We start from the raw sequence: 230,686 nt of genomic DNA on the forward strand, positions 1-230,686 counted from the left end.
CCAAGCACTCACACTCATCGGCTGTAATTTGTTAAAGATCGTTGCCCTGACGCCGCCAAACTCGCTAAACTCGTCGTTTCGCTTCGTTTGTTTCGCTGCGTCAGCAGCAGAGAGGCCGAACTATACGGCTCAACCCTCAAAGCGTCAACACCCCGCCCGACAATTTCGCACGCCAAGTCGATAAGTTGTTGTTTTTCCTACACCACAGCATGCACCAACCTCCCCACATCTAGTCAAGTCAGCCCACTCAAGGCCCGAGCTCCCCATCGCTTGAAAAGGGCAAAGCATGAAGTCAAGCAGCCAACGCCGCAGCCCAAATGAATAACAGCCCCGCAATGCGGAGCTGTTATTCGATTACATATGCTACTTGCTCGCCACTCAACTTCCGGTTGCCGAAGGAGGAGAATCCGCTGTCTCTGACTGGGTACGACGACGCTGCCGCCAATACACCATCAGCAAGCCAATCACCCCCCTGAGCAGAGGATTGCGCAAATGCTGCAACAGCATCCCAAGCCATCCGACCGAACCCGCCGCCTGTGGCTGCGGACTCAGTAACTTGCTCATTAACTCAACCGGCCGCCCCAGCTCTCGACCACTAGCCACCAGCGCCAGACGATGCTGCCTGGCTTTCAACTGCAGAATGTCCTTGCGCACCGTTCGCTGTATTACGCGATCCATCGTCATGCATCCTCTCCGTCTTCACGCACAAGCAAGCCACGGGTCTGGCGCAACTCTTCGATGGTCGCGGCAAACAATGTCGGAGCGGCAAGAAAGCGCTTGCGCAACTGCCAACCGGCAAATGCTGCGGCGAACAGATAGAACAACAGCAATGACAAAGCAGTGGCAATACGGTACGTATCCCAGAAAAGAATCAGCAGCAACACTGAAAGCAACAGACACGCCAGGCCTGCAAATACAGTCAGAATGCAGAGCCATATCAGATGCCCTAACCAGCGCTCGACAGCCTCCTGCACTTCAATACTGAATAATTCGGCGATCACGCCAGACAGCCCAACTGCGTGACCGACGAATTGCTTCAATGGGTGTCGCATAGTCGATTAGCGCCGCGAGATCAGCATACCAACCAGCACACCGACAGCGGCCGCAATACCTACAGCCTGCCAAGGATGGTCGTGCACATAGGTGTCGGTCGCCTTGGCTGCCTGCTTGGCACGATTGATTACCACCTGCTCAGCCTCCAGCAACTGCCCTTTGGCCAGTCGCAGGCGCTCTGCCACTCGCGCATACAGCGCCTGAGCCTCTGCGCCGCCGGATGCAGCTGCCTCGGCCAGCAACTGCTCGGCGTCCTTCAGCAAGGCCTGGGATTCATCAAGCAATTCCGTGGATTGCTGCTCATTACTCATGGTGCTCTCCTTCATTGAATACGCATGGACAAATCAATGGCCTGTACATCCTTGGTCAGGCCACCCACCGAAATCCGGTCAACCCCGGTTGCGGCAATCTGGCTGATCGACGAGAGATGCACCCCGCCAGAAGCCTCTAGCAGCGCCCTTCCCGCCGTGATCGATACAGCCTTGGCCATATCGGCAAGACTCATATTATCCAGAAGCACTGACACAGCCCCCGCGGCCAATGCCTCCTCCAACTCAAGAAGATTCTCGACCTCGATTTGGATGCCGACCCCGGCAGGCGCAAGCTCACGAGCGGCATGCAGAGCAGCGGTAATGCCGCCAGCCGCAGCAATGTGGTTTTCCTTGATCAGGATGCCATCATAGAGCGCCAAGCGTTGATTCGCGCCCCCCCCCACACGCACAGCGTACTTTTGCGCCAACCTCATGCCCGGAATAGTCTTGCGTGTATCGAGTACCAGTGCTTGGCTTTCTTTGACCGCAGCGACATACGTTGATGTTTTGGTCGCAACGGCCGAGAGTGTCTGCAGAAAATTCAAGGCAGTCCGCTCACCGGTGAGCAGACTACGCGACGAGCCACGCAGGCAGCAAAGTGACTGACCGGCTATAACACGATCCCCCTCTTCCACCTCCCAATCAAGCACCACGGAGGGATCCACCTGCCGGAATACCTCTTCAACCCACGGCAAGCCGCAGATGACCGCCTCCTCACGAACCACGATAGTCGCAATAGACCTTTGCAACTCAGGAATAAGCAATGCGGTCCAGTCGCAAACGCCGATATCCTCGACCAGTGCCGTAGCAACCTGGGCCGCGATTTCATGATGAGGAGGCGGGGAAAACGTGGTATTCATGGTCATGTTGATCAGTATAGGCGCGACGGGCGGGTGGGCGCTCAGCGGGGCGAGTGGAAATTGAAAAAGCGCATCAGCACGTCAGGCAGCCAACTCAGTTGCCCGGGCATCCATCCCGAAACAAATCCTGCGTGCCCGCCTTCTTCTGGCTGCAATAGTAGCACGGCCTCGGACACATCATCCGCCCCCGGCAAGCTCCCTGGGGGGATAAATGGATCGTTTCGGGCATTGATCATCATGGTAGGCAGCACAATCTGTCGCAACACCGGTTTGCTGCTGGCCACACGCCAGTAATGCTCCACACCATGAAAGCCATGCAACGGCGCAGTGACCAGATCATCGAAATCACGCAATGTACTCACCCGCCTAACCTTCTCAATATCAATAAATGGATTATTGTTCAGTTTGAGACTGGCCAGCGTTTTGCTCTTGAGCGTCCGGAGAAATTCGCGCGTATAAAGATAGCGATTAGCACCTTGATCAAGCGCGGCACCGCATGCCGCCAGATCAGCCGGCGCTGATACCGCTGCGGCCGCCTGCAGCAGGTCCTGTGCACGCCCCCCCTGCTCGCCCAGCCACTTAAGAAGGGCATTTCCTCCCAACGATATCCCAACCGCGAAAAGGGAAGAATCCGGGTGCATCAGCCGCACCCGCTCCAGCATCCAGCCGATCTCAGCGGAGTCCCCCGCATGATAGGCACGCGATAGACGGTTCGGAACATTGCCGCAGGTGCGGAAGTGCGGCACGACCGCATGCCAGCCCTGCCGGACGACCCGTTCGGCGATCGACTCCGCATAATGACTGCGGGAGCCCCCCTCCAAACCATGAAAGATCACGACCACAGGCTTGCCGACACGGCCATCTGCCCAGTCAACCGCCACGGCGTCGAGGTCCGGGGTAATCCATCCCTCCCTGCGCCAGGCGTTACTGCGACGCCAGAACATCAGCGCCGGATAAAGCGTCTGCGCATGTCCGCCGGGCAACCAAGCGGGGGGCTGATAAGGTGGCAAGGTCAGGGTATGGTCACGTTGCATAGGGCAAGTGTGGCCCAAGTACACCGCCAAATCCAGCCACCGGATTCACTGCAACAAAAAACCGCCTTGAAGGCGGCTTTTTGCAAAGCAGCGTGGGCCTACTCTAGCCCACGACTTTCGAGGTATTCCTCGTAACCACCAAGATAGTGGACAAATGTACCATCGCCATTAAGCTCAAGAACCTGAGTAGCCAGGGAAGAAACAAACTGGCGGTCATGGGATACAAACACCAGTGTTCCCTTGTAGAGCTCCAGGGCAATGTTCAGTGACTCAATGGATTCCATATCCATGTGGTTGGTTGGCTCGTCCATGATAAGAACGTTCGGCTTTTGCAGGATTAGCTTGCCGTACAACATGCGCCCTTTTTCACCACCGGATAGCACCTTCACCGACTTCTTCACGTCATCACCACTGAACAGCAGACGCCCGAGAATGCCACGAATGACCTGATCATCATCGCCCGGCTGCCCCCAGTTCTTCATCCAGTCGAACAGGGTTTCGTCCTTCTCGAAATCCACCTCGTGATCCTGAGCAAAATAGCCAGGCTGCGCCTTCTCAGCCCACTTCACTGAACCGGCGTCGGGCTTGAGTTCGCCAACCAGCAACTTCATCAGCGTGGACTTGCCTACACCGTTACCACCGATCACGGCGATTTTCTGACCAGCCTCCAGAATCAGGTTCAGGCTCTGCAGCAGCGGCTTATCGAAGGATTTGGACAGATTGGTTGCCTCAAAGGCCTGACGGTGCAGCTTGGACTTGTCATCCATATCGAAACGGATGTAAGGATTCTGGCGAGATGAGGGCTTCACCTCGACCATATTGTCCTTGATCTTGTCAGCCAGCTTCAGCCGACTGGTCGCCTGGCGGCTCTTGGACTTATTGGCTGCAAAACGAGCGGCAAATGCTTGCAGTTCCGCCACGCGCTCCTTGGCCTTGGCGTTATCGGACAGAAGACGTTCGCGAGCTTGGGTAGACGCCAGCATGTAGTCATCATAGTTGCCCGGATAGATCTGGATGTTGCCGTAATCGACGTCGGCAATATGCGTACAGACCTGATTCAGGAAGTGGCGATCGTGCGAAATGATGATCATGGTGGAGTTGCGCTCGTTCAGCGTGTGCTCCAGCCAGCGGATGGTATTGATGTCCAGGTTGTTGGTCGGCTCGTCCAGCAGCAACACATCCGGATCGGAGAACAAGGCCTGTGCCAGCAGCACCCGCAGCTTCCACCCTGGAGCAACCTCGCTCATCGGTCCGGTATGCTGGTCGGTTGGGATGCCGACACCCAGCAACAAAGCACCGGCGCGCGCCTCGGCGGTATAACCGTCATACTCGGCGACTTTACCCTCCAGCTCAGCCGCATGCATGTAATCGTCTTCAGTTGCATCGGGGTTGGCGTAGATCGCATCACGTTCGTGAATCGCCGCCCACAACTCGGCATGCCCCTGCATGACCACATCGATCACGCGCTGATCTTCATAGGCGAACTGATCCTGCTTCAACTTGCCCAGACGCACGCCCGGCTCGAGGCTGACATTGCCGGCACTCGGCTCCAGGTCACCGCCGAGAATTTTCATGAAGGTGGATTTGCCACAACCGTTGGCGCCGATCAGACCGTAACGGTTGCCGTCGCCAAACTTGACCGAAACCTTCTCGAAGAGCGGTTTCGCGCCGAACTGCATGGTGATATTGGAAGTACTGATCATGGTGTGCGTATCACTGGCCATTGCCGCACATCAGGACTCAGCCCGTGCACAGCGATAAAATGAGGGAAAACAGCGGCCCGCCGACACGGGCTGGCCATTAAATCGCTGAATTTTAGCACAAACGGACCTTGCCATGCCGCACACTGCACCGCGCCTCGCCCGGATCGAGCCCTTCCACGTCATGCGCATCCTTGGAGAAGCACAGGCGCTGGCCGCCAGCGGCCGTGATGTCATTCACCTCGAAGTGGGCGAGCCCGATTTCCCCACCCCGCAACCGGTCATTGATGCCGGCATCGCCGCCTTGCAAACCGGGAAAACGTTCTATACGGGAGCCTGTGGTTTGCCAGAGCTACGCGAAGCGATTGCCGGTTTTTACCGTGAGCGCCTCGGTGCAGCCGTTACTGCTGACCGTGTCATCGTCACTCCTGGAGCCTCGGGCGCGCTGCAGCTGATTCTGGCTCTGCTGGTCGGGCGCGATGACGAAGTTCTGCTCACTGATCCGGGCTATCCCTGCAACCGGCACCTGGTGAGTCTGCTCGAAGGCAGACCGGTCAACATTCCGGTGGATGCGCGCAGCAACTTCCAGCTCACACCCGAACTGATTCGCTCCCACAGCAGTGCGCGCACCGTCGCCACCTTGCTCGCCAGCCCCGCCAACCCGACGGGTACAGTACTCGACGTCGACGAGATCAAGATACTCCAAGATGTATGCAACCAGAACCAGCAGCAATTGATCGTTGACGAGATATACCAGGGCCTGGTTTACGATAGCCCGCACACAACGGCACTGACTGCCAGTGACCAGTTATTTGTGGTGAACAGTTTCTCCAAGTTTTTCCAGATGACAGGCTGGCGACTGGGCTGGCTGGTCGCGCCAGAATGGGCGGTGGCTGATCTGGAAAAACTGGCGCAGAATCTCTTCCTTGCCCCCCCGACCACCGCACAGCATGCCGCCCTGGCCGCATTCCGTCCGGACACGCTGGCCATACTGGAACAGCGCCGGCAGGAGCTGCAAGCCCGGCGCAACTACCTGCAGCATGCTCTCGGCCAACTGGGGCTGATCGTTCAGGCGAGGCCAGAAGGCGCTTTCTACCTCTGGCTAGATTGCCGTCGCTTCACAAATGATGCCGAGCAGTTTGCCCGGGAACTGCTGCACGCCGAAGCCGTCGCAGTCACGCCCGGGCGGGATTTCGGTGATCAAGGCAGCGCCTACAGCATCCGGATTGCCTATAGCCAACCCATCAACCGACTGGAAGAAGCCATCACCCGCATTGGTCGCCATCTGCGCAACTATTGCGCTGCAGCGTAACGCGGATTACCCTCTCAGTCAGAAACCCATGCAATCAGGAAGCATTCATGTTTGACTTCAAAGGCTTGATTGGCGCACTGTTTCAGAAAAAGGAACAGGAAGGCGTCCACGATCTCAAGTCTGCAACCACAATGATGCGCGAACTGCCGGAAAGCGACATCCTCAACGCGCAGATCGAGATCGTCAAAGCCCTGCAGCAGCTCAACAGCAACCCGTCGATTCCCCTGAAAGAGCGCTTGCGTACCATTCCCTACCTCGACGAAAAAGCCCGCTCGCTGCAGACCCATCTGATCGACATCTATTACGGACGCCAGATCGATACCGGCACCAGCCCGAAGCAGGTGCTTCCAACGATACTGGCCTTCTGGAACGACATGGGCGAAGCCTATCGGCTATGCCTGAAGCAGGCGTCGCAAACCAGCGCCCGGGGCCATGAAAAACAACTGCAGCTCTGTGCACTACGGGCCATGCGCTATTTCGGCGAACACATCAAGTGGGCCTATCTACGCTATCTGGAAATCGATCCCCGTACCTGGCGCCGGCTGAACAAGCTCTACCAGCATGCCGAACAGCATGGCTTCGCCATGACCCCACAGCAGGCTTATCCCGATAGTGAGGGTGGCACCATCCGTCACGAGTTCCTGCGCATCCAGATGCTGTCGCTGGCCAACCCGGACAAGCTACAGCCCGAACAAATCGAACTGCTGGCAAACTGGCTGGGCGAATGGTCACATCGGATTGATCTGGAAGACCAGATCCGCCCGAATCGCCAACTGTTTGCAGTCAACATTGCCGGGACCACCTCAGCCAAACGCTTGCGTCGTGACATGGTCGGCGAGAACTGGCGCTACTGGTATACCGAAGCTCTGATCCAGCACATCAAGGATGTGCACGACAAGTTGCGCAGTGGCGTCACACCCGATCACTTCGGCCTACCCGCCGCTTCAGCCAAACCAGCCAATCTCGATCTGTTGCAGGAACTGCTGGCCTGGTGGTCGCGCGACACCCCCGCTCCTGTCCGCAAGACCGAACGTCATGCCAGCGACAAGAAAATCCATGTACTGCGCGGATTCGACGCCGTTTTGCACAAACTGGGCAGCCCGGACAGCAGGATCAATCGCTACCCGCAACAGCAATGGCACGTCGTGAATGAAAGTGCTACTGGCATCGGCGCTAGCTACCAGGGCCTGCATGAGGATCACCTACGCGTCGGCGAGATTGTCGGTCTAAGCGACGGACCAGCCAACCTACCCAGCATCGGCATTGTGCGTCGCATCAACAAGCGTCTGGATGGGCAGGTCAATATCGGCATTGAAACCCTGACACACTCACCGATTCTGGTCGAACTGGCCCCAGCTCAGGGCGGCGACAGTCGCCAGGCTCTGTATTCACCGGAAAACACCACGGCCTACCAGAGCCGATTCCTGATGATTTCCGAGCGCGATTTTGCCGAACAACAAGAATACCGCCTCGCCGCACAAGGCAAGGCGTACCGCATCCGCCTGTCGCCCGCCATGGAACGCGCTACGGACTGCTCGCTGGCCAACTTCGCGGTACTGGAAAAACTGAACTGAGGGGCTGCACGAGGCCGCATCTTTTGCTAGAATCGCGGCCTCGCGTCACAAACATGGCGCGAAATTCTCAAGACGGAAGCGTGGCTGAGTGGTTTAAGGCAGCGGTCTTGAAAACCGTCGGGGATTTACGTCCCCCGTGAGTTCGAATCTCACCGCTTCCGCCACACTCTTGAATAAAACACTAAAGCCTTGATAAATCAGGGCTTTTTTATTGCCCGAAATTTACTCAGCTGGATTTGTTACACGCACTGCTACACAGCGTGCTACACAAAGGACAGCGGCCATGGCTCACCTCAGCAAACGCAACGGCATTTATTACTTCCGTTGCCGCATCCCCAGTACATTAATCAGCCACTTCAAAAAAACAGAGATTTGGAAATCACTCCGGACATCAGATCGTAAGACTGCAATCCTCAGATGTGCCAAAATCCAGATTAGCTTTCAATTGCAGATGCTAAAAATGGTCAAACCCATCCCTACCGTCGAAGAAATGCTTGAACAAGAGTTGCGCGATGCCAGTATTGCAGCCATTGAAAACGGCACCTATTGGGATAGCTGGACAGCCCCCGATCCACAACCAGAACTTGAGCTTAGTAAAGACCAAATTGAAGCCATTGAGACTGAAGGCGCTGCATTTACACGCCATTACGAGTGGCTAGGCGCTAGACGCGAAGGCATGGCTATGATGGCTGCCACGCACGAAGAAGAGCAAAGACGTGTTGCTGCTCAGCCCACTTCAAACCAGCTTGTAAGCGATTTAATCAAAACGCTGAAAAGCGCAGAGATGAACATCAAGCAAGACGGCAAACTCAGCAAAATATACGAAATGTATATTGAAGAAAAAACGCTATCTGGTGTGGGTGTGGCGCAAATCACCTCGCTCAAAGAAGTCATTTATGGCATCTTGACGGGGTTCTTTGGAGCGGAAGCTGTCTGCTCTGATGTAACGGATGAACGCGTCCATGAGCTTTTTACCTTAATCCAGCAATTGCCTCAAAAATTCACACTGACACCAGACTGGAAAACCAAAATCGACCGTGCAAGAGAGCTGGAAGGCACGCTTTCATTCACCACAGTAAAACGCAAATGGCTCACTGTGCTGGAAATTTTCAGCTCAAACTCCGCGCTGACATTTTTTAAACGCTCACCGTTTGAAGGTGTTCGTTTCAAAAAAAATGACAAGCGAAACAAACAGAAAAAAACATATAAACTCTTCAATGACACCGAACTTGTAGCCCTATTCGCGCAAAGTCACCTGAAATTCAATGCCAAACGACCAGCCCAATACTGGGTGCCATTGATTGGCTTGTATGCAGGGCTACGACTGAACGAAGCCTGCCAATTGCTTGTCGCAGATATTAAGCAGCATGATGGCATTTGGTGCTTCCGGGTGCAAGAAAGCGCAGATGATAACGACCAAAGCATTAAAACAGAGTACAGCGAACGCAACACCCCGATCCATTCGAAACTGATCCAGCTTGGCCTACTCGAATACGCCAATTCGCAAGCAAAAACCGGAAGACTATTCCCAGAGTTGACTTGGACTGCGAAAAACAAATGGGGCGGTTCAACTTCAACTTGGTTCGGTCGATATAAAACAGGGCACGGAATTAATGACCCAGAAAAGGTTTTTCACAGTTTACGCAAACACTTTAACCAATCCATGAAAGACAATGGCGTAACCGAAGAAATTCGAGAAGCCGCCTCAGGGCATGCACCGACAGGGATCAACTCTGAGATTTATGCTAACAAAACATTAACATCCATGCTTAAGGATGCGGTCGAAGCAGTGCGCTTTCCTTGCTTGGATGGCGTTATTTAGATTTTTATTCAAAAACGGGCACCTGGCAGTTCGTAGAACTGCCATTGTTTTGTACAGCTCACAATGACTACTCCAAAGCCTGTAAAAATGCGGTAGGCAAGCCACCCACAGCAGTAATCAGTAAACTTTTCTTGGCTCTTGTGATACGCACATACCATTCGTTAGTCGTTTCCAGACCATCGACTTCTGCACGCTTCCTTTTCCCGCATCGCAAAACAACATTCTCAGCCTCAGCTCCTTTTGCAGCATGAATAGTCATGACGCTTGCTTTGTTAGCAAGGCCTTTTTCCCATAATCGTTTTTTGATTTTAATTCGTTCGGAGTTCTGCCTTGTAAGCACAAGTGAATGACTCTGCTGATTTTGGACGAAAGTGATAATTTGTTGATGCTCCGATACCTCATCTTTACACTGCTTGCTAATTACTGAGCCGCCTCGCTTGATTGCAATGGATGAGGCATAGTCACTGGCTAGCTTGTTGGCTAAGCCAATAATTGCAGCACATGACCTCCTACTATGAGTCATTAATATACGGCCCGAAGTACCAAACAGGTCTCGCTGGCAGGAATTTAGAAAATGGATAAACTGCGTAGATTCTGCACCTCTCCAGCCATAGATGGATTGCCTCGCATCACCGACTGCGTAGATTGATGCACCCAATGCGTGAAGCAGCTGCCACTGATCCGCATCCAAATCCTGAGCTTCGTCAGCCAGAACATGAAATTCTTTGATTGCAACTTTTGCTGCTAAAACGATCAGTTGATCGTAGCTATTACAAGCATGTGAAGCACCGTTCTGAGCAAGCACTTGACCTGCAAAATGATGCAGCGTCCCCACCATAACTTTGGTGATTCCTAATTCAGCCAGTCTTGTTTTAAGTTCATTCGCAGTATGACTGGTGTAGGTGGTTACCAGAATTGAGGATGCAGAAATCCCCGCTTTGAGCATGATTTGGACTCTTCTGATGAGCACATAAGTCTTGCCTGAACCTGCTGCGGCCATGATGGCGTGGTTTTTACCAATTGGCGCATAAATGGCAATGTTCTGCGCCAAATCTGAATCAGTGGACGCACCAAGAATGGCGTGTTCAATCAGTTTTTGTGTGTGATCAGTTGTTAATACTGAGTCATTCCCCACACTCGTATAATTTGGATTTTTTAAAACGGACACATTTTTGTTTTCGTCTTGATGATGTTCTTGGGCTGGTTCACCAGACCTTGCCAATACATTTAACTGCGTAAGATATGCCATGTAACTGTCACGATGGTTATGTGTAGTAATTTTGTAATCACCCAATTTAGTCTTGACCGTGGTTGCTATAGCTAGTTTCTGTTGATTTTTTCGAACCAATAGGCGCTGCTTTCGCAGAATCAACAATTGTCTTTGCTTTGACAGTTCTTCCTGCAGTGGATAAATGTTTTTACCTGCACGCGCCCAGTCAATGACCTTTTTTTGTAAGCTTTTGATTTCCCTTTGTCGTTGCTTGACTTTGATTTGAGCCGGATTGTCACGCATTAGAACGGCAAGCCGTTGTACGTCGTATACCATTAGTCCAGTGACCTTACCGCTTGATTTGTCGGGCTGAATTTCTTTCAGTACTTCAACTTTGTAAGTATCTGCGTTTTTCTGCATCCACACCCAGAGTTCGAAAAGCCTTGTATGAAACTGCACCTGATCGTTCGAGTTCGACCATGCCGAAGGCATCTTTTTACAATGCCTGATCAAATTGATCAGGATTTCGGTTCGCTCGGTTTTGTCCGGTCTTTTTTCTAAGGCTTTCAGCACATGTTCTGGAGTGTGTAAGGCCACATCCCATACACCAAGCGAGCCATCAGGAATTCCCGATGCCTGCATCGCCTTCAGTCCATGAGCACTTCTATGTGCCATGACAGCTAAAACCGAATCTGTCAGCACACCAGATTTTGGAATTCCTTTTGAGATGTATTTGATCAGGTAACTGATTAATGACTGTTTACCTGATATGGGCGAAAGCTGGTCGGGCGGGATCATTTTGGAAGAAATTGCCTCCAGATCAAACCTGACGCCGCCTCCGCCTTTGTTTAAATCAAATGCCTCTCCTTTCGATGGACTGCCATTATGAATGGCATAAACAGTGCCTTGCCTGTTGTTGATTTGATATTTCAACTTGTCATCTGCACGTTCAATGACATTTGCTGTACGAGTACGGATCACCAACCCAATATTATGTTTAAAGCTGAAACCTTGGCCTGTGATTGTGCTCCTGTGGCCATATAGCCTTGGCAAATCCATCACCAATCGGTGCTTAATGGCATCAAACCATTCAGGTTTATACCAAATGACGATGTGGTAATGTGGTGTGCCATCCTCTTGTGGCTCCTCCACCTTGACGGCAAGCAGCTTGATCTTGCATTTCAATAGCACCGCTTTGACAGCGTTGAAATAGTCAGTGATCAGTTTTGCGCCACGCTTGATGGTGTGCTTGGAAGTCCATTGTGGTGTGTTTGTACGGTCTTTGGCTTCTTTGGGATTCGAGTGATATTCAGGAGGCAAAGTAATGGTCAACATTCCGCCAGAAGTTAACCCTTGATGCTCTGCCAGCAGACGCATCGCTTGTAGCTGGCAGTACCATTCCGCAAATTTTATGTCGGGCTTCTGCGGTGTTATTGCACATTTCTCTGCTCGCCTTGAATCGAACAGAACTCGACTTTTCGCAAACTGGCGACAAGCATCGATTTGTGATTTTTTGTGCGAAATCGCTGCCTTAGAGGCATAGGACTGACCCGAATCACCACCAATTTGCTTTCTCTTCTGCGCCGCAAGTTCAACCGCTTGCAGAACATTCGCCCTGTACAGCCTTCGCCAGTTTTTGGGATTTGTCGCCTTACCGAGCACCCATTTTAGCGTAGGCGGGACATAAATTTTCTGATCATAAAGGCTGGAAAACGATGGAAACTGACCAAAAATCTCGTCTTTTAAACGATGAATATGGTGCTCGGGGATCAGGAAATTTTTGTTTTCCAGCTCAAGATGGCTGAAATTCGCTTGGATGTACTCAAGGCATTGATTGGCTTTTTCTATCGCGGCAGCCTGAATGTCAGGCCTGCCCCAACTTATTCGCTCAGCGATGTTCTGCCTGATGTATTTGTATTGTGATTTCGTCATTCGCGCCCCCCCAATTGTGGTTATTAAATGGAGGTAGAACGCTGAAAACACCAAATAATCGCTACACTACATAGACGTGATTCCTCTTCACTCCCCCCCCTCTGATGTCCAACCACTTGCAGGTGGTTGGATATTTCTTTGTGCGTTCATTTGGTCTCTAGGATTTGATCGCAACAATTGAAAGTATATGCCCGAAGCACCGTGCTTGATGAACTCGCAAAAAATAAAAGCCCCGCCGAAATTGGCGGGGCTATTACCGACACGAAGTCGAAATCAAGTGCAGTGTGCTCCAAAATATGAGCATCACATCGTATGGCCTACTAGGTATAGTCAGCAATTCGAATTTGGATCAAAGACTAGCGAAAAATTCTTGTCCAAATATGCGCTTGAAGCAATGACGGAAGCAGTCGGAGTTTTATGGTGCAAATAATCGCTTAATGCATAAGGGATAAACTTGATGAATTGCATGCTTGTTAAATAATCGTAAGTTTCATCGTCTAACCTATTTTTCAATCTGCTTTCAAAATCCCCTGCGCCACGAGGTGATGTATTTACGTAAAACAACACGTTCCTGAGCTGTGCTGCACCGTGCAACAGCTGAATGCTTGCTAGCATTTGCGACGCCCGATTTCCTTGAATCGCCTGACTTTTATCTAATCGAATACCAGTCAGAAAAGTAGCTAAATGACGAAATTGCTTCTGCCCTTTGGGGGTTTTCTCGTTTTCTATCCAAGTCACTGCTGCGGGTTCGTTCGGATCGGTAGATCGCGTCATAATCAGCCCATCGGCGAGTTTTCCTTTGCAAGTGTAACGGGCTTTATCGACGTAGAAGTCCAACTCGGAAATCAGTGATACTCTTGCCAGCAGTCGATTAACCTTACTGATGGCATCCACTGAGTTTGCCGAGGTATTCACTGTCTTTTCTAGCCGACGGGCAGTGATTTGCAACCGCCTTGCCAGCATGATGTTGGCTGTGTACATCCTGTGAACCCGTCGCCCCATGCTAGTCTTGGCATAATCTGCATGGTGGCGCACTCCAGTTTCAAAATGTGCAGATACGAAACTTACTCCCTTTTTCGTAATGAAAATGATGTCTGGCCTAAAACCAGTAATCTTCCTTTTTGCCAGCAATCCTTGCCGAAAAAGGTATGCCAAATCGCTTCTTGTCGTTTTGATATTGCCGCACTGAATGGCGCATGCTTCATCAAAACTCAGAAAGCCAAACTTCGCAAAACCTGCAAGCAGGTTGATCTTTCTATCGCTTGGGCGTAGCTGGATGTATTGCATATAAAATCTCCTAGTGCCGTTGAAACTACGTATAGCTAACAACATCGGAGCTTTGTCACCTCATGAGAAAACCACATGAAATTATCAAAAAACGCTGGAAAAACACAGCAAAATCAAAATCACGGATTCCCCGCTAAAATATGCAGCCCTGCCGAACTGATATATGGATACACCAATTACAAACATACTGCGCAAAACGTCGGACAATCTCAATGTTCTCCGCTGGACGCGGCATCTCGAATTCGGCTGGGGCCTCTGCGACCAAGTTTTTTGTCAAGGGGGGGGCCATACCTCATCACATATGATGATGGGCTTTGAGAAAATCCACTCAAAGCCCATCATCAATTAACGCTCACATTCATTTTCCCTTTGGGGAAACTGTGTTCCGTAACATTGTCTCGGTCTGGCGGAGCCCCCCCCTGTCATGCTGACCGTAGCCAATGACCAGCCATTGGGATGGCTTTCCATCAGGAGTCGCAAAATTTCGCAAGCTCAATTATTGCTCAACCTGATGAATTCATTAGCTCCTCCTTGCACGTACTCGCCGTAGGCGTCGAGCATCGCCCTCCACGACGCTGCAAATAGCCATAAAGCGGACTATTTTTGCTGCGGAATTCGACCCTTTGGGCTTTAAAACAGCAACAGCACTTCGCTTCAAGTCAACATCTGCGCCAGTCGCTATGCTTTGTGGCACACATCTCGACACTCAAAACTCAGCCAAGCCCAAAATCATCGAAGCAAGCCAACTGAATCTCACCAACTTTTCTAGAGACTCTTGAGCCGTTGGAAATACTGCTTTTCAAACTCTACCGGCGATAGCCCATTTGCGGAACCGTGACGACACTTCGGGTTGTAGAACAGCTCGATGTAGTCGAAGATGTCCCGCCGGGCTTCTTCCCGGTCGTTATAGGTTTTTCGCTTGATGCGCTCCCGCTTCAACAACTGGAAGAAGCTCGCCGCAACCGCATTGTCGTGGCAATTCCTGCGCCGTCTCATGCTCGGCACCAAACGATGCGCCTTCAAGAAGTTCTGCCAGTCATAACTGCTGAACTGGCTTCCCTGATCGGAATGCACGAGCACCTCCTGCGTGGGCTGGCGTCGCCATACCGCCATCCACAAGGCATTCAAGACCAGCTCCCTGTCGATGCGTGACTGCATCGACCAACCAATCACCTGCCGTGAGAACAGATCAAGCACCACCGCCAAGTACAGCCATCCCTCATGCGTGCGGATGTATCCACGTTGTTATTCCGATTACTCCAGCATCATATATTTGAACTTTTATGCCAACGGAGGTAAGCTCGAACTCAGCAGAAACAAAAAAATATTATGGAATTTAACAGCTAAGTTTTCATAAATTCTAATATTCGGAGATGGCGCAGTGGGAAAGATCACAACTAAATACAACCATATCTTGCGCACCACCGCTTTGCTTGCACTAGCATCTAGCGCAAACGCAGGCCTGCTGGATGATGTAACGAAAGAAACCAACAACAGCAAGGAATACTTCGCGATTTGGGACATTCCGAACGTTACCAACCCAGATGCACTGTACGACCAGTTGAAAGACTCAATCCGCGTACAGGCCACATCTGCCCATGCCACTCGCCCAGTGCAAGCAGATGAACCGCCAGAGTTCCCGAACAAAATGGAATTCAAAGGCATCACCGTCATGGGCATCACCATCCCGATGCCCAGCTGCAACGGCCATACTTTCCAGATCACCACGATGGACAACAGCATGGCGCAATACGGTGATAGCACGATGATGATGGCTTGTGTATTTCCTTATCGCACAGGCATGCGCATCAACTATTACGCACGGTTTTCTGAACAAGTAGGCACCAGCTCACTACTTTCAGGCGCACTACTGGGTAAAATGATTACAAAGGCAGTTGGTTTAGGCGATACCAGCAAGTTTGTTGGCTCAACCATGAATCAAATCGACTCTGATTTGAAAAATATGGGTTTGCAAGCCACTTTAGTGCAACTGCAACCAGCGATGGAAGGCAAAGTCGTCAGCGCAGACCCTCTAGCCGCCCAACAGCAAAAAAACAGACAATCCGCCAGCAACACCCAAGCAGCTCTTGCAGCTCGCAAAGAGCTTTTAGGTATTGGCCTGACTTATTCAAATCGGGACCAATTTGTTGACGCCATTAAACGCGGCGACGCCATTACCGTCGATTTATTCGTTAAAGCACGTGGCGTGGATTTGAAATCAGCAGATAACAGCGGAAAAACACCACTTCGCTATGCCACCGATGAAGAAGTAATTGGTATTTTAAAGGGTGCAGGAGCAAGCTAAGCGACCTTAAACCCTTTAATACATCGGACAAGGCCGAATGCAATTACACATAAAATCCGAGCAGCACTCAACAATGAGTTTTCGACTGCCGTGCCGCGGAAGCCAATAACATTGGCAATCAAATTTAAAGGACACTATGAAATGAATTGGAAAAACCATTCAAAAATCATTATCACTATCTGCATTTTTTCTATTTCTTTTTGGTGTCCGATGGCTCTAGCACATACAGCTGTTGCCACCGTCAAAAACCATGCTACGGAAGCCTTTGGATATGCATATAACTACCCAACACAGAAACTAGCCGATGAAAATGCCGTTAAAGCATGTCGTAGTGATGCACTAAAAAATGGGGTAGGTCATTTAGCCAAACAATGCAAAGTTGATTTACGTGGCAAAGGCCCGGGTTATGGAGCAGTCACTTGTGGGGAGAATGGCTGTGGATACGTCACAGGTTTTGATGATTCACAAGCAGCTATTGATGCTGCATATGTGCTTTGCAACACGTATTACACAAGCTGCAACACAAAAAATATTAAATACTGGGAGGACTTTGTCGGTTTTGGAAGATAACAATTAGCTGCATTCCTAGGAACAGTCAGTGAAACTGCTAGTCTTTATGCAAAGACGGTGGTTACATTATTAAGTATTCCTATGACTGTAAAATTAGAGCACAGGTTAACCCAACCTTTGATTCACTCCCAAATCAATGACCCAGTCCCAGTAAATACTGCTAGCAAAATATACCCCCCATCAGTTATAGCAATATCAACTTTTAGGTAAAATGCACATGCACAAACAGAGTTATTTTTTTGTTTTATTAGGTTTCTTAGCACTAATCGGTGCATTTGGCAATCTTGCCCATCAGCCGACTCCACTCGGAACATTTGAATATGTTTACAATGACATCAGTTATGTAGGTGGTTTGGCATGGCTATTACCGCTCTTGGCACTTACTGGAACTTGCCTTGGCTTTTTGCGAGTATTTAAATGGAGCAAAATACCCGACTTGCGTTGGTGGAGTGTTTTATTCTCTATAATTAGCCTAGTGGTGCTATTTATCGTTCAAGTACAGTCAGTCCAAAAACTTAACGAATATGCCAGCATTCCGGGAAGTAGCCCGGGCTGGGGTGCATACCTGCAATGGACTGCATATCTGCTTTATTTTGTTTACTCCTTGCGTTGGTATTCCAGCGAAGCAAATGAGCAAAACGGAACTACTGATACTGATGGACTTTCATCGTTCATAATTAATGATTTTATACCTGATGCACCAAGCAAACTCGTCAAAGTGGCGCTTTGCCTCTCCTGCCTGCTAACGGTTTTAGTATTTGAGGCTCCAGTTATCCAAGTCTCCTTGCTGAATAAAAGCGTCGGGATCAACATCAGTGCATCTGACTGGATCTGGGCCTCTTATTTCAGTGCAATTCAAATCAATCTGATTGTTCTAGCACTTATATTTGCTCCGGCAAGAATAAATTCAAGTTATTTATTTTCTGGGAAAACAGCCTGCATCGTGATTGCAATTGCTTATGCTTACATTTGGTGGGAGAGCAAACAACCAATGACAGAAGAGCTTGCAATACAAAAAGAAATGGTTTTCCAAACTACTGCATGGCCTTTTTTAATTGTGATTCTTGTTGCTATAATCGCTACATCTTTACTGCTAATCAACAAGTCACGCAAGAAAAATTTAAAAATGGCTGATTAACAAACGAAGCCGCAAGCACTTAACTGGTTTCGCAAAGCGGCCGAACAGGGCGAAGACACGGCGCAATATAACCTTTCGGCCGTGCAAGCAACTGGTCAAGGCGTTCGGCAAGATTTTGTTCAAACGAGCCGCCGAACAAGAGCTAGCCAAAGGTCAATGAGTCCAACAGGATAATACCCTTGCTGCTCACTGGTATACCAAAGCTGCCGATCAAGGAATAGCAATGGCGCAAACCCATCTTGCTCAATTGTATATGGATGGGCAACAGGCGCCACAAAACTGGGAAATTGTTTATGCACCATTCAATCTTGCCGCCAATGACGCCACCACCAATGCAGCAATAAGCATAGTGCTCGCCGCCGAACAGCTAAGCGCCAGAGACCTTGCCGAGGCAGAGCGACTTAGCAAAGACATAGCCAGACCAAATAATTTGAAACGTGCCATTGAAGCCTACCTCAGACTCTCGATTTAAAAACATGCAGCTTAAGAAATTGGAAGCCTCATGAAAATCAACCCCACACTACTTACCCCACTCATTGCAGTGCTATTTTCGTTTTCAACTGCTGCCTACGCAGGATTTGATGAAGGCCTCACAGCCTATCAAGAAAAGAACTATCCGCTTGCCCTAAAAGAATTTTCTGCTGCGGCAACCCAAGACGATGCGAGAGCTCAATTCGGCCTCGGCCTCTTATATTCCAAGGGTCTTGGTGTAGCACAGGACCATATACAAGCCATCAGTTGGTACCGCAAAGCAGCGGAGAAAGGTAATGCTCAAGCGCAGCATAATCTCGGTCTCATGTATCAAAAAGGCCAAGGTGTTGCACCGGATTACCCGCAAGCCGTCAGCTGGTATCGCAAGGCAGCCGAGCAAGGGTATGCAGATGCGCAAAACAACCTCGGTCAAATGTATGACGAAGGTCGAGGCATAGCACAAAGCTACAATCAAGCCCTGTATTGGTATAGGAAAGCCGCCGAGCAAGGCAATGAAGCTGCACAATTAAATCTAGGCATCATGTACCACTTGGGCCAAGGTGTGAAACAGGATGTCATGCAAGCCTTCAACTGGTATAGCAAAGCAGCCAAGCAAGGACATGCGGGTGCTCAATACAATCTCGGCGTCATGTATGGCAGCGGCCAAGGTACAACACAGGACTACTTGCAAGCGTTCTACTGGTATCGTAAATCAGCCGAGCAAGGGAACGTAGGGGCACTCAACAATCTCAGTGCGATGTTCCTCGGCGGCCAAGGTGTACAGCAAAATCCAATCGTTGCTTATGCTCTATGTAATGTCTCCGCCTCACTAGAAGGATCAACGGACAATAAGGCAATCAAGGTTCGCGATATATTAAAAACTAACATGACGCCCAAGCAAATCACTATTGGGGATGCCCTCAGTCGAGAAATGCTCAAGCCAAATAATTTGTTGAAAGCATTGGATGCCTATTTGAAAAAAAGCTAAAAAGTCAGCAGGGGGACTAGACCTGTTACACAAACTGCTACACAATACTCACCTCGATTGCCACTTAGCCTTAAGAGTTATTTAAAATTAATTTTTAGAATTTACAGAAATTAAGGCAATCTAAAAACTTAAATCATTGAATTTAAACACAAATTCAGCAATGGTTGCGGTGTTTTATCAAGTACGGAAGCGTGGCTGAGTGGTTTAAGGCAGCGGTCTTGAAAACCGTCGGGGATTTACGTCCCCCGTGAGTTCGAATCTCACCGCTTCCGCCAAGACGAAAGAATAAAGCCATGTTTTTACAGGGCTTTATCTTTTTCACCCGCAGTCAACCCCACACTGCCGTATGAGTCCACCGACAGGATCGAATATCCCTTCAGAAAGGCGCGCCCCATGCTGCATGCACGAGACAGTGGAACGGATTGAGCTTGATGTACTGGAGAAGCCTTGCAAGTACTTCAACTGCAAAATCGAAGATCTGATTGAGTACATCCCTGGTGATGAAACAAGACAGGCACATACAGACTAATCCCCACATAACGAGGTGCGAAGCGGATCGCCTATGACTGACCAAGGAAGGTCTGCCAGGTGATGAATTCAAAAGCCCCATGCCCGCAAGCCATTACACCCGTTAGGCTGTTTTTGTGCATTACAGCCAATAAGCTGTAAATGCTCTACGGTAAGGTTGTCGTTGCTGTTCTGAATAGCCTGCAGACATGCAGCATACTGCCACGCCACATCGTGCAGACGCGCGGGCGGCCGCTAGCCCTCACTGTGTCTTGCTGTGCAGAGGCACCTGGGTTTCTGCCTTGCGAGTGGATGGAACGAGTAACAATCCCAAATCTGTGCCCAAGCGTGATTTTCAAATGATTTCCTGCACGGACTCAGCGCAGCCTCGGGGCACATGTGACCAATGCTGACGGCATGATCGACTCTGATGGCGATAAATATACATTAATAATCAAGGCATTGAACACAAACAAATCATGCATGCTTGTCATCTGATGTGCATCGAAATGATCTGAGGCCTGTGCCCATCCTGTGCCCATTGGGCACAAAACGGTGGAAAAGCCCGAAGGTCAGGGCGACTGGTGCGCCCAAAACTGCCCGAAGGTCAAAAAAGGCTGTTTTTCAGGGAGCCGGGGCACAGGATGGGCACAAAAATGGGCACAGAGTGGGTTCTGTGCCCATTTCGGGGAGCCAAAAAGACAAAACCCCTGACCAATTTTTCAATTGAATCAGGGGTTTATGCTTGGTTGCGGGAGCAGGACTCGAACCTGCGACCTTCGGGTTATGAGCCCGACGAGCTTCCAACTGCTCCATCCCGCGTCAGGATGCTTTTAATGCTGTGCCGTTTCGCGTTTTGCGAACCGGCTGGAATTCTTTGGTTGCGGGAGCAGGACTCGAACCTGCGACCTTCGGGTTATGAGCCCGACGAGCTTCCAACTGCTCCATCCCGCGCCAGATGAGCCATGCATACTACAAGGAGGTGCTACTTTCGTCAAGCCGGAATTACTCACAACGCTGAATTAAATTCGCGACAGGGTCAGAAACATAGCGACGTATGCTCGGGAAATGCTTTTTTAGCAAAATTCCGCCAAGCATACCCATGCACGTATCAAGCGGAAATCTCCTCGATGCGGTGACAGGCGATCTGCCGCCCGGAGAGCTCCCGCAGCTGTGGCACTTCGCTGCGACAGCGTTCGGCGGCATAAGGGCAGCGGGTACTGAAGGCGCAGCCGGCCGGCGGGTTCAGGGGGGATGGCAGCTCGCCGACCAGCTTGATCTTGGCCTGCCGATCCTTATGGTGAATGGCCGGTGTTGCCGACATCAGCGCACGGGTATAAGGATGCAGCGGCTGCGCGAAAATCACCGATTTCGGTCCGGTTTCTACCGTACTGCCGAAGTACATCACCATTACGTCGTCGGCGATGTGCTCGACCACGGCCAGATTGTGGCTGATGAACACGTAGGCGGCATTCAGCTCCTGCTGCAGATCCATGAACAGGTTGAGAATCTGCGCCTGGATGGACACGTCCAGCGCCGAAGTCGGCTCGTCGGCCACGACAATTTCCGGCTTGAGCATCATCGCACGGGCAACGGCAATACGCTGCCGCTGGCCGCCCGAGAACATGTGCGGGTAGCGGTGGTAATGCTCGGGACGCAAGCCCACGCGCTGCATCATGTCGCGAACGGCAGCTTCGCGCTCGCCTGCACTGAGCGAGGTATTGAGTAGTAGCGGCTCGCCCAGCATCGTTCCGACCTGCTTGCGAGGATTGAGGCTGGCGTAGGGATTCTGGAACACCATCTGCACGCGCGGGCGGATTGCCTTGAGCTGGGCGGGCGTCGCCGTGGCAGTATCGATGCCATCAACCAGCAATTGTCCGCTGGTGGGCTGCTCGATCAGGGTGAGCTGGCGCGCCAGCGTCGACTTACCGCAGCCGGATTCGCCGACCACCGCCAGCGTTTTGCCCGGCTGCAGCCGGAAGGACACTTCATTGAGCGCCTTGACCGTGGCATGTCCACGCAGAAAGCCGCGCGCGACACTGTAGTGGCGCGACAGCTGCCGCGCCTCGAGAATAATTGGCACGGCCGTTTCAGACATGGCTGGGCTCTCCGGAATCACTCAATGGGGTATAGCAGCGAACCTTAAGCAAATCGTTGATTTCTTGCGTATACCCTTCAGAAATAAACGGAAACAAGGGCGGACGGGCTTCTGCGCAGCGCGGTTTGGCGTAGGGGCAGCGCGGCGCGAGCAGACAGCCATGCGGGCGGTCATACTGCCCGGGAACCACGCCCGGCAATGTCGCCAGCCGCTCAGCGCCCTTGCTGTGTTCCGGTATCGCCGCCAGCAGCGCCTGCGTGTAGGGATGGCGCGGCGTGTCGAAGATTGCCGGCACACTGCTGGTTTCCACCACTTCGCCGGCGTACATCACCGCGACGCGGTCCGCGACCTCGGCCACCACGGCCAGATCGTGGGTGATCAGGATCAGCCCCATGTCGTGCTGCTGCTGCAGGCTGACGAGCAGTTCCATGATCTGTGCCTGCACGGTTACATCCAGCGCCGTGGTGGGCTCGTCAGCGATCAGCAGCTTGGGATTGCAGGCCAGCGCCATCGCGATCATCACCCGCTGGCTCATCCCGCCGGACAACTGATGCGGGTAAGCATCCAGACGGCTGCGTGCCGCGGGGATTTCGACCATTTCCAGCAATTCCAGCGCCCGCCGCCGCGCATCGCCACGCGACAGTCCGCCGTGCAGACGCAGCGTCTCGCACAGCTGGAAGCCGACGGTGTACGCCGGATTCAGGCTGGTCAGCGCATCCTGGAAGATCATCGCAATATCGCGACCGAGAATGGCGCGACGCTGCCGGGCCGACATGGCCAGCATGTCCTGCCCGTCAAAGATCAGGCGTTCGGCGCTCACGCGCCCCGGCGCGTCGATCAGCCCCATCAGAGCCAGCATGGTGACACTCTTGCCGGAGCCGGATTCACCGACAATGCCGACGATTTCACCACGGCTAACCGTCAGATCCAGGCCGTCAACGGCACGGAAAGGATGTACGGTACTGCCGAATTCGACCGAAAGGTTGCGGATTTCGAGAAGGCTCATCGCTTACCCCATTTTCTTCAGCTTCGGATCAAGCGCATCGCGCAGGCCATCACCCATCAGGTTCAGCGCCAGCACGGTAATCAGGATCGCCAGACCAGGCATGGTGACCACCCACCAGGCGCGCTCGATGTAATCGCGGGACGAAGCAAGCATGGCGCCCCATTCCGGTGATGGCGGCTGCACGCCAAGGCCGAGAAAGCCCAGTGCTGCCGCATCGAGAATCGCAGCCGAAAAACCCAGCGTGGCCTGCACGATCAGCGGCGCCATGCAGTTGGGCAGCACGGTATTGAACATCAGCCGTGCCTGACCGGCGCCGGCCAGCCGGCTGGCAATGACGTAATCCTTGTTCAGCTCGGTCATGGCCGCCGCGCGGGTGAGGCGGACGCTGGCCGGCAGACAGACAATGGCAATGGCCAGAATGGTGTTGGCAAGGCCTGGGCCAAGTACGGCTACCACAGCCACGGCCAGCAATAGCGAGGGCAGCGCCATCATCACGTCCATCACGCGCATGATCGCCACACCCAGCCTCTGCGGGTAGAACGCCGCCAGCAGGCCCAGCACGATGCCCGGCAGGATGGACATCAGCACCGACAGCAGGCCGATGAACAAGGAAAGCTGCGCGCCGTAGATCAGCCGCGACAGGATGTCGCGGCCCGCATCGTCGGTCCCCAGGATGAAGCGCCAGCTGCCGCCCTCCATCCACACCGGCGGTGCCAGCAATGCATCGCGGTATTGCTCGCTGGGCGCGTGCGGCGCCAGCAAGGGCGCCAGCAGGGCAGCAACAACCAGCACCACGAAATATGCCAGTGCGATGGTAGCGCCGCGGTTGCCGCGGTAGGCCTGCCAGAATTCGCGCAGCGGCGACGGATAGTCCTGCACCGTCATGGTTTGATGCGTCCCGGATTGAATATCGGCGGCCATGGCTTACCTCGCGTGGCGGATGCGCGGATTGATGACGCCATACAGCACATCAACCAGCAGATTGACCAGAATGATCATGGTGCCGATCAGCAGGATGCCGCCCTGCACCGAGGGATAATCGCGCTGGCCGATTGCGTCGATCAGCCATTTGCCGACACCCGGCCAGGAAAAGATGGTCTCGGTCAGCACGGCACCAGCCAGCAGCGTACCAACTTGCAGGCCGATGACCGTCACCACCGGCATCAGCGCATTGCGCAGCGCATGCACGACGATGATGCGCAGCCGCGACAGCCCCTTGGCACGGGCGGTGCGGATGTAATCCTCGCGCAGCACTTCCAGCATTGCCGAACGCGTCATCCGCGCGATCACCGCGAGCGGAATCGTTCCCAGCACGATGGCGGGCAGCACCAGATGATGCAGCGCCGAAAGGAACGCCCCTTCTTCATCGGACAGTAGCGTATCGATCAGCATGAACCCGGTTTTTGCCTCGATGTCGTACTCCAGCGCGATGCGCCCGGATACCGGCGTCCAGCCCAGATGCACCGAGAACAGCATGATCAGCATCAGCCCCCACCAGAAGATCGGCATCGAATAACCGGTAAGTGCGGCGCCCATCACGCCATGATCCACCACCGTTCCGCGCCGGGTTGCTGCCACCACGCCGGCAACCAGCCCCAGCGGCGTAGCGAACAGCATCGCAGCAAGCGACAGCTCGACCGTCGCAGGGAAGAGCGTGAAGAACTCTTTGACCACCGGCTCGTGGGTGCGGATCGATGTGCCGAGATCGCCCTGCAGCAAACCGGACAGATAGTGCCAGTACTGCAGGTACAGCGGCTGGTCGAGGCCAAGACGGTGCATCGCCGCCTTGTAGAACTCCGGATCGAGGTTGCGCTCGCCGACCAGCAGCAGCACCGGGTCGCCCGGAATCATGTGAATCAGCGCAAAGGCCAGCAGCGTTATTCCGAGAAAGGTTGGAATGACGACGGCCAGTCGGCGCAGGACAAATCCAAACATGGCAATACTCCCCTCCCCATGTCGCCGGAGCACCCATAGAAATTAAGGGATAGAAAGATACGTACTAGAGACGACAAGGCCGGCACACCGCCGCAACGGTGCTGCCGGCCGGATCATGGGCTTACTTCAGCGAAACGCCGTAGAAGGACATCAGGTTGAACGGGCTGATCTTGAAGCCCTGCACTTCCTTGCGCATCGGCTGATAGACCGTCGAGTGGGCAATGGTCGTCCAGGGCACTTCCTGCTTGAAGATCTCCTGCGCCTTCTCGTACATCTTGCTGCGCTCGGCCTGATTGTTGATGGTGCGGGCTTTGACGATCAGATCGTTGAATTCTTTCTGGCACCACTGGGCGTAGTTGTTGCCACCCACCGCCGAGCAGCCAAGATTCACACCCAGCCAGTTGTCCGGATCACCATTGTCACCGTTCCAGCCGACCAGCATGGAGTCATGCTCGCCCCCCTTGCCGCGCTTGAGGTATTCGCCCCACTCGTAGGTCACAATCTTGGCCTTGATGCCGATCTTGGCCCAGTCCGCCTGGATCATTTCGGCCATCAGCTTGGCATTGGGGTTGTACGGACGCTGCACCGGCATCGCCCACAGGGTGATTTCGGTGCCTTCCTTCACGCCGGCCTTGGCCAGCAGCGACTTGGCCTTGGCCACATCAAAGGCCGGGTCCTTCAGCTTCTTGTTGTAGGACCACTGTGTCGGCGGCATCGGATTGGTCGCCGGCTGGCCGGCGCCCTGATACACCGCATCGATGATGGCTTTCTTGTTGATCGCCATGTCGAGCGCCTGACGCACCGCCAGCTGATCCAGCGGCTTGTGCTTGACGTTGTAGGCCAGGAAACCGACGTTGAAACCGGCCTGGTTGGGCACGGTCAGCGCGGCATTACCCTGCATGGCCTTCAGATCGGCCGGCTTGGGGAAGGACATGATGTGGCACTCGCCCTTCTGCAGCTTCTGATAGCGCACCGAGGCATCCGGCGTAATCGCGAAAATCAGCTTGTCGAGCTGGACTTCACCCTTGCGCCAGTAGTCCTTGTTGCCATCAAAGCGGATATTGGAATCCTTCTGGTAGCTCTTGAACACAAAGGGGCCGGTGCCAACCGGCTGGGCATTGATCTGTGCAGCCTTGCCGGATTTGAGCAGGCTGTCGGCATACTCAGAAGACTGAATGGATGCAAACGACATCGCCAGATTCTGCAGGAACGCCGCATCAACCGCCTTCAGTTTGAAGCGCACGGTATTGGCATCGACCTTCTCGACCGCAACGATATTGCTATCCATGCCCATGTCGGTGACGTACGGGTATTCCGCCGGCGCCGCCTTGTTGAACGGATGGTTCTTGTCGATCAGGCGCTGGAAGGAAAACACCACATCATCGGCGTTGAAATCACGGGTGGGCTTGAAGTTCGGTGTGGTGTGGAACTTCACACCGCGGCGCAGGGTGAAGGTGTAGGTCAGACCATCACTGGAAATGTCCCATTTCTCGGCCAGCCCCGGGCGGATCTGCGTCGAGCCGCGCTCGAATTCCACCAGACGGTTGAACACGGTTTCGGCCGAGGCATCCATGTCGGTGCCGGCGGTGTAACGTGCCGGATCAAAACCGGCCGGGCTGCCTTCGGAGCAGTAGATCAGGGTCTTGCCAGCGGCAAATGCACTGCCGGCACCCAGCAGCAGCGCGGTAGCCAGCGTAAAAGTACGCAACGGGGTATGCATCAAAACCTCTCCTTCTGGTGGCGCCCGGCGCCATTTTTATCGGAAAACAGGCTCATCCTAGGCGCAGCCCCGTTCATCCGTTATCGGGAATATCCCGAACCGCCCAGAAATGCTGACCAGCGTCAAGCGACAGCCTGTGCAATTGCAGGACAACACACTGACCCGGCACTGCCACTGTGCGGCACCCGCAGGCCAGCACAGCCATGGGCTGGCCAAACGCCCGGCTGCCGCCCGCCGTTCTGGCGCGGTATGATGCGGCACTACACAACCCGCACGCGCCCGCCATGCCGCTTTACATCCCCGACACCATCGCTGCCATTGCCACCGCCCCCGGACGCGGAGGGGTCGGCGTGATCCGCATCTCCGGCAAGGCGCTGGGTGAATTCACCGAACGGCTGCTCGGCCGCAGCCTGACACCCCGCTACGCGCACTTCACCCGCTGGCGCGACGAGCGGGGGCAGGTGCTCGACGAAGGGCTGTCGCTGTCTTTCCCGGGTCCGAATTCCTTTACCGGCGAGGACGTACTGGAACTGCAGGGCCACGGCGGGCCGGTCGTGCTGAACATGCTGCTGCGCCGCTGCATCGAGCTGGGCGCACGCCATGCCGAGCCGGGCGAATTCACCAAGCGCGCCTTTCTGAACGGCAAACTCGATCTGGCACAGGCCGAAGCCGTCGCCGACCTGATCGACGCACAATCGGAAGCGGCCGCCAAATCGGCGCTGCGCTCGCTCGACGGCGCCTTTTCCAGTGAAGTGAACGCCCTGGTTGATCAGCTGATCAACCTGCGCATGCTGGTCGAGGCCACACTCGATTTTCCCGAAGAAGACATCGACTTCCTCGAGGCTGCCAACGCCCGCGGCAAGCTGGGGGGCATTCGTGAACAGTTGCTGAAGGTGCTGGCCACCGCCACCCAGGGCCGCCTGTTGCGCGAAGGCGCGCACGTGGTGCTGATCGGCCAGCCCAATGTCGGCAAATCCAGCCTGATGAACGCACTGGCTGGCGAAGATGTCGCCATTGTCACCGACATCGCCGGCACCACGCGGGACACCGTGCGCGAGCTGCTGAGCATTAACGGCGTACCGCTGCACGTGATCGACACCGCCGGCCTGCGCGAGACCGACGACCTCGTCGAACGCATCGGCATCGAACGCACCTGGGCGGCGGTCGGCAAGGCCGATCTGGCGCTATTGCTGCTGGACAGCCGCGAAGGCATCACCTCCCACGATCAGGCCATTCTTGAGCGGCTTCCGGTCGGATTGCCGGTGCTGCGCGTATTCAACAAGATCGACCTCACCGGCGAGCAGGCCGGAACAGTGGCCGAGGATGAAGTCCACGTCTCGGCCAAGCAGGGTATCGGCCTGGACGCACTGAAGAACAAGCTATTGGAGCTGGCCGGGTGGCAGGGTATGGATGACAACATCTGGATCGCGCGCGAACGCCATCTGGACGCAATCCGTCGCGCACAGGAACACCTGGATCTGGCCGATGCCGCCTACCAGCAGATCGAGCTGCTGGCGGAAGAGCTGCGGCTGGCACAGAACGCGCTGAACGAAATCACCGGCGCCTTCAGCGCCGATGACCTGCTCGGCGTGATCTTCAGCCGCTTCTGCATAGGAAAATGACAACAATGACCCAGATTGATTTCTGCAATGCAGATGCAAAGCAACTCAGAATCTGAGTCGGCATCTTGGTTACCCAAGATGATCATGGCAACTTGCCCGTTGTGACCAGTTTGCTCATGATGGTTGTCGTGGGTAGCCAGACCACCTGATCGTCGAAATTCTCATCGGCATTGCGGCTGACAAACACGGTGTCTCCATCGCCATTCTCCTGCTCATCCGCATTGCTGGTGCTGCTGTAGCGGCTGCCATCGGGCAGGTAGGCACCCAGCCCGTTGGCACCCACTGATATGACCACAGCCGGGACATTGCTGACCAAGGCTGCACCGGACAACCCCTTCAGATCGATATCTCCGGCAGTGGGAAGAGTAAAGCACGGCTTGCTGTAGGCCTTGTCACCGCATTGCGCTCCGGTATCGCGCTTGGTAAATGCAGCAGTAACCCGATAGTTCAAACGGCGCCCCCAGGCATCCAGCTGGGGCACACCCAGCGTTACCCAGGGAAGGCCCCCCTCCTTGAGCGCGCACTGACCCGAAGCATCCCTGCTACTGTCTTCGACGCCAGCGCCTGCAGCAGTCTCTGCCAAGGTCGCCACGGATGGGCAGGGCAGCCGGTTATTGATCAGCAGATAGCCGAGCAGCGCTTCCTGCGCCTGCGCCAGCCCGCTGCGGGTTTCTGCCAGGCGCCGAGAATCCAGTTGTGCTGACAGGGGAGCCAGCATGGCCCCCAGCAGCAAGCCGATAATCAGCAGCACCACTGACAACTCAACCAGGCTAAAGCCACGCTGCACTTCCTTCATGGCGGATCTCCCAGCGCCAGCGTACACAGGCGATCATTATTGGCAGCACCTCGCTGGCTGCAGCGCCAGCGCGTCTGCCAGATGCCTGGCAGCTGATAAACGTCCGCGGCAGGTGTCGAGTTGCTCCAGCCATCCTGGTTGGCACTGTCTTCGAGATAGTCGCCGAGACTGGTACTGACCAGCAGGTTTTTGCTCTGGGGTGTTGCGATGCGCACAATACTGCCTCGCGGAGAGCCGGGGAAAATGACCAGCGCATCCGGATTGTCGCTCAGCCCGGTAACGGTGATCGTCCCGCAATCCGAATACACCGGCTTGCCATTGCAACCGGGCGTATTGATGTCATTGCCATGCCCATCGGTGCAGTGACTTGGCTTGCCATTGCCATTGCCATTGCCATTGCCATTGCCCGTGGCAGCTCCGTCACTGGCAACGGCAAAGTACACCGCGCGATACCACAGGTTCTGCTTGAACCAGACCGGGTAGGCCAGCACGATGTCGCTCCCGCCGGGTGGCGCATCGACTTGCGGCAGAATGCCGCGACAGACATTGCTCTGGCTGCGGCAGATACTGCTGCCGGTGGTGACAATGCCCGGGTCATTGTCCCGGCACTTGCTGTCCGAAATGAGTGCAGGCCGGGGATAGGGCACATGATCCGGATTATTGGCACTGTTGCGGTACGCACTAATCGCCTGCCGTACAGCTGCAGCCAGGCGGGGAACGATGGCATCCAGCAGATCGCTGCCACTAAGGACAATCAGCTGGTCATTGAAATCCGTGGCCGCATCGGCCGCGATAAAGGGCCCGCCCGCTGTGGCATTGTTCCGCCCGCCGGTGGCATCCAGATAGTTGGCCGCCGCCGTTACGCCAGCAACACGATCCTGTGCAGGCAAGGCCGGCCCGGGGGCAAAAATCACCGCCGCGGCTTCCTCGCCGGCGGGGGTCTGCAACTGGATGCCTCCGCCGGCATAGACCTGCAGGCTGGCACGGGTATCACTGTTGACCAAGCGAATTTCTGAAGAGGTACGGCGCTTGAAGCCGCCATCGACGGCATACCAGAGCGGCTCGCCATAGCCGTCGACCAGTCTGGCAATACCCAGTGTCCGCCAGGGCAACCTCCCGAGCGCGCCTGCCGCGCAACTGGCGGCCTCGAGACCTTCGCTGGCCGAGCCCGGCGGACTGGTATCCGGGCACGGCAGCTCGCCCGGGCTGCCAGCCGAACTGGAGCTGGCATCGTCGCCACGGGCGATACTCCAGGCCAGCAGCGCACTGCGCGCCTGCTGCAGGGCTTCCGCCGATTTTCTACGCTTGATTTCGTCCGGACTGATCCGGTTCAGCGCCCGAACCAGCAAGGTCAGCGCAAGCGTCCCAACCAGCAGCAGAAGCAGCAGCAATACCGCTCCGCGCTGGGCACTCGCAATTCCCGGGGCCTTCATCGTGGCTCCACCCTGACACGCGGCCCGCCGATCACCCGGCCATCACTGCTCTGCCAGAGCTCGCCGGGCTTGACCTGAGCCGGGGGAGCTTGACGCCCCGGCTGGCCGTCCAGCCAGTAGATGGCTTGTCCTTGCTGGCGACGCATCTGCCCGTCATAGCGGCGTACGGCTGGCGCAGCAGCCGAAGCCGGCAAAGCCTGCTGCTGCACCGGCGCAGTGCGCTCCTGCGGGGAATAGAACAGTCTCCCCCACTCGGGCTCTGCAGCCATTCCCTGGCCCAGCAGCAGCCACGTCGCCATGACCATGAATCCCCCCCGCCTCATCCCCCACCCTCCTGCGCTTGCGGCGACACCATCGTGGCCCAGTCATATTCGCACTCCACGCTGATGCCGGTTTGCGGTGGAAGCAATCGCAGCAGGGTACAGTGTCTGGGCAACAGGCGACCGGGTTGTGACTGCAACTGCGCGGTGACCCGCGAATACTGCAACTCATCACTGGCACGATAGCTCAGCTGCAAGCGGCTCACCCGCACGCTGGCGTGAGCTTCCCCCGCACCGGCCAGGGCCTGCCGGGCCCCCAGGTCATAGGACAGCGCCAGCCCTGGCTGCCTGGCCTGCAGCAAATCCAGCGCTTCGATCCAGGCCAGGCGCGGCTCCTGCCCCAGTACGCCCTCTTGCTGCAAACGCGAATATGGCACCATCCGGAGGGTCAGCGTATCCCAGCGCTGTTCCGCAAGCCGGGCATCGGTCTCGGCCGCATCCGCACGCAGTTGCAGCGCCCTAGCAAACTGAACATCCCTGAGCTGATACAGCCACGCACCAACCAATAGTGCCAGTGCGATCGCCACAGCAATGCCAGACCAGATCAATGCAGGGCGCAGCTCCTGCCAATCCTGCGCAGAAAGCTTCATGGCATCTCCTTGGCGGCCGGGCGCGCCAGCAACAGCAGAAAATCATGCCGCCCGTTCACGGCGGCCACCGATTGCGCCTGCTCGCTCCCACGGGTACCAATGGGTAGCTGTACGGGTTCAACCGACACGCCGGGCATAGCCGCGATCCGTTGCATCAAGCGCTCGAATTCCTGCATGGCCTGGCGATATTCGCCAGCCTCGGCCTGCAGATGCCCTCCCAGCAATACGAACTCGGTGCCGGGCAAGACTGAAACTTCGGCCTCTTCTGCAACCTGACTGGCCGCGCTTTGCTGCAACGTCGCCGCCAGCTGCGGCCGCTGCCCAAGCTGCCATTCGTAACGGTCAATTGTCAGTCCGGGGAAATCGAGCAGAATCTGACTCAGCTGCCGTGCAGCCAGCTCCGGATCCGGCCAACGCCGGAACAGCGTTTCTTCGATGCGCACACTGGCATCCATCCAGGCCGGATCAAAACCGGGCCGGGAATCCAGCAGAATACTGAATTGCCGCTGCTGTGCCAGCGCTGCATTCAGCCGCTGCTGCAAGCGGGCATGTCCGGGCTGCTGCGAATCGACACCCCAGAGCATTGCAGCCGCAACCAGCAAACTAGCCAGCACCAGCCCCGCGCTCATCCAGTGCAGGGCACGGATTCCTTGCCGAAGGCGCTGATAACGGCGCTGCTCCGGTAGCGCATACTGATCGGCAACCCGCCCCCTTGCCAGCTCACCCAGCGCCGCCTCAAGCCAGCTAGCGGCCGGCTGGCCGAGCTCGGCCAGCCCGATAAGCCGCAGCCGGATTGCCGCATCGTCACCAGCCAGCTGGTTGCGCAAACTGGCCAGTTCGCACTCGCTCAATCCGGGGTCGCACAGCAGCACCTCAAGTATTTCGTCCCGGGCAAGCTGGCGCAGGGTTGCCAGATACTGGCGGGTACGCAGAATCTCGCTGGCCAGTGCGCTGCCACGTTCATGCTCCTGCAAGCCTGCCTGCCTGGCAAAGCGCAGTCCTTCGGCATTGAAATAGGCCTGCCGCCACAGTCCGGGCAACAACTCGCAGAGCAACAAGGTATGCGGGCTCGCCGCAGGATTGCCCCAGCGCCGGTACCACCCACCCAGCACCTGGGTTACGGAGCTGATCCCTGCCAGGGCAGCACGGCGCTGCAGCATGACGTCGACCAGAAAATCCAGCGGGGCCGGTTGGGTAAGCCCGGACAGCAGATAGGCTTCGCCATCGGCACGGTGCCGGCGGCTGATCCGGCGCAAGCAACGATAGGGGGTCTGCCGGAAATGCTGCTCCAGCTTGCGTGCCAGCAATGCCTTGCGATCTGCGGCACCCAGCGAGGGCAGCCGCTCAAGAACGAACTCCTCCTCAACCTGATCCACCAGAATGAACCAGGGACGCCGGGGCTCGTTCGCCAGCAATTGCGCCAGTGCCGCAGCGCCGTGCTCGTCACAGGGCAATTCACCACTCAGCGCCGCAGCACCCATACGCCGTGCCAGCCAGAGGCTGAAGCCTGCATTTCCCAGTACGGCAACATGCATTGCGCGACTCATCTCAACCTGCTGATCGTATCGAAAATCGGCCCCAGTACCGAGGCCATGATCCACAACAGGATCAGCCCGAGCACCACCGTCATCACCGGCTCGACCAGCGCCTGGATACGCTCGATCGCCTCACGCACATCCCGACCATAAAAGTAGGCGGCATTTTGCAGTGCATCGTCGAGCTGCCCGGTATTCTCGCCCACGCGCAACATGCGCAACACCAGTGGCGGAAAGAGGCCAAGCTGGCCGAATGCCGCACTGACCCCCAGGCCCTCGCTGATCTGCTGCTCCGCACGAACCAGTGCGGCACTGATCACCCGGTTTCCCATCAGCCCCTGACAGACATTCAAACAGGCCAGCACCGGAATGCCTGCGGCATACATCAAGGCAAAGTAACTGGCAAAGCGCCCCAGAATGATTTTTTGCAGAATGGGCCCGAGCACCCAGATCCGCAGTTTCAGTGCATCGACCCGGTAGCGGAACGACTCACTATACTTGTAGCTGTATCTTGCCAAAGATATTGATATAAAAGGAACACCAAGCAATACCCACCAATACGCACTAATCAGCTGTGACACTGCAATCAGCAAGCGGGTATTCCACGGCAGCGTGGAATGCATGGCCTTGATGAACTCGACCAGCTGCGGCACGAGATACACCATCAGGAACACCACCACGCACAGCACCAGCCCGCCAACAAAGGCCGGGTACAGCACCAAGCGCTTGGCCTGAGCCGCGAGCTCATCCTGCCATTTCAGCGTTTCGGTCAAGTTGCGCAGCACTTCCGGCAAGCGCCCCGACACCTCGCCCGCCCTGACCAGATTGACGAAAACCGCGTCAAAAATACTCGGGTGCGCCTGCAAGGCCTGGGAAAAACTGCGCCCACCTTCGATGTCATCAATCAGGCTCGCCACCACATTGCGAAAGTACGGGTGCTCCAGCGAATCGCGCAGATCGGCGAGCCCCTCCAGCAAGGGCACCCCTGCACGGGTCAGCTGCTCAAGGTGGAAACAAAAGGTGATCAGATCCCGACGCCGGATCCGCCGTGTCCGCAGGCTTCCCTGCTGCAGTGCCTTCGCACGGATCAGGATCAGTCCGAGACGTGACAGCCGCAGCTCGAGATCAGCCAGATTGACGGCATCCAGCGTACCCTGCTGCAAGCGGCCATCCTGATCTGTTGCGCGGTAATGAAATTGCATGCGCCCTCCCGCTCAGAGCACGATGCGCTCGGTAAGGTCGACCACCCGCGACACCTCATCGAGCGAAGTCGTGCCATCCAGAACACGCCGGCAGCCGTCATCGGCCAGCATCCGGAAGCCATGGCGCAGCGCCACTGCACGGATTTCCTGCATGGTCGCCCGACGGGCAACCATTTCATCCAGCTCCGGGTTCATGCGCAGCAACTCCATGATGGCGGTACGCCCCTGATAGCCGGTTTCTGCGCAGTGGGCGCAGCCACGGGCGCGGTAGATACTTCCACTCCACCCGGCAGGCTCACCCAGCAAGCGCAGCTCGAAATCATCCGGCGCGTAGGCCTCCCGGCAATGCACGCAGAGCTTGCGCACCAGCCGCTGCGCAATGATGCCGATAATGTTGCCGGCCATGATATCCGCCTGCACGCCGATATCCAGCAGGCGCGGCAAGGCGCCCAGCGCGGAGCTGGTGTGCAGGGTCGAATACACCTGATGACCGGTCATCGCAGCCCGGAATGCCATGTCGGCCGTATCGCGATCACGGATTTCCCCCACCAGGATGATGTCCGGATCCTGACGCATCATCGAGCGGATACCGTTGGCGAAATCCATGCGGGCGGCCTCGTTGACCGAGGTCTGCCGGATCTGGGGGATCGGGTACTCGACTGGATCCTCCAGTGTCATGATGTTCACTTCAACTGTATTGATGTGATTCAGTATCGAATAGAGCGTGGTTGTCTTGCCTGATCCGGTGGGGCCGGTTACCAGAATGATGCCCTCCGGGCGGGCTATCATCAGGCGCAACAGATTGAGGTTGCGTTCCTCGAGCCCCAGCCTGTCCAGGGGCACCAGTCCTTTCTGGCGATCCAGAATCCGCAGCACCAGATTCTCGCCCCAGCTCGTCGGCTGGCTGGAGACCCGGAAATCCAGTGGCCGCCCTGCCAGCGACAAGGAAATGCGGCCATCCTGCGGGGCGCGGGTTTCCGCAATATTCATCGTCGCCATCACCTTCAGTCGCACCACCATTGCCGGCCAGTAAGTGCGGTGCAGCGCGCGAATCTGCCGCAGCACCCCGTCGATGCGGTAACGGATGCGCACAAAGGCCTGCTCGGGCTCGAAATGGATATCCGACGCCCCCCGGGTGACGGCATCGGCCAGCAAGGCATCAATCAACCGCACCACCGGCTGGCTGTAGGCGTTATCCGTGGCCGACAGGCTGCTCCAGTCGACCTCGCCGGTTTCGATCTCCCGCAAGATGCCGTCAATGGACAGCTCAAATCCGTAATACTGGTCAATCGCATGCAGCACATCCGATTCACCCGCCAGCATCGGCACAATGTCCAGGCCCTTGACCAGCGTACGCAGCTGATCCAGCGCAACCAGATTGTTCGGATTGACCATGGCGACAGTCAGGCGGCTTATCGCGTGATCCAGCGCCACCGGCAGTACCAGCAAGCGCTTGGCGACGTCCTTGCCGAGCAAAGCCAGCGCGTTGGCGGCAGGAATGACTCGCGAAAGATCAATGCTCTGGCTACCCAGATTTTCCGAGAGAGCCTCGCGCAGGACACCTTCCGAGACAAAGCCCTGCGACACCATCAGCTTGCCTAGCGGCTCGCCAGAACGGCGCTGCTCCAGCAAGGCAATGCGCAGCTGATCCTGGGTAATCAGCCCCTTGCTGACCAGCAACTCCCCCAGAGGGAGCTTGCTGCGCGTGACCCCGTTCATGGCGCATCTCCCGCCAACTGCTGAAGACGCCGCATCACCGCATCCAGATTGAAGCGGTAGGGCTGCCGCCCAGCCAGCTGGATCGCCTTGCCATAGTATTCCCCTGCCAATCGGGCCTGGCCAAGCTGGTCAAGGCATACAGCCAGATTGAAGGCCAGATCCGGGTTGTCCGAATCGCGTTCCCATGCCTGGAAATACAGCTCCTGCGCTTCGGCCCAGCGCTGTTGCCGCACATAATGCTGTGCCAGCAGCAGGGTATTGGCCGGATGATCCTGCTGATGCAGACGGCTGGCATCGACCTCATCGAAAGACTGTAATGCCAGCAGGCCCGCCTGTGCATCGGCATCTCTGGGATAGAGCTGCAACAGACGCTGATACACGGCCTGGGCCGCATCCGGGCGCCCCTGCTGCACGGCGATTGCGGCAACACCGAGCAGCGCATCACGATTACCGGAGTCCCCCCGCAAAACAGTACGGTATGCCTGCAGGGATTGCTCCAGCTCTCCTTGCTGATAATGCTGCCAGCCCTGCTGCAGCCATGCATTGATCTCCGGGTTCGCTGGCGGTTGCCGCTCGAAACGCGGCAGCGGCGCAGCCACAGCTGGACCCTTTGCATCCGCATGTGCCGGAGAGGAGGCGCTCAGCGGGATCGCAGTTACGATCACCGCACTGCGGGAGGACGCATCCACCACAGGCTCCATCAGCGGGGATGGCGCAAGCGCCGCCGCGTGGATCTGGCTGGTCACACCCTGTTCATGTTTCTCACTGGTAACGGCCGCGCTGGCGCGCATCGCAGTTGCTTGCGGAAGCGTGGCGGACGGTTGCAACCGATACCATTGCCAGAAGACCCACAACGCAGCAATCAGCACCGCAGTGCCACCGGCAATCATCAGCCAGATCACGCGCCGCCCTACTCCCTCTGCGGACACCGGCATGCGGGCTTCTGCTCCTCGAGTCTCAGGGGCAGGCTGCGCGGCCGGTGCGGCAATAGCGGCAGGCTCGGTTACCGGCAAAGACGGAGGTGCAGAGGCCATTTCCGAAGCCGCCAGCAGCCCAGGCAGCACGGGGAGAGGCCCGTTTTCGCTTTGCCCAGTTTCTGAGTCCCCAGTGAGTAGAGCCGATTCGTCCACCTGCAGGGACAGACCTGTATCGTCATCCGCTTGCTCGACGACCTGTGGCATATCGGCCTGGCTCAAGCTGGGCGTGAGCGAGCCCTCGGAAGGGTCATCCAGCTGCAGCTCCGGCAAGGGATGCTCCGGACCGGCAGCATCCTCTGCGGACTGTTGCAGTTTCTTCTGCTCCTCGGCCTGACGCAGGGCGCGCAATAACAGACTCATCGTGCCCGCCCTACTTCGCAGACCTGACAGGAGTAGCGCCTGCCTCGAATGCCGAAAGTTCGAAATCGGCTGGGCTGCGGAAGAAATCATCTCCCGGCAGATAGTTTTTCAACCCGGCCAGATCCCCGCTCATGCTGGCATCGCGAACCAGTACCGGCCGCAGGAAGACAATCAGTTCACTCTTGCCGACCCGGTCATCCCGGTAGGAAAACAGATCGCCAACCGTGGGAATTTTGGAGAGGAAAGGAATTCCCTGCCGGTCAGTGCTCATAGACTCCTGAATCAGGCCGCCAAGCACAGCGGTCTGGCCGGACGGAACCTTCAGGGTCGAGTCAAATTCACGAACCTGGGTTACCGGAATGAGGCTCTGGATGTTCGACTTGTTGCTTGCCGCAATAATGGCCACACCGGGATCTGCCACATAGGAGCTGATACTTGTAATGGTCGGGCGTACATTCAGGGCAATGCTGCCAGTCTCGGCGATCTGTGGCGTCACTTGCATCACCAGCCCGACCGGGACTGTATGCAATTCGCTCTCATAGGTTGGAGGAATCACGACACCATCGGCAGACTGCCCCGGCGTCGCCTTGATCGTGAAATACACCTGCTCCTGTACCACCTTCATCACCGCAGTCTGGTTGTTCAGCGCGATGACTTTCGGACTGGACAGCACACGGGTACGGCCGAATTGTTCGAGCAGCTTGATCGTCATGTCAAAGCTGCCGCTATTGAACGAAACGGCAGCAAAGGGCGCGCTTCCCAGATTCTGCCCCAGCAGTTGCTGCGAAAACGACCAACCGCTGCCGGCCGACGCGAGTTTGCTCCAGTCCACGCCAGCCTGATACTGGTCCCCCAGATTCACTTCGACGATGGTCGCCTCAATCAAGACCTGACGCTGCGCGGCCGATTGCAACAACGCCAGAAATTCCGCCACCTTGCGCTGATCCTTCTGGCTGGCACGCACCAACACGATGCCGCTCTCGGGATTGATGATGACCTGATTGGAACGCTTGTATTCTTCCCGCTTGATTCTGGCCTGCTTGAGCTGAAACTCCGCCAGCCGCTCCAGATCTTCGGCCTGGACACGATAAATGCCCCCCAGGGTCTGCTGGGCTTGCGCCAGTTCCTGGCTGATTGCATTCAGCTTTTCCTTCTGCGCGGCAGCCACCAGTTCGCTTGAGGCCGTGGTATCCGTACCCCCTGTCTTGCGATTGGCAACCGCAGCCAGTGCCGCGACATCCCCAAGCCGGCCGGTGCTGGTCGCAACAGCCTCCAGCCCCAGAATATCTTTCAGATTGCGCTCCAGTCGGACCCAGAACTGGTTTTCGCTGCTGTAATCGAGCATGGTGCAGGACGAATTCGAACCCGCAGCGCACGAACCCTGCCCATCACCGCTGCGTGCGGCATTTCCCGAAGTGCCGGCGGAGGACACTGTATTGGCTACAGACACGTTGGAGCGCACCATCCGGGCGATATTCAGATAGTCCACCTTGTAAGTCTGGAAGTAGGGCTCATCCGGACGCACGACCAGCACCCCTTGCTCAAGCGTCCAGCGTAGCGGTAACTGTGCCGACAGCCGTTCCATGATCTGCGGCAAGGTCTGATTGATGGCGTTGATTGACACCAATCCGGAAATGCCGGGATGCAGATCGATGTTGATCCTCGCATCCCGCGCCAGCGCAAACAGCAAATCGTGGATGTCCACGTTACTGACAACCACGCTATAGGTTTCTGCCTTGCGGGCAGCAGTGGGTTTGGGCAAGACAGGAGGCACGACGACCGTCTGGGGGATCGCACCGGTCGCAACGGCACTGGCCTGTCGTCCGGCAAGATTGCGCGATGGTTCAGAAGGCAGCGGATCACGGGTGGCGCAACCGGCCAGAAACAAAACTGCAGTAGCAGACAAGCAGCACAAACGCACGTGGCAACCCAGGTCATGTCGAGGTCATTCAAGGCTAGATCATGCTTTGGCTGACAACAAATTTACCGCAGCGCAATGACTCAAACGGCAGATCCTCTGCCTCCAGTACGGCGTGATGGTATTAATGCCAGCAGCAGCACACGGCATAAGCACTTACTTTATACTGACAGTGCGCGCCGTTACATCAATCCGGAACGAGTTCCTTTACCATCTGCATCAATTATCCAGCTCGTGGCGGAAGCCCAAAGGAACGCGCCGCCTCCGGCGTCGCCGGAGCACAAGCAATCCAACCTGTGGAATATTCAGATAAAACCATGACCGATGCGCTGGTTGAATTTACTGCTGCCAGTTTCTCCTACGACGACACTCCGCTGCTGAAAAACATCAGCATGCAGGTTCGCCGAGGGCAACTTGTTGCCATCATGGGAGGATCCGGCTCAGGGAAAACGACACTGCTGCGATTGATCGGAGCCCAGCTCCAGCCTGATGAGGGCACAGTCAGCGTTGCCGGCATTGATACGCGCAATCTGGATGAGGCAGGACTGTATAATCTGCGCAGCAAGATCGGGATGCTGTTTCAGTTTGGAGCCCTGTTTACCGACCTGAACGTGTTCGACAACGTGGCATTTCCCCTGCGCGAACGCAGCCGGCTGCCGGAGAGCATGATCCGCGACCTGGTGTTGCTCAAATTGCAGGCGGTCGGCCTGCGCGGCGCCGCTCAATTGATGCCTCAGGAGCTTTCGGGCGGCATGGCACGCAGAGTCGCACTGGCTCGCGCCATCGCGCTGGATCCGGCCATCATGCTGTATGACGAACCCTTCACGGGCCTTGATCCCATTTCACTGGCGACCATCGGCAAACTCATCCGCGAGCTCAATGATGCCCTTGGAACCGCTTCGGTGATCGTGACCCATGACGTGCAGGAATCCCTGCAGCTGGTTGATTACATCTATTTTCTTGCCGATGGCGTGATCGTGAGTGCCGGAACTCCCGATGAAATCCGTGCATCAACGCATCCCTTTGTCCAGCAATTCATCCATGGACGCGCCGATGGACCAGTTGCCTTTCACAAGCCTGCCCCTCCCTATCTTGCACAACTGGGAATCGGGGTTCAGTAATGGCTGAGTGGTTCTACCGTTTCTGCCAGAATCTCGGGCATCCGCTGAACACCAGGCTGATCAAGCTTGGCTTTGCCTGCCGGTTTTTGCTGGCCATTCTGCGCCATACGCCCGGCATATTGCGCCGCCCTCGACTGCTGGCGCGCGAAATCTGGTTCGCCGGTGTACTGTCGGTACTGATCATCAGTGTATCGGGCCTGTTCGTCGGCATGGTACTGGCCTTGCAGGGCTACGATACGCTACAGCGTTTTGGCGCCTCCTCCTCACTGGGCATCCTTGTGGCACTTTCACTGGTCCGCGAACTAGGCCCGGTTGTAGGCGCCCTGCTGTTTGCCAGCCGGGCCGGTTCAGCCATCACCGCCGAGGTGGGCTTGATGAAGGCCACAGAACAACTTTCAGCCATGGAGATGATGGCTGTGAACCCCATAGCGCGAGTGATAGCGCCTCGCTTCTGGGGGGCATTCATCTCAATGCCGCTGCTGGCTGCCATGTTCAGTGCAACCGGCATCCTGGGTGGCTACCTGATTGGCGTAGAGCTGCTAGGGCTTGATGCAGGCAGCTTCTGGTCGCAGATGCAGAGCGCGGTTGACTTTCGCCAGGACGTTCTCAATGGCCTGATCAAGAGCGTTTTCTTTGGTACTGCCATTGCCCTGATCGCGGTCTTCGAAGGTTATGATGCGCCGCCAACGGCCGAAGGCATTTCCACGGCAACGACACGCACTGTCGTGACCAGTGCGCTCGTTACGCTGATTCTGGATTTCATCCTCACCGCCTTTATGTTCCGCGGTGTGTAACAAGGATATAGGCAATAATGAAACGAGGTCTCATTGATTTCTGGGTTGGTCTTTTTGTACTGGTCGGGCTTGCCGCAATACTGTTTCTGGCACTCAGGGTCAGCACGGTATCCGGCCAGCCGGCAGGCAGCAGCTACACGATCACCGCCACCTTTGACAATATTGGCGGCCTGAAAGTGCGGGCCCCCGTGAAAAGTGCCGGCGTGCTTGTGGGGCGAGTCGACAGCATCGACCTGGATACGGAACGCTATCTGGCAAAAGTCACTCTGAGCATCAACCAGCGCTACCGCTTCAGCCGGGACAGCAGCGCAGAAATCCTGACCTCAGGGCTGCTCGGCGAGCAATACATCGGAATTACCAGCGGGGCTGACGATAAAATGCTGCAAGACGGGGATGCCTTTAAAATCACGTCCTCGGCCATCATTCTTGAACAACTGATCAGCCGCTTCCTCTTTTCCAAGGCGGCTGGCGACCACGAAGCAACACCGGAGAAATAACTCGATGCCCAAACTGATCGGCCTCATCCTTGCCATCACGCTGACCGGCCTGATGCCCGCGGCTCTCGCCACAAACGAGACGCCCGAGCAACTGGTGCGCCAGAGCAGCAAGGACGTTCTCGACATCATCCGCAAAAATGACAAGGATCCGGCAAAGATCCGCGATCAGGTTGACGCCCGCGTGGCGCCGCTGGCCGATTACACCCGTATGACCCAGCTGGCAGCTGGCCGCTACTGGAAAACGGCAACACCGGAGCAGCAGCAGGCACTGACGCGCGAATTCCGCACCATGCTGGTACGTACCTACCTCTCGGCGTTGTCGATCTACAAGAATGCCCAGGTCGAGGTGCGCTCGGTACGCCAGGGCAGCTCCAGCGATGAACAGGATGTCCGCACCGAAGTGACACTACCGGGGGAGAAGCCGATTCCGCTGGATTTCAGCTTCGAAAAGAACAGCAACGACTGGAAAGTCTATGACATCTCGGTGAATGGTGTCAGCTTCATCAACAATCACCGCAACACCTTCGCATCCGTCATCAAGAGCGAAGGTATCGATGGCTTGATCAAGCAGCTCGCCAGCCGGAATGCTTCAGGCAGCAGCAACAAATGAAAATAGTACAACCGGGCGACTCACTGACTCTGCAACATGCGCACCAGCAGCTCAAGCTGCTGGAGGGGCTGTCTGGCGACGTCACCGTTGATCTCTCTGGCGTTAATCAGATCGATTCAGCCGCAGTAGCCCTTTTGCTTCACTGGCTGCGAGCTGCACAACTGCAGTACATTTCCCTCCAGTTCACCGGTCTGCCCGAATCGCTGACCCGTCTGCTCCATGTTTATGACCTGGACTCCCTGCTCGCCACCGGTCAGGCGGAGTTGCAGGCTGGCCAGCACTGACACCCGGAGGATCGCGCCATGAAACGGATCGTCCCGCTCGCACTTTCTGCGCTGCTCGTTGCCTGTGCCACACCGCACAATCATTATGATCCACTCGAGCCGGTAAACCGCCCGATCTACGAATTCAACAATGCCATTGACAAAGCGGCTCTTAAGCCGCTGGCACAGGGCTGGCACGATTACGTCCCCCATCCGGTGCAATATGGTGTGCGCAATTTCTTCGGCAACATTGATGACCTGTTCGGCATCCCGGCCGCATTGCTGCAGGGCAAGGCGACGCCGGCCTCGCGCAGCTTTGCCCGCGTACTGGTCAACACCACTGCGGGGCTGGCAGGGCTGATTGATGTAGCCAGCACCCTACCCATCGAAAAACAGGACGAAGACCTGGGCCAGACCCTGGGATACTGGGGAATTCCGACCGGGCCATACCTAATGGTGCCCTTCTATGGGCCACTGACCGTGCGCGATAGCGCGGAGCCGATCAGCCGCTTTGCCTGGGGGCCGATTGACTACATCGACCCGCTCGGCGGGCAAATCGCCTACTACAGTACCTATCTGGTCAGCGCCCGTGCCGATCTGCTACCACTGGATGCGGCGATCGCCGAGGCACTGGATCCCTATGCCTTCATCCGCGATGCCTATCTGCAACGACGCTGGTACAAGGTGCACGACGGTAATCCGCCACACCCGCTTGCGCTCAGCGACGACATGGACGAGCAGGACGAAGCACCAGCCCAGACAGAAACCGGAAACCAGCCAGCACAATGACCATCGCCATCCGCTTTGCCGGAATCAGCAAGCAATACGGCACCTTCCAGGCGCTCAATGACGTTAGCTTCAACGTCGCAGAAGGTGACTTTTTCGCTTTGCTGGGTCCAAACGGCGCCGGCAAAACCACGCTTATCTCGATCCTTGGCGGTTTGACGCACGCCAGCTGCGGCGAAGTCACCGTCATGGGGCATGACGTACAGCGCGACTACCGCCAAGCGCGGCGCGCAGTCGGGATCGTGCCGCAGGAGCTGGTATTCGATCCCTTCTTCACGGTACGCGAAACGCTGCAGTTCCAGAGTGGTTACTTCGGCCTGCGCAGCAACGACGACTGGATTGACGAAATCCTCGCCAACCTGGGCCTGAGCGAGAAGGCCGATACCAATATGCGGGCACTCTCCGGCGGAATGAAGCGGCGCGTCATGGTCGCCCAGGCGCTGGTGCATCGCCCGCCAGTCATCGTACTGGATGAACCGACCGCCGGTGTCGATGTGGCTTTGCGCCAGACCTTGTGGGCATTCATTCGTCGCTTGAACACCGATGGCCACACCATTGTGCTGACCACCCATTACCTGGAAGAAGCGGAAGAACTCTGCAACCGCATCGCAATGCTCAAGCAAGGCAGGCTGATCGCACTGGAAGAAAAACACCAGCTGATGAATCGCGGGCGCTCGCGCAGCCTGCTGCTGAAACTGTCCAGCGACACCCTGCCTGAAAGCCTGCAGGGGAAACTGATCGGCCGCACTGACGATGGCTATCTTGAACTAAAGCTGCCCGACTGTTCGGCACTGGAGCAGATTCTCGCAACGCTGGGCAACGCGGGCATCAGCGTGCGCGACATCCAGATCAGCAAGCCCGATCTGGAAGACATCTTCCTTGAAATGATGCAGACCCCCGCTCCGAGCCTGTCATGACCGGTTTTTACACTCTCTTCTACAAAGAAATCCTGCGCTTCTGGAAGGTCTCGTTCCAGACGGTGGCCGCGCCGGTACTGACTTCCTTGCTGTATCTGCTGGTCTTCGCCCATGTACTTGATGCCCATGTCGAGCCCTACCCCGGGGTACGCTACACAGCCTTCCTGATCCCGGGACTGGCGATGATGACCTTGCTGCAGAACGCCTTTGCCAACACCAGCTCCAGCCTGATCCAGTCAAAAATCACCGGCAATATCGTCTATATCCTCCTGCCGCCGCTTTCGCACCTGGAGTTCTTCAGCGCCTATGTGCTGGCAGCCATGCTTCGTGGGTTGATGGTAGGTACCGGGGTATTTATTGCTGCGCTCTATTTTGCAATACCCAGCTTCGCATACCCACTATGGATTCTGGCTTTTGCCTTAATCGGCAGCGCCACGATGGCCATGCTGGGCATCATCGCCGGCATCTGGGCAGAGAAATTCGACCAACTCGCCGCCTTCCAGAATTTCCTGATCATGCCGCTGACCTTCCTGTCCGGGGTGTTCTATTCGGTGCACAGCCTGCCGGCATTCTGGCAGCAAGTATCCCATGCCAACCCGGTGTTCTACATCATCGACGGTTTCCGTTACGGCTTTTTCGGAGTTAGCGACGCAAGCCCCTGGCTCTCGCTGGGCGTCACCGGCAGTTGTGCTGTCGTGCTTGCCGCCGGCACACTCCGGCTACTGGCCAGCGGCTATAAACTGCGTCACTGATCATCCAGCTCGGTCAGCGGGGCAAACAGCGCATCCAGATCAGCCTGGCCGAAGCCGGGCACCGGCTGCCCAGTCTGGCCGTACACATTGGCGGCCAGTGATTTTTTGGCGTCTTTCAGCAGCAGCATCTTTTCTTCAACGCTGCCGGCACAGATCAGCTTGTACACAAACACCGGCTTGTCCTGCCCGATGCGATAGGCCCGGTCGGTGGCCTGATCTTCAACGGCCGGATTCCACCACGGGTCATAGTGGATCACCGTATCGGCGGCCGTTAGATTCAAACCGACGCCGCCGGCTTTCAGGCTGATCAGGAAAACCGCCACCTCGCCATTCTGGAAACGTGTCACTGGTGTTGCACGGTCGCGCGTCTGCCCGGTCAGCTTGGCATAATCGATGCCACGCGCGCGCAATTCGGCTTCGATGTAGCTCAGCATGCGGGTGAATTGCGAGAAAACCAGAATCCTGCGTCCCTCCTGCAAGAGCTCGCCCAGCAGTTCCAGCAAGGCCTGCAGCTTGGCTGATGCAAGGCCAGAAGAAGACTCCACCCTGCTGATCAGGCGCGGATCGCAGCAGACCTGCCGCAATTTCAGCAGCGCGTCGAGCACCAGCAACTGGCTTCGCGGCAGCCCGCGCGCGGCGATTTCCTGCTGTACCTGCTCGGACAGCGCCAGACGAATGGTTTCGTACAGGTCGCGCTGCCCTTCCTGCATCGCCACCATGCGGATCATTTCCGTCTTCGGTGGCAATTCGGTCGCCACGTCTTCCTTGGTACGGCGCAAGAGGAAGGGCGCAACCCGCTGCCGCAGCCACTCTGCACGCTGGCCGTCCCCCTGCTTTTCGATCGGAGTGCGGAACAGCGTCGCGAACTGCCGCTCGCTCCCCAGAAAGCCGGGCAGCAGAAAATCGAAGAGTGCCCAGAGCTCGCCCAGATGATTTTCCACTGGCGTTCCGGTCAGGCACAGCCGGTGCCGCACCTCCAGCTCGCGCACAATCTGCGCGGATTGCGCCCGCGGATTCTTGATCGCCTGCGCCTCATCCAGCATGAGCAGATGCCAGCGCTGCGCCTTGAGCACCTCGCTATCACGGGAAAGCAGTGGATACGTTGTCAGCACCACATCGTAATCAGCCAGAACACCATAATGCATCTTGCGGGCGGTGCCGTGCAGCAGCAGCACGCGCAAGTCCGGTGCAAACAAGGCGGCTTCACGCTGCCAGTTGAACATCAGACTGGTGGGCGCCACGATCAGACAGGGTTGATCCAGCCGGCCGGCCGCCTTTTCAGCCTGAAGGTGCGCCAGCGCCTGAATGGTTTTACCCAGCCCCATATCATCGGCCAGCACACCATGCAGACCGGACTGCCGCAGAAACTGCATCCAAGCCACCCCGTACTGCTGATACGGACGCAAGGTTGCGGTAAACCCGGGCACAGCAGCCACCGGCGCCAGGCGGGGCAAGTCAGCCAGGTTATCCGCCAGCTGCCGCAATCGCTCACCGCCCTGCCAGGGCAGCGCAGTCAGTCGTGGCAGACGCACAGCGTCCGCAGGGGAAAGTCGCAAGGGCACCTGCGGATCACGTTCAGCATCGAACAGCTCGGTCAATGCCTGCAAAATGGGCCGCAGACGCGCGGCAGGCAGACGCAGATACCGCCCCATTCCGGCCGGCAGCAGCAACACCTCGGCGACAGCCAGCCGCTCCAGCGCAAAATCATCCGGCGCCTGCCGGATGGCGTTGACCAGCAAGGGCAGCAAGCTGAGCCGCTCGCCCCCGACCAGCACGCCCAGGTCGACACCAAACCAGCCATCCTGCTCGTCCAGTTGCGCCCACCAGTCATCGGCATCAATCACGCGGCTGCGTGCCACAGCCTCAGCCTGAATGCTCCACCCCGCCGCCTGCAGTGCCGGGACGCTCGTTTCCCAGAATGTCAGCATCGCCGGAACGCCCAAAATCAGCTGATCCGCCTCGGCAACCGTCAGGCAAGCAAGCACCGCGCGCTCCAGAAACGCCGGGGTGCCAGGCAAACCTGCGAGCAGGTGGTTTTCCAGTTGCAGATCACGCTGCTGGACCTGCCCGCCCGGCAAGGGCTGCAAGCGCTGCTGCGGATAGGGCGCAATCGACACGCCCGCGTATTCGAAGCTTGGTCGAAGCAGCAACCCGTCTCCGGCGGCGTCCGGTAGCCTGCTGATCGCGAGCACTGGCCAGGGGGCGCCATCCAGCGTCCGCGAAAGCACCTCCTCGGGTAACTGCAAGCCGGTTTTCTGCCAGAGGCCTGGCTGCTGATTGGCCAGCAGCACCCACTGACTTGCCGGCAGCTCCGGCGCCTGCAGCAGTGCCGGCAGCGATGCCGGTGGACAAGGAGCAATCAGACGGCCAGCCCCACCTTGCCGCAAATCCAGCCATAGAGGTACATCAACAGGTATTGCCTCACAATCATCACCAATAAAAGCAAATGGCCGCATACCCTTATGATCACCTCGCCAATCCAGTTGCAGCTCGCGCTCGCCCTGCCAGTTGAGCAGCGGGCCACTGGCGCTGCCGACATGGCAGCGCTGCAAATCGGAGAGGAGCTGCAGCAGCAAATGGGCAAGCTGCCCCGACAGGGGCTGCCGCAAGGGATCCTGGGCATAAAAACGGTTGGCGCCAGCCGTCAGCAGATGAAACAGCGTGATGTCGCCGGCGGCCGCATAGGCCGGCACGTCATAGCTGGAGAGCAGCCGCTCGACATTGGGGCGTTTGGGTGTCGACCAGCCGCCCTGCGGGAGAGGATGCTGCACTTGCGCCTCCAGCCGCAGCACCCGCACGCCCTGCTCCAGCGGGGCTGTCAAAACATAACGAATCCGCTCGGCAGCTATCGGAGATTCCCTGGACCCCGGCTCACCGAAACGGGCCAGCCAGGCCTGTCCAACCCGAGCCTGCCGCGCATCGTCCTGCGGCAGACGAGTGGGCGCTGCGGCAGCCGCTTCTGCCCGAGCCCGGCTTGCGGCACCAGAAACAGTCTCGCTAGCAGTACGGCGTTTGCGCATGATGCACCCCAGAAGCACAAAGCGGCCCGCAGGCCGCCTTGCACGTGCTGATCACGATTGATGGATTACAGGCCGGCGGCAGCGCGCAGAGCCTCGGCCTTGTCGGTGCGCTCCCAGCTGAAATCCGGCTCTTCACGACCAAAGTGACCGTAGGCGGCAGTACGGGTATATACCGGACGCAGCAGGTCGAGCATCTGCACGATGCCCTTCGGGCGCAGATCGAAGTGCTCTTCGATCAGCTTGACGATTTCCTGATTGGACAGCTTCGAAGTGCCCCAGGTATCGACCATGATCGACACCGGCTTGGAGACACCGATCGCGTAGGACACCTGCACCAGACACTGCTTGGCAATCCCGGCTGCCACGATGTTTTTCGCCACATAGCGGCCGGCGTAGGCGGCGGAGCGGTCAACCTTGGACGGATCCTTCCCGGAGAAGGCACCACCACCGTGCGGCGCTGCGCCGCCATAGGTATCAACGATGATCTTGCGGCCGGTCAGGCCGCAATCGCCCATCGGGCCACCGATAACGAAACGGCCGGTCGGGTTGACCAGGAACTTGGTATTGGCAGTGACCCATTCTTTAGGCAGCACCGGCTTGATGATCTCTTCGATCACCGCTTCGGACAGTTGCGCGTGAGAAACATCCGGGTGATGCTGGGTCGACAGTACGATGGTGTCGACTTCCTTGACCTTGCCGGTTTCGCCGTCGTAACGCAGCGTGACCTGCGACTTGGCGTCCGGACGCAGCCACGGCAGGCGGCCGTCCTTGCGCAATTCGGCCTGACGCTGCACCAGACGGTGCGCGTAGTAGATCGCGGCTGGCATCAGCTGCGGGGTTTCATCGCAGGCGTAGCCGAACATCAGCCCCTGGTCGCCCGCGCCCTGATCGAGATCGAGGCCGGCGCCTTCGTCAACGCCCTGGGCGATGTCGGGGGACTGCTTGTCGTAGGCCACCAGCACCGCGCAGGTCTTGTAATCAAAACCGATGTCGGAGTGGTCATAGCCGATGCGCTTGATGGTGTCGCGCGCGATCTGGATGTAGTCGATATTGGCGCTGGTGGTAATTTCGCCGGCCAGCACCACCAAGCCGGTGTTCACCAGCGTTTCGGCGGCGACACGCGCGTGCTTGTCCTGCGCGAGAATGGCATCGAGAATCGCATCGGAAATCTGGTCGGCTACCTTGTCCGGATGGCCTTCGGATACCGATTCCGAGGTAAACAGGAAGTCTTTCATCAGGGCTTGTTCCTTGCTGAATGGCTCGCCGGCCGCGAGCTGGCTACAATATGCGTTTGCTTCGACTCACCGGACCCGCCCATGTTGCTGGCTATTGCCAAGATTCTGGCCCGTATCCCCATCCCTGTACTGCAAGGCACTGGAACGTTACTGGGCTGGCTGGTCTGGTTCGCTTCGCCCTCCTATCGCCGGAAGTTACGGACGAATCTGGAACAAAGCGGCATCGCGAAAAATGAACGCGATTATAACCGATTATTGTACTCAAGTATTCGCGAGCACGGCCGCGGGGCGCTGGAAATCCTTGCGCACTGGATGCGCCCCGAGCACGAGCTGGTCCAGCTGGTTGACCGGAATGGCTGGGAGCATGTCGAGAATGCGCTGGGCACCGGGCGCCCCATCATCTTTCTCTCCCCACATCTTGGCGCTCTGGAAATGAGCGGCATCTGCATTGGTGTCTGGGTCCCCCGACCGATGGCCCCCCTGTATCGCCCGCCCAAGCAATCCTGGCTTGAGCCGCTGATGCTGTATTCGCGCAGCCGCGGACCTAGCACTCCGGCTCCGGCAGATGCCCGTGGCGTGCGTGTTCTGCTCAAAACCCTGAAGAGCGGTGGCGTCACCTATCTGCTCCCCGACCAGACCCCCGGCGAGGGCGAAGGAGCCTGGGCATCCTTTTTCGGCAAGCCCGCCTACACCATGACACTCTGGGCCAAGCTGGCCAGAACCAGCAATGCGATTCTGCTCCCCTGCTACACCGCCCGCACCCGCGCAGGGCGCTATGAGTTCCGGGTTCGCCCGTTTAGCGGCGAACTGAACGGGGAGCCCGCCCATGACGCCGAACTGCTGAACCGCAATATGGAATTGCTGATCGGCGAAGAACCCTCGCAGTACCTCTGGAGCTACAACCGCTACAAGCGCCCCAAGGGCGCCCCGCAACCGGAGTCAGGTGCATGAAACGCAAACTGGCACTGTCTCTCCTGTGGCTGCTGCACCTCTTGCCGATGCCGGTGATCCGCATACTTGGAGCCGGCATTGGTGAACTGCTGTACATCCTGCTGCGCCGCCGCCGGCATGTCGGCCTGACCAACCTGAGACTGTGTTTTCCGGATTGGCCACCGGGCCGCCATGAGCAGGTATTGCACCAGCATTTCCGTGAACTTGGCGCGACATTTCTCGCTTATGGCAAGCTTTTCTTCAGTAGCGCGGCTGAACTTAAAGCGCTGATCAAGGTAGAAGGCGAGGAACACTTTCTGGCGGCCAAACAGAGGCAACCCACCATCGCACTCGCACCTCATTTCATGGGGCTCGACTTTGGCGGCATACGGGCCACGATCGACCATGCAGGTGCCAGCATGTATGCCGCCCAGCGCGGGATATTCAATGAACTAAGCCTTGAGGTACGTAGTCGCTTTCGCAGTCCGACACTCATACGCCGCGGCGATGGCTTGCGGCCAGTCATTAAAGCGTTGCGCCAGCACATCCCGTTCTACTACTTGCCTGATCAGGATCTGGGCCCCAAGGAGTCGATTTTTGTCGACTTCTTTGGCATCCCCACCGCCACGGTGCCAGCCCTGGGGCGTCTGGCAGCAATGACAGGCGCGGCCGTCGTACCAATGGTCACACGACTGGAAGGCAATCACTTCGTCACCCGCTATTTCCCGGCACTGGGTCATTTTCCGACCGATGATCCAGCTGCAGACACCCGGCGCATGAACGCCTTCATCGAAGAGCAGATCATCACCGCGCCCAGCCAGTATTACTGGTTGCATCGGCGTTTCAAGACCCGCCCGGAAAGCACACCGTCGCTTTACCGCTGAAAGCCCGGAGCGAATGACCAGCGGCAGCTCAAGGCAGCCCGACGGCCACATGCAAAGCGCCTCTCCGCACTAGAATGACAGTGTGAATATTTACCGTGAGGGACGTGCATCATGACCGTAAAGCTGCACAAAACTCTTGGCTTTACCCTGGTTGAGTTGATGGTAGTCGTCGCCATTCTCGGCATCCTTCTGGCTGTCGGCTTGTCGTCTTACCAAGAGCGGCTCCGTAAAGAATCTCTGAATAACATTGCAGATACTTTTGCCCAAGCAATCAATAACGCTCGATCAGCCGGCCTTGCAAAAAGCTCAGATGTTTTTCTAAGCGCAAAAGATGGGAGCAGTTGGTGCTACGGTGCCCACATTGCACCGCCAGCAGCTGCCTGTGACTGCACCAAGGACCCTTCGGGTGCAGATGCAGACAAATGCGATGCTGCCTTTACCCTGCAGAACAACAATACCGAAATCAGCGCAAGCTTCGGTGACCTTGCAGGCAACGACATACAGATCGACTCCGTACGAGGGCTTCTCAATCCCTCATCAGTGATCTCCGTCACCTTCACAAACAGTGCTGGTGATACTGCGCAAGTTCGCATCGGCAGCACTGGCGAAGCCAGGCGAATTCAATGAGGCTATAGATATGGCACAAGTCAATTATCACTATGAGCAAGGCTACACATTAATCGAATTGCTCATCGCCGTTGCCTTGGCAGTACTGGCCTTAGGCGCACTTGGCTATCAAATGTCTGCACAACTGACGGCCAATCGTGCTCAACTGCGAATGCAAAAAACAACCGCAGATCTGCGCTCGGTGCTGGACATCATTGCCCAGGATTTGAAGCGTGCAGGGTTCGCCAGCACTACCGATCAGGCTGTTATTACTGCATTCAGCCAGAAAAGCAATTACACCCTGTACCAGCTCACGCAGAATACCCCCGTTACTTGCGTGACATTCGCTTATGACCGTGACAGCGACGGTGCACTCGATGCAAATGAAGGGTTCGCTTACGCATTCGACTCCGCCAACAAGACGATTCGCGCTTATCAGGGGGCGACACCAAACTGCAGCAATCTGACGGCCGCAGGTTGGACAGCGCTAACCAACCCGGCACAAACAGCGATCAGCAGTCTAACGTTCACCCTCCAAGCCCCAGGTACGCCCGCAACAGCGCCAACAGAAACGCAGAAAGGCGTATGTCCATTCAATATTGCCATTACGATCAGCGGTGAATCGGTGCAAAAGTCCGGGACGCCATTTACCGGCACACAGACACTGCTGGTAAAGGTTCGTAATGACAGCAGCAGTTATCTTTCGGGAAGCAACTGCAATTACCCTACCCCGACTCCGGCCCCGGCCCCATAACATGCAGGAGCAGATGATGAATACCCATCCTCAATTCCGGAGACAAAAGGGCCTTGTCACACTGGCCGTCTCCATCATGACACTCGCTATCGCGTCTGTAGTGGTTATCTATGCCTATAGCAGCACGATCAGCGAAATCGGGCAACAACAAGGCACGCTAAAGAGCATTTACTCCCGAAATGCGGCCGAAGCGGGGGTAGAGTATGCCATTGCCGCCATTAATGCTAATACAGCCACTTACCTCAACTCCGACGGCTCCATCAAGAAAAGCTCATTGGAATTACCCATCGCAAAGGTGAATGTTACCAATGCCGCTGGCGCCAACATTCAAGTGGATCCCAAAGCTCGCTTTGCGATTGCAATCAGCCGTGCATCTACGACCTCGCCGATTCAAATTACCAGCATCGGCGGCTACAATTGCGGCTCTGCCAGCAACACCTCACAAAGTCAGCTGATTGATAGCTGCGAATCCGTTTCTCGCGTTCAGGTCATGATCAACCTAACCACAACCACAGGCAATCCCTATCCTGGACTCAGTGATGCGTTGGTCACCCTCGGCGATGCAGAGTTTGGGGGATCGAGCTGTATTCAAGGTGGCGGTGGTGGAAATGCGGTTCACTCAGGCGGAACGATCAAGCGAACCACCAGCTTTTCTGGCGATGATTGTACCGACAATAACGGCAAAGGCGTATATGGTGAGTCCTTCCAGAATGACGGAAATCTGAAATCCCTCGAAGGTAATAATGCCCTTGCGGCAGAGACCATTTACGGCATGTCTGCCAAAGACTTGTGCGCCGACAATAAATACAAGCCCGGCGACAACCTGGCAAAAGACCAAGACGGCAAAGTAATTGTCAATGGGCTTAAGCTTGACCCCGCCAACTTTCAGACACCCGGAGTGTATTGCTTCAAAGGGGATGTCAAATTGGGCGGTAGTGGTAACGATACCTTTGGCCTAGAAGGTGTTGGTCAAGGAGTTGTGATCTACGTCGAAGGCCAAGTAGAAATGAACGGCAATGCCACTATCAACGGAATTGTTCATGCGACAGGTGCAATGACGCAAGGCACCGGTAATGTTTCTGTCAATGGTTCATTGATCAGTAACGGTTCATTCAAGTCGAATGGCAACATCAAGATTCGTTTTGTCGGCGATGGTGTCCCCCCCCCTGGTGGAGGAACCAGCGACAAGAACTATCGCGTTGTTGCCGGTAGCTGGAAAGATTGGGAATAAGGAGACGCACCATGAAAACGATGCAATTACGCCGCAAACAAAGCGGCAGCATGATCCTTGAAGTGGTTGTGTCCCTCCTGATTTTAGCCATTGGCTTGCTGGCACTATACCGCTTGCAAATTGGGCTAGTTAGTCAGAGCAGCATCTCTTCACAGAAAAATTATGCTGCCATGAATGCGCTGCGGATTATGGAAGGGATACGCGGCAACAAATTCCAGCTTTCGGCGACGGATACCGAGCTGCAAAAAGCCCTGCGTGGCACCGATAGCTATCAGGGGGATGCGGCGGCATTCAGCTTCGCTCTGCTTCCCATCAACAGTGGCATCGCAGGCCTTACCCAGTACGCTACTCAAGTCAACTGGACCGATCAGTACGGCAAACCGCAGCAGCTGGTTCTGGTTAGCTATGCCAATGCACTGATGCAAACCACCCTGGGCTCGACCAGTGGTGGCGGCGGCAACAATAGCAAATTCAGCGGCATGACGGCGCCAGACTACAAGGATGGCAAGACCTATAAAGACAAGAGCATTGTCTCGAAAGATGGCAAGCAATACATACTGAATCTGCCCAATGCCAACAATATTGTTGGCAACAAGGACACCGCCCCCGGGGTCAATCCGGACTGGAAAGAGGTGAAATATTACGCCGAGGGCACCGTCACCTGGTGGAATACCGAGGCCAACTACGGCGTCTGCAGCGTCACCGCCAATAGCAGCAATGGCAATCCCACACAATGTGCCGCACAGGAGGCCAGTGGCAAGTTATTGCGCCAACTCTGTGCCAAGCAGGATGGCTCCGACCCCAACTGCTACAAGGATGCCAAGGACAAGCAGTACTACAAGATCAATGGCACTGTGGATAGCAATGGGAAAACCAAGTATTACGCCTATTCGATCACACTGGATTACTCCTGCCTCTCCGCATCCGACACCATGCAGCTGGTGCTGACCTGCAAGGACGCCCAGGGCAGTACTCTGACTACCATCGGCAGCACCACGGTAACGACCAGCAAGCCATCAGGCCCCCCGTACGCCTCGGATGTACCCCTGAAGCATTTCGGTGCTGATGAAGGCGTGTCCGTCCCGTATGACCTGCCCATCGTGAAGGTCACCGACCCGGTCTTCAAAACCGATGCCCCTGCACCATTGCCGACCAACTGCACCCCGGATCTCGTATTCTGGGAAACAGTGAAGAGTATCGTTTATCGCAGCCCGTCGGACTACGACATTCTCTATCGTCAGGGTGATGCGGTGTGCTATCTCAATTCGGGTGTACCGACGATTTACATCGCCATGGCCGAAATCTCGGCACTGTACAACAACCAATGGGCCACGACCGAGACCTTCTACCCGTCGACACAGACCAACATGTGGACATCCAAGGCCATTGCCTGCGATCCGACCACCACTCCGGCAGGCCTGCTGATTACACCCAGCAATGTGGCCAACTTCAAGAATGGTGACGTCGGCTGCTTCTCGGATACCTTCGGGAATAACCAGACCACCGTGGGCATCTGGGCGGTAGTGACCAATCAAACCAGCAGCAATGGGTCAACCATGCCGTCGACAGTGGGTAGCAAATGGACCTTTGTCTGGGAAAATGGCCTCAATGGTGCCAACCGCAAGTGCTATAAGGCCAACACCAGCAATCCAAGCAGCAAGGACTTTGCAACGGTCATTACCTGCCCGTCCAATAGCAGTGCAACTCCGGTACCAACAGTTGCCCCCAGCGTGACTCCGACTGTGACTCCCACTGTGACACCGACCGTGGCGCCTACATCGACACCGGTTCCATCGCCGACACCGACGCCAGTTACGTACAGTGTCAACATGCAGGTGTTTGTCAATGCACCGAACAACCAGTCCACTACTTGCTCGACCAAGGTGACTTCAGGCACTGCCACCAGCAATTGCACCAATGCCACTGGCAGCTTTACGGGTACTGGTGGCTATGTGCAGCTGAGCCCGGCGCCTGTCTGCTCGGCAACCAGTAGCCCGGCTACCGTGACCACCTCTTGCACTACGGCGAATGGCAAGGCTGCCAGCAACAATGTTTCGGTCAACATCGCCAACAGCAATGGCTGGGTACAGCTGTATGTCGATAACTTCAAATAATCCGTGAGCTGCAGCAAACAACAACAGGGGGCGATGCCCCCTGTTGTTGTTTGGCTATCCAATCAGCGCTTCACTAACAGGGTCAGCCCATCCCCCACCGGCAGCAGGCTGCACTCGACCCGGTCATCGTCACGCAAATCCCGATTAAACTGGCGCACGACCCGCACGCCAGCAGATTCACCCTCCACCGGCTCAGCCACCCGTCCGCCCAGCAGCATATTGTCGAGGATAATTAGCCCTCCGCGACGCACCAGCTGCAAGCCGCGTTCGTAGTAGGCCGGATAGGCGGGTTTGTCGGCATCAATGAACATGCAGTCAAATTCACCGGCACGTCCCTCTGCCAGTAGCTCATCCAGTGATTTCATGGCGTCCTGCAGGCGCAATTCAACCCGGTGTGCGACACCGGCTTTTTCCCAGTGCTGCCGCGCGATACGAGTGAACTCGGCACTGGCATCACAGGCCACGACCAGACTGTCTTCACCCATTGCCAGTGCGGCAGTCAGTGAGCTGTAGCCGGTAAAGGTGCCCACCTCCAGATAGCGCCTAGCGCCGATCAGACGCAGCAGCAAGGTCAACAGCGCCCCCTGTTCGGGAGCCAGCTGCATTTTCGCCAGCCGATGGCCTGCAGTTTCATGGCGCAGATCAGCCAGCGCAGGAGCTTCCCGCAAGGTATTGCGGCGGAGATAGTCCTCAAGCAGGGAGGACACAGCCAGATTGGAACGGCTCATGGAAACAGTGATGCGCTAAAAAGCGCAAGTATACCGCGTCAGGCAGGGCTCGCTTCGCTTAGCCAGACCGCATCAATATACATCATCATGTATTCGAGCGCGAACTGCACCAATATTTGGCTACAGCCATATACCAACAGAAATCAGCCCTGATTATTCGCTTGCAAGCTGCAAGCGATAACGTTCCAGCTGCAGGCGGAACTCCAGATCGGCAAGTCGTCCGAGCATGTGCTTGCTCAGGCGCAATGTGGTGCCATGGCTACGGAACTGTTCACTCTGCAATTGCTGCAGGCGCTTGTAATGATGCAAGGCCCCCTGATAATCCCCCTGCTCAACCAGCAAGCCCGCCAGCAGCTCTTCGGTCTGAACCTGCATGCCCCCCACGACACCGAGGGATTGCTGGGCAACAACTTCCTTGAGGTAGTCGCTGGCACGGCGTGGGTCGCCCAGCTTGAGATAGGTACGCCCCAGAGCCAGCTGGACATGCACCTGTCCCCACACGCTGCCGCAGGCGCGCAAGATCGCCAGCGCGCTCAGCAGATGCGCTTCGGCACGCTCATAATCACCCTGCTCGAAATGAATCAGGCCGATGTAGGAACTGATTTCGCCATCCCACTCGGGCAGATCCAGCTTGCCCTGCGCCATAATCTGCTGCGCCTGAATGATGGATGCCATTGAACTGGCGGTATCATGCAGGCGGTAATAATCGGCTGCCAGATTGATAGCTATCTCGCAAGAAAGGCGCAGATCGCCAAGACCGTTGGCAATTTCCTGCGCCATGGCATGCGCGCGCACTGCACTGCTGAAATCATCGAATGCGTAGTAAACCTTACCAATGCCAACGTAAGCCTGCGCGCACAGATTCATCTGCGAAAACTTGCTGGCTTCCTCCAGGGTCTTCAGCCAAACCTCCAGCGCCCGGAAAAAATCGCCGTTGCCGTAATGAATCCCCCCCTGGGCTAGCCGGCCCTCAAGCAGCAGCCCGGAAAGCTCTAGACGGGTTGCCAGACGGATTCCTTCATTGAGCAGGGTCTGGGCTTCGGCAAACTCGAACAGCAAGGCATGATTCTTGCCCTGCTCGATGAATAACCGGGCCAACAATGCCTCGTCCCCCAGCTGACGCACCTTGGGCAGCAAGACTTTCAGGCGGCGCAGGCGCTGGTCGGCATGCGGCTCGGTGAGACTGATTGCATCGAGTTCAGCCAGCAGCGCCTGACGGGGTAGCTCGTCCATCATGCCTCCTCTGCCAGATAGACCCGGTTGCGTCCTTCGGCCTTGGCCCGGTACAGGGCTTGATCGATACGCAACAGCCAGTCGGGAACCTGTTCATCCAGTCCCAGCTCACCGACCCCGACACTGAGGGTTACCCGCAAGCCATCCTGAATGGATTGCCAGTCCTCCCCCGGGATGCGGTTGCAGATGCGCTCGCCAATCTTGCGGGCGATCTCCAGTGGTGCACCCGGCAAGAACAGCAGAAATTCCTCACCACCGAAACGCACCAGCAAATCACTGTCCCGACAGAGCTCCAGAAACACCCGCGCGCCTTGCTGCAAGACCTTGTCACCGACAAAATGGGAATAGCGATCGTTGATCTGCTTGAAGTGATCGAAATCCAGCAGCAATGCGGAAAAAGGGACGCCAGCCAGCCTGGCCTGCCGGATCAGCTCGGGCAGACGCTCATCCATGGCGCGCCGGTTGAACGCACCGGTAAGCGTATCCCGGTAGGCTGCGCTTTCCAGCCACTGCATGCGCCGCAAGCCATCATCTGTCTGCTTGCGCAGCTGGTTGATTTCCATTTCGGAATCCAGAAGCCGCAGCCGCATCTCCACATTGGCCAGCCTGCGCACCGACAGGCTTTGCAGCCGACGGCTGGAGTCCTGCTGTGCCAGCGCCATGAAGTGCGTGTGGTAGCCGACATGATGCATAACCGCACGGATGTAATCAGCACGCGCTTCATAAAGCTGATACAGCTCTTCATGCAATTGCATCAGCAGATGCAGGGCATGGAACTGCTCGGCCAGCGCCAGCCCGGCAAGCAGATCGCTCGCGGCCTGTTCATGCAGCCCCTGCCGGCGCCGCAAGCGCCCCAGTCCCAGCAGATTGACGGTCTGCCCCCACAAGAGCTTTGCTTCGACATTAATGGCATAGGCCTGCTGCAGATACCGCTCCGCCGCATCCAGTGCCCCCTGACGCATCGCGATGTCGCCAAGGTAGTTGTAGATTTCGGCCTGCCAGTTCTGCCGGCGCGGCAGAATCAGGAACTGTTCGGCATGATGCAGGGTCTGGGCAGCGAGCTCAAAGCGTTCCAGCGCAACCAGATCCGCAGCAAGGTGCAGCAATGCTTTGCAGCGCAAATCGACATCAGGCTGAAAAGCGGCAAAATCGACCGCAGAGGCATGGAAACGGAAAGCCGCAGCATGATCCTCATGCAGTACATAAACATTGCCGATGCCATTGAGTGCTTCGACATAGTAGGACAAGGCTTCGCCTGCCAGGGCGGAATCAAGGGCGGCAAGCCAGGAAGTCACTGCCTGCCGCTCGTTTCCCAGTGCAAAGTGACAGGCCGCGATGGCATCATGGCAAGCAGCCAGAGCCTCTGGCTCGTCCTGCCCCTGCGCAAGCCGCAGCGCTTTGCGCAGGCGCGGCATCGCCTCCGAAGCACGCCCCAGCACCGCCAGTGAGCGCCCCCACCACAGCAATGCCCTGATCTCGCCTGCCCGGTACCCCGCCTGGGCCGATTGCAGCGCCGAATCACGTGCAAGATCAATGGTCACGGTACAGTCGACCGTGTACATGGCCTCAGCCTGAGCAAGGCGCTCATCAATCGCGGCAGGGTGATCAGAGTCGGCGGTTTTCATGGCTCGAACAGCTGTGTTGTTCCCATGTTATAGCCGGCTGGAGCATGCTATGCCCAACCGTAATCAGGCATTGAGCTGTTCCAGCAAGGCTCGCAATTCGTCACTGTCACCGACTTCGAGCATCCGGTCGATAATCGCCTGCTGCCGGGCGAGATCGGCACCGAGCAGGCGCTGCTTGACCTTCAGCAGCTGGATCGGCAGCATCGAGAAGCGCCGCAGTCCGAGCCCGAGCAACAAACGGGTCAGCTGCGGATCACCCGCCATTTCGCCACACATGGATACCGGCTTGCCCTTGCGGTTGGCCGTGGCAATGATGTGTTGCAAGAGATGCAGCACGGCCGGATGCAAGGGATCGTAGAGATGTGAAACCGCATCATCGTTGCGATCCACCGCCAGCGAATACTGGATCAGATCGTTGGTCCCGATCGAGATGAAGTCCAGATGGTCAAGAAAATGGCCAACAGCCAGTGCTGCCGCGGGCACTTCAATCATGCCGCCCAGCTCGATGGCCTCGTCAAAGACAATCCCTTCCTCGCGCAACTGGGCCTTGACCTCATTGAGGTGCTTCATAGTCTGGCGCACTTCGCCAAGATTGGACAGCATCGGCAGCAACAGCTTGATCTTGCCGTGGGCAGAGGCACGCAACAAGGCGCGCAGCTGGGTACGGAACAACTGGGGCTCGGCCATGCACAAGCGGATACCGGTCAGCCCCAGCGCCGGATTGGGTGATTCACTTTCTTCCTGCCACTTGGGAATCTTGTCCTTGCCCAGGTCCAGTGTACGGATGATCACCGGCTGGCCTCGCATGGCCTCAGCCACCGCCCGGTAGGCCTGATACTGTTCCTCCTCGGTCGGCAGGTCATCCTCGCGCAGGAACAGGAATTCGGAACGGAACAGGCCAATGCCGGTCGCACCGTTCTCCAGCGAAAGTGCGCAATCTTCCGGCAGCTCGATATTGGCGCAGAGCTCGACCTCCACTCCATCGGCTGTCACCGGCTGGCGGGTGCGGATATCCTGCAGCGCGCGCTGCTTGTCCTGCCACTCCAGCTGGCGAGCCCGGTATTCGACCAGAATCGATTCGTCCGGATCGACAATCACCACACCGTTGATGCCGTCAACGATGATCAGCTCGTCTTCGTCAATCAGTTCGCGCGCATGACGCAGCGCCAGCACCGAAGGCAGATCCAGACTGCGTGCCAGAATGGCCGTGTGGGATGTCGGCCCGCCAACGTCGGTGATAAAGGCCAGATACTGCGTATCCTTGAACAGCACCATATCGGCCGGGCTGAGGTCATGCGCCACCAGAATGGCATCCTCACCGACCGATACCGGGGTATGGTCACTGGCCTCGTGTCCGGCCAGCGTTTTGAAAATGCGCTGCGCAACCTGCTCGACATCGGAGCGGCGCTCGCGCAGATATTCTTCCTCGATTTCATCAAATTGCGCGAGCAGGGTTTCCAGTTGCTGGCTCAGTGCCCACTCGGCATTGCAGCGCTGCAGTTCGATGATTTGCCGTGGCTCGCGCGACAGGGTATGGTCGTTGAGCAACATGATGTGCAGAGAGAGAAAGGCGCCCAGTTCCGCAGGCGCATTCTCGGGGATGCTGCCCCAGAGCGTCTCCAGCTCCTTGCGCGTGACGCGGATGGCCTCGTCAAAACGGGCCTGTTCGGCAGGAACCTCCTCCGGCCGCAACTGGTAATGCGCAATTTCGATGTCTGCATGCGTGACCAGATGCGCGCGACCGATCGCAATCCCGCCTCCGATACCGATGCCATGCAAGGTAATGCTCATCCCGACTCTCCTCCTGCGCACCTGCCCGGATCTGTGCCCGGTCAGCCTCTTATTCGCCTTCGCCGAATCGATCCGCCACCAAGCCGGTCAACGCCTCCAGCGCAGCCGCTTCGTCCGGTCCATTGAAGGTCTCGATCAGAATGCGGCTCCCCTTGCCGGCAGCCAGCATCATCACCCCCATGATGGACTTGGCATTGACGCGCTTCTGGTTGCGGCTGATCCAGACCTCGCACTGGTACTGGCTGGCGAGCTGGGTAAATTTACTGGAAGCGCGGGCATGCAGACCCAGTTTATTGATGATCTCGACTTCCTGTTGCGGCATTGCGTCTTTCCTGTCCCCTCAAGGGGTATCTTCATCCATCACACTGCCCGTCTAGCCTTCACAGCTAACCCCATGGCAGTATCAATCACTTACCTGGCCATTCTCAGGCTGCAGCCCTAGCCCTGCGGCCCGGCTGGCAACATGTAGAGCACGCCCTCCAGTCCGCCCGTCAGCGCCTTGCTGACGACGATTTCGATCGGCTGATGACCATAGGTCAGCGCCCGCACCAGCATCGGCAAATTGACCCCGGCCACTGCCTCGACCCGCCCCGGCACGATCAACCGGTTGGCCACATTGGAGGGGGTACCGCCGAAAATATCCGTCAGCAGCAGCACGCCGCTACCATCATCGACGTCAGCGATCAGCGCCTGCGCCCTGCGGACAATTTCGTCCGGGTCGTCAGCCTTGCTGACCGCCAGCTGCTTGAGCTGCGGCAACGGTCGCCCCATGATGTGCTGGGCGCAGGTAATCAGCGCCTCGCCCAGCGCATAATGGGTAACGATAATGATCCCTACCATTCAAATCCCTTCCGGCGTAAGCCTACTGTTATTCATCATATCGTTAATTGCTGTTTGCGGGGATGACAAACCACAAGATGCGACGTGGAAAAAAGACACCGGCATCACGGCAGCAGCCTGACATGCGCCGGGCGCTGCAACCAGTGTAGCCGTTGCTGCATTCCGCTGGTCAGATAGACATCACCTTGCGCATCCACCAGCAACACGTCACGGATACCAAAGCGCTTGGCAAACCCTGACGCACTACCCACGCCGCCGATGAACAGCGGCTTGCCGGCTACATCCGAATAGGTTCCCGCCAGGGCACCAGCCGGAACAATCACGGTAGCGGCCATCATGTCCCGGGCCGGCTCACCAGTGCGCGGATCAATCAGATGCGAATAGCGCACCCCGTCACGCTCGAAAAACCGCTGATAATCACCCGAAGTACCGATTGCCTCGCCATCCTGCAAAGCCACGCTCGCCATCGCCCCGGCCTGGCGCGGATGCTGAATGCCCACGGTCCAGTCCTGATCCCCTTTGTGTCCCAGGGCCAACACGTTACCGCCAATATTGATCAGCGCATTACGTACCCCATTGGCACGCAGATACGTGGCAGCGCGGTCCAGCGCCCAGCCCTTGGCAAAGCCGCCCAGATCGAGCTGCACGGCGGGATTGCCGCTACGCACCGTCAGGCCATTGATCTCGAGTTGCTCCAGCGATGGCTGGCGCGCCAACAGTGCCCTGAGCTGCCCGGCATCGGGGCGCACCGGCGCAAAGGTATCCTTGTGAAAGCCCCAGACCTCGACCAGCCGGCCAACCGCCGGGTTGAACAACTGGTCGCTGCGGCGGGCCACATCCTGCGCCAGCAGCAGCAGGTCGCGCAATTCGGCATCAACCGTATAGGATTGCCCGGCGGCGATGGCCGCATTCAACCGGGTGATTTCCGAGGGCTGCCAGGCGTGCAGCCTGGCATGCAGACGATCCAGATCGCCGAGCACCGCTGCGGCGTGCTTGCTGGCCTCTGCATCAGACAAGCCGTAGATGCTGATCTGCACCCGCGTACCGAACACATAACTTTCCTGCTGGTACAGCGCCGGCTTGCCGCACCCAGCCAGCAGCAGCAGCGCCAGAATCAGCGCCAGCCATGCACTCAGGCGCACCGGCGTTCCAGCGCGTCGATAAAGAGGCCGGCGACATTGATGCCGGATTGCGCGGTGATTTCCTGGAAACAGGTTGGACTGGTCACATTCACTTCGGTCAGGTGCTCACCGATGATGTCGAGCCCGACCAGAAGCAGCCCCTGCGCAGCCAGCTGCGGGCCGAGCGCTTCGGCAATTTCCCGGTCCCGGGCACTCAAGGGGCGCGCGACGCCCGATCCGCCCGCGGCCAGATTGCCGCGCGTTTCACCCTGCTGCGGGATGCGCGCCAGACACCAGTCGACCGGCTTGCCGTCAATCAGCAGCACGCGCTTGTCGCCGTCAATGATCGCCGGCAGATAGCGCTGCGCCATGATGGTACGGCGGCCATTGTCGGATAGGGTCTCAAGTATGCTGCCCAGATTCGGATCCGTCGGGGTGATGCGGAAGATACCCATTCCCCCCATGCCATCGAGCGGCTTGACGATCACATCGCCCTGCTCGCGCACGAAATCGCGCAGTTGCACCATATCCTGGCTGACCAGTGTGGGCGCGATGAATTCGGCAAAACGCAGGATGGCGAGCTTTTCGTTGAAATCCCGCAGCGCCCGGCCGCTGTTGAAGACCTTCGCCCCCTGCATCTCGGCCAGGGTGAACAGCTGCGTCGCGTAGTAATACTGCTGATCGAACGGCGGATCGGTACGCATGATTACCGCATCAAAATCGCGCAGTGCCTGCGCCTGCCCCTCTGCCGAGGCGAACCAGTGCTTGTATTCCTGGGTCGCGGTCAGAGTCAGCGCATGAGCCTGCGCCAGGACCACGCCATCGCGTACCGAGAGTTCGTGCGCCTCGCAGGTGAACAGCGCATGCCCGCGCGCAGCAGCTTCGCGCAGCATCGCATAGGTCGAATCCTTGTGAATCTTGAAACCGGCCAGCGGATCAGCCACCACCAGAATACGCATCGTCATTGCTCCTTTATCCGGAGATTTTCAGCAGCACCACGCCGGCGAGAATCAGAAAAGCCCCCAGCAGGCGCCCAACCGTCGCGGCATCGCCAAAACACAGCACGCCAATCGCAAACGTGCCGGCAGCCCCAATCCCCGTCCACACCGCATAGGCTGTACCGATCGGAATACTGCGCTGCGCCAGCCACAGCAGCCAGCCGCTCAGCGCCATGCACAGCAGCGCAACCGCAATCCATAGCCAGCGCTGGCCGGTGGTTTGCGAAAGCTTGAAACCCAGCGGCCAGCCGATTTCAAACACACTGGCCGCCAGCAGACACAGCCAGGCGCCCAGCCCGCCACTCACACCACTTCGCCTTCTTCCAGCTCCAGCGAGCCAGCCAGCAAGGCCAGCCGCGCCACCACACCGTAGGCATAGAAGCGGTTGGCCTCGCAATCGGGCGAACCGTCGCAATCAGGGGTCGATAGCGAGGTGGCAAATGCCAGCGGCTCGAAATGCATCCCCGGCGCATTCAGGTTTTCGTCGATGCCGCGACCGGTATGCACCCGGTAAAAGCCACCAATCACGAAACGGTCGAGCATGTAGACCACCGGCTCGGCCACGCCTTCGTCGATGGTTTCAAAGGTCGGCACGCCTTCCTGCACGATCACATCGTGCACGGTCACGCCTTCCTTGATCACCGACATCTTGTTGCGCTGCTTGCGGTTGAGCCCCACCAGCTCGGCACCGGACTTCACGCTCATGATGCCCATGCCGTAGGTGCCGGCATTGGCCTTGACGATGACAAACGGCGCTTGGTCGATGCCGTGCTCGGCATATTTGGCGCGGATCTTGTCAATCATTGCATCCACGGTTGCGGCGAGTTTTTCTTCGCCTTCGCGGGCATGAAAGTCCAGCCCGTCGACGTGCTCGAAGTAAGGATTGATCACCCAAGGATCGATGCCGATGAGCTCGGCAAATTCGGCCACCACGCGGTCGTAGGCAGCGAAGTGCGTCGTCTTGCGGCGCACGGCCCAGCCGGCATGCAAGGGCGGCAGCAGGGTCTGCTCGATGCCCTGCAGGATATCGGGAATGCCCGCCGAGAGATCGTTGTTCAGCAAGACGACACAGGGCGAGAAGCCGGCAACACCGACACGATTGCCCTCGCGCACCACCGGCTCCAGCAGCAGCTTGCCGCCATCGGGCAACTCCAACTCGGTCGCCGCAGTGATTTCCGGATTGAGCGAACCAACGCGCACGACCATGCCGGCCTGTCGCAGGATCTTGGCCAGCGCGGCGACATTCTGCAGATAGAACAGATTGCGCGTGTGGTTTTCCGGAATCAGCAGAATGCGGCGCGCATCCGGACAGTAGCCCTCCAGCGCCATCATCGCGGCCTGCACCGCCAGCGGATGAAAATCGGGATTCAGATTGTTGAAGCCGCCGGGAAACAGATTCATGTCGACCGGAGCGAGCTTGTAGCCGGCATTGCGCAGGTCAACCGAGCCGTAGAAGGGCGGCGTGTGCTCCTGCCACTGATTGCGGAACCAGTGCTCGATTTCCGGCTGGGCGGCAAGAATCTTGCGCTCCAGCTCCAGCAGCGGCCCGGTCAGGGCCGTGGTAAGGTGCGGTACGCTCATGGCGTCTCCGGATAGGCTTGGGAATCCTGCCTAGATGGAGGCAGGCACGGCGAATTCAAGGCTGGCTTGCAGACAAATACAAATCGGCGTCAGTGATTGGCAGCCACCCCTAGACTGCCTAGAATATCGGTAAATTTGAATACGCTCTTCGATTCTAGCGGAAAAGCCGATATGAAATACACGCTGCGCCAACTGCAGGTCTTTGTTGCCGTCGCCCGCCACAGCAGCGTCTCGCGCGCGGCCGAGGAGCTGGGCCTGTCGCAATCGGCGACCAGCACCGCGCTGGGCGAGCTGGAAAAACAGTACCAGTGCCAGCTGTTCGACCGCGTCGGCAAGGCGCTGCGCCTGAACGAACTCGGCCTGCAACTACTGCCCCGCGCCAGTGCGCTGCTTGACCAGGCGGGCGAAATCGAAGGACTGCTGGCCGGCCAGACCGATTGTGGCACGCTCAGCATCGGCGCCACGCTGACCATCGGTAATTACTTAGCCACACTGCTGATCGGCAATTACATGCAGCAGCACGCCAATAGCCGCGTGCAACTGGCGGTGCACAACACCGCCACCATCATCCAGCAAGTCGCGCGCTTCGAGCTTGACCTGGGCCTCATTGAAGGCGATTGCCAGCATCCCGACCTGGAGGTCCACCCGTGGATCAACGACCAGCTGGTGGTGTTCTGCGGCCCGCAGCACCCGCTGGCCGCGAAAGGCAAAGCCAGCATTGAAGAACTGCTGCGCGAAGCGTGGATCCTGCGCGAACAGGGCTCGGGCACCCGCGACACCTTCGCCCAGGCAATGCGCCATCACCTGTCGCAACTGAATATCCGGCTCGAGCTGGAACATACCGAAGCCATCAAGCGGGCGGTGGAATCAGGGCTGGGCATCGGCTGCATCTCGCAACTGGCACTGCGCGAAGCCTTCCGCCGCGGCAGCCTGGTAGCGCTGGCCACACCGGAGCTGGATCTCTCCCGCCAGTTTCACTTCCTGTGGCACAAGCAGAAATTCCAGACCGCCGGAATGCGCGCCTTTCTGGAAGAATGCCGCACCTTCACGGGTGCGGCACGCAGCAGTGATGAACTGTCGCTACCCTACATACCCTGACAGATATATTGGCGCACCCAGGATCTAGAAAGAAGAACCGGCGTATACCCCGCCAAGCCTGCGTACCGGCAAGGCCAGCCAGCGCAACTGCACCGTGTCACCAACGCGTTGATGGCATTCCAGATGCGGGCGCTGGCAATCCAGCGTGTAGGCACTACCCTCCAGCCAGTCTTCATACAGCCACTGGAACCACACCGGCATGCCCTGCGCCTCGACCAGCGCGTACAGCCCGCCGGGCAGGCTGCGTGTGACCAGGGTGGACGGCACCGCAGCCGGAGCAGGAACGGCCAGCTCGAACACGAACTGCGCCGGGCCGACCAGACCGAAATCGTCCTGCATCACCCCGTAACAACAACCGCCATCCGGCAGCAAATCCGCCGCCGCAAGTTCACCGGCGTAACGGCTGACCTGTGTTGCCAGTCCATCGGTACCAACACCATGCCAGCGCCGGTAAACCACTTGTTGCGCAGGCAGCGTGCGCAGCTGCACGCGTCCGGCCAGCCCGTCACGCCCGTGCGGCGCCGGCTCGGGAACCGGCGTCGAACCGTCTCGGGCGATACCCAGCACCTGATCCATATAGCGCCGCCAGCCACCGCGCCGCCATTCGCGCGCCGGCATGCCGAACTGGCGGCGAAACGCCTTGGCGAAAGCGGCATCCGACGAAAAACCGCAATCCCGGGCAATCACATGAATCGGGGTATCCGTATCGTGGCGCACCCGCTGGGCGGCGCGCAGCATGCGCCGCAGGCGGATGTGCTCAAAGGGCGGCTCGCCGGTCGCCGCATGGAAAACCCGGTCGAAATGGCACGGCGAAAAACAGGCCAGACTGGCCAGCTCTTCCAGCTGCAAGGGCGCATCCAGGCGCGCCTCGATGTAATCCATCACCCGCTGGATGCGGCGTCCGCGCGAGTCTGCCACATCCAGCAGCGCGCTTTCACGCGGGCGGGCAGAGTGCAGGACAGGCTGCTGCCAATCCTGGCGGAGCACAGCGGCAAGGTGCATGGGCGGCTAATCCGGTAAAAATTCCCGCACATTATGCGGCACAAGCAAAGCGGGGAACTTGTCCGGATTTGCGCATCCGCCGGCAGGCACAGCCCAGAATCTGCGCGGATGGGGCTCCTGGCCGCACAATCCGCAGCGCCGCAGCGGCTGCGGTCTTGCACTTGGCCTCAGGCTGCGGCAAGCTGTCGGGATTGTGGCCATTGCGGCCCGATTCCACGCCCCAGGTATACCCGACATGACCCGCATCCTGTTTGTCGAAGACGATCCCGAACTCGCCGAGCTAATCAGCAATTTCCTGCGCTCCTTCGAATTCAGTGTCGAAGTCCACTCCGACGGCAGCCGGCTGATCGACACCGTCCGCGAGAATCCGCCCGAACTGCTACTGCTGGACATCATGCTGCCCGGCAAGGATGGCCTGACCCTGTGCCGCGAGCTGCGCGAATTCTGGCCAGGCCCCATCGTACTGCTGACCTCGCTCAACAGCGACATGAACCAGATTCTGGGGTTTGAGATCGGCGCAACCGACTACGTGGTCAAGACCACACCACCGTCGGTTCTGCTGGCCCGCATCCGCGCCCACCTGCGCAGTGCCGGCACCCAGCCGGCCCAAGCAGGCAGCCCGGCGGCACCGCAGGAACGCTCGACACTGAATTTCGGCAAGCTGCAAATCGACGCCCGCAACCGTACCGCCAACTATCACGGCCAGCCGCTCGGCCTGTCGACCGGCGACTTCGACCTGCTGTGGGAACTGGCCAGCCATGCCGGCGACATCCTCTCGCGCGATCACCTGCTCAAGCAGCTGCGTGGCATTGAATACGACGGGCTGGATCGCAGCATCGACGTAGCCGTTTCCCGCCTGCGCAAAAAGCTCGACGACGATCCGAATGAACCGCGCAAGATCAAGACGATCCGCCACAAGGGGTATCTCTTTGCCACTGACGTGTGGTGGCAAGAGTAAGCGCATACCCAGCAGTGTATCAACCCAGAACGGGGAGCCAGCCAGCTCCCCGTTTTTGCAACCGCCCGGAATCACGCCATGCGCCAGCTCTTTCTGCGCTTCTACCTCACCGTCGTCGTCTGCTTCCTGATCTCGGCCACACTGATCGGCGGTGCCTACAAGCATCTGATCGACCGCACCAATCAGCGCTACCTGATCGACATCTTCAAGACCACGGTCACCATCATCGAGGAAGAGCTGGGCGATCTGCCCCGCTCGATCTGGCATGACGAAGCCGCCCGTCTGCGCGGCAAGCTGCCAGTCCCCGTCCAGATCGAAAGCGTGGACGCTTACCAGCTCTCGCCGGACAACAAGGCGACCCTGCTCAACGGCGGCATCATTCTGCTGTCGGACAAGGAACTGTATCTGCATCGCATTCACCAGACCGAGCTGATGGTCGTACTCGGCCCCATTCCCTATCTGTCACGACTGGAAGGCATGTCGTGGATCGACTGGCTGGCCATGGCACTGATGTGTGCAGCACTGGGCATCCCGACCTGGCTGTGGATGCGGCCATTCTGGCGTGACGTGCTGCAGCTGATCAAGCAAAGCCGGCGCCTGGGCAATGGCGATTTCACTTCGCGCGTCGAACTGGCTGACAGCTCGGCACTGGCACCGCTCGGCGTCACCTTCAACCGCATGGCCAATGACATCCAGACCCTCACCGCCTCTCGCCGCGCCATGCTGGATGCCGTGTCGCATGACTTGCGCACTCCGCTGACCCGCATCCGCTACCGGCTGGAAGCACTGAAAGCCGGCGCCAGTGTCGACGGCCAGATCGCCGCCGTCGAACGCGACCTCGGGCAGATCGATCAGCTGCTCGAAGAGTGGCTGACCATGTCCACACTGGATCGCGCCCAGCTGCGTTTGAATCTCGAGCTCAAGGATATCGCCGCGCTACTCGAACTGATTTGTAACGAGAGCGCACAACAGAATGCCGCTCCGGCCTTCAGCAATGCCACGCCGTTTGCTTCCGCCTTCATGGAATACGACAGCTACTACCTTGGCCGGGCGGTCACCAACCTGCTGTCGAACGCCCACCGTTACGGCGGCGACACGGTGCAACTGACCCTGGCCTGGGGCGAGGGCGTCGCACAAATCCACGTTGACGATAACGGTCCCGGCATCCCCGACCATGCCCGCGAACGTCTGCTGCAACCCTTTGAACGCATGGAAAACAGTCGCAACCTGGCCACCGGCGGTTTCGGACTGGGGCTCTCCATCGTGGCCATGATCATGCGCGGCCATAATGGTGAAATCCGCATCGAAACGTCACCGCTGGGCGGGGCACGCATCACGCTGGCCTGGCCCACTCCGCTGGTCGATGGCGGACAGCTGTAATCCGATTACATTAACCCGCGTTAACAAACGGTTGTAAAACTACATTCAGTTACAGCGTGCTACCAAGCCAGCCAACACGAATAACAGCGAATGCCCATAATCCGCTCCACACAAAATTCATCCCGTTTGTTTGGAGAAAAAAGATGACCAAGCTGCTGTCCGCTCTCGTTGCCGCCCTGTTTGTATCCGTTGCCGCTCACGCTGGCGACGCCTCCGCTGTAAAGACTGAAAAGCACGCCAAGAAGGCTTCCGTAGCTTCCAAGGCTTCCGCTGCTCAGAAGGCTCAAGCCAAGAAGGCTTCCGCTGCTTCCGTAGCTTCCAAGGCCTCCGCTGCTCAGAAGGCTCAAGCCAAGAAGGCTTCCGCTGCTTCCGTAGCTTCCAAGGCTTCCGCTGCTTCCGTAGCTTCCAAGGCTTCCGCCGCTCAGAAGGCTCAAGCCAAGAAGGCTTCCGCTGCTTCCGTAGCTTCCAAGGCTTCCGCCGCTCAGAAGGCTCAAGCCAAGAAGGCTTCCGCTGCTTCCTCCGTAGCTTCCAAGGCTTCCGCTGCTCAGAAGGCTCAAGCCAAGAAGGCTTCCGCTGCTTCCGTAGCTTCCAAGGCTTCCGCTGCTCAGAAGGCTCAAGCCAAGAAGGCTTCCGCTGCTTCCGTAGCTTCCAAGGCTTCCGCTGCTCAGAAGGCTCAAGCCAAGAAGGCTTCCGCTGCTTCCGTAGCATCCAAGGCTTCTGCTGCCAAGTAATTCCGTATTCCGGATTACGCGGTATCATCAAAAACGGGACTTCGGTCCCGTTTTTGCTTTTCAGGACACCCCATGCTGCGCCGACTTCCCCTCTACCTACCCATCGCCGCCACGGCAGGTCTGTTTGCTTCCCTGATCTGGTGTACTCGCACTCCGGATTCCCGCGCCCCCGCCGCATCCACACCTGCCGCAACACCGAATAACTCTCCCAGCGCATCCGCGCCACAGGATGAAACCACCCGCCAGCGTCTGGCGCTGTTTTTCGGCAAGGATGATCGTGAATTCATTGCGCCCCTCTATGCATCGCCCTTTGCCGCGATCGGACGCCTGGAAACCGTGGCCGGCAGCACGTGCACGGCAACACTGGTCAGTGACACGCTGGCCGTAACCGCCGCGCATTGCTTCCTGATGGAGCCACGCAAGATCGATAACGGCAAGTGGTTCCTTGCCGGCTACCATGCCGGCCAGTATGGCGCGAAATATGCCGTAAAGGGGCAAGTATTCCATCCTCGCTTCCAGAAAGGACTGCGCTACAAGGGCGAAGATGTCTATATCGACCCGAGCGCTGCCGCCTACGATATCGCCTGGCTAAAACTGGAGAAAGTGGAAGGTATAGCCCCACAGCCCTTGGCACTTCTTGATCCAAAGCTGGATACCCTGAAGACCGCCTTTAACAGCACCCAGTGGCGCGTCACCCAGGCCGGCTACGCCGAAGATCACGACGACAAGCTCACAGCCCATCGCCACTGCCTGGTGACCCAACTGCGCGACAACCACACGCTTTATCACCAGTGCGACACCCTGGCCGGCGACTCGGGATCGCCGCTCTTCATCGCCACCACACAAGGCCCGCGAGTGATTGCGGTACAAAGCTCCGCTCCGGACTGGTTCAATCGCGGCGTTGCCGACAACGTCGCGGTAACCGTTCTGCAACTTCCCAAACCACCGCAGTAACACACACGACAGAGGAATCGCCGCAAGCCGGCCGCAAACCGTTTGTGACAGTCTGTCTGCACGATACAAGTCCGGCCGCGCTTCGGATTACAATGACCGATTCTGATTGATTGCCCGGAATCACCGTCATGGATATCCAAGCCTACATGCAAGCAGTCGGGCGCCAGGCGCGCGCCGCCAGCCGCGCCATGGCCCGCGCCTCGACTGGCGCCAAGAACGCCGCACTGAATGCCATTGCCGACGCCATCGAACGCGACGCCGCCAGGCTGCTCGCCGCCAACCAGCAGGATATGGAGCAAGCCCGCGCCGACGGGCTCGAACCAGCCATGCTCGATCGCCTGCAACTGACGGAAAAAACCATCGCCACCATGGCGCAAGGCCTGCGCGAAATGGTTGCCCTGCCCGATCCGATCGGCAATATGGGCGATTTCAAATACCGCCCGTCCGGCATCCAGGTCGGCAAGATGCGCGTACCACTGGGCGTGATCGGCATCATCTACGAAGCCCGCCCGAACGTGACGGCCGACGCCGCCGGCCTGTGCATCAAGTCCGGCAATGCCACCATCCTGCGTGGCGGCCGCGAAGCCTTTCACTGCAATCAGGCGATTGCGGCCTGCGTGAAGGAAGGGCTGAGCAAGGCCGGCCTGCCGGAAGCAGCAGTGCAGATCATCGAAACGCCCGACCGTGCCGCCGTGGGTGAACTGATCACCATGAGCGAATTTGTCGACGTCATCGTGCCGCGCGGCGGCAAGGGCCTGATCGAGCGCATCAGTCGCGATGCGCGCGTCCCGGTGATCAAGCACCTCGACGGCATTTGCCATGTCTATATCGACGACGAAGCCGACCCGGAAAAAGCCATCCGCATTGCCGACAACGCCAAGACGCATCGCTACGGCACCTGCAACACCATGGAAACGCTGCTGGTGAACGACAACGTCGCCGAGCTCATCCTGCCGGAACTGGCCAAGGTCTACGCCGCCAAGCAGGTGGAGCTGCGCGGCTGCGACAAGACCCGCGCGATTCTGCCGAGTATTGTCGCCGCAACAGATGCAGACTGGGCGACCGAATACCTGGCGCCGATTCTGGCGGTGAAGGTTGTCGCCGACCTCGACGAAGCGATTGCCCACATCAACCAGTGGGGCAGCCATCACACCGACGCCATCATTACCGAAAACTACACCAAGGCGCGCCAGTTCCTCCGTGAAGTGGATTCGGCCTCGGTAATGGTCAATGCCTCGACGCGCTTTGCCGACGGCTTTGAATATGGCCTGGGCGCGGAAATCGGCATCTCCACCGACAAGATCCACGCCCGCGGCCCGGTGGGCCTCGAAGGGCTAACCTCCGAAAAGTGGATTGTGCTGGGCGACGGCGAAATTCGCAGCTAAACACCAACAACAAAAAGCCCCTGGCAGTATCTTGCCAGGGGCTTTTTGTTGAGCGGCTTCGCATCACATACCCCCCCAAAAAAAAGACCACCTTGCGGTGGTCTTTTTCAGCCAGGAAGCAATCAGGCCGCAGCCTTTTTGTCTTCCTGCTCGATGCGATGGGTAATCCACCACTGCTGGGCAATCGATACCAGGTTGTTCACCACCCAGTACAGCACCAGACCCGACGGGAAGAAGAGGAAGAACACGCTGAACACCACCGGCATCATCTTCATCATCTTGGCCTGCATCGGATCCGGCGGCGGCGGCGACAGCAGCTGCTGCACATACATCGACACGGCATAGATCACCGGCAGGATGTAATACGGGTCCTTGACCGAAAGATCGGTGATCCAGAACGCCCACGGCGCCTGGCGCATTTCCACGGCAGCAATCAGCATCCAGTAGAAGGCGATGAACACCGGAATCTGAATCAGGATTGGCAGGCAGCCACCGAGCGGATTGACCTTTTCGGTCTTGTACATTTCCATCACGGCCTGCTGGAACTTCATCTTGTCGTCGCCGAAACGCTCCTTCAGCGCTTCCATGCGCGGCGTGAGCTTGCGCATCTTGGCCATCGAGCGGTACGACGCATTGGACAGCGGGTAGAACGCCGCCTTGATCAGCAGGGTAACGATCACGATCGCCCAGCCCCAGTTACCCACGACTGCGTGAATCTTGTCCAGCAGCCAGAACAGCGGCTTGGAGAAGATCGCGAACATGCCGTAATCCTTGGCCAGATCCAGACCTACTGCCGTTGCATCCAGAATCTTGGTTTCCTGCGGCCCCAGATACAGGCTCATCGCCTTGGACTGCGAGGCACCCGGCGCGATCTGCGGCAGATCGACCAGCGTACCGGCGTAGAACAGGTTGTCGCTATTGGCAATCTTGCCCAGCTCGAAACGGCAGTCGTTCGGCGCACAGACCGATTGCTGGCCGATCGGATTCAGCAACCAGGCACTTACGAAATAGTGCTGCACCATCGCCACCCAGCCGTCCTTGCTGGTTTTCACGTACTTTTCCTCGCCCTTGGCGATGGCGGAGAAGTCGTTTTTCTGGAACTTGCCAGCTTCGGTATACACGGCCGGACCGGTATAGGTGTGCGTGCCGAACATGCCCGGATTTTCCACCTTGCCATCACGGATCAGGCGGTAGTAGCCGGTTGCAGCCAGCGGCTTGTCGGTGCTGTTGGTAACCTGCTGGCTGACGTTCACCAGATAGCTGCCACGCTTGAAGGTCAGCACCTTGGTGGTTTTCACGCCGTTCTGGCCGGTGTATTCCAGCTTCACGTCCACGGCATCCTGCCCCTCGGCCAGCTTGTAGCTGGTCTGCGCGGCAGTAAATACGGCCGTGTGATCGGGCAGGCCGTCACCCTTCAGGCCGGACTGGGCCACGTAAGTGTGCTGGCCACGATCCTGCAGCAGCACAAAAGGCTTTTTCGGATCATCGGTGGCACCGATTTTCAGCAGCTCGAGGTAGCGGATATCGCCACCGACAGTATTGATCTCGGCACGCAGCAGGTCGGTTTCCACCGTAATGACCTGCCCCTTGGCCAGGGTACCGGCCGGCACAGGAGCAGCAGCAACGCCACTGGCCGTGCTTACACCGGAAGCCGTGGCCACCGCCGAAGCCAGCTTGGGCTGCGGATTGTTTTTTTCCATCCAGGTCTGCCAGCCGAACAAGATGCCGAAAGACAGAACGATGAAGATGATTAGACGCTTGGTATCCATTGAATACTCGACAGCAGATTGGTGTCAGGGTACCGGGTCATGCCCGTGACCCCCCCAGGGGTGGCAGCGCGCAAGCCGACGCAGGGTCAGCCAGCCGCCACGCAAAAAACCGTGCCGGCGGAATGCCTCGATGCCGTAATGCGAACAGGACGGAGTATACCGGCAGCGCGGCCCGATGAGCGGGCTGATGCAGAGCTGATAGACCCTGATCAACGCGATGCAGAGGCGCGACATTTCTTGGGCAACCGGCTAAATAGCTGCAGCAGCGCCGCGCGGGCCGCAGCACCTTCGGCACGCCCGAACCGCTGGCGTACCCGCACCACCACATCCAGACCTTCCAGCTGCGCATGATGCAGGCGGAATGTTTCACGGATGGTGCGCTTCATATAATTGCGCGCAACCGCCTGCTTGGCGGTTTTCTTGCCCACGACCAGCCCGATGCGCGCCCCCGGCTGATCATTGCGCCGGCCCAGCAACTGGAACCACTCATTGCTCACGCTGATGCGCAAATTAAAAACGGATGAAAAATCATCCGTTTTTAATAGACGCATGCTGCGCAGGAAACGATAGTGACCCATCGACGCTGCCAGCTGCACGGCGAAGCGGTCTGCTTAGGCAGACAGGCGCTTGCGACCCTGGGCGCGACGTGCGTTCAGAACGGCACGGCCACCACGGGTCTTCATGCGGGCACGGAAACCGTGAGTGCGCTTGCGGCGGATAACGGAAGGCTGGAAAGTACGCTTCATGACAAGTCCCTAAACCGGAAAAGTGCTTGGTAAACGCGTGATTAGAGCAGCGCACGCCCCTTCTGTCAAGCTGCGCAGCCGCAGTTTTCTTTGCCGCAGCCTGTGGATAAGTCGGTGCGCGCGGGGTACAATCCGGGCATTCAATCCAATTCACAACGGGTCGCCGACGCATCACCTGCGGCATGGCTGTTTGCGGTTTCTGGCAAGACAGTGTGCGCACGAGGTCGGCGGCCCGTTGCATTTCATCATGTCCGACTTGTCATTTCTCTGGCAGCACTGCCTGAACGAACTGGAACAGCGTCTGGGCGCCAGCCAGTTCAATATCTGGATCAAGCCGCTCGTCGCCGAGCTGGTCGACGGCACGCTGCAGGTCAATGTGCCCAACCAGATTTTTCTGCAGTTCATCCGCGACCGCCATCTCGGCATGATCGAAATGGTGGCGGCCGAGTATTGCAATGGCGAGCCGCCGATGATCAATCTGCGCGTCGGCGCCAAGCCGGTCGCCCCGCCGCCCCCCGCCCCACCCAAGCCCAAAGCGCGCCCGGCAGCCAGCGACGCACCGGCTGCCGAAGCCGACCCGCAGCCCCAGCCTGCCGCCAGCGCGGAGAAAAAGCCCGCGCGCCGCTTCGAAGCCGGCAGCAGCAGCCATGAAATCTCGCGACTGAATCCGCTGTTCACCTTTGAAACTCTGGTGACCGGTAAAGCCAACCAGGTGGCACGCGCAGCCGCGCAACAGGTCGCCGAAAACCCGGGCGCAGGCTACAACCCGCTGTTTGTGTATGGCGGCGTGGGCCTGGGCAAGACTCACCTGGTGCAAGCCATCGGGAATCTGGTGCATCAATATAATCCGCAGGCACGCATCCGCTACATCCATGCGGAAAAGTACGTGCAGGACGTGGTAAAGGCCTACCAGCACAAATCCTTTGACGAATTCAAGAAGTACTACCACTCGCTCGACCTGCTGCTGGTCGACGACATCCAGTTCTTCGTCGGCAAGGATCGCACGCAGGAAGAATTCTTCTATCTGTTTAATGCGCTGGTCGAAGGCGGCAAACAGATCATCCTGACGTCCGACCGCATCCCGCGCGAAATCGAAGGCCTGCAGGAACGTCTGACCAGCCGCTTCTCCTGGGGCCTATCGGTCGCCATCGAGCCGCCGGAAACCGAAATGCGCGTGGCGATCCTGATGAAGAAAGCCGAAGCCGATCACTTCAAGCTCGACAGCAATGTCGCCTTCTTCATCGCCAAGAACATCCGCTCCAATGTGCGCGAACTGGAAGGCGCACTCAAGCGCGTGCTGGCCTACGCCCGCTTCACGCACCAGCCGATCACGCTGGAAGCCGCCAAGGAAGCACTGAAGGACATTCTCGCCGCCGGCAACCGCCTGGTCTCGGTCGAAAACATCCAGAAAACCGTGGCGGATTTTTACAAGATCAAGGTCCCGGACATGCACTCGAAAAAGCGCGCCCGTGACATCGCCCGCCCCCGTCAGGTAGCCATGGCACTCACCAAGGAGCTGACACAGATGAGCCTGCCGGCCATTGGCGAAGCCTTTGGCGGGCGCGACCACACCACCGTGCTGTATGCCTGCCGCACCATCGAGGAAATGCGGCAGAACGACAGCGAGCTGGCGCACCAGTACGGCGTGCTGCTGCAAATGTTGCGCAGTTGATACCGGCGCAAGGCAAACCCTCTTTGACGCCTGATTTCAGGTAAAATTCTGCCGTTTGACTGTCTAACTGACTAACACTTCCACGGGAAAGCTGATATGCAATTGTTGCAAGCTGAACGCGATGCCCTGCTCAAGCCGCTGGCCACCGTCACCGGCATCGTCGAGCGCCGCAATACCCTGCCGATTCTGGCCAATGTGCTGATCCGCAAGGAGGGCGACAAGCTCACCTTCACCGGCACCGATCTGGAAATCCAGATTGCCAGCAGCCAGGTGGAAGGCTTCTCCGGCAACGATTTCGCCATCACCGTGGCGGCCAAGAAATTCAGCGACATCCTGCGTGCGATCCCCGACAAGACCGTGGTATCGCTGGATGAGGACGACAGCCGCCTGACCATCAAGGCGGGAAAAAGCCGCTTCAACCTGCAAACCCTGCCGGCTGCCGATTTCCCGACGCTGGCCGTGGACACCAACCTGCGCGCCACCGTGCGCCTGCCGCAAGGCCAGCTGAAGGCGCTGCTGGGCCGTGCCCAGTTCGCCATGGCGCATCAGGACATCCGCTACTACCTCAACGGCCTGTTTATGGTCACCGAGGGCAATCTGCTGAAGCTGGTCGCCACCGATGGCCACCGCCTCGCCTTTGCCTCGGCTGAACTGGCCACCAGCTTCGACAAGAACGAAGTCATCCTGCCGCGCAAAACGATTCTGGAGCTCTACAAGCTGCTGGCCGACGTGGACGACGAAGTCGCCATCGATATCGCCGGCAATCAGGTGAAGTTCAGCTTCGGCAACATCGTGATCCACTCCAAGGTGGTCGACGGCAAGTTCCCCGACTACAACCGCGTGATTCCGCAGAACAACGACAAGCTGCTGACCATCGAGCGCACCCAGCTGCTGGCCGCCATGCAGCGCGCTGCGATCCTGTCGAACGAGAAATTCCGTGGCGTGCGCGTGGTGCTGACTTCCGGCTCGCTGAAAATCCTGTGCAACAACAATGAACAGGAAGAAGCGCAGGAAGAACTGGAAGTCGCCTATCAGGGCGAGCCGCTGGATATCGGCTTCAACATCCAGTACCTGCTCGACGTGCTGACCAATCTGCAGGTGGAAACACTGCAGTTTGCCTTTGGCGACGTGAATTCCTCGGTACTGGTCACCATGCCGGACAACGCCAACTTCAAGTACATCGTGATGCCGATGCGCATCTAAGGCAGCGCCTCAGATAGGGGTCGGGATATCCATCCCGACCCATTGTGTTTTATAGCGTAGCGACACATACCCCGGTAAGCGCCACGCACCCACCGCAGAATACGAAGCAGTCCATGAGCGAAAACAATCTCCCGCAGGAACAGAACGGCCAGGAATACGGCGCAGACAGCATCAAGATCCTCAAGGGTCTGGAAGCCGTACGCAAGCGCCCCGGCATGTACATCGGCGACACGGGCGACGGCACGGGCCTGCACCACATGGTGTTCGAAGTGCTCGACAACGCCATCGACGAAGCGCTGGCCGGCCACTGCGACACCATCAAGGTCATCATCCACGCCGACAACTCGATCTCCATCGAGGATAACGGCCGCGGCATCCCGACCGCGATCAAGGAAGACGACGAATTCAAGCGCTCGGCCGCCGAAATCGTCATGACCGAGCTGCACGCCGGTGGCAAGTTCGACCAGAACAGCTACAAGGTATCCGGCGGTCTGCACGGTGTGGGCGTGTCGGTAGTGAATGCCCTGTCCGACTGGCTGCGCCTGACCATCCGCCGCGATGGCAAGGTGCACACCATGGAATTCCGCCAGGGTGAACGTGTCGACCCGCTGAAAGTGATTGGCGACACCGACAAGCGCGGCACCGAAGTGCACTTCATGGCCAGCGTGGAAACCTTCGGCGTGGTCGAATTCCACTACGAAATCCTCGCCAAGCGCATCCGCGAGCTGTCCTTCCTGAATAACGGCGTGAACATCACGCTGATCGACAAGCGCAACGGCAAGGAAGAAAACTTCGCCTACTCGGGCGGCGTGAAGGGCTTCGTGGAATACATGAACCGCGCCAAGTCCACCCTGCATTCGCACATCTTCTACGCGCTGGGCGAAAAAGACGGCATGACTGTCGAATGCGCGATGCAGTGGAACGACAGCTACGCCGAAACCGTGCAGTGCTTCACCAACAACATCCCGCAGCGCGACGGCGGCACCCACCTGACTGCACTGCGCACGGTGATGACCCGCACGCTGAATCAGTACATCGAAAGCAACGAAGTCGCCAAGAAGGCCAAGGTCGAAACCAGCGGCGACGACATGCGCGAAGGCCTGACCTGCGTGCTGTCGGTGAAACTGCCCGACCCGAAATTCAGCAGCCAGACCAAGGACAAGCTGGTTTCCAGCGAAATCAGCCCGGTGGTGCAGGAAGTGCTTGGTCAGGCACTGGCCGACTACCTGCTGGAAAACCCGAACGACGCCAAGACCATCTGCGGCAAGATCGTCGAAGCCGCCCGCGCCCGAGAAGCCGCGCGCAAGGCCCGCGAACTCACCCGCCGCAAGAGCGTGCTCGACGGCATCGGCATGCCCGGCAAGCTGGCCGACTGCCAGGAAAAAGACCCGGCACTGTCCGAAATTTACCTGGTCGAGGGTGACTCCGCCGGCGGCTCGGCCAAGCAGGGCCGCGACCGCAAATTCCAGGCCATCCTGCCGCTGAAGGGCAAGATCCTCAACGTCGAGCGTGCGCGCTTCGACAAGATGATCTCCAGCCAGGAAGTCGGCACGCTGATTACCGCACTGGGCTGCGGCATCGGCAAGGACGATTTCAACATCGACAAGCTGCGCTACCACCGCATCATCATCATGACCGATGCGGACGTGGACGGCTCGCACATCCGCACGCTGCTGCTCACCTTCTTCTACCGCCAGCTGCCCGAGCTGGTCGAGCGCGGCTACATCTACATCGCCCAGCCGCCGCTGTTCAAGGTGAAGCACGGCAAGCAGGAACGCTACATCAAGGACGAAGCCGAGCTGAAGCAATACCTGCTGCAACTGGCCCTCAATGGTGCCGAGCTGCTGCCGGGCGCCGGCCGCGCCGCCATCAGCGGCGACGCACTGGACGCCATTGCCAAGAAGCTCTTCGTGACCGAAGGCATCATCGAGCGCTACAGCCGCTTCGTTGACCCGACCGTCATGGGCGCCCTGCTGAACGCACCGCTGCTCGACCTCAGCACCGCCGAGGCCGCCGCCGCCGCCGCCAGCGCACTCAGCGCCGCCGTCAACCACCCGGCCTTCACCATTAGCGCGCAACAGCACGACGAAGCCCATCTGCTGAAGATCGAGCGCAACCTGCACGGCGTAATTACCGTGCAGTACATCGAAGACGACTTCATCCGCAGCAACGACTACCGCCTGCTGCGCGACACCGCCGACACACTGCAAGGGCTCTTGGCCAGCGACGCCGTCGTGCGCCGTGGCAGCAACGAAACGCCGGTGGCCAGCTTCAAGGATGCACTGGACTGGCTGATGAGCGAAGTCCGCCGCAACATGACCATCCAGCGCTATAAAGGCCTGGGTGAAATGAACCCCGAGCAGCTGTGGGAAACCACCATGGACGTGAACGTTCGCCGCCTGCTGAAGGTGACGATTGATGATGCCATCGCAGCCGATGCGATCTTCACCACGCTGATGGGCGACCAAGTCGAACCGCGCCGTCACTTCATCGAACAGAACGCGCTGATTGCGCGGAATATCGACGTGTGATATTTCGGTTCGAGCAGTAGTAAACGACAAAGCCACCGCACGCGGTGGCTTTGTTTTTAATGGGTATATAGCCGCAGCCTCTTTATTTTCTTGGCTGTAGAGCAATACCCATAGGCTTCTTCGTCATGCCGGCGAAGACTGGCATCCAGCGACGTAGCTTGGGTTGCGCGCAGCGCGCACCGAAGGAAGTCCTCTTGGGGGAAAACCCAACACTCTGCGGCATTTCGATGCCAAGCAGGCATCCAGCGGTTTTGCTTTTCAGCGCCTGCGGCGCGGTGTTTCCATACGCGTTTCCGCCCCACAGGGACTTCCTCCGGTCGCCGCCGCCAACGGGAAGGGGGGATTTGTCTCGGCAAATCCCCCTTCACCCCAAAGCCGAGCCCGTTCCGCCGGCCCTTCGGGCTTCCCTGCGATGCTCGCAATCAACAGCGCGGGTTAGTTGGCTGTACTGATGAAGGCCAATTGACAGGTTCGGTTGAGGCAATCATGCAACTGCACTGTATTACTAACTTCGATCAGGTCTGTCCTGCTTCCACATACAGGGCATTGGGTTGGTTGCTCAGACTGAATGTAAGTAATTGAAGAGCTGCGCATAGTTGCAACCTGATCTTTCAGTGTGAGAGGCTGATTTTTCAGATCATCTATCCGCTGCAGATCAAAACGATGGGCGAGTTGATTGATCGCGTGATAAACATCTGCGCCTTGAACTCCGCCTTCAGCGTAGTCGTCTGCGAGCGTGGTATCGTCCAATTCAAGACCAAAATGAGTCTTTAGCAGGACAGCACAGATAGTTCGGAATTGCGTTTCGGTCATTGGTAATTTGTTTGTTACAATATAGCTTCGACGAAAAGCCTAATTTAAATCAGTGACCTACGATATAAATACATGCTCAGCATGGTATGCCAAGAATGAGGGATCGGGGTTAAATTTATTTGGCAGTGTGATGCCTTCCCCATTAAACCTCCAAAAATAGTCTTTAGCCAATTGGCTTTGATCTGTAAGTAACCGCTCTGACACGCAGATGGTGAAATCAGGCCTGATGGTTAGTAGACCTTCTTTGTCATGTAGCGCAGAAAGGCACAAGCCATTGGCTGGATTAAGGCGGTTGCGCTCGTCTTTGCTCCAAGGCACGATATGACTTGCCACCAGCAGTTTGGGTTCGGCAAGTCCGGTGATGCAGCAGCGATGCTCATAACTGCTCAAAACCGCTTTCCGGAAAAATGCCTGTTTTACTCGGGCTTTGGCCTGCACAAGGACATCTTCACCGTAATAATGGTTCGAGATGTCTGTGGGTTCCACTTCGCTGGAAAGACTTGAAAGAGCTGCATCGTGCTGTGCCAGTTGATCGACCATTAACTGGCTTTGATAGCCAATCGTTTCAGGGTCTTGCGTAAATTCAGCCCAAATTTCCCTATCCAGATTCGATGCACCAGCTAAGCCTTTGCGGCCGTTGCCGATAATTTCTGGGTCGAGGCTGGCAAAATTGCAGAGCTTCATGGCTAAAGCACTGGGCGTTCTGCCTATTTTGTGAGCGGTTACAATTATCAGTGGATTGGTTTTGTGCAGCCGCCCGAAGGGTAGCTGGCAATATAGATTGATTGCAATCAGCAGTTGATCGCGCGTCCAATTGTTTGCCATGTACCCGAAGTCCTTGCTTATTCTGTTTGGAACTGAGCCGTAAGCATAACAGTATCTTCCGCAAAAATTCCATGTACAGCTCAAATCCACTACTTTTTCATCGCAACTGAGTTGCTGTCGCCATTTAGAAAGCAGGCTGAACCCTGCACGTAGTTTTGACTGACATCAATGAAGCGATTAAGTCGCGTCATGCTTAATCGTGATCTTCCCGCCTTTATACCAAGATGGGGGTTAGGCCGCTGGCCTTTCATTTCAATGGCTGTGGCGATATACCCATGACAATCACTGTTGCTTCAGCCGCCAGCAACCTTTAAACCATTGCGGGTCGGCGATGTCCCAGTCGGCGGCGGTCGACTGCCGGTGCTGCAATAGCCATACGCCATCCAGCTCGCACACCAGCTGCCAGTTGTCGCTGCTTTCATTCAACGGCTGGGTCTTGGGCAGGGCGAGGCTCCAGGCGGGCAGCACGTAAATCTGGCCGCCGCGCAGAATGCCGCGGGTGTGTTCGAAATGGTGGCCGCGCGCGTCCGTGCCCTTGTAATACAGCCAGCTGAGGGTGCTGTCCGGCATGGCGATGCGGGTCTGGATGTCGGCCAGCATGCCGGCGGGCGCAGTGTTGAGGGTGGTGGTGCACGCGGCAAGCAGCGCGGGCAGGATCAGGGCAAGCGTGCGTGTCGGCATGGGGGAGTGGTTGCGCTTGGGTGTGATTGATGGCGGAAGCACGCGGCCTGTGCTGCCACGTCAGGGCGTAGCGGTCGGTGCGGGCAGGCGGATGCATTGCTCGACAGGATGGCAGGGCCTGCGGTGCCAGCTGCCGTTTTCCTTCCCCAAATACAGGGGCACATCGCCAATCTGTTCGATCAGGAGCCAGTCCTTGCTGTCGATGCTGACGGGGATTTCCCGGGGCAGCGCCATGCTCCATTTCGGCACCCGATAGATGCGGTAGGAGCCGAAATAGGCGCGGACGTGGTGGAAGATGTGCGCCTTGTCATCCGAGCCGGTGTACCACAGCAGGCTCATGGTCTTGTCGGGCTTGGCGAGTTGTTCCTGAATGTCCTCCAGCATTTCTGCCTCTGGCATGCTCCAGGTCGTGGCGCAGCCACCCAGTAAAAAGAGACTGGCCAGCAGCAGCGCAGCAGCATGTCGTGACATCGTTTTTCCGTTTGGCGAGAGGGGCAAAATGCTGTCACCCTGTGACAGCAAAGCCGCACTTTAGGGGGGCGCGGATATGGCTGGCAATGACAAGACTCACACGCGTCGCGGCACTGCCTCACCCTGATCAGGCGGGCGGCATCCCCGGAAGACGGCAGGCAGCAGCAATACCCGGCAATGGATAAGGCCACAGCCCTTATTGAATAATATCCATACAGCCATACCCCGGAGCAGTTGCAACTGGAAAGCTGGCAGGGGCAGCACCGAACTTCGTCGTAGCGAGCCGGTCTGAACAGGCCGTCACAACTGCCGCCCGCCATGCCGCGCTTTCTGCCCGCCCTCTCGCCCCGCCACTGGCCGTTGCTGGTGCTGCTGGCGGTGCTGTGTACCGCACAGGCAGCCGGCCATGACGGGCGCCGCCTGCTGCAGATGCTGGTGCTGCTGTTGCCGGGCTGGCTGTGGCTGGCTTGGCCGCTGGCCTCGCGCGGCGGGCGGACGCTGCAGGCCGTGCTGGCGGGCTTGCTCGGGCTGGCCTTTCTGCTGGATGGCATCGTGCGTGCCTTTTTGCTCGACCAGTATCAGGCGCAGCCGGGCAGCGCCATGGTGCTGGGCGCGGTGGCCAATACCTCACCGGACGAAACGGCGGAATTTGTCGCTATGTACTGGCGGGCGGTGCTGGGCTGGTCGCTGGCCGGCGTGCTGGGCGCCGGCACGCTGGCGGCCTGCCTGTGGCAGTGGTGGCGCAAGCCGCCGCGCCGGCTGCCGCTGCGCTGGAAGCAGGCCGTGGCGCTGGGGCTGATTCTGGCGCTCGTACTGGCCGCCTATGCCAGCAAGCCGTGGCGGCGCCATCACCCCCTGCTGTTCTGGCCGGGCTGGCTGCAGCAGGTGGCGCAGTTGCAGCAGCAATGGGCCACGCTGGACGGGGAACGCCAGGCCCTGCTGCTGCAGGCCGAACGCCTGCAGCCGGAGCTGACGGCCGCGGCCCCGGATACGCTGGTGCTGGTGATTACCGATAGCGTGAATCGCGACCATTTCGGGCTGTATGGCTACCCGCGCGCCACCACACCGCAACTGCAGGCCGTGCAGCAGCGCGCTCGGCCGGCGCTGCAGGTGTTCCGTCATGCCTGGTCGGTGGATGCATCCACCGTGCCGGCACTGCGCAATCTGTTCCAGTTCGGCTCGCCGGATCAGCCGGATGCGCCGCATCTGCTGGCACTGGCGCGGGCGGCGGGCTACCGCGTGTGGTGGATCGGCAATCACGCCGATCTGGCCATCGAGCAGGAACACGCCCGGCTGGCGCAGCAGGTGCGCATGGTCAACCAGTCACCGGGACGCTCGGGCGGCCAGCCCGACGGTGTGGTGCTGCCGGAGCTGGCCGCCGCGCTGGCCGACCCGGCCCCCCGCAAGCTGGTGGTGATTCACCTGCTGGGCGCCCACCCGCATTACCGCCTGCGCTACCCGGCGGGCGACAATCCCTTCAGTGGCGCGGCGGATGCGGTGATGGCCAGCATGCAGGCCGCCGGCCGCCCCGGCTGGCTGCGCGGCCTGCGCAATGACTATGACGCGGCCATCCACTACCACGACCGCGTGCTGGCCGGCACGCTGGAGCATGTGCTGCAGGCAAGCGGCAAGCGGGTGTGGCTGTATTTGTCCGACCACGGGCAGGAGGTGGGGCAGGAAAGCAACCACGCCGGTCACAGCCCCATGACCGCCAGCGGTTACCGCATCCCGCTGCTGCTGTGGCAATCCCACCCGGGCACGCAGCCAGCCGCGACTGGCGAGCCGGTCCGTGCCGACTGGCTGGGCTACAGCATCACCGCCCTGCTGGGGCTGGCTTGGTCCGGCGCCCGGCCGGAACGCGACGTGCTCTCGCCCGGCTACCGCTGGCAGGCGCCGACGCTGCCGGTAGCGGTGGATTTCCGCCGCTAGCCTGCCGTGCCACACTCACGGTCGCAGGGCTCGCTAGTGGCGCGCTTACCATTTCACGATGCCAAGCGTGACCTTGATCCCGCCCACCAGCGTGGAGCCGCCGTAATCCTTCGCAAGGCGGAGCAAGGTGTCATGAAAGCCCAAATTGGGGAAGGCTTCTTCGACTTGCACAATGGCGTCCTTGCTCATGCCCTTGCGCAGCGCACCTTTCGACGCATCAATCCAGTCGGCCTTGCGGCAGGCTTCGATAACCCGCTCATGCGGCCCGTGGTAGGGCGAGATTTTATGGTGCCAATGAATCGCGCCTCGCAGTGCTTCCGCATCCAGCCCCCATCCGTATCTCTCGTTGTCTGCCAGCGCCACGGCTTCCGAGGGCTCAAGGTAAGCCAGCTCGTGCTCTGTCCAGAGCCCGATGTCGTGGTAGGCAAACGCCGTTTCCACCAGCGCTTCGCACTCGGGATCATTACCCAGAAAATGCATGGCATAGGTGATGGTGCGATACACATGATTCCGATAGCCCGGAAAATCGCGGCCGATCACGCTTGCGTAGCGCGCCAGCAGTTCCTCGACGCGCGGGCGCTGCCGTTTGATGAGAATGGCCGCCATTGCCGGTGCTCCAGTTCGCAGATACCCATCAGCTTAATCGGCTGACCTCGGCGGCTCAAGCCACACCGACTACAGCGCGGGCACGGCCACTGCACAACCTGCGCCCCAGCCATCCCGCACGCTTCATGCATTGCGCAAGCGGCGGAAAAACCAGCCGGACACACAGGCCTAGAATGGTGGCATACCCACCGCAGGATCGTGCCATGACTGACTTGTATTCCTTGCTGCAGACCGATACCCCCCTCACGCATGTGTTCTATGGCGACAGCATCACGCATGGCGTGCTGCATACCTTTGGCGGGCGCTGCTTTGCCGAGCATTTCACCGAGCGCGTGCGTTTCGAGCTGGGCCGCGCCGACGATGTGGTGCTCAATACCGCGTATACGGGGCTGAATACACGGCAGCTGCGCGAGCATTTCGCGCAGCGCGTGGCGCGTTTTCGTCCCGATGTGTTGTGGCTGATGGCGGGGATGAATGATTGCAACACCCGGCTGGCGGACGGGCAATTTGTTCCGCAGGAGGCGTTTCGTGCCAATCTGGCGGCGATGATTGACGCCGTGCGCGGCTGGGGCGGGCAGGTGGTGCTGCAGACCTGCACGCCGGTGTGGCCGGGGCTGGCGCCCGAGCGCAGCGACAGCCTGCCCGCCTACAACGCGGCAACTCGGGCGCTGGCCGCAGAGCAGGGCGTATTACTGGTCGACCACGCGGCCGAATGGCACGCCCGCAGCGATCGGCAGCAATGGTATATGGCCGATGCCTTTCACCCGAACGCGCACGGCCATGTGCTGATGGCGCACACGCTGTTCCGTGCGCTGGGCATCTTCGACCCCGCCGCCCCCAGTTGCCAGCTCTTCGTACCGTGATGCCCCAGCCGGCCGACATGCCCATACATCACCCCCCATACTCATGAAGATGATTTTTCAAAAGGCCATCCCACCCATACCCCTCATAAAGAACGAAACAGCAGCCCCCACCAGGCGCCGGCTTCACACTCTTTCACAACTTCACACGGATTGATACGCCGCCAGCGGGCAGCATGGCCCCACCTGAAACCGGCGCACTGCGCCTTGTGGAGTTGCCCATGCTGCGTTACCCGATCTCCGTCTGCCTGCTGGCGCTGCTGGCCGCCACCAGCCCCGCCGAGGATCTGCCCGCCGATGACGAGGCCGACCAGCCGGCGTTCGCGGCCGCCGCCCCTCTGCCGCTGGCGGGACTCTGGCTGGCCCCCGCGTACGGCTATGCCGTGCAGCTGGACGAACTGGGCGCGGAGCTGCGCCTGACCCGCTATGACTACACCAGCCAGTATTGCCTGATCGCCGATCAGCTGCAGCAGCCGGCCGCAGCGCTACGCCAGTCGCTGCGCCAGCGCGGCCAGCAGCTGGAATGGCTTGAACCGGGCCAGCAGTTCACCCCCGGCATCCTTTTCCAGCGCGCCACAGCGCTACCGGAAGCCTGCCAGCCCGCCCGCCTGCTGGCCAGCCGCGAGCAGGATGGCTACCAGCCCGATGCCCGCCGCGATTTCGAGCTGGTCTGGCAGACCTACGCCGAGCACTATCACGATTTCAGCCTGAGCCGCACCGACTGGGCCCGCCAGCACCAGCTTGGCAGCGCGCTCGCTCCTGGCAGTGGCGATGCCAGGCTCTATGGCGTGGTCACGCAACTGGTGGCCCCGCTGCGCGACGGGCATGTCACGGTGGAATGGCAGGGGCAAAGCACGACCGTCACCCGCAAGCCGATGTATCTGCTGCAGCTGGCCGATGACTATGCCCGGCAACGCAACTGGTCGCCGCCCTTCACCACCGCCCAGCAGCAGGCCATCGACCGCCACGTCAGCAAGCAGACCCGCCTGCTGACCGCACTGCCGGAGCGCTATGCCGCCGCTGGCAAACCTGTGCAGCGAGCCGCCAACAACCTGCTGAGCTGGTTCACGACCGCCGATCAGGTGGCCTACCTGAATGTGCAGCAGCTCTCGGGCTTTAGTGGCACGGAAGCACTGGCGCAGGATCTGCCGGTGCTGGACGCCGCGCTGGAGCGCATCCTGGGCGAAGTGCAGCACAGCCGCGCCCTGATTCTGGATCTGCGCTTCAACCCCGGCGGCTTTGACGAAAATGCCATGCGCATCGCCAGCCGCTTCATCGATCGCCCGACGCTGCTGTACCGCAAACAGGCCAGACTGGGCAGCAGCCGCACGCCGGCGCGCCCGGTGGTGGTCAAACCCGCCAGCGGCAAACGCTACAAGGGGCCTGTAATCGTACTGACCAGCAGCAGCACCTTCAGCGCCGCCGAAGTGCTGGCGCTCAGCCTGCGCAATCTGCCGAATGTGATTCTGGTTGGCGAAGCCAGCGGCGGCGCATTGTCCGATTCGCTGCACAAGCACACACCGGGCGGCGTGCAGTTCAGCCTGTCCAACGAATACTACCTCTCGCCGCAGGGTGAATGGTTTGAAGGGCGCGGCATCCCGGTACGGCACGCGGCGCCCTTCCCGAACGAAACGGATCTGGCACAACGCCGCGACCCGGGACTGCTGAAAGCGCTTTCGCTGATTCCGCGCTGAGCGGCATTTACACGGATTGCAGCACCAGCCGGAGAGCAGGGTATGGGGGCCGAGCTCAACATACCCTGCACACCATATCGACCAAAACCAATATTCACAACACCTTCAAGAGCATACCCAGATTAAACAACTCACCGCACGCAACCAGCCTCGCCAGTACTACCCAGCGTCTGCAAGCGGCTGAAGCGGGTTTGCGTTTCCCCATCCTGTTCCAGCAGGGTAAAGCCGTCCGAAGTGTGCTGGCTGATCGGATTCAGATCCGGCGGATGGGATTCGTTTTCATACAGCCAGATCAGCCGCCCTTCATGTTCGCCCCAGAACCCCCGGATTGCCTGCGGGTAGGCTCCAACCTTGAACAGCGCCAGCAGCTGCGCATCATCAAGCCGAGGGCTGTCAGGCAATCTGGACTGCGCCTGCGGAAAAGCGATGAATTCGCCGTTGCCTTTCATCGTGACCCGATACACCGGGGCGTTTTCGCGCACCGAGGACCAGCTGCCCACATAGGCGCACGGCGCATGTGGCAGGTTTTCCAGCGGCAAGCGCTTGCGGGTGACAATCACCGTGGTTTCCAGAATGCCCGCATTCTCCAGCACGCAGGCTTGCGCGCCCCTGGCGCGCTGCAAGGCATAATCGGGCGCCATGGTGCCGGTAAAGTCCTCATCGAACAGCCGCCCGCAAAGCTCGTACTTGCCCTGCAGCGAACGCGCGGTCTGCATGAACATCAGCCACAATCCGCCAAGCACAAACGGCATGCAGAGCAGCAAGCGGAATATCCGTGTGCTGCCGGCGGCAACTTCACGGCGCAGCAGTTCGCGGGTTGGCAATGGCTTGGCCAGATGCCCACCCGCAGCGCGCCAGTCACGCAGCAGGCTGACATGCTTGGCTTGCAGCCAGTAGCCATGCTGCTCGCAACGATTGACTGCCAGCCGGAACCAATGACTGAATGCCTCCTGCTGCATGCGCTGCTGACAGACTGGGCAGGCGGCTGCGGCAGGCGGGCGCTTGTTTTGCAGCGCAACAATCCTGCCCAGCTGTTTTTGCCGCTTCTGATCATGGAAGGCGGCCCGCGCACTAGCTTGCCCAAGCTCCAGTTCCAGCGCGCCGGGCGGATAAAAGCCGCTGTTGCACAACGTGCACCAGCCCTTGGCAAGGCCGCTCGGGCCAGCCAGTGGCATCACTGTCAGCACCGCATGGCAATCGGGGCAGCCGATATTTCGGCCATGCTCAAACCGGTAAAAATCGCGCGGCTGGTCCAGTTGCACCTGGGTACGATGACCGCAATGCAGACAGAACGGACTATCCGGCGCAATCGCCGCGCCGCAATTGGGACAGGGAGGCATCACGGCAGTCACAGGGAGGAATACAGCACGTAGGCTCTGAGCAGCTGCCAGAGAAAAATCGCCGCAATGATCAGCTCGACAATGCGCAGGCAACGCCCGAGCAAGGAAACCGGCCAGAAACGCCACAAATAGGGCGGATCCCCCGGCAACTGCCGGTCGAGATCACGCAGTGCAGCCTGTTGCGCGGCTTCGCCCGCATAGCGGGTATTGGCACCACCGGCTTCCCGCCATTCGGCCAGCAGCGTCAGCTCGCCATTATCCAGCCAGACACCATGGTGCGCGCACGTTTCCAGCTGCACCGGACAGGTTTCCATATAATCGCTTTGCACCAGCAGCCGCTGGCAAACCGGGCATGGCCGCCGCTGCGTCTGCCCCTGCGGAATCATGTGCCGCCGGATACGTTCCAGCCTGCCACGCTGCATCAGAATGACCTGCTCGGACATCCGGTACAGCATGCCGTCTACCGCATTGCGGCGCATGAACATGCCAAAGCACTGCGGGCAACGGGCGGCAGTGATGCCATTGCCCAGGGCAAACAACCACTGTTCCAGCTCGCCATGCCCTGCCGGACAGAACATCCCCGATTGCTTGCGCAAGACCCGGTATTCACCCAGCGCTGGCAGATCAACGGCATGCAGGGTGCCACAGTAAGCACAGCATGGGGAATCAAGTGGCAGCACACTGCCGCATTCGGAGCAATTCATCGTCACAACACAAGGAGAAAGGGCAGCCGCCGGCAACTGACACCGCCTCGCCAGCGCAAACACTGTCGATCAGTGTAATGCCAAGGCCGGCCCGTGCTAAGCCAATACGGCCTTGTACCTCCAAGCCGTGGCATCGGCGGAACACTCCCCTGCACCTGCCCTGCCATGTGCGTGATTCAAGCTGGTCGTTGACCTACCCCAAGAGTCCGGCCGAGATGCTTGCCGGCTGGCTGGAAAGACCATTGCTTTTCTGTCCAGCCAGCCGGCCCCCAGAGAGGAATGGGCTCACCACTTCATCTCGCCCTTGGCGACCTTGGCGCTGAGTTCCAGCGAGGATTCTTCGCCGGCCTGCGGGTATTGCGCCTTCATGGCGGCAATCAGCTCGGCGGAATTCTGTGCCTGGGCAGCGGCAGCACGGAAGGCTGCCACGTAGTCGCGGGTGAAGGTCACGGCGCTGATGTCCTGCGCGGTACCGGCGGCGTAATGCCCCGGGATCACGGTTTTTGGCTTGAGCGCAACGATGCCGTCCAGCGTCTTCAGCCAGTCGAGCTGCGATTGCTCGCTTTGCGTATCGGCCATCCACACATGCAGGCCGTTGAAGTTCACCACGCCGCCAACGACGGCCTTGATCGACGGAATCCACACATAGCTGCGATCCGGCTGCGGGCCTTTCAGGTCACGCACCTGCAGCGTCTTCCCCTCCAGCTTCAGTGTGTCGCCCTGCAATTCCTGCGGGACGATGGTGGTCGCCGGCGCATCCTTGCCCAGCTTCGGTCCCCAGAAGGCCAGTTTCTTGGCGCGGGTGTGCTCGATATGCTCGATGGTGGTTCTGGTGGCCAGCACCTTCACGTCCGGGTAGGCGGCCTTAATGGTTTCCAGGCCGAAGTAGAAATCCGGATCACCGTGGCTGATGTAGACGGTGGTCAGCTTCTTGCCGCTGGCACGGATCATTTCGACCACTTTTTCGGCTTGCGAACGGCCAAACTGCGCGTCGATCAGGATGGCATCGTGCTTGCCGGATACCAGTACCGAGGTCACCGGGAAAATGGCCTCGTGGCCGGGATTGTAGACATCAAGCTTCAGCGCATCGGCAGCGAGTGCCGGTGTGGCAGCGATCAGGCCAAAGGAAATAAGGGCGCCGGCCAGCAGGCGGCGGGTAAAGAAGGGGGTAGGGCTCATGGTCTTGCTCCTGTGTCGGGATGTGCGTGAATGCATGAGCGGCATCTTAATTACGGAAAACAATGCAAAAAAGCGCATAATCAGCACAGGTTTATTGCAAAATTCGGGCAAATCATGGACAGACTGACCGCCATGCGCGTTTTCATCACTGTGGTTGATACGGGCAGCCAGTCGGCCGCAGCCGAACGGCTGGATCTGTCACGGCCGGTGGTCTCGCGCTATCTGGCCGAGCTGGAGGACTGGCTGGGGGCGCGGCTGATGCACCGCACGACGCGCAAGCTGACGCTCACGCCGGCCGGCATGGAACTGCTGCCGCGCTGTCGCCAGCTGCTGGAGCTCAGCGGCGAACTGCAAAGCGCCGCCACGGCCCCCGATGCCGCACCGCGCGGGCTGTTGCGCGTCACCGCAAGCAGCTCTTTCGGCCATGCGGTGCTGGCACCGCTACTGGCCGACTATATTGCCGCGCAGCCAGCGGTGCGAGTCGACCTGCAGTTGCTTGACCGTGCGGTCAATCTGGTCGACGAGGGGCTGGATCTGGCCATCCGCATCGCCAGCGAGCTCGATCCCAACCTGATTGCCCGCCGGCTGGCCGACTGCCCTTCCGTGCTGTGTGCCGCCCCAGCGTGGCTGGCCAGCCACGCGCCCCCCTTGGCCCCCGGAGGGCTGAGCGGGCTACCCTGCCTGACTCACAGCTACTACGGCCAGAGCTTGTGGCACTTTACCCGCCGGCAGGATGGCGCAAGCAGCCGTGTTGCCGTCGGCGGGCCGCTGAGTGCCAATGATGCGACGGCATTGCTGCAGGCCTGCCGTGCCGGCGCCGGCATTGCGCTGCTGCCCCGCTATCTGGCCTACCCGCTGTTGGCCAGAGGCGAACTGACCGCACTGCTGCCCGATTATGAGCCACTGCAGCTGGGCATTTTCGGGGTGTACACCTCGCGCAAACACCTGCCGGCCAGCCTGCGCAGCCTGCTGGATTTTCTGGCGGTGCGTCTGCCTGAGCAAGCAGGATTGCGCGCCTGATACACATCAGGGTATACACCCAAAGACTAACAAAATCATAACCAACAGAAACATACCCACCAAGCACACCGGCAACACCGCCACTATCGCGGCGGCTGCCGGTTTGGGTGTATACTGGTCGTTCTTCATCACGTGAAGAATCCCGGGGACGCCATGGTTTCGACGGGGGTTACAAAGCGGATGGGGGCATGCCGGGATTTCAGTCACCCCGTTAAACACTGAATTTATATAGTCGCAAACGACGAAACTTACGCACTGGCTGCTTAATTGCGCCAGTCTCTACACCGCAGGGCCCTTCGGGCGGGTCGGGTCAAACCGGCAGTAGAGTCATTAAGAAGGGATCGCCCCGGTTCGGGTTACTTGAGCCAGGGTTAAATCCAAGGTAACTCGCTCTCCCCAAGCCTGTCGGTCGGCGTGGAAGGGAGTTAAATCCAAATGGCTAGACTAAGCATGTAGAACCCTTCGTAGAGGGCTTCCGGACGCGGGTTCGACTCCCGCCGTCTCCACCAAACAGCAGTGCCACAGCGTTTCAAGGCACGTACCAAACCCGCAGCAAGCCTTGCTTCTGCGGGTTTTTTCATGAGCCTGTTGCGGTTTGCTCCTTCGAATCCAACCAGTCTGATGGCTGAACGGGGACAAGCCACGCGCCGCCAGCCTGCAGCGCCAGGCTCAGTTGCCGCGCTTGCGGAACTGATCGTGGCAACTGGTACAGCTCTGCTGCAGCTGCCCGATCGCCGGACGAATCAGCTCGGGATTGCCGCTGCGGGTGACGGCGGCAAGCGCACTGGCCTGCCGCTGCAACTCAGCCGCCTTGCGGCGGAACTCCTCGGGGGCCTGCACGATCCGGGCATTGGCATGGTCGGCCTGTGGATTCTGCAGCTCGGCATACAGCGGCCACGGTTGCGCGGCCAGTTGCTGCAAGGCGGTAGCGGCTGCCGCAACCTTCTGCGGATCAAAGGGATCCTTGCCATTGACGCTGCCATAGATGAATTCGCTCTGTCTGAGCATGTCCTTGAAGATGGGTTTGCGCTGCTTGCGCGGGGTGCTTTCTTCGTCACCGCATGCAGCCAGTGCAAAAATCGCGGCCATGGTCAGAACAGTCCGGGGCATTCGTTTCATCAGGCGGGGCTCAAAAGTCGTATGGGGCAGGAAGGGCCGCGATCACGGCAAGATCACTCATTGCACCTGCATCTGGCGATTCTTGATTTCATTGCCCAGATTGGCAATCCAGCGATTGTAGTTCGGATGGATTTCGACCAGCCCGTCGCTGACTTCGTAATCCATGCCGGTACTGTCGACGTAGCGGATCTGGAAACCGTTTGCGTCATAAGCCACGTTGATGGTCACGATGTGTTTGCCGTTGCCCTTGTTGTATTGCAGCGTAACCAGATCCGTGCCGGCATTGAGCACCTGCCAGCCAAAACGGCTGGCGCCTTGCAGGATCGCATTGCGCGTTCGTTCAGCACTGGGGGCGATGCCGTCAATCTTGACGAATTCGACGCGTGCGGGCTGGTCCATCGGCGCATTGCGCGCCAGCGTTACTGCGCTGCTCAGCGCCAGCAGTACACTCATTACGATCAGACGTGTTTTCATGTTACGACTCCTCTGCGATCCGCTCAGGAAACGCTGCGTTTGAAAATCAGGGAGGTATTGATTCCGCCGAAAGCGAAGTTGTTGCTCATGATGTAGCGGCAGTGCAGCTCGCGCCCGGCAACCGGCAGGTAATCCAGCGCACCACAGGCCGGATCCGGCTGGTCCAGATTCACATTGCCGGCAAACCAGCCGGAATTGAGCATTTCAATGCTCAGCCAAGCCTCCAGTGCACCGCAGGCTCCCAGCGTATGGCCGAAATAGCCCTTGAGCGAACTGGCCGGTACCGCGTTGCCGAACACCCGCGCGGTTGCCTGCGATTCGGCGATGTCGCCCTGCTCGGTGGCCGTGCCATGCAGGCTGACATAGCCGATATCGGCCGGCTGCAACCCGGCATCACGCAGCGCCAGGCGCATGGCGACCTCCATGGTCGCGCTTTCGGGTTTGGTGACGTGGGCGCCATCGGAATTGCAGGCAAATCCGACAATCTCGGCCAGGATGGTCGCACCGCGAGCCTGCGCATGCTCGTATTCTTCCAGAATCAGCGCCCCCGCGCCTTCGCCGATCACCAGGCCGTCGCGATTAAGGTCAAAGGGACGCGGGGTCAGCGCCGGCGTGTCGTTGCGGGTGCTGGTTGCATAGAGGGTATCAAACACCATCGCTTCGGTCGGGCACAGCTCCTCGGCGCCGCCTGCAATCATCAGTGTCTGCTGGCCATAGCGGATGGCCTCGAACGCATAGCCGATGCCCTGGCTGCCCGAGGTACAGGCACTCGAGGTGGGGATGACGCGCCCTTTCAGCCCGAAATGCACACCGACATTCACGGCTGTGGTATGACTCATCATGCGCAGGTAGGAGTTGGCATTCAGGCCGTTAACGTCCTTTTCAATCAGTGCCTCGCCAAATTCGCGCACTGCCGACGTGCTGCCGATCGAGGAACCGAACGCCACCCCCATCTTGCCCGAGCGGATCAGTTCGCGGCCCAGCAGGCCGGCCGAGGCCAGCGCGCGTTCGGAGGCCACCACGGCCAGCTGCGCCACCCGGCCCATCGAGCGGGTCTGCTTGCGGGTGTAATGCGCAGGGAGCGCAAAGTCCGTGACCGGACCTGCCAGCTGGGTATTCAGATCGCGGTATTCCGCCCACTCGGGCATACGGCGGATGCCGGTGCGTCCGGCCGCCATGGCCGCCGCGATGGTCGCCCAGTCCGAGCCCAGAGAAGTAATGCCGGCCATGCCGGTAACGACAACACGTTTCATTGTTTTCCTAACACAGCCCGCCGTTGACGCTGAGCACCTGCCGCGTCGTATAGGCCGCGCCATCACTCATCAAATAGCTGACTGCAGCAGCCACTTCCGCCGCCGTTCCCGCCCGCTGCATGGGAATCAGCTTTTTCAGCTCATCCAGCCCCGGTAGGTTTTCGGTCATGTCGGTTTCAATCAACCCTGGCGCCACACAGTTGACCGTAATTTGGCGGCTGGCCAGTTCGAGCGCCAGCGCCTTGCAGGCACCGATCAGACCGGCCTTGGCTGCGCTGTAATTCACCTGGCCGCGGTTGCCCACCAAGCCGGATACCGAAGAAATGGCCACAATGCGTCCCGGCTTGCGCCGGCGCACCATCGGCATCGTCAGCGGGTGCACGATGTTGTAGAAGCCGTCCAGATTGGTGCGCAGCACCTCATCCCAGTCGCCGTCCTCCATCGCCGGAAATGCCATATCCCGCGTAATGCCGGCATTCACCACAATGCCATAGGGTGCGCCAAACGCTGCCACAGCGGCATCCAGTGCCGCGCGCACAGCGGCCCGATCCGTTACATCAAAGGCAAGCAGCCGGGCCTCGCGCCCCTGCGCGCGCACTTCGACGGCCAGCTGCTCAGCAGCAGCATGGTTGCTGCGATAGTGCAGCAACAGGTCAAAACCGTCGCTGGCCAGCTTTCGCGCCATTGCCTGCCCCAATCCACCACTGGCGCCAGTAATCAGAATTGTCTTGCCGGCACTCATGCCTGCTCCTTCAGAAATACGGACGGATCGTCCGGCTGGAAGCCATTGATCCTGGCCGTCACCCGGATAGCCTGACCATCTTGTTCACCCGTAATCAGTCCTTCAAACACCGCCATCCCGTTCTCGCCTCGCAACACTTCGGCCACACGCACCCGCAAATGAACCCCGGGCAGGAAGGCGGTCACGTTCGACTCATAATTCCGGGAGCCGAGCAAAAAACCGATCTTGGGCGAAATACCGGCATCCCGGCAATGACAACCGTCATGGGCAGCCACCGCTTGCGCCAGATATTCAATCCCAACCCAGGCAGGCACCGCCCCGCCCATCTCGGCATCATTGAAAAGCCCTTCGGCAGGAACGGTCAGCTCCGCCTCCAGTTGATCGGCATCATACGCAATGATGCGGTCGAGCAGGATCATCGGCGCGGCGTGCGGCAGCACTTCGGCGGGGGTGTAGCTCATGTTGGCGCTCCATGCTGTCCGGTCAGAATCAGGCTGATGTTGTTCCCGCCAAACGCAAAGGAATTGCTCATGGCCACGCGGGTCGTATAGCGCCTGCCAGACAAGGGCCAGTGCAAAGCGGGTAATGAGGGGTCGAACTGTCCGTCATTGACCTGTGGCGGCAGCTCGCCTGCCGACTCCTGCAGCAACAGCCAGCAGAAGGCGGCCTCCAGCGCTCCGGCGGCGCCCAACATGTGCCCGGTCAATGCCTTGGTCGAACTGGCCGGCGGCTGGGCTGATCCGAAAACGGCAGCAACCGCCCGGCTTTCCATTGCATCGTTCAGCGGCGTCGCCGTGCCGTGCAGGTTCAGGTAATCGACGTGTTCCGGCATCATGCCGGCATCGGCCAGCGCTGCCTGCATGGCGGCAATGGCGCCAAGCCCATCCGGTTGCGGCGCAGAAATATGATGCGCGTCACTGCTGCTGCCCACTCCCGCCAGCCGCACGGTGCCAGCCTCGCGGCTCATGAGAAAGAGCGCCGCACCTTCTCCGATATTGATCCCGTCCCGGCTGGCGCTGAAAGGCTGGCATTCGCCCGCAGACACCGACTCCAGTGCGGCAAAACCATTGAGCGTCAAGCGGCAGAGGCTGTCGGCAGCGCCGCAGATCACCACATCCGCCAGCCCCATGCGCAACAGCCGTCGGGCGGCCAGCAATGCCCGCCCCCCCGAGGAACAGGCGGTCGAAACCACATAAGCCGGGCCACTGAGGTCATACAGTCGTGCAATAAAGCGTGCCGGATCGCTCATTTCCTGGCGCTCGTAGCGATAGGGAGCGGGCGGCTGGCCGGCGTGCATCTCGGCCAGATAGCGCTCGGTTTCGGCCACCCCTGAGGTGCTGGACCCCAGCACCACCGCAACTCGCCCCGCGCCATACCGGCTGATCGCGGCCCGGATCTCTGCATCGATCTGCAAGGCAGCCGCATACAGCAGCTGATTATTGCGGCTTTGCATGTCCGCACACGCCGGCGGCAATGCGGGCAAGGACGCAGTCACCGCTCCGACTTGCACCGGCTGCGCCAGCCAGCCGGCTGACGCCGGCTGCAGGGCTCGCTGCCCGGCGAGGAGCGCGGCATGGTTGGCCGCCTGCCCGCTGCCCAGCGGTGAAATGAGTCCCAGCGCATTCAGATAACAGTTCATTCCGGCAAGACCTCCACACTGATCCGGTAAGCCGGACGGATCAGGCTGTAACGCCCGTCGTCATGGCAAACCTTCGCCTGCATTTGCTGGCGGTATGACCACTCGTCGCAGGCCCCCTCCGCTTTCCGTGTCCAGCCGGCGGGCAGGCCTGCCTGCGGCGCCCGCATCGCCAGATGCACCAGCTCGATATCCGCCCACACCACCGTCAGCGGCATCGCCGCCGGCCACAGCGGCCCGGCCTCGGTCTGCAGCGACTGCCCGCGGCGGATCAGGCTGAACAGCCGTTGACCGGTCGGTGTGATCGCCACCACGCGCAATACCTCACCATCACTTTCCAGCCGTGCGGTAAACGCGGCCTCGCGCTCGCCAGCCTGCAGCGACACCAGCTCGGTCTGCGCCAGGACACCGAAGTCCGCAACCGCCACCCTCGGCTCAGCCACACCTGCACAGCCGGCCAGCAGCCATAGCGCAAACAGCAAGGCCGCTCTCATGCGGTCCTCCCCGGCTGCGGGCGCGCCAGCGGCGCCAGCAGGAAGGCCAGCATAATGCCGAACAGCACCATCGTCCCGAAGGAACGCGCCGCCGGCAGGCTGGACAGCGCCAGCAAGCCAAACGAAAGCACCGTCGTACTGGAATCCAGTGCCACGCCCAGCATGGCCTGATGGCTATCCTCGCCGGACTCGCGGAAAAAGATCGCGTAATCCACGCCCAGTGCCAGCACCAGCAGCAGTGCAAAGGCAGAGAAAATATTCAGCGGCAGCCCCAGCCAGCCAAATAGTGCCAGTGCGCCGGCCGCCGAAAACACCGAGGGCAGGATGATCCATGTTGCGCCGCGCCAGCCATGGCGCGGCACCATCAGCAACAGCATCACCACGATGGCGGCCGCGGTGAGTGCCAGCGCCAGATTGCGCGAACGCGCCATCAGCCCGGACACATCGGCGGTGCGATCAACCCACTGTACTCCGCTCAGCCCGGCCCGGGCAGGCAAATCTGCCAGCGCCGCCCGGTCACGAATGCCGGAAAGCAATACCAGCGAAGCTTTGCCTGCGGCCTGTCCATCCAGCCACAGCACGCGATCCGCCTGGCCAAGCGGGCTGGCCAGCCACCCCGACGGACTTACCGGTCGCGCACTCGCCAGCGCCGCCGCATCGGCCGCAATCGCCTCCTCGGGAATCCCCAGGCCACGCAGCCAGTTCGTGTAGGCCGGATCGGCCAGACGCTGCTGCCAACGCTGGAGATGCACTTGCTGGCTTGCCGGATCGGGCAGCAATTGCGACAGCGCACGCACATGGCCTAGCTGGCCCGCTGCCAGCATTGGCTGCAGCGCCTGCAGCAGGCGCTGTTCGCGCTGCAGCACCTCGGCAGCGGAGCGGCCCTGCACCAGATAGAACTGGGTTTCCGGAGCCTGCCCGAACAGCGCGCGGATGCGATCATCCTGCTGCGCCAGCTGCGGATCGCGCGCGTAAAAGCTGCGAATGTCATCGCTGGCGCGCAATTGCCATAGGCCGCCCAGCAAGAGCAGCAGCAAGGGCAGCAGCCTGCGCCAGGAAACCCATGACCCCATGCGCCGGTAGACCCCATCAATAAAAGCAGCCAGCCACATACCTCGTGTATCAGGCCGGTAGTGCCGCAGCAGCACCGGAAAGGCCAGCACCACGGTGAGAAACGCCGCCAGCAAACCTGCCGACGAGAAAACGGCAATTTCGCGCAAGCCCGGGAAGGGCGCCAGTGCCAGCGCCAGATAACCGGTGACGCTGGTCAGCATGCCGTAGGTCAGCGCGGGACGCAGCTGCTGTACTGCATGACTCATGCTCCAATGCTCATCCGCCCCGAGACTGTCGGCAAAACAGTGCGTCCCATAATCGATGGCCACCCCGATCAGGCTGGCACCGAACACCAGCGTCAGCACATGCAGACTGCCCATCAGCGTCACAGTCACCAGCAAGGCCACGGCCGTCGCCACCGCCAGCGGCAGCAGGCACAGTACAATCGCACTCACCCGGCGAAATGCCAGCCACATCAGCAAAATGGCGCCAATCCAGGAGCCGATACCGATGCGGCTGATTTCGTCCTTGGCCGTCCGGCTGGCCAGGCCGCTGTGCAGGGCAATACTGCTGGCCAGCACCTCGACACCCGGCGCGGCAGCCGCAGCGCGCGCCCGGGCGATGGCTGCCGCAACCGGTGCGGGGCCATCACCATGATCGACGAAGGCCCGGCTGGCATTGCGCGCTTCGATCAATGCCCAGACGCGCTGCTCGCCGTGCAGCAGCAGTACGCCGCGATCCATGTCCATCCCCGGAACCATGCGCCGCTGCAGCAGATCGCCAGCCAGAAACAGCGGATCACGGCTGAGCAGTGCGGCACGCGGCGCCCCCAGCGGGCCATAGAGCTGTGCAGCCACCTCGTCCAGTGCCCCCTGCAAGCCCTGGGGCCCCGGCGGCAGCACGCGATCGGGGTCACTCAACGCGAAACGGAACTGCAGGGCACTGGCCAGCGCATCGAGCTGCGGGCGCTGCAGCCGCACGTCGCTGAACGCCTTGCTGGCGCGCAATTCGGCGGCCGCCCGGCCTGCCGCCGCAATCGCCGTCTCGGCGTCCCCGGCACCGACCAGCAGCACGCTGCGCTCGCCGAGTACGGCATCCAGCTGGCGCGATGCGGCCTGCGCCAGCGGATCCTGCTCATTGGCCGGCAGCATGGCCAGCAGGTCGGTCTGCAGCGGCAGCCCCTGCCAGAGCAGCCGCCCCAGCAGCACGGCCACGACCAGCACACCGATCAGCCAAGCAGCAAACCCGTGGCGTTCGCGTTGTGTCACCCCGGCACCCTCATTTCAGCGCATACAGCGCGTCTTCCGCAGCCGTGAGCCGGCCGGCCTCGCGCACATTGCTGAACACGTATACGGTGCGGTCGCCATTTTTCTCGGCGATGTCGAGCTGCTCCAGAGTTTTGCCGCCCGACAGCGTCAGCGTACGGGCAAAGCTCGCAAACAACCCGCCTTTGGGGGTCAGCTCCAGCTGCCAGGACGGCCCGCTGACCTTGCCCTGAATGACGAAATCCTGCTCCAGCGCCTGCCAGTCGCCGCCGACCAGCGCCATGAAAATGCGCGATACCGAGCTGTAGCCCGGCTGGCTACGCGCCTCGACCCGGGCAATCGTTTTGCCGCGCACCTGCTGGATCAGCTGCTCGCCGGTGATGACGGCATCGGACGCATACGGCCTGTCCATGCGCCAGAGCAGCCCACGGGGCTTCAGGTAGATGAACTGGCCACTTGAAATAAGGGGCTTGCTCAAGGTTGCCACGTGCTTTTCCTGGCGGAACTCGCCGCGCTGCGCATCCGGCAACGCCACGCGCACGCGCACGTCGTCGATCACCCCGGCAAGCGCCGGCGCACTCAGCAACAAGCATCCGAGTAGAGCTGTCAGCACGCGCTTCATGGCTTGGGGACTCCCAGTTTTTCGAAGAGCACATCGGGGGAGACATAGCACATCTCGCCGCTGGCCACGTTCACCGCCACCTGCGTCGTTGCCCCCTTGGTCAGCAGCGCGCCGCTGGCCGCGTCATGGATGCGGTAGCTGACCTTGAGCCGGTTTTCCCACTCGACAATTGTCGCGGTCACCCGCAGCGGCTGACCGAAGCGCGCCGGACGGGAATAACGCACCGCCAGATCGACCACCGGCCAGGCATAGCCCGATGCCCGCATGCCGGGATAGTCATAGTCGAACGACGCCAGCAGCGCCGAGCGCGCCAGCTCGAAATACTTCACATAATGGCCATGCCAGACGACCTCCATAAGGTCGATGTCGTGAAACGGCGGCGTCACCAGAATGCTGTGCGTCAGTGCCGGTCTCATGCGGATTGCTCCGGCACGCTGAAATGCTCCGCCCGCATCATGGCCAGCACGGCACGCAATTCGCCATCCAGCGCACGGTCTTCATGCAGGAAGGCCGACTGCGTACGGACTTCATCCAGCAGTGCAAGCACGCCCTCCGAGAGCGCCTCGCGCGTCAGCTCCCCCTGGCGGATACGCAACTCGACACCCTGCACCGCCGCCAGCGCATGCGCGGCAACAACCTGTTCGGTGAGCTGCAGCACGCGCAAGGCATCGCGCGCGGCAATCGTGCCCATGCTGACCTTGTCCTGGTTATGGCATTCGGTCGAACGGCTGAACACGCTGGCCGGCATGGTCAGTTTCAGCGCCTCGGCCGCCCACGACGACGCACCGATCTGCACGGCCTTGAAGCCGTGATTGATCGCGGCACGCTCGCCCTGTGCGCCCGAGAGATTGCTCGGCAGGCCGTGGTTGTAGCGGGTGTCGACCATCAGCGCCAGCTGGCGATCCATCAGGTCGGCAATATTGGCAACCATGTTTTTCAGGCTGTCCATGGCAAAGGCAATGTGTCCACCGTAGAAATGTCCGCCGTGCAGCACGTGTTCGCCTTCGCCATCGATGATGGGGTTGTCGTTGGCACTGTTGAGTTCATTCTCGATGAACTGGCGCAACATCGGCTGCGCATCGGCCAGCACGCCCAGCACATGCGGCGCGCAGCGCAGCGAATAGCGATCCTGCAGCCGCAAGCCTTCACGCGGCGCTTCGCCGGCCTGCAGGTCGGCGTGCAGCCAGGCGGCGACGCGATTTTGCCCCGGATGCGGCTTCACCGAGAACAGTTTGGGATCAAAATGATAGCTGTTCCCGGCACAGGCCAGCGACGCCAGCGCAGTCATACGCGAACTCAGCCGCAGCAGGTAATCGGCACGCCGGTAGGCGAGACAGGCCAGTGCCGTCATGACGGCCGTGCCATTCATCAGCGCCAGCCCCTCCTTGGGTGCCAGGCGCAAGGGCGGGATGCCGTGCTCCGCGAGCGCCTTAGCGGCAGGGTATACCGCGCCAGCCTTGTATACGTCTCGCTCACCAGCCAATACCGCAGCCACATATGATAGTGGCGTCAGGTCGCCGCTGGCGCCGACCGAGCCTTCTTCGGGAATCACCGGCACCAGGTCCGCATTGATCAGCGCAGCCAGTTGCTCAAGCAGTTGCCAGCGTACGCCGGAGTAACCTTGCGCCAGCGAATTCAGCCGGGCGGCCAGAATGGCACGACCGGTATACGCATCAAACATCGCGCCCAGCCCGCAGCCGTGATAGGTGTACAGATGATGCGGCAGATCGGCGACCAGCTGCGGCGGAATGGCCACGGTGCACGAGTCGCCGTAACCCGTGGTCACCCCGTAGATTTCGCCGTGTTCGGCCAGCAGACTGTCGAGAAACGCGCTGCCGGCATCGACACGGCGGCGAAAGGCCGGCTCGGCGGCCAGACGGACCGGATGCCCGCCGGCAATCGCCAGCACATCTTCGATACACAGGCGGGAAGCACCGAACTCAACCGGTGTCAGGGACGGATTACTCATCGGGCGTGGACCAGAACGGATAGAAATTGAACCATTGCAGCGGCTCCTGCCGGCACAGCGCTTGCAGTTCATCGGCATAACGCTGCGCGGAGGCCTGCAGCCAGGCGTTGCGCTGCGACCGCGGCACGGTCTGCGCCTCGGACAACATGGTGAACGAGAGGGCGAATCCGGCCTGCTCGCGCACGCAACAGGCGAGCACCAGCGGACAGGCGAGCAGCAGTGCCAGCAAATGCGGCCCCAGCGGCAAACAGGCGGAATGGCCGAGAAAACGGACCGGCAGCGTCGCATCGCGACGCCCCTTGCGGTGCGGCACGCGATCGGCGGCAATGACCAGCCATTCGCCAGCCGCCACCCGCGCGGCCAGATCGGCCGCCAGCACCGCGTCCAGCGCCTCGACCTGCAGCAGGCGGATGCGCGACGATGCGCCCTGCTCGCCCAGCAGGCGGTTGAACTGCGCCGCGTGCGCGGTATGCACCAGGATGGTCAGGTGCAAAGCGGGGATGTCTTCGGCAAAGGCCTGCATCACTTCGGTATTGCCCAAGTGTGCAGTCAACATGATGCCACCCTGCCCGGCAGCGAGGCGCTGCAGCATGCCTTCGCGCCCACGGATTGAGCTCGCGGCCAGCGGCTGGCCACTCCAGGCGTGCAGCTTGTCGAGCACCATGTCAGCAAAGGCAATGAAATGCCGCCAGCACAGCCACAGCCCCGGCCGCAGCCCCAGCTCCGGCGCATGCGCCGCCAGGCGCTGCAGATAATCCAGTGACGCCCGCCGTGGCGCAGCGCCCAACCAGAAAAACCATCCCAGCACCGGATACAGGCAAACGCGAAACAGCCACTTGCCACCCACTCGGTAGCTCGCCAGCAGCAGCTTCATCCCGTAATAGGCAAAGCCGCCACCCTGCTCGCGCTGGCCAGCCCAACTCATTTCCGGCACCAGCGGCGCAAATTGCGCCACAACAACACAGGGCTGCGCAGCAGCATGCCGCAGAACAGGCGGGCATGCATGCGGGAAATCAGCGCGTTGTCGCGCCAGACCAGAAAATGCGACACCCCATCCAGCGGATAATGGACCGGGGTAGGCAGCTGGCGGATGGTGACGCCGGCCCAGTACATGCGCACCATGATTTCCGGATCGAAATCCATGCGGCGGCCCAGGCGCTGACGCTCGAGCAGCGCCACGCTGCTGGCCAGCGGGTAGACCCGAAAGCCGCACATCGAATCACGAATGGTGAAGGACAGCGTGTTGATCCAGATCCACACATGCGTGAGGTAGCGGGCATACAGCCGGCCCCTGGGCACCGATTCGTCATACACCGGGTAGCCGGAAACCAATGCCGCCGGCTCGGCCTCGGCCAGCGACAGCAGCTGCGGAATCTCACGGGTATCATGCTGGCCATCGGCATCAATCTGTACGGCATGGCTATACCCATCAGCGTATGCCCAGCACAACCCGGTCATTACGGCGCCGCCCTTGCCCTGGTTCTGCGCATGCCGACGCAGGCGAACCCAATCCGGATGCTCGGCTGCCAGCGCTTCCAGCGTCGCCCGGCAGCCCTCATTGCTGCCATCGTCAACCAGCAGACAGGGCAGGCCGAAAGGCTGCAGCTGTAGCAACACCTGGCCGATGGCGGCCTCGTGGTTGTAGACGGGGATGACAAAACACGGGCGGAACTCACTCATCGGCAAACACCAGTCGCCCCGATGAATGCACACCATGCCCCGAGGCGAAAGCAAACTGCAGCCGCTGCTTTGTACCATCCCACTCCAGCGTCAGCGTGACTTCGCTATCCGGGCGGATGACCTGCTGGAATTTGATGTTCTCGAGCTTGCGAAACTGGCGCCCCAGCGGGAAATGCGCGCGCGCCAGCTGTGCGGCCCAATGAATCTGGGTCACGCCGGGCAGGATCGGGTGGCCCGGGAAATGCCCGGCAAAGTAGACGGTATCCGCCGGTACATACAACTGCAGAACCAGCTTGCCGTCCACTTGTGCAAGCTCGCGCAGTTCCGGCAGACGCGGCGGAGCAAACAGCTGCTCGAGTGCGGCACGCACGACCTTGCCCTGGGAGTTCTGCGGCAAGGCGGCGACAAAGCGCCAGCGGCGCGGGATGGCCAATGGCTCGAGCTTGTCTGCCAGCAGTTGCTGCAGCTGGCGGCCATACGCGCGCCGCCCCAGCTGCTGCAGTGCCTGCTGACCGGCGGAATCAAGCACCAGTACGGCCGCCACCTGCTGCCGATTCGCATCGTTGAGCGCCAGTGCGGCAGCATCCTTCACCTGCGACAGCGACAGCAGCGCCTGCTCGACACCGGCCAGCGCAATACGCTTGCCCTCGATCTTGACGATGCGATCCAGTCGCCCCAGCAGCTCGAAACCACCGTCGGGGGCAAAACGCACGGCATCATCCATGACCACCCAGTCCATATGGTCGAGGTGCGGCGAGCGCAAGGCCAGCGCACCACGGTCATCCTGGCGCAGCTCGACACCTGGCAGGGCCTGCCAGCGTCCCGGCTGCTGCCGCCAGGCAACACCTCCGGTTTCGGATGAGCCGAAAATCTCGTAGACCGGCAAACCCGCCTGCTGTTGCAGGTGTCCGGCCACCACCGGGGGCAGCGCCCCCGCGGAAGAAAATAGCGCGGCCAGTCTTGGCCGGACCGCCGCCCAATCCAGTGAGTCGCCAAAGCGCTGGTAGTGTGCCGGACTACCCACCCACAGCGCGCGGGTGGTTCGCAGTGTATGGGCAAACAGCTGCTCGGGAAAAAACGCGGTTTCACACATGAAAGGTCGCCCCGCATGCAGCGGCCAGATGATGCGGAACAGCAGGCCATACAGATGCTGATGACTGACCGTCGCCAACACCAGCGCATCACCCAGCTCCGCACCGAAGAGCCGTTCGAGCGTGGCGGCCTCGGCAAGCAGCTGTGCGAGGCTTTTGCGGATCGGCTTGGGCTGGCCGGTCGAACCGGAGGTGTAGATCACCAGCTGCGCCGATGCATCGGGCATCTGCAGGGCAGGAACTGCAGCGGAAGTGGACGAGGCCAATTGATCGATGCGCAGCTCAGCCAGATCACTATCGCCAAGCAGGCAGGCGCAGCCGGTTGCCCTGAGCTGCAGCACGTCACCGGGAATATGCAGGGTCTTACCGGCCAGCCAGCCGGCACACAGCCCGACGGCAAACCAGTAGGCATCCGTAGCAAACAGCGCCAGATCGCTGGCAGCCTCTTCACGCAGATGCGCCGCGAGCCGGCCTACTTCAGCGGCAAAACGCTCGCGGGTGACAAGGCCAGTTGGGGTGCAGGCCATAACACCATCGCCGTGCAGTGCATCAGACCACCCCATCGGCCATCCTCGCACGCCAATACTGCCGGAATAACCATTCACCGCCGAGCAGCAGGCCGATCAGCAGGTATGCGATCAGGCCGTTGTATAAAGTCCAGACTTCCCACGAAGCAAACCAGGCGGTCCAGCCAGCAACCAGCGCATTAAGCACAAAAAAACCGCACCACAGCATGGTCACGCGCCGGGTATAGCGGATTGCTGCGGCGGGCAGCTCCGGCTCACTCAAGTGCGCCAGCCGCTCGATGATCGACGGCGGATGACGGAGTGACCAGCCAAACAGCGCGCCCAACCCCAGGTTCAGCACGACCGGGTAATAACGCAACCAGCCGGTACTGCCGCGCACATAGATCAGCAAGGCCAGCACCAGCAATACCGCAACCTGCAACTGCACCGCAGGTTGCTGCCAGCCACCGGCCAGCCGCAAGACGGCCAGCCCCAGCAAGGCCAGCGCGAATGCGCCTGGCTGCCAGTGATCCAGCGCCAGAAAGACAATCAGCGGATAGGCAATGCTGGCCAGCATGCCCAGCAGTGTCAGCACGCGGCGCAAGGTTTCACTGCTGCTGTTTCAGTACCGCATCGACCAGATCGGCCACCGTGCGGACCTGCTTGAAATCTTCCGGGCTGATCTTGCGCCCGACCAGATCGCGCAATTCAGCCGCCAGATCGACCGCATCGATGCTATCGATTTCCAGGTCGTCATACAGCCGTGCCTCGGGAACAATCCGCTCTGCGGGCAGCTCAAAGAGCTCGCCCATAATCCGCACAATTTCGTTTTGAACAGTCTGCTTATCCATATTTTCTCCCTGATCGCATCCTGCCCCGTTCCGGGCAGGGCTTGCCGGCGCCCCCGGCGGATTTACTGCTTGCGCTGGTGGCTGACCAGTTCGGCCAGCGCGGCAATCGAGGCGAAATGGGCGCGATTTTCGGCCGCGTCGCTTTGCAGCTTGATGCCGTACTTCTTCTGCAGAGCGACCCCCAGCTCGAGCGCATCGATCGAGTCCAGCCCCAGACCATCATTGAACAGCGGTGCATCGGTATCGATCTCGTCCGCCGTCATGTCTTCCAGATTGAGTGTTTCGATGACAAAACACTTGATTTCATTGATCAGCGCACTATCCACGTTGAAGTTCCTGCTGGTAAAAGTCAAATAGGTCGGCATTCAGACGGCGCGCAGCTACGGGAGCACTGACGCCCTGTCGATAGGGGGCCAGATCGATGTCATCCCCGACACGCAGCGACATGACAAAGCGGCGCGGCGGGATTTTGTACCACTTGTCCTGCTTGGTCAAAGTGGTGGGCGTAATGGTCAGCACGACAGGCGTCAGCACCTGCGCCCCCTTCACGGCAATCGTCGCGGCGCCGCGATGGAAATGCAATGGCGCCCCCGGCGTGGTACGGGTGCCTTCCGGAAACACGATCAGGCAATCCCCTTCCTGCAGCGCGGCAATACTGTCGAGCACCATCTGCTCGCTGCTATGGTTGGGAATGAAACCGGCGGCACTGACCGGGCCAACCATGCAGGGATTGCGCCAAAGGCCACCCTTGACCACGCAATTGGGCTCACGGATATGCGACATCATGAAAACCACATCCAGCAGCGAAGGATGGTTGGCCACCACCAGTTGCCCGGGTCTCCCCAGTCTGTGCTCACCTTCGATACGCCACTCCATGATGCCCAGCCAGCGCATCCAGCGCATGAACACGCTGAAGGTTAAATGAATCAGCCGGCGCGCACGCGCACGGCGCAGCGCCAGAGGCGTGATGCGGTTCAGTAGCGGAAACACCCCTCCCAATACCACACCGCCCACGCCGAAAGTACTGAAGGCCACGGCGGTACCCAGCAAGCGCCGGCACCAGTCCAGACGAGCCCGCACACTCATGCCGCATTCCAGAGCCAGTCGTGGCGTTCTCCTGGCAGCACCAAGGCTTTATGCCTCTGCAGCCACCACGACCACCAGGACAAGACGAGATCCGGGTCTGCCGCAACTTGAGCGGCGCTGCGGGGCTGCAGCTGCAGATTGGGCGCGCCGCCACTGAGGCGCAGAGCCAATGCATAGCCCTCTCCCGGCTCGACCGCTTCGGAATGCAGCATCTCCGGAAAGGCCTCATCGGCAATCACCACAACAACCGGCGTTGATGGATCATCGTGCAGCATCCCCTGGGCCTCCAGCAGCGCCATGGGCAAGGTATCCATTCCTGCGGCCACCGCACTGCATTCACCCGTAAACCCGGTCAGGATCGACCACAAACCGGGAATTGCGTTATGCACCGAATGGCTGAATGCCGCAGGCGAGATTGGCTCTCCCGCAGCGATTTCCTGCAACATCCCAAGTGTCTTGGCGATTTCACCATGCCGTGAACCGAAAATCAGCCGCGCCCGGTCGCCTTCATCCTGGACCTGTTGCGCCACATGCAAACAGCCCCTGGCCAGGGCCGACAGCCTGCGCCGAGCCATGGCCGGGACAAAGCCAAGCGCAGGCTTACCATCGCGGTGAGCGCACCAGCAGGCCGACGCATCGACACGAACAGCAAGTGACCAGGCAGGGGGGGGAGTCATCGTGATATGGGGCAGACAGCAAAAATGGGCAATCAGAACGTCTAGAAGTTAGGGGCATTATCTCACAGCCCCCTGCCACCGCACCCCGGCCTGATTGCCGGCATCAGGGGCGCAATCCGAATTCCAGCAATGAATGTGACAAACCCAGCTGATCATGAATGGCCAGACATTCCAGACCAGCATCGCTGGCGCAGGCAATGTACTCATCTGCACGGTAAATCTTGCTATTGCCACTGGCGATTGCCGTGAAATAAGGCGAGGTATTGATCAGGCAATACGATGCAATATCAAACTGCTGGCGATCCCAGAAGGTATCGAGGATAAACAGCCGCCCGCCTTCATCCAGCGCCCTGGCGGCACAAGCAAGAATATGCCGGATGGCATCCAGCGAAAAGCAGGAAAGGAACTGGCTCATCCAGATCACATCGTGCCCGCTCGGGAGCTGCAAAGCGGCATCGAGCAGATTGCGCGGCGCGAGCATCAACCGCTCGGCCAGCCCGGCTTCCTGCAATCCACGCCAGGCGACATCCAGCTGGATGGGCAGATCAACCAGTGTCAGCTGCACTGCGGGATCATGCTCAAGACACAGACGGGCGAACTTGCCGGTATTGGCTCCGACATCCATCAAACGGCGCGGCTGGCGCTTCAGCAAGAAAGGCAGCGCATCCGGAAACGCCGAATCCGAATAGTAATGATCAAAGGCAAACCAGGATGAGCGCGCGGGCTCGGGCAACACGGACAGGCCTTCATAAATGCTTGGCCAATCTCCAAGATGCCGCAACCCCACCGGCTTTTCTTCGTCCAGCGCTCGCTCGAGATCGAAGAGCCCCTGCCAGCAGACATCCTGAACCCAGTCAAAATTGATCTGGGTAAGGCGATCATTGACCAGCATATACCCGGGTTTTTCCAGCTCCCACAGACCATTTTTCCTGGCAACCACACCTGCCGATAGACAGCTTTCCAGCAGCACATCAACGGCATAAGCACTCAACCCATGCCGTACCATCAACTCATTGCTTGCCAAGGCACCATCTGCGAGAGCCGCCAGCAGGCCTTTTTTCCAGGCAATGCGCACGCACTGAAACACCACCGGGCCAAATGCCAGCTTCTGCGCCTCATATCGCGCAGCAAACGCCGAGCAATCAGCCCCGAATCGTCGATTATCCAATCTCCTCCTCCACACAAACAGCCAGCCAAGACACTTCAGCCCCCCCAATACAGCACACCCTCGAACTTTATCTATAACAACACCGACTCTATCGCTCAGCCCCCCCTGAGGGACTCAAGCCGGGAAGTAAACACATTTTGCCAGCCTGATAGCCTGGCAACTTTGAACGCAGCACTTGGGTAAAAGTAGAGCCATCCACCCATTCGTCAGCAGCACAACCGTTCAACCCCTATTTCCCCCTGCAACAAAAGCTTCAGTTTCACTTAAATCTACCGTGATATTAATACCTTACCACTTAACCGGAGACGACCATGGGCACGATCAATATCGCGTATGCAGACTGGGAAAGCTTAGAGGCCGTCGCCAGTACGGCGGTGAGCGTTAACAGCATTAATAGTACTCAAATCCAGATCAACGTCGATCTGGGCGGTGGGCGCTCAGCTCAGTTTACCGTTAGTGGCAGCTTTACCGGGGGGGCGGGCAATGACCTCAGCACAGTCAACGGTACTGTTGGTGGGGTACGAATGGTATTAGATGGGGTGGAACAGTACGTCGCAACCGGCATGGCGGTAGATGTAACGGAAATCACCGAGGAAGTGTTTGCGGATCCGATGGTGCTCTTTGAAGTTGCTCTTGAGAACGGCGGAGATGTCGACGGCTCCAATGACGACGATTCTTTAACGGGAGCACTCGGGGATGACAGCATCTTTGGCGACCTGGGCGATGACAGTCTGTTTGGTGGAGATGGCAACGACGATCTCAGCGGAGGAGATGGCCAAGATAGCCTGAGCGGAGACGTGGGCGACGACCACTTGGATGGTGGCATCGGCGACGATACGCTGAATGGTGGCACCGGCAACGACAGCCTCGGAGGGGGGGCGGGCAATGACACGCTACTCGGGGGATCAGGCAACGACACGATGAGCGGCGGCGCAGGCAGTGACACTTATTACGTCGACTCCAGCCTAGATGTAATCAATGGCGAAACCTCCATTAGTGGCACCGATAACGTACGCAGCTCCATCAATTACACGCTAGGAAACACCAGCAATATCGAAAATCTGCTGCTGCTGACTGGTGCCACCTCCGGTACCGGCAATGCACTGAACAACGTGATTACCGGCAACACCGGCAACAACACCCTGAACGGTGGTGATGGCAACGACAAGACTGACGGCGGCACCGGCAACGACAGCCTGCTGGGCGGCAGCGGCAACGACACGCTGGTTGGTGGTACTGGCACCGACTCGATGAACGGCGGCGCAGGCAACGACACCTACTACGTGGACTCCAGCACCGACGTAATCCTCGGCGAAACCAGCACAACCGGCATCGACGGCGTTGGCTCTGCGGTGAACTACACCTTGGGCAGCACCAGCAACCTGGAAAATCTGTGGCTGCTCACCGGCGCCACCTCCGGCACCGGCAATGCACTGAACAACGTGATTACCGGCAACACCGGCAACAACACGCTGAACGGTGGTGATGGCAACGACAAGACCGATGGTGGCACCGGCAACGACAGCCTGTTGGGCGGTAACGGCAACGACACCCTGGTTGGCGGCGCCGGCACCGACTCGATGAACGGCGGCGCGGGCAACGACACCTACTACGTGGACTCCAGCACCGACGTGATCACCGGTGAAACCAGCGCAACCGGCATCGATGGCGTGAATAGCGCGATCAGCTACACCCTGGGCAGCACCAGCAACCTGGAAAACCTCACCCTGCTGACTGGCGCTACTGCTGGCACCGGCAATGCATTGAACAACGTGATTACCGGCAACACCGGCAACAACACGCTGAACGGCGGCGACGGCAATGACAAAACCGACGGCGGCACCGGCAACGACAGCCTGCTGGGCGGCAACGGCAACGACACCCTGGTTGGCGGCGCCGGAACCGACTCGATGAACGGCGGGGCGGGCGACGACAGCTACTACGTCGACGCCAGTACCGACGTGATCACTGGCGAAACCAGTACAACCGGCATCGACAGCGTGAATAGCGCGGTCAGCTACACCTTGGGCAGCACCAGCAATCTGGAAAACCTCACCCTGCTGACTGGCGCCACCAACGGCACTGGTAATGCGTTGAATAACGTGATCACTGGCAACACCGGCAACAACACGCTGAACGGCGGAGATGGGCGTGATAGCCTGGTGGGCGGCGACGGCACGGATGTGCTACTTGGCGGTACCGGTACAGACAGCCTCAGCGGCGGCAACGGCGCGGATCACTTCGACTTCAATGCCCTCTCGGAAATCCTGATCGGCACCAGCCGTGACGTGATCAACGACTTCAAGGCCGTCGAAGGCGACAAGATCGACCTGTCGACCCTGGATGCCAATACCGCCACGACGGCCTCCAACGAGGCCTTCAGCTACATCGGCGGCAATGCATTTACCGGTGCCGGGCAGCTGCGGCTGGTGAACGGCATTCTGTACGGCAATACCGACGCCGATAGCACGGCCGAATTTGAAATCCAGCTCACCGGCGTCAGCAGCCTGACCTCGACGGCCTTCGTTCTCTAACCCTGCCTGCGGTTCTGGCAGACCACCACAGCCCGGCCTGCGTGCCGGGCTGTGGTCTTGATAATCTGCCCGCCCCATCTAATTGACAATCATTCTCGCCACATCAAAAAACACTTCGGGAATAGAGATGAGTCTTGGTAGACTAAGGAACTTTTCGCTCTTCGCGCCGAACCAAATGCTGACTCGTAAAGCAATTTAAGAGTCAGGCCATTGGCGGTTTAAATATTCAGATTGATATCGCAATGCCGGACAAGATGACTGCTCGAGTCGCAATTATTGGTTATTCGTTTCGTTTCCCTGGAGTATCTGCAGCAAACTACTGGCAAAAACTGCTAGCAGGAGAGGACTTGGTTACCCAGGTCGAGTCGGGCCGCTGGGAGCAGGATATGTATCTGCACCCGGATCGAGGCACACCAGGAACCAGCTATACCTTTGCCGCGGGCTCGATTGGTGATGTCGGGGGCTTTGACCCTGGCTTCTTTGGCATTTCGCCCCGCGAAGCAGCAATGATGGACCCCCAACAGCGGATTCTGCTGGAGATGAGTTGGGAAGCCTTCGAGCGAGCCGGCAAAAAACCCTCGACTGTGCGCGGAAGCAACTGCGGCGTCTATATTGGCTTTGCCAGCGTGGATTATGCCTACAGAATGGCCGAAGACCTCGCGGCACTGGATTCTGCTGCAGCGACAGGCAATACCGGCAGCATCGCAGCCAATCGCTTGTCCTACACCTTTGACCTGCGAGGCCCGAGCATGGCGATCGACACCGCCTGTTCATCTTCGCTAGTCGCATTCCATCAGGCCTGCCAATCCATCCGATCGGGCGAAACCGACATGGCACTGGCGGGTGGAGTGAGCCTGCACCTCCACCCATACGGGTTCGTTATTTTTTCGAAAGCCACGATGCTGTCGCGCAAAGGCCGTTGCAGTGTATTCGACGAAAGCGGAGATGGTTATGTCCGCTCGGAAGGGGGCGGGGTTTTCCTGCTGAAAAACTACGACAAGGCACTGGCTGATGGCGACCCCATTCTTGCGGTAGTAGCCGCCTCCGCCGTCAATACCGACGGCAAGAAAACCGGGCTGACCGTTCCCAGCCACACGGCGCAAGCCAGCCTCCTTTCCCAGGTTTACAGCCAGGCCGGGATTCAGGCTGACGACATTGATTACCTTGAAGCACACGGCACCGGTACTGCGGTCGGCGACCCGATTGAAACCCGCGCTATTGGCCTAGCGCTCGGCAAACGTCGCAGCAAGGACAAACCCTTGCCCATCGGCTCGGTGAAAAGCAACATGGGCCACTTGGAAACAGCGTCCGGCATGGCCGGACTGGTCAAGGCCCTGCATGTGGTGCGCCATCGAGTGGCGCCGGCCACCATTGGCATCAAGCGCTTCAACCCCAAGATCGATTTCGACGACCTCAACCTGCAGGTGGTTACCGAGCCGAAACAACTCAAGCCGGAAGGGCCGGTCACCGTCGGCGTCAACTCCTTCGGCTTTGGCGGCGCAAATGCGCATGTCATTCTTCAAAGCCCGGAAGTAGTACCCAACAAGCAGGCCACGTCGAAGCATACGCTGTTTCCCCTGCGAATTTCCGCGCGCAGCGAACAAGCCGTACGAGCATTTGCCAGCAATCTGCTGACAGACTTGGAGGAACAAAACAATGCTCCCGACCTCTACGACTACACCTATACCCTACTGCATTGCCGCGAGCAGTTCGACTGCGCGGCTGCGGCCCACGTTCACGACACCGCGAGCCTGAAGGCAGCCCTGCGGGCCATCGCTGGAGTGGATGATGCTTCCAAAGAGGCGCCTGCCGTCACCACCGGTAATGCCTTGCCCACGGCCAAGGGGCCGGTTTTTGTCTTTTCTGGCAATGGCTCGCAGTGGCAAAACATGGGCCGAACCCTGCTCCGGGAAAATTCCGTTTTCCGGGGCACCATCGCCGAAATCGACCAGCATTTCCTGCCCTTGGCCGGCTGGTCACTGCGGGAGCATTTGGCTGGCGAGCTGCCGGATCAGAAATACGACTTCACCGAAATTGCCCAGCCGGCGCTGTTTGCACTGCAAGTCGGCATCGTGCGCATGTTGGCAAGTCGCGGCATCCATCCACTAGCCGTCACAGGACATAGTGTGGGCGAGGTTGCCGCAGCATGGTGCGCTGGTGCCTTGTCGCTCGAGGACGCGACCAGAGTCATCTACAACCGCAGCCATTGGCAGGGCAAAACCAAGGGGCAGGGCGCCATGACAGCCGCCGGCCTTGGTGAGTCCGAAATGCTGGAGCTCTTGGCAGAGTTGCAAGTTGCAGATCGTGTGGCGCTGGCAGGGGTCAACAGCTCCAGGGGAAGTACGCTGGCCGGCGCACCAGATGATCTGGCCCTCGTGGAGCAGGCCCTGGCCAAGAAGGGAGCCTTCTACAAACGGCTTGATCTCGATTACGCCTTCCACAGTGAGGCAATGGACCCGATCGAAGAGGGCGTCATCGCATCGCTTACCGGAATACAGGCTCGCACCGGCGCAGTGCCTTTTTACTCGACGGTCAGCGGCACAGCGCTGGATGGCGCCCGGCTCGACGCGAGCTACTGGTGGAAAAACATCCGCAAACCGGTGCTTTTTGCCAGCGCCACCGATGCACTCATAGCAGAAGGCATGAATGTCTTCGTCGAGATCGGCCCGCACCCGGTATTGCGCGGTTACATCAGCGACACACTGAAGTCGGCGCAGCAGGACGGCGCCAACATTGCCACACTGCACCGCGATGACGAACATTGCGACAAAATCTGGACTGCAGCGCAACGCGTGCTGATTGCTGGCTGCTCAAATGCATGGAGTGACTTTTATCCAGTTGCCGGGCAAGTCGCCGATCTGCCGCATTATCCGTGGCAACGCGAACGCCTCTGGCACAGCACCACCAGCGAATCGTTGGGCTTGCTGCAGCGCAAGCAGCTGCACCCACTGCTGGGCCATGCCGTCGCCCAGTTCGAAGGAACCTGGGAAAATCGGCTCGATACGGCAAGCCAGCCAGCATTCGCGGATCACGTGGTCGGTGACGCCACCGTATTCCCCGGCACGGCTTATGTTGAAATGGCCCTGGCCGCCGCACATGCCCAATCCCCGGACGGCCGCGCCATCGAACTGGAAGAACTGGAAATCCTCGCCCCATTGATTCTCTCGGATGGACAGATCAAGATCAGCCGTACGGCGCGAGTAGGCGCAGATGGTGCACTGCAGATCCAGGCGCGCGATTATGCAGGTGAATCAGGCAACTGGACCCTGCACGCCAAGACCCGCGTTCGCCCCGAACCAGGCACGGTACGCCTCGCCGCGGCAGATCGCCTGAGCATACCCACCCGGCAGCCCCACTTTACCGCCGCCAGCCACGCCCTCCTGACCCGAACAGCCGGACTCGCCTACGGCCCCGCTTTCTGCTGCATCAGGCACGGCTGGGTTGACGCAGACTCGGTTCTGGCCGAACTGATTGTTCCCGCATCGATCGAGCTGGGGCTGGACAACTACCTGCTGCACCCGGCCCTGCTGGACTGCACCTTCCAGCTGATCATCCAGTTGCTGCGCGACGAAGTCGCCGATCTCGCCGGTATCGCCTTTGTTCCGACCAAAATCGGCCATGTCACTTTCACCCCCGGTGCTGGCCGCCCGACGTATGCACGCGCCTCACTACGGCAACGAGCTCCGCACTCCCTGACGGCCGAATTCACACTCTTCAATGCAGCAGGGGATGTCATCGCGCGAATCGAAGAGGCGCGTTTCCGCAGCGTCCGCCTGCACAAGGGCAAGGACAACTCGCTACACCTGCTTGACTACACGGCCGAAGCGGCACCACTGAACAAAACTGGCGAATCGGCAGGGATTGAAACTCTACTTGCCGAGCTACTGCGGCAGCATGCAGAGAGCGCCGATACACAGCGTTTTACCAGTGAAGTTGATCCGCTGCTGGATGCCTTCGCCTCGCAGTGCAACCATGAATTGCTGAGCAACCTGAGTGCCGACGGACACCTCCCCACCTCCCTGCACACTGCCACCGGCAGCGATGCGGCCCAGCGCTATGCGTTCAGCATCGCCATGGCCGAGAGCGAAGGCGGACTTGAACGCGATACTGATGGCTGGAGGCTTGGCGACTCGCCGAATGGCGACGTGAGTGCACAAGCCATCTGGCAAGCACTCCTGGCCGATTATCCCGACTACTTCCAGCTCACACACGCCATCGACCTTGCCGCCAAACAGGCCACCGTCATGCTCGACGCGAGCGCGACAAGACTGCGACTGCCCGCCCCTCTGCGCCCCCAGCTCTGGCGGGCAGCGCTTGGCCCTCGCGCGCAGCTGATTTCCTCGGCCACATATCGCTGGCTCGGCGAGCGGCTTTCCAGCCTGAAGGCCGGCCAGCGTCTCGCTGTGCTGGAAATCTGCGGCGCCGAGAGCCTGCTGCTCAAGCAATGTCGCCCACTTCTGACCGACTCGCGCTTCAATTTTGCCCTGGCCACAGAAAGCAGCGAAGCGCTCGGCAACATACAGCATCAGCTGGAAGAGCATGCCAACCTTGACGCCGTCCAGTTGGACGACGACGCGGCCCTGTCCATCGAGGCCGATCTGGTCGTTCTGACCCTCGACTTCATTGCCCCGCACGCCCTGCAGTCTGCCCTGCAGCTGGCCAGCCGCAGCCTCGGCCAGCACGGCAGCTTGCTGCTTATCGGCCGCAAAGCCTCACGCTGGATGGACTTCGTCGACGGACAAACCCAAGCATACACTCAAGCCTATATAGCCACAGTCCTTGAATCTCAAGGGCTGAGTGCGTACACCCAAGAAAACGCCAGCAACGACAGCGATCTGTTCCTGATCGGCGCACACAAAGAGCCACAGCCGCAGCAAGCTGCGGCGAGCAAACCCTATGTGTTACTCTGGGCCGATCCGGCCGAATTACCCACTGCATTCAGCGGCGTTCTTGCCGAAACGGCCATTTGCCTGGCTGGAATGGATGAAAGCGCACTGACCCAGGCGCAGCAGGCCGCCGGAAGCGCCCCCCTGGCCATCGTCATGGCTCATGGTCTGTTCGGTGGCAGCTCATCGCCAGAAAACACCGTCACTTGGCAGACGGCCCGCTGCCATGCACTGACTCGTCTGCACGTTTTGCTGGAAGAACAATCCAATCAGACAACGATCTGGATTCCAACCCGGGGAGCCGCCAGCCATCTGCTCCCACACTGGCAGGCGGCAGGCTCGCCCGCTGGCGATAGCGCACTATGGGGATTCGGCCGAACGCTGCAAAACGAAAGCAGCTCTGCCGCCATCCGCCTGCTAGACCTTGACCCGGGATTGTCGCCCACAGCGATGGCGGCGATACTGAACGAGGAAATAGCCAATCCGGATGCGGAAACCGAAGTAATCCGTCAGGCAGGCGGCGAGCGCTTTGCCGCACGCATGCGCTACACCCGCATGGCCAATGCCGGACAAGCTGCAAGCGACGGCAAGGCATCACACATCCGCCGACTTGGTTTCCAGTTCCCCGGTCAGCTCCGCAACCTGCAGTGGGAAAGCGTCGAGCCGGGCGAACTTGGCGACGAGCAGCTCGATGTCGAGGTCCTGGCTACCGGACTGAATTTCCGCGACGTGATGTACGCCCTCGGTTTGCTTTCCGACGAAGCAGTCGAGAACGGCTTTGCCGGCCCTTCGCTCGGTCTGGAATTTGCGGGCCGGGTACGCCGCATCGGTAGCAACGTCACAGGCTACAAGGCCGGTGATTTGGTCGTCGGTTTTGGCCCTTATAGTTTTGCGGACCGGGTGTATACCACCCCATCCGCCATTGCCCACATTCCAGCAGGGATTAGCTGCGAAGCCGCTGCCACCATTCCCAGCGTGTTTTTCACCGTATATTACGCACTCTATCATCTGGCTCACCTGCAAGCCGGCGAACGCATCCTGATTCATGGCGCGGCAGGTGGCGTTGGCATTGCCGCCATACAGCTCGCGCGTCACTTGGGCGCGGAAATTTACGCCACGGCCGGCTCGGATGAAAAACGGGTCTTCCTGCACAATCTAGGCGTGAAGCACATTTATGACTCCCGCTCTCTGGCATTCGCGGACGAAATCCTGCGCGACACGGCCGGTGAAGGTGTCGATGTGGTGCTCAATTCACTGGCCGGAGAGGCAGTCAACCGCAACTTTGACGTGCTGCGCCCGTTTGGCCGTTTCCTTGAGCTTGGCAAACGCGATTTCTACGAAAATACCAAGGTCGGCCTGCGACCATTCCGTAATAATGTCAGCTATTTCGGCATCGATGCCGACCAGTTGATGCAGGTAAAACCCGAGCTGACGCAACGTCTGTTCGCCGAAGTCATTGCCCTGTTCGCCGACGGCACCCTGACCCCCCTGCCCTATCAGGTCTTTGACGCAGCCGAAGTGGTCGATGCCTTCCGCCAGATGCAGCAAGCCCGACAGATCGGCAAGATCGTTGTGACTTACTACAACGGCATTCAGCCGGTACAGGGCGAAGCGACCGAATCGGTAAGCCCCCCGCTTCAGCTCGACGGCAAGGCTTGCTATCTGGTTACCGGTGGCTTGAACGGTTTTGGCTTGCAAACGGCAAAATGGCTGGCAACCCGAGGGGCGCGTCATCTGTTGCTACTTAGTCGGCGCGGCGCAAGCAGCGATGAAGCCCGTGATGCTCTGGCTGAATTTGCCGCTCAGGGAGTCAAGGCGGAAGCATTGGCCTGCGACGTCACAGACCGGGCAGCATTGAGCGCGATTTTCAGCACCTTCGGTGTCAGCAGACCTCCGCTCAAGGGACTTGTTCATGCAGCCGTCGTAATCGACGATGGACTGGTCAGGAATCTGGATGCGGAGCAGATCGGAAAGGTCCTGCGCCCGAAACTGCTTGGTGCTGATTACCTGGATGCATTGAGCCGTAATATGCAGCTCGATTTCTTCGTACTGTATTCGTCGGGAACCACCCTGTTCGGCAATCCGGGCCAGGCCAGTTACGTTGCCGCCAACAGCTACCTGGAAGCCTTGGCTGCCACACGCCGGGCTGCTGGCCTACCCGCTACCTGCGCCCGCTGGGGCGCCATCGACGACGTCGGGTTCCTCGCCCGCAACGAAAAGATCAAGGATGCCCTGCAAAGCCGGATGGGAGGACAAGCGCTCACCTCGGCTGCGGCTCTGGATATTCTCGGCAAGATGATCAGCACCGGCTCGTCCGATCTTGGCGTACTGGAACTCGACTGGCGTGCGCTGGAGCGCTTCCTGCCATCAGCGGGTAGCCCCAAATTCCGTCGCATCGCACGCAAGGCAGGCCAAGCCGAGCAGGGCGATGAGGCTGGCAATGATATCCAGCACCTACTGCACACTCTGCCGGACAGCGAGTTGCACGCCTGCTTTATCGGCATGCTGAAGGCGGAAGTGGGCGCAATTTTGCGTATCGCGCCGGACAAGATCGATGCGGATGGCTCGATCTATGATATGGGGCTGGATTCTCTGATGGGCGTCGAACTGGTCGTCGCGCTTGAAGACCGCTTCGGCACACGGTTACAGGTGATGGCGCTAAGCCAGAATCCGACAATCAGTAAATTGGCAGAGAAGCTGATCCTGCAGCTGAAAGGGCAGACTGAAGCCAGCCCGGAAAGCGATACCGAAGCCCAAATCCAAGCGTTGGCGGTACAGCATGGGGTCAGCGAGCAAACGGATTCCGCGGCTCTGGCTGCGCAACTTGTTCAGGCTAACGCCAGCAAAAGGATGATTCACTGATGGCAGGTAAAGGAATCGCCGGGCTGACTGGACAGTTGAAGGACAAGCTAATCCAGCAGGCACTGGAACGCAAACTTAAGCAAGCCGAACAGGCGCCACTGCAGCCACTGCGATCAGGACGCGAGATTCCGGAGAGCTTCTGCCGCTTCGACCTGCACCCAGGTTACCAGCAGTTGCGCATCATGTCCGAGGGGGGGCAACGCCTTGGCGTTCCCAGCCCGTTCTTCAAACTGCACGATGGACTGGCCGGGGCGACCACGCACATTGGCGGCCGCGAATACATCAATTTTGCAAGTTACAACTACCTTGGGTTAAACGGCCACCCTGCGGTTCAGGAAGCGGCCAAACAGGCCATCGACCGCTACGGCATTTCTGTTTCCGCCAGCCGCCCCGTGTCGGGTGAACGCCCCGTCCACCGCGAACTTGAAGAAACCATCGCTGCCGCTTACGAGGTGGATGCTGCTGTCGTCTTTGTCAGTGGCCATGCGACCAATGTCAGCACCATCGGCATGCTGTTCGGCCCCAAGGATCTGGTCATCCACGACGAGTACATCCACAACAGCGCACTGCAAGGCATGCTGCTATCCGGGGCCAAGCGACTTTCCATTCCCCACAATGATCTGGACGCACTGGACGATATCCTGATCCGAAACCGCCATGACTTCGAGCGTGTACTGATCGTGGTCGAAGGTATTTACAGCATGGACGGCGACTACCCCGACCTGCCCCGACTGATCGAAATCAAGCAGCGTCACCGCGCCTTCTTGATGGTGGATGAAGCGCACTCTTTTGGCGTCATGGGCAGAAACGGCCTGGGCTTGCGCGAACATTTCGGTATCGCTGGCAAGGCGGTTGATATCTGGATGGGAACCCTGAGCAAATCGCTGGCAGGCTGCGGCGGCTACATCGCCGGCGAAAACGCCCTGGTTGAGCACCTCAAATTTTTGGCCCCGGGCTTCCTGTACAGTGTTGGCATGCCCGCCCCCGTCGCCGCGGCATCACGAATGGCACTGAACTGCATGCTAGCCGAACCGGAGCGGGTACAGCGACTGCAGCAAATGGGCGCCTACTTCCTGCGGCAAGCTCGGCAGCTTGGCATCGACACGGGGGCAAGCACGGGCTTGGCCGTGATTCCGGCGATTGTCGGCAGCTCTCTAAGAGCGGCCCGATTGTCGTCGTCCCTATTTGAGCAAGGCATCAATGTGCAGCCCATTCTCTATCCGGCCGTCCCGGAAAAAGCCGCCCGCCTGCGTTTTTTCATCAGTTGCGAGCATACCGAAGAGCAAATCGACCAAACACTTGCCGCACTGAAAAAGGCTCTAGCGGACTTCTGACGCCTTTGCGCGCGAGATCGGTCATGCCTTGCAAACCGGATCAGCCTACAGGGGGGGCTATCAGGCAGCATCATCAAAGGGCGATGGAAGAAGCTCTTGTCATTCATAACACGTCTATCGAGCCCGACCTACATGGCAAATGCTGTCTTTTCCGCACTGATCCGGCAATTGCGCCAGCCAAGAGATGCTGCGCGAGAAATACAACTCCCTCCAGAGCGCAATCTAATCTTTGATGTTCTGGCGGAAGGTCGGCGCAAGAAAACCATCTATCTAACCGGGGATGCCGAACTCGGCCATCTGCGAAACCTGATTGCCAGCCACAAAGCGCAGGAAATACCGCTATCGCTGACTGCGTGCCTAGGCAAGGCACTAGCCTGCGCGCTGCAGGAACAACCGGAAATGCAATCTTATCTCCGCGGCAGCAAAAAGCGCATCGTATTCAACAGCATTGATCTGGCCTGCATGATTGAACGTGAATTGCCCGATGGCTGCAGGCAGCCACTGCATTACATCATCCGCGACTGCCAGAACAAGTCCCTGCCAATCATCCAGCAAGAGCTCCAGCAAGCCAGGATCGCTCCCGTGGGCGCTGGCGGCCCGCTCAGTCCGCTGGAAAACTGGTTTCTGCACTGGCCAGGCTGGCTGCGTTGGTTCGTATGGCTCTGGATTCGCCGCGATCCCTACACCAGCAAGCAGCTGATGGGAACAGTCGGACTGACGTCCATCGGCATGTTCGGCTCAGGCGCAATGCTGATCCTGCCCATCTCCCCCTTAACCCTGACACTGTCAATTGGCGGCGTCAGCAAGAAGCTCATCATCAAGGACGGGCAACTGGACGAATGCGAGTCAATCCAGTTCGCCCTTGCTGCGGATCATGACGTCATCGACGGCGCACCGCTGATGCGCTTTGCCAGTCGACTCAAGGAAATCATCGCACACGGCCATCCGAACCTAGCCTGACCATTGCCTCGTCAATGGCATCAGGCGCCGCGTGGAGCGGATTCCACACGTATGCCTGCCAAGAGCGCCGCGCCGAGTTGATGCGCAGCGAGATCAATCTGCCGCCCTTCTCCCGCCGACCAGTTGCGCCAAATCGCATAACGGGTCCGACCGTCGGGTGCGCCGTAATGGTCATAGACGGCCGGCATGACCGGCACATGGTCGCCATACCAGCACAGTACAGCTGGCTGCTCGCCGCGCTCTAGCACGCCACGCAGATGTCGCACCATCCGGTCCGCATTCAGCTGATGCCGCAGGTAAACGGTCAAATCCTTGCAGCCGGGCGCCTGCCGCTTGCTGATGTAGAGCCTTGCTTCATCTTGTTCGTTTACGCTCTCAAGATGCAGCGGTCCGTGATTTTCCATCGTGATGACAAAACAGAATAGCGGCCCGTCTGCGGCTTCCAGCACTGCAGCCACCTTGTCCGCCAGCGCGACATCCCCAACATAAGGCAGCCCGGCCTCCGGCGGCTCGAAGGCGGTGATATCGATAAACTCGTCGAATCCAAGCTCAGGATAAACGCGATCCCGCTCATAAAAGCTGGCTGGATAAGGGTGAATGCAGACAGTACGATAACCGCGCTGCCTGAACCAACGAGCCAAGGTGTAAGGAGAAGACTTTGCCAGCTTGCGATAGGGATTGAACTGCTGCACCCCCATTCGCACCGGACTCAAACCGGACAGAAAAGCAAACTCGCTGCGTACGGTATTCGCCCCCCATGCAGGTGTCGTCAGGCCACCAGTTTGCCATGAAGACGCACAAAGCCGGTCATACTCGAGCAGAACATCGGCACGAATATCCGAGGACAGGGTGCGTGCATCAAAAAAGGATTCGCTCTGGATCACCAGAACTCGCGTTGCCAGTGGTAATCCATCTGCGGACCATGACGCGGGCGGATCACATACATCACAAGGTATGTGTGATTCAGCCCATGCATAATAATGCATATAGGCATATACACCATGCGCCCTTAGATCTTCTGCGGGACTAAACTGCAAGTGGGGGTTGCATTTCTTGCCCAGCACACACAGCACCGCGCACACGCCGACAAGCAGTAGGAGCCCCCCCCAGAAATGCCACGGACTCAAACGGACAAGCACTGACGTCTCTAACCAGAAACCTGTTGCCAGGACAAGGCCAAACACGAGAAAACCAGCAATCGTCTTGGCGATTCCGAAAAAAGGAATATAAAGCCGCGGATGACGCAGCGCATCGAAAAAATACTCGAAGTCCTGAAAAATGAACGGCTCGCGCAAAGCGACATATTTGGCGTTATTGACCAGCACAAGCAGTGCGAAAAAGCCGGTCGATAATAGCGCAGCAAACCAGGGGCGCTGGAACAACAGCAGTTCGAAGCAATACACCATCAGCCAGCCATTCACATGCAGCAGGTTCGCCAGCCATGGCCGTCGCCAGCACGGGGCAGGAGCCGGCAGCATCGCCCGCTCAAGCAAAAGGGTTACCAAAACCCCAGCTAGCAACGGGAGCAGCAAGGCCATGAGCAGCTCAGACACGGTAACCGATCCAGTGCAAAATGCGCTGTGACATGCTGGCTGGCAGCACCGCCAACCACCAGCTGCCCCAGTTGAGCGGAAAAGGAAAACTGATTCGGGCCCGGTTGGCCGCCAGACCTCGCCGAATTACCCGCGCAGCACGCTCGGGCGACCAGAGGAATGGCTTGGGCCCTGGCATGGCATCACACATTGGCGAAGCGACATATCCCGGCATGATGACACTGACTTGCACCCCTTCTGGTGCCAGCCAGCCACGCAGAGCTTCGCCGTAGGCCTTGACCGCCGCCTTGCTGGCGCTGTAACTGGGCGTCATTGGCAGGCCATAGTACCCAGCCAGGGAACTCACCAGAGCAATCTGGCCACGCCCCCTGCGCCGCATGAACGGCAAGACCGCATGGACCAGTGCCTGTGTCGCGCGCAGATTCACATCCATCAGACGCTCGATGTCTTCCCAGCGTTCGCCAGCCGGATCATCAGTCAGATTGATATTCACACCCGCATTGGCAATCAGCAAATCCGGGATCTCTGTTGCAAAGACAGTGGCAGCCCATGCACGAAGCGCTGCAATATCGCGCAAATCCATCTGCTGGCAAATTACGCGCGCGCCTTTTGACTCACACGCCTGCGCCAGTGCACTCAAGCGCTCAGCATTTTGGCCAAGTAATAGCAATCGGCACCCATGGGTGGCGTATGTGAGCGCAAGTGCTCCACCAATGGCTCCGGTTGCCCCGGTAATCACAATGGAATTTGGCAACTCCATACATGCACCTTCCAAAAGGTTCGTCGTGATCGCACGACCAAAGGGTAAAACCGCAAAGGGTTGGCAAATGCTCAACATTTGCCGTATGTGATGTCAATCTTCAAATGAATCATGCATATCCCGATTCAGTGGCTACCGACATAATCCGTTTGTATTTGCCGGATACATTTCCAGTAGCAGCTCCAGCGGTGACCGCTCACTACCCAACACTGCGGCGCTCTGCGCGACCGCCATGGCAATTCCTGCTTTGCAATAAAAGCCACCGTTAATCTGCGTGGCATGGATGACCGTATTGCGAAAGCGCCTGAACAATTCCGGCTCAGGTGCAGATGCATTCAGCCAGAAGCGGTCGAGCCCATGCTGAAAGGTGAGCCCAGGAAGGTTGTATATCGGATCCGCCAGCGCAATCGTCGGACACGCCAAGCCCAAGGATACGCCGCCCACCGTGCTGTTCACGGTGATGACTCCACGTGCATGAGCCACCAGCTTGTGCAGATTGCCAGACTCCAAATAAACGATCCGACCAGCCAGGTCGAGCTCCCGCTCCTTCTGCCGCAAGAAACCCGCGTAATCGACTAAGCCAATATCGAGCGGATGATTCTTGATCACCAGCAGCGCATCGGACGGCGCATGGCGGGCAAAGGAGAGTAGCACCTCACTCAAAACCTCTGTCATGTCCGTATAGTGCGAGTGGTAGCGAATCTGCGCATCGCTATTGAGCTGCAAGGGCAACACGTAATAGCACTTGGCTGAATCCGCTAGCTGATTGATCTGTACATTGTCATTGGCATGCAGGCGCTTAACTCGCTGCAGACGCCATAAATAGGCCGCATATTCGACAGGGGCTGTTACCGGCGCGTGGGTGCGGTAGCCCGGATAGAGTAGGGGATTCCAGAATCCCGCTAGATGATAGATCACATCGTGAACGCTGCGCGCCAAAAAAGAAGATTCAAAAGGCGCTCCGTCGCCGTAGTCGGGCAATGCTTCGCCCGCCGCCATGAACCAGTCTGGATCCCGTGGTAACAAGGAGTGACCATTTACGCCTTCTCGCTCGAGCGTCACCCAATATGGCCGGAAATAGCCCTCCTCGAAAACATGATTGCGTACCCCACATGCTTCGCCGTGGAGGACTGCAGGCCGATGAACCGGACGCTGGTCGCCAAACATCAGCTGGTCGGTGATGTCATGCTCGGCATAGATGTGATCGAGCAAACCAGTTAATTTCGCGACATCACCCCTATGGTGAACCCCCCCCCCTTCCAGCCAGTACAGTGCATCACCAACATTGAAATTGACACGGCATACGGCATGCCCATCGGCTCGGAGTTGCTGTGCAAGCCGTGAAAAAAAAGGGGAACATACACCTTGCAGAAAAAGGAATGACTTGCGTGGCATCGTAACTACACAGCGGAATCAGGGATGGGCATTTTCTGTCGAAAAGCCTGGCGCAGTATACCGCAGAGGCCAAAGACGGGCCCTCAAAGATTAAAGTTTGCAAAGCTATTGCGCAAAGCCATGCCAAACCCAAATACGGCAATGATCACAGCGAGTGCATGCTTGGTCTAGCACCGCCACCGCGCACAAAACTTGGTGTAACATAGCTCCCCACCAATCTGACAAGAAGCGCCAGTCTCGGCATGATCGAGTCCGGCCAAACTGGCAATGAAACGCACTCGCAGCTCTCCGGAGATTTTCTTTGCGGTCATCCGCGCGCTAATACTTCGTGAAGCCGCCCTGCGCATCGCGGGAGGACGGCTCAGCTGGTTCTGGCTGCTCATGGAACCGATAGCCCACCTCGCACTGTTTGTTGCCCTGTTCGGCTTTATCCTGCAGCGCCTGATTCCCGGAACCGACCCGGCAATTTTTATTGCCATCGGCCTGATTGGATATTTCACATTCCAGCGTACTGCCACCCAAGTGAAAGTCGGCATATCGGCCAACCTGGCATTGTTCAGCTATCGCCAAGTCAAGGTGCTTGACACCCTGCTTGCTCGCGCGCTGGTTGAGCTGGTGCTAATGCTGCTTACCAGCGGCATCCTATTCGCAGCATTAGCCATGATCGGGCGCAATGTCATCCCCGACAACCCGCTGCTGGTGCTCGGCTCCCTTGCGGTAATGTGGCTTACCGGCCTGGGCTTCGGCCTGATTCTGTCGGTGGTGAGCACACTGAGCGAGGATGCAGGGAAGGTTGTTGACTTGATCATGCGACCTCTCTATTTCGTATCCGGAGTCATGTACCCGATCCTATCCATCCAACAGCCTTACCGCGACATGCTGCTATTAAACCCCCTGGTCCACGGTATCGAAATGCTGCGGCATGGCTTTTTTCCGCGTTACTCCTCTCCCCCCAGTATCGACCTGTCCTACCTGGCACTCTGGGCGCTCGCAATGATTTTTGTTGGTCTTTTACTGCAACGCCGCTTCTCACAGCGCCTGGTAACACTATGATCATCGTCAGTGACGTGCACAAACGCTATCAGACCGACAAGGGCTACGGAAAATGGGTACTGAACGGCGTGTCGTTCACCATTCCGCCCCGTGTAAATGTAGGGCTGGTCGGGCCGAACGGTGCAGGCAAATCAACTCTGCTACGCATCATCGGTGGCGTTGACCACCCCAGCAAGGGTGAAGTACGCAGAGATTGCTCTGTCTCTTGGCCCCTAGGCTTCGCGGGAGGACTGCAGGGAACCATGACCGGCCGACAAAATGCAAAATTCGTGTGCCGGATTCATGGCCGTGAAGAAGAAATCCCCGAGAAACTCGCGTTCATCCAGGACTTTGCCGAAATCGGCGACGCGTTCGATGAGCCGGTCAAAAGCTATTCATCCGGAATGAAGTCGCGCCTACTCTTTGGCATGTCACTCGCCTTCGATTTCGATGTCTATCTTTCTGACGAAATTACGGCCGTTGGTGATGCCGCATTTCGCAACAAAGCCGCGGCGGCTTTCAAGAAACTCTCGGACCATGCCGGACTGATCATGGTTTCGCATGGCGAAGGCACCCTTCGACAGTTTTGCCAGGCAGGTATCTGGCTGCATCAAGGTCAGGCCTACTGGTTTGACGATATTGAAGACGCATTGAAAAACTACAAGGACAGCATCAAATTATGAAATACCTGAAAGGCTTGGCCAGCATGTCGGCCAGCACCGTGAACTGGGCGCAGGGCTGGCTGCTACCCGCCATCATGCGACGCCGGGTATTTCGTACGGCTTTTTACATTTCATTGGCCGCCTGTATCTACTGGGGCTTTATTGCATCGGACCGCTACGTCTCCACATCGCATGTACTGATCCAGCGTACCGACCTGATGGCAAGCCAAGCGATGGATTTCGGCGCCCTGCTAGCCGGCGGCGGCAGCAATAACCGTGGCGACCAGTTACTACTGCGCGAACACCTGCTCTCGCTCGACATGCTGAAAAAGCTCGATGCAAGACTCAAATTGCGCGAGCATTTCAGCGACATCCGGCGCGATCCACTCTCAAGAATGTGGAGCAAAGATGAAGAGCTGGAGTATTTTCACAATTACTTCCTCAAGCGTGTCAGCGTTGAATTTGATGATTATTCTGGCGTGCTAATCATTCGCGCGGAAGCCTTCGAGCCTAAAATGGCCCAAGCCATCGTGCAGGCCATGGTCGAAGACGGCGAGCAATTCATGAACCAGCTCGGCCACCGCTTGGCCAGTGAACAAGTCATTTTCCTGGAAAAACAAGTGGTCAACCTGAATGAACGAGTCATGCTGACGTCGCGCAAGCTGCTGGCCTACCAGAACAAAACCGGAATGGTTGCCCCCAAAGAAGAAGCCGAACACATGGCGGGTGTGATCAATGCACTGGAAACTCAGCGTGTTGAACTGAGCACCAAGCGGGCTGGCATGCTGGCGTACCTGAGCCCAGATTCCCCCGACATTGCCAACTTGAATATTCAGCTGGACGCGCTCGACAAACAAATCACTGCAGAACGCCTGCGCCTGGCCTCGCCAGATGGCAAACCGCTAAATGCATCGGTGCTTGATTACAAAATCCTTGAAGGCGAGGCAAAACTGGCAGAAGAGGTATACAAGACCGCACTCGTGGCACTGGAAAAGGGCCGGCTTGAGGCAACCCGCAACCTGAAGAAAGTATCGATACTGCAGAGCGCGAACCTGCCTGAGTATCCGCTAGAGCCACGCCGGCTATTTAACATACTGACCTTTGTGTTGGTGACCCTGATCATCGCCGGCATCGTGCAATTGCTGGTCGCAGTCATTCGCGATCACAAAGATTAAAGTAAGTGGCTTACCTGATGAGTATTTCAATATCAAAACGGATTCACTCTAGCCAAGCACGCTTCATCTTCAGAATCCAGCACGGGATGCATTGATTCTGCAAACGCACTCAGCTGGATGCTGGTTAATACCAGCATAACGCCATTAATATTTACCCGGAACAAGCATGAGCAAACACTGGTTTATCAATCTTTCCATTGCCGCTGTCTGCATAGCCGGCCTCGCACAGGCTGCAAAGCTTGACCCCGCCAGCAAACTGATGGTGGTCAACGACACCTTTGCCAAGCCATCGGCAGCAAGCCAGATTGCAGCACAGGCTAATGCTCCGGCGCTAGTGCAGAACAGCAACGCAGGTTATGGAGACAGTGCCACCAGCGTCTTGAGCGAACCGAGCAAAGCCAGTGCAAATACTGTGTTTGGTGCAAACCTGTTCAGTGGCAATTTCAGCAACAAAGGAGGGGGGCTATTCAGCCCGGACTATCTGATTGCGAGCGGCGACAGGATCATCCTGCGGATGTGGGGAGCCTTTGACCTAGACACAGAATTGATCGTGGATCCACAAGGCAATGTGTTCCTGCCGCACGTTGGGCCGGTGAGGCTTCAGGGAGTACGCAACCAGGATTTGCAGAAAAGCATTAACACTGCCATTGCAAAGGTTTTCCGGGCCAATGTATATAACTATGCCTCATTAGCCATGGGTCAGCCGGTAAAGGTCTATGTCAGCGGCTTCGTCAATATGCCGGGCATGTATGAAGGCACCAGCACCGACAGCCTGTTGCAATACCTGGATCGAGCTGGAGGCATCGATCCCGAGCGCGGCTCGTTTCTTGATGTTCAGATCAAACGGGGTAACCAGACTCGCGCAAGCATCAACCTCTACGATTTCCTCACCAAGGGGAATATGCCGCAAGTGCAGCTAGCCGATGGAGATGTAATTTTCGTTGCTCCTCGTCATAATGTTGTCACGGTAAAAGGACTGGCCAGCAACCCAAAGCAGTTCGAATTCACCAGCAACACCATCGAGCTTGCGACTCTGGGGCAGTTAGCCAAACCGCTGCCGCATGCAACCAATATCCGTATCACCCGCAACACAGGAAACAAACAGAATACCGAGTACCACACAATTGCGAATGCAAACCAGCTAATCGTACAAAGCGGCGATGAAGTCGAATACACAGCAGACAAGAAGCCCGGAACAATTACAGTACGCATTGAAGGCGAGCATCTAAGCGCGCAGGAATACGTGCTTCCCTATGGGGCCAAGGTCGGCGATTTGCTAGGGAAGGTGGAGTATACCCCAAACTCCGATAGCGCCAGCGTGCAGCTTTTCCGAAATAGCGTTAAAGACCGCCAAAAAGCCATGCTTGATGTCGCACTGAAATCCCTGGAAGCAACGGTACTGACAGCCCGCTCCGGATCGGTCAATGAAGCAAAGATCCGCAGTGACGAATCGACAAAAATCCTCAACTGGATCGATCGAGCCCGTCAACTTGAACCGACGGGTCAAGTATTCATCGCCCAGTCATCTCGCAAGAATGATCTGCTGCTGGAGAATGGCGACATCATCCGCATCCCAGTAAAAGACGGGCTGGTGCTGGTAGGCGGCGAAGTACTCTTCCCCAACTCGATAGCCTACGATGAAAACCTGCGCGTTGAAGACTACATCAGCGCGGCAGGCGGCTTTACTCAGGATGCGGACTCATCCCGCATCGTGGTTGCCCATGCCAACGGCAGCTTTTCCAGCGAGAAAAACCTCAAAAAAATCAGCGAAGGTGATCGCATCATGGTGCTACCCAAGGTAGACACTAAGTTCATGCAATTTTCGATGGACATCAGCCAAATCGTTTATCAAATTGCTGTGGCAGTTGGTGTTGTGCTTGACTTCAAGAACTAGTTTACTCAATCAACTTGATAACGTTATCCAAATAAACGCGGCTTGAACAAGCCAGCAAAAAATTGCAATAGAGGAAATTTTATGCGGCATTTACTTATACCCTGTCTACTAGTCATAGTATTTCATGCTGCGCCAAGCCGGGCCGCCTGCACAATCCCTTCATCAGTCTTAAAAGCAGGAAGTCATGAGCTCATCGGCTCCTGCTCTTATAATGTCGCAATTAAAATAACAGAACCAAACACAGCGCTAAACTGCAATGGCGCAACACTAGATGGCGAAGGAAAACTCGGCACAGGTATTCTCGTGGACTCACAAGGGAAAGATTTAAGCAATATCTCTATAACCAACTGCAAAATCCAAAACTACAAGAACACGGGGATCGGGATTGGCTGGGCAATTCCCGACTATCAAAAAACCAATGGACAACACCCAAAATCCGTTAATATTGAATCGGTACACATCTCAGGGATATTAGGGGTCGGGATCTACATTGACGACCATACATCAGGCGTAACAATAAAAGACTCCTCAGTCAAGAACGTTCGGGGCGCAGGCATCTATATTGAGCACGACTCTGAGAAAAGCACGATCATCAACTCATTGTTTGTTGAAAATGGATGGAATGAGAAAGGACATCCAACCCAGCCTGCAATTGCAATAGATGCGTCAGAGAACAACACGATCTCGGGCAATAAATTCTTTGGAAACGGCCTTGCAGGAGTCGCACTCTACCGGAACTGCGATGAAGATTGGGAATCCGGCCACTCTGTAAAACGCGTCCACGGCGCAAACAAAAACCTGATCATTAACAATACGTTTAAGAACGAGATAGTTGGAATTTGGGTTGCATCCAGGCAAAGCCGCGACTTGCGATTCATGAAATGCGGAAGACCCCCCTACAAAATAGATAGCAATGGCGCCGTATTTGTAGAAGATGAAGCCATCGAAAACACAATAGCCAACAACAAAATTGAATCATCGAAAAAAGCCGGCATTATTGTTGAAATGGGCCCAAATGAAATTTCGGGCAACAACATAAAAGACAGCCACACCGACGACATTCTCACAGGGTCGGCAATATATAGCAGAGCCACTGGAAACAAAGCCAAAGCAATTAAGCTTCCCAACAACGTCGCCAAGATCAAATCACAGGAGTAACCGTGTCTAAGATAATTATCAATCATGTGATGTCCCAAGACGTACAGAGTAACATTTACAGTAGCATCATCAATTATTTTAAAGAATTCTCCGGTTCGGATTTTCAACATATCACAACAGTAGAGCCTATTTCAGAGGCATCTGTCTGGCACTACCATCGCCCTCATCTGGAAAAAAGGCTGAAACCACGCTCTGTAGTTACAGTTCATCACGATCTTTCTGATACCGACCCATGGTTGAGTTACGAGAAATTTCATGATCGCTACAAAGAGTCGCAAAAGATTGTCTGCTTGAACACACAGCAAAAAGCATACTTAACGGCACAAGGCATCACAAACACAACAATCATTCCGCACGGATATAACCGCAAGGTATTTATAGCCAATGAAGCCAAGCAAGTAAAAGAGAAATACACTTTCCTGGTTACATCTAGGCGTTATGGCCGCAGGGTCAAAGGTGAAGCCTACATTATTGATTTACTGAAATATTTAGACAACACTCACATTGCGTTTATTTTAGTTGGCCAAGACAGATCCCTCGACGCCCCCTATTTTGAAAAATTCGGGTTCGAAACCAAGATTTATGACAGGCTTCCATATAAATTATTCAACGACTTATATCGACAATCGGATTTTCTTCTGATGCCGAGCTATTTCGAAGGCGGCCCTGCAAACATCCCAGAAGCAGTTGCAACATGCACGCCAATTATCTGCAACCCGATAGGAATGGCCGCTGACCTAGTGCAAAACATGAGAAATGGGCTATATCTAACCATGGACCCAGTGACGGATGGAGAAAACATCAATTCACTAATAAAAAGCCCGAATAAGATCGCAGAAATATTCGCCAACTCAGCCACCCAGGAACATTCATCAAAGGCAATAACCTGGGAAAAATCAATAAAGGCAAACTGCGACATTTACCGGGAGATAAATTGATGCGCTTCTTTTCACCAGACAGCCTACACATAAACACGAAGAACTTTAAATCTATCTTCGATTTTATTACAGAAGGAAAGCACGAGTTTGATCAACACATAAAGGATGCTCGTATAATTGCCAACTACGGCAATTATACCGACTTCCCCTTAGAAGCATCCGCGCAACTAGAACAATACAAGCAATACAACAAAGAATTACTCTACACAGCTCAAATCGACGGAGTGAATCTTTTCAAGCTATGTCAACTTGAACTGCTATCTTACGTCTTCGCAATCACGCCTCATAAAGATCACCCTACGTTTTACACATTCGAGGACATATTCAACTACTGCCATAACGAGCACAAAGAAATACTAATCAGAAACATAGCTATGGCAGCATACTGGTATCATTACTGGAAGCGTTTCTTGCTAAACGCACCAAAATATGACTTCGCTCTGATTTTTTCAGGCAGCTTATCGTACACGCGAGCCCTCATCGAGCAGTTAAAAACCACCAGCACACGGGTTTTCATTTTAGAAACCTTTTTTACCGGCAATGATTTTTACTGCGAAGAAACATTTGAAGCAATACCGAACAACTCGCAAATAAAGTCCGAAAATTACTACAATCAACTACTAAAACTTACTGACACCAGCCACAAAGAAAAGACGAAAGCGCTAAATAAAATACAGCTCGGCTGCAACTTGAATGTCAAACAACCCCCAAGAAAAAACGCGCCCTTATTCAAGAACAAAAGACGCACAATTTTAATACTAGGCCAAGTTGCAAACGATTTTTCACTAATCAATGGACAAGGCGGCGCGATTTCTTCAATCAGCCTATACACAAAACTCATCCAAAAAATACTTGACCAAAGCGACTTTAATATTGTTTTCAAAGCCCATCCGTGGGAACTAAAGAAAACCAATATGAAAGCAAATGTAACGGCCGATGAGATTCAGCGTAGATTTGCCAATGAACAACGCCTTTGCGTTGTATCTGATTTCAATATTGATGAGCTCTTTGATAATGCAGATTCTGTAGTAACGATCAATTCTCAATCAGGAATTGAGGCTGCGTGGCAAGGATTCAAGCCTATTACACTAGGTCTTCCGTTCTATGGTCACAAAGGATTTAGCACAGATTTCCATCCGTCGAATATTGATGCGGCAATTGATTTTATAGCAAAATCACCAAACGATAATTTTAATCTCACTTTACAAGAGTATGATAAGTTCGAGACGTTTCTGACTGTCATACTACAAGGCCAGTTGATAAGTAAGCATCCATCAGGGTTAGCCAAACTGCGCACCCTATTCTCCGCTTTGTCCGCAGTGACCTACCAATCAAACCCTATCAAGTCTCCCCAGCGCGAGCCTAAAATCACACATAGCACTGAATCCACACAGAACCGAGAAGCCATCTCGGAGGAAAAAGCCATCTCGGAGGACAAAAGGAACAGCACAGAGTTAACGCCTTTCCAACGAAAACTGAGAAAATTCAAGCGCTCACCCAAGCGTTTCTTTGCAGACAGCAAGCACAAATGGATGCGCCCGCTTGCTCATTTCTTTAGGGCATAAAAATGTCTATAGATATTCAAAAAATTATATCTACGCATGAGAAAACCATAAACGGAAAGAAAGTACTCTTCGTCCCCAAGAGCCACAGCGATAAATTACTTGTACTGCTAAGTGCCCACAATCAGAAAAACAACTACTTCCTTCTTAGGACTTTTCTCGAGAACCAAACTGACAATTTACTATTTTTAACGGACACGAACAATACATGGTACCTTGACAATGACAAAGGCAAAACTTACGCAGAAATAATATCTAGCTATTCAAACAACTTTCCGGAAGGAAATACTTGCATTTTTGGCTCATCCATGGCCGGATATGCGGCAATCCATTTCGCTCTAAAAAACAACTTGCATTGCCTTGCGTGCAACCCACAGGTCAGCATTGAGTTAAGTTTGGATTATGGTTGGCACGAGCTAAACAAGAACATGCTGCGGACCATAAATAATGGCGGCGCGGTAAATCTGCAAGAGCTAGCCGAGCAGCAGTCTAATCATACAGGCGTGATTTTTATTATTCATGGCCACGCACCGATAGACATAGCAAACGTTGAACTAATTCTTGAGGCAACGCCCAACCACAGGAAATTAATAACCCATACAATTGATAGCGATGATCACGCAATGCCTTTTGGGCGCGACATCGAAAAGGTCAACGCAGCACTCGATTTAATTTTTGCATTCCACAAATTCAACCTGCCGATTGGCGCCACACAATCCAACATAAAAATATTAAAAGACAACCGCCACCACAATAACAGGCACGGCATTAAACGGTACTACAAGAATTGGAAAGGCTCCGACCAACAGTCTTTCGCATGGAACAGGCGTCACTTCCTCCAAAATCCAGGAATTTATTTCTGCCGTGACATCGGACTTTACAATTCGAGCGGCGAGAAAACTGGCACCCCCTTCATTTTCGACGGAAGCGAGCTATGGCAATTAAAATCAGCTATGCCCTGCGATAAAATACACGACTTCTCTGCAGATGAAGTTCCATATGGCCCTGTTAGCAACAACCAAGCCATAGGTAATGCATGGTTTCGCGCTCCTGATGGAGAGTGCCTCCTCCACTCAGATGGGGGCGGCCATTTCACAGCAAAATTCATCACCGGGAAAAACTGCTACTTTAACATCAGCTTAAATCACTTTCTGGATAGTGGGTTTAAAAATGGCCATGAAATATCATGCATGATCGACGTGGAGGTTGAGAGAGGAAGTATCACGTTAAGTTTGGGCGCCCATGGAATATCTGGCTATTATCAAGCCAACAAAATAATTGAATCATCTGGGCGCCACACGCTTGTTTTTCATGCCGACACAGTAAACAACAAACACAGAGATGCGCTGTTTGCGCGCATATACTTCCTCTCTGACGGAAAGAGCAAATCTATTAAAATCAATAGCATTGCATTTGCACACGGAAACTTACCAACCGTAGAAATTTTCGAGAGCACAAAAAATGATTAACCCTTCTAACACAACCCCATTCTCACTTTTTGGCGGGATCAATGTCCTGGAATCCAAAGAGCTAGCCTTAACTGCGTGCGATGAATATGTCCGAGTCACCCAGAAACTGGGGATCCCGTACGTATTCAAAGCGTCTTTTGACAAAGCGAACCGGTCTTCTATCCACTCTTACCGCGGCCCTGGGCTGGAAGAAGGTATGCGCATCTTCGAAGCGGTGAAGACCGAATTTGGTGTTCCTGTGATTACCGATGTACATGAGCCATGGCAAGCACCATTGGTTGCCGAAGTCTGCGACATTCTGCAGCTGCCAGCCTTTCTGGCGCGGCAGACTGATCTGGTTGTGGCGTTGGCTAAAACAGGCAAGCCGATCAACATCAAAAAGCCACAATTTCTCAGCCCATCCCAGATGCTCAATATCGTTGACAAATTCAAAGAGGCGGGAAACGATCAACTTATTCTGTGCGATCGCGGCACCTGCTTTGGCTATGACAATTTGGTCGTTGATATGCTGGGCTTTGGTGTGATGAAAAAGGTTACGGGCAATCTACCCATTATTTTCGATGTAACGCATGCCTTGCAGCAGCGAGATTCGCTGGGTTCGGCGTCGGGTGGCCGGCGTGAGCAAGTTCTTGATCTTGCGAAAGCGGGTATGTCAGTCGGCCTAGCAGGGCTTTTCCTTGAGGCCCACCCGGATCCGGCCAAGGCCAAGTGTGATGGCCCTAGCGCCCTGCCACTCCATCAACTCGAGCCCTTCCTTACCCAGATCAAGGCCATTGATGATCTGGTCAAATCGTTTCCACCGCTAGTGATTGAATAATCATGTCAAAAGTCATTATTGTCATTCCGGCCCGGTTTGGCTCAACCCGATTACCAGGCAAGCCTTTGCTGGATATTGGCGGCAAGCCAATGATTCAGCATGTCTATGAAAAAGCTTGCTTGGTCAAAGGCGTAGACAAGGTGCTGGTTGCTACCGATGACCAGCGGATCATCGATACCGTCCAGCATTTTGGCGGTACCGCAGTAATTACCTCGACCGATCACCCGTCGGGGACGGATCGGCTTGCGGAAGTGGCTCGCCAGCATCCGGCAGATGTCTATATCAATATCCAAGGCGATGAGCCATTGGTCAGACCGGAAGATTTGCAGGCCCTAGTCGATATGATGTGCAGTCATCCTGAGGTGGATGTCGGATCGCTCTATCATCCTGTTTCCGCTGACGAGTCAAGAAACCCAAATACAGTGAAGGTAGTACTGAACAATAATGGCAATGCGCTGTATTTCAGTAGGTCTCCTATTCCTTATCCTCGGGAGGCTGATGCAGCGCTATACAATAAACATATCGGTGTTTATGCATACCGTTCCGCGGTGCTGAGTCAGTATGCACAACTGCCTCAGCCTATGCTGGAAGCGGCCGAATCACTGGAACAACTGCGCTTGCTGGCTAGTGGTTACACCATTCGCATGGTGGGTGTAGCCCCTACGGCCCCAGGCGTTGATACACCGGAGTGCCTGGAAAAAGTGCGCGCGATTGTTGCTGGCCGGAGCTGGCAGGCAGTAAATCCGCTTGCAAGCATCCGCTTGGTGATTACTGATGTGGATGGCGTGCTTACCGATGGCAGCATCATTTATGATGCCTCCGGAGAGTGTCAAAAGCAATTTCATGTGCGGGACGGTTTGGGCATTCGTATGCTGGAAGAAAGTGGCATCCGGGTTGCCGTACTTTCGGGACGCGATTCGGCCACCCTGCGCAAACGCGTTGAAGACCTTGGGATTTCATTCAGTCTGTTTGGTGTAAATGACAAGGCTGCAGCTTGCCTACAGCTGATGTCTGAGGCGGGAGTAGGGGCTGCTGAAACTGCCTGCATAGGGGACGACACCATTGATCTGCCTGCTTTTGAAGTATGTGCTGTCGCAGTCGCAGTAGCTGATGCACCAGATTACATCAAGAAGCATGCCCGGCTTTCACTCAACAAACCAGGCGGTCAGGGGGCATTCCGGGAGTTTTCGGATATGCTTCTTGCTGCGCAGGGCAAATCATCCATTTATGAGTCGGCGGCGGGCTTCTTGCAAGCCATGCACAAAGTAGCCCAGTAAGTTCATTGCACACTTGAAACTTGATTAGTCCTGATGCTGCTTCTGCTCGTGCAGCAAATTGTCACCCTAGGGGAAGACTCTGCACAGGCAGTTCGATAGTAGAATCCTAACCCTGCGCGTGCTCAAGAAGCGAGTCGACCTCTTATTTGTTTTGTCGCACAAAGTCGTGCACCACCTTCCGATTAGCCGCTCCCGCGATGACGGAGTATTGCCCATGGAAGAATCAGTCTGGATGTTGTTTGCCAGCAGCATGCCTGAATGCGGTTTCCCCGGGCGGAGAGTGATGAAGTTGCTGCACGGTTCTACTACATGACCTACATGATCTGGATAATCCGTAACTATGCCCAACTCTGTAAATTCTCTGGAAATTGCAAGACAAGTCATCGACATCGAAATTTCAGCGCTGCACGATATGTCCAGCCGGCTCGGGGCAGATTTTCATGCTGCGGTTCAGCTAATTCTTTCTACCAAAGGGCGCGTTGTAGTTGTTGGAATGGGGAAGTCCGGGCTGATCGGCAAGAAGATTACCGCCACATTTGCATCAACCGGTACTCCTTCTTTTTTTGTTCATCCCGCCGAGGCATTTCACGGAGACCTTGGGATGATCAAACCGACCGATACTGTACTGATGATTTCCAATAGCGGTGAATCTGAAGAGCTGGTCAGGCTAATCCCCTTCCTCCAGTATCAGGAAAACAGGATCATTGCCATGACAGGGCGTCTTAACTCTACTCTGGCAGTCAATGCGCATGCTGTTCTGGATATTTCGGTCAAGCAGGAAGCATGTACCAACAACCTTGCGCCAACGTCCTCGACAACTGCGACACTGGTCATGGGCGATGCCTTGGCAGTAGCACTGTCCACTCTAAAAGATTTCAAGCCTGAAGATTTTGCACGTTTCCACCCCGGCGGTAGCCTTGGTCGGCGGTTGCTCACAAAAGTGCGAGATGTCATGCATAAACAAAACCTTCCAACTTGCCAGCCCGACACAACGTTCCGCGATCTTATCCACAGCATTTCTGCTGGCCGCCTTGGACTTGTATTGGTCATGGACGGTAATGAAGAACTCGCAGGCATCATCACTGATGGTGATGTGCGTCGTGCATTCGAAATGCACGAAGACCCAACAACGCTTTCGGCTCAGCACATCATGACAAAGCAACCCAAGGTCATCGGTCAAAATGAGAGTTTTGCGTTTGCAGAGGAATACATGCGCACAAAAAAACTAAGTTCGCTTATCGTTCTTGACGCGCACGACAACGTCGTTGGTGTACTGCAGATTTATGACATTGGCTAATCAGCAACCCTCACACTTTCTTGCTCTGAGCAAGCCCGTCTTTTCGCAATGCGCCAGCAAGGGGCTTTTACCCGCCCCTTTGACGCTTTATCGACCCGGCAAACAGTTAGCCCTCGGTACGACCGTCATTGGTTGGGGATTAAAACCTTCAGCAGCAAAGGCACGTTTATTTGCCGAGATGAAAGGACTGAATTTCATCACCGTTGAAGATGGTTTTCTGCGATCAGTGGGTATAGGGCAGGGAGAGTTACCTCTCTCTCTTGTTCTGGATGATTTGGGCATCTATTACGATTGCCGCAACCCATCCCGCTTGGAAGCGCTTATTGCAATGCCGCTCACGGCAATTCAGCATACGCGCGCCCAAGCGCTAAGGCAGCATTGGTGCGCTGGTGCGGTTTCCAAATACAACCATCAGCGCATCGTGCACCCGACTCTGCCAAGGGGCTTTATTCTGGTAGTTGACCAGACGTATGGCGATGCAGCCATTGAATTTGGAGGGGCGTCAGCCGATACATTTGAGCGTATGCTGAATGCTGCATTAGCTGAAAATGCAGGGTCTCCCGTTGTACTGAAAATTCATCCGGAAGTTCTGGCCGGGCGTAAACGCGGGCATTTTTCGCTCGAAGCGCTACGTACCAATCCGCGCATTATCTTGCTAGCAGACGATATCCACCCGGCAGAACTGTTGCCTTTGGCATCGCAGGTATATGTTGTAACATCGCAGATGGGGTTTGATGCACTGCTATGGGGCGTTCCGGTACGCTGTTTCGGCATGCCATTCTATGCGGGATGGGGTTTGACCTCCGATGACCTGCCAGCACCTTCACGCCGCAGTCACGCAAATCTGGAGCAATTGATTCATGCGGCCCTGATTGCTTATCCACGCTATGTCGATCCGGAAACCCAGCAGACCTGCGAGGTAGAAGTTGTACTGGCCCATCTTGCGCTGCAACGTCGTATGCGCAGCCGACTGCCGAACTGCGTGCAGGCGTATGGATTCTCGAAGTGGAAGCGGCCAATTGTGCAAGATTTCACCTGGGGTAGCCAGGTGGATTTTCTACGATGGAAGCGCTGGCGCCGGAAAACAGCCTTGCCAATGCTGATTTGGGGCAAGAAACACCTGGAAGCGTTTCCGGACACTGAATACCCAGACATACAAACGACCACACGCATTTCTGTCGAGGACGGATTTATTCGATCAGTAGGCCTGGGGGCTGACCTTATCCGACCAGTGTCATGGGTATTCGATTCCAGAGGTATTTATTTTGATGCTTCCCGCCCTTCCGATCTGGAACATTTGCTCGAGCATGTTGATATGGATGACGCTTTGCTGTTGCGGGCGCGCCGTTTGCGTGAACGAATTGTTGCAGAAAAGTTAACCAAATATAACGTTGGCACTGGCTCCTGGCAGCGCCCCAATAGCAACAAGCCAGTAGTGCTGGTTGCTGGCCAGGTGGAAAGCGATGCATCAATTCGGTATGGCGCAGGCCAGATTCGGAGCAATATTGGCTTATTACAGGCAGTGCGAACGGCACAGCCGGAGGCATGGATCGTTTACAAGCCGCATCCTGATGTTCTGGCGGGCTTGCGCGAACGCGGCCAGAACGAAGATGAAGCCTTACACTGGTGTGATGAACTTGTCACTGATATGCCGATGGCTGATATGCTCACCCAAGTTGATGCCGTGCATGTATTGACTTCACTGACTGGATTTGAGGCGCTATTGCGTGGTGTTCAGGTTGAAGTATGGGGCATGCCGTTCTACTCGGGGTGGGGATTGACGCACGACCATATGCAGTGCAATCGACGTACTCGCCTTCGCAACCTGGACGAACTGGTAGCCGCAGCCTTGATCCTTTATCCAGTATATGTCAGCCGAATAACTGGGCGCTATACCACACCGGAAAGAGCATTGGATGAACTTATCAGCTGGCGTCAGAGTAAACAGGCGGCACTCCCTTGGTGGCGATTGGCTCTACGCAAGCTTCTCCCCTATGTGTAATAAATGGTCATGAGCGCGGTCCTTCATGTCAGCATGGCACTACACACAAGCGCTCGTCTCATTGCTTTGCGGTGACTCTTCACACATGGTAACGAGTCACGCATGATTAGCTAGCCAGGGTAAAACAAGCCGCTACACCATTGCATTTGGCATATGTATCCATTCCCAATCAGGATACTAGCTATTTGTTGAATGACTACAGCAAAAAAATCAAAACTCGAAATTTTAAATACATCTTGTGATTTCTATTAATTCACTTTTCAAAAATCACCGACCAATCATTCGCAAGCTATGGGCGCTAATGGAATTGGTTGACGAAGATGGGCCAGACATCCCTCGTCAGCGACAAAAGTTGCGCCGGGAGCTTTTACTGCTGACAATGCCAACTCCAAGACATTTCATTTCACTTGATGACTACGACATTAACGCTGTCAGCGAAGGGCTGTTCAGTCTGGATCATGGCGGCCTGCGGTTTGATTGCCTGCTACATCGCCATGACAGTGCGGGGTCACCGCTGTTTGTCATTCTTTCCGGCTTGAGAAATCCGGACAAGCATCCCGTACCCAAATTTGACCGACTAAGTTTTGCACCGCTTTTTCCTGGGCATGTGCTGTATGTGTCGGATCCCGTACACCATCACCCGCAAGCCAAACTGCTTCGTACCGGCTGGTATCTAGGAGACGAGAGGCAGCCGGGCATTCCCGCACTGGCTGAGCTGGTTCAGTATATCCGCATTGAATTGGGGGCAGCGCGCTATCCCTTGGTGTGCTATGGGTCGTCTGCAGGTGGTTTTGCAGCGGCTTGCCTAGCCTCGGAACTCGCAGAGGCCGTCGCCGTCGCCATCAATCCGCAAACCCGCTTGTGGCACTTTGGCGGGCTATTTACGGCTTGGCTGCGCACCTGTTACCCCAGTCTTAATCCGCAAACGATCGTCAAGCAAGGGCACCACTTGTTCGATTTACACTCTCGCCTGCAAAAACCGGGCGTTCGCTTGCTCTATGTGCAAAACCAACTCGACAAGCTGCATTTCCAGCGTTATTACCAGCCTTTCTGCCAGGAGTTTGGCTTTAATGCGCTCAGCGATGGACTAAACCGGCAGGGAAATCTGGCCACCTACCTTTATCAGGATCCGGCCGGTCATGGCGGGGAACCACGCTCACTGGCACCTGAACTGATCGCCATCGCGCTACAAATGGCCGAAGGCAGCAAAACAATTGCAGCATGATGCTAATCCATGCATTAAGCACAGGCGCGGTAGACCTCGGTCAGCGACACCAGCCCTTGCTGGGCCAGCTCCAGTCCGTGACCGAGCATGAAGCGCATGCCCGCGGCCTGCGCCTTGGCGTGCAGCTGCCGTTCCGAGAGCGTCGGCAGGAAGTGCTCCCGCAGTTCGTCATCAGGCTCGAGCAACTCGTACACCGCACGCCGGCCGAGGTAACCATAGCCATCACAGACCTTGCAACCCTGCCCCTTCTCGAACGGCGCAAGGTCGGTCAACCCCAACCTCTGGGTAATGATGTCAGGGATTTTCTCGCGTACCCGGCAGTTCGGGCAGTTCTGGCGCACCAGCCGCTGCGCCAGCACCCCCAGCAGCGACGTTTTCAGCAATTGCGGTGAAATGCCCAGCTCCAGCAAGCGCGGAATGGCACCACAGGCTGACGTCGTGTGTAGCGTACTGAACACCAGATGCCCGGTCAGTGCGGCCTCCACGGCCATTTGCGCCGTTTCGGCGTCACGAATTTCCCCGACCATGATGACATCCGGATCCTGCCGCAGCACATGCCGCAGCGTTTGCGGAAAACCAAAGCCCTGACTGGTCAAAAGCTGGATCTGGCACATATTGGGCAGGTGATATTCAACCGGGTCTTCAATCGTGACGATATTCAACCCGGCACGGGAAATGGCCTGCAGCATCGCGTACAGCGTCGTGGTCTTGCCGGAACCGGTTGGGCCCGTGACCAGCACCATGCCGCTTTCATGACGGATCAGTTCATCCAGCTTGCGCAGATCTTCGGGGGCGTAACCAATCTGGTCGAATGCACGCACGGCGCTGTAGGGATTCAGCAACCGGATGACGACATTTTCGCCATACGGCGTTGGCATGATCGAGACCCGCAGGTCGAGGTCCTTCCCGTCAATTTTCAGGGCGATCCGGCCATCCTGGGGCAGTCGCCGCTCGGCAATGTTCAGTGTGGCCAGAATCTTGATCCGGCTGACGACGGCCGGCAGCAGGTGCCGCTCGATGATGCGCAGGGTGCGCAGCTCACCATCCACACGCAGTGCCAGTTCGACATCTTCGCGGCGCGGCCGGATATGCAGATCGGAAGCGCGCATGCGCAGAGCTTCCTGGAAAAAGCTGTCGACGAGCTTGACGATGGGGGTCTGCTTCGCGAGGTATTCCGCTTCCAGCCAGAGGCGGCGATCCTCTGCGCTGTCGGCGATCTTGACGCCGCTTTCTCTGGCTTCTTCTTCGAGGTGCTCTTCGATGCGATCGTAATGCTGCCCGATGCGGTTCAGCAGCGTCATCCGGTCGGCGATAACAACCATGACCGGCTTCTGCAGCAGAAAACGCAGATCCTGGTAGGCATCCTGCGACGGAATCTTGGCTCCCGCCAACACGATCACACTGGGCAGCTCCATGACTGGCAGCAGGCAATGTTCGCGGGCAATCGACGCCGGCAAGCGGCGCAGTAATGCCGACTGGATGATGAAACGCTCAAGATTGATGTGCGGCACACCGAGCTGCTGATGCAGCACGGTTTGCAGGGTCAGCTCCTCGACCAGTCCGAGCTCCACCAGCGCAGCCCCCAGACGCATTCCGGGGTGGCTTTTCTGGAGGATGAAAGCCAGATCGAGGTCTTTTTGCGTCACCATCCCGGCTTCCAGCAGCAACTGACCGACAGGCTTGTGCAACTGGTTGCGGGCATTCTCGATGTAGGTGCGCAGATCGTCTTCGTTTTCGATCAGCTGCAATGCCTTGGCCGGCCCTGTCATGACACTCTCCGATTCATCTGGCTGAATTCAAAGATAGTCGATACAAACAAGCCCGCTGGCGTTTTGACAAAAAAACGGGCCGCATCGCTGCGGCCCGTGACTGACCTGTCCGAAGGTCAGATCTCGACCTGCATCCCCATTTCGACCACCCGGTTGGGCGGGATGCGGAAGAAACTGGTCACGCGCGTGGCGTTGCGCATCATCAGGCTGAACAGCCGGCGGCGCCACCAGGCCATGGCCGGGTATTGTGCCTCGACAATCGTTTCGCGACTCAGGAAATACGACACCTGCATATCATCGAGATTCAGCTCGGGTTGCAATTGGCGCAGTTGCTCGATGATCGCCGGAACCGTCTGTTCGTCCTTAAAGCCGGAGGTCACGATCACCTGGAAGAAGGTCTTGCCCAGTCGCTTGACCGCGACCTGCTCACGGCGGGGAACATGCGGCACATCATCAGTGGTCAGCGTCATGAACACCACTTGCTCATGCAGCACCTTGTTGTGCTTGAGGTTGTGCAGCAGGGCGTGCGGTACCGAGTCACTGCTGGTGGTCATGAAAATGGCCGTGCCCTCCACTCGTAGGGTATCACCGGCCTCCAGCCCCTCGACAAAGCCGGTCAGCGGCATTTCACCCTCGCGCAGCCGTTCGTAGAGCAGTTTTCGCCCGCGTTTCCAGGTGGTCATCAGCGTAAAGACAACCAGCCCGATCACCAGCGGCACCCAGCCACCGACATGAATCTTGAGCGTATTGGCGGCAAGGAACAGCAAATCAATGACCAACAGCCCAGCGAGCACGACAAATACGCCGACACGCTTCCAGCCCTGCAGACGATGCCCCAGAACGATGAAACAAAGCAGAGTCGTCATGACCATGGTGCAGGTCACCGACAGACCATAGGCAGCGGCCAGATTGCTGGAGGTACGGAACATCAACAGCAGCAGGATGACCGAAGCCAGCAGGAACCAGTTGATCTGCGGAATGTAGATCTGCCCCATTTCCTTTTCCGAGGTGTGGCGCACATCCAGGCGCGGGCTGAAGCCCAGTTGCACGGCCTGGCTGGTCATCGAATAAGCGCCGGAAATCACCGCTTGCGAGGCAATGATGGTGGCAACCGTCGCCAGCGCCACCAGCGGCAGCTGCGCCCAGTCCGGTGCCAGCAGGAAGAAGGGGTTCTTGATCGCTTCGGGGTTATGCAACAGTAAGGCGCCCTGCCCGAAATAATTCAGTACCAGCGCAGGCAGCACCAGCCCGAACCAGGCAATGCGGATCGCCGGCCGGCCAAAATGCCCCATATCGGCATACAGCGCCTCGGCGCCGGTAATGCACAGCACCACGGCCCCCATCAGCACGAAGCTGATCCAGGGATGCGCGGCAAAGAAGTGGAAGGCATACCAGGGATTGATGGCGGCCAGCACATCAGGGGATTTGATGATGTTGACTATGCCCAGCACCGCCAGCGTGACAAACCACACCGTCATCACCGGCCCGAACAGCTTGCCGACGGTCGCAGTGCCGTGCGACTGCATAGCAAACAGCCCGATCATCAGCAGGATGGCCACCGGAATGATATAGGGGTCAAACTCATGCGACACCACCGAGATCCCTTCCAGCGCGGAGAGCACCGAAATGGCCGGAGTGATGATGGTTTCACCGTAAAACAGCGATGCCCCGAAAATGCCGCACAGCACCACCAGCATGGTGCGGCGCGGATTGCCACTGGATGCCCGCAGCGCCAGCGCCATCAGCGCCAGAATCCCGCCTTCTCCGCGGTTGTCGTTGCGCAAAACAAAGGCCACGTACTTCAGCGAGACCACCAGCATCAGCGCCCAGAACACCAGCGACAGAATCCCCAGCACATTGAAGGGATCCAGCGTGAGTGGCACATGCCCGTTGAAACACTCCTTGAGGGTGTACAGCGGACTGGTACCGATATCGCCATACACCACGCCCAGTGCCGCCAGCGACAGGGCAGAAAGGCTGGATTGGTGGGTTGCGGTTTGCGCAGCAGCCATGGGTTCGGCCTTGAGCGGATTCAGGAAAAGGCGCGGATTATAACGCCGCGCCCGCAGTATGCCCTTGATTCTAGGTCGACTGTTGCGGCGATGCACCATCCGGGCGCAGTTCCGCGGCCGGCGCACTGTTTTGCTCCCCGCCCGCCACCCGGACATGCCCCTCCTGCAACCCCGTGCGTACGCGCCGCCAGTCGAACCAGGGGCCCGGATCCGTCTTGCGTCCCGGGGCGACGTCGGAATGCCCGGCAATAGCCACGACCGGATGCCGTTTGCACAAGGCAGCGAGCAGCATATCCAGTACAGCATACTGTATCGGCTCGAAGGCTATGAAATCAGAGCCTTCCAGCTCGATACCCACCGAAAAATCGTTACACCCAGGACGCCCCTGCCAGCTGGAAACACCGGCATGCCAGGCACGTGCAGTGGTCGGCACGAACTGCAGCAGGCAGCCATCCCGGCGCAGGAAAAAATGCGCACTGACCCGCAGCTCGGCCAGTTGCGGGTAGGACGGATGTGCCGAGCGATCCAGCGTGTTGGTGAACAGGTGCTCAACATCGTGGCCGGCAAAGGGCTTGCCGGGCGGCAAGTGGATATTGTGAAGCACCACCAGCTCGACCTCGCTGCTAGCGGGGCGGGCATTGCAGTTCGGACTCGCGACCCGCCGCGCAGCAACACACCAGCCTGCCACGTCGATTTCATACCCACAGGGAGCATGTTGCTGCAGCCATTCAGCCAATTCTGCCATCAGGACATACCCAGCCGTTCCATCCGGTAGCGCAAGCTGCGGAAGGTCACGCCAAGAACTTTGGCAGCCTGGGTACGATTGCCGCCGGTCTGCTCCAGTGCCTGCAGAATTGCCACCTTTTCGGTGCGGTCAAGGTAGTCCTGCAAGGGAAAGCAACCGGTGAGGGCGACAGAGCTTGTCGCGCAGAGGGATTCGGCATCGGAGACGGTCAACTGCAGATCGTCGGGCTGGATCTGCTGCCCATCCGACAGCGCCACGGCTCGTTCGAGGACGTTCTCCAGCTCACGCACATTGCCCGGGAAAGAATACTGTCGCAGCGCCACTTCAGCCGCCGCACTCAGTTCGGGCAGCACACTGCCATTGCGCTCGGCCAGCCGCTGCAGCAACAGACGGGCGATCGTCAGCACGTCATCGCCCATTTCCCGCAGTGCCGGCATGCGTAGTTCGATGACATTGAGGCGGTAGAACAGATCCTGACGGAACTTGCCGGCATCGACCAGCTTGCCGAGATTCTGGTGCGTCGCCGAAATGATGCGCACGTCCACGTCTTCTTCCTGCGTGGCGCCGACCTTGCGCACCTTGCGCTCCTGGATCGCGCGCAGCAGCTTGACCTGCATGGTTAGCGGCAGATCGGCAACCTCATCCAGAAACAGCGTACCGCCATGCGCCGCCTGGAAAAAACCACCACGATCTTCGGTGGCACCGGTAAAGGCCCCCTTGCGGTAGCCAAAGAATTCGCTTTCCATCAGATTTTCCGGAATCGCCCCGCAATTCACGGCGACAAAGGGCTGGCTGGCACGGCTTGATCCATAGTGAATCATGCGCGCGGCCCTTTCCTTGCCCGAACCGGATTCGCCGGTAATGTAAACTGGGGCCTGATTGCGTGCGAGCTTGTCGATCAGCTGCAAAGCCTGGCGCAGCGGCGCCGAATCGCCGGCCAGCAGCGCGGTTTCGCCCGCTGCTGGCTTCTGCACCGGGGCCGCAGCGGCATCGATCTTCAACGCCGATTTCACCAGAGTACGCAATTGCTCCAGCGCCACAGGCTTGGCCAGGTAGTCAAAGGCCCCCTGCTTCAGCGCCGCCACGGCGCTTTCAGTGCTGCCGTAGGCGGTAATGACGGCGACCGGGGTATCGTGGCCGGCCACCTGAATGGCTTTCAGCACATCCAGCCCTTCACCATCGGGCATGCGCATATCAGTCAGGCACAGATCATAGGCCGTCTGAGCGATCAATGCCTTCGCCTCAGCCACGCCATAGGCCTTGTCGACGATCAGCCCCATCTTGATCAGTGTCAGCTCGAGCAGATCAGCGAGATCACGCTCGTCATCGACCACCAGCACCCGACGGTCATTCCTCGTTCTTTTCTGCATTCACCACCCCGAACAGAATACGGAAACAGGCGCCACCGTCAGCGGGGGCGTGATACTCCAGGCTCGCCCCGTTCGCCGCACAGATTTCCCGCGCAATATACAGACCCAGGCCTGTCCCCTTGGCCTCGGTCGTAAAAAACGGCTCGAATAACTGATGCTGGGCATCGGTAGGCACCGGCGGGCCATCGTTGATGACATCCAGCACGGCATAGCCTTCTGCCATATCGAGCACAAAACGCAGGCTGCCTGCTGTCTTGCTGCAATAGCGCCAGCCATTGCGCGTCAGGTTCCACAGCACCTGCTGCAACTGGCCGGGGTCAAAACGGATCGGCTCCGGCAGATGCCCCAGCACCGGTAGGGCAACGACTATCCCTTCCTGCTGTACAAAGCTCTCCGCAAAGACCCGCAACCACTCATGCAGCTCGATGTCGGCGCGTCGTACCCGGTCGCGGCGATTCAGTTCGAGCACATCGCTGACCATCTGGTCCAGCCGGCGGGTGTTTTCCGTGATGATTCCGGTGAGGCGCTGCATCAGCGCATCATGCTGGCTTTCTTCCTGCAGCAATTGTGCGGCATGGCTGATGGCTCCCAGCGGATTGCGAATTTCGTGCGCCAGATTGGCCGTCAGCCGCCCCAGCGCAGCCAGCTTGAGCTGCTGCGCCTCTCGCCGCAGCCGATCCATGTCTTCCAGATAGATCAGCACGCTGCCCGCCTTGTCTTCGCCAAGGGGCAAAAAACGCGAGCGCAGTGTCTTGCGCTGCAGTTGCAGCAGGCCGGTGGCAGACCAATCCCCGGCACGCCAGCGCTCCAGCTGCCCAGCCAGTGCCGGAGACCAGTCCGCCAAAGCCTCGCCGCGCAACGGCGGCAAGGTACCAAGGCGCAAGACCTGCTCGTTGTACTGGTGTACCTGGTTGGCCGCATCGACCACGACCACGCCATCGGACACATCCTGCAGAATCCGGGCATTGAGCTGCCCCAGATTGGCAAGATCAATGCCCCGTTGTTCGGCCAGGGCGCGGTTTTCTTCGGCATAACGGGCCAGCCGGTGCGCAACCAGCGCGACGGTAAAAAAAGCCACGCACAGCAACACCGGCGAGAAATAATCGGGAAAAAGCTCGCCATTGGATTGCCAGGTCATCCAGGCGGTCTGTCCAAGCAGCGCCAGTGTGGCGACTGCGGCATAAAACAGCGTCATCCGCCCCCGGGCAATCAGCCCGGCGGCAGCCAGATAGGGCAGCAAAAGCATGCCAAGACCACTACGCACACCGCCCATGAAGTGCATCAGCAGCATCACGAATCCGATGTCCACGAGCAACTGGCTGGTGAGCTGAACCGAAAAGGCCGGCCGCCGCCCAAGGATCGGCAGGAAGAACAGACAGGATGCCGTGGCGTAAGCCATCAGCGTCCAGATCAGCAAAGGCAGCTGACTGTAGTCGAGATTGTATTGCCCGGCTCGCAGGCGCAACCCCACCGCCAGTCCGAGCACCACCAGCAGGCGAAAGCCGTTCAGCAGCCGCAGCGAGCGCCAGCGCGCCTCGCTGGCGGCCAATGCAGCCTCCGCCGAAGGCACCCCGCTGCTAGCGGGCGCTGTGACTGCCATGATGCTGTCGCGGCATGCCTTCGACAAAGCGGGACAGCTCCGACAGCGCCGCCTCGTATACGCCACGCTTGAATTCGATCACCGAATCCAGTGGCAACCAGTAATCGCTCCAGCGCCAGGCATCAAACTCGGGATGACTGGTGCGGCGCAGACAGACATCGGAATCCCGCCCGGTCAGTCGCAGCAGAAACCAGATCTGTTTCTGCCCGCGGTAGGTACCCCGCCACTCGCGGCGCACCCAGTTGGTTGGCACGTCATACTTCAGCCAGTCGCGCGTACGCCCCAGAATCTGCACATGTTCCGGCAGCAGGCCGACTTCTTCGGCCAGCTCGCGGAACATCGCCTGCTCCGGCGTTTCTCCGTGCTTGATCCCGCCCTGGGGGAACTGCCACGAGTGCTCGCGCACGCGCTTGCCCCAGAACACCTGATTCTGGCGGTTGAGTATGATGATGCCGACGTTCGGCCGATAGCCGTCACGGTCGAGCATGGTTACTTCCTGAATTCGTTGGTTACCCCGATTTTATGGCATGGCGGGGCACTTGCAAACCGTACTGTTCGTTTCCAGGGGCAGTTTTCTGCCCCGAAAGCCATTAGATGAACAGGCGGCGATCGTTATGCGGGTTCATTCTGGCCAGATCACTGACGAATTCGCGGAATTCGAGCGGATAGCGCGCCTCCAGTTCGGCAGCACGATCCGTCAATTCAGCCCACTTGGGATTGTTCAGTGCCCGTTTGAAACCAAAGGCAATCACATTGCCCTTCTGCCGCGCCGGCAACAGCAGAATCCGGCTACCAAAGACGGCAGAAATCAGGTCGCAGTACTGGGCAAAGCGCTTGTCCGATCCCCACAGGTTCACTGCCAGCACGCCACCTTCGCGCAACCGATCACAGCAGGCCTGAAAAAACTCGGCAGTTGCCAGTGGCGGCGCAATACCCGTGGCACTATATGCATCCATCACTATGAAATCCGTAGACTCCAGTGGCATACCATACACATGTGCAGCGCCATCGGCGGCCAGTACGCTCAACCTCTCGTCATCCTCGGGCAGATAGAACATCGAACGAGCCACGTTGATCACCTGCTGGTGCAACTCGACCACCGTCTGCTTCGTTTCCGGCAGGAATTCGTGCACCCATTTGGCAATCGAGCCGCCACCCAACCCAATCAGCAGCATGTCGCGCGGCGCATCAGCAAACAGAAGGCTGCCGAACACGCAGCGCGAGTAGGACAGCACCAGTTCGGTCGGATTGCTGATGCGCATCGCGCTTTGCGTGTCATCGCCGCCGAAATGCAGCTTGCGGATACCCGCATCCTCGGAAATATCGATGACGATATCATCAGCCGAGGTCTTGGAAAATCGCTTGGAGCGGAACAGCATCACATCTCCCCGCAATCGTTCAGCCCGGCGACCGGCCGCGAGGCGAGGATGTTGATGCGGGCAGGATCACTGAAGCTTTCCTTGTCGAAGGCCTTGTCGCCATCCTCACGCGCGACGCCATCGGCGCGGATGTTCACGAAATCGAACTGCTTGGGGTCGGCCAGGTGCGAAGGCACGACATTGCACATCGCGGTGAACATGGTTTCCAGCCGGCCAGGGAAGCGCTTGTCCCAGTCCCGCAGCATGTCGCCCACCACCTGGCGTTGCAGGTTGGGCTGGCTGCCGCACAGATTGCACGGAATGATGGGGAATTGCTTGATCTCGGCGTAGCGCTCGATGTCCTTTTCGCGGCAGTAGGCCAGCGGGCGGATCACCACGTGCTTGCCGTTGTCGCTCACCAGCTTGGGGGGCATGCCCTTCAGTTTGCCGCCGTAAAACATATTGAGCAGCAGCGTTTCCAGGATGTCGTCACGGTGGTGGCCCAGCGCGATCTTGGTCGCGCCCAGCTCCTCGGCCACGCGGTACAAAATGCCGCGACGCAGGCGCGAACACAGGCTGCACGTCGTCTTGCCTTCTGGAATGATAGCCTTGACGATGGAATAGGTGTCTTCCTCGACGATGCGGTATTCCACCCCGATGGACTGCAGATACTCGGGCAGGATGTGCTCGGGGAAGCCCGGCTGCTTCTGGTCGAGATTGACCGCCACGATGGAAAAATCGATGGGCGCGGATTTCTGCAGATTCAGCAGGATGTCGAGCAGCGTGTAGCTGTCCTTGCCGCCCGACAGGCAGACCATGATGCGATCGCCCTCTTCGATCATGTTGAAGTCGTTGATGGCATCACCAACGCCGTGGCGCAGGCGTTTGGCCAGCTTGTTCAGGTTGTACTGGGCTTTCTTTTCCGGGTCGTTCATGACCTCGGCAGTTGTCTTGGCGTCCATGGGCTCTCAATGGAAACGGGGCGCAGCTCCAAGGAGAAGGCGCCCCGTTAACGGCAGATCGTTGAATTGACGCGAATTTTAGCTCAGCGCAGCCGGCGCTGTCACGCCACCCTGCGGCGCATGGCGCGGCAGCATCATGGTAAAGCGCGTGAAATGCCCCACTTCGCTACTGAGCAATACCTCCCCCCCCAGCACGCCCGTGATCAGGTTGTACACCAGATACAGTCCGAGCCCCGAGCCCCCCTGCCCCATGCGGGTGGTAAAAAACGGGTCGAAAACCCGCCTGTGCAAGGACTCGGGAATGCCTGCCCCATTATCCTCGTAGACCAGCTCAATACGTTCGGCATCCAGCTCGCGCGCCGCAACAGTAATCACACCGCCCGATCGGCCTGCCAGGCCATGCAGAAGTGAATTTCCCAATAACTGGCTGATCACCTGCTCGATCGGGCCGGGATAACTGTCAAGCAGCAAGGCCCCAGCGAGATCACACTCTAGAGTATGTCCGGCCTGCTGCAACACTCCGGCATAGGTAGCCAAGACGTCACCCAGCACCTCGCGCAGATCGAATGACTGCCGCTGCTCGCTGGTGGTATCAACCGCCACTTGGCGGAAGCGGGCAACCAGATCGCTGGCCCGGTTGATATTGCGCTGCATGATCGCCGTGCCGTCACGGCACAGTGCAACAAAACGCTCGGCCTCTGCCCGCTTCATCCGCCCCTCGCGCATGCCGTCCTCGAACTGCTGCGCCTCATCCATCAGCGTCGAGGCAATGGTCAGTGCACCGCCCAGCGGCGTATTGAGCTCATGCGCAATTCCGGCCACCAGGCTACCCAGGGACGCGAGTTTTTCCGACTGCACCAGCTTGGCCATCGCGTGATGCAGTTCCTCGTTGGCGTGCTCCAGCTCGCGCGTGCGCTCCTTGACCCTGCCTTCGAGCGCTTCATTGGATTCCATCAGCCGGGCATTAAGCTGATGGATTTCCCGCTGGAAGCGTTTGCGCTCGGAGTTGGCCAGCGCCCGCGAACACATATCTGCCAGCTGACTGCCATGCAGCAGCTCATCAGGCGTCCAGTTGCGCTGGGCACCAACATGCTCCATCCAGAACAGCCCGATCAATCGGCCTGGCACCCGCACCGGAAAAGCCAGCAGCGATGAAATCGCCAGCGGCTGCAGGTATTCGGCCGCCAATCCCCAGGTCAAAGGGTGATGAATGCAATCGTGGGCAATGATCGATTCAGGTTCGCTGAGCCAGCTGGCCAGCTGCGGCCACGCCTGCTGCCCCCATTCCTGTCCGCGTTCAAGACGATCCAGTGCCGCGATGAAGATGCTCGGGCTCTTCAGGCTCAGTCCATCCTCCTGCAGCAGCAGGATTTGCACCCGGGCAACCCCCATGATGGCGCTGGCCTGCCGGCAGAGAATGGCAAAGGCTTCTTCCTGTTTGCCCGAGTCCAGCGCCGGATGGTTGGACAATTCCACCAGCAATCGCGCCGGGCTGGGCCGCAAACCCGCCTTGTCCTCCAGCTCGCGCTGGCGCTCGGGCGCCGCCGCAGCCTGGATACGTTCGGCCAGGGTAAAGCCGGCCTTCAAGGCATTAAGCGCGGTGGAATATCCGCCAAGCTGCTCGGCATAGCGGGCTATCGCCAGATGCTGCCGCTCCAGGATATGAATGAAATTGAATTCCTCGCTGATTTTCACGCCTTCCATCAGCGTTTCCAGCGCCTCTTCCAGTTTGCCGTGACGCGCCTTCACTTCGGCAATCGCCAGCAACAGATTGGCCTCCCCCCAGCGATAATCCACCATCCTGGCCGTCGCCAGACCGGCAAACAGATGCAGCTCGGCCTGATCAAGCCGGTCTTGCCGCAGGAACATCTCCCCGAGACGCAGATGCGATTCTGCCGCGTAATCCCAGAACTTGCCTTCGTTACAAAGCGCCAGCGCATCTTCGAAGACTTCACGAGCCTCACCAGCATCGCCGTAGCGCATCAGATTCACGCCAAGGTTGATCTTGATCTTGGCGTCCAGCCAGGGGTCGTAATCCAGGTGAATACGCCCGAGAGCCGCGCGATGCAGGGTAGCGGCAGACGCATAATCACCGAGTGCATCATAGATTTGCCCAAGCCCGACTTTTGCCAGCATCCAGACACGATCACTGCCGCCAGTGGTTTCGCAGATCTCCACGCAGCGCGCCCAGTACTGGATGGCCGGACGGTATTCGGCATTGGTGTAATAGCTGCGGGCAATCTGTTCGAGCAGGCAGGCCTCGTTGGCAAACAGATGTTGTGCCTGTGCAACCTGCAGCGCCTCGAACAGGACATTGCGCGCCTCGGCAGCATGGCCCTGATGGTCCATGATCAGCCCGTACCGCTCGGCCGCCTGCACGTGCGCCAGTGGCGAACGCATAAGCCGGCTCGCCTCGATCAGGCCAACGCAGAGTTTGCGCCCCCTCTCGAGGTCCGTATGCATGATGGCATCGATTTCCGCCAGCAGTTGCTGCTCGGGCGGACTGAGGCTCTCATCCATTCCATGCCCTAGTTGCTGTCCATGCACCAGCATGGCACATCAAGGTAGTTTTTTCCTCTCGGGACATGCGGACACCAACAGCTGACACTCGCGACGGCCGGAGCTTCCCACCCTGCCTGTCAGGCTCGCTGCAGGTAATCATCCAGCTTGCGCGCCACCACCGCCGCCTCGCCCTGGGTCAGCAGCACACTGGCATACGCCGGGCGAGTCATGTCGCCCAGCCAGAACACCCCACGCTCCTCAGCAGGCAAGCCATTCACGGCCAGTTGCGGGAACTGCGCCAGCACGGGCACCGGCTCATAGCCATAAAAGACACAGGCATAGTCATAACGCTGCCCTGCCAGCGAGACACCAGCCATATCGCAGGCCGGCTGCAGCGCGCCGCAGTGCTCGTGCACGGCAATGGCGGGCTCGGCAACCACCTGCTGGCGCAACAAGGCACTGCCACGGATTGCTCCACGCGCCAGCACGCTCACCGCACACCCCCGCCGCGCCAGAATCAGGGCGTGCTCGAGGGCATTATCCCCCCCGCCCAGCACCGCCACGCGCATGCCCGGCACCACCTCGGCCAGCGCAGCGAGCCCGGGCCCCACCAGCAGACGCGGCGCTGGCGGGTAAGGCGAAAACGGCCGGGCCCCGCAGGCCAGCGCCAGCGACCGCACCCGCACGTTGCGCCCCAGCCTGGTTTGCAGCGCAAACCCGTGTCGCAGCACCTCGACCGTTTCGGGCTGATCGCCACAGAGCAACCGCGCCGCATCGACTTCAGCCAGCACCCGGGCCATGTACTGGCGCCCGCTGATGCCGGCAAAACCGGGAATCCACTTCAGCGGGTAATCACTGTGCGCCAGTGCCCCTCCAGCTTGTGCCGCAGCCTCCAGCAGCAACCAGCGATGCCCCATGCCGGAAAGCCATTGCGCCAGCGTCAGCCCACCCACGCCGCCCCCGATAATCAATACTTCTGCGTCGAATACCTGCCCTGTCTGCATTGATGTTCCTGCCACCCTTGATTCTGCCCGCCGACTGGAGTTCGGTGCGGGAATGCTAGAATAACGCGCTTTGCCCCAGCACCGAATAGCGAGCCCTCGCGCATGAACCAAGCCCAGCTCCCCGCCCCGACTCCCGAAGCCTTCGCTCACTCGCAGGCACTGGTGGCCGCGCTCCGCCAGCAGATCGCCGACGCCGGCGGCTGGATTTCCTTTGCCGACTACATGCGCAGCGCATTGTATGCACCGGGACTGGGCTATTACTCGGGAGGCGCCACCAAATTCGGCGAGGCCGGTGACTTCATCACCGCGCCGGAAATCTCGCCACTGTTCGGCCAGAGCCTCGCACAGACGGTCGCCACTGTTCTCGCCGACGTTCCGGACGGCATCGTCCTCGAACTTGGCGCCGGCACCGGCAAGCTGGCCGTACAGCTGCTGGGCGAACTGGAGCGCCTGGAATCCCTGCCCGCCCGTTACTGCATCCTCGACCTCTCGGCCGAACTACGCGAACGCCAGCGCGCCACCATCGCCGCAACCCTGCCGCAGCTGCTCGACCGCGTCGAATGGCTGGATGCACTGCCCGCACAATGGCAAGGCATGCTGGTGGCCAACGAAGTGCTCGATGCGGTTCCCTGTCAGCTGGTACATCGCGATGCGGCCGGCACACTGTTCGAGCGCGGTGTCAGTGTCGGCGAACAAGGCTTCGCGTTCAGCGACCGACCGCTGCAAGATGCAGCGCTTGCCCAGGCCGCCAGCATATTGCCTGACGACTACACCAGCGAATTCCAGCCCGAAGCTGCGGCACTGATTGGCAGTTGCGCCGCCGGACTGACCCGAGGCGCCATGCTGTGGCTCGACTATGGCTTTCCGGCGCGCGAGTTTTACCACCCGCAACGCAGCGAAGGCACGCTGATGGGGCACTACCGTCACCACAGCATCCACGACCCATTCTGGCTGCCCGGACTCACCGACCTCACCTGTCATGTCGACTTCTCCGCCATCTACTCGGCAGGTCATGCCGCCGGCCTCGCGCTGGAGGGCTACGTATCCCAGGGGCAGTATCTGCTCGACTGCGGCATTCTACAAAGCTTCGAGGCTCATACCCCTGAGCTGGATGACAAACAGCGCATCATGGCACTGAACGCCGTGCAGAAACTGCTCTCGCCGGCCGAAATGGGCGAGCTCTTCAAGGTCATCGCCTTCTCGCGCGGATTAAGCGGCAACAGCCTGCTGCCGGGCTTTCGCAGCGCCGACCGTTCCGGCGCGCTGTAATTTTTGCGGGCGAGGTGCTTGACAGCCCGAAAAAGCACCTCCATAATCCGGCCTCTCTTGGCTATGTAGCTCAGTCGGTTAGAGCACAGCACTCATAATGCTGGGGTCGCAGGTTCGAGTCCCGCCATAGCCACCAGACATCAGTTTCAGGCAGTGCCAGAAACTACCAAAAACCCCGTAAAGCTTAGGCTTGCGGGGTTTTTTCATTCCCAGGCATCTCCACGCCGTCCTAGCGCATCCCATATTTTTGGGGGTACGCTTAGGGGTACGAACCGGAGATACCCCAATGCCCCGCCAAACCAAGCCGCTGACTGACTCTGAATGCCGCAACGCAAAACCAGGCGACAAGGACTACAAGTTGTTTGATGGCGGTGGCTTGTTTCTGCTGGTCAAAACCAGCGGAGCCAAGCTCTGGCGAATGAAGTACGCCAAACCGGACGGCAAAGAATCCAGCCTGTCGTTTGGCGCATACCCCGACGTACCCCTAAGCGCTGCCCGAAAGCTGCGCGACGATACCCGCGCGCTTTTAGCCAGCGGCAAAGACCCTCAGACCGAGCGCGCAGCAGAACAGCTGGCCACCCGATACGCAGCCAGCAACACCTTCGAGCTGGTGGCGCTGGAATGGCATGCCAAAGAGAAGGCCAGCAGCAAATGGGGCGATGATCATGCCGGGCGCATCCTGCAGCGCCTGCGTGATGATGTATTCCCGCACATTGGCCGCCAGCCGGTCGAAAACCTGAAAACCCGCGATCTGCTGGTCGTGCTGCAGGCAGCTGCCGCCCGTGACGCACTGGACTTGGCCAAACGACTACGCCAGTACATGACCGCCATCATGCGCTATGCCGTGCAGACCGGCCGTATCGACAGCAACCCTGCACTTGACCTGCAAGGGGCTGTAGCGAGCCGCCAAGCACGCCATCACCCTGCCCTGCCCCTCACCCGCACCAGCGAGCTGGCGGCGCGGATTAGCGGCTACAGCAGCCGTATTGCTCGTGATGCCTCGTTATTCGCCCTGCTGACCGGAGCTCGGTCATCAGAGTTTCGTTTTGCGCAGTGGAGCGAGTTTGATCTGGGCAAGGGTATCTGGACTATTCCGCCCGAGCGCGAAGCCGTGGAAGGCATCAAATACAGCGAGCGCGGCGAGAAAATGGGCCGTGAGCGCATCATCTATCTTTCGCGCCAAACCGTCGCCTTGCTGGCACGCATGCAGGAAATCAACGGCACAGCGGGCTTTGTGTTTGCCGGCCAGAAGCCCGGCACTCCCATCAGCGAAAACACCGTTAACCAGCTGCTGCGACGTGTTGGTTATGACACGCAGCAGGACGTGTGCCTCCACGGCTTTCGCACCATGATGGTTTCCGCGCTGAATGAGTCAGGCCGCTTTAACCCTGATGCGGTAGAACGCCACATTGGCCATGAGGGCAAGGCCAGCGCCGGAGCTGCTGTGCGTGCGATCTACAACCGCAACGCGCAATACCTGAAAGAGCGCCAAGCCATGCTGCAATGGTGGGCTGACTGGCTCGATGCGCTGCAAGACGCCGGCCATCATATCGAGCCATGTGACTTCAATCCGGGCAAGGCTGCGGTGCTGGTGCTTAACCGCGCCGCTTGAGGGCGGTGTCGATGAAGCAATCGGGCAGCGCCAGCGACAAGCGATCATGCCGGAAGTTGCTAAGTACGACGGGGCATGTATGGGAAATGAGACATATTCGAGAACATGCTGACGATAGACTTGCTTGAAAACCCCTTTTCTCTAAACTAATCGCCCGGCAATTTGGCCGGAATAATATGTGCCTAGAGAGTTTAAGGATATGTCCGAACAAGTCGCCCCCAATATCGACGAACCAAAATCAAACCCGTGGCTGCTGAAGTTCTTGGGTGTCATCATCATGTTTGTCAGCATACTGGCCTTGCTCATGCTCTATTCTTGGAGCGGCGGTAAAGTGGTCTATGACGGCGATAGTGTTCAGGTTGAGCACTATTATGAATTGCGATATATCGGTATCGCGGTTTCACTTATTGGCCTGCTAATTGGTAGCATTTGGACGGCGGTTGGAGTGCTCATTGATGAGCTGCGATCTCATTCCGTTGCCGGGGTCAAGCACGCAGCCTTGCCATCGCTCACTGAGCAGCTGCAGGAACTGCGGGCGCATACCGAGCGCTGATATGCAGGCTGGGCGTAACGAGGCAGTGAGTCACGCATAAGGTCAAGATGACAGCCCCGATTTGAGCCTTGGCTGTCCAAGGACAAATCTGCCGCAACAGAATGGACGCGGCGTGAATGGGGTCAGCATCGCTTGTTTTTCTAGGGCTTCGCCCTCCAATGCAGGCTCGGTGAGTTCGTTTGGCCCATTCCGGGGTGTTATGTGCTGCGGTAGTTGATTCCTGGCCGTCAGGAAGGACGTGGCGCAAATTGCATCAGCCGCAGACATGCAAGTCAGGGGCAAGGCTACCTTTTGTCTCAGGCCGCACTGAAACTCAATGACAGAGCCACTTCCAGCAGCATTGTCACTCACAATGCAGGAGAAGTTTCAGCGGGTTTGGATGCTTCTCGGCCCTGATTATGCAAGGTTGCTGAAGGGCTTCCCCTTGCCCGTTTTCGGCACTCCGGCGCGAAAACCTTGTCTGCTGCGTGGGGCGATCTTTGCATCTGCGGGCAAGCGTGGGCTTGCCCGTTTCAGGTAAAAAGGGGTTGCAGAATTTGCCGGGGAAGGGGTTGCATTTGCAGTGACTGATGCAACCCCTTCTGCGGCGAAAGAGTGCAACCCCATTTCATCCAACAACGGCGCGGGTTTCAGGGCTTTTTCTTTCATCTGCCCTGAAGGGGCAGATACACGCCCATAGAAAGGTCAATATGTAACTAATTGAGCTTCTCCTTTCGTTTCAGTTGATGACAAAGCTCGTCCAGCTTAGCGAGCTGCTTATCGACGGATTGTCGGGTGATGGGCTGTCCGGTAATGCGCCGGTAATAGCTGGCCGTCCGGGTGCTGTGCTCGCCGGTCAGTACGTGAATTTCCTTCAGCAGCATTCGACGTTTGAGCACATCACTACTGCTGACACTTCCCGACTTGTCCCGGCGAGCCATTTGCTCACGCATCAGTTCGACCTTGCTCTCGCGCAGCCTATTCAGCGTTCTGCGCTTGAGCTGAACATCACGACCGCATAACCAAGCCAGTTCATCGCGCTGCCTGGGCAGAAGCCCCATGCCGCCCGCGTAATAGGTCGCAGAGCGTTCCGCGCGCCCATAGACCCATAGTGCGGTCTTGTGCCAGCTGGCGCTGTCCTGCGCGGTTTGTGGGGCAAATAGACGCTTCCATTTACTCCAAATCGGAATGTGCTTCGGATATGTTCTCCTGACCCAATCGACATCAGCCAGCCACCATTCATAGGCGCGTTGCGGGTCTTCCAGCTCATCAGAGCATGGAAGACCTCGCAGCGCAGGCGGCAGCCCCTGCGCAGCCATGAGAAACTGCAACACCCAGCGCCGGGCAGGATTGCGCTGATGTCGCAATGACGACAGCAGTTGCGACAGCGATTGCCGCTGTATCTGTTCCAGCCAGCGGGCGAACGCTTCCTCATCCCGGCTCCGCTCCGCAATCAGCAGCTCATGGAGATTGGCAGCTTGCATGGCCCCTCAGAAATCAGCACATATTCCGAGTTCGGCAAAGGGCCAACAATGACGATGTGCTGACCGGCATATTTGGTGGAATAGATAATTTGGCTGCCCGCGTCAATTGTTTGGCCTATGTGCTGCCGGGCATATTTTTTGGAATAGATAAATCGGATGTCTTCATCACCTGCTTGACCTTCTCTGTTCTCAGCCATGACGGCCACATAGTTGTCTTCATTGATTTTTTGAATATGCATTTTAATTTCCATCAGTAATTGGTTGATTGCACATCATCACAGCAGCCCCTTGGCTACGCAATACCGCACATGATCATGAGCGCTTCCGTCATAAGCCTCAGAATTACCATCAATCACGATGTAATTTCCGCTTCCTTCTACCGGGCCGACAATCATCAAGTCATCCTCGTCGTGCGTAATCAGCTTGATTGTCATCACGCCCATTTGCTGCGAATGCAGCAGCTTTGCGTTGTTCATGATGCTGTCGTGATCAAATTGGTCAATGCAGTGATAGTTCATGTGATTTTCCTTCAAATGGGTCATTGAGTGTTTCGAGGCAGGGAATTCATCCAGGCCTCAATTTGGTCAGAACGCCAGCCAACGGCGTGCTGAGACAGCCGAATCGACTGCGGAAAATGGCCCGACTGGATATGACGGTAGATGGAGCTTTTGGAGATGCCGGTGATGGCTGTGACATCCTTCATGCGAAGGATGCGGTGGGACGCGGGGGCGAGGGTTTGCCGTTGAAGCCCGTGCGGATTTTCTTGCATAGCATTCCTTTGGTTATGAGACCAAGTAACACCCGAGGACGCCGGGTGAAACTTAGGATGGAATGCTAGTTCGCAGGGGGAGAGGGGGCCAGAAGAAGAACTTCGTAGTTCTTCTGCTTGACCAAGTTACTCGGTAGACTCGGGTGTATTTTCCAAATTCAAGATGGCTTCACGTCTTTTATACATCCTAATGTAGATCGGCGTAACCCAATTCGCGGCATCTTCTGCTTCTTTAATGGCCTGTTTTTCTTTAGACCACAAACTAACATTGTTAACAAATAACCTAGATTTTAAATCAAACTGAAGAAGCTCATCTTTCACTTTTTCAATACTAGGATAAGCAACAATATCGCCATTCTCTAAAACTACGGTGTGTTTAGCGTAGATGCGCCGCGCAAGCAATTGCGCCCTTTTTGTAAAAATGTGTTTCTCGACTTGCCCGCTTTCTTTGAAGTTAAAAAATGAATGGCTAACTAGCTTCTGAAATGGAGCGACCTCTGAGATATTTTCAATTAAGAAGCAAAGTGACCCCCTGATGTACTCCAATGTATCATCCTGGATGTTTTTTTCATTTTCTTGGCTGTTTTTTATTCTATCTAACTTCCTCCTCACCATTTTAAATATTATTCTATTTATCTCCTTTTCTATCGCCTTCTCATTCTTATTATTGCTGATTACCTTCTCAAACTCATCCTCCAGATCGCGCTCATCCTCTTCAGACTTTTTCCTGGCCTCTAATTCGTCATCTATTTCCTGAACAATTCGTCTCGCAAGCGAAACGGCCAATTTTTCGCTTTTGCGCTCATCATTTTCAAGCTGGGTGGTGTATGGCGAATGATAATGCGGGCCATGTTCATTAAGCATATCCAGAATTTCAGATGTATTGAGTGCTATTCTCATGATCATCCATATTTGCGAAGGTGTAAGGTCAGGCGATCTTGCGGAATGTGGCCGCAACTACGACCTGCTCATTTATTACGCTATCCTGAAAGTTCACCCATGTTTGCAGGGCGGCGAACCGTTTTGCGCTGCACACGCTGTTCCAACAAGTGTATCTTGTTGACCAATTCTGGGGGACTGGCAGCCGAGCCTACAACTTGTCTGACTGCAGCGAGCATTGGCAGACTGGAAAACCGAAGCAACCGCAACGGTCAGAGGAACATCCAAAAAGTCATAGCAAAATTTTTTAGGGGTACGCTTAGGGGCACGAATCGGGAAAGTAGACACAGATGCAAGCATTTATGAGGCATATACGAACACAATCGAGTCCCGCCATACCACCAGATCCAAGCCCGCAGTCGCAAGACTGCGGACTTTCTGCTTTCCGGCTACTGCAAATCAGCAGGCACGGGCGTGATCAGACTGCCGCCACTCAGAATGCCGAAGGCCATCCACAGCGCTACTGCCGCATAGAGCAACCGCGGCAGCCACGCCATGAGCTGGGCGATCTCGTGCTCCAGTGCGGCAGTCATCTGTGCGGCGTAATGCGCCAGCATCTCCGGCAGGCGGCCGCTTTGCTCGCCGGTATCAACCAGCGCCACCAGCTCCTGCACCGGCAGGCCACGCACCTTCGCCAGCGCTGCGGCCAAAGGCTCGCCCGCCAGCAACGCCCGCTGCACAACGGCCATGCGCGCCGCCAGCACCGGACTGCTGACAGTGGCCATCGCCAGCGGGGAGGCCTCGTGCACGCCGATGCCAGCATCGGTCAGCAAGGCAAGATGCTGGGCATAGTCGCGCAGCGCCAGCCTCGGCAGCCAGTCAGCGAAAACCGGCAGCTGCAGCAACACCTCATCGACCCCCCGATAACGCCCCTGCTGGCGGCCACGCCACAGCTCGCGCAATGCGGCTGCCAATCCGGCCAGCAACCCCAGCGGCCAGAGCATGCCCCACAGCCACGCGGCCACGCTTAATTCGCCCGTCACCAGCCCTGGTAATGGGCGGATCAACAGCGCCAGCGCCAACACCAGTACCGGCATGGCCAGCCGCGAACGCAGCGCACGGAACTGGGCATCACGCTGACGATGCCATTCGGCCAGCTGGGCATACACCTTGGCCGGGCTGCCGGCATGACAGGCAACCCCGACCAGCCGGGCCTCGAATGGCGCAAACACCCCGCAGCGCTCACCCGCCGCCGCAATGGTGCCGCCGGTGCGCAGCTGACGCAGCATGGGCTCGCAACGCGGCCCGAGCAGGCGCGACAGTCCGGCAAACGCCTGTTGCGCCGGCACACCGGCACGCTCCAGCGCCGCCAGCTGGGCAAAGAGATCGGCTCGCGTCGCATGCGATAGCAGGGGATGAAGTGCAGCCATGGCGGTCCTGTGGTGAAAACACACCGGATCAGTATAACCGGCGACACACGCCTCCCGTCGCAAGTCCTTGCCGCACAAGGCAAACTGCGCAAGAATCGCGCCCTTGCCCGCAAGACGGGGAATAACATGGCCGCCAGCGCGGCAGATTGCTACCATTGCACTATTTCCGTCCGGCGAGACCCCACCATGCGCAAGCTCCTGCTCTGCCTTGCCCTGATTCTGATGATTCCGGCTGCCCTGGCTGCCCCCCGCAAATTTCCGGCTGGCGGCAGTGTGGTTTCCGTCGACGCCTACGAGGTGACGCGGCCCTTCCCGATCCTGAAGCTGGAAGACAAGGTGTATGAAGGTTCCCCCGGGCTGCAGATCCGCGGCGCGCGCGGCGAGCTGCTGATGATCAACCAGCTGCCACTGAAGGCGAAAGCCTACATGTTGCTGGAGGAACGCACCGGGCAGGTGGTACGGCTGTGGATTCTGACCGAGGAAGAGCAGGCCGAACTCGGTGTGCGCAAACCGGGGCTAATCATCAATACCCCACTAGGTAGCTTCGAGCTTTAACCGATTTACATAAGGCGTGGGCATATACCCACAGTAACGACGCAATAATGAGCAAGAAAGTTTATATCAAGACCTACGGCTGCCAGATGAACGAGTATGACTCGGACAAGATGGCCGACGTGCTGGGCGTCTCCGACGGCCTGGAAAAAACCGACAACCCGGAAGAAGCCGACGTCATCCTGTTCAACACCTGTAGCGTGCGCGAAAAGGCACAGGAAAAGGTGTTCTCGGATCTCGGCCGCGTGCGCGAACTAAAGCTCGCCAACCCGAATCTGGTGATCGGCGTGGGCGGCTGTGTCGCCAGCCAGGAAGGCGAAACCATCATCAAGCGCGCGCCGTACGTCGATGTGGTGTTCGGCCCGCAGACGCTGCACCGCCTGCCGGAGCTGATCAAGGTCAAGCGCGAAACCGGCCAGTCGCAGGTCGACATCACCTTCCCGGAAATCGAGAAATTCGACCACCTGCCCCCAGCCAAGGTCGAAGGCGCCACCGCTTTTGTGTCGGTGATGGAAGGCTGTTCCAAGTTCTGCTCGTTCTGCATCGTGCCCTACACCCGCGGCCAGGAAGTCTCCCGCCCGCTCGACGACGTGTTGGTGGAAATCGCCGGCCTGGCGCAACAGGGCGTGAAGGAAGTGACGCTCCTGGGTCAGAACGTCAACGCCTATCGCGGCAAGATCGCCCGCGATGGCGAGGATGACGACATCGCCGATTTCGCCATGCTGCTGGAATACGTGCATGAGATTCCGGGCATTGAGCGTATCCGCTACACCACCAGCCACCCCAAGGAAATGACCCAGCGCATCATCGACTGCTACAAAAAGCTGCCGAAGCTGGTGTCGCACCTGCACCTGCCGGTGCAGGCCGGGTCGGATCGCGTGCTGGTGAACATGAAGCGCGGCTACACCACGCTGGAATTCAAATCGCTGGTGCGCAAGCTGCGCGAAGCCCGCCCGGACATCTGCCTGTCTTCCGACTTCATTGTGGGCTTCCCCGGCGAGACCGACGACGATTTCGAAAAGACCATGAAGCTGATCGACGACGTGAAATTCGACGCCAGCTTCAGCTTCATCTACAGCGAGCGCCCCGGCACGCCGGCCGCGGACCTGCAGGACGACGTGCCCGCCGAGGTGAAATCCGCCCGTCTGGCACGCCTGCAGAAGCGCATCGATGAATTCGCCAACGAAGTGAACCAGAGCATGGTCGGCTCCGTGCAGCGCGTGCTGGTCGAAGGTCGCTCGAAGAAGAACCCGGCCGAACTGGCTGGCCGTACCGACAACAACCGCATCGTCAACTTTGCCGGCAATGTCCGCCTGATCGGCCACTTCGCCGATGTCACCATCACCAGCGCGCTCAGCCACAGTCTGCGCGGCGAGATTGTGACCCGCGAGGCCTGATAGACCACCATGTATTGCTCGCCAGCCTTTTATATAAAAGGCCACTCGGGCAATACCCACCAAGGAGCCATCATGGCCAAAGGTTTTTCCGCTGCCACCCTGCAGCCCCTGACGGATGCCGAGCTTGACCGGCTGGCCGAATTTCTCGAATCCGAAGCGGCACCGGAAGAAAGCATGGATCTTTCGATGCTGCACGGCTTCCTGACCGCGCTGCTGCTCTACCCCAAATCCCCCGACGCTGGCGAATGGCTGCCGCAGGTCTGGGGCGACAATGGCGAGCGTCCGCGCTATGCCAGCGCCGCCGAGCAGAATGACATCGAGGATCTGATCCTGCGGCTGTATAACCAGCTCGCCGACGAGCTGGCGAGCGAAGAGGCCTTCGAGCCGATGCTGTATCTGGACGAAGAGCGCAACCTCGACATCACCCGGCCGTGGTGCTACGGCTTCACGCTGGGCGTGGGCCTGGCAGGCGATGCCTGGGCCGATGCGCTGGACGACGAAGACCTCGCCCCGTTGCTCTCGCCGCTCTTCGATTGTGCCGACGATGAAGCCCGCGAGGAAATGGGCGGCGACGAGGAAGAGCTGGCCCGCTTCGAGCATGAAGTGGCGCAATTGCTGCCGGAAGCCATTCCGGCACTGCGCGCATGGTGGATCGACCAGATCCCGCCCATCGCCCTTCAGCCGCGCCGCCCGGGTCGCCGGCACTAAACCGAGAGGACTCCCGGAAATAACCATGCGGATACTTGAAGCTCTGCGCCTTGGAATGGGAGCCATCCTGCTCACAATCGGTCTGATTCCGAACGTGATGGCGCAGCGCTACTGTGATGATCTGCCTTCGGACGCCAATGGCGATGCGCTTTGCCGCCTCGTCATGGGCGGGGCCGACCTGGGTCAACCCAAGTCGATCACATTCTACGTGGCCTTCCCGTCGCAAAATGCGCTGCTTCAGTTTGGCGCGGCAATGGAACAAAAGAATTATCAGACGTCCCTGAGCGAGCATGAACCCTGGGAGGCAAGCATCACTAGAGTGATGCTGCCTGAGCATGCAGCGATCACTGCCTTCGAGGCTGAACTGGATGCTGTCGCTACTAAGCATGGCGGTATCACGGATGGCTGGATCACTGCTCGCGACGAGTAAATTGATCTCCTCCTGCAGCCACAATCCACGTCAGCCATTCCGGCTGAGCTTTTCACTTGCTAGCATCCTGCTCGCGTGTGCACTCCTCACCCTTTCACTGCTTTGGGACTCCGCAGGACTGGTCGTGTGGCGCTCCTTGGGCATCCGAATTGTACTGACTGCATCAGCTCTATTGATCATTCTTGTTTGTTGCTACCGACTGCCTTTTCGGGGGCTTATTGCAACACCCGCAATCACAGCGTTCCTGCTCACGGCCTGGTGGCAAATCAGCCACCTCTCCGTCAAATACCAAATCATGAAAACCGATCCAGACCATGCGCAGGCAATCGGCAGTCACCTCATCGCCGGCTACACCGACGAGGCCGAACTGCGCGAGCTGATCGCACGTGGACTGATCGGCGGGGTCTTCATCACCCGCCGCAATGTCGAGGGCATGGATGCCGCAGATATCCGCACACTGATCGCCAGCTGGCAGGCGCTGCGCCGTGAACACGGCCTGCCGCCGCTGGTGATTGCCACCGATCAGGAAGGCGGGCTGGTGTCGCGGCTGTCGCCGCCGCTGGATTTCCAGCCGGCACTGGGCAAGGTATTGCTCGGCAGCCAAGACATAGCAAAGGCTGCAGAGCAATACGGCACACAGCAAGGCCGGGGGCTTGCCCAGCTGGGCATCACGCTGAATTTCGCACCGGTGATCGATCTGGATCACGGCATCCGCAATCCGGACGACCGTTACTCAAAGATCAGCCAGCGCGCACTGGCAAGCACGCCGGCCGCCGTCACGACCGCCGCCGCAGCGTATTGCCACGGCCTGCGCCAGCAGGGCGTGCAATGCACCTACAAGCACTTTCCGGGTTTGGGGCGCGTGTTCGAGGACACCCATGCGGACAGCGCCAGCATCACCACGCCGCTACCCGAACTGCAGACCAGCGATCTGCAGCCCTTCCGCACGCTGATGCAAGCCGATTCAGTGACCATGCTGGCCCATGCGCGACTGGCGGCACTGGATGCTGAACTGCCCGCATCCTCATCACCCGCCGTCATCGGCAAACTGATCCGGCAGGACTGGGCTTATCAGGGCCTGCTGATCACCGACGATCTGAGCATGGCCGGAGCACGCGAACAGCCCGGCGGCATCGAGGCCGGCAGCGTGCGCGCACTGAACGCCGGCGTCGACTGGCTACTGGTCGCCTGGGACCCGGCGCTGGTTTACCCGGTGCTGGATGCACTGCTCGTAGCCCAGGCAAATGGCACGCTGGATCAGGGAGCCCTTGCCCGCAGCCGCCAGCGACTGGCTGCCAGCACTGTTACGCCGACCACAGGCCGTTAGCTTCCCCATGTCTGACGCAGCTTTGACAATGCTAGACTGAGCGCCCCTGTTCCGGAGCATGTCATGCCGCTCATCGAGCTGGACATCCAGTCTACCCTGCCCAGCCAGCCGGAGAGCCGGCTGCAGCTGCCCTGGCTGCACGGCAGCATCCGTGCCGACGAACTGATCCACCTGACCGTGCTCGAGCAATGCCGCATCCTGACCGAGCGGGAACAACTTGATGCGGCCCAGGCACAGCAGCGCATTGCTCGCCAGTACCTCAGCGAGGCCGACATCGCCCACATGCGGCAGCATGGCCGTGTTGCCCTACAGGCCACGGCAGATCTCGCCGCCCCCGCTCCCGACCTGGAAACAGCCATCGCGCTGGAGGCCTTTCGCCGCCGCCGTTTTCTGTTGCTGGTGGGCGAGCGGCAAATCCGCGCGGAAGACGACATCATCACCCTTAACCCGCACCAGCCGATCCGCTTCGTGCGGCTGATTCCCCTGCAAGGTGGCTGAAATGATCACACCCATTGCCTATCCCTTTTTGCATGCACACTGGCCACAGGTTGCCGAACTCACCGCAAGCGTGCTCGATCTGGACCGCCGCTTTGCCGACTACCGTGCCGCCCACCCCGAGCTGCGCGCCGAATTTCGCCTGTGGGCCGATGTGCTCGATCAACTCATCGAGCTTGAATATGATGACGAAACCCATCGCGCCTTGCGCTGCGCCTGGTGGCGAGCCGTGGAAGACTGCCTGGGGCAGGATGGCACAAGGCAGTGGCTGTGGTCTGTCGTTTCCGGATTCTGCGCCTTGCGGGCAAACCATCCTGCCTTCGCCAATGCCGGCGATTCATCACACGGCTACGAAGAAACCCGCCTTGACCGCATGGGCGTGCTGCTGGAAATGCAGCAACGGCTGAGCCGGAATCTGCTCAGCACGCCCGAGCTCTATGACTACCCGGCCACACCCGACTTGTTCGAACAGCTTTTCGCCTGCACCCTGGCCGGCTTGCCAACCAACCGGATGGGCTACTACGACGAAACGCCGCCGAACTCTTCTGACAACCACCTGGCGCTATTCCGGCAAGTCGTATCCGGCGTCCTGCACTTTGACGACAACGGCATCTGGCTACCGCAAGGCGGGGGTATCGGCCTGCCCGTACAGCCCGGACGCTCACTGCATGCGATCGAACACCAGCGCAGGCTGCTGATCGATGGTGTTCGTGCCAATGGCGCAGAGGTCGGCGCAATCAGCACATTCTGCCGGCAATGGCCCGATTCGGCGCCGTATGAACTGCTGAGCTGGCAGATGGATGACTGGCCGCCCGCCATGCTGCCGCTGCGCGAAACACTGTTCGAACTGCTGCTGCTCGATCCACAAACGCGGAGCCTGCACTGGCTTTCCGACGAGATCGAACCCGAGCTCTCCACCCGCATTTGCGGTTACCGGGCGTATCTGCATGTGCTGCGCCAACTCGGAACAGCCTTGCACGATGCCACGCTCGGCTCCGAAGAACTGCAGAATCTGCTCGCCCCCTTTGCGCGCAATAACCTGCTTGATCCGGGCTGGACGCGTGACCAGGCCGAAGAAGCATCCGCCATTGCAGAGCTGGCCTCCTATCCGCCCCGGGTGCTGCACCTTCTGGTGGAGAAGGCGGGCTGGAGTGGCGATGGCGCACAGCGCGCCTTGTTGCCCGCGCTGGGCAAAGCGCAGCTGCTGGACATTAGCCACCGATGCCGTGAGCTGATGATCGATGCTCCAGCCGATGAGCCACGTGGTGACGTGGCTGTGCTGCGCTCAACGCTGCAAGCCCTGCCATCGGAAGACTGGGCGCTCCTTAGCAATGCAATGCTGTCCAAAGAGCTGGCAGGGTTGACCGCCGCGCTGCGTGGTGATGACTCCTCTGCGATCGAAAAATCGGCCCTCAAGAAGCACGCCCATCTCGCAATCATGTCACTGGGCCTGCTCCCCTTGCCTGCCGAACAGCAGGAAGCCCTCTGCCAGCAACGCTACCTGCAACTGAAAGAGCTGCATCAGCTCGCCAGCAAATACGGAGCCGAGCGCTGCGCCAACCAGCGCGAAGCGGTGCAGATTGGTCTGGCCAATCTGGCCGCCAATGCGGGCTTCAGTAGCCTGGGCGCGCTGGAATGGGCAATGGAAAGCCGGCAGGGTGAGGAGCTGCAAGCATTCTTTGCACCGCAGGCCATCGGCGACTATCAGGCACACATCCGGCTCGCTGGCGACGATTCCGGCATTGTCATTGTCAATGCCAAGGGCAAGACGCTGGCCACCCCGCCCGCGGCCATCAAAAAAGACCCGGACTGGCTGGCGCTGAAAGACGCGTGGGACACACTGAAAGAACAACGCCGGCGCTTCCGTGCGGTGCTGGACGAGCATCTGGTGCGCCAGACCCGTTTCAGCGGGGAACAACTCGACGCCGCCCGCGCACATCCGGTGCTCTATGACCTGATCAGCAAGCTGGTGTGGGTGGACGATGCGGGCCACTGCGGCCTGTATCAGCTCGGCCAGCTTTCAGGGCTGGACGACTTCCACGACATCGAAGGCAACCTGCGGCTGGCGCACCCGCTGGAGTGGATGAGCGACGGTACACTGGCGGCATGGCAGCAGCACGCCGTTGCGCTGCAACTGCTGCAACCGATCCAGCAGATTTTCCGCGCACTGTACGTCCCCACGCCCGCCGAGCTGGAATCCGGCACTGTCTCGCAACGCTACGCGCACCGCTGGGTCAAGACCCGCATCGCTGCCGGCATTTTTCGCCAGCGCGGCTGGCGGCCAAGCGGCGACAGCGGCGACGCCGAACATCATCGCCCGCTCGGCGAAGGTTACAGCGCCAACATCGATTTCGACTGCGACGCGCACTATTTCACCGAAGTCGATACGCTGCAGACCACCGGCGTCACCTTCCGCCAGGACAGTCAGGATGTGCCGCTGGCCAGCGTACCGCCCATCCTGTTCAGCGAAGCCATGCGCGACCTCGACCTGATGATCGCCCGTTCGCTTGTCAACGACACCGAGGAATTCACCTCCGGCGAAACGCTCGCCGCCCGTCATGCACTGCTGCAGGCGCTGACGCCCGCACTGGGTGGCGAACGCCTGCGCCTCGACGAGCGCCACGCCCATGTCACCGGGCGGCTGGCAAATTACCGCGTCAACCTCGCCAGCGCGCACATCCACATCGAGCCAGGCGCCTACCTGTGCGTGATTCCGGACTGGTCGCAGGCACAGGGCAAGCTGCGCCTGCCGTTTGAAGACAGCGACATCCGCACGGCCGAGATCATCAGCAAGATTGTCATGCTGCTGGACGATGACCGGATCAGGGATGAGAGCATCCTGCGGCAGATCCGGATGCAGGTTGCCCCGGCCTGAACGCGAGGATTTCCCCTGCATGATGCCGGGACGCTGACGGCCCCGGCATCACGCCAGCTTCCCGTCAGCCTGCCGCTTGCTTCGCCATGAAGATATGCCAGACTGAAAGCATTCCCGCTCGCACCGGGGATGCCGCCATTCACTGCAAGGGGCAAACCAGATTGCCCAATCCCGGGGAGAAGCTCATGCGCGTTTTGCTGGCACTCGCAGCGCTCCTGCTCACATCGTTGCTTTCCGGTTGCGGCAGGGAAGAGCAACCTCCCGGTCCGCAATACAGCACTGCACCTGCCGCCAGCAGCAAACCTGAATACACTTTTGCGGTACACCCACTGCACAACCCGGCGAAACTGATCCAGGCGTACCAACCGCTGATTGATGAGCTCAACCGCCGCATTCCTGAAGCCACCTTCAAGCTGGAATCCTCGAAGGACTACGCCAGTTTTGAACAGAAAATCACTGCGAAATCACCGCAGTTCATCCTCCCCAACCCCTGGCAGACCTTGCAAGCCATGCAAAGCGGCTATCGGGTGATCGCCATGGCCGGGGATGAAACGGAATTCCGCGGACTGATACTAGTGCGCAAGGATAGCCCGGTGCGGCAACCGACTGATCTGAAAGGCAAGGCAGTCAGCTACCCTTCGGCCACCGCACTGGCGGCCTGCATCTTGCCGCAGTATTTTCTGTATCAGCAGGGAATCGATATCAACAAGGATCTGGAAAACCGTTATGTCGGCTCACAGGAATCCTCGATCATGAACGTGTTTCTCGGAGAAACAGCAGCGGGCGCCACCTGGACACTGCCGTGGACCCTGTTCCAGAAAGAACACCCCGCCGAAGCGGCGCAATTGCGGGTGGCCTGGGAGACCCCGCATCTGCAGAACAACTCTGTCATGGTTCACCATGACGTTCCTGCGACCGTAGCAAGCAAAGTGCAACACGCCCTGTTTGCCCTGACTGACTCCCCCGAGGGCCGCCGGATTCTTGACGGCATGGCCACCAAGGCCTTCTACCCGGCCAGCAATGAGACCTACACCCCCGTGCAGAACTTCATTGCCGACTTCGAACGGAAGGTGCGCCCGGTCAAGCAGCCATGATGCGGATACTACTTTTTTTGCGTGCCATGCCTCTGCGCTGGCGGATTGCGCTCACCGTAGGCTGCATCATCACGGCCACCGTACTGGCCCTGGCGGCTGACTCGATCCGCCGGCATGAAGCGGACGTCAGCGCCCATTACGAGCTCACTGCCCGGGCGCTGGCGCGCAGCGTGGCCACCTCCAGTGCGGTGTGGATGATGTCCCGGGATTATGCCGGTGTGCAGGAAATTCTTGGCGGCCTGGCCGGATATCCCGATCTGCGCTACGCCATCGTCACCGCCAACAATGGCCTGATTGTGGCGCACAGCGAACACGAGCGGCGCGGACAGTATCTGAGCCAGCAGCCTGCCGAAGCCGTCCCGCAAACCCTCTACTCGGCAGGCGGGGTTGTTGACGTACTCTACCCGGTTACACTGGGACAACAGCATCTGGGCTGGGTCAGAATCGGCTTTGGCAACACCCTGCTCAAGAATGAGTTGGCCAGCATCCGCCAGCACGCACTGCTGTTTGCCTTGCTGGCCTCGGCCTGTGGTGTACTAATTGCCTATTTCTCCGCTCGCGGGTTGGCAAGGCGTCTGGAAACCATCAGCAAGGTCGCGGATACCGTCCAGGCCGGCCAGACCGGCGTTCGCGCCCGCCTGAGTGGCAAGGATGAAGCCGGGCGGCTGGCCACCGCGTTTGACACCATGCTCGACACCCTTGAGCAGCAACAACACGATCTGGCCCGGCAAAACAGCGAGCTGGCACACCACCGGGAAACCCTGGAGTTCGAGGTGGAAAACCGCACGCAGGATCTGGTCAGGGCGCGCATCGCCGCCGAGGCTGCCAATGTCGCCAAAGGCAGCTTCCTGGCGAATATGAGCCATGAGATCCGAACACCGATGAATGCCATCTATGGCATGAGCCACCTGCTGCTGAATACCCCCCTGTCAGCACGGCAGGTGGACTATGTGCAAAAGATCCGCAGCTCGGGCGAGCATCTGCTGGGCATCATCAATGACATTCTGGACTTCTCCAAGATCGAGGCGGGCAAACTGGAGATCGAAAACAGCACCTTTGCCTTCGACGCCGTAATTCGCAATGTTGCGAACCTGATTGGCGAGAAGGCTGCCCAGAAAGGCCTGGAAGTGCTGTTCGAAGTCGACCCGCAAGTGCCCGAAACCTTGTGCGGAGATCCCCTGCGCCTCGGACAAATCCTGACCAACTATGGCAACAATGCCGTCAAGTTCACCGAGCAGGGCGAAGTCCGCATCGCGGTCAGTCCGGTCTGGCAGAACGAGCAGGAAATCATGCTGCGCTTTGCCGTCAGCGATACGGGCATCGGGCTGACCAGCGAACAGCAAAGCCGCCTGTTTCAGAGCTTCGAACAGGCGGATGCCTCCACCACCCGCCGATATGGTGGCACCGGACTGGGACTGGCCATCTGCCGGCGGCTGGCGGAGCTCATGCGCGGTGAGGTCGGAGTCGAAAGCACGCCCGGCACCGGCTCGACCTTCTGGTTTACCGCAAGGCTGGGCGTGGCGCCGCACAGCACAGCAAAACAAGACAAGCCGCACTTTGACGGAGAGCGGGCATTGCTCGCTGACGATCATGCCGGCGCTCGGCAGGCGCTTGGCGACATGCTCAGACGTCTTGATTTCCAGGTCACCAGTGTCGATTCCGGTTCAGCCGCAGTGAATGCGGCATGTGCCGCTGCGCGCAATGGCGCGCCATACCGGGTGATCCTGCTGGACTGGAACATGCCGGGCACGGATGGAGTGGAAGCGGCACGGCAAATTGCCCAGCTGGATTTGCAGCCCCAGCCGGCCATTGCACTGGTTACCGCCTACGGGCGGGAGGAAGTGTTACACCAGTGTGCGGCAGCAGGAATCGAGCATGTTCTGATGAAGCCGGTTTCGCCATCCATGCTGCTCGACACCATCATGGCCATGACCGGGGTACGCCGCGACATGCCCGACAATGCGACTGCCCACATCCAAGCGCTGTCCCAGTTTGCCGGCCAGCGCATTCTGATCGCCGAAGACAACCCGATCAATCAGGATCTGGTCATCGAATTCCTGCAACTGGCCGGCTTGCAGGCTGATATTGCCGAAAATGGCCAGAAAGCCGTGCAGATGGCCATTGAAGGCGACTATGCCCTGATCCTGATGGACATGCAGATGCCCGTACTCGATGGCGTGGCCGCCACGCAGCAACTTCGAGCCCATGACTCTCTGCGTGCCCTGCCCATCGTGGCCATGACCGCCAATGTCCTTCAGGAAGATCGTGAACGCTGCCTCGCCGCCGGCATGAATGATTTTCTGGCCAAACCCATCGTCCCCGAGCAGTTTTACCAGTTGCTGCAGCGGTGGCTGGCCACCGACAGTGGCAAGGATGGCGGCACGCTGGCAGCGGCACAGGTGGCCGAGCAGTCACCGCTACCTGTCAGCATCAGCGGGCTGGAAATGGCCAAAGGGCTGGAGTTGTCCGGCAATAGTCCGGCACGCTATGTGAAATACCTGCTGCGCTTTGCACAATCCCAGCCGGATGAAACCAGCCGTCTGCGCCAGGCACTGGCAGAGAACCGCTGGGATGACGCAACCAGGATAGTGCACACCCTCAAAGGGCAGGCCGGGCAGATTGCGGCCGTCCATCTCGCGGCACACGCCGCGCAACTGGAACACAGTCTCCAGCAGCACCCGGCACCCGCACAGCTGGAAGCCCCGCTGCAGGAACTCGAATCCATGCTGCAGCGGCTCTGCCAGACCATCCAGCAGTCGCTGGGCTCGCCAGCTACGCCTGGCGAAACCGCCGCGGACAGTGACGCAGGCCCGGACGAGGCTAGCTGGAAACAGGAACTGATCCGCTTGCTTGGCAACGATGATGCCAAAGCGCATGCCTGCTTTGAAAAACATGCGCACCGGATTGCCCGCGAGCTTCAGCCCGAGCCTTATGCCAGGCTACAGCAAGCCATCCAGGCTTACGATTTTGAACAGGCACTGGCGCTACTGCAGCCAGATAACCGGACCCACCATGATGCAGAGACCCGCGACTGACAAAGCCCTGCTCCTGATCGTCGACGATACCCCCGCCAATCTGGAGTTCATGGACGAATTGCTCGCCACTGACTATCGGGTCAAGGTTGCCCCTTCCGGAGCCAGGGCACTGAAACTGGCGCACGCTGATCCGCAGCCCGACCTGATCCTGCTCGATATCATGATGCCGGACATGGACGGACTGGAGGTCTGCCGGCAACTGAAGGCCGACCCGGCTACCGCGCACATTCCCGTCATTTTTCTGACCGCCAGAACCGACCCCACCGATGAAGCATTCGGGCTGGCCATCGGCGCGGTCGACTATATTCTCAAACCCGTCAGTCCGCCCATCGTGCACGCCCGGGTGCGCACCCAGCTGGCACTCAAGGCTGCGGCCGATTTTCTGCGTGACCGCAACAGCTATCTGGAGCAGGAAGTGCAGCGGCGCACCGAAGAGGCACAACGTCGCGCCGACGATGCCCGCATTGCGCAGGAAATGACCATGATTGCGCTGGCATCCATTGCCGAAACCCGCGACAACGAAACCGGCAACCATATCCTGCGCACCCAGCACTATGTCCGGGCGCTGGCCCTGCAGGCCCGCCAGCACCCGCGCTTTGCCGCCGAACTGTCCGATGAGCAGATCAATCTGCTGTTTCGTGCCGCGCCGCTGCACGACATCGGCAAGGTAGGCATCCCCGATCGCATTCTGCTTAAACCAGGCAAGCTGACCCCGGAAGAATTCGAGATCATGAAACGCCACACCACTCTGGGATTCGCAGCCATCGAGCGCACCCAGCTTCGGGTGGGGCAGCATGCCCCCGTACTGGACGTGGCAGGCGAAATTGCCCTGTCGCATCAGGAAAAATGGGATGGCACAGGTTATCCACACGGGCTGGCCGGTGATGCCATCCCGCTATCAGCCAGGCTGATGGCCGTTGCAGACGTGTATGACGCCCTGATCAGCCGGCGCGTTTACAAACCCGCATTCAGCCATGCCCGTGCACTGGAAATCATGGCCGAAGGTCGCGGCAGCCATTTCGACCCCGATTTACTGGATGCGTTTGTGCTCATCCAGCAGGAGTTTGCGGAGATCGCCGCACGCTACGCCGAAACGGACGCCGACCTGGAACATCTTGCCCACAAAATGGAGGCATTCGGCCGCGCGTGAATCTTGCGCACCGGGGCAAGCGCATGGTGCGCCCAGCCGAATATCTGCGACAATGAGGCCATCCCAGCTACACCGGATACGCCTCGTGCAGACCGATACCATTTCCTTCCTTCCCGTCGACAACACCCGCCTCGCCAACCTGTGCGGCGTACTCGACGAGAACCTCAAGCAGATCGAAACCGCGCTGGACGTGAACATCTCGCGCCGCGACGCGCACTTCAAGGTGCAGGGCAAGACCCGCCAGGTCCGTGTGGCGCTGGATGCGCTGGAATATTTCTACAACTGCGCCGCCGACCCGCTCGATATCGACGACATCCAGCTCGGCATCATCGAACTGACGCGCGCGCCGGAAGACTGCCCGCCCGACCCGGACGCCCCGCAGCTGAAAACCCGCCGCATGGATCTGCGCGGGCGCACGCCGCGCCAGAATGCCTACATCAAGGCCATCATGGAGCACGACATTACGTTTGGCATCGGGCCGGCAGGAACAGGCAAGACGTATCTGGCCGTAGCCTGCGCCGTTGATGCGCTGGAGCGCGATACCGTAAAGCGTATCGTACTGGTACGCCCGGCGGTCGAGGCCGGCGAAAAGCTGGGCTTCCTGCCCGGCGATCTGGCGCAGAAAGTCGACCCCTATCTGCGCCCGCTGTACGACGCGCTGTACGACCTGATGGGCTTTGACAAGGTGACGCGCTGCTTCGAGCGCGGCGTGATCGAAATCGCCCCGCTCGCCTTCATGCGCGGGCGCACGCTCAATCATTCCTTTGTCATTCTCGACGAATCGCAGAACTCGACGCCGGAACAGATGAAGATGTTCCTCACCCGCATCGGTTTCGGCTCCAAGGCCGTCGTCACCGGCGACCCGACCCAGATCGACCTGCCCAAGCACATGAAATCCGGCCTGATCGACGCCGAGGAAGTGCTGCAGGACATCCGCGGCATCATGCTGCACCGCTTCACCAGCGAAGACGTTGTGCGCCACCCGCTGGTGCAGAAAATCGTCGACGCCTACGACAAGAAGCACAAGGAGCGCGAAGAACTCAGCGCCCAGCGCAAGGCCGAGCGTGAGGCAGAACGGAACCAGCCCCCGAAGGTATAAGGCTGAACCAATTTGGATGAAAAGGCTGCAGAGCGATGCCCTTTTAATTTCCTCTTGCAGCCAGCCAAATCAATACCGGGAAATATAAACCAACCGGAGCAAATGGAACATGAGTACGGCGGCCATGGGCGCGTCGCCACCACTCAAACGCTATTCGCAAGCGCAGACAAGATGACAGGCATCAAGACGATTTAAAAAACACCGTACAACCCGACCAATTGATTGCACCGAAATGACACCATCCATACGCAATTATCTTCTGCCTGCCTTGATGCTTTTTTTGTGCGTAGCCGTTTTCTTTGGCTACACAATGGATGGCTATTGCTCACCCCCCAATATCATGCTTCAGCTTGCCACCAGCATGTTTTATATTTCCTTGCTGATCGCCTTCCATAAACCGAGGCTTTATTCTAGCCGCCGCCCTCCAGCATTAATTGTCATTATTTTTATCATTTTCATATCACTGCATGCCCTTGTCCTTATCGATCAATATAATGGACACAAATGGCTCAGCGAATTCGCGGTATTTTTCAACCTCTGTTGACCTTGGTGCCAGCAATAGCAGTCCTGCCTGGGGGGGCTTACTCGTTGAACCCACTGGACAATGATGGACATGCGTACGATTACGCTGCGCTAATCGTACCTACGCGGGCTATAGTTTTTTCGAAGACACCAGGATTCATCCGCGGTGCCGGCATGCGCGATGCTGGTCAGTGTGAACCCGCAGACATGCTGGTAAAAGTGATGATTCCGTAATGCAAAGCCGGGGGTTTCCGTCGCCCAGCTTAACGCATCCGGATACCGGTTTTCGACGAATTGCCACATCGCGCGCCCGAGTCCCATACCTTGCCGGGACGGAGCGACGAACATATTGCCCAGAACATGATTGCCATCGGGATGCCGCCAGAGAATCAGTGCGCCGACCAGTTCCTCGTCCAGCGTCACGGCAAAGGACGTTGCGTCGGGATGCAGGCCCCACTGGCGCAGAAACGAGCCATCGTTATACCCCGGAGGTCCCCCTTCTTCCTGCCCACAATGCAGCAAGGCATCGGCATCGAAGCTCAGCGTCATCAACCGGGTCAGTGGGTCGACATGATCTTCGGTCATTTTTTCAAAATGCAGGGCGGGTAGCATTATTTCTCCGTCGGTTTTGCCCGTTGAGCAGGCGCGCTGTTTATCCCGCTCTTCCGGAGTCGCGGGTGACGGGGGTTAAGCATAACGCGCCGAGCCATCGCTGAAGTTGACTCTCCTTGCGCTTTGATCTGCCATCAGCTCGTTGGCAGGACAGAGCATGCGAAGCCAAGAACGGCGGCGGATATCATGTTGGGCTTCATTTCATTCTGCCCAAACTACGCGCGTCATCGGGCAAAGGGGGTGGGGATTTATCAGGCAGATTGCTGTAGCGATATGGCGGCAACGGTACACGGCGATGATTGACATGCGTACGATTACGCTGCGCTAATCGTCCCTACGCTGGTTTAACCAAGCTCCGTCACAATGGACGTCTTTTCATCAAAACCGCAGATAAAACATGAAAATCCTGCTTCTTGTTCTTGCCTTAGGATTAGTCAGTTGTTCAAAGAAAGATGAATGGACTCTGTTCTACTACCCCGACGTCGCAAAAATGCCTCCTGCCACCGAGGCTCACAACTACGATGCGGGGAAATTCAACAGTTTTGAATCTTGCCAAGAAACAGGGGCTCGCTTGGTGCGTTCGGAATTGCTAGAGACCAAAATCCAAGCAGCCTACGAATGTGGATATAAATGTCAAAAACAAGCGGACCTCGGAATACTTGTGTGCGAAGAGACGAAAAAATAGCCCGTGTAGGTACGATTAGCACAGCGTAATCGTACGCATGTCAGCAAGAGCCCCAGCAAGCAATACACAGGTATGCAAGCGCAATCATTCAAATAAAAGGCTGCGAGCACATACCCAGCAGCCTTTATCATTTTCAAGAAGCGAAGCAGATCACCCCGCCATCACCTCACCCAGCCGCACAGAAGCAGCCGGTACCCACGCCGGATTCCATTGCCAGTCCCCCTGCGGGTAGAGCAGCACGACAGTGGAGCCAAGCAGAAAGCGGCCCATTTCCTCGCCCTGCTTGAGCACGATCTGCTGGTCGCGGTAGTCGCGCGTCCAGATCGTGCCCGGGCGCGGCGGGTTGACCACGCCCTGCCACACCGTCGCCATGCTGCCGACAATCGTTGCCCCCACCAGCACCAGCACAAAGGGCTTGCCGGCTTCATCCTCGAACACGCACACGACACGCTCGTTGCGCGCGAACAGCCCAGGCACGCCGCGCGCGGTGGCGGGGTTGACGGAAAATAGCTCGCCCGGCACATAGGTCATCTGCAACAAGCGACCGGTGGCCGGCATGTGGATGCGGTGGTAATCGCGCGGGCTGAGGTAAATGGTGGCGAAGTGGCCGTTCTCGAACGATTTCGCCAATTCCGCATCTCCGCCCAGCAAGGCGGTGGTCGAGTAGCTGTGGCCCTTGGCCTGGAAAATCTGGTCTTGCTCGATCGCGCCGAACTGGCTGATTGCACCATCCACCGGGCAGACCTGTGCGGCGGCAGCCAGCGGGCGCGCGCCGTCTTTCAGCGCGCGGGTGAAGAACTCATTGAAGCTGGCAAAGCGGGTGATGTCCTGCTCGGCCGCTTCGGCCATGTTGACGTTATAGCGGGCGATGAAGCGGCGGATCACCCAGTGGGTGAGGCCACCGGCGCGACAGCCGGCCAGCCAGCCCATCAGCCGGGTCAATGCGAGCTTGGGGATGACGTATTGCAAGGCAACAAACAGGCGATCGGACACGGCAGTTTCCGCAGGAACAGGAAAGGGCGCAATTGTAACGCACCTGCTGACGGCGTGCCGGCTTGCAGACCGGCGTTCACGGAGTACACTATGCCCCGTAGGCGGCGAGCCGCCCGTTTTTCATGAGGCCATGATGCAAACCTCCCCCAAGCGACCGCTTGATCTGAAACGCCAGAGCATTTATCTGCTCCCCAATCTGTTTACCCTCGCGGCACTGTTTGCCGGCTTCTACGCCATTGTCTCGGCGATGAACCACCAGTTTGACCTCGCTGCCGTGGCGATCTTTGCCGCAATGGTGCTCGATGGCATGGATGGGCGCGTCGCGCGCATGACGCACACGCAATCGGCCTTTGGCGCTGAATTCGACAGTCTTTCCGACATGGTGAGCTTCGGCGTGGCCCCCGCGCTGGTGGCGTATGTGTGGCAGCTGCACCAGTTCGGCAAAATCGGCTGGATGGTGGCCTTCATCTATTGCGCCGCTGCGGCACTGCGTCTGGCGCGCTTCAATACCAACATCGGCATTGTCGACAAGCGCTGGTTCCAGGGCCTGCCCTCGCCATCCGCTGCGGCGCTGGTCGCCGGCCTGGTGTGGATCAGTCACGAATACGCCGAAGACCTTGAACCGCTGATGCCGGCGCTGCCGTATCTGGCACTGATCTTCACGCTGTTCGCCGGCCTGTCGATGGTGAGCAACGTGCGCTTCTGGAGCTTCAAGGAGCTGCACATGCGCAAGACGGTGCCTTTCATCGTGATGCTGCTGGTCGTGATCGGCCTGCTGATTCTGGTATCCAAGCCTCCGCTGGTGCTGTTCCTGTTCTTCATCGGCTATGGTCTGTCCGGTTATGTCTACTGGCTATACTGCCTGATTCTGCGCAAGCCACGCAGCAGCGCCACCTCACCAGAAAACAGCGCAAATTAGACATTTTGTCCACTTTAGCCGCAAAAGTCTAACCGCCCCACACCAAAAAGCCGGCGCCCGCCGGCTTTTTGTATTTTTTGTTTGACACAACGTCGAACATATAGAATGATGAACTCAACATCTGATGGAGAAACCCCATGCAATTGGACATCGAACGTCTAATTGATGATTTCGGCGGGCCAGGAGCCCTGGCCGAAGCGCTTACCACGGCCTGGCCCGATGATCCGGTCAGCCGCGCCGCAGTCTACAAGTGGCGCGAACGCGGCAGCATGCCGCTTGCCAAAGTCTCGCAGCTGGCACAACTGGCTGCACAGCAGGGGCGTCGTTTCGCCATCGAGCAGTATTTCGCGAGCCCCGCGGATACCCAGACCCCGGCTACCGCCGGCCAAACCAGTCAACCGCACAAGGATGCCGCCATGAGCGACCGTTTGATTATTTTTGACACCACCTTGCGTGATGGCGAGCAATCGCCGGGCGCGTCGATGACCAAGGAAGAAAAAATCCGCATCGCCCGTCAGCTGGAAAAACTGGGTGTCGACGTAATCGAAGCCGGCTTTGCGGCGGCCAGCCCCGGTGATTTCGACGCGATCCATACCATTGCTGGCATCATCGAAAACAGCACCGTCTGTTCGCTGGCGCGCGCCAACGAGCGCGACGTGCGCGCCGCTGGCGAGGCCATCAAGCCGGCCAAGCGCGGCCGCATCCACACCTTCATTGCCACCAGCCCGATCCACATGCAGCACAAATTGCGCATGGAGCCGGATCAGGTCGTTGAAGCGGCAGTGAAGGCCGTCAAGCTTGCCCGCGAATACACCGACGATGTCGAATTTTCGGCCGAGGATGCACTGCGCTCGGACATCGACTTTCTCGCGCGCATTTTTGGCGCGGTGATCGAAGCCGGCGCAACAACCCTGAATGTTCCCGATACCGTCGGCTACGCCGTGCCGCAGAAAACCGAAGCCTTCTTCCGCGAGCTGATCGCCAAGACACCGGGCGGCGACAAGGTAACATGGTCTGCACACTGCCATAACGACCTCGGCATGGCGGTCGCCAACTCGCTGGCCGCCGTCCTTGGTGGTGCACGCCAGGTCGAGTGTACGATCAATGGCCTGGGTGAGCGTGCCGGCAACGCCGCGATGGAAGAAATCGTGATGGCGACCCGCACCCGCAAGGATATCTTTGGTGTGGAAACCCGCATCGACACCACGCAGATCGTGCCCACCTCGAAGCTGGTTTCGACCATTACCGGTTACCCGGTGCAGCCGAACAAGGCTATCGTGGGCGCGAATGCCTTCGCCCACGAATCCGGCATCCATCAGGATGGCGTGCTCAAGCACCGCGAAACCTACGAAATCATGAGCGCCGAATCGGTGGGCTGGAATACCAACCGCCTCACGCTGGGCAAGCTCTCGGGCCGCAACGCTTTCAAGACCAAGCTTGCCGAACTCGGCATCCAGCTCGACAGCGAGGAAGCACTCAACGCCGCCTTCGCCCGTTTCAAGGAACTGGCCGACCGCAAGCGCGAAATCTTCGACGAAGACCTGCACGCCCTGGTTTCCGACGAGCTGATCAGCATCGAGCAGGAGCACTTCAAGCTGGTATCGCTCAAGGTGACCTCCGAAACTGGCGAAATTCCGCATGCCACACTGGTCATCACCGAAGCTGGCAGTGAGCGCCGCGCCGACGCCGACGGCGATGGCACGGTCGATGCCTCGTTCAAGGCGATTGAATCACTGGTCAACAGCGGTGCCGAACTGCAGCTGTATTCGGTGAATGCCATCACCCAGGGCACCGACAGCCAGGGCGAAGTCACCGTGCGACTGGCCAAGGATGGCCGCATCGTGAACGGCCAGGGCGCGGACACCGACATCATTGTCGCCAGCGTGAAGGCCTATATCTCGGCACTAAACAAGCTGCAAAGCAATACCGAGCGCGTACACCCGCAGCCGGTATAAGGATTGCGTCATCGGGAATCCGGCAGCGCCACCCCGCCGCCGGACGAAGATCGGGCTTACCGGCCCGGACCTTCAAGCCGCCGCAGCTGGCCACAAGCCGTGATGCCAAGCGGAAACCCAAAGCAAAAAGCCTCAGCCCGCACATTGGCGGGCTGAGGCTTTTTGCATTCGAGGTATAAAGCCGTAGGCGCTTATCTAAAAGGCCTGCACGGCAATACATAGCACCCTATTTACCCAGCAAACTGGGGCGAGTCAGTCGCGAGTAGAGATTGCACGCCATGAAAAGCAGCACGCTCAGCAGGATTTCTGCCAGCGCGAGCATTTGTGACACACCGTGATCGCCGTAGGCACGCATCACGCCTTCGGTAAACCACAACAGCACCGCCATGCTGAACCACTGGAAGGTATAGCGCCGGCCATTAAGCATGCCGCGCAATGGCAGCAGTAACGGCGCCACTTTCAGTACCAGCCAGGACCCACCGGGGCGCAGCGGCGCCAGCCACAACTCCCAGGCCAGACACAGCGCCACCAGCAGCAACAGTGTCGCCACGGCAAACCATTGCCAGAAAACTGCCTTGCGCCAGTCCATCATGCCTCCGCCCTCAGCTTCAGCGCCACCTGTGCAAGGCGCTTACCCTGCGCCAGACAAAGCAGCCTCTCCTCTTCGGAAATTGGCCAGTTGGACTCGGTGCCGGCGACATGGCTGACGCCATACGGCGTTCCCCCGGTGCGCGTCGAAAGCAGCGCGTTCTCGGTGTACGGCGTACCAAGAATCAGCATGCCGTGGTGCAGCAACGGCAGCATCATTGTCAGCAAGGTGGATTCATTGCCGCCGTGCATCGTGCCGGAGCTGGTAAAGACACATGCCGGCTTGCCAACCAGCGTTCCCTTCAGCCATTCGCTGATGGTGCTGTCCCAGAAGTACTTCATAGGCGCAGCCATATTGCCGTAGCGAGTCGGGCTGCCCAGTGCCAATCCGCAGCACTCCTGCAGATCAGCGATCTCGACATAGGGGGCTCCGGCCTCGGGAATCGCTGGCTCGGTCGCCTCGCAAACGCTGGACACGCGCGGCACGGTTCGCAGGCGTGCGCTAGCACCGGGAACCGATTCGATACCACGCGCAATCAATTGCGCCATCTGGCGCGTTGCGCCGTGGGTGGAGTAATACAGTACGAGAATTTCAGCCATGAGTTACCCGGGGAGTAAGTCTTCGTGCGGCATACACGCAAGCGAAGCGGCCCCTGTGTTGTGCGATGCGCTATTATAGGCGGATTGCCCTGCGGAACCGAATCACGATGTCGGACACCCCTTACAGCGTCACCTCAGCTCTGGACTATGCGTTCTGGCAGCGACTGATCGGCTTCGCCCGTTTTGTCGGACGGCGCCTGATCAATGATCGCTGCCTGCAGACGGCCGGCAGCCTCACTTATACGACGCTGCTGGCCTTCGTGCCGCTATTCACCATCGCCCTGACACTGTTTTCCGCGTTTCCGGTCTTCAATGACTACAGCGGCAAGTTCAAAAGCTTCCTGCTCACCAATCTGGTTCCGGATGCCTCGGGAAAACTGATCGGCGTATACATGCGACAGTTTTCCGATAATGCCGAGCGGCTGACTGCCATGGGGATGATCGGCCTGGTGTTTACCGCCTTGCTGCTGATTTTTACCATCGAGAAAAGCTTCAATGAGATCTGGGGCATCCGCCGACCGCGCAAATTGCTGGCGCGCACACTGATCTACTGGGCAACACTCACACTTGCACCGCTGTTGATTGGCATCAGCCTGTCGCTGGCCTCCGCACTCAGCAAGCAGGCGGATGTCGGCTGGCTGAATATCGCGCAAATTGCACCCCTGATCCTTGGCTGGGGCACGCTTACCCTCATCTATATCACCGTGCCGAATTGCTACGTGCCCCGCAGTCATGCCGTGATCGGCGGCGTCGTGACCGGACTACTGCTGGAGCTGATGAAGCAGCTTTTCGGGCTGTATATCCGTCAGTTCGGCTCATTCAAACTGGTGTATGGGGCCTTTGCCAGCATCCCGATTTTTCTGATGTGGCTGTATGTGTGCTGGGTGATCATTCTGGGCGGCGCGGTACTGACGGCTTCCTTGTCCTACTGGCACCGCGCAGGCTGGCGCTGGGGGCAGGACCATGGCTCGCGATTCGAACAGGCCATGCACATTCTATCTGCGCTGGCAGTGGCGCACCGGCACGGCGAAATTTTGCATATCGATCAGCTGCGCCGCAGGGTACAGCTAGGAATCGATGCAACACATGGCTTGCTTGAGCTGATGGCACCACGCGGCTGGGTCGAGGAAGGCAAAGACGGAGAATGGGTGCTGGCCATCGCGCCTGAACACATCCAGCTGAAGGATGTCTACCAGCTGGTCGGCAGCAGCCTTGCCAGTGAGAGCGAGCCGGTGCTGTCGTCTATCCTGCAGGAGTGTGCAGCCCCATTGCAGCGCTCGCTGCACTCCTACCTCGATCAGAGACCGGAGCTTTTCAGCAGCAAGGCTGACGAGATGCAGTCAAACACGGCTGCGTCACAACACAGCGGGAATTAGTGAGCCCGGCAACCCGCTGCCAGCGCGTCGCGAACCACCTCGTCGGACAATTCCCCAATGTAGGACTGACCGAGCTTTTCGATCAGGACAAACTTGATTCGCCCCGCATCGACCTTCTTGTCTTGAGCCATTAGCTCAAGATAGCGATCAGCCCCGAGATCAGGGGCAACAACAGGCAGGCCCGCTTTCTGCAAGAGGCCAACGATGCGGGCCAGTTCCGAATCGCTCAATGCACCTTGAATGCGGGCGGCATGCGCAGCCATAACCATACCAGCTGCAACCGCTTCGCCATGTAGCCAGACGCCATAGCCCATACCAGCCTCAATGGCATGACCGAAGGTATGCCCCAGATTAAGTAGTGCACGCTGACCGGTTTCTTTTTCATCTGCAGCGACGATGCGCGCCTTGTTCTGGCAACTGCGTTCGATTGCATACGCCAGGGCAGCCTCATCGCGAGCCATCAATCCATCGATATTGGCTTCCAGCCACTCGAAGAACTCCAGATCATCAATCAGGCCATACTTGATGACTTCAGCCATGCCGGCAGAAAACTCACGCTTAGGCAGGGTATCAAGCGCAGCGAGATCGGCGAGCACCAGTTTGGGCTGGTAGAACGCACCGACCATGTTCTTGCCCAGAGGATGATTGATCGCCGTCTTGCCGCCAACCGAGGAATCCACCTGTGCCAGCAATGTGGTCGGGATTTGGATGAAGGGCACACCGCGCTGATACACCGCAGCGGCAAAGCCAGTCATGTCTCCGATGACGCCACCACCCAATGCAATCAGCGTTGTTTTGCGCTCACAGCGGGCTGTGAGCAAAGCATCAAAAATAAGATTGAGTGTTTCCCAGGTTTTGTATTGCTCACCATCGGGAAGAATGATCGGAAGAACATTGACACCTCCCTCCTCGAGCTGGCTTTGCAGCGCAGAAAGATAGAGGGGGGCGACCGTGGCATTGGTGACAATTGCCACACGGGGCTGCGGCAGCAAGGCCTTGATCTGTGCAATACGCCCCAGCGCCCCCTTGCCAATCAGAATGTCATAGGGGGCGTGATCGATTTCAACTTTTACGGTGCGCATGTTCAAGTTCTTTCAAAAGCAGCGAGAGCATGCCCTGTACGGACTGCTTGCTGGTATCAACAATCAGATCGGCGGTCGCGCGATAAAGCGGGTCACGTATTGCATGCAGTTCGCGCAGACGCTGCAGTGGGTCTGCTGTCTGCAGCAGGGGGCGGTTCTTGTCGTGGGCTGTACGCTGATAGAGTTCCTCGGGGGACGCATTCAGGTAGATCACGAAGCCGTGTTTGCGCAACTCGGCACGATTGGCCGGATCAAGGATCGCACCACCGCCGGTACCCAGCACGATGTCCTGCTTCGTGCATAACTCGGCAATCGTCTCCTTTTCGCGCAGACGAAACCCCGCTTCGCCCTCGATTTCGAAGATGATCGGGATCTTGACCCCGGTGCGTTCTTCGATCTCGTGATCGGAATCATAAAAGGTTTTGCCGGTCGCTCGCGCCAGCGCCCTGCCTACTGTCGTCTTGCCAGCCCCCATCAGGCCGACCAAATAAAAATTGCCTGGCATTTTCATGCCAGGCATTTTAGCGGAAAGCGACAAGCACTGCAGGCTTCTGCAGTGCTTGTGTGTTAACGCAGGGTCAATGCACCATCAATAACCTTAGGTGTCAGGAACACCAGCAGCTCGCGCTTCTTGGTAGACGTTGACGTATTCTTGAAGAGATTACCCACCCCAGGAATATCGCCAAGCAGAGGCACCTTGGTTACATCCTTAGCTTCTTCAGTGATGTAAATCCCACCGATAACAACTGTTCCGCCATTCTCTACTCGGACAATCGTTTCAACTTGCTTGGTATTCAGGAGGCCAAGACGGACATTCTCGAAATTGTCCTTGTTGACTTTGACATCCATGATCACGTTTCCATCTGGAGTGATCTGCGGTTTTACTTTCAGGGAAAGCACAGCCTTCTTGAAGGTTGTCGTAGTAGCGCCATTTGGTGCGGTCTCCGTAAATGCAGCCTCCTGACCTTCTTCAATCTTGGCTTCCTGGCCATCAGCAGTCATCACACGAGGACTAGACACGACCTTCCCAAGCCCATCCGCTTCCATGGCGGACAATTCCAAGGCCAGCATGCCATCAGAGCCCTTAATCAGGAAGCCCAACGAGGCCGCCGCAAAGTCATTCAAACCAGCCGCTCCAAGATTGATTTGTGGTTTACTACCATCGATGGCTGGACCCTTAGCCTTATCGCCACTGACAGTGTCATAATCCTTAGTGGTGATTCCACCGCCGGTTGTAACATCGCCCTTCCAACCAATACCATGCCACTTGACGCCCAAGTTGCGCGCAAAGCCGTCAGAAGCCTCGACAATTCGCGCCTCAATCATGACTTGGCGAACCGGAATATCCAGCTTCTCCACCACGTCACGAATCTGCTCCAGCTTGGTCGGAATATCCTGAATGATCAGTGTATTAGTACGTTCATCGATCACTGCGCTTCCACGGGGCGAGAGCAGTTTTTGCTTGTCGTCCTTCAGAATCTTCTCAAAAGCCTCGGCTCGGTGATATTTCAGCCGGAAGTATTCAGTACGTGTGGGTTCAAGCTCAGAAATTTGCTTCTTGGTTTCAAGCTCCTGCTTTTCCTTCGCGGCAAGCTCATCGCGCGGGGCAATCCAGAGCACATTACCAGACTTACGCATATCCAAGCCCTTGGCTTGCAGGATGATATCCAGCGCTTGATCCCAAGGCACATCTTTCAAGCGCAGAGTCAATGCACCATTGACCGTGTCGCTCGTAATCACGTTCATCCCGGTGAATTCAGCGATGACCTGCAGCACAGTCCGAATTTCAACGTTCTGGAAATTCAGCGACAGTTTTTCGCCCTTGTAATTCTTCTGGCTAGATAGTGCTGCCTTATCTGCGGAAGCATCGCGAACTTCAATTACAAAGCGATTTTCAGTCTGATACGCGGAGTATTCCCAATTCCCCTTTGGCTCGATGACCATTTTCACCTGATCGCCCTGAGCATAGGCATCGACTTTTTGCACCGGAGTACCAAAGTCAGTGACATCCATACGGCGCTCAAGTGCCTTGGCAAGACTGGCCTTGGAAAAATCCACCAAAAGATTTTTGCCCTGCTGGCGAATATCGATCCCGACATTTGGGCTGGACAAATCCACGACAATTTTGCCCTCGCCATTTGCTCCGCGACGGAAGTCAATATTCTGGATTGACTCCTTTTTACCAACTGCCTTTGTTTCAGAGAATATTGTTGTCTTAGAAGAAGTCCCAGAGGAAGCTTCGACACTTGCAGCATCTACGACCACCAGCACAGTGTTGCCCTGGGTTTCTGTCGTATATCCAGCCGACTTAGCAAGATTCAGCACGACACGGGTGCGCCCCGAGCCTTCCGCGATATTCAGCGTGCGAACAGCTGCGCCATTCACTTGAACTGCGTTCTTGCCTGCCTGATTTGCAACATTGGCAAAGTCCAATGCAATGCGCGGGGGAGCCTTTACCACAAAACTGGTCGGAACAGGTGGCTGCCCAGAAAACGTGAGCTTGACCACTTGGCGCTCAGCTGATTCGGATGTTACATCCACCGCCGTTAGCGCTGATTGTTCCGCATATACCACAACACTCAGTGCAGATAGCACAAGCAGTCCAAGGTATTTAATCGTTCTGATCATTTTTTCTGCTCCGCTTCATCTAATGGCAGGGTTGTAGTCTGCTCTTTCCAATCACCGCTGCTATCACCAACCAACTCGATCAACGTAACCTCAGTTTCTGAAACCTTAGTCACTCGGCCAAAATTCTGCCCCATGAAACTACCGGGACTTACCCTGTACAACTCGCCGGAAGGAGTCTTGATCAAGGCCTGAATCAGCCGCCCTCTCTGCATCGTCCCGACCATCCGCAACTTTTCTAGATCGAAGTTCTCAAGATACTCCTTGGGGCGATTTTGATCTGGCCTGGGACCTCCGGCTTTTTGACGAGCCAACTCCATCTTCTTCAAGCTATATGGCTCCACCAAGTCAAACGCGGCGTAGACAAATGGCTCGTACGGCTTTACTTCAGGAAGAGGGTCCACTTTCCCCCGCATCCCTGCCTCTTGTTCTTTCATCCAGGCACGCAGATCATCCTCATCTCCGCCAAAAAAACAGCCAGATAAAAATAGAATCGGCAAAAGCAATAGACTGAATTTCAACACTCTCATAGCCCCTCCTTACCGCCGACTTTTCTTCTTGGATTCAGCCTCTGCCTGCCGAATACTCTGCAATTCTGCCTCATCGAGCGCTCGATAAGTATTAACCTTCGCCTTCAAAACCAAACTGGAGTCTTTGTCCTTGCCGGAGAACAACATCAAGTCAGAGATGGTAACAATACGAGGCAACTGAGAGACATCACTTACAAATGCAGCTAAATCATGAAACGAACCATTTAACTCAATATCAATCGGCATTTGCGCAAACTCGGCGGTCTTGATCTCAGTAGCAGGCTTAAACAGGACAAATTTGAGGCCTCGGCCAACCCCTGCCTGGTTGATATCCTTCAACAGGCTTTCCATGTCCGCCTTACTTGGCAACTGCTTAAGTAGCGCACCAAAAGTACGCTGAATTTCATCCAGCTGTGCTTTATAGGCCTCCAGATTTATTGCCTGCGATTTTTTCTTGATGAACTCTTCCTTCAACTGTACTTCAGTGAGCCGGCTTGCATCAATTTCTGCTATTTGGTCACCCCATACAAAATAGTAGCCGGCTCCTACCGTTAGGATAAAAGCAAATGCCAGCGCAACCAACTGCACAGCAAGAGGCCAATTCGCGACATCCTTCGGATCCAGTCCACGCAACTCATCTAACGTCATTTTTTAGCCCCCCCTTTCTCCAAGGTTGCCGAACCTGAGGCAACCTCAACCTTGGGCCGCGAAATTTCTACTGAGAGAGTAAAGTCAGAAAGATTACTCGCAACACCTGTACCAGCCTTAACAACCTCAAGCACTGGTTGCTCGAAAAGCAACGAGTCCGTCAAGTTTTGCATTAGCGAAGAAACTCTGGCATTTGACTGCGTAATACCAGACAGCACAAGCTTCGATCCTGACTGCTTAACTTCACGGAGATAAATCCCATCCGGTGTTTGTCGAGCAAGTTGATCCATCAACCGGACAGCTTCAGTGCGGTTATTTTGCAATCGCTCAATAATGCTTTTCTTTACCAGCATTGCCTGTTTTTCAGTTTTCAGCTTATCAATTTCAGCTATTTGCTGATCAAGTCGCTGATTTTCTGCACGGAGGAGGTCATTTCGCGCATTCTGAGAGTCAAGTCGTGCAGCAAGCACCAAAAACCCGAGCAATACAACAGCACCAGCGGCAATGACTGAAAACACCATCATTCCAATAAAACGCCGCTGCTTTGCAAGCTTTTTTTGCTCACGATGGGGCAATAAGTTAATTCGAATCATGCTGGGTCAAACCTCCGCATCGCAAGCCCACACGCAATCAATAAAGAAGGGGCATCCAGTTGCACCTGCTTGCTACGTACCTTGCCTGTTGACATGCTAAAGAACGGATTGGCACGCATCGTGCTGGCAACTTGGGTGCGGCTAGAAACTGCCTCATCCAATCCATGGATAACACTACAACCGCCTGCGAGCAGAATGTGATCTACAGAATTGAAGTTACTGGATGTATAGAAGAATTGGAGCGAGCGAGACACCTCAAGAGCCAGCGTATCCATGAAGGGTTGCAGGACATCCGGCTCGTAATTTTCCGGCAGCCCACCTTGGCGCTTGGCCTGCTCTGCCTCCTCGAAAGACATATTGAATTTACGCTGGATTTCCTGGGTCAGTTGGTTGCCTGCATAGGCCTGGTCACGGCTGTAGATCGATTGCCCATTCTTGAAGACATTCATATGAATAGCGGTAGCACCGATATCCACTAGCGCAACAACCTGCCCTTCGCCCCCCCCCCGGCAACTGGGAGCTCATCAATTCAAAGGCCGACTGAGCTGCAAAGGACTCAACATCCAGCACTGAAGGCTTAAGTCCAGCCATTTCGATGGCAGTGACCCTCTCATCGACCTTGTCTTTCTTTGCTGCGGCGATCAGGACTTCATCCTCATCGGGCTGTACGGCTGACGGTCCCAGCACCTGAAAGTCCAAGTTGACTTCGTCCAGCGAAAAGGGGATGTACTGGTTTGCTTCCGTCTCGACCTGCATCTCCAGTTCCCGCTCAGTCATTTTCCCGGGAACCAGAATTTTCTTGGTAATCACGGCCGCAGGTGGCAGAGCTACAGCCACGTTGCGCACCTTGCTGCCAAGCATTTTCCAAGCCTTGCGCACAGCTTCTGCGACAGCATCTTGATTAGTTATGTTGCCATCAACCACAGCGTCTTTCGGCAAAGGCTCAATGTGGTAGCGATCAAGACTGAAGTTTTTGCCTACTTGGCTCAACTCCACCATTTTGACAGCAGACGAGCTGATGTCCACCCCGATAAGCGGCGGCGCCTTCGCCTTTAGGAATTCGTGGATCAACTTTGCAGCCCCTTTTCTAATCTGTATCAAAAAAATGCTAACAGCGCACTTGAGCCTATGTAAAGCAAGGTAGACAAGGGCAGTTAATTTTGCAACAGCACTGGAATCCCGTACATTGGTATCCTGCTGCAGTTCAACCGACTGGTTTTCCGGAATACGATGCTCAAACGACCACTGCTTTTCCTAACCACCTGCCTGCTGGTGCTGCTGATTCTCGGCGCCGGTCTACTTTTCATCGCCGTCGCGGTTACTTACCCCAAGCTTCCGCCCCTGTATGCACTCACCGACTACCGCCCTAAGATTCCTCTTCGTATCTACACGTCGGACCATCAGCTAATCGGGGAATTTGGCGAAGAAAAAAGAGCCTTTACCCCGATAGCAAGCGTTCCTGACTTGATGAAAAAAGCACTACTCGCTGCCGAAGACGAACGCTTCTATGAGCATGGTGGTGTTGACTATCTGGGGGTGCTACGGGCCATGGCGGGCAATGTCGTGTCTGGTCAAGCTCGCTCCGGCGCAAGCACGATCACCATGCAGGTTGCCCGCAACTTCTATCTTTCCAATGAAAAAACCCTGACCCGAAAATTCAATGAAGCCCTGCTTTCATTCAAGATAGAACACAACCTGAGCAAGGATCAGATTCTCGAGCTGTATATCAATCAAATATACCTTGGTCAGCGCGCCTATGGCTTTGCCTCGGCAGCGCAGATCTACTACGGCAAGGATCTGAGCCAGCTGTCGATCGCAGAATTCGCCATGCTGGCCGGTCTACCCAAAGCCCCTTCAAGCTACAACCCGGTTGTCAATCCTGCTCGCGCAAAACAGCGGCAAATGTATGTCCTTCGTCGCATGCACGAGCTCAAGTTCATTACAGACCAGGACTATGCCCTGGCCCAGAATGAGCAGCTAGTCATCAAGCGCAGTCCACAAGATTATTCTGTGCATGCAGAGTACATTGCTGAAATGGTTCGCCAAATGATGGTGGAACGCTATAAGGATGCGGCATATACCCAGGGCTTTAATGTCATAACTACCATCTCCGCTGAACAGCAACAAGCGGCTTATCTCGCCCTGCGCAAGGGGCTTGCCGATTACGATGCACGACATGGTTATCGGGGTGCAGAGGCATTTCTGGATCCCGCACTACTGGAAACAGACCGCCAAGAGGCATTGGACGAAGCTCTCGCAGAAATCAAGGACGCAGATGATTACCGTGTAGCGGTTGTTCTCAGCAGTTCACCACAGGAAGTTAAGGCCTATCTGCGCGGTGGCGAGATTATTTCCCTCAAAGGCGACGCCCTCAAGTTGGCGCGCCCCATGCTTAGCGACAAAGCCTCCCCCAACAGCAAGATCCGTCCTGCGGCCGTAATCCGGGTTCGGAATGAAAAAAATGGCTGGATAATCACACAATTGCCACAAGTCGAAGGTGCAATTGTCGCTCTAGACCCGCAAAACGGGGCAATTCGTGCCCTCTCCGGCGGCTTTGATTTTGCGCGCAGCAGCTTCAATCATGCTACGCAAGCATGGCGGCAACCCGGATCAAGCTTCAAGCCTTTCATCTATTCTGCTGCACTGGAAAAAGGCGTCACCCCGGCAACCATCATCAACGATGCCCCGCTGGTTATTGACCCAGATGCTGTGGGTGGCCAGCGGTGGGAGCCGAAAAACTACGATGGCAAATTCAGCGGGCCGATGTCCGTGCGCGATGCCCTGACCCGTTCGAAAAATCTGGTCTCGATACGCATTCTGCAAGCCATCACCCCGGAGTATGCCCAAGAGCACATTACCCGCTTCGGTTTCAGCCCCAAGCGACACCCCGCCTACCTGACCATGGCGCTGGGTGCAGGAAGTGTAACTCCTCTGGAAATGGCCGAGGGTTACGCTGTCTTTGCCAACACCGGCTACCGCGTACACTCCTATTTTGTCGATCGCATCACCGACAGCAAAGGCAAGGTGATTGCGCAAATGGAACCGGAGGTCGCTGGCAAGAATGCCAAGCGCACTCTGGATGCGCGCAACGCCTTTATCATGACCAGCATGATGGGCGACGTTGTCCGGTTTGGCACAGCAGCCAAAGCCAATGTACTTGGCCGTCACGATCTGGCCGGCAAGACCGGAACCACCAATGACAGCTTTGATGCATGGTTTGCCGGTTATCAACCGGGACTCGTCGCCATCGTATGGGTCGGCTTCGACCAGCCGCGCAGCCTGGGCAGTGGGGAGACCGGCGGTGCCTCAGCCCTGCCAATCTGGATCAACTTCATGGGCAAAGCGCTGCAAAATGCGCCAGAGTATCAATATCCGGTCCCTGATGGGGTGATTGCCAGACAGGTTGCATCAACTCGCGGGGAGCGTACCGAGTACTTCCTGACCGAGTTCCCTGGTACAAACCCCGAGTTGGGACTGGATAGCGGCGGTAGTGGCGAGGAAATCTCCAACCCGCAGATGGAAGAAATCAAGGAGCAACTTTTCTGAGGTTAGGGTAAGCCACCATGTCCCGTCATCCGAATGAACGCGCAGGACAGCTTCAACGACAGCAGATTGCCCAGCGTGCGGCACGACTGGTTGCGGAAGAGCACATCCACGACCTTGCCACAGCCAAGCGCAAGGCCGCGCGACAATTGGGGTTTGGCGATAGCAGCCTGCTGCCCAGCAACGATGAAATCGTTGCTGCGCTGGACGAGTACCGGCAACTGCTGGATCCGGAACATGCGGCTCTGCTGCTCAAATTGCGGCAGAAAGCGGCTTACCTCCTGCATTTCTTTGCGCAGTACCGGCCCTATCTGTGCGGGTCGGTTCTGACAGGTCACGCGGGGGCGCACTCGAATATCAACCTCCAACTGTTTCAGGATGACCCCAAAAGTGTTGAATTATTCTTGCTGAACCAGCAGATCGATTACGACATCATCCCGGCCTCTGGGCCACGCCGCTTTGAGAATTACCCTTCATTGGCGTTCTGGTTCGATGGCACACCCGTGCGATTGCAGGTGCTCCCTTCGAGCGCCGAACGCAACCCGGCCTCGAAAGCGGATCGCGAACGCCTGAACCTGAATGGCCTGCGTGCCTTGCTACACGCTGAGGCGCAGCCAGCCAGCCTGTCGACTGCCGAGCCTTGACCATGAGTACTTCGACCCTGCGTCCGATCAATCCCAATAATCACGCCACGTTTGTAATTGATGAACCGGCATTGATTCGCCATCACCTGCAGCAACTGATTGATCGGCATGAACTTGTAGGGCTATACACCGCGCTTGACAGTACCCAGTTCGCACTGAGCTCGATACTGGATTGCGACGAGCGATCAGTCTGGCTCGACATCCCGGCAGATAAGTTAGTTGGCAAACGTCTCGAGGAATCAGGCAGTGCCATCGTCGTCGCACATGCCGGAAATATCCATAGCCAGTTCTCCGCAGAAGGGATCCAAACTGCGACTCAGGGCGGCAAACCGGCATTGCGCTGCGCACTGCCCACATCCCTGATGTATGTGCAACGTCGTGATGCCTACCGCCAGCGCATCCCCCTGCGCGAACCATTGACTTGCCTAGTGCCGCTCGCAGGGCATGAAGATGTCGCACTCGCGGTTGCCGACATCAGCGTCAATGGGATCGGCTTACTGGGCTTTGCACCCGAACTCACACTGCGCAAAGGCCTCACCCTGCAAGGCTGCAAAATCAATCTCCCTGGTTGCGGACTGCTTGTCGCGGACCTCGCCATCCAGAGCGTGGCCGAATACCAGCTCCGCCAACAGATTCCGACATTGCGAACCGGTTGCAGCTTTCTGTCGTTGGCTGCAGGAGCACAAAACATGGTCATGCGTTACATTACGCGCATCGAGCGTGAGCGTTTACAACAATCACGATGAAGCCACTGCTCGATACACGTGCCATCCGCAGTATCGAAATGGCGGCACTGGCGGATGGGGTGCCCCTCATGCAGCGCGCAGGCACGCAAGCAGCGAACTGGATCAGCGAGCATTACCCGCACGCACGGAAGATTCTCGTTCTGGCCGGGCCCGGCAATAATGGTGGCGATGCACTCATACTGGCCAATGTACTAGCCCAGAGGCAAATAGATACAATGCTCCTGGTGGTATACCCAGATAGCAATTACCAGAGCGAAGCCTTGCAGGCATGGCAGGCTTATACCGGGACTCGCATTACAGAATCCAATTTCCCAGAATCTGCAGATCTTGTCGTGGATGGTGTGTTCGGGCTCGGCTTGCGCCGTCCGCTCGATCCTCATGCACAATCCTGTCTCCGACTGGCCGCTGCGCTGGGTTGCCCCGTGATTGCGCTGGATCTCCCCAGTGGAGTCAATCCCGATACCGGTGCGGTAGATCCCGCTACGATCGCAGCCACACACACGCTGACCTTTCTGGCCGAGAAACCTGGGCTACATACCGGCAAGGCTAAAGATTACTGCGGCACAATTACGCTTTTTGATCTCGGCATCACCGTTTCGGATGAGGCCAACGCAGGACATTTACTAAGCCCTCATTCAATCACCCCCTTTCTGGAGCGTTTGCAGCGCAAACATGACACCCATAAAGGCAGCTTTGGCTGCGTGGAAGTCATCGGCGGTGACAAGGGCATGGTCGGAGCGCCCCTGCTCGCCGCACGAGCAGCTCTTTACGCTGGAGCAGGAAAAATCCGGGCACACTTTCTCGCCCCCCACGCACCGACCGTCGACCTATTGCATCCAGAACTGATGCTGAGCAACGGTTTGGACTGGCATTACCGCCCTGAAGTAACGGTTCAAACCCTTGGCCCGGGGCTAGGTCAATCGGAAGCGGCACGACGGCTAGTAGCCGATGTACTGCGGCAGTCGCCTACCCCCCTTCTGCTGGATGCTGATGCACTGAATTTGATTGCAGAGTCCCCAGATCTGCAGACATTTTTGCTGCAGCGCCCCAATGGAACAACCATTCTCACCCCGCATCCCCGCGAAGCTGCACGATTACTCAATTGCACCGTAACAGAAGTGCAAATGGATCGCATCAGTACCGCCCGAACCTTGAGCAGCCATTTCCAGAGCATCTGCATTCTGAAAGGCGCGGGTACTGTCATCGCAGCACCCGATGGACGCTACTGGCTCAATCAGAGCGGCAATGCGGCTCTCAGTTGTGCCGGACAAGGGGATCTGCTTGCGGGCCTGATTGGTGGATTGCTCGCGCAGCATCTTAGCCCGCTGGAAAGCGCACTCTCCGGAGTTATGGTGCATGGATTAGCGGGCGACCTTTGGCTGCAAGCAAAAAATCGGGGGCTAGGGCTAATCAGTCAAGAAATTTTACCTATCTTTCGCAAGATTCTTAATAATCGATAGCATTTCATACGCCGATAGACATAGCGGCTGCTCGCTGGCGAGCCCCACTGATGCACCATCCCTCTAGAATTCCAAGCGTTAATTCAAGCCATAGTTCTGGTCAGGCATCCTACGACCAACCAGCACCTCTTGGCCCCAGTGGCTCTGCAGTGAGTGCTAGTTTTTCTTCTTGCGCTTGCGCCGGGCCTGCGGCCGGGCGGGAGGGGGCTCATGAGCCGGGACAGCGACCGATGCCGTCGGCGAACCTCCGGCGGGATGCGCCGGCGCGCGGCGCGGTTTGCGAGAGGGTTTCGTGCGTGAGCGCCGATAGCCGACCAGCAGCATGGGCACGATGACCATCGCCAGCAACCCGGCCTGCAGCATGAAGTTGCTGCCCAGGCTGCGCCAGGACAGCCACGACAGCAGGCCACCGTGTTTCAGCAAGGGCGAATCCGGCGGAATATCCAGACCGAGGATCAGCGACTCCAGCGGCTGGGGGTGTCGCGGATCGGTTTCAAGGACATCGTCGGCACGCTGGCCGGGCGGGAACTGCGGGCGGGCGACCAGCCCATCCAGCGCGCGACGATTCTCGCGGAACCAGCTTTCGTCACGATTACCCTGTTGCAGCACCTGCAGCTGGATCGTGCTCTGCCGGCCTGGCAGCAGTACCTGGTAGCTCATTACCGCAGGACCACTGCCTTCGGCGGACTGCATCTCATAGGCACTCTCCAGGCGCTGCGGCAAACTGCTCCGCTGCGGCTCGACCCGCCAACGCGCGACGCTGCCTTGCGGCAGCCGGCGCTGGACTTCATCCAGCATGGCCGACGGATTCAGCCAGCGATCAATGTCCACATGGCCAGGCAGCACCATCACCGCAACCGGCGCCGGAATATCCGGCAGCGTCAGATAGCCGGCGACCGGCTGGTGCAGCGGCCCCAGGGTCGGGTACAGCAAGGGCCGGGGGTCATCGGATGCCTGCACCAGCGCGTTCAGCCGCGCCAGTTCTTGCGGTGACAGCCATGCCTCTCCGGCCTGCAGCGAGAAGGTCAGCCCCCTTCCCAGCTCCAGCTGCTTTGGCCCGGACAATTGCGCGTTCTTCAGCAAGGAGGCACGGCGCAGCTTGCCCAGCTCGGCATGAAACTGCTGGGCGCAGTCTTTCACCCCGGCCCGCACGCATTCGTCCAGCATGACCAGTCTGGCGTGGAACTGCAGCGCATCGACATGCTGTCCCGCCGTCGTCGGGGCGTCCATCACGACCTCGTCATAGGGCACACCCTGTTGCCGCATCCAGCCCAGAGTGCGCATCATGCACTGTGCCGTGCGCCCCTGGGCGGCGCAGTCCAGATAGCGCAGCACAAACAGCTCGTCACGTGCCTTGTAGCGCAGCGAGCCCTGCTCGCGGCGCGCGCTTTCCAGCAGCGCACTCTGCCTGTCCAGATTGCGCATCTCCCGCTCCGCCTGTTCCAGCAGCGGCATGAGCTTCTGCGTGCAGCTCATCATGTCCCCGCCTTCACGCAGGCAGCGCTGATGGGCCACGGCAAATTGTACCGAGGCACTGTTTGGCGCGTACTCGTCCGGGGACGGCGTGGTCTCGGCAAAAGCGGGCAGAAGTGCTGCAGCAAACAGCAAGGGAGCAAGGCGGCGGAGTGCGGGTTTCATGCGCGGAGTATATTCGCCGCCGAACATCTTGCGCAGCACTGACCATCACTTGACCTGTTGGCAAAGTTCAGTCCGGCAAGCCAAACCGGAAGCACTCGCACATAGATTGCAAGGTATATGGCCACAAGCCTTTATTTGAAGCACAAGCAGGAACATACCCAGCAACAAACCAGGATAATGACAACACGCACCGCAAGCATATTTGCAAAAACAGTAATGCAGGGTTCAGCATAAGCAGCATTTTTAGCGAGGCCGCCATGTCCGACCCTCTGAATACTGCTGCCATTGAAACCGTCACCGGCCTGCTGCTGCAGCTGTTGCCCGGCTTCTGGTCACTGCTGTGGGCGGGGCTGCTGGGTGCATTCGGCGGACTACTGCTGGCATTGCTGATTTGCGTGCTGCTGTTCCGGAAAAACGCGCTGCAACGCCAGCCACTGTTCTGGAATCTGCTGGCCAAGCTGGCCTACCCGCTGCTGCTGGCCCAGGGGGTAATCAGTGGCCTGCTGCTGGGCGTTCTGCTGCAGCTGCAGGTGAACTGCAACCGCTTTGTCGACGACACGCTGGGCCCCGTCACGGCAGAACACACCCATGCGCTGGTCAGCTACACTGCCCGCCAGCTGCAGCAGCATGGCAGCGATATCGATCAACTCACCCGGGGCATGCTGCAAGGCTGGACGCTGCCGCAAGGCAGCAACTGGTGGGATACACAGCGCGCCGCCTGGCTCAACGGCTTTCTCGAAGGCAGCGGCCGCCAGCTGCTGCACGGCGTACTGAGCGAATGGCTGGCCATGCCGCTGGCCGAGCTGCCACTGGATGCGCAAAGCCGCAATGAGCTGGCTGCCGCCGGCAGCAACTCGGTCGTGCAGATCCTGCAATCCGGCGGCGATACCCGTTCACTGCAGGCGCTGGAAAGCCAGTTGCCGCGAACCATCACGCGCAGCGCACATGGCCTGATTGATCAGTGGTTCGCCGGCCATTACACGCTGCTGGCCAGCAGCAATCTGATTCTGCTGGCGCTGCTGCTGGGCGAAATGCTGCTCTACTTCCACCTTTACCTGCCACACCGCCGGCAGGCAGTGCCTCAGCCCTGAACCGGCCAGCGCAGGCGGAGCAAGGCCCTGCCCGACAGCCCGGGCGGCAATTCGCGGGCCCGCCCCCCCCAGATGCACCAGCGGCCCTGCGGCGCTTCCTGCCCGCCGATTCCGGCATGATCGTGATGCCCGATCATATGCCCGCGCTGGAACCACAGGCGCTCGCCGGCAGCAGCAAGCCGGTACTCGTAGCCACCGTCGGCGGGCAGCGTAACCGGCTGCGCCGCACCGCCGCGGCGGAAATAGCTGGCCAGCCACAGCGTATAGGGGCGCGCACGGCCATTGCCGACCGGCAGCGCCTGCATGACGACGGCAACAGCAGGGTCGGCAAGCAATTGCGGGCGCAATCCCGGACGCGGCGAGCCGAGCCATACCCAGTTTTCCGTGACCTCCTGCGGAATCTGCCCATGCAGATTCACGCCGTAATCCACGGCCAGCAGGCAGACACAACCGCTCGTGCTGGGCTGGTTGCCCAATGGCAGCGCCAGAAAGCTGCCGGAGGTCTCGGTACTGGCAAACGGTGGCCCAAACCAGCCCAGCCCGTTGGGCTCGCAGCGCCACCAGCCCGGGCCATTGAGGCTGAAGGTGTCGATGGCCTCGGTAAGCGGCTGGTAGCAGAACGGGCAACTTGCAAGCCGGTAGCGCGGCAGGCGGGCGCGGTAGGCATCCGGTTCAATGGCAAAGGCCAGCTGGCTCAGCCCGGCCGGAACGCCATCGCGCCCCAGCTGGCAAGTGCCACGTTGCGCACGCGTCGCATGGCTTTGCCGCAGAAAGGCCGTATAGCTGGCGGCATCAAAAGGCTGCTCAGGTTGCGCGATATCCGCATCACCCAGCCCCGGCCCAGGCGCTATCACCGGCCTGCAAGCCGCAAACTTGGCCGTGATTGACTGCCAGATGGCCTGATCTGCCGCACTCGCCCCGGTTTGCGCATAGGGATCGCCGGGCAGCGGCAGATCACTGCGCCCTCCTTCAGCGCTAAAGCGCAGATGGCGCATGGCACCATGCCGGTGTTCGGCCAGCACATCAATGGCCGCCACATCGCGCTGGCGCAGCCAGTACACCGTCCAGTTGCGATCATGCACCATGCCGGCGGCCTGCTCGGCATCGGCCGGCAGAGCCAGCCCCAGCCCGGCTACCTCGGCCTGAAACTGCTGCCAGGCCAGCGGCAGGTCATGGCCAAAACGTCTCATCGCGGCATGTCCTCCAGCAGGGTATCAAGTTGCGGCAACTGGCGATACATGGCCACACTGGCCACCATCAGCGCATCGTGCAGACAGGGCGCCAGCAAGGCGGCAGCAGGCAGCCGCTGCGCATGCCGGAAGCTCAGCCGGCCGGTGCCGGCGGCCAGGTCGAATGCCCCGAGCGGCAAACCATAATTGGCCAAGGCCAGCCAGCGTGCCGCCTGCGCCAGTCGCGAGGCCGGCACCCGCAGGGCGCGCCCGGGATAGGCCTCGACCAACAGGCTCGCCAGCGGTCGATCCAGCGACACCAGCAGGGGAATGCGCCGACCATCCTGTGCGTACGCAGTCTGGATGAAAGGTCCCGCCGCATCCGGCTCGGCCGGCCAGCCCTGCTGCCGCATGGCGGCAGCGATCGCGTCCAGCCCGGGCATGGACGGTGGCGTCGCTTTCGCCAGTGCGGCTGGCGGCGCCAGCGCCGCAGGCTGTGGCTGCGCTGTGGTGGCAAACACGACCGGACTGCGCTGCAGGTAGCTGGCAGCCAGCAGATACAACCCATGGCGCAGTGCCGCCATATCAAGCTGTCCGCGACCGTCGTCCAGCCCCAGCTTGCAGCGCAGATCACCATCCGCCAGATCCAGCTCGAAATTCACACCTGCAGGCAGGGCATGATTGACGGCGGCCAGCCGCGCCAGCAGCGCCTCGCGCTCGGAGGACACAAGCTTGCGCGGGTACAACGCATACAGCGCCAGCCAGCGCCGCTCGGGGCGATGGTGGATGGCCAGATGCAAGGTGCCGATCTGTGCCGGCGCATCCAGCCGCCAGATGCCGGGCCTGTCGGATGGGCGGCGTTGCCAGCCTTCCCCCTCCAGCTCGCGAGACAGCTGCGCCACCAGCGCCGGCACGTCGCCGGCCTGCACCGGCGGCATCAGCCAGGGCAAGCTGGCCAGACCGGCCAGTAGCATACGGCGACTGATCATGGTTTACCCTCCCGCTCCGGATGCAGCATCCGGCCACAGGGGCCACCATGGATCCGTCAGATCAGCACCTGCCTCTCCGAGTTGCCGGCGCAGGAAAACAGCCCAGGACTCCGCAAGCAAGGCTGCGGCCTCACCTTCACCGAATGCTTCGGCGCGGTCGCAGAGAAGCAGGCAACGGTGCAGCAAAAACCGGGTGAAATCGGGTGCGAGCATTCTGCCGGTTCGCTCTCCGTCGTGAAACCAGCGCACGACCCGATCTTCCGAGGTCAGGCTGAAATAATCCAAACCATAACGCTCACGGGCAAAGGGCCGCAGGTTTTGCCGCCGCAGCGCCTCGGCAACGGCAGACTCGGGATTCAGGCAAGCATCCCCGCCGATGAGCAGGCCATCGATGTCCTGGACGCCGAAGTGTTGCAGAAATGCCCGCAGCGCGGCCGGATAGTCGTCCGGGGCCGCTGCTGCGTCAGACAAGGCCTCGATGTAGACACAGTCCCGGCGCAGGGCCGCAAACCAGTCCAGAGCAACTTCTCCCATACCTCACCCTTTCACACTGCTGCAGATTTCATCCGGCCACTGCGCCTGCAGCACGCCCTCGAGTCGCAGCCATTGGCCACACATGGCAGCCGGCTCGCGCAGGTTCAGATCGACCTGCAAGTGCCCCCAGGGCATGGCCAGCACGATGTTCTCCCCATCCTGCGCCAGCACCTCGCCCTGAACGCGATAGTTCACGCCGTCCAGCCGGATCAGCGCCGGCACGCGCTCGCCAGCCGGGCAGTGCTGCAGCCGGCCGTAGCGCTGCAAGAACACCGGAGCATGCCAGCACAGACCGGGGTGCAGCGCATCCCATTCATCGGGCTGCAGCTGGAGGTAGAAGCAGTCCTGCCGGCCATGCCAGCTGGCCAGGCAATGCCCCTCGTAGTCGTTGTACTCATCCCAGCGCACCAACTCATGCAGCAGCAAAGCCTCTCGCTTAGGGGTATAGCCAGCAAGCTCATGTAAATCATGGCTCATCACGATATACCCTTAGGCTTGCCACCGAACAAACGCCACATCAGCCCTCCGAGGAGCACAAGCGCAGCCCCCAGCGCCAGCAAGGGGCCGCGTGCACCACCCAACCCGTTGCCGGATTCGCCGCTCAGAATGGCAGTCCCCAGCCCCACCCGCCCGGCGACGATCTTGCCCGGATACAGGCTAGCCCGCAGCGCGGGGGGCAGATCATCGCGGACATACCGCGCCGTACCGGCAGGAATTGGCAGCGGAGTTGCGCGAATTTTCGCCATTACTGCGGCCACCGCCGCACTGGCACGATCCTCCCCCGCGGTCGGGGGCGCCGGCGGCGGCGCAACAGCCGGACTGTCCGGCAACTCCGCCAGCTCGACCCAGTCGCGCCGCAGCGGCTCGGTTTTGGGACGGCCATTGCGATACCAGTAAAACTGCGTGCTGTCTTCCTGGGTAATCCATGTCCGCGTCACCGCGATAGTCACCTCGGGCTGTTGCCTCAGCAAGGCAAGGCGCAGCAGCTGCCAGCAGGCCGGCAGGCTCAAGGCCACCCCCAGCACGAGCACAAATCCCGCTATCGGGCGCAAACCGGCATGACGCATCAGCGTGCTCCCGCCAGCGACTGCAAGGGAAATGCAGTCAGCCCTGCGGCGCTCTCGCGGAGTACCTCCGGCCACTGCTGCACCGAACGCTCAAGCCGCGCCAGCGAACCTCCCGCGTCGGGCAAGCGGAAAAACTGCCCCCGCTCCCGCACCCAGTTGCCCTGCCAGCCGGCCAGCACCGGCCCGTGATCGTGCAACTCGCCCACCTCATCCAGCCAGAACACCTGCCCGCTGGCCAGCCACGGACCGAGGTCATAAGCGGCATCGGCGTAAGGCCAGCGGAACAGGCGGTGCTCACTATCCTGCGGCGCCAGCGTGGCGGCGAGTGCGCCGGCCTCTGGGTGGAAATAGCTGGCCAGCCAAACCGTGTAATACGGCCGGCCAGGCCGATCCAGCCGGCCGATGGCCAGCGTGCGCAGCACCGCGCGACTGCCGGCCAGTGCCATGAAGGGACGGTGCAGGTGCGGGACCGCCGCGCCCAGCGGCAACTCGTGCACCTGCGGCACGTCATCCGGCAGTACCCCCTGCAGGTTCACCCCATACATCACACCCTGCACATGCGCGCAGCCGGCCCGGTAGCTGTACGGGGCGACCTGTCCCGGCGGGCACAATGCCCGCCCGTCACCGCCGAAATAGCGCCCCATCCAGCCCGTGCCATCCGGCGGCATGCGCCACCAGCCCATACCGGCCAGCGAGTAGGTATCGATGCGTTCCTGCAGCAGCGCACCGCACAGGGGGCAGCGCGCCAGCAGATATTCCGGGCAAAGCTGCTGATATTCCTGCGGAATGCCCTGAGCCAGCCGCAGGCTGCTGCGGTAGGGCGGGCTGCGCCGGCCACGCACGGCCCAGTCGATTTCGGTGCGCAGATGGTCCAGCTCGGCATGCAGGGCATGGTAGGCGGCCATGGCATCCACCGGCGGGCCCGCGTTCAGAGCGCCGGTCAGTGCGGCATGCAAGGACGCGGCGAGTGCGGCAAATTCGTCATTGAGCCCGGCATCCACACGGCCTGCCGGATAGAGCACCAGATCATTGAGCGAACCACTGCCGGCAAACCAGCGCAGGCCTTCCCGCGCCAGATCCGGCCAGTGGCTGCGCGGGGCGGCTGCCAGCCGGTTGGCCAGCTCGCCGCAGCGCAGCCCCCAGCGGGGCTCATCGCCGCAAGTCAGCACGGAAGAAAGGGACGAGAGCAGTTCGATCAGGTCGGACATGGGCAATGCGCAACGACATCAGGGTTTTACCTTATCATCGCAGTTTGCTGCCGCAACAGCCAGCGCACCGACCCGATTCGCCTCAGCCACACCCCGCGGCGGTGAACACCGTCACAGGGCTTCAGCCTTCCGGCTCCCGCGCGTCCATTTCTTCCAGATGTGCCGCGGTCCAGGCATCGTAGCGGGCCAGCACATCGGCAAGGTATTCCGGCTCGGCCAGTTTGCGGCTCCATACTTCCAGCGCCTGCCAAGCCCCTGCCGCGTTGCGGGCAAACCCGAGATAGCCGCCGCCACCATGCCGATAGCCCAGCCAGGTCTGCGCCGGATCGCAGGAAAGCCGTGCCCGCAGCTCGGGCTCGAGCAGCCAGTCCGGGCCGGCCAGATTGCTCCAGCCAGCCAGGGGCAAATGGCCGCGGCTACCGTCTTTCGGGGCATACCAGCCATCATGAACGGCATGCAGTGCCAGCCACCACGACGGCAAGCCGGCCAGCGGTGCCGGGGAAGTGCCGGCATGCGGCAGATGCCCGACCATGGCGCAGGGCTTGGCGGCGCGGCGAAATCCGTACACCAGCCGCAGATCGTCAGCAGCCAGTCGCAGCAACGCATACCCTTGCACCGTTTCCTTCAGCAAGGCCGAAGTCTGCGGCAAATCAGCCAATACGCTACCCCAGAGCACATCCAGGGCGGTGGCTGGATCGACACCGGGGCTCAGCGCCAGCAGCCACGACGCCGGCAGGCGCGCGCCCAGCTGCGGCAGATCTGCCGGATCGACCAGAGCACCATGCCAGGCTCTGGGCAGGGCAGGCAGCAACGCGTCGGCAGCAATCAGCATGGTGGCATTTCCCGAGGAAAATAAGCCGCAGCGTAGCACAGCCGCCACGTGCTGCTGCGGCGGATAGCCGCGCGGCATAATTCACATTCCGGAAACCAAACGGCCCCCTGCCGGTCTGCCCCTCTTGACCCCTGTACCATCCGGGCAGGGTAACCGCGACCGGGGCCTGCCATGACCCAGTTTCCATCCACATCCCGCCCGTACGACTGGCTGCTGCTGTTTGCCGCCTGGCTGCTGGCTGCCGCCAGTTCGCTGGGCGCGCTGTTTTTCGGCGAAGTGCTCGGTTATGCACCGTGCACGCTGTGCTGGTACCAGCGCATTGCCATGTTCCCGCTGGCCATCATGCTGCCGCTGGCGCTGTTTCCGCTGGATCTGCGCGTCGTGCGCTACGCACTGCCGCTGGCCGCGGGTGGCCTGCTACTGGCCGGCTACCACTGGCTGCTGCAGCTGGGCATCATCGCCGAAACCGCCAGCCCCTGCTTCAAGGGCAGCAATTGTGCCGAGGTGAGCGTGAGCTGGTTCGGCTTTGTCACCCTCCCCCTGTTGTCGCTGCTCGCCTTCTCCCTGATCACCATCTGCCTTGTCGCCCTGAGAATCCGTCCGAAACCATGAAACAGAAACTGCTCTTCATCCTTGCTTCCCTCTTCCTGCTCGGCCTTTTCATCGGCGGCGCGCTGTACGTGAAACAGCAGCAGCAAGCCAGCCAGGACGCGCTGATCGCCGCCAATCAGCAGGCGCTGAATCGCGGGCATGCGCCAACATACGGCCCGGCTGATGCCCGCGTCACCATTACCGAATTCCTCGACCCGGCCTGCGAAGCCTGTGCGGCGTTTTACCCCTTCGTGAAGGACCTGATGCGGCAGCAACCGGAGCAGATCCGGCTGGTGGTGCGCTACGCGCCGCTGCATGACGGTGCCGCCGGTGTGGTCGCGGCGCTGGAAGCGGCCCGTCTGCAGGGGCAGTACTGGCCGGCACTGGAAAAGCTGCTGGCCACGCAAAGCCAGTGGGCCATCAATCACCGCGCCGATGTCGGGCTGGCACTGGCCCAGCTGGCACCGTTGGGGCTGGACATGGCACGCCTGCAGCAGGACATGCAGAGCGAGCAGATCATGGCGATCCTCCGGCAGGACATCGCCGATGCGCAGGCGCTGGGCATCAACAAGACCCCCAGCTATTTCGTCAACGGCCGCCCCTTGCAGGATTTTGGCTACGAGCAGCTCGCCACCATGGTGCAAGCCGCACTGGCCACCAGCCCGGCTCGGCCGCAGCAGTAAATACCCGGCAACGTACCAACCCCTTCCGCCTTTCAATAAAGGCATGGAACGCCATACCCCAAGGCGATACTAACCGGGCCATGCGCGCCTGCCTTCTGTCCGGATGCGGCGTATTACGGCGCCAGCCCGGAACGGGCAGGAGCTAGGCTCTGTTGAGATTCACCCGATTAGCCGGCCTGCCGCCGGGGGAGACAAACATGGACGCCAGCACACTGCGCAACATGCAGGCACCGATCAAGGAGGCCTACCGGCAGGACCCGCAGTCCGCCCGCATTACCCTGCAGGCCAGCGGCACGCTGGGCGAGGGTATCACCTGCAACGTGGCAACCGGGCAGGCGCTGGCGCGCGCCGGCCTGCACCCCGGCACGGGTGGCGACGGGCTGTCGCTGTGCTCTGGCGACATGCTGCTGCAGGCACTGGTCGCCTGTGCCGGTGTCACGCTGAATGCCGTGGCGACCGCGCTGGGGATCGAATTGCGCCATGCCGAGCTGCATGCCGAGGGGGATCTTGATTTTCGCGGCACACTGGGGCTGGATCGCGAAACGCCGGTCGGCTTTCGCGCCATCCGTCTGCAGTTCGTGCTGGACACCACCGCCACCGAGGAGGAACTGGCCACCCTGCTGAAGCTGACCGAGCGCTACTGCGTGGTTTACCAGACGCTGGCCGGGCCGGTGCCGGTCAGTGCGGCCTTCGAACGCGCCTGAGCAAATTACCATGCAGGGTATGCCAATACCGGCATTGTTTTAAAAGCCCCCGCAGCCGATACCCTCACACACCGTGCGCAGCAGCCACGCCGGCTCAGGCCAGCATGGCCGCCTGGCGCGGATCGGCAAACCATTCCTGCAGAAAATCCAGCAAGGCGAGCAGCTTGGCTGGCTGGGGCAGACGCTGTGGATACATCAGCGACAGCCGCATGCCTTGCAGCTGGCAATCGGGCAGGACGCGCACCAGCCGGCCACTGGCCACATCGGGGCTGGCCAGATAGGCCGGGAGCCGCGCAATCCCGCCATGATTGAGCGCCAGATTGCGGATCAGGTAGTAATCGTTGCTGCTGATGGGCGAAGGAACGGCCACCGTATGCAGTTGGCCGCCGCGGCTGAACGACCATTCCCGCGCATGCCGGAAACGCTGATTGGCAATGCACGGCAGGCCGGCCAGCTGATCCGGGGTCTCGAGCGGCGGGTGTCGCGCCAGAAACTGCGGGCTGGCCACCAGCCAGTCACGGATCTCGACCAGCGGGCGGCTGACCAGATGCTCGGGCGGCGGCAGGTTGGCGCGGATGGCCAGATCAAAGCCTTCCGCCTCCAGATCGCGCGGTGTGGCTCCCAGATCCAGCTCGATGCAGATCGCCGGATAGCGCTCGCGAAACGCCAGCAGCGCCTCGGCCATGAATACCCCGCCAAAACTGCTTGGCGCGGTGATGCGCAGCGTGCCGCCGATTTCACTGCGCAGCTCGCCCAGCGCCTGGCGGGCGGCCGCCACCCGCGCCAGCCAGTCACGGCAGTGCGCCAGATACAGCCGCCCCGCCTCGGTCAGATCCAGGCGGCGCGTGGTGCGGTACAGGAGCTGGGCATCCAGCCGTCGCTCCAGCTGTGCCACCTGCTTGCTCAGCAGGGCTTTCGACACACCCAGTACCTCCGCCGCCCGGGTGAAGCTGCCCTGCTCGGCAACACAGGCAAAGGCCATCGCCCATTGCAATTCCTGCGCCTGCTGGCTGGCCGTCATTGTTTCCATGAATTCAACAAAGTTGTGAATAAACGCTGATTTATCGCCAGATCGTGCCGCTCTATTCTATCCACGTCAACAAACAAGCACACAAGGAGATGCACATGGATATTCTGCTCATCGGTGCCAGCGGCACCATCGGGAAGGCGGTTGCTCACGAACTCGGCCAGCGCCACCGCATCATCAGCGCCGGGCGCAGCAGCGGGGACGAGCACGTCGATCTGCGCGACCTCGCCAGCGTCACGGCACTGTTCGAGCGCGTCGGCCCGGTCGATGCCGTGATTGCCACCGCCGGCAATGTCCATTTCGGCGCGCTGGCCGAGTTTACACCCGAGCACTACGCCATCGGCCTGAACGACAAGCTGATGGGGCAAGTGAATCTGGTGCTGGCCGGCCAGAAAGTCGTGCGTGATGGCGGCAGCTTCACGCTGACCAGCGGCATTCTCAGCGACGATCCGATCCGTTACGGCAGCAGCGCCAGCATGGTCAACGCAGCACTGGAAGGCTTCGCGCGCGGTGCCGCCATCGAACTGGCTCGCGGCCTGCGCATCAATGTCGTCAGTCCGACGGTGCTGAGCGAATCACTGGCAGGCTATGGCCCCTATTTCCGTGGCTTTGAATCCGTGCCCGCCGCACGCGTGGCGCTGGCCTACAGCAAGAGCGTCGAGGGGCTGCAGACCGGGCAGATCTATCGCGTCGGCTAGCGGCTTGTCCGGCATGGTCGCGCCACCTAAGCTGGAGCATGATCCGCATTCTGCTCGCGGTCGTGTTCCTGCTGGCTGCCGCATGCCATGCCGCACCGCCGGCAACACCGTTACCGCTGTACACCTCGTATGACGAAGCCCCCTTCTCGCTGGCGCACGCCGACAATCTGACCGTGCGCCTGGCGGCCTATCTGACGCGCGCCTCGCAGGGACGTTATGTGTTCGAACCCGTGCAGCTGCCCCGCAAGCGGCTGGAGCAGATGCTGGCCGGCCATGGCTGGCAGGGGGCTCTGGCCTGGGGCAACCCCAAGTTCTTCAGTCAGCTGCCGCAGGACCACCTGCGCTGGACGCGCGGCTTCATGCGCGATGCCGATCTGGTCGTCAGCCGCCAGAGCCGGCCGGTGCACTACAGCGGCCCGGCATCGCTCTACGGGCTGACGCTGGGCGCGATCCGCGGCTGGGAGCTCAACGATTTCAATGCCGATATCCGTGACGGCAAGATCCGCCGTGAGGATGCGCCCACGGCCCTGGCCAATCTGCGCAAGCTGCAATCCGGCCGCATCGATGCCGCCCTGATCCAGCGCGCCGCGCTGCCCTATTTCCGCCGCAGCTTGCCGGGGCTGGAGCAATGGCTCTACATCAGCCCGATCCCCCGATGGGAATTCAGCCGCCATCTGGCGGTCGACCCTGCCTCGACCGAACTTTACGAGTTTCTGCAGCAGGCGCTGGCGGCCATGCCCCCCGATGCACTGGGCCCCCACTGATCCGGTCAGGCCGCAGTGCGACTTGAAGCTGTAAGCCAACCGGTCGCACAATGATCCATTGATTGCTGCCGGATACCCTCATGTCGACCACCGCTGCCCTCGCCTGCAACGAAATCTACCTGGATGCCAATGCCACCACCGCGCTGTTGCCGGCCGCGCAGGTGGCCATGCTGCGCACGCTGACGGACAACTACGGCAACCCCGGCAGCCCCCACGGCGCGGGGATCCGAGCCCGGCTGGAGCTGGAACGTGCACGCAATGCCGCCGCTGCGGTGCTGCGCGTACCGGCCGGCCAGCTGATTTTCAACTCCGGTGCCACCGAAGGCATCCAGACCGCAGTTCTGTCGGCGCTGCACACGCAGCAGGCCGGCAGCCCTGTGCGGGTGCTGTACGGCTCCACCGAGCACAAGGCGGTGCCCGAGGCGCTGGCACACTGGGGCGAACTGCTGGGGTTAAATCTGGAACTGCTGGCCATTCCGGTCGACAGCGTTGGCCGGCATGATCTGGACTGGCTGGCCCGCCATGCGGCAGGCGCGGCACTGATCTGCACCATGGCGGCCAATAATGAAACCGGCGTGATTACCGATCTGGCCGGCATCGGCACCATCATTGCCGCGCAGACACCGCGCCCCCTGTGGCTGGTCGACGGCGTCCAGGCCTTTGGCAAACTCGATATCGACTGGCTGGCGCTCGGCGCGGACTATGTCCCGCTGTCCGGGCACAAGCTGCATGCGCCCAAGGGCAGCGGCATTCTGTATGTGCGCGATGGCGCGCCATTCACCCGCCTGCTGGCCGGCGGCGGACAGGAAGGCAATGCCCGCTGCGGCACGGAAAACCTGCCGGGCATCGCGGCCATCGGCGCGGTGTGCGAAGCACTGGCCGCCGGCGAATTCGGCGATCCGGCGCGGCTGCTTGCGGCCAATGCGCGCTTGCGTGCGGCGGTCAGCAGCGCCTTTCCCGGAGTCGTCTTCAACAGCCCTGCGCAGCATTGCCTGCCGACCACCATCAATTTCTCGGTGCCGGGTGTGCCCAGCAAGCGGCTGCTGGAGGTGTTCGACGCGCTGGGCCTGCGCTTGAGTGCCGGTTCGGCGTGTTCGAGCAAGACGGCCAAACCCAGTCATGTGCTGATGGCAATGGGGCTGGGCGAAGAACGTGCGACCAGCGCGATCCGCCTGTCGATTTCGCCGTGGTGCGATGCCACCGACATCGATGCCGCCGTCGCACGCCTGCAGTTGTGCGGTTCGATTCTCGAATCGCAAGCCGCTGCCATGGCGGCACTGGAACAGGTGGCGCTCCCCGAGGAAGATCAGGAGCTCTCCGACCGTTACGCCATCACCGCGTCGCAATTGCCGGACTGGCGTGCACGCCATGCGCCAGCGCTGTTCATCGACATCCGCGAGCCCTGGGAGCAGGCCGCCAGCGGCATCTGCCCCACGCTGGACGGGATGGCCAGTGAACAGCATCCGCTGAGCCAGCTGGCGCAATGGCTGCCGCAGTGGCCACATCAGCACAGTGTGCTGCTGGCCTGCCGCAGTGGCCGGCGCAGCGGACAACTGCTCAGCCATCTGCGCCAGCAGGGCTACGAGAATGTCTGGCATCTGGCCGAAGGGCTGGCCGGCCTGCCGCAGCCGCGCTGAAAGCGGCAGCAGCCGGCGCAGGCGAACCAGATCAGGGAATTCACGCAAGGTTTGCTGCGATTGCGGCAGCCGCATACACTCGTAGTATGAGCGTGCGCCCTTATTCCTTTGAATCTCCACCCTATCTGGATGCGGCCACTGGCGATCCGGACGACCTTGCCAGCCTGAAATTCCTGCTGATCGATCCGGTCGCGGATCTGCGCCACACCCTCGCGATGACACTGGGGCAGTACGGTGTGCGCCAGATCGAACAGGCCAGCCGCTCGGGTGATGCGCTGGCACTGATCCGCCGCACCGAATATGACGTGGTACTGTGCGAATACGACCTCGGGCATGGCTTTGATGGCTTGTTTCTGTTCGAGGAAATGCGCCGGCATGATCTGCTGAAAGCGTCGTGTGCCTTCATCATCGTGACCGGCGAGCGGCGCACGCAGAAAGTCCTGGGCGCCGCCGAGCTGGTTCCCGATGCCATCGTGCTCAAACCGTTTACCGGTGACAGCCTTTATGCCCGCTTGCGCCGGGCATTGCGGCGCAAGCGTCGTTTCCAGCCGATCGATTCCGCCATCTTGCGCCATGATTTCCTGTTGGCCATCCGGCTGTGCAATCAGGAAATCAAGCAGGGCGGCGCCGATCTGCTGGAGTTCGTGCGCATGAAGGTTCACCTGATGCTGCGCATTGCCGACTGGGCCGGTGTGCGCGACCTGTGCCGCACCTTGCTGGCCAAGCAGGATCTGCCGTGGGCCAGAATGGCACTGGGAAAGGCCTTGTTCGAGCAGAAGCAGTACCCGGAAGCCGCGGAGTTATTCCAGAGCGTGCTGGCTGAACATGAACTGGTACTGGAAGCCTACGACTGGCTGGCACGCGTGCAACAGGCCCAGGGCAAGCTGGACGATGCCCGGAATACCGTCGACAGGGCGGTGGCGCGTTCGCCCTTTGTGGTGAGCCGCCAGCGTGAACTGGGCGAGCTGGCCTGGCAGACCGGCGACATGGGCGTAGCGCAGACCGCGTTTCATGAAGTGGTCGGCCTGTCGCGCTATTCCTTCTGGCGTGACCCTGCGGATCATGGGCGGCTGATTGAAGTGCTTACCGCACGCAATGAGCTTGGCGAAGCACGCAAGCTCCTGACCGATCTGCGCCGCGCGTTTGCCGGGGCCCCCGGTCAGGAGTGCATGGGGCTGCTGCTGGAGGCTGGCATCGAGCGCCAGTCCGGCAACGAACAGGCTGCACGGGAAAAGCTTGGGCTGGCACAGCAGCGGCTGGACCAGCAGGAATCGCCACCGGATGTCGCGTCCGGCATGGTGATGGCCAGGGCGTTGCAGCAATTGGGCAGCGCGGAAGCCGCCGCCTTGCTGATGCAGAATCTGCTGCGGAACAATCATGATGCCCCCAATCTTGCCGGACAGATCCGCGCGCTCTACCAGCAGGCGGGCCAGCCGGAGAAAGCCGCCGAACTGATTGATTCGATCACCGGTGACATTGTCCGGCTCAACAACGAGGCGGTTCAGCTGGCCCGCAGCGGCGATCTGGCCGCAGCCGCCGAACTATTCCTGCGGGCAGTCGCCGACATGCCGGCGAATGTGCAGATCATCTACAACACCGTTAATGCCCTTTTGGCCTACGTGAACCAGCATGGCTGGCATGCCAGTTATATGGAACGCGCGGCCGAGTTGCTGCGGCGAGCGTCGGAACTGAGCCCCGCCAACGGGCGCGGCCTGCAGCTGATTGAGGTGTTGCGCAAAACCCGCCTGAAATACGGCGTGGCCAGCTGATTCCCCGGCCGAAGCACGCCGCGACGCGCGTGGGCGCATACCTATCACGCCCGGCCCGAGCCTCAGCGCAGACCGTTGTCGTCCGACCAGTAAGTGATGCTCACCTGCTGCTCGCCCAGGCTGACCACGGCACCCGCGGGTAGCCGTGCCCGCGTGAGCACCAGCGCCGGATCACCCAGAACCACATCATCGAGCCGCACCTCGCCGGCAGCAATGTGCCGCGGCGCGGCATCGGCCGTGCACAGCTGCAGGCGCAGCAGGAACTCGGGCAAGGGCACGCCCAGATCGTAGGCATAGGCCGATAACGCCATCGTGCGCCGGGCAGGCAAAAGCTGGCTCATGGTTTATTCCCAGCAGGATGAGAAACCGCACCCTGCCATGTGGCAGCGCCCGCTGCAGTAGCCGTGCTCACAGCCGCGCCAGCGTTGCCTATAGTGGCAGAACTGCGGTACAGCCAAAGGGGAAGGCAATGGTTCGGGCAGGCAGCTTGCTTGTAGTGACACTCGCGATGCTGGCGGGCGGACTGGTCCACGCCGCCTGCAGCCGCCCCATCGTGGTCCCCAGCTCGCCACTGGGTTTCAGCGTGCAGGTGCAGGACAACACGGTCAGCGGTGTTTACCCCGAAGCGCTGCGCACGCTGGGGCGCAAGTATGGCTGCCAGTTTGTCTTTCCACTGGTCCCCCGCACGCGCGCCGAATACATGGTACTGGACGCCGACGAGGGCGACCTGCTGGTCTCGATCAGCCGCAACGCCAGCCGCGATGCCCGGGGCGACTTCATCAAGCTGACCGACGTGCGGCCCAGCCTGATCTTCCTGAAACGCAAGCCGGTGGCCGCCCGCTCGCTGCAGGACATCCTCAGCGACCCGCGCTTGCAGGGCATCACGGTGCGCGGCTATTCCTACGGCGACGAATTCAACCGCTTCATGGACGAACTGAAGCGCCAGAACCGGCTGAGCACCGCCAACGACCTCATTACCCTGGGCAAGATGCTCAACGCCGACCGCGGGGACTTCACCATCGTCGCCGCCACGCTACTGGTCTCCGCCCTGGCGGAATCCCCGGAAACGCAGGCGCTGACGGGGGCACTGGTCTACCGCCCACTGGCCGATCTGCCGGCGGTGGAAAACGGCGCCTACCTCAGCCGCAAGCTGTCCGAGGCCGACCGGCAAACGCTGACCCGGTTGCTGAACGAGCTGCGGACTGGCGGCGTGCTGCAGACGGAGCTGGAGCGCTACTACTCGCGCGAGCTGATCGAAGCGACGTTTGCGCGCAGCGCCGGCAATTGAATAACCAGGTATACACCAGAAAGTCATTGCCAATAATGAGCGCAGCAATATACACATGCATGTATAGACATCCCCGGCACACCGGCGCAGGCCGGCTTGTTCCCCGTGCCCCGACGTCTTAAGCTGAAGCATGACACGCATCCTGCTGGCGGGGCTGGCGCTGTTGTGGGCCCTGCTGGGGCATGCAGCGGCGGTGCAGCACATTCCGCTCTACACCTACTATGACGATTCGCCGTTCGGACTCGCCCATCCGGACAACCTCACCGCGGATCTCGCCGACTACCTCAGCGACGCGTCGCAGGGGCGCTACCGCTTCGAACCGGTGCAGCTGCCGCGCAAACGGCTGGATCAGGAACTGGAGAAACCCGACTGGCAAGGCGTCGTGGCCTGGGGTAATCCTGATTTTTTCAGCAATCTGCCTCTCGGCCGCCTGCGCTGGACAGGGCCTTACTCGCACGATGCGGATCTGATCGTCAGCAGCAAAAGCCGGCCTGTCGACTATCGTGGCCCGGAATCGTTAACCGGCCTCACCTTCGGTGCCATTCTCGGGCGACAGCTGGGCGATCTGACCCCCGCGATTCAGGCTGGCAAGATCCGCCGCGAAGATGCCACCAGCCAATCCGCCAATCTGCGCAAACTGCAAGCAGGGCGCATCGACGTGACACAACTGCAGCAATCCGCGCTGCCGCACCTGCGCCGCGAATACCCCGAACTGGATCGCTGGCTCTACATCAGCCAGCCCCCGCGCGATGTCTTCACCCGCCATCTGGGCGTGAATCCCGCCAACACCGAACTGTACGACTTTCTGCAGTCTGCCATTCGCGGCGTGCCCAAAGAACTGACCGGCCGCTGAACGGCTGGCTCCACCCCCCTGCAAAAAGCACCGGGTATAAGCCTGAATGCATTCATTTACCATTGATTCAGACGTATACCATCAACGGTAATTACCGACAGGGCGTCATTGATTTTCAACGAACTGCTGCAGCTCCTTGATACGCTGCTCGGCGCGGGATTGCATGCAGCCCAGATACATCGTGCCGCGAATGGTACCGCCCGACCAGTAGCTATACACATTGCGGCAATCCGCCTCGCGGAACTTCACCCACAGCCGCTGCGCTTCGATGAAATTCTTCTTCAGCGCGCCCTGTTCCTCGGTTTCGGGGTTGGCGCTCACGGCTTCCACCTGCTTCAGTACGCGGCGGTAGACCGTGTTGAGCTGCTGCTCGGTTTTCTCCTGGGTCATGCGAGCACACTGCTCGATGTCGGGAGTCGAGCTGGCCTGACGGCAATCCAGTGCCTGCGCCGGCACGGCCAGCAGGCAAAACAGAACGGGGATAAAACGCTTCATGAGATCTCCGGATACAGAGGACAGGGGCTGACAAGAGCTGCCTGACCTGATTGAGCACAGACACGGTGGCAAGGTGCAGCTCGCCACCGACGACCAGGGTATTTCCTTGAAAGCATATTGAGTATTGAGTTGCAGGAACATACCCCTGACTAATCGCTGGGGTAGCAAATGGCAGCCTGTCACCCTCAGGCCATCAGGCCATCAGGCCTTTCAGCGCCAGCAGCAGCTGATAGCAGCTTTCACCGCTCATGGTGTAGGGATCAAGCATGTCGCTGCGCGAATAGGCCTTGATCACGGGGGCAAGCCTGGCGGAATCCGGCACATAGCCCATCGACCATTCGGAAAAATCGCGCCGGGCGATTTCCTGATACTGCAGCTGCAGGATGTGGTTGTGGCGCGGGTCTTTCAGAATCTGCTGATAGGTCTGATTGACCGCTTCGCGCGATCCCTCGAGGCATTGCAGGAAAAACGCCGGATTGAAAAACAGTGCACCCGTGACGTGCAGGGCGGAGTTTTTACTGCGGGCCGATTGCAGGATGTGCTCGACATCCCCCGGGCGGAATTGCTCGGACAACTGGCTTACATAGATCAAGCGCACCAGATACATCGCGTTCTCCAGAAAAAGGATCCCAGGCGTCCGCCCCGGCCGACCGCCGGCGACGACATGTGTCTAGCCATCATAGTTGAGCACGCCATCAATACCGCCCTTTGTTGCTGCCACGGTTATGGCAGGCGTGACCGCGCAGCCCGCCTGGCGGCACCATTCAAGGATTGCGCGGAGCGGCCCCGGCTGGTGGCAGGCGCATGCCGAAGGCCGCCATGGCGGCGATCAGGTCGGCGAGCTGCATTCCCAGCGGCGTCAGCGTGTAATCGGTATGCGGCGGCACCACCGGATAGACGGTCTTGCTGAGCAAGCCTTCGCGCTCCAGAAACTTCAGCCGGTCAGCCAGCACCTTCGGGCTGATGCCGGCCAGCGAATGCTGCAGCTCGGAATAGCGCTTCGTGCCGCCCAGCAGATCGCGGATGATGCGGGTCGTCCACTTTCCCTCGATCAGCCGTGCCGTGCGCGCTACCGGGCAATCGCCGGCGCATGCCATGTCCTGTCTGTGTTCGTTCATCGTTCATCCACCGGATTAATACTATTAAAAAAGTAACTACTTCCAAAAAGAAAGTAAGGCACGCAAGATGCACCGGCATTTCCCCATTCCCACCGGAGCAGCACATGCAAACACGTTTATCCCGCCCCAGCCGGGCACTTCTGGCCATGATGGCCGCCGTACAGATCATTCTGGGACTGGCCTTTCTCGCCGCCCCCGAGCGCAGCGCCCTGCTGCTGGGCCTGCCGCAAGCGCCGGGCTGGAGCAACTGGCTGTTCGGCATGATGGCCGCCCGCTTTCTCGGTTATGGCTACGGCCTGATCGTGGCGCTGCGCCAGCCCGCACAGGCCGCCCCCTGGCTGCGCAGCATGCTGGTGATCCAGGCGCTGGACTGGCTGGTCACCCTGAAATACCTGTGGCTGGGCGCGGTGACGCTGCCGCAGGTCAACACCGCCGCCTTTCTGCCCTTGCTGTTCATCGCCGCCTGCGCCGTGGCGCTGCGGCAGCGCCCGCCATCACGCGCGGCTGTCGCCTGACCCACGGTCAAACTACAGCAGCACGGGTGCGCAAATCCCGCAAGGGTTTGTGTTCCCGAATCGGCTGGCGCTTGCGATAGGGCGTTCACGTTCCCCATGTGCAACGCGACGCGTCGTGGCTGAATAAATGCATAAATGCGGGCAGGCGCTGGCCGGCCGCGTAAAATGCCCGCTTCACCCACGGGGCCACGCCATGTTGAATAACGATGTACTGCGCAGCATTCGCTACATGCTGGATTTGTCCGACGCAAAAATGGCCGAGATGGTGCAAGCCAGCGGCCATGACATCCGCCTGGACACCATGCAGGCCTTTCTGAAGAAAGTGGACGAAGCGGGCTTTGCCGAATGCGACGACCTCACCCTGGCCCATTTTCTCGATGCGCTGATCATCCTGCGCCGGGGCAAGGACGAGAGCCGCCCCGTGCCGCCCATCGAGCTGCCGGTGAGCAACAATCTGGTCCTAAAAAAGCTGCGCACCGCCTTCGAGCTGAAAGACGACGACATCTGCGCCATGCTGGCCGCCGCCGGCTTCACCGTCTCCAAGCATGAGCTTTCTGCCTTTTTCCGCCGCAAGGATCACAAGCACTTCCGGGCGTGTGGTGACCAGTTCCTGCGCCACTTCCTCAAGGGCCTGACGCAGCGCGTGCGCAAAGTCTAGCTGCCGGAACGGATGAATGAAGTCCACAGGTATTACCTCGTAGCTAATGCAGGCAATAGGCCAGCGCCATATACCCTGCAACAGACAAGAAGCAAGACCCGCCGGGGGGAGCGTCCCGAAAGCGGTTCACCCAGGCAGCGATGCATCTGCAAAGGTCGCACTGCGTGCGCAAATCAGGATTTGCGCCCCCAGCGTGCCTGACCCGGCCTGCATCGCTGGCGCAGTCGACGAAGGCCGCGCCCTGTCCCCGCCCCGCAACATTGCACCCGCATGGGATGAGAACGCGCCCAGCTGCTGGTAAGCTAGGCGCAAGTGTCGCTTTGCCAAACCGGCAGACGGCTTCGGCAGCTACTTGCGGCTGCGCATCGCTATCGGAATCATCCAATGCCAAGCATTCTTGTCTGGGCCCTGCCCCTGCTGCTGCTGATCATCCTTGTCATCCTGTACAACACCCTGGTGGGCAAAAAAAACCAGGTGGAATTTGCCTTTGCCTCCATTGATGCGCAGTTCAAGAAACGCTACGACCTGATTCCCAATCTGGTCAGCGTCTGCGAAAAGTACATGGGCTACGAGGAAAAGCTGCTGAAGGATCTGGCGGCCAGCCGCACCAGCTTCATGCAGTCCAGCGATGACGGCAAAGTGAGCATGGATGGGCAGGCCAGCGCGCAGCTGCGCTCGGTGATGGCCCTGGCCGAAAGCTACCCCGAGCTGAAAGCCAGCAGCAGCTTCGAATCGCTGGAGCGCGCGCTGAGCGAAGTCGAGGAGCAGCTCGCCGCCGCGCGCCGCGCCTTCAATGCCGCGGTCACCGATTACAACAACGCCTGCCAGATGTTCCCCACCAGCATCCTCGCCAGCATGATGGGGCTGAAGGTACGCAGCTGGTTCGAGGCCACCGCCGAAGAACGCGAACCGGTACGGGTGTGGCGATGAGCCAGCTCTCCCCCGCCATCCGGGAACTGCTGGCCCGGCTGGAAAGCGAACGCGCGGCCGAGGTCAGCCGGGACGGGCAATACATGCTGTGGGCCGCTGGCGGCACCGCCGTACTGACCATCATCGCGCTGATCGTGTATGGCGAGCTGCTGGCCGGCGCCATTCCGCTGGGCATCGGCGCCCTCGTCACCGGCATGCTGTGGCTGCAGCGCGGCAGCAAAACGGCGATCAAGTTCAAGCTGGAAGTCCTCCCCGCCCTGCTGGCCGAGCTGGCACCGCAGATGCACTACGACCCTGCCCGCAGCATTGCCGAGGACGAATTTGCCGCGGCCGGCTTTTTCAACGACATCGACCGCTACAGCAGCAGCGGCTGGATCGGCGGGCGCGTCGGCGATACCGCGCTGCACTTTGGCTATGTGCATGCCGAGGAATCCTATCAGGAGCCGTACACCGATTCGCAGGGCAAACGCCAAACCCGCACCAAATACCGCACCCTGTTCAAGGGCATCTTCCTGTCGGCGGACAACAACAAGGCCTTTTATTCCCGCACCCGGCTGCAGCCCGGCAGCGTCAATGCCCTCAACAATTACTTCGGCAGCTACCTCACGCTGGAAGACCCCGAATTCAATGCCATCTTCAAGGCATCGTCCGATAACGAGGTCGAGGCCCGCTACCTGCTCACCCCCAGCACCATGGAGCGTTTCAAGGCGCTGCACGAGCGCTTTCCCGAGCTGCATGCTGCCTACCGCGACAGCCGGCTGCTGCTGGCGCTGCCGGCCAGCGAGCCCTTTCAGGTCGATGGCGGTGATTCCTTCCTCACCGGCGAGCTGGCGCTCAGCCTGCGCGAGGAACTGCAGCGCTACCTGGGCGTGGTCGACGCGCTGGACCTGAACACGCGCATCTGGAGCAAGGCGCCCGAGCGGACACCGGAGCGCGCCACCAGCTAGGGCACCGGGCTTACGCCGCAGCTCGCGCCCGAACACCGGACAAGACAAAGCCCCGCACGCGGGGCTTTTTGCCAGGTATGGCCATGCCGCTTCTGCAATCAAAAGTCTGCAGCCACATACCCATGCAAATGTTCGCAGCCGCTCACGGCCACGCCGCAGCACGCAGGGTGTGCAAATCCCGCAGGGCTTTGCGCACCGGTAGCGGTGCGTACAGGCCGCAGCGCACGTGCAAAGATCATGCTGCGTGCGCGAATCAGACTTTGCGCCCCCCCTACTCGGCTTTCCGTGCAAGCCATGTGCATCAGTACGGCCTGCCAAAACGCAGAGCGAGAAATCTTGCAGGTATCCAAGCGGAAAGCATTAAATTGATTGCTTATGCAGGCATACCCACCACCCGTATACAAAAGCCACTCAGCTCCGCATCGCTGCCACAAACTTACAACAACCATGCACTTTCCGGCAGCACACCCCAGCCATCCCGGTACACTGATCCGGCCGGCCAATTCCGGCCGGCGCGATAAAGCGGCACAGACCGCAAGACAATGAGGATGGATAAGATGAACAAGAGCAAGAAGATGGCGCTGCATGCGCTGTTTGCCACCGTACTGGCCGGCCTCTTTCCGGCCGCCTTCGCCGCGGAAAGCTGGCAGGCCAATCGCGCCTACCAGAAGGGCGAAACCGTCAGCCACGATGGCGAAGACTGGCAGGCGCGCTGGTGGTCCTACGGCGAGGCGCCCGGCGCCGAGTGGGGGCCGTGGCAATCGGCCCATGCCGCCAGGCGCGGCATGGCCACCGTCGCCGGCGGCAGCTTCATGATGGGGGCAACCATCGAGAACGGCTTCAATTACCCGAACGAGACGCCGGTGCATCCGGTCACGCTGTCGAGCTACCAGATCGGCAAGACCGAGGTAACCTTTGCCGACTACGACCGCTACACGCGTGCCACCGGCCGCACGCCGGCCAGCTCGCTCGACATCGGCCAGGTCGAGATGGGGCGCGGGCAGAACCCGGTGATCAACGTCACGTGGTTCGATGCGATCAAATACATCAACTGGCTGAACCAGCAGCACGGCTGGCCCCGTGCGTATGACGAAACCACCGGGGCGCTGCTCGACTCGGCCGGCCAGCCCACCCGCGATGTGGGCAAGGTATTCGGCTACCGTCTGCCGACCGAGGCCGAATGGGAATACGCGGCGCGCGAGCGCGGCCGCGACATCGTCAACGCCTGGGGCAACGGCAGCCCGCTGGTGAATGGCAAGCCGACCGCCAATGTCGCCGATGCCAGCTTCATGGCCTACTTCGGCGAGCTGGCCGCCGGCTTCACCCCCTGGCCCGACTACGACGACGGCCATCCGCGCCTGGCACCGGTGGGGAGCTACCCGGCCAATGCGCTGGGCGTGTACGACCTGTCGGGCAATGTCTGGGAATGGACCAACGATGGCGAGCGCACGTTCACGGCCGAAGCGCAGCACAATCCGCTTGGCCCCGTCGACAGCCCGGTGCGCATCCTGCGCGGCGCCAGCTGGGACAACACCTTCGACATGCACCTGACCGATCGCGCACCAGGCGCACCGACGTTCAGCAATCCGTCGATCGGCTTCCGGCTGGCACGCTCGCTGCCGGCCGGCGCGGCCGCGCGCTAAAGCCCGCCCCATCCGGGTACACACTGGCCGGGCGGCGTCCGGCCAGGTGGCCACTGGCGCGGCATGTCGCGGAAATCTGGCGGGACTGCGCCAAACACAATCCACCATCCGCAGATCATCGCCACCGAGTACGGTGCACTCGTCGGGGTCAATGCGCATCGCCAATGCGCCACATGCGTGATCCCGTACTCAGCACAACCGGCGCGATCCCCCGAGGGGACTCCCTTCGGGGCGTTCGCTGCGCTGATTGTCGCCCGACCGCGCACCCTCCCAGCCAACAACAAGCCCCGCATCGCGGGGCTTTTGCCGGGTATTGCCATGCAAATTGCATAGTAAAACGCCTGCAGCCCCATACCCATGCACATACCCAAAGCCGCTCACATCCGGCGTCGGGCCAGCGGCAAACTGCGGCGACGTTGCATTCCTGCATCGCACCTGTGGCAGATCAATTTATCCGGAAAATCAGCCGTGGTAGGCTTTCAGAAAAAACAAGCTTTGCTTACGCAAGCACAATCATCAGGGAGTTGATGATGCAGAAACGACTCGCCGCACTGGCGCTGCTGGGCATGGCGCTGGGCGCGCAGGCCGCCAGCAGCGATTTGCTCGGCACCTACGCCATCAAGGACAAAGGCCAGCTCAAGGAAGCCATCAAGGTGTCGCAGGACAGCGGCGCGGTGGTGATTTCGGAAAAGCAGAAGAACGGCAGCAGGTAGGGTGTGCAAATCCCGCAGGGGTTTGCGCACCGGATGCGGTTCGTCCAGACCGCAGCGAGTGTTCAAAGATCGCGCCGCGTGCGCAAATCAGGATTTGCGCACCCTACATGGCTGGGGCCGGTGGAGTTGTTCAAGCTGCAGTAGGCGATGCGGCACGATGAAGAAATGCGAAGCCCCGTACCGTTCGAGCGCCGATAACACGACATCACCCTGCCCCACGGATAAGTAATGCAACACGCGCAGGGCGGTTTAGCCAAAGGCGCGCCCCGAAGGAAGTCCCCTTGGGGGATAACCCGCCATTCAGCCATGGTAAGCTGAACGGTAATTAGAACGTGGTTGATCCGGCGTCGGAGCGGCCACAAAGATGGATCAGCGCGGGTCACGACCCGCCCTACATGGCTACATGGCTGCGCACCGGGCCAGTGCAAAAGTGAGACTCTTGTGGAAAAAATAAGCGACGCAACTAAATTTACAAAGCCAATTCAAATCCTAGCTGCCTGGCTAATTACAATGTTTCTAATGAGCACTTCATTCTTAACAGCCGCAGCCAATATCTCCAACACCAACTGGTTAGCCGTATTGTTAGTCATCGCATCAATTTTATGCGTCCCAATATTTTTGTTTGGACTATTTAAACTCCAAACGAAATACAGAGCAGAAATGCAAGACGACGAGTACTACTCCGCACATTTAAAAATGAAATTCTCATACGACACTGAGCAAAAAGAAGAGATCATTGAACCCATCACAGAGACCAACAACAGCAACAATGACGACTTAGCAATAAATTCAGCAACCGCCTCAGACCAAACAATAATAACCATAAACTCCTCAATAAAGAACCTAAAAGAAATATCAGAAAAACTAGCAAAAGAAAGCATCTATATTAGTGACAAGTTTGATAGCAAATTCGATGATGATCATTATCACCTTTCATTTGGCGACGGAGTCAACATTGAAACACTAAGAAAGGTCATAAGCGTTTGCAAAGAAAATGGTCTTTCCAGCTTAAGCTTCTCGAAGAACACAGCAGCAATAAGCAAGATATATATCGGCTCCATGGGATACAAAAGAGCGGACAGGTTGATTTTACGCGCAGACAACACCACCTTGAATGATCTTCTAGCCAACAAAAGTCTAAATTTAAAAATGCTCAAAAGTGTTATTGTTACGCACGGAGAAAAAAACCGTACTTTATAAACAGGACACCTTTCACCTCGTACGGCGCACTCCGTAGGGCGCAATCGCCGCAGGCATTGCACCGCATGTGGCAAGCCCCACGCAACTTCCGGCGCATTGCCGCCAAGCGGCGAATGCGCCCTACGATGAAGCGGAAAAGCATGCATCGGCTAGGCCGCTGTACCACTATGCTGTGCAGATGGACTATCGGCGTGCATGGTGCCCGGGTGGCACCTATTTTTTCACCGTGAATTTGCTCGAACGACGTGGCAATCGCTTGCTGGTCGAGCGAATCGAACTGCTGCGGGCTGCGGTGCAAACCGTCAAACGCAGCCACCCGTTTATCATCCATGGCTGGGTGGTGCTGCCGGAGCATCTGCACTGCATTCTGGAGCTGCCTGCGGGCGACGCCGATTTCGCGTTGCGCTGGCGGCTGATCAAGCTGCTTGTTTTCACGGCAGCTGCCAAAGCTTGAGCGGCGCACATTGGTGCGCCAGCAGCGTGGTGAACGCGGAATCTGGCAGCGGCGTTACTGGGAGCATCTGATCCGCGATGCGGCGGATTTTGCGGCACACATGGATTACCTGCATTTCAATCCGGTCAAGCATCGCCTGGTCTGCCGGGTGGCGGATTGGCCGTATTCGACGTTTCACACGCTGGTGGCAGCCGGGGTGTACCCGGCAGACTGGGCTGGTGGCGAACAGGCACAGCTTTATGGTGATTAAAGGCCGAATGCATTGCTGGCTACTTGCGGCGCATGTGGCAAGCAGCACGCAAGGTGCTATGCCAGAAAACACGACCACATCCGTCAGTGATTTATACTCCTGCGCCACAATCCATTCACGAAACACGACACTCAAGAAAGCTTCGTATAAGCTTTAGCATCAACACTAGACAAGCCAGCCAATGTGACTACGCCCTGCCCACAATGCCGCACGCTCAATGCTGTCGAAGCACCATTCTGCGTGCGCTGCGAAAGTCCACTCGCTCATACCCCAATCGAAGCCGAAGGGCCCATACGCTTCAAGCTGCACGATCTGGCTGTGCTCAAGCGCCCTCTGCCAGAACCTCTGCCACCACCTCTGCCCCATTATCCAGACAGGGCCACTGCCGAAGCACACTGGTTTCTCTATGCCCTGCTGCTATTACTCAGCCTGCCGCTGCTAATCGTGGTGGGCTACATCTTGTTCATGTTTTGGTACTTTACCCGGGGGCTGTAACCTCGTGCAGCGCAGTCCGCAGGGCAATCCGTATCAGTAAAAAACCCCGCAACTGCGGGGCTTTTTGTTTGACGTATTGCGCCAGACACCAACAATTTCAAAGCATCAAGCCACATACCCCAGATTCGGCGCCAGATCGCGCTCGGCCTGGGCGACGCTGACGCCACGGCGTTGTGCGTAATCCTCGACCTGATCTTTGGTGATCTTCCCCACGCCAAAATAGCGCGCCTGCGGGTGGGCGAGGTAGAAGCCGCTCACCGCTGCGGTCGGCAGCATGGCGTAGCCCTCGGTCAGGGTCATGCCGATGTTCGGTGCGTTCAGCAGCTTGAATAGTGGAACCTTGCTGGTGTGATCCGGGCAGGCCGGGTAGCCGGGTGCGGGGCGGATGCCGGTGTATTTTTCGTCGACCAGCTCGTCGTTGCTCAGGTTTTCGCCGGCGGCGTAGCCCCACAGCTCGGTGCGCACCTTCCAGTGCATGTGTTCGGCAAAGGCCTCGGCGAAACGATCGGCGAGTGACTTGAGCAGAATCGCGCTGTAGTCGTCGTTGGCGTCTTCGAAGCGTTTCACGTGCTCATCAATGCCGATGCCGGCGGTGACGGCAAAGGCGCCGATGTAGTCGGTGACGCCCGATGCTTTCGGCGCGATGTAGTCGGCCAGGCAGAGGTTGGGCTTGATGTCCCCTGACTTGGCCTTGGGCAATTGCTGGCGCAGGTTGTGCCACAGCATGGCAACTTCGCCCGTGGCCGGGTCGCGCAGCTCGATGTCGTCGTCGTTCACACTGTTGGCCGGGAAGAAGCCGATCACGCCGGCGGCGGACAGCCATTTTTCCTGGACGATTTTCTTCAGCATCTTCTGCGCGTCGTCGAACAGGTGGCGGGCGGCTTCGCCGACCACTTCGTCCTGCAGAATCGCCGGGTAGCGGCCGTACAGCTCCCAGCTCTGGAAGAAGGGCGTCCAGTCGATAAAGGGCACAAGTTCACTCAGATCATACTGGGTATATTCCCGCACCCCAGTAAACGATGGGGCTACCGGCTCATACCCGGACCAATCCGGTGCGAATTTGTTGGCGCGGGCTTCCGCCAGATCGACCAGCTTGGTTCTGTCCTTGGCCTCGAAAATCTCGCGGGCCTTCTGGTATTCGGCTTTCACTTCGGCCACGAATGGCGCTTTCAGGTCATCGCTGAGCAGGTTCGAGCACACGCCGACCGCACGGCTGGCATCGGGCACGTAGATCACCTGGCTGTTCTGGTAATGCGGCTCGATCTTCACCGCGGTGTGCACTTTCGACGTGGTGGCGCCGCCGATCAGCAGCGGAATATCAAAGCCCAGGCGCTGCATTTCCTTGGCGACGTGCGCCATTTCTTCCAGCGACGGGGTGATCAGGCCGCTCAAACCGATGATGTCGGCGCCGACTTCCTTCGCCTTGTCCAGAATGGTCTGGCACGGCACCATCACGCCCAGGTCGAACACCTGATAGTTGTTGCAGCGCAGCACCACGCCGACGATGTTCTTGCCGATGTCGTGCACGTCGCCCTTGACGGTGGCCATGATGATCTTGCCCTTGGCCGGCGCGTCGGCCAGGCCCATGGCGATCTTTTCGGCCTCGATGAAGGGCTCCAGATGCGCCACGGCGGCCTTCATCACGCGGGCGGATTTCACCACCTGCGGCAGGAACATCTTGCCCGAGCCGAACAGATCGCCCACCACGTTCATGCCGTTCATGAGGTGGCCTTCGATCACGTGGATCGGGCGCTCGACGCTCTGGCGCGCTTCTTCGGTGTCCTCGACGATGAAGGTGGTGATGCCCTTCACCAGCGAATGGGTGATGCGCTCCTGCAATGGCAGAGTCCGCCAGCTCAGGTCCTCGCCCGACTTTTGCGCGGCGTCGCCACGGAAGGATTCGGCCAGCGCGATCAGCGCGTCGGTGTCCGCCATCGGGTCGGCGCCGTCCATGAGGACCACGCGTTCAATCGCGTTGCGCAATTCGCCCGGCACTTCGTCGTAGTTTTCCAGCGCGCCGGCGTTGACGATGCCCATCGTCATGCCCTGCTTGATGGCGTGATACAGGAACACGGCGTGGATGGCTTCGCGCACCTTGTTGTTGCCGCGGAAACTGAACGATACGTTCGACACGCCGCCGGAAACCTTGGCGTGCGGCAGGTTGCGGCGGATCCAGCCGGTGGCTTCGATGAAGTCCAGGCCGTAGCGTGCGTGCTCCTCGATGCCGGTGGCCACGGCAAAAATGTTCGGGTCAAAAATGATGTCGGCCGGATCAAAGCCGACTTCGTCGACCAGGATGCGGTAGCTCTTTTCGCAGATTTCCACCTTGCGGGCGTAGGTATCGGCCTGGCCGACTTCGTCGAACGCCATCACGATCACCGCCGCGCCGTACATTTTCAGCAAACGCGCGTGGTGTTTGAATTGCTCGACGCCCTCTTTCATCGAGATCGAGTTGACGATGCACTTGCCCTGCACGCACTTCAGGCCGGCTTCGATGACATCCCACTTCGACGAGTCGATCATGATCGGCACGCGCGAAATGTCCGGCTCGGCGGCGATCAGGTTCAGGAAGGTGGTCATGGCTTTCTGGGCGTCCAGCATGCCCTCGTCCATGTTGATGTCGATCACCTGCGCGCCGTTTTCCACCTGCTGGCGGGCGACTTCCAGCGCGGCCGGGTAATCGCCGTTCAGGATCAGGCGGGCAAAGGCCTTGGAGCCGGTGACGTTGGTGCGCTCGCCGACGTTCACGAACAGGTCGTTGTCGCCGATGTTGAAGGGCTCCAGGCCCGAGAGGCGGCACTTGGCCTCGATCTCGGGCAGCTTGCGCGGCGGCAGGTCTTTCACGGCCTGATAGATCGCGGCAATGTGCGCCGGCGTGGTGCCGCAGCAGCCGCCGATGATGTTCACCAGCCCCGATTCGGCCCATTCGCGCACCTGCGGCGCCATGTCTTCCGGCAACAGATCGTAGCCAGTGGGTGCCAGCGGGTTGGGCAGGCCGGCGTTGGCATGCACCGAGACAAAGGTATCGCTGATGCGGCTCATTTCCTCGACATAGGGGCGCAGCAGATCGGGGCCGAGCGCACAGTTCAGGCCAAAGGAAATCGCATCGGCATGATGCAGCGAGTTGTAGAAGGCCTCGGTGGTCTGGCCGGTGAGCGTGCGGCCGGACTGGTCGGTAATCGTGCCGGAAATCATGATCGGCAGGGCTTCGATGTCCGGGCGGTCGGCAAAGTATTTCTTGATGGCGAACACGGCCGCCTTGGCGTTCAGCGTGTCGAAGATGGTTTCCACCATCAGGATGTCGGCACCGCCTTTGACCAGGCCGTCGATGGATTCGAGGTAGGCGGTCACCAGCTCGTCAAAGGTGACATTGCGGTAGCC

The 230,686-nt window shown here is 58.8% G+C and carries 208 protein-coding genes, 5 tRNA genes, 1 other RNA gene and 1 pseudogene (1 of these 215 cut by a window edge); 100 read left to right on the top strand and 115 right to left on the bottom strand.

The features are described from left to right. Window positions 1–378: 378 nt before the first annotated feature. From INR99_RS00005 to INR99_RS00030, 6 genes are all read right to left on the bottom strand, one after another. Window positions 379–684: a hypothetical protein gene (locus INR99_RS00005; RefSeq protein ID WP_194114253.1), complete on the bottom strand. Its 306-nt coding sequence runs from the start codon at window positions 682–684 to the stop codon at window positions 379–381. Then, entirely contained in the window at window positions 681–1,052 is a 372-nt protein-coding gene (locus INR99_RS00010) for a phage holin family protein (protein ID WP_194114254.1), read from the bottom strand. Before INR99_RS00010 ends, INR99_RS00005 begins: the two co-directional genes overlap by 4 nt. Window positions 1,053–1,058: 6 nt before the next feature. After that, window positions 1,059–1,364, bottom strand: coding sequence for an ElaB/YgaM/YqjD family protein (locus INR99_RS00015; protein WP_194114255.1), 306 nt, complete (start codon window positions 1,362–1,364; stop codon window positions 1,059–1,061). Between the two features lie 11 nt (window positions 1,365–1,375). Next, a complete protein-coding gene (gene nadC / locus INR99_RS00020; protein ID WP_228098006.1) occupies window positions 1,376–2,224 on the bottom strand; it encodes a carboxylating nicotinate-nucleotide diphosphorylase in 849 nt (282 codons plus the stop codon). Window positions 2,225–2,265: 41 nt separating this feature from the next. Continuing rightward, window positions 2,266–3,168: a YheT family hydrolase gene (locus tag INR99_RS00025; protein WP_228098007.1), complete on the bottom strand. Its 903-nt coding sequence runs from the start codon at window positions 3,166–3,168 to the stop codon at window positions 2,266–2,268. Between the two features lie 188 nt (window positions 3,169–3,356). After that, a complete protein-coding gene (locus INR99_RS00030; RefSeq protein WP_194114257.1) occupies window positions 3,357–4,961 on the bottom strand; it encodes an ABC-F family ATPase in 1,605 nt (534 codons plus the stop codon). A gap of 133 nt (window positions 4,962–5,094) precedes the next feature. Between INR99_RS00030 and INR99_RS00035 the strand changes: the two genes are divergently transcribed. From INR99_RS00035 to INR99_RS00050, 4 genes are all read left to right on the top strand, one after another. Next, window positions 5,095–6,270: a pyridoxal phosphate-dependent aminotransferase gene (locus tag INR99_RS00035; RefSeq protein ID WP_194114258.1), complete on the top strand. Its 1,176-nt coding sequence runs from the start codon at window positions 5,095–5,097 to the stop codon at window positions 6,268–6,270. 47 nt (window positions 6,271–6,317) lie between these two features. After that, entirely contained in the window at window positions 6,318–7,844 is a 1,527-nt protein-coding gene (locus tag INR99_RS00040; RefSeq protein WP_194114259.1) for a cyclic-di-GMP receptor FimW-related protein, read from the top strand. 74 nt (window positions 7,845–7,918) lie between these two features. Beyond that, window positions 7,919–8,008: transfer RNA gene (locus tag INR99_RS00045), tRNA-Ser, on the top strand. 119 nt (window positions 8,009–8,127) lie between these two features. Next, the gene (locus INR99_RS00050) at window positions 8,128–9,666 is read left to right on the top strand and encodes a site-specific integrase (RefSeq protein ID WP_051304603.1); all 1,539 of its coding nucleotides are present in this window, start codon (window positions 8,128–8,130) and stop codon (window positions 9,664–9,666) included. A 67-nt stretch (window positions 9,667–9,733) separates the two neighbouring features. On the opposite strand, the gene INR99_RS00055 is transcribed toward INR99_RS00050, so the two are convergent. The 3 genes and pseudogenes from INR99_RS00055 to INR99_RS00065 all read right to left on the bottom strand — a co-directional run. Beyond that, window positions 9,734–12,808, bottom strand: coding sequence for a UvrD-helicase domain-containing protein (locus INR99_RS00055; RefSeq protein ID WP_144290327.1), 3,075 nt, complete (start codon window positions 12,806–12,808; stop codon window positions 9,734–9,736). Window positions 12,809–13,138: 330 nt separating this feature from the next. Beyond that, window positions 13,139–14,095, bottom strand: a complete 957-nt coding sequence (locus INR99_RS00060; RefSeq protein ID WP_144290328.1) for a hypothetical protein — start codon at window positions 14,093–14,095, stop codon at window positions 13,139–13,141. A gap of 765 nt (window positions 14,096–14,860) precedes the next feature. Then, window positions 14,861–15,331 (bottom strand): annotated as a pseudogene (locus INR99_RS00065) (IS3 family transposase); the annotation flags it as partial. Window positions 15,332–15,476: 145 nt separating this feature from the next. Between INR99_RS00065 and INR99_RS00070 the strand changes: the two are divergent. The 7 genes from INR99_RS00070 (at window position 15,477) to INR99_RS17865 (ending at window position 20,096) form a co-directional block, all read left to right on the top strand. Then, window positions 15,477–16,400: a hypothetical protein gene (locus INR99_RS00070; protein ID WP_028454457.1), complete on the top strand. Its 924-nt coding sequence runs from the start codon at window positions 15,477–15,479 to the stop codon at window positions 16,398–16,400. A gap of 111 nt (window positions 16,401–16,511) precedes the next feature. Beyond that, on the top strand, window positions 16,512–16,970 hold the full coding sequence (locus INR99_RS00075; RefSeq protein ID WP_228098008.1) for a hypothetical protein: 459 nt from the start codon (window positions 16,512–16,514) through the stop codon (window positions 16,968–16,970). Window positions 16,971–17,187: 217 nt separating this feature from the next. Next, on the top strand, window positions 17,188–18,108 hold the full coding sequence (locus tag INR99_RS00080) for a hypothetical protein (protein ID WP_144290330.1): 921 nt from the start codon (window positions 17,188–17,190) through the stop codon (window positions 18,106–18,108). 223 nt (window positions 18,109–18,331) lie between these two features. Next, complete coding sequence (locus INR99_RS00085) at window positions 18,332–18,580, top strand: hypothetical protein (RefSeq protein ID WP_028454458.1); 249 nt, start codon at window positions 18,332–18,334, stop codon at window positions 18,578–18,580. A gap of 30 nt (window positions 18,581–18,610) precedes the next feature. Beyond that, window positions 18,611–19,567 carry a tetratricopeptide repeat protein gene (locus tag INR99_RS00090; protein ID WP_051304604.1) on the top strand — a complete coding sequence of 319 codons (957 nt, stop codon included), beginning with the start codon at window positions 18,611–18,613 and terminating at the stop codon, window positions 19,565–19,567. A gap of 185 nt (window positions 19,568–19,752) precedes the next feature. After that, a tRNA-Ser gene (locus INR99_RS00095) sits at window positions 19,753–19,842 on the top strand. A gap of 125 nt (window positions 19,843–19,967) precedes the next feature. Then, window positions 19,968–20,096 carry a helix-turn-helix domain-containing protein gene (locus INR99_RS17865; protein ID WP_373308262.1) on the top strand — a complete coding sequence of 43 codons (129 nt, stop codon included), beginning with the start codon at window positions 19,968–19,970 and terminating at the stop codon, window positions 20,094–20,096. Between the two features lie 724 nt (window positions 20,097–20,820). On the opposite strand, the gene INR99_RS00105 is transcribed toward INR99_RS17865, so the two are convergent. The 7 genes from INR99_RS00105 to INR99_RS00135 form a co-directional block, all read right to left on the bottom strand. Then, window positions 20,821–20,896: transfer RNA gene (locus INR99_RS00105), tRNA-Met, on the bottom strand. Between the two features lie 56 nt (window positions 20,897–20,952). Continuing rightward, window positions 20,953–21,028, bottom strand: a tRNA-Met gene (locus tag INR99_RS00110). Between the two features lie 157 nt (window positions 21,029–21,185). Further along, window positions 21,186–22,172 (bottom strand): peptide ABC transporter ATP-binding protein, encoded by a 987-nt coding sequence (locus tag INR99_RS00115; RefSeq protein WP_194114261.1) that lies wholly within the window; start codon window positions 22,170–22,172, stop codon window positions 21,186–21,188. After that, window positions 22,165–23,178, bottom strand: a complete 1,014-nt coding sequence (locus tag INR99_RS00120) for an ABC transporter ATP-binding protein (protein ID WP_194114262.1) — start codon at window positions 23,176–23,178, stop codon at window positions 22,165–22,167. Before INR99_RS00120 ends, INR99_RS00115 begins: the two co-directional genes overlap by 8 nt. 3 nt (window positions 23,179–23,181) lie before the next feature. Continuing rightward, window positions 23,182–24,099 (bottom strand): ABC transporter permease subunit, encoded by a 918-nt coding sequence (locus INR99_RS00125; RefSeq protein WP_228098009.1) that lies wholly within the window; start codon window positions 24,097–24,099, stop codon window positions 23,182–23,184. Between the two features lie 3 nt (window positions 24,100–24,102). After that, entirely contained in the window at window positions 24,103–25,113 is a 1,011-nt protein-coding gene (locus INR99_RS00130) for an ABC transporter permease subunit (protein ID WP_194114263.1), read from the bottom strand. Between the two features lie 121 nt (window positions 25,114–25,234). Further along, on the bottom strand, window positions 25,235–26,833 hold the full coding sequence (locus tag INR99_RS00135; protein WP_194114264.1) for an ABC transporter substrate-binding protein: 1,599 nt from the start codon (window positions 26,831–26,833) through the stop codon (window positions 25,235–25,237). Between the two features lie 284 nt (window positions 26,834–27,117). Between INR99_RS00135 and mnmE the strand changes: the two genes are divergently transcribed. Next, window positions 27,118–28,455 (top strand): tRNA uridine-5-carboxymethylaminomethyl(34) synthesis GTPase MnmE, encoded by a 1,338-nt coding sequence (gene mnmE / locus INR99_RS00140; protein ID WP_194114954.1) that lies wholly within the window; start codon window positions 27,118–27,120, stop codon window positions 28,453–28,455. An 82-nt stretch (window positions 28,456–28,537) separates the two neighbouring features. On the opposite strand, the gene INR99_RS00145 is transcribed toward mnmE, so the two are convergent. The 9 genes from INR99_RS00145 to INR99_RS00185 are packed head-to-tail and all read right to left on the bottom strand — an operon-like array spanning window position 28,538 to window position 39,293. After that, window positions 28,538–29,251 carry a type II secretion system protein gene (locus tag INR99_RS00145; protein WP_194114265.1) on the bottom strand — a complete coding sequence of 238 codons (714 nt, stop codon included), beginning with the start codon at window positions 29,249–29,251 and terminating at the stop codon, window positions 28,538–28,540. Then, window positions 29,248–30,684 carry a hypothetical protein gene (locus tag INR99_RS00150; RefSeq protein ID WP_194114266.1) on the bottom strand — a complete coding sequence of 479 codons (1,437 nt, stop codon included), beginning with the start codon at window positions 30,682–30,684 and terminating at the stop codon, window positions 29,248–29,250. Before INR99_RS00150 ends, INR99_RS00145 begins: the two co-directional genes overlap by 4 nt. Further along, window positions 30,681–30,983, bottom strand: a complete 303-nt coding sequence (locus INR99_RS00155; protein ID WP_194114267.1) for a hypothetical protein — start codon at window positions 30,981–30,983, stop codon at window positions 30,681–30,683. The genes INR99_RS00150 and INR99_RS00155 overlap by 4 nt, the downstream gene beginning before the upstream one ends. A gap of 20 nt (window positions 30,984–31,003) precedes the next feature. Then, window positions 31,004–31,594, bottom strand: a complete 591-nt coding sequence (locus INR99_RS00160; RefSeq protein WP_194114268.1) for a hypothetical protein — start codon at window positions 31,592–31,594, stop codon at window positions 31,004–31,006. Beyond that, window positions 31,591–33,141, bottom strand: a complete 1,551-nt coding sequence (locus INR99_RS00165) for a hypothetical protein (protein ID WP_194114269.1) — start codon at window positions 33,139–33,141, stop codon at window positions 31,591–31,593. Before INR99_RS00165 ends, INR99_RS00160 begins: the two co-directional genes overlap by 4 nt. Beyond that, window positions 33,138–34,331: a type II secretion system F family protein gene (locus INR99_RS00170; RefSeq protein ID WP_194114270.1), complete on the bottom strand. Its 1,194-nt coding sequence runs from the start codon at window positions 34,329–34,331 to the stop codon at window positions 33,138–33,140. Before INR99_RS00170 ends, INR99_RS00165 begins: the two co-directional genes overlap by 4 nt. Window positions 34,332–34,343: 12 nt before the next feature. Further along, entirely contained in the window at window positions 34,344–36,050 is a 1,707-nt protein-coding gene (locus tag INR99_RS00175) for a GspE/PulE family protein (RefSeq protein ID WP_194114271.1), read from the bottom strand. Then, entirely contained in the window at window positions 36,047–37,387 is a 1,341-nt protein-coding gene (locus tag INR99_RS00180; RefSeq protein ID WP_194114272.1) for a tetratricopeptide repeat protein, read from the bottom strand. Before INR99_RS00180 ends, INR99_RS00175 begins: the two co-directional genes overlap by 4 nt. A 10-nt stretch (window positions 37,388–37,397) precedes the next feature. After that, on the bottom strand, window positions 37,398–39,293 hold the full coding sequence (locus tag INR99_RS00185) for a pilus (MSHA type) biogenesis protein MshL (protein ID WP_194114273.1): 1,896 nt from the start codon (window positions 39,291–39,293) through the stop codon (window positions 37,398–37,400). Between the two features lie 329 nt (window positions 39,294–39,622). Between INR99_RS00185 and INR99_RS00190 the strand changes: the two genes are divergently transcribed. The 8 genes from INR99_RS00190 to INR99_RS00225 are packed head-to-tail and all read left to right on the top strand — an operon-like array spanning window position 39,623 to window position 45,045. Then, the gene (locus tag INR99_RS00190) at window positions 39,623–40,426 is read left to right on the top strand and encodes an ABC transporter ATP-binding protein (protein WP_194114274.1); all 804 of its coding nucleotides are present in this window, start codon (window positions 39,623–39,625) and stop codon (window positions 40,424–40,426) included. Next, window positions 40,426–41,220 carry a lipid asymmetry maintenance ABC transporter permease subunit MlaE gene (gene mlaE / locus INR99_RS00195; RefSeq protein ID WP_194114275.1) on the top strand — a complete coding sequence of 265 codons (795 nt, stop codon included), beginning with the start codon at window positions 40,426–40,428 and terminating at the stop codon, window positions 41,218–41,220. The genes INR99_RS00190 and mlaE overlap by 1 nt, the downstream gene beginning before the upstream one ends. 17 nt (window positions 41,221–41,237) lie before the next feature. Then, window positions 41,238–41,717 (top strand): outer membrane lipid asymmetry maintenance protein MlaD, encoded by a 480-nt coding sequence (mlaD, locus tag INR99_RS00200; protein WP_194114276.1) that lies wholly within the window; start codon window positions 41,238–41,240, stop codon window positions 41,715–41,717. A 4-nt stretch (window positions 41,718–41,721) separates the two neighbouring features. Continuing rightward, window positions 41,722–42,327, top strand: a complete 606-nt coding sequence (locus tag INR99_RS00205; RefSeq protein WP_194114277.1) for an MlaC/ttg2D family ABC transporter substrate-binding protein — start codon at window positions 41,722–41,724, stop codon at window positions 42,325–42,327. Beyond that, window positions 42,324–42,611: an STAS domain-containing protein gene (locus INR99_RS00210; protein WP_194114278.1), complete on the top strand. Its 288-nt coding sequence runs from the start codon at window positions 42,324–42,326 to the stop codon at window positions 42,609–42,611. The genes INR99_RS00205 and INR99_RS00210 overlap by 4 nt, the downstream gene beginning before the upstream one ends. Before the next feature lie 18 nt (window positions 42,612–42,629). Next, the gene (locus INR99_RS00215; RefSeq protein ID WP_194114279.1) at window positions 42,630–43,379 is read left to right on the top strand and encodes an MlaA family lipoprotein; all 750 of its coding nucleotides are present in this window, start codon (window positions 42,630–42,632) and stop codon (window positions 43,377–43,379) included. Then, a complete protein-coding gene (locus INR99_RS00220) occupies window positions 43,376–44,293 on the top strand; it encodes an ABC transporter ATP-binding protein (protein ID WP_194114280.1) in 918 nt (305 codons plus the stop codon). The genes INR99_RS00215 and INR99_RS00220 overlap by 4 nt, the downstream gene beginning before the upstream one ends. Next, window positions 44,290–45,045 carry an ABC transporter permease gene (locus INR99_RS00225; protein WP_194114281.1) on the top strand — a complete coding sequence of 252 codons (756 nt, stop codon included), beginning with the start codon at window positions 44,290–44,292 and terminating at the stop codon, window positions 45,043–45,045. Before INR99_RS00220 ends, INR99_RS00225 begins: the two co-directional genes overlap by 4 nt. Here the strand turns inward: INR99_RS00225 and INR99_RS00230 are convergent. Together INR99_RS00230 and metK are read right to left on the bottom strand one after the other, a co-directional pair. Beyond that, the gene (locus tag INR99_RS00230) at window positions 45,039–48,065 is read right to left on the bottom strand and encodes a DEAD/DEAH box helicase (RefSeq protein WP_194114282.1); all 3,027 of its coding nucleotides are present in this window, start codon (window positions 48,063–48,065) and stop codon (window positions 45,039–45,041) included. The two genes, INR99_RS00225 and INR99_RS00230, sit on opposite strands and share 7 nt — an antisense overlap. Window positions 48,066–48,130: 65 nt before the next feature. Then, window positions 48,131–49,300: a methionine adenosyltransferase gene (gene metK / locus INR99_RS00235; protein WP_194114283.1), complete on the bottom strand. Its 1,170-nt coding sequence runs from the start codon at window positions 49,298–49,300 to the stop codon at window positions 48,131–48,133. Between the two features lie 81 nt (window positions 49,301–49,381). On the opposite strand from metK, the gene INR99_RS00240 reads away from it, so the two are divergent. The 6 genes from INR99_RS00240 to INR99_RS00265 all read left to right on the top strand — a co-directional run bounded on the left by INR99_RS00240 (window position 49,382) and on the right by INR99_RS00265 (window position 55,819). Next, the gene (locus INR99_RS00240) at window positions 49,382–50,251 is read left to right on the top strand and encodes a lysophospholipid acyltransferase family protein (RefSeq protein ID WP_194114284.1); all 870 of its coding nucleotides are present in this window, start codon (window positions 49,382–49,384) and stop codon (window positions 50,249–50,251) included. Further along, on the top strand, window positions 50,248–51,114 hold the full coding sequence (locus tag INR99_RS00245; RefSeq protein WP_194114285.1) for a lysophospholipid acyltransferase family protein: 867 nt from the start codon (window positions 50,248–50,250) through the stop codon (window positions 51,112–51,114). The genes INR99_RS00240 and INR99_RS00245 overlap by 4 nt, the downstream gene beginning before the upstream one ends. Window positions 51,115–51,225: 111 nt before the next feature. Then, on the top strand, window positions 51,226–51,741 hold the full coding sequence (locus INR99_RS17760) for a prepilin-type N-terminal cleavage/methylation domain-containing protein (RefSeq protein ID WP_308431419.1): 516 nt from the start codon (window positions 51,226–51,228) through the stop codon (window positions 51,739–51,741). Between the two features lie 10 nt (window positions 51,742–51,751). After that, window positions 51,752–52,474: a prepilin-type N-terminal cleavage/methylation domain-containing protein gene (locus INR99_RS00255; protein WP_194114286.1), complete on the top strand. Its 723-nt coding sequence runs from the start codon at window positions 51,752–51,754 to the stop codon at window positions 52,472–52,474. A gap of 16 nt (window positions 52,475–52,490) precedes the next feature. Further along, window positions 52,491–53,705, top strand: coding sequence for a DUF8470 domain-containing protein (locus tag INR99_RS00260; RefSeq protein ID WP_194114287.1), 1,215 nt, complete (start codon window positions 52,491–52,493; stop codon window positions 53,703–53,705). 11 nt (window positions 53,706–53,716) lie between these two features. Next, window positions 53,717–55,819 (top strand): hypothetical protein, encoded by a 2,103-nt coding sequence (locus tag INR99_RS00265; RefSeq protein ID WP_194114288.1) that lies wholly within the window; start codon window positions 53,717–53,719, stop codon window positions 55,817–55,819. A 62-nt stretch (window positions 55,820–55,881) separates the two neighbouring features. On the opposite strand, the gene INR99_RS00270 is transcribed toward INR99_RS00265, so the two are convergent. The 10 genes from INR99_RS00270 to gshA form a co-directional block, all read right to left on the bottom strand. Beyond that, window positions 55,882–56,547, bottom strand: a complete 666-nt coding sequence (locus tag INR99_RS00270) for a class I SAM-dependent methyltransferase (protein ID WP_194114289.1) — start codon at window positions 56,545–56,547, stop codon at window positions 55,882–55,884. A gap of 153 nt (window positions 56,548–56,700) precedes the next feature. Next, complete coding sequence (locus INR99_RS00275) at window positions 56,701–57,780, bottom strand: tetratricopeptide repeat protein (protein ID WP_194114290.1); 1,080 nt, start codon at window positions 57,778–57,780, stop codon at window positions 56,701–56,703. Further along, on the bottom strand, window positions 57,780–59,405 hold the full coding sequence (locus tag INR99_RS00280) for a GGDEF domain-containing protein (protein ID WP_194114291.1): 1,626 nt from the start codon (window positions 59,403–59,405) through the stop codon (window positions 57,780–57,782). The genes INR99_RS00275 and INR99_RS00280 overlap by 1 nt, the downstream gene beginning before the upstream one ends. Before the next feature lie 63 nt (window positions 59,406–59,468). After that, on the bottom strand, window positions 59,469–61,196 hold the full coding sequence (ptsP, locus tag INR99_RS00285; protein ID WP_194114292.1) for a phosphoenolpyruvate--protein phosphotransferase: 1,728 nt from the start codon (window positions 61,194–61,196) through the stop codon (window positions 59,469–59,471). A gap of 49 nt (window positions 61,197–61,245) precedes the next feature. Further along, window positions 61,246–61,518: an HPr family phosphocarrier protein gene (locus tag INR99_RS00290; RefSeq protein ID WP_194114293.1), complete on the bottom strand. Its 273-nt coding sequence runs from the start codon at window positions 61,516–61,518 to the stop codon at window positions 61,246–61,248. 116 nt (window positions 61,519–61,634) lie between these two features. Next, complete coding sequence (locus INR99_RS00295; RefSeq protein WP_194114294.1) at window positions 61,635–62,036, bottom strand: PTS sugar transporter subunit IIA; 402 nt, start codon at window positions 62,034–62,036, stop codon at window positions 61,635–61,637. 104 nt (window positions 62,037–62,140) lie between these two features. After that, complete coding sequence (locus tag INR99_RS00300; protein WP_194114295.1) at window positions 62,141–63,178, bottom strand: FAD:protein FMN transferase; 1,038 nt, start codon at window positions 63,176–63,178, stop codon at window positions 62,141–62,143. Further along, a complete protein-coding gene (gene gshB / locus INR99_RS00305) occupies window positions 63,169–64,116 on the bottom strand; it encodes a glutathione synthase (RefSeq protein WP_194114956.1) in 948 nt (315 codons plus the stop codon). The genes INR99_RS00300 and gshB overlap by 10 nt, the downstream gene beginning before the upstream one ends. A 13-nt stretch (window positions 64,117–64,129) precedes the next feature. Beyond that, on the bottom strand, window positions 64,130–64,462 hold the full coding sequence (locus INR99_RS00310) for a DMT family transporter (protein WP_308431420.1): 333 nt from the start codon (window positions 64,460–64,462) through the stop codon (window positions 64,130–64,132). Further along, window positions 64,459–65,736 carry a glutamate--cysteine ligase gene (gene gshA / locus INR99_RS00315; protein WP_194114296.1) on the bottom strand — a complete coding sequence of 426 codons (1,278 nt, stop codon included), beginning with the start codon at window positions 65,734–65,736 and terminating at the stop codon, window positions 64,459–64,461. The genes INR99_RS00310 and gshA overlap by 4 nt, the downstream gene beginning before the upstream one ends. Window positions 65,737–65,907: 171 nt before the next feature. On the opposite strand from gshA, the gene INR99_RS00320 reads away from it, so the two are divergent. Beyond that, window positions 65,908–66,834: a LysR family transcriptional regulator gene (locus tag INR99_RS00320; protein ID WP_194114297.1), complete on the top strand. Its 927-nt coding sequence runs from the start codon at window positions 65,908–65,910 to the stop codon at window positions 66,832–66,834. Between the two features lie 24 nt (window positions 66,835–66,858). On the opposite strand, the gene INR99_RS00325 is transcribed toward INR99_RS00320, so the two are convergent. Continuing rightward, a complete protein-coding gene (locus INR99_RS00325) occupies window positions 66,859–67,836 on the bottom strand; it encodes an AraC family transcriptional regulator (protein WP_194114298.1) in 978 nt (325 codons plus the stop codon). A 235-nt stretch (window positions 67,837–68,071) separates the two neighbouring features. On the opposite strand from INR99_RS00325, the gene rstA reads away from it, so the two are divergent. From rstA to INR99_RS00350, 5 genes are all read left to right on the top strand, one after another. Continuing rightward, window positions 68,072–68,794 (top strand): two-component system response regulator RstA, encoded by a 723-nt coding sequence (gene rstA, locus INR99_RS00330; protein WP_194114299.1) that lies wholly within the window; start codon window positions 68,072–68,074, stop codon window positions 68,792–68,794. Between the two features lie 78 nt (window positions 68,795–68,872). Continuing rightward, window positions 68,873–70,174 carry an ATP-binding protein gene (locus INR99_RS00335; protein ID WP_194114300.1) on the top strand — a complete coding sequence of 434 codons (1,302 nt, stop codon included), beginning with the start codon at window positions 68,873–68,875 and terminating at the stop codon, window positions 70,172–70,174. A 143-nt stretch (window positions 70,175–70,317) separates the two neighbouring features. Then, window positions 70,318–70,905 (top strand): hypothetical protein, encoded by a 588-nt coding sequence (locus INR99_RS00340; protein WP_194114301.1) that lies wholly within the window; start codon window positions 70,318–70,320, stop codon window positions 70,903–70,905. 72 nt (window positions 70,906–70,977) lie between these two features. Then, on the top strand, window positions 70,978–71,859 hold the full coding sequence (locus tag INR99_RS00345) for a trypsin-like serine peptidase (RefSeq protein WP_194114302.1): 882 nt from the start codon (window positions 70,978–70,980) through the stop codon (window positions 71,857–71,859). Window positions 71,860–71,987: 128 nt separating this feature from the next. After that, window positions 71,988–73,244: a glutamate-5-semialdehyde dehydrogenase gene (locus INR99_RS00350; protein ID WP_194114303.1), complete on the top strand. Its 1,257-nt coding sequence runs from the start codon at window positions 71,988–71,990 to the stop codon at window positions 73,242–73,244. A gap of 122 nt (window positions 73,245–73,366) precedes the next feature. Here the strand turns inward: INR99_RS00350 and yidC are convergent, their stop codons facing one another. The 4 genes from yidC to rpmH are packed head-to-tail and all read right to left on the bottom strand — an operon-like array spanning window position 73,367 to window position 75,759. Then, window positions 73,367–75,013, bottom strand: coding sequence for a membrane protein insertase YidC (gene yidC, locus INR99_RS00355; RefSeq protein WP_194114304.1), 1,647 nt, complete (start codon window positions 75,011–75,013; stop codon window positions 73,367–73,369). A gap of 24 nt (window positions 75,014–75,037) precedes the next feature. Next, the gene (yidD, locus tag INR99_RS00360; RefSeq protein ID WP_194114305.1) at window positions 75,038–75,247 is read right to left on the bottom strand and encodes a membrane protein insertion efficiency factor YidD; all 210 of its coding nucleotides are present in this window, start codon (window positions 75,245–75,247) and stop codon (window positions 75,038–75,040) included. Next, window positions 75,223–75,591 carry a ribonuclease P protein component gene (gene rnpA / locus INR99_RS00365; protein WP_194114306.1) on the bottom strand — a complete coding sequence of 123 codons (369 nt, stop codon included), beginning with the start codon at window positions 75,589–75,591 and terminating at the stop codon, window positions 75,223–75,225. The genes yidD and rnpA overlap by 25 nt, the downstream gene beginning before the upstream one ends. A 33-nt stretch (window positions 75,592–75,624) precedes the next feature. Beyond that, window positions 75,625–75,759, bottom strand: a complete 135-nt coding sequence (gene rpmH, locus INR99_RS00370) for a 50S ribosomal protein L34 (protein WP_194114307.1) — start codon at window positions 75,757–75,759, stop codon at window positions 75,625–75,627. Between the two features lie 247 nt (window positions 75,760–76,006). Here rpmH and dnaA point away from each other — a divergent pair, with 247 nt between their 5' ends. From dnaA to gyrB, 3 genes are all read left to right on the top strand, one after another. Then, window positions 76,007–77,431: a chromosomal replication initiator protein DnaA gene (dnaA, locus tag INR99_RS00375; RefSeq protein WP_194114308.1), complete on the top strand. Its 1,425-nt coding sequence runs from the start codon at window positions 76,007–76,009 to the stop codon at window positions 77,429–77,431. Window positions 77,432–77,527: 96 nt separating this feature from the next. Beyond that, the gene (gene dnaN / locus INR99_RS00380; RefSeq protein ID WP_194114309.1) at window positions 77,528–78,634 is read left to right on the top strand and encodes a DNA polymerase III subunit beta; all 1,107 of its coding nucleotides are present in this window, start codon (window positions 77,528–77,530) and stop codon (window positions 78,632–78,634) included. Window positions 78,635–78,747: 113 nt separating this feature from the next. Continuing rightward, window positions 78,748–81,165: a DNA topoisomerase (ATP-hydrolyzing) subunit B gene (gene gyrB / locus INR99_RS00385; protein ID WP_194114310.1), complete on the top strand. Its 2,418-nt coding sequence runs from the start codon at window positions 78,748–78,750 to the stop codon at window positions 81,163–81,165. A gap of 435 nt (window positions 81,166–81,600) precedes the next feature. Here gyrB and INR99_RS00390 read toward each other — a convergent pair whose 3' ends face one another. From INR99_RS00390 to INR99_RS00405, 4 genes are all read right to left on the bottom strand, one after another. Further along, window positions 81,601–81,978, bottom strand: a complete 378-nt coding sequence (locus INR99_RS00390) for a TA system toxin CbtA family protein (RefSeq protein ID WP_194114311.1) — start codon at window positions 81,976–81,978, stop codon at window positions 81,601–81,603. A 57-nt stretch (window positions 81,979–82,035) separates the two neighbouring features. Next, on the bottom strand, window positions 82,036–82,803 hold the full coding sequence (locus tag INR99_RS00395; RefSeq protein ID WP_194114312.1) for an HNH endonuclease: 768 nt from the start codon (window positions 82,801–82,803) through the stop codon (window positions 82,036–82,038). A 282-nt stretch (window positions 82,804–83,085) separates the two neighbouring features. Continuing rightward, the gene (locus INR99_RS00400) at window positions 83,086–83,484 is read right to left on the bottom strand and encodes a hypothetical protein (RefSeq protein ID WP_194114313.1); all 399 of its coding nucleotides are present in this window, start codon (window positions 83,482–83,484) and stop codon (window positions 83,086–83,088) included. Between the two features lie 60 nt (window positions 83,485–83,544). Beyond that, the gene (locus INR99_RS00405; RefSeq protein ID WP_194114314.1) at window positions 83,545–83,955 is read right to left on the bottom strand and encodes a hypothetical protein; all 411 of its coding nucleotides are present in this window, start codon (window positions 83,953–83,955) and stop codon (window positions 83,545–83,547) included. Window positions 83,956–84,273: 318 nt separating this feature from the next. Here INR99_RS00405 and INR99_RS00410 point away from each other — a divergent pair, with 318 nt between their 5' ends. Then, the gene (locus INR99_RS00410; RefSeq protein ID WP_194114315.1) at window positions 84,274–85,884 is read left to right on the top strand and encodes a phosphoethanolamine transferase; all 1,611 of its coding nucleotides are present in this window, start codon (window positions 84,274–84,276) and stop codon (window positions 85,882–85,884) included. A 45-nt stretch (window positions 85,885–85,929) separates the two neighbouring features. On the opposite strand, the gene INR99_RS00415 is transcribed toward INR99_RS00410, so the two are convergent. Then, window positions 85,930–86,490, bottom strand: coding sequence for a phosphohydrolase (locus INR99_RS00415; RefSeq protein ID WP_194114316.1), 561 nt, complete (start codon window positions 86,488–86,490; stop codon window positions 85,930–85,932). Window positions 86,491–86,693: 203 nt separating this feature from the next. On the opposite strand from INR99_RS00415, the gene INR99_RS00420 reads away from it, so the two are divergent. Together INR99_RS00420 and INR99_RS00425 are read left to right on the top strand one after the other, a co-directional pair. Further along, on the top strand, window positions 86,694–87,353 hold the full coding sequence (locus tag INR99_RS00420; protein ID WP_194114317.1) for an SGNH/GDSL hydrolase family protein: 660 nt from the start codon (window positions 86,694–86,696) through the stop codon (window positions 87,351–87,353). Window positions 87,354–87,571: 218 nt separating this feature from the next. After that, on the top strand, window positions 87,572–89,044 hold the full coding sequence (locus tag INR99_RS00425) for a S41 family peptidase (protein WP_228098010.1): 1,473 nt from the start codon (window positions 87,572–87,574) through the stop codon (window positions 89,042–89,044). A 131-nt stretch (window positions 89,045–89,175) separates the two neighbouring features. Here the strand turns inward: INR99_RS00425 and INR99_RS00430 are convergent, their stop codons facing one another. The 3 genes from INR99_RS00430 to INR99_RS00440 all read right to left on the bottom strand — a co-directional run bounded on the left by INR99_RS00430 (window position 89,176) and on the right by INR99_RS00440 (window position 92,267). Further along, on the bottom strand, window positions 89,176–90,384 hold the full coding sequence (locus INR99_RS00430) for a zinc-ribbon domain-containing protein (RefSeq protein WP_194114319.1): 1,209 nt from the start codon (window positions 90,382–90,384) through the stop codon (window positions 89,176–89,178). An 8-nt stretch (window positions 90,385–90,392) separates the two neighbouring features. After that, window positions 90,393–91,088, bottom strand: a complete 696-nt coding sequence (locus tag INR99_RS00435) for a TFIIB-type zinc ribbon-containing protein (RefSeq protein ID WP_194114320.1) — start codon at window positions 91,086–91,088, stop codon at window positions 90,393–90,395. A gap of 285 nt (window positions 91,089–91,373) precedes the next feature. Then, complete coding sequence (locus tag INR99_RS00440) at window positions 91,374–92,267, bottom strand: MBL fold metallo-hydrolase (RefSeq protein ID WP_194114321.1); 894 nt, start codon at window positions 92,265–92,267, stop codon at window positions 91,374–91,376. A 114-nt stretch (window positions 92,268–92,381) separates the two neighbouring features. Between INR99_RS00440 and INR99_RS00445 the strand changes: the two genes are divergently transcribed. Further along, a complete protein-coding gene (locus tag INR99_RS00445; RefSeq protein WP_194114322.1) occupies window positions 92,382–93,287 on the top strand; it encodes a LysR family transcriptional regulator in 906 nt (301 codons plus the stop codon). A 144-nt stretch (window positions 93,288–93,431) separates the two neighbouring features. Further along, window positions 93,432–93,796: a transfer-messenger RNA gene (gene ssrA / locus INR99_RS00450) on the top strand. A 160-nt stretch (window positions 93,797–93,956) separates the two neighbouring features. On the opposite strand, the gene INR99_RS00455 is transcribed toward ssrA, so the two are convergent. The 20 genes from INR99_RS00455 to INR99_RS00550 form a co-directional block, all read right to left on the bottom strand. Continuing rightward, entirely contained in the window at window positions 93,957–94,376 is a 420-nt protein-coding gene (locus INR99_RS00455; protein ID WP_194114323.1) for a c-type cytochrome, read from the bottom strand. A gap of 87 nt (window positions 94,377–94,463) precedes the next feature. Then, window positions 94,464–94,880: a hypothetical protein gene (locus INR99_RS00460; protein ID WP_194114324.1), complete on the bottom strand. Its 417-nt coding sequence runs from the start codon at window positions 94,878–94,880 to the stop codon at window positions 94,464–94,466. A 23-nt stretch (window positions 94,881–94,903) separates the two neighbouring features. Further along, window positions 94,904–96,133, bottom strand: coding sequence for a beta-ketoacyl-ACP synthase (locus tag INR99_RS00465; RefSeq protein WP_194114325.1), 1,230 nt, complete (start codon window positions 96,131–96,133; stop codon window positions 94,904–94,906). 7 nt (window positions 96,134–96,140) lie between these two features. Next, window positions 96,141–96,875 (bottom strand): 3-oxoacyl-ACP reductase FabG, encoded by a 735-nt coding sequence (gene fabG / locus INR99_RS00470; RefSeq protein ID WP_194114326.1) that lies wholly within the window; start codon window positions 96,873–96,875, stop codon window positions 96,141–96,143. Next, complete coding sequence (locus INR99_RS00475) at window positions 96,872–97,336, bottom strand: hotdog family protein (RefSeq protein WP_194114327.1); 465 nt, start codon at window positions 97,334–97,336, stop codon at window positions 96,872–96,874. Before INR99_RS00475 ends, fabG begins: the two co-directional genes overlap by 4 nt. Further along, entirely contained in the window at window positions 97,333–98,514 is a 1,182-nt protein-coding gene (locus INR99_RS00480; RefSeq protein WP_194114328.1) for a beta-ketoacyl-ACP synthase, read from the bottom strand. The genes INR99_RS00475 and INR99_RS00480 overlap by 4 nt, the downstream gene beginning before the upstream one ends. After that, the gene (locus INR99_RS00485; protein WP_194114329.1) at window positions 98,511–99,005 is read right to left on the bottom strand and encodes a DUF3261 domain-containing protein; all 495 of its coding nucleotides are present in this window, start codon (window positions 99,003–99,005) and stop codon (window positions 98,511–98,513) included. Before INR99_RS00485 ends, INR99_RS00480 begins: the two co-directional genes overlap by 4 nt. Further along, window positions 99,002–101,326 (bottom strand): MMPL family transporter, encoded by a 2,325-nt coding sequence (locus tag INR99_RS00490; protein WP_194114330.1) that lies wholly within the window; start codon window positions 101,324–101,326, stop codon window positions 99,002–99,004. Before INR99_RS00490 ends, INR99_RS00485 begins: the two co-directional genes overlap by 4 nt. A 10-nt stretch (window positions 101,327–101,336) precedes the next feature. Further along, window positions 101,337–101,945, bottom strand: a complete 609-nt coding sequence (locus INR99_RS00495) for an outer membrane lipoprotein carrier protein LolA (protein ID WP_194114331.1) — start codon at window positions 101,943–101,945, stop codon at window positions 101,337–101,339. Next, window positions 101,942–102,361, bottom strand: a complete 420-nt coding sequence (locus INR99_RS00500; RefSeq protein ID WP_194114332.1) for an acyl-CoA thioesterase — start codon at window positions 102,359–102,361, stop codon at window positions 101,942–101,944. The genes INR99_RS00495 and INR99_RS00500 overlap by 4 nt, the downstream gene beginning before the upstream one ends. Next, the gene (locus INR99_RS00505) at window positions 102,358–103,914 is read right to left on the bottom strand and encodes an HAL/PAL/TAL family ammonia-lyase (protein ID WP_194114333.1); all 1,557 of its coding nucleotides are present in this window, start codon (window positions 103,912–103,914) and stop codon (window positions 102,358–102,360) included. The genes INR99_RS00500 and INR99_RS00505 overlap by 4 nt, the downstream gene beginning before the upstream one ends. Then, window positions 103,907–104,839, bottom strand: a complete 933-nt coding sequence (locus tag INR99_RS00510; protein ID WP_194114334.1) for a lysophospholipid acyltransferase family protein — start codon at window positions 104,837–104,839, stop codon at window positions 103,907–103,909. Before INR99_RS00510 ends, INR99_RS00505 begins: the two co-directional genes overlap by 8 nt. Further along, a complete protein-coding gene (locus tag INR99_RS00515; RefSeq protein ID WP_194114335.1) occupies window positions 104,836–105,594 on the bottom strand; it encodes a glycosyltransferase family 2 protein in 759 nt (252 codons plus the stop codon). The genes INR99_RS00510 and INR99_RS00515 overlap by 4 nt, the downstream gene beginning before the upstream one ends. Beyond that, the gene (locus INR99_RS00520; protein ID WP_194114336.1) at window positions 105,587–107,248 is read right to left on the bottom strand and encodes an ApeI family dehydratase; all 1,662 of its coding nucleotides are present in this window, start codon (window positions 107,246–107,248) and stop codon (window positions 105,587–105,589) included. Before INR99_RS00520 ends, INR99_RS00515 begins: the two co-directional genes overlap by 8 nt. Next, window positions 107,235–107,795 (bottom strand): COG4648 family protein, encoded by a 561-nt coding sequence (locus tag INR99_RS00525; protein ID WP_194114337.1) that lies wholly within the window; start codon window positions 107,793–107,795, stop codon window positions 107,235–107,237. The genes INR99_RS00520 and INR99_RS00525 overlap by 14 nt, the downstream gene beginning before the upstream one ends. 4 nt (window positions 107,796–107,799) lie before the next feature. Continuing rightward, on the bottom strand, window positions 107,800–108,042 hold the full coding sequence (locus INR99_RS00530) for an acyl carrier protein (protein ID WP_194114338.1): 243 nt from the start codon (window positions 108,040–108,042) through the stop codon (window positions 107,800–107,802). 62 nt (window positions 108,043–108,104) lie between these two features. Further along, window positions 108,105–108,368 (bottom strand): phosphopantetheine-binding protein, encoded by a 264-nt coding sequence (locus tag INR99_RS00535; protein ID WP_308431421.1) that lies wholly within the window; start codon window positions 108,366–108,368, stop codon window positions 108,105–108,107. After that, window positions 108,361–109,128, bottom strand: a complete 768-nt coding sequence (locus tag INR99_RS00540) for a lysophospholipid acyltransferase family protein (protein WP_194114340.1) — start codon at window positions 109,126–109,128, stop codon at window positions 108,361–108,363. The genes INR99_RS00535 and INR99_RS00540 overlap by 8 nt, the downstream gene beginning before the upstream one ends. Beyond that, window positions 109,125–109,805, bottom strand: coding sequence for a beta-ketoacyl synthase chain length factor (locus tag INR99_RS00545; protein WP_194114341.1), 681 nt, complete (start codon window positions 109,803–109,805; stop codon window positions 109,125–109,127). Before INR99_RS00545 ends, INR99_RS00540 begins: the two co-directional genes overlap by 4 nt. Before the next feature lie 103 nt (window positions 109,806–109,908). Next, window positions 109,909–110,973 carry a class I SAM-dependent methyltransferase gene (locus INR99_RS00550; protein ID WP_194114342.1) on the bottom strand — a complete coding sequence of 355 codons (1,065 nt, stop codon included), beginning with the start codon at window positions 110,971–110,973 and terminating at the stop codon, window positions 109,909–109,911. 311 nt (window positions 110,974–111,284) lie between these two features. Between INR99_RS00550 and INR99_RS17635 the strand changes: the two genes are divergently transcribed. The 4 genes from INR99_RS17635 (at window position 111,285) to INR99_RS00570 (ending at window position 123,549) form a co-directional block, all read left to right on the top strand. After that, a complete protein-coding gene (locus INR99_RS17635) occupies window positions 111,285–113,507 on the top strand; it encodes a beta strand repeat-containing protein (RefSeq protein WP_194114343.1) in 2,223 nt (740 codons plus the stop codon). 254 nt (window positions 113,508–113,761) lie between these two features. Continuing rightward, window positions 113,762–121,255: a type I polyketide synthase gene (locus INR99_RS00560; RefSeq protein WP_194114344.1), complete on the top strand. Its 7,494-nt coding sequence runs from the start codon at window positions 113,762–113,764 to the stop codon at window positions 121,253–121,255. After that, complete coding sequence (locus INR99_RS00565; RefSeq protein ID WP_194114345.1) at window positions 121,255–122,589, top strand: aminotransferase class I/II-fold pyridoxal phosphate-dependent enzyme; 1,335 nt, start codon at window positions 121,255–121,257, stop codon at window positions 122,587–122,589. The genes INR99_RS00560 and INR99_RS00565 overlap by 1 nt, the downstream gene beginning before the upstream one ends. A gap of 132 nt (window positions 122,590–122,721) precedes the next feature. After that, window positions 122,722–123,549, top strand: a complete 828-nt coding sequence (locus tag INR99_RS00570) for a 2-oxo acid dehydrogenase subunit E2 (protein WP_194114346.1) — start codon at window positions 122,722–122,724, stop codon at window positions 123,547–123,549. Between the two features lie 20 nt (window positions 123,550–123,569). Here the strand turns inward: INR99_RS00570 and INR99_RS00575 are convergent, their stop codons facing one another. The 3 genes from INR99_RS00575 to INR99_RS00585 are packed head-to-tail and all read right to left on the bottom strand — an operon-like array spanning window position 123,570 to window position 127,257. Then, window positions 123,570–125,102 carry an LTA synthase family protein gene (locus tag INR99_RS00575; protein WP_194114347.1) on the bottom strand — a complete coding sequence of 511 codons (1,533 nt, stop codon included), beginning with the start codon at window positions 125,100–125,102 and terminating at the stop codon, window positions 123,570–123,572. Continuing rightward, on the bottom strand, window positions 125,095–125,940 hold the full coding sequence (locus INR99_RS00580) for an SDR family NAD(P)-dependent oxidoreductase (protein WP_308431422.1): 846 nt from the start codon (window positions 125,938–125,940) through the stop codon (window positions 125,095–125,097). Before INR99_RS00580 ends, INR99_RS00575 begins: the two co-directional genes overlap by 8 nt. Before the next feature lie 54 nt (window positions 125,941–125,994). Continuing rightward, window positions 125,995–127,257 (bottom strand): capsule polysaccharide biogenesis protein, encoded by a 1,263-nt coding sequence (locus tag INR99_RS00585; protein ID WP_194114349.1) that lies wholly within the window; start codon window positions 127,255–127,257, stop codon window positions 125,995–125,997. Between the two features lie 267 nt (window positions 127,258–127,524). Here INR99_RS00585 and INR99_RS00590 point away from each other — a divergent pair, with 267 nt between their 5' ends. The 13 genes from INR99_RS00590 to INR99_RS00650 all read left to right on the top strand — a co-directional run bounded on the left by INR99_RS00590 (window position 127,525) and on the right by INR99_RS00650 (window position 143,765). Further along, window positions 127,525–128,310 (top strand): ABC transporter permease, encoded by a 786-nt coding sequence (locus INR99_RS00590; RefSeq protein WP_194114350.1) that lies wholly within the window; start codon window positions 127,525–127,527, stop codon window positions 128,308–128,310. Then, window positions 128,307–128,972, top strand: coding sequence for an ABC transporter ATP-binding protein (locus tag INR99_RS00595; protein ID WP_194114351.1), 666 nt, complete (start codon window positions 128,307–128,309; stop codon window positions 128,970–128,972). The genes INR99_RS00590 and INR99_RS00595 overlap by 4 nt, the downstream gene beginning before the upstream one ends. A 38-nt stretch (window positions 128,973–129,010) precedes the next feature. Further along, window positions 129,011–130,126: a KpsE/RkpR family capsule polysaccharide export protein gene (locus INR99_RS00600; RefSeq protein WP_228098011.1), complete on the top strand. Its 1,116-nt coding sequence runs from the start codon at window positions 129,011–129,013 to the stop codon at window positions 130,124–130,126. A 166-nt stretch (window positions 130,127–130,292) separates the two neighbouring features. Then, window positions 130,293–132,020 carry a polysaccharide biosynthesis/export family protein gene (locus INR99_RS00605; RefSeq protein WP_194114352.1) on the top strand — a complete coding sequence of 576 codons (1,728 nt, stop codon included), beginning with the start codon at window positions 130,293–130,295 and terminating at the stop codon, window positions 132,018–132,020. A gap of 81 nt (window positions 132,021–132,101) precedes the next feature. Then, window positions 132,102–133,178 carry a right-handed parallel beta-helix repeat-containing protein gene (locus INR99_RS00610; RefSeq protein ID WP_194114353.1) on the top strand — a complete coding sequence of 359 codons (1,077 nt, stop codon included), beginning with the start codon at window positions 132,102–132,104 and terminating at the stop codon, window positions 133,176–133,178. A gap of 2 nt (window positions 133,179–133,180) precedes the next feature. Continuing rightward, a complete protein-coding gene (locus INR99_RS00615; protein WP_194114354.1) occupies window positions 133,181–134,116 on the top strand; it encodes a glycosyltransferase family 4 protein in 936 nt (311 codons plus the stop codon). Next, window positions 134,116–135,681: a capsular polysaccharide export protein, LipB/KpsS family gene (locus tag INR99_RS00620; RefSeq protein ID WP_194114355.1), complete on the top strand. Its 1,566-nt coding sequence runs from the start codon at window positions 134,116–134,118 to the stop codon at window positions 135,679–135,681. Before INR99_RS00615 ends, INR99_RS00620 begins: the two co-directional genes overlap by 1 nt. A gap of 2 nt (window positions 135,682–135,683) precedes the next feature. Beyond that, window positions 135,684–137,147: a hypothetical protein gene (locus INR99_RS00625; protein WP_194114356.1), complete on the top strand. Its 1,464-nt coding sequence runs from the start codon at window positions 135,684–135,686 to the stop codon at window positions 137,145–137,147. Beyond that, window positions 137,140–137,964 carry a 3-deoxy-8-phosphooctulonate synthase gene (gene kdsA, locus INR99_RS00630; RefSeq protein ID WP_194114357.1) on the top strand — a complete coding sequence of 275 codons (825 nt, stop codon included), beginning with the start codon at window positions 137,140–137,142 and terminating at the stop codon, window positions 137,962–137,964. The genes INR99_RS00625 and kdsA overlap by 8 nt, the downstream gene beginning before the upstream one ends. 2 nt (window positions 137,965–137,966) lie before the next feature. Then, entirely contained in the window at window positions 137,967–139,241 is a 1,275-nt protein-coding gene (kdsB, locus tag INR99_RS00635; RefSeq protein ID WP_194114358.1) for a 3-deoxy-manno-octulosonate cytidylyltransferase, read from the top strand. Window positions 139,242–139,581: 340 nt separating this feature from the next. Then, window positions 139,582–140,538, top strand: coding sequence for a KpsF/GutQ family sugar-phosphate isomerase (locus tag INR99_RS00640; protein WP_194114359.1), 957 nt, complete (start codon window positions 139,582–139,584; stop codon window positions 140,536–140,538). Beyond that, window positions 140,531–142,540 (top strand): capsule polysaccharide biogenesis protein, encoded by a 2,010-nt coding sequence (locus INR99_RS00645; protein WP_228098012.1) that lies wholly within the window; start codon window positions 140,531–140,533, stop codon window positions 142,538–142,540. Before INR99_RS00640 ends, INR99_RS00645 begins: the two co-directional genes overlap by 8 nt. Before the next feature lie 238 nt (window positions 142,541–142,778). Beyond that, on the top strand, window positions 142,779–143,765 hold the full coding sequence (locus INR99_RS00650; protein ID WP_228098013.1) for a hypothetical protein: 987 nt from the start codon (window positions 142,779–142,781) through the stop codon (window positions 143,763–143,765). Between the two features lie 14 nt (window positions 143,766–143,779). Here the strand turns inward: INR99_RS00650 and INR99_RS00655 are convergent, their stop codons facing one another. The 10 genes from INR99_RS00655 to INR99_RS00700 all read right to left on the bottom strand — a co-directional run bounded on the left by INR99_RS00655 (window position 143,780) and on the right by INR99_RS00700 (window position 157,087). Then, window positions 143,780–145,534 carry a GspE/PulE family protein gene (locus INR99_RS00655; RefSeq protein WP_194114362.1) on the bottom strand — a complete coding sequence of 585 codons (1,755 nt, stop codon included), beginning with the start codon at window positions 145,532–145,534 and terminating at the stop codon, window positions 143,780–143,782. A gap of 116 nt (window positions 145,535–145,650) precedes the next feature. Next, window positions 145,651–147,546: a potassium transporter Kup gene (locus INR99_RS00660; RefSeq protein WP_194114363.1), complete on the bottom strand. Its 1,896-nt coding sequence runs from the start codon at window positions 147,544–147,546 to the stop codon at window positions 145,651–145,653. 70 nt (window positions 147,547–147,616) lie between these two features. Next, complete coding sequence (ampD, locus tag INR99_RS00665) at window positions 147,617–148,291, bottom strand: 1,6-anhydro-N-acetylmuramyl-L-alanine amidase AmpD (protein WP_194114364.1); 675 nt, start codon at window positions 148,289–148,291, stop codon at window positions 147,617–147,619. After that, the gene (locus tag INR99_RS00670; RefSeq protein ID WP_194114365.1) at window positions 148,291–149,661 is read right to left on the bottom strand and encodes a sigma-54-dependent transcriptional regulator; all 1,371 of its coding nucleotides are present in this window, start codon (window positions 149,659–149,661) and stop codon (window positions 148,291–148,293) included. The genes ampD and INR99_RS00670 overlap by 1 nt, the downstream gene beginning before the upstream one ends. Then, window positions 149,639–151,261 carry a two-component system sensor histidine kinase NtrB gene (locus tag INR99_RS00675; protein ID WP_194114366.1) on the bottom strand — a complete coding sequence of 541 codons (1,623 nt, stop codon included), beginning with the start codon at window positions 151,259–151,261 and terminating at the stop codon, window positions 149,639–149,641. The genes INR99_RS00670 and INR99_RS00675 overlap by 23 nt, the downstream gene beginning before the upstream one ends. Further along, a complete protein-coding gene (locus INR99_RS00680; protein ID WP_194114367.1) occupies window positions 151,239–151,748 on the bottom strand; it encodes an RNA pyrophosphohydrolase in 510 nt (169 codons plus the stop codon). The genes INR99_RS00675 and INR99_RS00680 overlap by 23 nt, the downstream gene beginning before the upstream one ends. A gap of 103 nt (window positions 151,749–151,851) precedes the next feature. Next, window positions 151,852–152,640 carry a fused MFS/spermidine synthase gene (locus INR99_RS00685; RefSeq protein ID WP_194114368.1) on the bottom strand — a complete coding sequence of 263 codons (789 nt, stop codon included), beginning with the start codon at window positions 152,638–152,640 and terminating at the stop codon, window positions 151,852–151,854. Beyond that, complete coding sequence (ttcA, locus tag INR99_RS00690; RefSeq protein WP_373308263.1) at window positions 152,640–153,581, bottom strand: tRNA 2-thiocytidine(32) synthetase TtcA; 942 nt, start codon at window positions 153,579–153,581, stop codon at window positions 152,640–152,642. Before ttcA ends, INR99_RS00685 begins: the two co-directional genes overlap by 1 nt. 78 nt (window positions 153,582–153,659) lie before the next feature. Then, window positions 153,660–156,101 carry an ATP-binding protein gene (locus INR99_RS00695; RefSeq protein WP_194114369.1) on the bottom strand — a complete coding sequence of 814 codons (2,442 nt, stop codon included), beginning with the start codon at window positions 156,099–156,101 and terminating at the stop codon, window positions 153,660–153,662. A 119-nt stretch (window positions 156,102–156,220) separates the two neighbouring features. Then, window positions 156,221–157,087: an FAD-dependent oxidoreductase gene (locus INR99_RS00700; protein ID WP_194114370.1), complete on the bottom strand. Its 867-nt coding sequence runs from the start codon at window positions 157,085–157,087 to the stop codon at window positions 156,221–156,223. Window positions 157,088–157,189: 102 nt separating this feature from the next. Here INR99_RS00700 and INR99_RS00705 point away from each other — a divergent pair, with 102 nt between their 5' ends. The 4 genes from INR99_RS00705 to INR99_RS00720 all read left to right on the top strand — a co-directional run bounded on the left by INR99_RS00705 (window position 157,190) and on the right by INR99_RS00720 (window position 160,521). Then, window positions 157,190–158,356, top strand: a complete 1,167-nt coding sequence (locus INR99_RS00705; RefSeq protein ID WP_194114371.1) for a class I SAM-dependent methyltransferase — start codon at window positions 157,190–157,192, stop codon at window positions 158,354–158,356. A gap of 59 nt (window positions 158,357–158,415) precedes the next feature. After that, window positions 158,416–158,492 (top strand) — tRNA-Met (locus INR99_RS00710). A 150-nt stretch (window positions 158,493–158,642) separates the two neighbouring features. Next, window positions 158,643–159,968 (top strand): tyrosine-type recombinase/integrase, encoded by a 1,326-nt coding sequence (locus INR99_RS00715; RefSeq protein ID WP_194114372.1) that lies wholly within the window; start codon window positions 158,643–158,645, stop codon window positions 159,966–159,968. Window positions 159,969–160,167: 199 nt separating this feature from the next. Continuing rightward, a complete protein-coding gene (locus tag INR99_RS00720) occupies window positions 160,168–160,521 on the top strand; it encodes a hypothetical protein (protein ID WP_194114373.1) in 354 nt (117 codons plus the stop codon). A gap of 695 nt (window positions 160,522–161,216) precedes the next feature. Here the strand turns inward: INR99_RS00720 and INR99_RS00725 are convergent. The 6 genes from INR99_RS00725 to INR99_RS00750 all read right to left on the bottom strand — a co-directional run bounded on the left by INR99_RS00725 (window position 161,217) and on the right by INR99_RS00750 (window position 165,062). Next, window positions 161,217–161,984 carry a hypothetical protein gene (locus INR99_RS00725; protein WP_194114374.1) on the bottom strand — a complete coding sequence of 256 codons (768 nt, stop codon included), beginning with the start codon at window positions 161,982–161,984 and terminating at the stop codon, window positions 161,217–161,219. Then, window positions 161,954–162,235, bottom strand: coding sequence for a hypothetical protein (locus INR99_RS00730; RefSeq protein ID WP_194114375.1), 282 nt, complete (start codon window positions 162,233–162,235; stop codon window positions 161,954–161,956). The genes INR99_RS00725 and INR99_RS00730 overlap by 31 nt, the downstream gene beginning before the upstream one ends. A 24-nt stretch (window positions 162,236–162,259) precedes the next feature. After that, entirely contained in the window at window positions 162,260–162,502 is a 243-nt protein-coding gene (locus INR99_RS00735) for a hypothetical protein (protein WP_194114376.1), read from the bottom strand. A 20-nt stretch (window positions 162,503–162,522) separates the two neighbouring features. Continuing rightward, window positions 162,523–162,753 carry a helix-turn-helix transcriptional regulator gene (locus tag INR99_RS00740; RefSeq protein ID WP_194114377.1) on the bottom strand — a complete coding sequence of 77 codons (231 nt, stop codon included), beginning with the start codon at window positions 162,751–162,753 and terminating at the stop codon, window positions 162,523–162,525. Window positions 162,754–162,879: 126 nt separating this feature from the next. Continuing rightward, entirely contained in the window at window positions 162,880–163,653 is a 774-nt protein-coding gene (locus INR99_RS00745; protein WP_194114378.1) for a hypothetical protein, read from the bottom strand. Between the two features lie 428 nt (window positions 163,654–164,081). Then, window positions 164,082–165,062, bottom strand: a complete 981-nt coding sequence (locus INR99_RS00750) for a type II secretion system F family protein (RefSeq protein WP_194114379.1) — start codon at window positions 165,060–165,062, stop codon at window positions 164,082–164,084. Window positions 165,063–165,248: 186 nt separating this feature from the next. On the opposite strand from INR99_RS00750, the gene INR99_RS00755 reads away from it, so the two are divergent. The 12 genes from INR99_RS00755 (at window position 165,249) to INR99_RS00810 (ending at window position 179,768) form a co-directional block, all read left to right on the top strand. Next, window positions 165,249–165,617: a hypothetical protein gene (locus INR99_RS00755; protein WP_194114380.1), complete on the top strand. Its 369-nt coding sequence runs from the start codon at window positions 165,249–165,251 to the stop codon at window positions 165,615–165,617. A 47-nt stretch (window positions 165,618–165,664) separates the two neighbouring features. Continuing rightward, window positions 165,665–167,011 carry a tRNA (N6-isopentenyl adenosine(37)-C2)-methylthiotransferase MiaB gene (gene miaB / locus INR99_RS00760; protein WP_194114381.1) on the top strand — a complete coding sequence of 449 codons (1,347 nt, stop codon included), beginning with the start codon at window positions 165,665–165,667 and terminating at the stop codon, window positions 167,009–167,011. A gap of 72 nt (window positions 167,012–167,083) precedes the next feature. After that, complete coding sequence (locus tag INR99_RS00765; RefSeq protein WP_194114382.1) at window positions 167,084–167,719, top strand: YecA/YgfB family protein; 636 nt, start codon at window positions 167,084–167,086, stop codon at window positions 167,717–167,719. A gap of 25 nt (window positions 167,720–167,744) precedes the next feature. Continuing rightward, entirely contained in the window at window positions 167,745–168,149 is a 405-nt protein-coding gene (locus INR99_RS00770; protein WP_194114383.1) for a ribonuclease E inhibitor RraB, read from the top strand. A gap of 295 nt (window positions 168,150–168,444) precedes the next feature. Then, window positions 168,445–169,476, top strand: coding sequence for a glycoside hydrolase family 3 N-terminal domain-containing protein (locus INR99_RS00775; RefSeq protein ID WP_194114384.1), 1,032 nt, complete (start codon window positions 168,445–168,447; stop codon window positions 169,474–169,476). 63 nt (window positions 169,477–169,539) lie between these two features. Then, window positions 169,540–169,974 (top strand): hypothetical protein, encoded by a 435-nt coding sequence (locus tag INR99_RS00780; protein WP_194114385.1) that lies wholly within the window; start codon window positions 169,540–169,542, stop codon window positions 169,972–169,974. 1 nt (window position 169,975) lies between these two features. Further along, a complete protein-coding gene (locus INR99_RS00785) occupies window positions 169,976–172,846 on the top strand; it encodes a DUF4132 domain-containing protein (protein ID WP_194114386.1) in 2,871 nt (956 codons plus the stop codon). Between the two features lie 185 nt (window positions 172,847–173,031). Further along, window positions 173,032–173,940 carry a phosphate/phosphite/phosphonate ABC transporter substrate-binding protein gene (locus tag INR99_RS00790; protein WP_194114387.1) on the top strand — a complete coding sequence of 303 codons (909 nt, stop codon included), beginning with the start codon at window positions 173,032–173,034 and terminating at the stop codon, window positions 173,938–173,940. Then, window positions 173,940–176,975, top strand: coding sequence for a response regulator (locus INR99_RS00795; RefSeq protein WP_194114388.1), 3,036 nt, complete (start codon window positions 173,940–173,942; stop codon window positions 176,973–176,975). The genes INR99_RS00790 and INR99_RS00795 overlap by 1 nt, the downstream gene beginning before the upstream one ends. Continuing rightward, window positions 176,953–178,125: a response regulator gene (locus tag INR99_RS00800; protein ID WP_228098014.1), complete on the top strand. Its 1,173-nt coding sequence runs from the start codon at window positions 176,953–176,955 to the stop codon at window positions 178,123–178,125. Before INR99_RS00795 ends, INR99_RS00800 begins: the two co-directional genes overlap by 23 nt. 52 nt (window positions 178,126–178,177) lie before the next feature. Next, entirely contained in the window at window positions 178,178–179,224 is a 1,047-nt protein-coding gene (locus INR99_RS00805) for a PhoH family protein (protein ID WP_194114389.1), read from the top strand. A gap of 232 nt (window positions 179,225–179,456) precedes the next feature. After that, window positions 179,457–179,768, top strand: a complete 312-nt coding sequence (locus tag INR99_RS00810; RefSeq protein ID WP_194114390.1) for a hypothetical protein — start codon at window positions 179,457–179,459, stop codon at window positions 179,766–179,768. 89 nt (window positions 179,769–179,857) lie between these two features. On the opposite strand, the gene INR99_RS00815 is transcribed toward INR99_RS00810, so the two are convergent. Further along, window positions 179,858–180,331, bottom strand: coding sequence for a GNAT family N-acetyltransferase (locus INR99_RS00815; protein WP_194114391.1), 474 nt, complete (start codon window positions 180,329–180,331; stop codon window positions 179,858–179,860). 424 nt (window positions 180,332–180,755) lie between these two features. On the opposite strand from INR99_RS00815, the gene INR99_RS00820 reads away from it, so the two are divergent. Next, complete coding sequence (locus tag INR99_RS00820; RefSeq protein ID WP_194114392.1) at window positions 180,756–181,043, top strand: hypothetical protein; 288 nt, start codon at window positions 180,756–180,758, stop codon at window positions 181,041–181,043. A gap of 150 nt (window positions 181,044–181,193) precedes the next feature. Here INR99_RS00820 and asd read toward each other — a convergent pair whose 3' ends face one another. Beyond that, window positions 181,194–182,036, bottom strand: a complete 843-nt coding sequence (asd, locus tag INR99_RS00825) for an archaetidylserine decarboxylase (RefSeq protein ID WP_194114393.1) — start codon at window positions 182,034–182,036, stop codon at window positions 181,194–181,196. Window positions 182,037–182,169: 133 nt separating this feature from the next. Between asd and pssA the strand changes: the two genes are divergently transcribed. Both pssA and INR99_RS00835 read left to right on the top strand, forming a co-directional pair. Next, a complete protein-coding gene (gene pssA / locus INR99_RS00830) occupies window positions 182,170–182,955 on the top strand; it encodes a CDP-diacylglycerol--serine O-phosphatidyltransferase (RefSeq protein ID WP_194114394.1) in 786 nt (261 codons plus the stop codon). Window positions 182,956–183,092: 137 nt separating this feature from the next. Next, window positions 183,093–184,910 carry a 2-isopropylmalate synthase gene (locus tag INR99_RS00835; RefSeq protein WP_194114395.1) on the top strand — a complete coding sequence of 606 codons (1,818 nt, stop codon included), beginning with the start codon at window positions 183,093–183,095 and terminating at the stop codon, window positions 184,908–184,910. Between the two features lie 226 nt (window positions 184,911–185,136). Here INR99_RS00835 and INR99_RS00840 read toward each other — a convergent pair whose 3' ends face one another. Next, window positions 185,137–185,499, bottom strand: coding sequence for a DUF2069 domain-containing protein (locus tag INR99_RS00840; RefSeq protein WP_194114396.1), 363 nt, complete (start codon window positions 185,497–185,499; stop codon window positions 185,137–185,139). Further along, on the bottom strand, window positions 185,499–186,098 hold the full coding sequence (gene wrbA / locus INR99_RS00845; protein ID WP_194114397.1) for an NAD(P)H:quinone oxidoreductase: 600 nt from the start codon (window positions 186,096–186,098) through the stop codon (window positions 185,499–185,501). The genes INR99_RS00840 and wrbA overlap by 1 nt, the downstream gene beginning before the upstream one ends. A gap of 107 nt (window positions 186,099–186,205) precedes the next feature. Here wrbA and INR99_RS00850 point away from each other — a divergent pair, with 107 nt between their 5' ends. Then, entirely contained in the window at window positions 186,206–187,474 is a 1,269-nt protein-coding gene (locus tag INR99_RS00850) for a YihY family inner membrane protein (RefSeq protein ID WP_194114398.1), read from the top strand. Here INR99_RS00850 and aroB read toward each other — a convergent pair. The 8 genes from aroB to pilM (INR99_RS17645) form a co-directional block, all read right to left on the bottom strand. Beyond that, window positions 187,471–188,556 (bottom strand): 3-dehydroquinate synthase, encoded by a 1,086-nt coding sequence (aroB, locus tag INR99_RS00855; RefSeq protein WP_194114399.1) that lies wholly within the window; start codon window positions 188,554–188,556, stop codon window positions 187,471–187,473. The two genes, INR99_RS00850 and aroB, sit on opposite strands and share 4 nt — an antisense overlap. Continuing rightward, window positions 188,537–189,061: a shikimate kinase gene (locus INR99_RS00860; protein WP_228098015.1), complete on the bottom strand. Its 525-nt coding sequence runs from the start codon at window positions 189,059–189,061 to the stop codon at window positions 188,537–188,539. The genes aroB and INR99_RS00860 overlap by 20 nt, the downstream gene beginning before the upstream one ends. A gap of 62 nt (window positions 189,062–189,123) precedes the next feature. Further along, window positions 189,124–191,184 carry a type IV pilus secretin PilQ gene (locus tag INR99_RS00865; protein WP_194114400.1) on the bottom strand — a complete coding sequence of 687 codons (2,061 nt, stop codon included), beginning with the start codon at window positions 191,182–191,184 and terminating at the stop codon, window positions 189,124–189,126. After that, window positions 191,181–191,711: a pilus assembly protein PilP gene (locus INR99_RS00870; RefSeq protein ID WP_228098016.1), complete on the bottom strand. Its 531-nt coding sequence runs from the start codon at window positions 191,709–191,711 to the stop codon at window positions 191,181–191,183. The genes INR99_RS00865 and INR99_RS00870 overlap by 4 nt, the downstream gene beginning before the upstream one ends. A gap of 9 nt (window positions 191,712–191,720) precedes the next feature. Then, entirely contained in the window at window positions 191,721–192,359 is a 639-nt protein-coding gene (locus INR99_RS00875) for a type IV pilus inner membrane component PilO (RefSeq protein WP_194114401.1), read from the bottom strand. Beyond that, window positions 192,356–192,952, bottom strand: a complete 597-nt coding sequence (locus INR99_RS00880) for a PilN domain-containing protein (protein WP_194114402.1) — start codon at window positions 192,950–192,952, stop codon at window positions 192,356–192,358. The genes INR99_RS00875 and INR99_RS00880 overlap by 4 nt, the downstream gene beginning before the upstream one ends. Continuing rightward, window positions 192,949–193,401 (bottom strand): type IV pilus assembly protein PilM, encoded by a 453-nt coding sequence (pilM, locus tag INR99_RS17640; protein ID WP_265588291.1) that lies wholly within the window; start codon window positions 193,399–193,401, stop codon window positions 192,949–192,951. Before pilM (INR99_RS17640) ends, INR99_RS00880 begins: the two co-directional genes overlap by 4 nt. Further along, the gene (gene pilM, locus INR99_RS17645) at window positions 193,361–194,023 is read right to left on the bottom strand and encodes a type IV pilus assembly protein PilM (protein ID WP_265588292.1); all 663 of its coding nucleotides are present in this window, start codon (window positions 194,021–194,023) and stop codon (window positions 193,361–193,363) included. The genes pilM (INR99_RS17640) and pilM (INR99_RS17645) overlap by 41 nt, the downstream gene beginning before the upstream one ends. A 159-nt stretch (window positions 194,024–194,182) precedes the next feature. Here pilM (INR99_RS17645) and INR99_RS00890 point away from each other — a divergent pair, with 159 nt between their 5' ends. From INR99_RS00890 to INR99_RS00905, 4 genes are read left to right on the top strand one after another with little or no spacing between them, the layout of a single operon-like run. Beyond that, window positions 194,183–196,498 (top strand): penicillin-binding protein 1A, encoded by a 2,316-nt coding sequence (locus tag INR99_RS00890; RefSeq protein ID WP_194114403.1) that lies wholly within the window; start codon window positions 194,183–194,185, stop codon window positions 196,496–196,498. Between the two features lie 17 nt (window positions 196,499–196,515). After that, complete coding sequence (locus tag INR99_RS00895) at window positions 196,516–197,139, top strand: hypothetical protein (protein ID WP_194114404.1); 624 nt, start codon at window positions 196,516–196,518, stop codon at window positions 197,137–197,139. 2 nt (window positions 197,140–197,141) lie between these two features. After that, window positions 197,142–197,885, top strand: coding sequence for a flagellar brake protein (locus INR99_RS00900; protein ID WP_194114405.1), 744 nt, complete (start codon window positions 197,142–197,144; stop codon window positions 197,883–197,885). Then, the gene (locus INR99_RS00905) at window positions 197,882–199,345 is read left to right on the top strand and encodes an NAD(P)H-hydrate dehydratase (RefSeq protein ID WP_194114406.1); all 1,464 of its coding nucleotides are present in this window, start codon (window positions 197,882–197,884) and stop codon (window positions 199,343–199,345) included. The genes INR99_RS00900 and INR99_RS00905 overlap by 4 nt, the downstream gene beginning before the upstream one ends. Window positions 199,346–199,501: 156 nt before the next feature. Here the strand turns inward: INR99_RS00905 and INR99_RS00910 are convergent, their stop codons facing one another. Then, window positions 199,502–200,983 (bottom strand): hypothetical protein, encoded by a 1,482-nt coding sequence (locus INR99_RS00910; protein WP_228098017.1) that lies wholly within the window; start codon window positions 200,981–200,983, stop codon window positions 199,502–199,504. Window positions 200,984–201,240: 257 nt separating this feature from the next. Here INR99_RS00910 and INR99_RS00915 point away from each other — a divergent pair, with 257 nt between their 5' ends. Further along, the gene (locus INR99_RS00915; RefSeq protein WP_194114408.1) at window positions 201,241–202,074 is read left to right on the top strand and encodes a hypothetical protein; all 834 of its coding nucleotides are present in this window, start codon (window positions 201,241–201,243) and stop codon (window positions 202,072–202,074) included. Here INR99_RS00915 and INR99_RS00920 read toward each other — a convergent pair. From INR99_RS00920 to INR99_RS00950, 7 genes are all read right to left on the bottom strand, one after another. Next, entirely contained in the window at window positions 202,065–203,264 is a 1,200-nt protein-coding gene (locus tag INR99_RS00920) for a hypothetical protein (RefSeq protein WP_194114409.1), read from the bottom strand. The two genes, INR99_RS00915 and INR99_RS00920, sit on opposite strands and share 10 nt — an antisense overlap. Beyond that, window positions 203,261–204,232: a type III secretion system chaperone family protein gene (locus tag INR99_RS00925; protein ID WP_194114410.1), complete on the bottom strand. Its 972-nt coding sequence runs from the start codon at window positions 204,230–204,232 to the stop codon at window positions 203,261–203,263. Before INR99_RS00925 ends, INR99_RS00920 begins: the two co-directional genes overlap by 4 nt. A gap of 3 nt (window positions 204,233–204,235) precedes the next feature. Next, complete coding sequence (locus tag INR99_RS00930; protein ID WP_194114411.1) at window positions 204,236–204,766, bottom strand: hypothetical protein; 531 nt, start codon at window positions 204,764–204,766, stop codon at window positions 204,236–204,238. 3 nt (window positions 204,767–204,769) lie between these two features. Next, window positions 204,770–205,243: a hypothetical protein gene (locus tag INR99_RS00935; protein ID WP_194114412.1), complete on the bottom strand. Its 474-nt coding sequence runs from the start codon at window positions 205,241–205,243 to the stop codon at window positions 204,770–204,772. Further along, window positions 205,243–205,833 (bottom strand): hypothetical protein, encoded by a 591-nt coding sequence (locus tag INR99_RS00940; RefSeq protein WP_194114413.1) that lies wholly within the window; start codon window positions 205,831–205,833, stop codon window positions 205,243–205,245. Before INR99_RS00940 ends, INR99_RS00935 begins: the two co-directional genes overlap by 1 nt. After that, on the bottom strand, window positions 205,833–207,041 hold the full coding sequence (locus INR99_RS00945; RefSeq protein WP_194114414.1) for a hypothetical protein: 1,209 nt from the start codon (window positions 207,039–207,041) through the stop codon (window positions 205,833–205,835). Before INR99_RS00945 ends, INR99_RS00940 begins: the two co-directional genes overlap by 1 nt. Window positions 207,042–207,162: 121 nt before the next feature. Further along, window positions 207,163–207,873, bottom strand: a complete 711-nt coding sequence (locus INR99_RS00950; RefSeq protein ID WP_194114415.1) for a hypothetical protein — start codon at window positions 207,871–207,873, stop codon at window positions 207,163–207,165. Between the two features lie 171 nt (window positions 207,874–208,044). Here INR99_RS00950 and INR99_RS00955 point away from each other — a divergent pair, with 171 nt between their 5' ends. From INR99_RS00955 to INR99_RS00965, 3 genes are all read left to right on the top strand, one after another. Further along, window positions 208,045–208,485: a disulfide bond formation protein B gene (locus tag INR99_RS00955; protein ID WP_194114416.1), complete on the top strand. Its 441-nt coding sequence runs from the start codon at window positions 208,045–208,047 to the stop codon at window positions 208,483–208,485. Next, window positions 208,482–209,147: a DsbA family protein gene (locus INR99_RS00960; RefSeq protein WP_194114417.1), complete on the top strand. Its 666-nt coding sequence runs from the start codon at window positions 208,482–208,484 to the stop codon at window positions 209,145–209,147. Before INR99_RS00955 ends, INR99_RS00960 begins: the two co-directional genes overlap by 4 nt. 197 nt (window positions 209,148–209,344) lie before the next feature. Continuing rightward, window positions 209,345–209,851: an OsmC family protein gene (locus tag INR99_RS00965; RefSeq protein WP_194114418.1), complete on the top strand. Its 507-nt coding sequence runs from the start codon at window positions 209,345–209,347 to the stop codon at window positions 209,849–209,851. Window positions 209,852–209,945: 94 nt separating this feature from the next. On the opposite strand, the gene INR99_RS00970 is transcribed toward INR99_RS00965, so the two are convergent. Next, a complete protein-coding gene (locus INR99_RS00970) occupies window positions 209,946–210,881 on the bottom strand; it encodes a LysR family transcriptional regulator (protein WP_194114419.1) in 936 nt (311 codons plus the stop codon). A gap of 95 nt (window positions 210,882–210,976) precedes the next feature. Between INR99_RS00970 and INR99_RS00975 the strand changes: the two genes are divergently transcribed. The 4 genes from INR99_RS00975 to INR99_RS00990 all read left to right on the top strand — a co-directional run bounded on the left by INR99_RS00975 (window position 210,977) and on the right by INR99_RS00990 (window position 215,746). Continuing rightward, window positions 210,977–211,576 carry a short chain dehydrogenase gene (locus tag INR99_RS00975; protein WP_194114420.1) on the top strand — a complete coding sequence of 200 codons (600 nt, stop codon included), beginning with the start codon at window positions 210,977–210,979 and terminating at the stop codon, window positions 211,574–211,576. 38 nt (window positions 211,577–211,614) lie between these two features. Then, window positions 211,615–212,340 (top strand): substrate-binding periplasmic protein, encoded by a 726-nt coding sequence (locus INR99_RS00980; RefSeq protein ID WP_194114421.1) that lies wholly within the window; start codon window positions 211,615–211,617, stop codon window positions 212,338–212,340. An 80-nt stretch (window positions 212,341–212,420) separates the two neighbouring features. Further along, window positions 212,421–213,977: an aminotransferase class V-fold PLP-dependent enzyme gene (locus tag INR99_RS00985; RefSeq protein WP_194114422.1), complete on the top strand. Its 1,557-nt coding sequence runs from the start codon at window positions 212,421–212,423 to the stop codon at window positions 213,975–213,977. 86 nt (window positions 213,978–214,063) lie between these two features. Further along, window positions 214,064–215,746 carry a tetratricopeptide repeat protein gene (locus INR99_RS00990; protein WP_194114423.1) on the top strand — a complete coding sequence of 561 codons (1,683 nt, stop codon included), beginning with the start codon at window positions 214,064–214,066 and terminating at the stop codon, window positions 215,744–215,746. Window positions 215,747–215,808: 62 nt separating this feature from the next. Here INR99_RS00990 and INR99_RS00995 read toward each other — a convergent pair whose 3' ends face one another. Then, on the bottom strand, window positions 215,809–216,087 hold the full coding sequence (locus tag INR99_RS00995) for a hypothetical protein (RefSeq protein WP_194114424.1): 279 nt from the start codon (window positions 216,085–216,087) through the stop codon (window positions 215,809–215,811). 155 nt (window positions 216,088–216,242) lie between these two features. Between INR99_RS00995 and INR99_RS01000 the strand changes: the two genes are divergently transcribed. Next, window positions 216,243–217,034 carry a transporter substrate-binding domain-containing protein gene (locus INR99_RS01000; RefSeq protein WP_194114425.1) on the top strand — a complete coding sequence of 264 codons (792 nt, stop codon included), beginning with the start codon at window positions 216,243–216,245 and terminating at the stop codon, window positions 217,032–217,034. 130 nt (window positions 217,035–217,164) lie between these two features. Continuing rightward, a complete protein-coding gene (locus INR99_RS01005) occupies window positions 217,165–217,887 on the top strand; it encodes a substrate-binding periplasmic protein (protein ID WP_194114426.1) in 723 nt (240 codons plus the stop codon). 105 nt (window positions 217,888–217,992) lie between these two features. Here INR99_RS01005 and INR99_RS01010 read toward each other — a convergent pair whose 3' ends face one another. The 3 genes from INR99_RS01010 to INR99_RS01020 form a co-directional block, all read right to left on the bottom strand. Next, window positions 217,993–218,382: a lysozyme inhibitor LprI family protein gene (locus tag INR99_RS01010; RefSeq protein WP_194114427.1), complete on the bottom strand. Its 390-nt coding sequence runs from the start codon at window positions 218,380–218,382 to the stop codon at window positions 217,993–217,995. Window positions 218,383–218,575: 193 nt separating this feature from the next. Next, the gene (locus INR99_RS01015; protein ID WP_194114428.1) at window positions 218,576–218,989 is read right to left on the bottom strand and encodes a BLUF domain-containing protein; all 414 of its coding nucleotides are present in this window, start codon (window positions 218,987–218,989) and stop codon (window positions 218,576–218,578) included. 157 nt (window positions 218,990–219,146) lie between these two features. Then, complete coding sequence (locus INR99_RS01020; RefSeq protein WP_228098018.1) at window positions 219,147–219,500, bottom strand: winged helix-turn-helix transcriptional regulator; 354 nt, start codon at window positions 219,498–219,500, stop codon at window positions 219,147–219,149. 104 nt (window positions 219,501–219,604) lie between these two features. Here INR99_RS01020 and INR99_RS01025 point away from each other — a divergent pair, with 104 nt between their 5' ends. The 9 genes from INR99_RS01025 to INR99_RS17975 all read left to right on the top strand — a co-directional run bounded on the left by INR99_RS01025 (window position 219,605) and on the right by INR99_RS17975 (window position 226,810). Continuing rightward, window positions 219,605–220,015 carry a hypothetical protein gene (locus INR99_RS01025; protein ID WP_194114429.1) on the top strand — a complete coding sequence of 137 codons (411 nt, stop codon included), beginning with the start codon at window positions 219,605–219,607 and terminating at the stop codon, window positions 220,013–220,015. Between the two features lie 193 nt (window positions 220,016–220,208). Next, on the top strand, window positions 220,209–220,673 hold the full coding sequence (locus INR99_RS01030) for a YehS family protein (RefSeq protein WP_194114430.1): 465 nt from the start codon (window positions 220,209–220,211) through the stop codon (window positions 220,671–220,673). A 384-nt stretch (window positions 220,674–221,057) separates the two neighbouring features. Next, window positions 221,058–221,603, top strand: coding sequence for a LemA family protein (locus INR99_RS01035; RefSeq protein WP_194114431.1), 546 nt, complete (start codon window positions 221,058–221,060; stop codon window positions 221,601–221,603). Further along, a complete protein-coding gene (locus INR99_RS01040; protein ID WP_194114432.1) occupies window positions 221,600–222,550 on the top strand; it encodes a DUF3137 domain-containing protein in 951 nt (316 codons plus the stop codon). Before INR99_RS01035 ends, INR99_RS01040 begins: the two co-directional genes overlap by 4 nt. 548 nt (window positions 222,551–223,098) lie before the next feature. After that, on the top strand, window positions 223,099–224,193 hold the full coding sequence (locus tag INR99_RS01045) for an SUMF1/EgtB/PvdO family nonheme iron enzyme (RefSeq protein WP_228098019.1): 1,095 nt from the start codon (window positions 223,099–223,101) through the stop codon (window positions 224,191–224,193). Window positions 224,194–224,723: 530 nt separating this feature from the next. Next, window positions 224,724–224,906: a hypothetical protein gene (locus INR99_RS01050; protein ID WP_194114434.1), complete on the top strand. Its 183-nt coding sequence runs from the start codon at window positions 224,724–224,726 to the stop codon at window positions 224,904–224,906. A gap of 441 nt (window positions 224,907–225,347) precedes the next feature. Next, complete coding sequence (locus INR99_RS01055; RefSeq protein ID WP_228098020.1) at window positions 225,348–226,106, top strand: hypothetical protein; 759 nt, start codon at window positions 225,348–225,350, stop codon at window positions 226,104–226,106. 226 nt (window positions 226,107–226,332) lie between these two features. Continuing rightward, the gene (locus INR99_RS17970) at window positions 226,333–226,560 is read left to right on the top strand and encodes a hypothetical protein (protein ID WP_444542130.1); all 228 of its coding nucleotides are present in this window, start codon (window positions 226,333–226,335) and stop codon (window positions 226,558–226,560) included. A 13-nt stretch (window positions 226,561–226,573) separates the two neighbouring features. Next, window positions 226,574–226,810 (top strand): transposase, encoded by a 237-nt coding sequence (locus tag INR99_RS17975; protein WP_444542131.1) that lies wholly within the window; start codon window positions 226,574–226,576, stop codon window positions 226,808–226,810. 600 nt (window positions 226,811–227,410) lie between these two features. Here INR99_RS17975 and metH read toward each other — a convergent pair. Further along, window positions 227,411–230,686, bottom strand: partial view of a methionine synthase gene (gene metH, locus INR99_RS01065; RefSeq protein ID WP_194114436.1) — the 3' portion only. 444 nt of this gene lie beyond the right edge of the window; only the last 3,276 of its 3,720 coding nucleotides appear in the window; its start codon lies beyond the right edge, outside the window — the gene reads right to left on this strand; it ends in the stop codon at window positions 227,411–227,413.

This window comes from Chitinilyticum piscinae, from assembly GCF_015223195.1.
Taxonomy (GTDB): Bacteria; Pseudomonadota; Gammaproteobacteria; order Burkholderiales; family Chitinibacteraceae; genus Chitinilyticum; species Chitinilyticum piscinae.

Bases quoted from the DNA above. Each gene is read 5' to 3' on its own strand.
- INR99_RS00390 (WP_194114311.1), bottom strand. From the start codon at position 81,978: ATGACCGAAACGCAATTCCGAACTATCTGTGCTGTCCTGCTAAAGACT.
- INR99_RS00050 (WP_051304603.1), top strand. From the start codon at position 8,128: ATGGCTCACCTCAGCAAACGCAACGGCATTTATTACTTCCGTTGCCGC.
- INR99_RS00875 (WP_194114401.1), bottom strand. From the start codon at position 192,359: ATGACGTTAGATGAGTTGCGTGGACTGGATCCGAAGGATGTCGCGAAT.
- INR99_RS00805 (WP_194114389.1), top strand. From the start codon at position 178,178: ATGAGGCCATCCCAGCTACACCGGATACGCCTCGTGCAGACCGATACC.
- INR99_RS00890 (WP_194114403.1), top strand. From the start codon at position 194,183: ATGCTCAAACGACCACTGCTTTTCCTAACCACCTGCCTGCTGGTGCTG.
- INR99_RS00475 (WP_194114327.1), bottom strand. From the start codon at position 97,336: ATGAGCTACACCCCCGCCGAAGTGCTGCCGCACGCCGCGCCGATGATC.
- INR99_RS00005 (WP_194114253.1), bottom strand. From the start codon at position 684: ATGACGATGGATCGCGTAATACAGCGAACGGTGCGCAAGGACATTCTG.
- INR99_RS00445 (WP_194114322.1), top strand. From the start codon at position 92,382: ATGGACAGACTGACCGCCATGCGCGTTTTCATCACTGTGGTTGATACG.
- INR99_RS00260 (WP_194114287.1), top strand. From the start codon at position 52,491: ATGAATACCCATCCTCAATTCCGGAGACAAAAGGGCCTTGTCACACTG.
- INR99_RS00955 (WP_194114416.1), top strand. From the start codon at position 208,045: ATGACCCAGTTTCCATCCACATCCCGCCCGTACGACTGGCTGCTGCTG.
- INR99_RS00675 (WP_194114366.1), bottom strand. From the start codon at position 151,261: ATGGCAGTCACAGCGCCCGCTAGCAGCGGGGTGCCTTCGGCGGAGGCT.
- INR99_RS00840 (WP_194114396.1), bottom strand. From the start codon at position 185,499: ATGGACTGGCGCAAGGCAGTTTTCTGGCAATGGTTTGCCGTGGCGACA.
- INR99_RS00080 (WP_144290330.1), top strand. From the start codon at position 17,188: ATGCACAAACAGAGTTATTTTTTTGTTTTATTAGGTTTCTTAGCACTA.
- INR99_RS00730 (WP_194114375.1), bottom strand. From the start codon at position 162,235: ATGGAAATTAAAATGCATATTCAAAAAATCAATGAAGACAACTATGTG.
- INR99_RS00395 (WP_194114312.1), bottom strand. From the start codon at position 82,803: ATGGCAAACAATTGGACGCGCGATCAACTGCTGATTGCAATCAATCTA.
- INR99_RS00565 (WP_194114345.1), top strand. From the start codon at position 121,255: ATGGCAGGTAAAGGAATCGCCGGGCTGACTGGACAGTTGAAGGACAAG.
- INR99_RS00780 (WP_194114385.1), top strand. From the start codon at position 169,540: ATGCCGCTCATCGAGCTGGACATCCAGTCTACCCTGCCCAGCCAGCCG.
- INR99_RS00755 (WP_194114380.1), top strand. From the start codon at position 165,249: ATGCGCAAGCTCCTGCTCTGCCTTGCCCTGATTCTGATGATTCCGGCT.
- INR99_RS00610 (WP_194114353.1), top strand. From the start codon at position 132,102: ATGCGGCATTTACTTATACCCTGTCTACTAGTCATAGTATTTCATGCT.
- INR99_RS00205 (WP_194114277.1), top strand. From the start codon at position 41,722: ATGCCCAAACTGATCGGCCTCATCCTTGCCATCACGCTGACCGGCCTG.
- INR99_RS00540 (WP_194114340.1), bottom strand. From the start codon at position 109,128: ATGAGTGTGCGGGCTCGTCTGGACTGGTGCCGGCGCTTGCTGGGTACC.
- INR99_RS00240 (WP_194114284.1), top strand. From the start codon at position 49,382: ATGTTGCTGGCTATTGCCAAGATTCTGGCCCGTATCCCCATCCCTGTA.
- INR99_RS00910 (WP_228098017.1), bottom strand. From the start codon at position 200,983: ATGAAACCCGCACTCCGCCGCCTTGCTCCCTTGCTGTTTGCTGCAGCA.
- INR99_RS00430 (WP_194114319.1), bottom strand. From the start codon at position 90,384: ATGCCTCCCTGTCCCAATTGCGGCGCGGCGATTGCGCCGGATAGTCCG.
- INR99_RS00500 (WP_194114332.1), bottom strand. From the start codon at position 102,361: ATGAGACCGGCACTGACGCACAGCATTCTGGTGACGCCGCCGTTTCAC.
- INR99_RS00150 (WP_194114266.1), bottom strand. From the start codon at position 30,684: ATGAAGGCCCCGGGAATTGCGAGTGCCCAGCGCGGAGCGGTATTGCTG.
- INR99_RS00460 (WP_194114324.1), bottom strand. From the start codon at position 94,880: ATGAAAACACGTCTGATCGTAATGAGTGTACTGCTGGCGCTGAGCAGC.
- mnmE (WP_194114954.1), top strand. From the start codon at position 27,118: ATGCCGCTTTACATCCCCGACACCATCGCTGCCATTGCCACCGCCCCC.
- INR99_RS00510 (WP_194114334.1), bottom strand. From the start codon at position 104,839: ATGAGTTGGGCTGGCCAGCGCGAGCAGGGTGGCGGCTTTGCCTATTAC.
- INR99_RS01040 (WP_194114432.1), top strand. From the start codon at position 221,600: ATGAGCCAGCTCTCCCCCGCCATCCGGGAACTGCTGGCCCGGCTGGAA.
- INR99_RS00060 (WP_144290328.1), bottom strand. From the start codon at position 14,095: ATGCAATACATCCAGCTACGCCCAAGCGATAGAAAGATCAACCTGCTT.
- INR99_RS00040 (WP_194114259.1), top strand. From the start codon at position 6,318: ATGTTTGACTTCAAAGGCTTGATTGGCGCACTGTTTCAGAAAAAGGAA.
- INR99_RS00775 (WP_194114384.1), top strand. From the start codon at position 168,445: ATGAAAACCGATCCAGACCATGCGCAGGCAATCGGCAGTCACCTCATC.
- INR99_RS00800 (WP_228098014.1), top strand. From the start codon at position 176,953: ATGATGCAGAGACCCGCGACTGACAAAGCCCTGCTCCTGATCGTCGAC.
- kdsA (WP_194114357.1), top strand. From the start codon at position 137,140: ATGATTAACCCTTCTAACACAACCCCATTCTCACTTTTTGGCGGGATC.
- INR99_RS00590 (WP_194114350.1), top strand. From the start codon at position 127,525: ATGAAACGCACTCGCAGCTCTCCGGAGATTTTCTTTGCGGTCATCCGC.
- INR99_RS01025 (WP_194114429.1), top strand. From the start codon at position 219,605: ATGCAAACACGTTTATCCCGCCCCAGCCGGGCACTTCTGGCCATGATG.
- INR99_RS00520 (WP_194114336.1), bottom strand. From the start codon at position 107,248: ATGGGGTGGTCTGATGCACTGCACGGCGATGGTGTTATGGCCTGCACC.
- INR99_RS00320 (WP_194114297.1), top strand. From the start codon at position 65,908: ATGAAATACACGCTGCGCCAACTGCAGGTCTTTGTTGCCGTCGCCCGC.
- INR99_RS00090 (WP_051304604.1), top strand. From the start codon at position 18,611: ATGAAAATCAACCCCACACTACTTACCCCACTCATTGCAGTGCTATTT.
- INR99_RS00175 (WP_194114271.1), bottom strand. From the start codon at position 36,050: ATGAACGGGGTCACGCGCAGCAAGCTCCCTCTGGGGGAGTTGCTGGTC.
- INR99_RS00160 (WP_194114268.1), bottom strand. From the start codon at position 31,594: ATGAAGCTTTCTGCGCAGGATTGGCAGGAGCTGCGCCCTGCATTGATC.
- INR99_RS00585 (WP_194114349.1), bottom strand. From the start codon at position 127,257: ATGCCACGCAAGTCATTCCTTTTTCTGCAAGGTGTATGTTCCCCTTTT.
- INR99_RS00620 (WP_194114355.1), top strand. From the start codon at position 134,116: ATGCGCTTCTTTTCACCAGACAGCCTACACATAAACACGAAGAACTTT.
- INR99_RS00655 (WP_194114362.1), bottom strand. From the start codon at position 145,534: ATGACAGGGCCGGCCAAGGCATTGCAGCTGATCGAAAACGAAGACGAT.
- INR99_RS00735 (WP_194114376.1), bottom strand. From the start codon at position 162,502: ATGAACTATCACTGCATTGACCAATTTGATCACGACAGCATCATGAAC.
- INR99_RS00915 (WP_194114408.1), top strand. From the start codon at position 201,241: ATGTCCGACCCTCTGAATACTGCTGCCATTGAAACCGTCACCGGCCTG.
- INR99_RS00785 (WP_194114386.1), top strand. From the start codon at position 169,976: ATGATCACACCCATTGCCTATCCCTTTTTGCATGCACACTGGCCACAG.
- INR99_RS00685 (WP_194114368.1), bottom strand. From the start codon at position 152,640: ATGCTGTTCCGCTCCAAGCGATTTTCCAAGACCTCGGCTGATGATATC.
- INR99_RS00750 (WP_194114379.1), bottom strand. From the start codon at position 165,062: ATGGCTGCACTTCATCCCCTGCTATCGCATGCGACGCGAGCCGATCTC.
- INR99_RS00660 (WP_194114363.1), bottom strand. From the start codon at position 147,546: ATGGCTGCTGCGCAAACCGCAACCCACCAATCCAGCCTTTCTGCCCTG.
- INR99_RS01050 (WP_194114434.1), top strand. From the start codon at position 224,724: ATGCAGAAACGACTCGCCGCACTGGCGCTGCTGGGCATGGCGCTGGGC.
- miaB (WP_194114381.1), top strand. From the start codon at position 165,665: ATGAGCAAGAAAGTTTATATCAAGACCTACGGCTGCCAGATGAACGAG.
- INR99_RS00255 (WP_194114286.1), top strand. From the start codon at position 51,752: ATGGCACAAGTCAATTATCACTATGAGCAAGGCTACACATTAATCGAA.
- INR99_RS00770 (WP_194114383.1), top strand. From the start codon at position 167,745: ATGCGGATACTTGAAGCTCTGCGCCTTGGAATGGGAGCCATCCTGCTC.
- INR99_RS00010 (WP_194114254.1), bottom strand. From the start codon at position 1,052: ATGCGACACCCATTGAAGCAATTCGTCGGTCACGCAGTTGGGCTGTCT.
- INR99_RS00415 (WP_194114316.1), bottom strand. From the start codon at position 86,490: ATGGCGGCCATTCTCATCAAACGGCAGCGCCCGCGCGTCGAGGAACTG.
- INR99_RS00740 (WP_194114377.1), bottom strand. From the start codon at position 162,753: ATGCAAGAAAATCCGCACGGGCTTCAACGGCAAACCCTCGCCCCCGCG.
- INR99_RS00680 (WP_194114367.1), bottom strand. From the start codon at position 151,748: ATGCTCGACCGTGACGGCTATCGGCCGAACGTCGGCATCATCATACTC.
- INR99_RS00705 (WP_194114371.1), top strand. From the start codon at position 157,190: ATGAACCAAGCCCAGCTCCCCGCCCCGACTCCCGAAGCCTTCGCTCAC.
- INR99_RS00715 (WP_194114372.1), top strand. From the start codon at position 158,643: ATGCCCCGCCAAACCAAGCCGCTGACTGACTCTGAATGCCGCAACGCA.
- INR99_RS00920 (WP_194114409.1), bottom strand. From the start codon at position 203,264: ATGAGACGTTTTGGCCATGACCTGCCGCTGGCCTGGCAGCAGTTTCAG.
- rstA (WP_194114299.1), top strand. From the start codon at position 68,072: ATGACCCGCATCCTGTTTGTCGAAGACGATCCCGAACTCGCCGAGCTA.
- INR99_RS00245 (WP_194114285.1), top strand. From the start codon at position 50,248: ATGAAACGCAAACTGGCACTGTCTCTCCTGTGGCTGCTGCACCTCTTG.
- INR99_RS00820 (WP_194114392.1), top strand. From the start codon at position 180,756: ATGAAAATCCTGCTTCTTGTTCTTGCCTTAGGATTAGTCAGTTGTTCA.
- mlaD (WP_194114276.1), top strand. From the start codon at position 41,238: ATGAAACGAGGTCTCATTGATTTCTGGGTTGGTCTTTTTGTACTGGTC.
- INR99_RS00335 (WP_194114300.1), top strand. From the start codon at position 68,873: ATGCGCCAGCTCTTTCTGCGCTTCTACCTCACCGTCGTCGTCTGCTTC.
- INR99_RS00570 (WP_194114346.1), top strand. From the start codon at position 122,722: ATGGCAAATGCTGTCTTTTCCGCACTGATCCGGCAATTGCGCCAGCCA.
- INR99_RS00215 (WP_194114279.1), top strand. From the start codon at position 42,630: ATGAAACGGATCGTCCCGCTCGCACTTTCTGCGCTGCTCGTTGCCTGT.
- INR99_RS00130 (WP_194114263.1), bottom strand. From the start codon at position 25,113: ATGTTTGGATTTGTCCTGCGCCGACTGGCCGTCGTCATTCCAACCTTT.
- nadC (WP_228098006.1), bottom strand. From the start codon at position 2,224: ATGAATACCACGTTTTCCCCGCCTCCTCATCATGAAATCGCGGCCCAG.
- INR99_RS00280 (WP_194114291.1), bottom strand. From the start codon at position 59,405: ATGAAAACCGCCGACTCTGATCACCCTGCCGCGATTGATGAGCGCCTT.
- INR99_RS00115 (WP_194114261.1), bottom strand. From the start codon at position 22,172: ATGTCTGAAACGGCCGTGCCAATTATTCTCGAGGCGCGGCAGCTGTCG.
- INR99_RS00340 (WP_194114301.1), top strand. From the start codon at position 70,318: ATGACCAAGCTGCTGTCCGCTCTCGTTGCCGCCCTGTTTGTATCCGTT.
- INR99_RS00190 (WP_194114274.1), top strand. From the start codon at position 39,623: ATGACCGATGCGCTGGTTGAATTTACTGCTGCCAGTTTCTCCTACGAC.
- dnaN (WP_194114309.1), top strand. From the start codon at position 77,528: ATGCAATTGTTGCAAGCTGAACGCGATGCCCTGCTCAAGCCGCTGGCC.
- INR99_RS00990 (WP_194114423.1), top strand. From the start codon at position 214,064: ATGAGCGTGCGCCCTTATTCCTTTGAATCTCCACCCTATCTGGATGCG.
- INR99_RS00560 (WP_194114344.1), top strand. From the start codon at position 113,762: ATGACTGCTCGAGTCGCAATTATTGGTTATTCGTTTCGTTTCCCTGGA.
- INR99_RS00410 (WP_194114315.1), top strand. From the start codon at position 84,274: ATGCCGCGCTTTCTGCCCGCCCTCTCGCCCCGCCACTGGCCGTTGCTG.
- INR99_RS00015 (WP_194114255.1), bottom strand. From the start codon at position 1,364: ATGAGTAATGAGCAGCAATCCACGGAATTGCTTGATGAATCCCAGGCC.
- INR99_RS00900 (WP_194114405.1), top strand. From the start codon at position 197,142: ATGAGTACTTCGACCCTGCGTCCGATCAATCCCAATAATCACGCCACG.
- fabG (WP_194114326.1), bottom strand. From the start codon at position 96,875: ATGAGTGCCGGCAAGACAATTCTGATTACTGGCGCCAGTGGTGGATTG.
- INR99_RS00850 (WP_194114398.1), top strand. From the start codon at position 186,206: ATGTCGGACACCCCTTACAGCGTCACCTCAGCTCTGGACTATGCGTTC.
- ampD (WP_194114364.1), bottom strand. From the start codon at position 148,291: ATGGCAGAATTGGCTGAATGGCTGCAGCAACATGCTCCCTGTGGGTAT.
- INR99_RS00220 (WP_194114280.1), top strand. From the start codon at position 43,376: ATGACCATCGCCATCCGCTTTGCCGGAATCAGCAAGCAATACGGCACC.
- INR99_RS00975 (WP_194114420.1), top strand. From the start codon at position 210,977: ATGGATATTCTGCTCATCGGTGCCAGCGGCACCATCGGGAAGGCGGTT.
- INR99_RS00055 (WP_144290327.1), bottom strand. From the start codon at position 12,808: ATGACGAAATCACAATACAAATACATCAGGCAGAACATCGCTGAGCGA.
- INR99_RS00025 (WP_228098007.1), bottom strand. From the start codon at position 3,168: ATGTTCTGGCGTCGCAGTAACGCCTGGCGCAGGGAGGGATGGATTACC.
- wrbA (WP_194114397.1), bottom strand. From the start codon at position 186,098: ATGGCTGAAATTCTCGTACTGTATTACTCCACCCACGGCGCAACGCGC.
- ttcA (WP_373308263.1), bottom strand. From the start codon at position 153,581: ATGGACGCCAAGACAACTGCCGAGGTCATGAACGACCCGGAAAAGAAA.
- INR99_RS00515 (WP_194114335.1), bottom strand. From the start codon at position 105,594: ATGAGTGAGTTCCGCCCGTGTTTTGTCATCCCCGTCTACAACCACGAG.
- INR99_RS00085 (WP_028454458.1), top strand. From the start codon at position 18,332: ATGGCGCAAACCCATCTTGCTCAATTGTATATGGATGGGCAACAGGCG.
- INR99_RS00945 (WP_194114414.1), bottom strand. From the start codon at position 207,041: ATGTCCGACCTGATCGAACTGCTCTCGTCCCTTTCTTCCGTGCTGACT.
- INR99_RS00290 (WP_194114293.1), bottom strand. From the start codon at position 61,518: ATGCCGCAACAGGAAGTCGAGATCATCAATAAACTGGGTCTGCATGCC.
- ptsP (WP_194114292.1), bottom strand. From the start codon at position 61,196: ATGAGCATTACCTTGCATGGCATCGGTATCGGAGGCGGGATTGCGATC.
- INR99_RS00670 (WP_194114365.1), bottom strand. From the start codon at position 149,661: ATGCAGAAAAGAACGAGGAATGACCGTCGGGTGCTGGTGGTCGATGAC.
- INR99_RS00125 (WP_228098009.1), bottom strand. From the start codon at position 24,099: ATGGCCGCCGATATTCAATCCGGGACGCATCAAACCATGACGGTGCAG.
- INR99_RS00145 (WP_194114265.1), bottom strand. From the start codon at position 29,251: ATGAAGGAAGTGCAGCGTGGCTTTAGCCTGGTTGAGTTGTCAGTGGTG.
- INR99_RS00720 (WP_194114373.1), top strand. From the start codon at position 160,168: ATGTCCGAACAAGTCGCCCCCAATATCGACGAACCAAAATCAAACCCG.
- INR99_RS00120 (WP_194114262.1), bottom strand. From the start codon at position 23,178: ATGAGCCTTCTCGAAATCCGCAACCTTTCGGTCGAATTCGGCAGTACC.
- INR99_RS00745 (WP_194114378.1), bottom strand. From the start codon at position 163,653: ATGAGAATAGCACTCAATACATCTGAAATTCTGGATATGCTTAATGAA.
- INR99_RS00965 (WP_194114418.1), top strand. From the start codon at position 209,345: ATGGACGCCAGCACACTGCGCAACATGCAGGCACCGATCAAGGAGGCC.
- INR99_RS00225 (WP_194114281.1), top strand. From the start codon at position 44,290: ATGACCGGTTTTTACACTCTCTTCTACAAAGAAATCCTGCGCTTCTGG.
- gshA (WP_194114296.1), bottom strand. From the start codon at position 65,736: ATGAGCGTACCGCACCTTACCACGGCCCTGACCGGGCCGCTGCTGGAG.
- INR99_RS00595 (WP_194114351.1), top strand. From the start codon at position 128,307: ATGATCATCGTCAGTGACGTGCACAAACGCTATCAGACCGACAAGGGC.
- yidD (WP_194114305.1), bottom strand. From the start codon at position 75,247: ATGTCGCGCCTCTGCATCGCGTTGATCAGGGTCTATCAGCTCTGCATC.
- yidC (WP_194114304.1), bottom strand. From the start codon at position 75,013: ATGGATACCAAGCGTCTAATCATCTTCATCGTTCTGTCTTTCGGCATC.
- INR99_RS00345 (WP_194114302.1), top strand. From the start codon at position 70,978: ATGCTGCGCCGACTTCCCCTCTACCTACCCATCGCCGCCACGGCAGGT.
- gshB (WP_194114956.1), bottom strand. From the start codon at position 64,116: ATGCGTATTCTGGTGGTGGCTGATCCGCTGGCCGGTTTCAAGATTCAC.
- INR99_RS01010 (WP_194114427.1), bottom strand. From the start codon at position 218,382: ATGAAGCGTTTTATCCCCGTTCTGTTTTGCCTGCTGGCCGTGCCGGCG.
- INR99_RS01030 (WP_194114430.1), top strand. From the start codon at position 220,209: ATGTTGAATAACGATGTACTGCGCAGCATTCGCTACATGCTGGATTTG.
- INR99_RS00725 (WP_194114374.1), bottom strand. From the start codon at position 161,984: ATGCAAGCTGCCAATCTCCATGAGCTGCTGATTGCGGAGCGGAGCCGG.
- INR99_RS00580 (WP_308431422.1), bottom strand. From the start codon at position 125,940: ATGTTGAGCATTTGCCAACCCTTTGCGGTTTTACCCTTTGGTCGTGCG.
- INR99_RS17760 (WP_308431419.1), top strand. From the start codon at position 51,226: ATGACCGTAAAGCTGCACAAAACTCTTGGCTTTACCCTGGTTGAGTTG.
- INR99_RS00935 (WP_194114412.1), bottom strand. From the start codon at position 205,243: ATGAGCCATGATTTACATGAGCTTGCTGGCTATACCCCTAAGCGAGAG.
- INR99_RS00790 (WP_194114387.1), top strand. From the start codon at position 173,032: ATGCGCGTTTTGCTGGCACTCGCAGCGCTCCTGCTCACATCGTTGCTT.
- INR99_RS00895 (WP_194114404.1), top strand. From the start codon at position 196,516: ATGTCCCGTCATCCGAATGAACGCGCAGGACAGCTTCAACGACAGCAG.
- INR99_RS00640 (WP_194114359.1), top strand. From the start codon at position 139,582: ATGCCCAACTCTGTAAATTCTCTGGAAATTGCAAGACAAGTCATCGAC.
- INR99_RS00265 (WP_194114288.1), top strand. From the start codon at position 53,717: ATGAAAACGATGCAATTACGCCGCAAACAAAGCGGCAGCATGATCCTT.
- INR99_RS00985 (WP_194114422.1), top strand. From the start codon at position 212,421: ATGTCGACCACCGCTGCCCTCGCCTGCAACGAAATCTACCTGGATGCC.
- INR99_RS00350 (WP_194114303.1), top strand. From the start codon at position 71,988: ATGGATATCCAAGCCTACATGCAAGCAGTCGGGCGCCAGGCGCGCGCC.
- INR99_RS00810 (WP_194114390.1), top strand. From the start codon at position 179,457: ATGACACCATCCATACGCAATTATCTTCTGCCTGCCTTGATGCTTTTT.
- INR99_RS00035 (WP_194114258.1), top strand. From the start codon at position 5,095: ATGCCGCACACTGCACCGCGCCTCGCCCGGATCGAGCCCTTCCACGTC.
- pilM (WP_265588291.1), bottom strand. From the start codon at position 193,401: ATGAATGTCTTCAAGAATGGGCAATCGATCTACAGCCGTGACCAGGCC.
- INR99_RS17635 (WP_194114343.1), top strand. From the start codon at position 111,285: ATGGGCACGATCAATATCGCGTATGCAGACTGGGAAAGCTTAGAGGCC.
- INR99_RS01005 (WP_194114426.1), top strand. From the start codon at position 217,165: ATGACACGCATCCTGCTGGCGGGGCTGGCGCTGTTGTGGGCCCTGCTG.
- INR99_RS00950 (WP_194114415.1), bottom strand. From the start codon at position 207,873: ATGCTGATTGCTGCCGACGCGTTGCTGCCTGCCCTGCCCAGAGCCTGG.
- INR99_RS00995 (WP_194114424.1), bottom strand. From the start codon at position 216,087: ATGAGCCAGCTTTTGCCTGCCCGGCGCACGATGGCGTTATCGGCCTAT.
- INR99_RS01045 (WP_228098019.1), top strand. From the start codon at position 223,099: ATGGATAAGATGAACAAGAGCAAGAAGATGGCGCTGCATGCGCTGTTT.
- kdsB (WP_194114358.1), top strand. From the start codon at position 137,967: ATGTCAAAAGTCATTATTGTCATTCCGGCCCGGTTTGGCTCAACCCGA.
- rnpA (WP_194114306.1), bottom strand. From the start codon at position 75,591: ATGGGTCACTATCGTTTCCTGCGCAGCATGCGTCTATTAAAAACGGAT.
- INR99_RS01015 (WP_194114428.1), bottom strand. From the start codon at position 218,989: ATGTATCTGGTGCGCTTGATCTATGTAAGCCAGTTGTCCGAGCAATTC.
- INR99_RS00480 (WP_194114328.1), bottom strand. From the start codon at position 98,514: ATGAACTGTTATCTGAATGCGCTGGGACTCATTTCACCGCTGGGCAGC.
- INR99_RS00625 (WP_194114356.1), top strand. From the start codon at position 135,684: ATGTCTATAGATATTCAAAAAATTATATCTACGCATGAGAAAACCATA.
- INR99_RS00505 (WP_194114333.1), bottom strand. From the start codon at position 103,914: ATGAGTAATCCGTCCCTGACACCGGTTGAGTTCGGTGCTTCCCGCCTG.
- INR99_RS00135 (WP_194114264.1), bottom strand. From the start codon at position 26,833: ATGCATACCCCGTTGCGTACTTTTACGCTGGCTACCGCGCTGCTGCTG.
- INR99_RS00440 (WP_194114321.1), bottom strand. From the start codon at position 92,267: ATGAGCCCTACCCCCTTCTTTACCCGCCGCCTGCTGGCCGGCGCCCTT.
- INR99_RS00925 (WP_194114410.1), bottom strand. From the start codon at position 204,232: ATGATCAGTCGCCGTATGCTACTGGCCGGTCTGGCCAGCTTGCCCTGG.
- INR99_RS00270 (WP_194114289.1), bottom strand. From the start codon at position 56,547: ATGAGCCGTTCCAATCTGGCTGTGTCCTCCCTGCTTGAGGACTATCTC.
- INR99_RS00835 (WP_194114395.1), top strand. From the start codon at position 183,093: ATGCAATTGGACATCGAACGTCTAATTGATGATTTCGGCGGGCCAGGA.
- INR99_RS00155 (WP_194114267.1), bottom strand. From the start codon at position 30,983: ATGGCGACGTGGCTGCTGCTGGGCCAGGGAATGGCTGCAGAGCCCGAG.
- INR99_RS00165 (WP_194114269.1), bottom strand. From the start codon at position 33,141: ATGAGTCGCGCAATGCATGTTGCCGTACTGGGAAATGCAGGCTTCAGC.
- INR99_RS00865 (WP_194114400.1), bottom strand. From the start codon at position 191,184: ATGATCAGAACGATTAAATACCTTGGACTGCTTGTGCTATCTGCACTG.
- INR99_RS00400 (WP_194114313.1), bottom strand. From the start codon at position 83,484: ATGCCGACACGCACGCTTGCCCTGATCCTGCCCGCGCTGCTTGCCGCG.
- INR99_RS00970 (WP_194114419.1), bottom strand. From the start codon at position 210,881: ATGGAAACAATGACGGCCAGCCAGCAGGCGCAGGAATTGCAATGGGCG.
- INR99_RS00210 (WP_194114278.1), top strand. From the start codon at position 42,324: ATGAAAATAGTACAACCGGGCGACTCACTGACTCTGCAACATGCGCAC.
- mlaE (WP_194114275.1), top strand. From the start codon at position 40,426: ATGGCTGAGTGGTTCTACCGTTTCTGCCAGAATCTCGGGCATCCGCTG.
- aroB (WP_194114399.1), bottom strand. From the start codon at position 188,556: ATGCGCACCGTAAAAGTTGAAATCGATCACGCCCCCTATGACATTCTG.
- gyrB (WP_194114310.1), top strand. From the start codon at position 78,748: ATGAGCGAAAACAATCTCCCGCAGGAACAGAACGGCCAGGAATACGGC.
- INR99_RS00170 (WP_194114270.1), bottom strand. From the start codon at position 34,331: ATGCAATTTCATTACCGCGCAACAGATCAGGATGGCCGCTTGCAGCAG.
- INR99_RS00980 (WP_194114421.1), top strand. From the start codon at position 211,615: ATGATCCGCATTCTGCTCGCGGTCGTGTTCCTGCTGGCTGCCGCATGC.
- INR99_RS01035 (WP_194114431.1), top strand. From the start codon at position 221,058: ATGCCAAGCATTCTTGTCTGGGCCCTGCCCCTGCTGCTGCTGATCATC.
- INR99_RS00180 (WP_194114272.1), bottom strand. From the start codon at position 37,387: ATGAGTCTGTTATTGCGCGCCCTGCGTCAGGCCGAGGAGCAGAAGAAA.
- metK (WP_194114283.1), bottom strand. From the start codon at position 49,300: ATGAAAGACTTCCTGTTTACCTCGGAATCGGTATCCGAAGGCCATCCG.
- INR99_RS00870 (WP_228098016.1), bottom strand. From the start codon at position 191,711: ATGAGAGTGTTGAAATTCAGTCTATTGCTTTTGCCGATTCTATTTTTA.
- INR99_RS00030 (WP_194114257.1), bottom strand. From the start codon at position 4,961: ATGATCAGTACTTCCAATATCACCATGCAGTTCGGCGCGAAACCGCTC.
- INR99_RS00815 (WP_194114391.1), bottom strand. From the start codon at position 180,331: ATGACCGAAGATCATGTCGACCCACTGACCCGGTTGATGACGCTGAGC.
- rpmH (WP_194114307.1), bottom strand. From the start codon at position 75,759: ATGAAGCGTACTTTCCAGCCTTCCGTTATCCGCCGCAAGCGCACTCAC.
- INR99_RS00930 (WP_194114411.1), bottom strand. From the start codon at position 204,766: ATGGGAGAAGTTGCTCTGGACTGGTTTGCGGCCCTGCGCCGGGACTGT.
- INR99_RS00700 (WP_194114370.1), bottom strand. From the start codon at position 157,087: ATGCAGACAGGGCAGGTATTCGACGCAGAAGTATTGATTATCGGGGGC.
- pssA (WP_194114394.1), top strand. From the start codon at position 182,170: ATGCAAACCTCCCCCAAGCGACCGCTTGATCTGAAACGCCAGAGCATT.
- INR99_RS00230 (WP_194114282.1), bottom strand. From the start codon at position 48,065: ATGCGCAAACGCCGTACTGCTAGCGAGACTGTTTCTGGTGCCGCAAGC.
- INR99_RS00940 (WP_194114413.1), bottom strand. From the start codon at position 205,833: ATGCGTCATGCCGGTTTGCGCCCGATAGCGGGATTTGTGCTCGTGCTG.
- INR99_RS17865 (WP_373308262.1), top strand. From the start codon at position 19,968: ATGCACGAGACAGTGGAACGGATTGAGCTTGATGTACTGGAGAAGCCT.
- INR99_RS00765 (WP_194114382.1), top strand. From the start codon at position 167,084: ATGGCCAAAGGTTTTTCCGCTGCCACCCTGCAGCCCCTGACGGATGCC.
- INR99_RS00465 (WP_194114325.1), bottom strand. From the start codon at position 96,133: ATGAAACGTGTTGTCGTTACCGGCATGGCCGGCATTACTTCTCTGGGC.
- INR99_RS00530 (WP_194114338.1), bottom strand. From the start codon at position 108,042: ATGGATAAGCAGACTGTTCAAAACGAAATTGTGCGGATTATGGGCGAG.
- INR99_RS00420 (WP_194114317.1), top strand. From the start codon at position 86,694: ATGACTGACTTGTATTCCTTGCTGCAGACCGATACCCCCCTCACGCAT.
- dnaA (WP_194114308.1), top strand. From the start codon at position 76,007: ATGTCCGACTTGTCATTTCTCTGGCAGCACTGCCTGAACGAACTGGAA.
- INR99_RS00495 (WP_194114331.1), bottom strand. From the start codon at position 101,945: ATGAAGCGCGTGCTGACAGCTCTACTCGGATGCTTGTTGCTGAGTGCG.
- INR99_RS00905 (WP_194114406.1), top strand. From the start codon at position 197,882: ATGAAGCCACTGCTCGATACACGTGCCATCCGCAGTATCGAAATGGCG.
- INR99_RS00485 (WP_194114329.1), bottom strand. From the start codon at position 99,005: ATGAGAGCGGCCTTGCTGTTTGCGCTATGGCTGCTGGCCGGCTGTGCA.
- INR99_RS00455 (WP_194114323.1), bottom strand. From the start codon at position 94,376: ATGGCCGCGATTTTTGCACTGGCTGCATGCGGTGACGAAGAAAGCACC.
- INR99_RS00695 (WP_194114369.1), bottom strand. From the start codon at position 156,101: ATGGATGAGAGCCTCAGTCCGCCCGAGCAGCAACTGCTGGCGGAAATC.
- INR99_RS00860 (WP_228098015.1), bottom strand. From the start codon at position 189,061: ATGCCAGGCAATTTTTATTTGGTCGGCCTGATGGGGGCTGGCAAGACG.
- INR99_RS00405 (WP_194114314.1), bottom strand. From the start codon at position 83,955: ATGTCACGACATGCTGCTGCGCTGCTGCTGGCCAGTCTCTTTTTACTG.
- INR99_RS00795 (WP_194114388.1), top strand. From the start codon at position 173,940: ATGCGGATACTACTTTTTTTGCGTGCCATGCCTCTGCGCTGGCGGATT.
- INR99_RS00605 (WP_194114352.1), top strand. From the start codon at position 130,293: ATGAGCAAACACTGGTTTATCAATCTTTCCATTGCCGCTGTCTGCATA.
- INR99_RS00295 (WP_194114294.1), bottom strand. From the start codon at position 62,036: ATGGTAGGGATCATTATCGTTACCCATTATGCGCTGGGCGAGGCGCTG.
- INR99_RS00425 (WP_228098010.1), top strand. From the start codon at position 87,572: ATGCTGCGTTACCCGATCTCCGTCTGCCTGCTGGCGCTGCTGGCCGCC.
- INR99_RS01020 (WP_228098018.1), bottom strand. From the start codon at position 219,500: ATGAACGAACACAGACAGGACATGGCATGCGCCGGCGATTGCCCGGTA.
- INR99_RS00545 (WP_194114341.1), bottom strand. From the start codon at position 109,805: ATGACTCCCCCCCCTGCCTGGTCACTTGCTGTTCGTGTCGATGCGTCG.
- INR99_RS00275 (WP_194114290.1), bottom strand. From the start codon at position 57,780: ATGGACGAGCTACCCCGTCAGGCGCTGCTGGCTGAACTCGATGCAATC.
- INR99_RS00960 (WP_194114417.1), top strand. From the start codon at position 208,482: ATGAAACAGAAACTGCTCTTCATCCTTGCTTCCCTCTTCCTGCTCGGC.
- INR99_RS00325 (WP_194114298.1), bottom strand. From the start codon at position 67,836: ATGCACCTTGCCGCTGTGCTCCGCCAGGATTGGCAGCAGCCTGTCCTG.
- INR99_RS00435 (WP_194114320.1), bottom strand. From the start codon at position 91,088: ATGAATTGCTCCGAATGCGGCAGTGTGCTGCCACTTGATTCCCCATGC.
- INR99_RS00880 (WP_194114402.1), bottom strand. From the start codon at position 192,952: ATGATTCGAATTAACTTATTGCCCCATCGTGAGCAAAAAAAGCTTGCA.